We start from the raw sequence: 224682 nt of genomic DNA, 5'->3' as shown, positions 1-224682 counted from the left end.
GAATCCTCGGCGACTCGGGCGCGGTCGCGGTGATCGTCGAGGGCGAGGCGCACGCCGCCGCCGTCGAGTCGGTACGGGACCGGCTGCCCAGCCTGCGCCACAGCTGGCAGATCGAGCAGGGCGCGGTGGAGCAACTGACCGCCGCCGGCGCCGAGATCTCCGACGAGCTGCTCGACGAGCGCAGCGGGAGCGCCAAGGCGGACGACGCGGCGACCATCGTCTACACATCCGGGACCACCGGCCGCCCCAAGGGCTGTGTGCTCACCCACCGCGCGTTCTTCGCGGAGTGCGGCAACCTGGTCGAGCGCCTCAAACCGCTGTTCCGTACGGGCGAGAGCTCCGTGCTGCTCTTCCTCCCGGCCGCGCATGTCTTCGGCCGCATGGTCGAACTCGCGGCCGTGATGGCCCCGATCAAGCTCGGCTGCGTACCGGACATCAAGAACCTCACCGACGAGCTCGCCTCCTTCCGGCCGACGCTGATCCTCGGTGTGCCGCGCGTCTTCGAGAAGGTCTACAACTCGGCGCGCGCCAAGGCGCAGGCTGACGGCAAGGGCAAGATCTTCGACAAGGCCGCGCAGACGGCGATCAGCTACAGCCGCGCGCTGGGCACCCCCGAGGGCCCGTCGATCGGTCTCAAGTTCAAGCACAAGGTCTTCGACAGGCTCGTCTACAGCAAGCTGCGGGCGGTGCTGGGCGGGCGCGGTGAGTACGCGGTCTCCGGCGGCGCACCGCTGGGCGAGCGGCTGGGGCACTTCTTCCGCGGCATCGGCTTCACGGTGCTGGAGGGCTACGGCCTCACCGAGTCGTGCGCGGCGACCGCGTTCAACCCGTGGGACCGGCAGAAGATCGGCACGGTCGGTCAGCCGCTGCCGGGCTCGGTGGTGCGGATCGCCGACGACGGCGAGGTGCTGCTGCACGGCGAGCATGTCTTCCAGGGGTACTGGAACAACGAGGCGTCGACCGCGGAGGCGCTGGCCGACGGCTGGTTCCACACGGGCGACATCGGCACCCTCGACGAGGACGGATACCTCGCGATCACGGGCCGCAAGAAGGAGATCCTGGTCACCGCGGGCGGCAAGAACGTCGCTCCCGCGGTGATCGAGGACCGCATCCGCGCGCACGCGCTGGTCGCGGAGTGCATGGTGGTGGGCGACGGGCGGCCGTTCGTGGGCGCGCTGGTCACCATCGACGAGGAATTCCTGGGGCGTTGGGTCTCGGACCACGGCAAGCCGGCCGGTTCGACGGCGGCCTCGCTGCGCGACGATGTGGATCTGCTCGCGGAGGTCCAGCAGGCGGTGGACGACGGCAATGCGGCCGTCTCCAAGGCGGAATCGGTGCGGAAATTCCGCATTCTCTCCTCCCAGTTCACTGAAGAGGCGGGACACATCACGCCGTCGCTGAAGCTGAAGCGCAATGTGGTGGCGAAGGACTTCGCCGACGAGATCGAGGCGATCTACCGCGGCTGATCAGCCGCTGGGGTCCTCGGCGAGGATCCGGGTCATGTTCCGTTCGGCGAGCGCCGTGATGGTGACGAACGGATTGACCCCGATCGAGCCGGGGACCAGGGCGCCGTCGGTGACGTACAGCCCTGAATACCCTTTGGCGCGGCCGTAGTTGTCGGTTGCCCGGCCCAGTACGCAGCCGCCCAGCGGGTGGTACGTGAAATCGTCGGCGAAGGTCTTGTTGCCGCCGAAGAGGTCGTACCGGTAGATGGTGGCGTTGACCCTGTTGATGCGGTCGAAGAGCGATTTGGCCGCTTTGACGGAGGGCTGGTTCTGCGACCGGGTCCAGTCGAGCTTCGCCGAGTCGGTCGCCGCGTCGTACGCGAAGCTGCCGCGCTCCGGGTTCTTGGTGATCGCCAGATAGAGGCTGATCCAGTGCTCGAACCCCATCGGCAGCGGCGCTATCTCGGCGAAGACGGGGTTGGTGGGATTGGCCCAGTCGTCGATTCCCATGGTGGGCATGGTCGCCTGGTTCGCCCCGACGGTGTCCCAGATGTGGTTGGCGCGGCCGGTCATCACATTGCCGTTGTGGCCCCAGCCCTTGCCGACCTCGGTGCTGAGTCCGGGCAGGGTGCCCTTCTCCCGGGCGCGCAGCAGGAGTTCGGTGCTGCCGATACTGCCGGCGCCGAGGAAGAGCTGCCTGCAGCCGATCTCCTTGGTCTCGACGACGCGGCCCGCGGTGTCCGTGCGGTCCACGGTCAGGACGTAGCTGCCGTCAGGCTCTGTCCGGATACCTCTGGCCCGGCTCATGGTCTGGATGGTGACGTTGCCGGTGCCGAGCGCGGCGGCGAGATAGGTCTTGTCGACGCTGCGCTTGCCGTGGTTGTTGCCGTAGATGACCTCGCCGCCGAGCGCCGACCTGGTGGCCTGGCCGGCGGCTTCGCGCTGCATGTAGCCGAAGTCGTAGACGTTCGGCACGAAGACGGCCTTCAGTCCGGCGTTCTGGGCGTGCTTGCGCGAGATCCGCGAGAAGCGGTACCACTCGGTGGACTCGAACCAGGCCGGGTCGACGGTGTTGACGCCCAGCATCTGGCGGGCCCGCGGGAAGTACGTGCCGTACATCTCCGCGGCGTCTACCTGGGGCAGCACCTCGGAGAAGTACGTACGCGGCGGGGTCACCGCCATTCCGCCGTTGACCAGCGATCCGCCGCCGACTCCCCGGCCGACGAAGACGGACATCTCGGCGTAGCGGACCCGGTCGAGGACACCGGGGTAGGGGCTGATGTCCTTGTTGACGACGTCCAGCCAGAGGAACGTGGCGAGCGGCGCCTCGGTGCGGGTGCGGAACCACATGGAACGCCGATCGGGCGCCCCGGTGGTACAGAAGATCTTTCCGTCCGGGCCCGGGGTGTCCCAGAGCCGGCCCATCTCCAGGACGAGGGTGCGCACGCCCGCCTCGCCGAGGCGGAGGGCGGCGACGGCGGCGCCGTAGCCGGAACCGATCACGATGGCGGGGGCGTAGTCGGCGGCCGCCGGCTGGATGGCGGCTGCCGAGGAGAGACCAATGCGGGTGAAGCCGAGCGCGGCCGCTGTCTGCAGGGCGGCGATACCCAGCAGTTGACGGCGCGTCAGATGTGATGTCATGTCCGGAGCATGGGCGGAATCTCACCTTCCGCCCATGCTCCGCGCGGCTTAAAACTGACGCACCATCAAAAAAGACTTTACGCAGCTCAGAGAAGTGTCCGAAGTTTCTCGGCCAGCAGGTCCCAGCGCCACTTGTCCTCGACCCACTCCCGGCCGCGCTCCCCCATCCGCTGCCGCAGCCGGGGATCTTCGAGCAGGGCCACGATCCGCTCGGCCGACTCCTCGGCCGAGCCGCCGCGGACCACCCAGCCCGTCTCTCCGTCGAGTACGGCGTCGGGGGCGCCGCCCGAGTCGCCCGCGACGACCGGCAGACCGGTCGCCGATGCCTCCAGGTACACGATTCCGAGGCCCTCGACGTCCAGGCCGCCCCTTCGGGTACGGCAGGGCATCGCGAAGACATCGCCGGCGCCGTAGTGGGCGGGCAGCTCCTCCCAGGGCACGGAGCCGGTGAAGCGGACCGACTGCGCGACCCCGGTCTCGTTCGCCAGCTTCCGCAGATCGTTCCCGTACGGACCGCCGCCTACGATCAGCAGCACCGCCTCCGGCACCTTCGCCAGGATCTCGGGCATCGCCAGGATCAGCGTGTCCTGGCCCTTGCGCGGCACCAACCGCGATACGCACACCACCACCGGCCGGTCGGCGAGCCCCAGGCGCTCCCGGACCGCGTCCCCGCCCGAGCCCGGATGGAAGGTCTTCTCGTCGACGCCGGGCGGCAGTTGGACCATGCGGCCGGCCGCTTCCGTCGTCAGCGCGGCGGCTATGCGCGAGCGTGTGTACTCACCCAGATAGGTGATCGTGTCCGTGCCCTCGCCGATCCGCCGCAGCAGCTGCCGGGACACGGGCAGCTGCGCCCAGCCCGCCTCATGGCCGTGCGCGGTGGCCACCAGCCGCCGCGCCCCCGCCCTGCGCAGGGCGGGCGCCATCAGACCGAGCGGGGCGGCCGCCCCGAACCACACGGATCCGCAGCCGTGCTCGCGCAGCAGCTGGGTCGCCCTTCGGGTGACGCGCGGGGTCGGCAGCAGCATCGTCGTACGGTCTCGTACGACCGTGAAGGGCTGCTCGGCATCGAACGCGGCGGTCGCCTCGGCACCCTCGCGGCCGCGCTTCCAGGTGGAGGCGTAGACGACGAGCTGCTCCGGGTCCAGCCGCAGCGCCATGTTGTGCAGGAACGCCTGGATGCCGCCGGGCCTGGGCGGAAAGTCGTTGGTCACGATCAGGGTCTTGTGCATCGCCGCCGACAGTACCCAACGGCCCAGCCTCACCGCTCAGGCACAGCCCTGCCCGGCATCATGGGCACCCACAATTCCCCATGAATGGGATGAGGTGCTCATGGCGGACGCAAGCGGCAGCGGCGGCGGCACGCGGCTTCCCCTCCCGGTGTGGATCGTCCCGGTGTGCATCGTTCTGGTGTGGATCACCACCAGGACCGCGCTGCTGCTCTGCGTCTTCAAGGTCGTCACCTTCCCCGGCCCCGATGTGACCAGCGACATCTCGGTGATCTACCAAGGCTGGTACGAGGTGCTGAAGACCGGCACCTTCCCGCTGGACGACGTCGCCTGGCAGTACCCGCCCGCCGCCGCGCTCGCGATCCTCTCCCCCGCCCTGCTGCCCTTCCTCGGCTACGCATCGGCCTTCTTCGTCCTCGCCCTGCTCTGCGACGCGCTGGTGCTGAGCCTGCTGCTGTACGCCGGCGGGCGGCCAGGCAAGTCGCAGCGCGGCAGCTGGGTGTGGGTCGCGGGCGTACCGCTGCTGGGCCCCACCGCGTACGCCCGCTACGACCTGATGGTCACGGCCGTCGCCGTCGCCGCCCTGCTGGCGGGGGCACGCCATCCGCGCACCCTGGGCGCGCTGGCGGGCTTCGGTGCCCTGCTGAAGGTCTGGCCGCTGCTGCTGGTCGTGGGCACCCCGCGCGGCCGGGCCACCCGCCGTTCCTGGGCCACCGCGGCGGGCACGGCGGCCGCCCTGGCGCTGCTGTTCTACGCGACGATGCCGGGCGCGCTGGCGTTCCTCACCTTCCAGCGCGACCGGGGCACCGAGATCGAGTCGCTGGGCGCGCTGGTCTTCCAAGTGGCGCGGCACTTCGGCTGGCACGGCGAGGTGCTGCTGAACTACGGGTCGGTGGAGTTCGTCGGCCCGTACGTCACGCTCGTCTCCACGCTCGCCCTCGCCCTCACCCTCCTCGCCTTCGGCTGGCTGGCCCTGTGGCGGCTGCGGGCACAGAAGTTCGCGCCGAGCACGCCGTGCGACGCGGCGTTCGCCGCGGCATTGCTGTTCACCACCACAAGCCGGGTGATCAGCCCCCAGTACATGATCTGGCTGATCGGCCTGGCCGCCGCGTGCCTGGCCTTCCGGGGCAGCCGGATGGCTCTTCCCAGCTGGCTGGTGCTGGCCGCCACGGGGGTCACGCTGCTGGAGTTCCCGGTCTGGTTCGCGCACGTGGTGGCCGGCGACCGGCTGGGCGTGCTGCTGCTGGCCGTACGCAATGGGCTGCTGGTCGCGGCGACGCTCACCGCGTGCCTGCGGCTGTGGCGGCAGACGGTGGCCGAACCGCGCCGCCGCCTGTCGCTCAGCCGTCCAGCCGCTCGCGCAGATACTCCCGCCAGCGCACCGTGAAGTCCTCCCGCGTCGTGCCCAGTACATCGGCCATAGCCTTCTCGACAGCTGCCGCCCGGTGCTTCCCCGCGCCGACGGCCCGGTAGAACGACATCAGCTTCTTCTCGCCCCAGCGCGCGGCGATCAGCTCGCAGGCCAGCCAGCCGCCCTCGTACGCGCGCGCCAGCTTGTCCCCGCCGCCGAAGGCGAAGTCCTTGTCGGACGGCAGCGCGGTCGGCACATCGCCGCGCACGACCGCGCGCTGGAGTTCGGGGGCGGTCTGCCCGGCGCTGCGGCCCGTGCCGCGGTACGCCGCCCAGTCGGCGAAGCCCTCCGAGAGCCACATCGGGGTGGCCGCCGAGGTGTACGCGCGCGTAGCCACATGGGCCGCCTCATGCGTGAGCACGATGCCCTGGCCGGAGTCGCCGAGCGCTCCGTACGCCTCGGGGTTGACGATCACCCGGTCAGCGGGCGCTGTCCCGGCCGCCCCGGTCTCGCCCGTGGTGACCGCCGCGATCCCCCGGTACCCGGCCGCGGGCGCCCCCAGCAGCCCTCCCATGGCGTCCAGCGAGGCGGGGACCAGGATCACCAGGCGCCCCGCCCAGGGGGAGCGCCAGACGTCCGAGACGGCGGGCACGGCCCGGTCGGCCTTCGTCGCGAGGGCACGCAGCCGCGCCACGTCCTGGCCGACGGCGAGGACCAGGCTCCGCTTGCCCCGGACGACCTGGACATCGCCCTGCTGCCAGAGCTGCTGGCCGCCCTGCTTGCTCGCGCGGTCGGCCGTGATGTACCAGCGGCCCTCGTGTTCGGCGAGCTCCAGCGTGCGGGAGGCGGTCACCGGGGCGGTGTCGTAGCCGTCGATGCGGTAGCGCAGTTCGGCCTCGGCGACCGCCCGCGCGCCCTGCCGTTTCACATCGCTCAGCCGGTACTCCCAGGAGCGCAGCGGCACATCCGCGAGGTTCTGGAACTCCCTGCGCTCCGTGGCCCGCAGCACCGGTGCCTTGGGATCGAGCGCGGCCAGATAGGAGCTCTCGTCATGTCCGAGGACGGCGGCCGCACGCCCGTCGAGCGTGCGCTGGATGTCCCGCATGGTGGTGTCGGACGCCTCGGGGGCCGCGCAGCCGGACGCCAGCAGGGCGGCGGCGAGGCACAGCCCCGCCGCACGCCGTACCGCTCGACGCCCCATGCGCCCCCGACCTGCCACGTGGACGATCGTACGGAACGCGGCGCGGAACGGAACACGGCTCAGACGCGGGTGACCGACGAGATCGGCATCATGCCGACCGGGTCGTAGCGGACCGCCGCTCCGGGGTAGGGCGCGTGTACGACCTGCCCGTTGCCCATGTACATCCCGACATGACTGGCGTCGCTGCGGTACGTCACGAGGTCGCCGGGCCGCGCCTCGGACAGCGAGACCTGCCGGCCCGCATACCGCTGCGCCTGCGAGGTGCGCGGCAGCCCGACGCCCGCCTGCGCGTACGACCACTGGGTGAGCCCCGAACAGTCGAAGCCGGAGGGCCCGTTGGCGCCCCACACATAGGGGCGGCCGACGGCGCTGCGGGCCGCCATCACCGCGGCGGCCGCCCGCGAGGAGGCGGGCGCGAGGCCGGAGAGCTCGGGCAGGGAGCCGCGGCCGGAGCGGGATGCCCGGTCGAAGGCGGCGCGGTACTCGGACGGAAGGGCGTTCAGCAGCCGCTGCGCCTCGGCGAGTTTGCGCTCGACGGTCTGCTTGTGGTGGGCGACGGCGTTCCGGCTGCGCTCCAGCTCTGCGAGGTCGTGGTAGGCCTCCGTGCGCTGCTGGCCGAGTCTTCGCTGGGCCCGCCGAAGGTCCTGCAGGTCGGTTGCCTGCCGCTCGCTGATCCGGTCCAGGGTCGCCGCCTTGTCGAGGTAGGTGTCCGGGTCGGCGGAGAGCAGCAGGGCGAGCGCGGGGTCGATGCCGCCCGACCGGTACTGGGCGCCCGCGACCGAACCGAGCGCTCCCCGCATCCGGTTGACGCGCTCCTGGCCGCGGGCCACGCTGTCCTGCGCCTGCGCCACCTGCTCGCGCAGCCGCTCGACCCGCTCACCGGCCTTGTTGAAGTGCTCGGTGGCCCGCTCGGCCTCCTCGTACAGCCGGTCGACCTTGGCCCGGGCGCTCTCCGCGGTGTCGTGCGGGTCAGCGCTCGCCGGTGCGGCCCCGAGCGCCGCAGCGGCCGTTGCCGCCGCGGCGGACAGAACGGTGACCCGGACACTCTGAGTGAGGCCGGACTGTGAAAGCCGTCGATGGGGCGCCACGGGCCGCGCTCCCTTCCGCTGTACGAGGGATGTTGCGCGGCAGACAGTAGCCGGGCGATCACACAGCGGCCAACGGCCCTGACATGCACAGAAAGTGACGCCCCGCCGGAGACCACAGGTCACCGGCGGGGCGCGACGTCAGTTAAAGGCGCGGGAAATCCCCCGATTGGGCGTCAGATGCGTACGCCGAACTGGAACGGCATGTTGTTGATCGACTCGTAGCGCACGCTGGCACCGGGCTTCGGGGCGTGCAGCACCTGGCCGTTGCCCGCGTAGAAGCCGACGTGGTGCATGTCTCCGTAGAAGATGACCAGGTCGCCCTGCTGGAGCGCACCCTGCGAGTAGATGCGGGTGCCGGCGCTGGCCTGCGACTGGGAGGTGCGCGGTATGGAGACACCGGCCTGCGCGTACGCCCAGGAGGTCAGCCCGGAGCAGTCGAAGGAGCTGGGACCGGAGGCGCCGTAGACGTACGGCGAACCGATCTTGCTCTGGGCGGCGGAGAAGGCCGCGCCCGCGCGCTGTGAGGCGGGGACCGAGTTGCCGAGATCCGCACGCGAGCTGGCGCGGTTGGCGCGCGACTCGTCGGCGGAGAGGGCGGCACGCTCCTGCGCGGTGAGCGAGTTGAGGAGCTTCTGCGCGGCGGCGAGCTTGGTCTGGACTTCCTTCTTCTTCTCGCCCAGCTCCTTGCGGGTGCTGGCCAGGTCGGCAAGCTTGTCCTGGGCCTCCTGGCGCTGCTGCGCGAGGGTCCGCTGCTTGGCCTGGATCTCCGACAGCGCCTCGGACTGCTTGGCGCCCAGCTGGTCCAGCGCGGAGGCCTTCTCCAGGTAGGTGTCCGGGTCCGAGGAGAGGAAGAGCTGCACCGCGGGGTCGATGCCACCGGAGCGGTACTGGGCGCTCGCCACCGAACCGAGGCCGTCGCGCAGGGTGTTGAGCTCGTCCTGTCCGCGGGCGACCTTGTCCTGCAGGGCGTCGACCTGCTTCTGGATCTTCCCCTGCTGCTCCTTGGCCCCGTTGTACTTCTCGGTGGCCGCCTCTGCCTCTTCGTAGAGCTTGTCGACCTTCTCCTTGACCTCGCTCTTGCTCGGCTTCGGGTCGGCCTGTGCGGCCTGGGAGGTCAGGGCAACGGCCGCGGCGGCGGTCGCGGTGAGCACGGTCACACGGGTGCGGCTCGGCTGCTTGGGACGACGGTGGGACGCCACGAAGGCGAGCTCCTTCTTCCTCGAGCCGCCTACCGGGCTGTGGGGGGTTGAATCCCCGGCGTCCGCACTTCAGGTCCTTACGGGGAAATAAAGGACTGAACTGCACGAACTCGGCGGTTCCTTCGCTGTCGCCCCGGGTGAGCGATCAACCGCGCGAAGGTTCGAGGCCCGACCCTAGTGACCTTCCTGTGATCAGTTCAAATCCTGTCGAGAAAAATCTCGGTCGCTGAGCGTTTTCTTTACCTGCATCACACGCGTAGTAATTGCCACTTGACACTACGTCCGTCAGACAAATAGCCAATTCGGGCATTTGGCACGGCAGTTAACTAGACGCGCGAAAGCCGCTTCAGCAACAAGGCGGACGCGACGGGCCTCGCGCCCGCCTTCGCCACTCCGTCGGCGACTTCGCGGTCGGTGGAGACCACCACGACGGGCCGCCCCGGCGGCTCCGCCCGTACCAGCTGTCGGATCAGTTCGTCGGCGGTCACGCCCGGCTTGGAGAACAGCACCCGCACTCCGCGCGGCGGTGCCAGCAGCACCGGAGCGGCCAGCTCCGCCCCGTCGAAGACACAGGTGATCTCGGCGCCGGTCTGCGCCGCGAGCACCGACAGACCGCCGAGCAGCCGCAGCCGCTGCTTCTCCAGCGGCATCGTCGGATAGCCGGTCTTGGTGACGTTGTAACCGTCCACCACCAGATGCGCCTGCGGCAGCGCGAGCAGTTGGTCGAGGAGCGCGGGATCGGACTCGGAGAGCGCACGGGCCGCGATGTCCTTGGGCGACATCCGGCCCGGCTCGACCGCGTCGACCGTGTCGGCGGGATGGACGGAGACGGGCGGCAGGGCCAGTTCCCGGCGCAGCCCCTGGGCCGCGTCGAGTACCGTGTCCAGCAGCAGCCGCAGCCGCATGTCCTCGATCGAACGACCCTCCCGGGCGGCCCGGCGGCTCGCCTCCAGCGCGGCCTCCGCCTCGCCGAGGCGGGCCTTGAGCCGGCGGCTCTCACTCTCGGCCGCCGAGACCTGCGCCGCGGCCTCCGACCTGATGGCTTCGATTTCGGCGTCTCTACGGCGCAGAGCGGCCTCGCCGCGCTTCACATCGCTCTGGGCGCTGCGCAGCTTTCGGCGAAGCGTTTCGGCTTCCTTACGGGCCGCCTCCAGCTCCGTGCGCAGCCGCTCGGTCTCGCTCTTGGTCAGGCCGCGAGCCTCCGTCAGCTCTTCGCGCAGCCGCTCCAGCTCGCGCCGCCCGGCCTCGTCGGCGCGCTCGGCGTCCGCGCGCTGGGCCTCCTCACCCGCGGCGGCGACAAGTTTCACCCATCCGGTGGGTCGCAGCACATAGGCGGCGGCCGCCACATCGACGGGGTCGGCGGCCGCGGGCGGCGATCCGGACTCCAGCGCCCGGGACAGCTCCGGCTGGGCATGGCTGAGCCGCTCGCCGATACGCTGCCGGAAAACCGGGTCGCTCTCGAGGGCGGCGGCCATCGCGTTGCCCGCGAATTTGGCGCGCCGGGTGGGGGTGAACCGGGCGTACTGCCGCAGCTGGGCCGGAAGTTCGGCAACGGTCAGGCCGCCGAAAGCATCCGAGACCAGCGCCATGACCCTGCGCCGTACGCCTTCCGGCAACGGGCGGTCGAGCGCCTCGGCGGCGTCACCGGCCGCACCGGCCGGCTCAGCGCCGCTTGCAGGCTGCTCCACGATCCGTCACCCCACTACCCGTTCGGGCCGCTCCCTCAGGAGCCGGCGCCCGGCCTGTCCACCAGCTCGATCTGGTCCACCGCGTTGCACCAACGGCAGCGCACCGACTCGATGGTCTCACTGACCACCTCGCGCTCCTCGACCGTCGGCTCTCCGGCCAGGTCCAGATGGACGTATTCGACGACCTTGGAGGAACGGGTGACATCGAAGCGTGTGAGGTTGCCGCAGAGCGTGCAGCGCCAGCGGGTACCGGCCGTCGGCGGGGGAACCGTCGTCATCGTGCCGTCCTCTTTCGTCGTGCGTATCCAGGTGCCGCTGTGCGCCGTCGAACCGCGGATGTACTGCCCGTAACCCTACGGCCTCACCGGGACCCGATGGCGCGGCGAGGCACTCTGTACCGTTCAGGCCCACTACGCCATGCTCTGTCCATGATCAGTTGGCAGGGCGCGGCACGAGCTGCGGTACGGGGCGCGGTGACGGGGCCCGCGGTGACATACGGCGTGATCGCCGTGTGCTGTGCGGTGTTCCTCCTCAGCCCGGTCTCAGGCCTCAACCCTGTGTACGGCACCGGTGACACACTGCTCGCCGCCCAGAGCGCGTACTTCGAACGCTGGGGCGTGATCCCGGCGGAACTGCTGAACAGCTCACCCGGCACCCTCCACCCGCTCCTCACCCCTTTCACCGCCCTCTTCGTCCACGGCAGCTGGCTGCATCTGCTCGGCAACATGCTCTTCCTCTACGTCTTCGGGGCGATGGCCGAGGAGCGCATGGGGCAGCTGGAGTTCGCCCTCTTCTATGTGGGCTGCGGCTATCTCGCGCTGCTCGCCTACGCGGCGGCCAACGCCGACTCCGAGCAGACCCTGGTGGGAGGATCCGGTGCGATCTCGGGCGTGCTCGGCGCGTTCCTCTTCCTCTTCCCTAAGGCCCGGGTCACCAGTCTCTTTCCGTTCCTCTTCTTCCTGCCCTTGCGCTTCCCCGCGTGGATTGTGCTGATCTTCTGGTTCGTCCTGCAGTGGCTGGCGGCACAGGGCGCGGGCAGCGGCCCCGGCGTCGCGTATCTCGCACATCTGGTGGGGTTCGGGGCCGGGTTTCTCTACGCCTGGGGACGATTCCGGCATGCGACTAGAGTGAAGGCCCAAACAGCGGCCACCGAGGGAGAAAGCCAACCGTGATCACCGCGATCGTGCTCATCAAGACCAGCGTGGACCGCATCCCCGAGATCGCCGAGTCGATCGCCGCGCTGGACAGCGTCAGCGAGGTCTTCTCCGTCACCGGCACGTACGACTTGATCGCGATGGTGCGGGTGGCCAAGCACGACGACCTGGCGGACGTCATCCCGGGCCGCATCAGCAAGATCCAGGGCGTCGAGGGCACGGACACGCATGTGGCGTTCCGTACGTACTCGCAGCACGACCTGGAGGCGGCGTTCGCGATCGGCCTGGACTCGTAGCGCGTAGTGCCACATACACAACAAGCCCGCGCCTTTTGGCGCGGGCTTGTTCGGGTCCGGGGCGGAGCCCGGTGTCACACGGCCGGGACGCAGCGGCCGTCCTCCGTGCGGTAGTTCCACTTGGCGCCCTCGCGCACCAGCTCCTTCACCGCCCGTACGAAACGCTCCACATGCTCGTCCGGCGTACCCGCCCCGAAGCTCACCCGGATCGCGTTCAGCGAGCGCTCGCCCGGCTCCGCCTCCGGCGCGCCGCACTCGCCCGGGTCCTGCGGGTCGCTGCCCAGCAGGGTCCGCACCAGCGGGTGCGCGCAGAACAGCCCGTCCCGTACCCCGATGCCGTACTCCGCCGAGAGCGCTGCCGCGAAGTGCGAGCTGTTCCAGCCCTCGACGACGAAGGAGATGACGCCGACCCGCGTGGGGGTCCCCCCAGCGGAACGCGAGGGGGAGTCGTCCCCGAACAGCGAGAGCACCTTCACCTCGGCAACCTCGGCCAGGCCCGCGCGGACCTTCGCGACGAGGTGCTGCTCCCGGGCGACCAGGTTGTCGAAGCCCGCCTCGGTGAGCGCCTTGCAGGCGGAGGCGATGGAGTAGACGCCGATGACGTTCGGCGAACCGGCCTCGTGACGGGCGGCCGTGGTGTGCCAGTCGACGTCCACGCCACCGTCCGCACGCCGCGCGACCTTGCGCGAGGCACCGCCGCCCGCGAGGTACGGCTCCGCGTCCTGCAGCCAGTCCGCACGGCCGGCCAGCACGCCCGAGCCGAACGGCGCGTACAGCTTGTGCCCGGAGAAGGCCACCCAGTCGACGTCCAACTCCTGTACGGAGACCGGGTGGTGGGGCGCGAGCTGAGCCGCGTCGAGCACGATCCGCGCGCCATGGGCGTGCGCGGCGGCCGCGAGCTCCTGCACCGGCCACAGCTCACCGGTGACATTGGACGCACCGGTCACGCAGACCAGCGCCGGGCCGATGGGGTCTCCCCAGCTCGAAGAGCGAGGGGAAGGGTCACGTTCGGCGAGCGCGCGCTCCAGGGTGGCGATGGCGTCCTCCGGCGTGCGCGGCGCGTTCAGATACGTAACCCGCGCGTCCCTCCAGGGCAGCAGCGAGGCGTGGTGCTCGGTCTCGAAGACGAAGACCTCGCAGTCGGCGGGGATCACGGCCGCCAGCAGGTTCAGCGAGTCGGTCGTGGAGCGGGTGAAGACGACCTGGTCGTCCGGGCGGCAGTCGAGGAACTCGGCGACCGTGACCCGGCTGTTCTCGAAGAGGTCGGTGGACAGCTGCGAGAGGTACCCGGCGCCGCGGTGCACGCTGCCGTAGTACGGGGCGTACGCGGCCACGTCGTCCCACACCCGCTGCAGGGCCGGGGCGCTCGCCGCGTAGTCGAGTGCGGCGTAGGTGACTTCGCCGCCGGTGACGAGCGGGACGGTGACGTCCCGGCCGAGGACGGGAAGCGGCGCGGCACAGGCGGGGTCGGCATCAGCGGTGGCGGCGGGGGCGACAGCGGTCGCGGTGGCAGCGGCGTTCGGGCGTGCGGACATGGCGGTATCTCCCGGCAGGACAAGGGGGAATGGCTTCGGTAGAACCTGTGCATCGGCACTCAACGGCCGCTCGGCGCACAGGGGTTGCCTCGAACACACGGCAACGGCCGCACGGAGGCGCACTGAAGAAGGGGCGTGTAGCCCTATCGCATTCGCTTGCTCACGAGACTGCTCCCTTGAGGACCAGGACCCCAGGGCTTGCAGGGGTCCGCGCTTGCCGCAGACCTCGCTGCCTACGGCCTGGTCTTCACCCGGGGCACCCCGCCACGGACGGAGGGTTGCCGGACAGCGAGCCGGGGCCGTAATCGCTGTCACTCATGACCTTGAGGAGCATCCTGCCATACGTCCCACAGCGTGCAAGGCGAGGTCCAGTTCCTGAGACAGGAACCGAACCACGCCTTGCCTCACGCCACTGCAGTCTCAGGCGTTGCTCGCGGCAACCCACCGCTCGAGCACCGCTCTGGCCGCACCGGAGTCGATCGACTCGGCGGCCCTTTCGATGCCCGCCGCCAGCTGCTCGTTCAGCGTGCCCTCCGTCGGCTCCAGCGCGACGAGAGCCGCCGCCGAGTTGAGCAGCACGGCATCCCGTACGGGCCCGGTCTCGCCGCTGAGCAGCCGGCGCGCGACATCCGCGTTGAACGAGGCGTCGGCGCCGCGCAGGGCCTCGACCGGCACCAGGCCGATGCCGATGTCCCGCGGGTCGAATGCCTCCTCCCGAACCGCCCCGTCCCGTACCACCCACACCCGGGAGGTCGCCGTCGTGGTCAGCTCGTCAAGGCCGTCGTCGCCGCGGAAGACCAGCGCCGAGGAACCGCGCTCGGCCAGTACACCGGCCAGAATCGGCGCCATCCGCGCGTCCGCGACACCGGTGGCCTGTGCCTTCACCTTCGCCGGGTTGGTGAGCGGGCCGAGGAAGTTGAACGTGGTGCGGATGCCCAGCTCCTTGCGGGCGGCCGCCACATGCCGCAGCGCCGGGTGGAACTTCACCGCGAAGCAGAAGGTGATGCCCGCCTCTTCCGCGACCTGGGCGACCCGCTGCGGGGTGAGCTCGAGATTGACGCCGAGCTTCTCCAGTACGTCGGACGCGCCGCTCGCCGACGACGCGGCGCGGTTGCCGTGCTTGACGACCTTCGCACCCGTCCCCGCGACCACGATCGCGGACATGGTGGAGATGTTCACGGTCCTGGCGCCGTCGCCGCCGGTCCCGACGATGTCGACGCTCGGCCCGGGCACCTCGATCAGGTTCGCGTGCGCGTACATGGTCCGTACGAGACCGGAGATCTCCTCGACGGTCTCGCCCTTGGCGCGCAGGGCGACCGCGAAGCCTGCGATCTGCGCGTTCGTCGCCTCGCCGCTGAGGATACGGTCCATGGCCCACGCGGTGGCCTCCGCGCTCTGGTCGCGGTTGTCGAGGAGAGCGTTCAGCACCTGGGGCCAGGAGAGGTCCGCCACGCTGTCGCCGCCAACCGGGGTCACAACGTTCATGGTCCACTCCTGGGTCCACAGCCGAATAGGGATGGGTCCACCCTATCCAGCCCAGCAGACAGCGAAGAGCCCCGTCCGACGAATGGACGGGGCTCCAGCTGTGGCGACCTCGCGGCCGGGTGGGATCAGTGGTGGCCGTGGCCGCTCGTGATCTCCTTGTACTCCTCGACCGTGGGCCTGGGGATCTGGCTGTCTCCCCCGTAGTAGCCCTTGCTGAGCTTGGCCCGCAGCTTCTCCGTGAGCTTCACCTTGCGCTCGACACCGTTCTCGTCGACCGTCGGGCCGATCTCGGCCGGCTTGTACTGCTCGTGCGAGGTGAGCTTGTACAGCTCGCCCTGCGAGAGCGGCTCGTGGATCTCGACGAACTCACCGTGCGGCAGGCGCTTGATGATGCCGGACTCGCGTCCGTGCAGCACCTTGTCCCGGTCGCGGCGCTGGAGACCGAGGCAGATCCGCTTGGTGATGATGAAGGCGATCACCGGGCCGACGAAGAAGGCGATCCGGGCGAACCAGGTGATGTGGTTGATCGACAGGTGGAAGAAGATGGCGACCATGTCGTTTCCACCGGCGATCAGCAGGATGACGTACCAGGTCAGCCAGGCCACACCGAAGGCCGTACGGGTCGGAGCGTTGCGCGGGCGGTCCAGGATGTGGTGCTCGCGCTTGTCCCCGGTGATCCAGGACTCGACGAACGGGTAGACCGCGATCACCGCAAGGATCATCGGGAAGATCATCAGCGGGATGAACACACCCAGAGCGAGGGTGTGGCCCGCGAAGTTGATCTCCCAGCCGGGCATGGCCCGGATCAGGCCCTCCGAGAAGCCCATGTACCAGTCCGGCTGAGCGCCGGTGGACACCTGGTCCGGACGGTAGGGGCCGAGAGCCCAGATCGGGTTGATCGAAGCGACCGCGGCGATGATCGAGATGATGCCGAAGACCAGGAAGAAGAAGCCTCCGGCCTTGGCCATGTAGACCGGCAGCAGCGGCATGCCGACGACGTTGTTGTTCGTACGTCCGGGGCCCGCGAACTGCGTGTGCTTGTGGTAGAAGACCAGGATCAGGTGGGCCACCAGCAGGCCCATCATGATGCCCGGCAGCAGCAGGACGTGGATCGAGTAGAACCGGCTCACGAAGTCCCCGCCGGGGAACTCCCCGCCGAAGAGGAAGAACGACAGGTACGTGCCGACGATCGGCATGGAGAGGATCGCGCCCTCCATGAACCGGACGCCCGTACCGGACAGCAGATCGTCGGGGAGCGAGTAGCCGGTGAAGCCGGTGAACATGCCCAGGACCAGCAGCAGGAAGCCGAACAGCCAGTTGATCTCACGCGGCTTGCGGAAGGCGCCCGTGAAGAAGACGCGCATCATGTGCACGATCATGGCCGCGACGAAGATCAGCGCCGCCCAGTGGTGGATCTGCCGGATCAGCAGACCGCCGCGGACGTCGAAGCTGATGTCCAGCGTCGAGGCGTACGCCTCGGACATCCGGATGCCCTGCATGGGCACGTACGAGCCCTCGTACACGACCTCGTTCATGCTCGGGTGGAAGAACAGCGTCAGATACACACCCGTGAGGATGATGATGATGAAGCTGTAGAGGGCGATCTCACCCAGCATGAAGGACCAGTGGTCCGGGAAGATCTTCCGCATGTTGGCCTTGGCCAGGGAGTAGATCCCGAGCCGGCCGTCCGCCCAGTCGGCGACCCGCTCACCCGCGGGTGCCTTGCGGTTCGTATCAGATGTAGTACTCATCCGCGCTCCCAGAAGGAAGGACCGACGGGCTCTTCGAAGTCGCCGAGCGCCTCAAGGTTGCCCTCGGCGTTCACGCCGATCCGCAGCTGCGGGAGGGCGTGACCGGCCGGGCCGAAGATGACACGGGCGCCGTCGGAGAGGTCGAAGGTGGACTGGTGGCAGGGGCAGAGCACGTGGTGCGTCTGCTGCTCGTACAGGCTGATCGGGCAGCCGACATGGGTGCAGATCTTCGAGTACGCCACGATGCCCTCGTGCGACCACTCGAGTTCGCGCTTGTCCTTGATGTCGTCCGGCTGGATCCGGACGATCATCAGGGCCGCCTTGGCGATTTCCTTCTGGAAGTCGTGGCTGTCCTCCTCCAGGCCCTCGGGCATGGCGAAGGTCAGCGAACCGACGACGATGTCCTCGGGACGCAGCGGCTCATTCGTGTTCATGTTGATGAGCTGCTTGCCCTTGGCCCACAGGGTGGACCGCAGCTTCTTCTCGGGCAGCGGGCCCAGGTCTCGCAGCAGCACCACACCGGACAGCGGCACCAGCGCCAGCGCGCCGAACATCGTGGTGCGGATCAGCTTGCGCCGGCCGAACCCGGACTCCTCGGCGCCCGCCGCGAAGTCGGTCATGACCTTGGCCCTGACCTCGGGAGGGGCCGCGATGGGATGCCGCTCGTCCGCGATCTCCACATCGGACATCAGGGTGCGGGCCCAGTGGACCGCGCCCGCGCCGATGCAGAAGAGCGCGATGCCGAGCGTGGTGCCCAGCGCGAAGTTGAGCGCGCTCACATGGCCGATCGGCCAGATGTACACGTTCTTGTCGACCGGGAAGATGACGTACGAGGCGATGAAGGCGACGGTGGCCAGCATCGACAGCGTGAACAGGAAGGCGACCGCGCGCTCGGAGCGCTTGGCGGCCCGCTCGTCGATGTCCTGGATGCGCGGCTTGTGGGGCGGCAGCCCCGGGTCCGCGAACGGGTCGTCGGCGACCTTTACCGCGCCGTGCGCGGTGTCCTGCTCAGCAGGCAGGTTCTCTTCTGGAATCTCTTGGCTACTCATGACTTCTTGGCCTTAGCGGTGTGGGCCGCGACCCAGACGGCAACTGCGATCAGTGTCCCCAGCCCGAAGACCCAGCCGAACAGACCCTCACTGACGGGGCCGAGGCCACCCAGCTTGAGGCCACCGGGGCTCTCGGCCTCTCCACTGTTCACGGTGTGGAGGTACGCGATGATGTCGCGCTTCTGCTGCTCCGGCAGCGTCGTGTCGGGGAAGGAGGGCATGTTCTGCGGGCCGGTCTGCATGGCTTCGTAGACATGCTTGGGGTCCGCGTCCTCGAGGTTCGGGGCGTACTTGCCGTCCGTCAGGGCACCGCCCTCACCGGTGAAGTTGTGGCACTGGGCGCAGTTGGTGCGGAACAGGTCGCCACCCTTGGCGATGTCCGCACCCTCGGGGCTGTACTGCTTCTCGGTCGGCGTGATCGGACCGGCGCCGAGGGAGGCGACGTACGCCGCGAGCTGGTCGATCTCGCTCTGCGAGTAGATGACCTTCTTCTTCGGCACCTGGGCGCCCGGCTGCTGGGCCGGCATCCGGCCCGTGCCGACCTGGAAGTCGACGGCGGCGGAGCCGACGCCGACCAGGCTCGGGCCGTCAGAGGTGCCCCGACCGCCGGTTCCGTGGCAGCTGGCGCAGCCGACGGTGTAGAGCTTCTTGCCCTCCTTGATGGCGAGTGACTGGGCGGTTTCATCGGCCTGCGCCTTGTCCGCGGGTGCGAACGCGGCGTACAGCCCCCCAGTAGCCGCCAGCGCGAGGAGTAGGACGACGACCGCCGCCAGCGGATGGCGTCGTCGTGCGGAGAGCTTTTTCACGGATTACCCCGGTGTCAGGATCTTCTGCGTCGATGCTTCTGGACTGTGTCTGCTTCAGGCAGCGAGCTGCCCGCGCCACTACTTGATCATGTAGATCGTGGCGAAGAGGCCGATCCAGACGACATCGACGAAGTGCCAGTAGTAGGACACGACGATGGCGGCGGTTGCCTGCTCGTGAGTGAATCTCCTGGCCGCGTAGGTCCTCCCGAGAACCAGCAGGAAGGCGATGAGTCCGCCCGTCACGTGCAGGCCGTGGAAACCGGTGGTCAGGTAGAACACCGAGCCGTACGGGTCGGACGAGAGCGAGAGGCCCGCGTCCTTGACCAGCTCGGTGTACTCGAAGACCTGGCCTCCGATGAAGATCGCACCCATCACGAAGGTGATCACGAACCAGGTGCGGAGCTTCTTCACATCACCGCGCTCAGCGGCGAAGACGCCGAGCTGGCAGGTGAGGGAGGAGAGCACCAGGATCGTGGTGTTCGTCGCCGAGAACGGGAAGTTCAGGTGATCCGCCTGCGTCTTCCAGAACTCGGCACCCGTCACCGATCGCAGGGTGAAGTACATCGCGAAGAGGGCCGCGAAGAACATCAGCTCGGAACTCAGCCAGATGATGGTTCCGACGCTGGTGAGGTTCGGCCGATTGACCGACGGGTGCGCGTGCCCGGTTTCTACTGTCGTTGCTGTCGCCACGACCGACATTATGTCGGTCGCTTATCCCGCCCTCACTCCGGGGGGTGCCGTTCGGTGTGTCAGTGGGCTTTGTCCAGCCCGAACGGCCCATCGAAGCACTGCCCGAACTGCTGTTGACAGGGAGTCGGACGGAGTAGCATCCGGCGCATCGGTTCCTGATCCAACGACGGAGGAACAATGCAGGCGACTGCCACGGTCCTGGTCTACAGCGACGACTCGGGCACCCGGGAGCAGGTCCGGTTGGCGGCGGGACGCAGGCCGGCGGCCGACGTACCGCCGGTGGAGTTCCTGGAGTGCGCGACCCTGCCCGCTGTCCTCAAGGCGCTCGACGAGGGCGGCATCGACGTCTGCGTCCTGGACGGCGAGACGGTTCCCGCGGGCGGCATGGGCGTATGCCGGCAGATCAAGGACGAGATCTTCAACTGCCCGCCGGTGCTGCTGCTGATCGGCCGCCCACAGGACGCCTGGCTGGCCACCTGGAGCCGTGCGGACGCCGCGGTGACCCTTCCGGTCGATCCGGTGGAGTTCGCGGACGCACTGGCCGCCCTGCTGCGCGGCCGGCTCGGCGTGGACGCGTAGGACCAGGGCCGTCAGACCCGGGACCCGTCAGTCCCGGACCCGTCAGACCCGGACCCGTCAGACCCGGGCCGGTCAGACCCGGGACCCGCCAGACCTGGGCCGGTCAGACCTGGGGACGCAGCCTCGCCGCCGCCGTGGGGTCGCTGCCGTCCCTGGTGTCGGCCACCAGGGCGCTGCCCTTGCGCCACTTGTCCCAGGCCAGGTTCCAGTCGCCGAAGCCGTTGCCGAAGGTGTCCATCTCGTTCCCGCGGCTGTTGATGACCTTGACGATGTCGCCCTCGCGGACGGTCTTGTAGAACCACGCGGCGTTCCCGGTCGACATTCCGGTGCAGCCGTGGCTGACGTTCGCGTACCCCTGTGAGCCGACGGACCAGGGCGCGGCGTGGACGTACTCTCCGCTCCAGGTGACGCGTGTCGCGTAGTAGACGGGCAGGTCGTACGAGTCTGAACTGCCCTCGGCGATTCCGATGCTGGTACCGCGCATCCGTACGAAGTACTCCTTGCCGAGCACGACCTTGATTCCGTTACGGGTGGAGAAGCCGGGCTTGCCGGTGGTCACCGGAATGGTGTTGATCACTTCTCCGTTGCGCAGGACCGTCATGTTGTGCGCTCCGGCGTCGGTTATGGCCTCTATTCGGTCCCCGATGGTGAGCGCCAGCGGCTCCGAGGCGGTGCCGTAGATCTTGTCGGAGACCTTGACGCCCTGGAGGTTGCTGGTGGCGCTGACGGTCGCCCCGGTGGGCCAGTACTCCTTCGGGCGGAAGTGCAGCTTCTTGTCGTCGACCCAGTACCAGGAGCCCTCCACGGAGGGCTCGGACTCGACCCTCAGGGCGCGTTCGACGACGGCCCTGGCCTCCTTGGCCTTGACCGGAGCGCTGAGCTCCGCGGTTATGGGCTGGCCGACGCCGTACGTGCCCGCCTTCGGGCCGAACTTGACCGTCAGCAGCCGCTTGGCCGGGGATGTCTCGAAGGTGAGCGTGCGTGCGCCCGGGGCGCCGTCCTCGTCCTCCGTGGAGACCTTCACGGTGTACTTGACGCCGGCCGACAGCGGCGCGGTGGAGCGCCAGCGGGCGCCGTCCGCGGAGAGTTCGCCCGCGAGGTGGTGGCCCGAGTCGTCGGTGACCGTCACATCGGTGATCCGGCCGTCGCCGCCGTTGGTGGTGACCTCGAGGGGCTTGTCGGGGTCCACCTTGGCCCTGCTTTTGGGCGTGTTGAAGGAGACCTGCTCCGCCGCGTCGAAGGGCTTCGCTGCGAGCGGGTGGCTGTCGGAGTCGCCGCACGCGGCCGCTGCCGCCCCGAAGGACACAACCAGCAGGGTGCAGCTGAGAACGGTGCGGAAGCGCGGCGTTTGGTTCATAAGCACACGTTATGAAGACAGGTCTGCAACGGCGCGCCGGGTGACTCCAAACGAGGGGCCCGGATCCCCCTCAGGAGTGAGGGGGATCCGGGCCCGGCCCGTGTGCTGCTGACGCGGTGTTACTGGTTCTGGCTCTCACCGCGGTAGTACTCGAACACCCAGCCCCAGAGACCGACCAGGATGACCGGGGCCGAGAAGTACAGCAGCCACCAGCCGAAGACGACGCCCAGGAAGGCCAGGGCACCTCCGATGGCCAGGGAGAACGGCTGCCAGCTGTGCGGGGAGAAGAACCCCACCTCGCCGGCCTCGTCCGCCACGTCGGCGTCCTTGTTGTCCTGCGCCATGGAGTCGACCCGCCGGGCCGTGAAGGCCAGGTAGTAGCCGATCATGATGCTCAGGCCGAAGCCCAGGAAGAGCGCGGTGGTACCGGCCGGCTCCTTCGACCACACGCCATACAGGATGGCCATGGCGAGGATGAAGACGCTCAGCCAGAGGAACATCTTGCCCTGGATCCTCACTTGCCTGCCTCCTTCTCACCGGCGATGACGCCGGCGCCGTGGCCGGCATGCTCGAGCTGGTCGAGCGCCGCGATCTCCGGGTGGTGCAGGTCGAACGCCGGGGATTCGCTGCGGATCCGCGGCAGGGTGAGGAAGTTGTGCCGCGGCGGCGGGCACGACGTCGCCCATTCGAGCGAACGACCGTAGCCCCACGGGTCGTCGACCTCGATCTTCTTGCCGTACTTGGCAGTCTTCCAGACGTTGTAGAGGAACGGCAGGACCGACAGACCGAGCAGGAACGAGCTGATCGTGGAGATGGTGTTCAGCGCGGTGAAGCCGTCGGCGGCGAGGTAGTCCGCGTAACGACGCGGCATGCCCTCGGCGCCCAGCCAGTGCTGCACCAGGAACGTGCCGTGGAAGCCGATGAACAGCGTCCAGAAGGTGATCTTGCCGAGCCGCTCGTCCAGCATCTTGCCCGTGAACTTCGGCCACCAGAAGTGGAAGCCGGCGAACATCGCGAAGACCACGGTGCCGAAGACGACGTAGTGGAAGTGCGCGACGACGAAGTACGAGTCGGAGACGTGGAAGTCCATCGGGGGCGAGGCCAGGATGACGCCGGTCAGTCCACCGAAGGTGAAGGTGACCAGGAAGCCGATCGTCCAGAGCATCGGTGTCTCGAAGGACAGTGAGCCCTTCCACATGGTGCCGATCCAGTTGAAGAACTTCACACCGGTCGGTACCGCGATCAGGAAGGTCATGAAGGAGAAGAACGGCAACAGCACGCCGCCTGTGACGTACATGTGGTGCGCCCACACCGTCACGGACAGACCGGCGATCGCGATGGTCGCGCCCACCAGGCCGATGTAGCCGAACATCGGCTTGCGGCTGAAGACGGGGATCACCTCGGAGACGATCCCGAAGAACGGCAAGGCGATGATGTACACCTCTGGATGGCCGAAGAACCAGAAGAGGTGTTGCCAGAGCAACGAGCCGCCGTTGGCCGCGTCGAAGACATGGGCCCCGAACTTCCGGTCGGCCTCCAGCGCGAAGAGCGCGGCGGCCAGCACCGGGAAGGCGAGCAGGACCAGCACACCGGTCAGCAGCACGTTCCAGGTGAAGATCGGCATCCGGAACATCGTCATGCCGGGCGCGCGCATGCAGATGATCGTGGTGATGAAGTTGACCGAACCGAGGATCGTGCCGAAGCCTGAGAAGGCCAGACCCATGATCCACATATCGGCGCCGATACCCGGCGAGCGGACCGCGTCCGACAGCGGGGAGTAGGCGAACCAGCCGAAGTCGGCCGCACCCTGCGGGGTGAGGAAGCCGGCCACCGCGATCAGCGAGCCGAAGAGGTAGAGCCAGTACGCGAACATGTTCAGCCGCGGGAACGCCACATCGGGCGCGCCGATCTGCAGCGGCATGATCCAGTTCGCGAATCCGGCGAACAGGGGCGTCGCGAACATCAGCAGCATGATCGTGCCATGCATCGTGAACGCCTGGTTGAACTGCTCGTTCGACATGATCTGCGTGCCGGGACGGGCCAGCTCGGCGCGCATGAAGAGCGCCATCAGGCCGCCGATGCAGAAGAACACGAACGACGTGACCAGGTAGAGCGTGCCGATCGTCTTGTGGTCGGTGGTGGTCAGCCACTTCACCACCACATTGCCGGGCTGCTTGCGCCGTACCGGCAGCTCGTTCTCGTACGAGTCGTCAGCTGCTGCGGCGGCACCCTGAGGTTCGTTGAGGATGCTCACAGTTGGTTCTTCTCCGCATTCCTGGCCGGGTCCGTCTGCTCAATGCCCGACGGGATGAAGCCGGTCTGCCCCTTCTCGGCCAGCTCCTTCAGGTGCTGCTGGTAGCGCTCCGGGGAGACCACCTTGACGTTGAAGAGCATCCGGGAGTGGTCGACGCCGCAGAGCTCGGCGCACTTGCCGAGGAAGGTGCCCTCCTGGTTCGGAGTCACCTCGAAGACGTTGGTGTGACCGGGGATGACGTCCTGCTTGAACAGGAAGGGGACCACCCAGAAGGAGTGGATGACGTCACGAGAGGTCAGGATGAACCGGACCTTCTCGCCCTTCGGCAGCCACAGGGTCGGGCCCGGGTTGCCGGTCTGGGGGTTCCGGGTGCCGGGGATGCCGGCGTCGTAGACGCCGCCCGCGTTCGCCGGGAAGTCCGCGCGGTACTTGTCCGGGACGGCCTTCAGTTCCTTGTTGGTCTTGGCGTCGCCCTTGGAGCCTTCCACGTTCTCGACGTAGTTGAAGCCCCAGCTCCACTGGTAGCCGACCACATTGACCGTGTGGGCGGGCTTTTCGAGGGCGAGGAGCTTCGACTCATCACGCGCGGTGAAGTAGAAGAGAACCGAAACGATGATGAGCGGAACCACGGTGTACAAGGCCTCGATGGGCATGTTGTACCGGGTCTGCGGAGGTACCTCCACCTTGGTGCGGCTACGCCGGTGGAAGATGACACTCCAGATGATCAGACCCCACACCAGCACGCCCGTGACGAGCGCTGCCGCCCACGAGCCCTGCCAGAGGGAGAGGATCCGAGGGGCCTCTTCCGTTACCGGGGTGGGCATTCCAAGGCGGGGGAAGTCCTTGTATGTGCAACCAGAGGCGGTCGCCAGGACCACGCCCGCGGTCAGCACCTGGAGCAGCTTCCGCCGCATCGGGCGCCGCGACGAGCGGTCGGAGCCGTTGGGACTCACGTAGCGCCTTCCCGAGAGTCTCGGCCCGCGCGGCATGCCGCGGCCGTCTCGCTGGTCGGTCGCCGGCCCTGACGCGGGCAGGGGTTTGGATGTTTATGCGGACCAAACCCTACTGGACGCTATTTGGGGTCGCGCGGGGAGGGTGCTTAACGCGCCGCCCGACACCCCGAAGGGGTGGAACGCCCCTGGAATCCCGGCCTCCGGAGGACATCTGACGCCCCCTCCGCGTATGGGGGTTAGCGTGGCAGTGTGCCTTACTTCGACGTCGCATCATCCGCTCCTCTGCACCCGGTTGCCCGGCAGGCCCTGCAGGCATCCCTGGACGAGGGCTGGGCCGACCCCGCCCGGCTCTACCGCGAGGGGCGGCGCGCACGGCTGCTGCTGGACGCGGCGCGGGAGGCCGCGGCGGAGGCCGTGGGCTGCCGTCCGGACGAGCTCGTCTTCACTCCTTCGGGGACGCGCGCGGTTCACCTGGGAATTTCCGGCGCGCTCGCGGCCCGTCGGCGTGTCGGGCGCCACCTGGTCGTTTCCGCGGTCGAGCACTCCTCGGTGCTCCATGCTGCGACCTCGTACGAGGGGGCGGACGGCGGGGCGGACTTCCGGTCGGTGACCGAGGTCCCGGTGGAGCGGTCAGGAGCGGTCTCCCCCGCCGCGTACGCCGCCGCCCTGCGGGAGGACACCGCGCTGGCATGCCTGCAGTCGGCCAACCATGAGGTGGGTACGGAGCAGCCGGTGGCCGAGGTCGCCGAGACATGCCGGGCGGCCGGGGTGCCGCTGTTGGTCGACGCCGCGCAATCACTCGCGTGGGGGCCGGTGGCCGGGGCCTGGTCGCTGCTCGTGGGAAGCGCCCACAAGTGGGGTGGTCCGGCGGGGGTCGGGCTGCTCGTCGTACGCAAGGGTGTCCGGTTCGCATCCCAAGGCCCCGCCGACGAGCGGGAGTCGGGGCGGTCGGCCGGCTTCGAGAACATCCCGGGGATCGTGGCCGCGGCGGCCTCGCTGCGGGCGGTGCGGGCCGAGGCTGCGGACGAGGCGGTACGGCTGCGGGCCCTGGTGGACCGGATCCGCGCGCGGGTCCCGGAGCTGGTCCCGGATGTGGAGGTGGTGGGCGATCCGGTGCGCCGGCTCCCCCATCTCGTCACCTTCTCCTGTCTCTATGTCGACGGGGAGACTCTGCTGCACGAGCTGGACCGGGCCGGGTTCTCCGTATCGTCGGGCTCCTCCTGTACGAGCAGCACGCTCACGCCGAGCCATGTGCTCCGGGCGATGGGCGTGCTCTCGGAGGGAAATGTCCGCGTCTCGCTCCCCCTCGGCACGCCGGAGGAGGACGTGGACCGCTTCCTGGAGGTCCTGCCGGGGGTGGTGGCGGAAGTACGGGAGCGGCTCGGCGCGCCGGTGACGCCTTCGGTGGCGGGCACGGCGGGACCCCTGATCGTCGACGCCCGGGGCAAACGCTGCCCGATTCCGGTGATCGAGCTGGCGAAGGTGATCGGTGACGTGCCGGTCGGCGAGACGGTGACGGTCCTGTCGGACGACGAGGCGGCGCGGCTGGACATCCCGGCGTGGTGCGAGATGCGGGGGCAGGAGTACGTGAGGGAGGAGCCGGCCGAGCGGGGTTCGGCGTACGTGGTGCGGCGGCTGGCGTGATGCGCGGGGCCCGCGGCGTGGTGGGGGCTCCGCCCCCGGACCCCCTTACTCCCCCTACGCCCGCAGGGGCGTAGGGGGAGTGTCCTCAATCGCCGGACGGGCTGAAATTTCCGCCCGTCCGGCGATTGAGGAGCGGGGTCCGGGCGGAGCCCCGGCGGCTAGCTCAGGTGGGCCTGGACCTCCGCCGCCGCCTCGTGGCCGTACGCCTTGGTGAAGCGGTCCATGAAGTGAGCCCGCCGCAGCGTGTACTCCTGCGTGCCGAGCGTCTCGATGACCAGCGTCGCCAGCATGCAGCCGACCTGCGCCGCGCGCTCCAGGCTCACACCCCAGGACAGGCCTGAGAGGAAGCCCGCCCGGAACGCGTCGCCGACGCCGGTCGGGTCGACCTTCGCGTCCTCCTCCGGGCAGCCGACCTCGATCGGCTCCTCGCCCGCCTGCTCGATGCGAACGCCGTTCGAGCCGAGTGTGGTGACCCGGTGGCCGACCCTGTCCAGGATCTCTACGTCGCTCCAGCCGGTCTTGGACTCGATGAGCCCCTTCTCGTACTCGTTGGAGAAGAGGTACGTGGCGCCCTCGAGGAGGGTGCGGATGTCGTCGCCGCTCATCCGCGCGATCTGCTGGGAGAAGTCCGCGGCGAACGGAATCGAGCGGGTCTTGCACTCCTCGGTGTGGCGGAGCATCGCCTCGGGGTCGTCCGCGCCGATCAGCACGAGGTCGAGGCCGCCGACCCGGTCGGCGACGGACTTGAGCTCGATCTGGCGCGCCTCGCTCATCGCGCCGGTGTAGAAGGAGCCGATCTGGTTGTGGTCGGAGTCCGTGGTGCAGACGAAGCGCGCGGTGTGCAGGACCTCCGAGATACGGACGGAGTCGGTGTCCACGCCGTGGCGGTCGAGCCAGGCGCGGTACTCGTCGAAGTCGGACCCGGCGGCGCCGACCAGAATCGGCCCGGTGCCGAGCTGGCCCATTCCGAAGCAGATGTTGGCGCCGACTCCGCCCCTGCGCACATCGAGGTTGTCGACGAGGAAGGAGAGGGAGACCGTGTGCAGCTGCTCCGCGACGAATTGGTCGGCGAAGCGGCCGGGGAAGGTCATGAGGTGGTCGGTGGCGATGGAGCCGGTGACTGCGATTCGCACGGCTGGGACGCTCCTGAGAAGGGGGGGCGTTGACAGTTAACGCTACCGGGTCCGAGCACCCTGACTGAAGTGCGTAAACTACCCGATAGTAGGCCTTTTTCCGGGAGTCCCTGGTGCGTACGGTGCGGATATGACGAAGCACATCGCCCCGCGCGAGCCGCGGGAGTCCGAGATCAGCCTGGACCTGCTGCGCGGCGACTGTGCGCGAATGGCTCCGCACTGGGTGGTGCCCGCGGCCGCCGTGCCCGCGCCGGTGCCGCCGTCCCTTATCCACGGTGTCGTCGTGCCCGCCTCGTCCGCCCGGCTGATCGACGCGATGTCCGACTACGGCGACTGACGATCGACGACTGACGGCCGAGGGCCGAGGGCCGAGGGCCGACGACTGAGGGCGCACAAGGGAACCGTGCGCTCCCCCGCTCCGTCCCATCCGTGTCCCCGTACAACGGGGACACGAGACAAGGAGCGATGCGGTGAGCAGCACGGAGAACACGCACGACAGCCCCCGCCGCCGGCGTTCCCCGCTCGCCGTCGCCTCGGTGGCGGCGGCGGTGCTGGTCGCGGGTGGCGGCGGTGCGTACTTCGCCACATCCGGCTTCGGCGGCAGAGACGGCAGCGCGGACGCCAAGAGCGGCGCGCAGCGCGACGCGAAGCCGCCGCTGCTTTCCCTGGACACCTCAACCGGCAGCCCCGGCATCGCACCCGGTGAGCCCGACCCCTCGGGTGGCGGGGTCGTCTACCGGGCCGAGGGCAAGCTGCCGGACGGTCCCGACAAGGCGTCCGTCCACCGTACGAAGGGTGCTGTCACCGCGGCCGAGGTGACGGCGCTGGCGAAGGCGCTCGGGGTGCCCGGCACACCGCGGCCGGCCGGCCCGGACTGGAAGATCGGGGCGGACAAGGACGGCTCGGGCCCGCTGCTGCAGGTCAACAAGCAGGCGCCGGGCACCTGGACGTTCGCCAGGTTCGGGACTTCGCCGAGCGGTGACAACTGCAAGAAGGTCGATGTCTGTCCGTCCCGTGCCGACAGGGCGACGACGGGCGAGAGCGCGGCCCGCACCGCGCCGGTGAGCGAGGCGGCCGCGAAGAAGGCCGCGGCCCCCGTACTGAACGCACTCGGCCAGAGCGACGCCGAGCTGGACGCCCGCCAACTGATGGGCGCGGTACGGGTGGTGAACGCCGACCCGGTTGTCGGCGGGCTGCCGACGTACGGCTGGTCGACCGGGATCCAGGTCGGCGCGGACGGTCAAGTGGTCGGCGGCAGCGGGCAGTTGAAGAAGCCCGTGAAGAGCGACGAGTATCCGGTGCTCTCCGCACAGGAGGCACTGAAGCAGCTGAACAAAGCCGGCCGGGACAGCGGCACGATCGGGATCGGCGGCTGCGCCACGCCGGTGCCGCTGGAGGGCGAGCAGAAGCCCGAGGCGCCGTGCGAGCCCAAGGGCAAGCCGGCCGGCCCCGAGCGGCTGACTGTCAGCAAGGCGGTTTTCGGGCTGGCCGCTCAGTTCGTGGACGGGCAGCAGGCGCTCGTACCGTCGTGGCTGTTCGAGGTGAAGCCCAATGGCGGCGCCCAGCCGTTCACGGTCACGCAGCCCGCGGTGGACCCGAAGTATCTGAAGGAGGCCACGCCGCAGAAGGACATCAAGCCGACCGAGCCGCCGCAGGATCCCGCGGCGCCGTCCGACCGGCGCGTCCTGTCGTACAGCGTGGACGGGCGGGACGGGCGGACGCTGAGCCTGACGTTCTGGGGCGGGGTGTGCAGCGACTACGCGGCGAAGGCGAGCGAGAGCGGCAGTCAGGTGAAGGTGACGATCACCGAGTCGAACCCGGATCCGAAGCGCGTCTGCATCATGATCGCCAAGGAGCTGACGGAGAAGGTGACCCTGGACAAGCCGCTGGGCGACCGGAAGGTCGTGGACGCAGCGACGGGTGAGGCCGTCCCGCTGAAGTAGCGCCTGGGCATGCCGGAGGCGGCGGTCCTGATTTCCAGGGGCCGCCGCCTTCGTGCGTACGCAGCTTTAGCTGAAGGAGTCGCCGCAGGCGCAGGACCCGGTCGCATTCGGGTTGTCGATCGTGAAGCCCTGCTTCTCGATCGTGTCCACGAAGTCGATGGACGCGCCACCGAGGTACGGGGCGCTCATCCGGTCGGTGACGACCTTGACGCCTCCGAAGTCCTTGACGACATCGCCGTCGAGCGAACGCTCGTCGAAGAACAGCTGGTAACGCAGGCCCGAGCAGCCGCCGGGCTGAACGGCGACGCGCAGCGCCAGGTCGTCCCGGCCTTCCTGGTCCAGCAGGGCCTTGACCTTGGCCGCGGCGGCGTCGGACAGGAGGATGCCGTCGCTCACGGTGGTGGTCTCGTCCGATACGGACATCTGCTTCTCTCCCGGGTTGTACGGAGACTGCTTGCCGACGATTGCAACCGGCGGGGCCCCGGATTCATTCCGGGTCGAGCCCTAGTCTTTCCCCTTCATGCTCGCACACCGGATCGGGAAGGGGCACTGACCTGTGGACGGGGGGTGCGTCACATCGACGCTATCGCCATCGTCAAAGTGACGTGAAGGGGTTATGATAGATAGCGTCAAATAGACGAGAAGGTCTGTCTGCAGAAAAGAAAGGGTGCGTGTCGTGACCACCGCCCAAGCCCGCCCGGAGCTCGACGTCCAGCCGACGCCGCTCGCCCTGCTGCTGCTCGGCCGCGAAGCCGACCCCAGGAGCGAGCGCGGTGTCGAGTGCCCCGGCGACCTGCCGTCCCCGTCCGACCCGGACCTGGTGGAGCGCGCTCGCGCAGCCAAGGAGAAGCTCGGGGACAAGGTCTTCGTCCTCGGCCACCACTACCAGCGCGACGAGGTCATCCAGTTCGCCGACGTCACCGGGGACTCCTTCAAGCTGGCCAAGGACGCCGCGGCGCGGCCGGAGGCCGAGTACATCGTCTTCTGCGGTGTGCACTTCATGGCCGAGTCTGCGGACATCCTGACCTCCGACGACCAGAAAGTCGTGCTGCCCGACTTGGCCGCCGGCTGCTCGATGGCCGACATGGCGACGGCCGAGCAGGTCGCGGAGTGCTGGGACGTGCTGACCGAGGCCGGCATAGCCGAGCAGGTCGTGCCCGTTTCGTACATGAACTCCTCCGCGGACATCAAGGCCTTCACCGGCAAGCACGGCGGGACGATCTGCACCTCGTCGAACGCGAAGCGCGCGCTGGACTGGGCCTTCGAGCAGGGCGAGAAGGTACTGTTCCTGCCGGACCAGCACCTCGGGCGGAACACCGCCGTACGGGACATGGGCATGTCGCTCGACGACTGCGTCCTCTACAACCCGCACAAGCCGAATGGCGGACTGACCGTCGAGCAGCTGCGGAACGCCAAGATGATCCTGTGGCGCGGGCACTGCTCGGTGCACGGTCGCTTCTCGCTGGACTCGGTCAACGATGTGCGGGAGCGGATTGAGGGCGTGAACGTCCTGGTGCACCCGGAGTGCAAGCACGAGGTCGTGAGCGCCGCGGACTACGTCGGGTCGACGGAGTACATCATCAAGACGCTTCAGGCGGCCCCGGCCGGCTCCAAGTGGGCGATCGGCACCGAGCTCAACCTGGTCCGCCGGGTCGCGAACGCGCACCCCGACAAGGAGGTCGTCTTCCTCGACAAGACGGTCTGCTTCTGCTCGACGATGAACCGCATCGACCTGCCGCACCTGGTGTGGGCGCTGGAGTCGCTGGCGGAGGGCAATCTGGTGAACCGGATCCAGGTCGACAAGGAGACGGAGAGCTTCGCGAAGCTGGCGCTGGAGCGGATGCTGGCGCTGCCGTAGGACGTACCACCGAGGGGGATGGGGGGCGCCCCGGTCGTGTCGACCGGGGCGCCCCTTTGTATCGCTTCGGGCCCTACGAGACGAGGCCTCCCCAGCTAGGACGAGGCCTCGGTGCGGCAGATCAGGTCGGCCAGCTCGACCGGATGGCTCAGTGCGACGAGGTGCCCGCCGGGCAGGTCCTCGACAGGGACGCCTTCCAGGCGCTCCGCGGCGATACGCCGCTGGAACGCGAGCGGGAAGAACCGGTCGTCGCGTGCCAGCAGCAAGCGGGTGGGGACGTCCGGCCAGGTCTGGAGGGGCCACGGCTCGGTGAACAGGGCTTCCGAGGGGCCGGACGCCTCGGCGGACATCGCCTCGTCGGTGACGTCCTGCGGTACGTCGTGGAAGAAGTCGACGACCAGGTCGAATCCGGCGTTGGGGTCGCGCCCCTCTTCGGCCGCGAAGGCCCTGGCGGCCTCGGCCCGGCCCGTGTTGTCCCACCACTCCCCCGCGGTCTCGCCGGGGACCGGGATCATGGGGTTGACGAGGATCAGCTGCTGGACGGGCGTGCGCTCGCAGACCAAGGGGGCGATGAAGCCGGCGAGGGACTGGGCAACGAGGACGGGGCCGGGTGCGGCGGCCTTGTCACCGATCGCGCCGATGACGGCGTCGACGTGCTCGGCGAGGCCGGCGGTGTTGTCGCTCGGCAGGTCGACGGCGATGACATCGTGTCCCCGTTCGCGCAGCATCGGCACGACCCGGTGCCAGTACCAGGCGCGACCGTCGGCACCGGGGATGAGCACATACGTCGCCATGCGGAGCTCCTTGCGGGTGCGGCAGGCCGGCAAGCCCATCGTGGCGTCTGTATACCCTGGCCCGCATGTCCACGTTCTTTCTTTCCCCCTGCGGTTCTCCCCTCGGGAGATCGCCGAGGTGGTGGACCTGTACGCGAGTAATCCGGAGTACTGGCGGGCCGCGGGTGAGTACGACCCCGGGAACATCCGCGCCGACCGGGTGGAGGCGGACCTCCGCAAGGAGGCCGGCAGGGAGGGCGCCGAGATCCTGCTCGCCCGGGATCCACAGGGCCGGCTCAACGGGATCCTGTCCCTGCTCGACCGCCATCCGGTGGACGGCCTGCCCTGGATCGGCATGCTGATGATCCACGGCGAACTGCACCGCAAGGGCATCGGCCACGCGCTGGCCGACATGACGGAACAGCGCTTCCACAACGAGGGCCGCGAGGGGCTGCGCCTCGCGGTTCTGGAGAACCACGAGCCGGCGCCGCGCTTCTGGACGTCCCAGGGCTGGCAGGAGCTGGCCCGCCGCAAGGACGCCGAGCACGGCCGCCCGTGCATCGTGCTGCACAAGCCCTTGGGCTGAGCACGGGCGCCTGCCCGGAGGCCCGACGCCACCCGGCCCGGGCCCCCGAAGGGGTCCGGGCCGGGTGGCGTCGGGTAAAGCGTTATGCGTTGGCCGGGGCCGGCTCCTCCGCGTCCTTCAGGGTCGCGGTGGGCTCACCTCCCGACTTCTTCAGGCGCTTCGCCGCCCTCTTCTTCGCGCGCCGCTCCTTCCGCAGCTCCACCATCGCGTACAGCGTCGGCACCAGCAGCAGCGTCAGCAGCGTCGAGGTGATCAGGCCGCCGATCACCACCACCGCCAGCGGCTTGGCGATGAAACCGCCCTCACCCGTGATGCCCAGTGCCATCGGGAGCAGCGCGAAGATCGTCGCGAGCGCCGTCATCAGGATCGGGCGCAGCCGGTGGCGGCCGCCCTCGATGACCGCTTCCACCACACCCAGGCCCTGCGAGCGGTACTGGTTGATCAGGTCGATCAGCACGATCGCATTGGTGACCACGATGCCGATGAGCATCAGCATGCCGATCATCGCCGGGACACCCATCGGGGTGCCGGTGGCGATCAGCAGCCCCAGCGCGCCGGTCGCGGCGAACGGGATCGAGACCAGCAGGATCAGCGGCTGGATCAGCGAGCGGAACGTCGCCACCAGCAGCATGAAGACGATCGCGATCGCCGCCAGCATCGCGAGCCCCAGCGAGGCGAACGCCTCGTCCTGGTCCTCCGAGACGCCGCCGATGGAGGCCGTCGCACCCTCCGGCAGGTCGAGGGAGTTCAGCTTGCTCTGCAGCGACGCGCTGACCGCGCCCGTGTTGTCGCCCGTCGGCTTCGCCGAGATCGTCGCGGCCCGCGAGCCGTCGATCCGTGTCATCGAGACCGGTCCCGGCGCCAGCTTCACGTCCGCGATGTCGCCGAGCTTCACCGGGCCCAGGGGCAGCGCCCGCAGCTCCGCCAGCGTCCGCGCCGGCTTCGCAGAGGTGATCACGACATCGCGCTCGGTGTCGTCCAGGATCGCCTTGCCCGACGGGGTGCCGCGCACTGCCTGGCCCACGGCCAGACCCAGCGTCGTCTCGTTGAAGCCCGCGTCCGCCGCCTTCGCGTTCGCCTTGACCGAGATCCGCGGGATGCTCTGCGCCAGGTCGCTCTGTACGTCGGTGACGTCGTCGAGCTTCGCCACCTCGGCCCGTACCGCCTCCGACGCCTTCTTCAGCGTGTCCGCGTCTGACGCCTTCACCACGACGCTCAGGTCCTGGCTGCCGAAGCCGTCGCCCGCCGCGATCGTCGTGTCGCCGATGCCGTCGAGCTTGCCGAGCTCCTCGTCGATGCGGTCACGGGTCTTCTCGTACGAAGCCGCGTCCTTCAGGGTCAGCTGGTACGACGCCTGGTTCGCGCCCGTACCGCCGCCGAAGGCCGCCATGAAGCCGGAGGAGCCGACGGTGACCTGGTAGTCCTTGATCTCGTCGAGGCCGTCGAGGACCTTCTCGACCTTCCGCGCGGAGGCGTCGGCCGCCTCCAGGCTGGTACCGGGGGCCAGCTCCTGCTTGACGGACATGACCTCCTGCTCGCCCTGGTCGAAGAAGTTGGTCTTGAGCAGCGGGGCCATGCCGAAGGTGCCGACCAGGATGACGATTGCGAGCGCGACGCTGGTCAGGCGGCGCCGGGTCGCGAAGCGCAGCACCGGGACGTACAGCCGCTGCAGCGGGCTGCGCGCCTCCTTCTCCTCCGCCTTGCGCCGGGCCTCGTCCGGGTCGATCCCCCGTACGGCCTTCGGCGCGCGCAGGAACCAGAACGACAGCACCGGCACCACGGTCAGCGACACCAGCAGCGAGGCCAGCAGGGCTGCCGTGACGGTCAGCGAGAAAGAGCCGAACAGCTCGCCGATCATGCCGCCGGTCAGGCCGATGGGCAGGAAGACGGCGACCGTGGTCAGGGTGGACGAGGTGACCGCGCCCGCGACCTCCTTCACCGCGGTGATGATCGCGCTCTGCCGCTCCTCGCCGTAGCCGAGGTGCCGCTTGATGTTCTCCAGGACCACGATCGAGTCGTCGACGACCCGGCCGATCGCGATGGTCAGGGCGCCCAGCGTGAGCATGTTGAGCGACAGGTCGCGGGTCCACAGCACGATCAGCGCGAGGACGACCGACAGCGGGATGGAGACCGCGGTGACGAGGGTGGAGCGGAGCGAGGCCAGGAAGACCAGGATCACGATCACCGCGAAGAGCAGGCCGAGCGCGCCCTCGGTGGTCAGACCGGAGATCGACTTGGAGACCGCCGGGCCCTGGTCGGAGACGACGGTCAGCTCGGCGCCGGAGCCCAGGTCCTTGCGCAGTCCGGGCAGCTTGTCCCGGACCGCGTCGGAGATGGCGACGGCGCTGCCGTCGTTGTCCATGGTGGCGAGGACGGCGAGGCTGGGCTTGCCGTTCGTACGCGTCAGGGAGACCGCGGTCGACGGCGTCTGCTTGACCGTCGCGACGTCACCGAGACGTACGGGCTTGCCGTCCGCGGGCGGCGTCGGCGCGATCCGCAGGTCCTCGATCTGCTTCAGCGTGGTGAAGCCGCCGCCGACCTGGACCGTGCGGCTCTTGCCGTCCTCGGCGAAGGAGCCGGCTGGCATGGTCGCGCCGCCCGCCTTCAGCGCCTCTGCGAGCGCCATGGTGTTCAGGCCGGCCGCCGCGAGCTTCTTGTCGTCGGGGGTGACGGAGACCTGCAAGTCCTGGACGCCGTCGATGGAGACCTGGCCGACGCCGTCGATGTCCTCGAGCGCCGGTACGACGGTGCGCTCCAGCTGGTCGGCGAGTGCCTGCTGGTCCTTGCCGGAGGTGACGGCGAGGACGACGGTCGGGATGTCGTCCGTCGAACCGGCGACGACCTGCGGGTCGACATCTGCGGGGAGCTGGGTGCGGGCCCGGTTCACGGCCTGCTGCACGTCGGCGACGAGCTGCTTGGTGCCGTCCCCGTACTCGAAGCTGGCCATGATCACGGCGTTGCCCTCGCTCGCCGTGGAGGTGATGCTCTTGATTCCGTCGACGGCCTTGAGCGTGCTCTCTAGCGGTTCGACGACCTGCTTCTCGACCACATCGGGAGACGCGCCCTGGTAGGGGGCGAGCACCGACACCATCGGGAGCTCGATGGAGGGCAGCAGCTGCTGCTTGAGCTGCGGGATGGCGATCGCTCCGAAAACGATCGCGACGATCGACATCAGACCGATCAAGGCCCGTTGCGACAGGCTGAATCTGGACAGCCAGGACATGGGGTCTCTCTTCTGTGGCTTTCGCGGCAGGAGGAACGTTGAGGGTATGGCGGGCACAGGCGACGGCCCCCCGCTTATACGATCAGCCATTCGAAGGGGCTCACCCCTCGACCGCAGGTCCAGTTCCTTATCTCGCGCATACCGCAGCTGGAGTACGCCGAGCCGCCGGCTCACTCCACCCTTGGGCGTACCAGGCCCGATTCGTACGCAATGACAACGAGTTGGGCGCGGTCGCGGGCGCCAAGTTTCGCCATCGCCCGGTTCACATGAGTCTTGACGGTCAGCGGGCTGACTTCGAGCCGCTCGGCGATCTCGTCGTTGGAGTGGCCGCCGGCGACCAGGACGAGGACTTCGCGCTCGCGCCCGGTGAGCGCGTCGAGCCGCTCGGAGTACGCCTGGGATTCCGGCCCGTCGTCCGAAGTGCCGCCCTGCGCAAGGAACTTGGCGATCAGGCCTTTGGTCGCGACCGGGGAGAGCAGCGCTTCGCCCGCCGCGGCGATACGGATGGCGTTGAGGAGCTCCTCCGGCTCGGCGCCCTTGCCGAGGAAGCCCGAGGCCCCGGCCCGCAGAGACTGCACCACGTACTCGTCCACCTCGAAGGTGGTGAGCATGACGACGCGTACCTGGGTGAGCTCCGGGTCCGCGCTGATCATGCGGGTCGCGGCGAGACCGTCCGTACCGGGCATCCGGATGTCCATCAGGACGACATCGGCCTTGGCCGAGCGGGCGAGGGCGACCGCTTCGGCGCCGTCCGCGGCCTCCCCGACCACCTCCATGTCGTGCTCGGAGTCCACCAGCACCCGGAACGCGCTGCGCAGCAGTGTCTGGTCGTCGGCGAGCAGCACCCTGATCGTCATCTGTCCTCCCCCGAACGGGCCTTGAGGGGAAGTATCGCCTGTACACGGAAACCGCCGCCGTAGCGGGGCCCCGCCGTGAGGGCGCCGCCGAGTGCGGTGACGCGCTCGCGCATGCCGAGCAGACCGTGGCCGCCGCCGTCCTTCGGCCCGTCCGCCTCCGCGCCGTTGTCCAGCACGGTGACCTCCAGGGTCGGGCCGACCCGGATCACACTCACCTCGGCCTTCGCGTCCGGGCCCGCGTGCTTCTGCACATTGGTCAGCGCCTCCTGGATGATCCGGTATGCGGCGAGGTCGACGGCGGCGGGCAGCCGGACACCGTCGTCGGCGCGGGCGACTTCGACCGGCAGACCGGCCTGCCGGAAGGTGATGACCAGCTCGTCGAGCACATCGAGGCCGGGAGCCGGTTCGGTGGGGGCCTCCGGGTCGCCGGACTGGCGGAGCAGGCCCACCGTGGCACGCAGTTCGTTCAGCGCGGAGCGGCTGGCCTCCCGTACATGCGCGAGGGCTTCCTTGGCCTGATCGGGACGTCTGTCCATGACATGGGCGGCGACGCCCGCCTGCACATTGACCAGGGCGATGTGGTGCGCGACGACGTCGTGGAGGTCGCGGGCGATCCGCAACCGCTCCTCGGCGACCCGGCGGCGGGCCTCCTCCTCTCGGGTGCGCTCGGCGCGCTCGGCCCGCTCCCGTATCGCGTCGACGAAGTCACGGCGGCTGCGTACGGCATCTCCCGCGGCCCCCGCCATGCCGGTCCAGGCGAAGATGCCGAGATTCTCCTGCGTGTACCAGGGGGTCGAGCCGAAGAACACCGCGGCGCCGGTCAGCACGGCCATGGTCAGCAGGCCGACCCGCCAGGTGGTGGGCCGGTCGGTGCGGGAGGCGACGGTGTAGAGCGCGATCACGGCGCTCATCGCGACCGGGGCGGCCGGATCGCCCGCGACCAGCTCGACGACGGAGACCGTGGTGGTGAACACGAGCACGGCCATCGGGTTGCGCCGGCGGAAGACGAGGGCGCCTGCGACCAGGACCATCAGCACCACACTGCGCAGTTCGGGGGTACGGCTCCCGAACTGCGGCCCGTGCGGTCCGTTCGGGTCGGCGAAGGAGCCGACGAGCATGCAGAGCAGTACCGCCACGGCCAGCGCGCCGTCGAACGCCAGCGGATGCGCACGGAGCCAGCGCTGGGTGCGGGCGAACCCGGTGGCAGTAAAGGTCACATCCAGCAACGGTACGGCGTGTCGCGACGGCCGTGTACTTCCCGGGTAGCGGCGTACTTCCCGGGGAGCGACGGACACACAGCGGCGCCCCGTTCCGGACCGGCCGGAGCGGGGCGCCGCTGTCTGTTGGAGTGGAAGCGTCAGCCAGGGATCAGGCCGTCGTCGCCGAGCAACTGCCGTACGTCCTCGAGAGTCGCGTCCGGAGCCGGGAGGATCAGCTCGGACGGCTCCAGGGAGTCGTCCGGCAGCGGCTCGCCGAGCTCGCGGACCTTCTCCAGGAGCGCGTGGAGGGTCTGCCGAAAGCCGGGGCCGTCGCTGCTCTCCATCTCGGCCAGCAGCTCGTCGTCCAGCTTGTTGAGCTCGCCGAAGTGGCTGTCCGCCAGCTTCAGCTGCCCCTCCCCCATGATCCGTACGATCATGACGAGTCCCTACTGCTTGTCGAACTTGTGCGGGGTGTTCTGCTGCGGAGCGGCGTCCTGCTGGTCGGTCGTGCCGCCTTCGATGGCCTGCTTCGAGGTCGAGCCACCCGCGAGCTCGGCCTTCATCCGCTGCAGTTCCAGCTCTACATCAGTACCACCGGAGATGCGGTCCAGCTCGGCGGCGATGTCGTCCTTGGCCATCCCGGACGGGTCGTCCAGGGCGCCGGAGGCGAGCAGCTCGTCGATCGCGCCGGCCCGGGCCTGCAGCTGGGCGGTCTTGTCCTCGGCCCGCTGGATCGCCAGGCCGACGTCGCCCATCTCCTCGGAGATTCCGGAGAATGCCTCGCCGATCCGGGTCTGGGCCTGGGCGGCGGTGTAGGTGGCCTTGATGGTCTCCTTCTTCGTACGGAAGGCGTCGACCTTGGCCTGCAGCCGCTGGGCGGCGAGAGTGAGCTTCTCCTCCTCGCCCTGCAGCGTCTGGTGCTGCGTCTCCAGGTCGGTGACCTGCTGCTGGAGCGCGGCACGGCGGGACAGCGCCTCGCGCGCCAGGTCCTCGCGGCCCAGCGCCAGTGCCTTGCGGCCCTGGTCCTCCAGCTTGGTCGACTGTCCCTGCAACTGGTTCAGCTGCAGCTCGAGCCGCTTACGGGAGGTCGCCACATCGGCGACTCCGCGGCGCACCTTCTGCAGCAGTTCCAGCTGCTTCTGGTACGAGTAATCGAGGGTCTCGCGCGGATCCTCGGCCCTGTCAAGGGCCTTATTTGCCTTCGCGCGGAAGATCATCCCCATACGCTTCATGACACCGCTCATGGGCTTCGCGCGCCCCCTTCTGACGGACTCAGCTTCAGCACTCCAACAGAACCCACAGTACGGGCCCTGCATCTATTACCGCACTGTTCGAGCGCGGATGCGCTCCTCCCCAAGGACGAGTGCCCAGGGATCCGATCCGGCGCAAGGAGTAGGTGGCCGTCAGGGAAACCTTGGGCAACGCCCGCTCTGTCCGGCTTCCGCCGGGCTTCTGTCCCCTACAGACGCTCGGTGTTGCGGGATCGTTCCCCACCGGCGTTGGGTCGACGCGTTCCACCCCGTACCCTTGGGCTTTGTGTTTGGTAGCCGTTCCAAGGAAGAGAAGTCCCCCACCGACAAGGTGCCGCTGGACCTCTCCAAGCAGCCCCGCGACCCCGAGGCCCCGAAGGGCCGCCCCACGCCCAAGCGGAGTGAGGCCCAGACCCAGCGCCGCCGTGCCTCCAGCGCGCCGGCCGACCGCAAGGAGGCGATGAAGCGCCAGCGGGAGGCCCGCCGCACGGATCTGGCCAGGCAGCGGGAGGCACTCGCCAGCGGTGACGAGCGCTATCTGCCGGCCCGTGACAAGGGACCGGTCCGCCGGTTCGTGCGCGACTTCGTCGACTCGCGCTTCTGCATCGCGGAGTTCTTCCTGCCGCTCGCGGTGGTGATCCTGGTCCTGAGCATGGTCCGGGTGGGCTCCCTGCAGAACATCGCTCTGCTGCTCTGGCTCGGCGTGATCGTCCTGATCATCGTCGACTCGGTCGGTCTGTCGATCAGGCTGAAGAAGCAGCTGAACGAGCGGTTCCCGGACGAGCCCAAGCGCGGCGCCGTCGCCTACGGCCTGATGCGTACGCTCCAGATGCGCCGACTGCGTCTGCCGAAGCCGCAGGTCAAGCGCGGAGAGCGGCCCTGAGCACGGTCGGTTTCGAGGGCGCTGCGGCCCGCTGGCTCGGTGGGCTCGGGGCGCTGCGCAACACCGTCCGCCAAGAGCTCGTCGCCCGTCAGCTCGATGAGCAGATAGCGGCCCGCTACCCCGTCGGGCAGCGGCTGCGGATCCTCGACGTCGGCATGGGCCAGGGCACCCAGGCGCTGCGCCTGGCGCGGGCCGGGCACACGGTGACCGGTCTGGAGTCCGATGCCGAGATGCTGAGGGCGGCCCGTGAGTCGCTCACCACCGAGCCGGCCGGGATCCGTGAACGGGTCCGGCTGATCGAGGGCGACGGCCGGGACACCGGGGTGCACTTCCTGCCCGGCAGCTTCGACGTGGTGCTCTGCCACGGGGTGCTGATGTATGTCCAGGAACCGGACGCGATGCTCGCGGGCCTGGCCAGGATGCTGGCGCCCGGGGGCCTGCTCTCCCTGCTCGTACGGAACGGGGACGCGCTGGCCATGCGGCCGGGGCTGGCCGGGGACTGGTCCGGGGCACTGACCGCCTTCGACTCGGGCACGTACACCAACCGGCTCGGGCTTGCGGTGCGGGCGGACCGGCTCGACGCGCTGACGGCGACGCTGGCGGGGATCGCGGCGCCGCTGCACGCCTGGTACGGGGTGCGGGTCTTCACCGACAACGTGCCGAACGACACCGAACTGCCCGCCGCCGACGAGCTGGAGCGGCTGCTGGCCGCGGAGGACCGGGCGGGGCGCACGGATCCGTACCGCCGGGTCGCGGCCCTGCTGCATCTGTGCGGCGTACGCGGCTGAGCCGATTCGGGCAACCGCTCAGGTGTTCAGGGGGTTTTCGCGTCTTCGCTGAGGTGACCACCGCAGAAACCGCCGCGAAAACCGCAGACACCACAGACGCCACACAGTCCGCAGAGACCACAGACACCGAAGAGCCCGCAGAGCCCGAAGAGCCCGCAGACGCCACTGGCGTCGAGAAGCCGCCCGTCAGACTGCCCGCCCGGGAGACCTGGCGGGCGCTGTACGCGCATTTCCGCCCGCACCGCTGGGTCGTCGCGCTCGGTGCCGCCCTGACCCTGGTCGGCACGGTCACCGGTCTTGCCCAGCCGCTCGCGGCCAAGACCCTGGTCGACCGGCTCGGCGACGATCAGTCCATCACCGGGATCCTGGCGCTGCTCACCGCGCTGGTGGTGCTCGGCACCGCGATCGAGGCGGTCGGCGCGTACATCCTGGAGCGCACCGCCGAGTCCGTGGTGCTGGCCGCCCGCCGCACCCTGATCGGGCGGCTGCTGCGGCTGCGGCTACCGGAGGTGGAGCGGACCCAGCCCGGCGATCTGATGTCCCGGGTCACCTCCGACACCACTCTGCTGCGTGCGGTGACCACCCAGTCGATCGTCTCGGCGGCGACCGGCGGGCTCGCCTTCGTCGCCACGATCGTGATGATGGGCCTGATGGACCCGGTGCTGCTCGGTGTGACGCTGGGCGTGATCGTGTTGATCGGCGGCTGTGTCGGGCTGCTGATGCCGAGGATCGCGCAGGCGACGCAGCGCTCGCAGGAGGCGGTCGGCGAGATCTCCACCGTGCTGGAGAGGGCCTTCGGGGCCTTCCGTACGGTCAAGGCGTCGGGGGCCGAGGAGCGCGAGACGGCGGTCGTGTCGAGGGCGGCGCGGGAGGCATGGCGGCACGGCATACGGTCCGCGAAGTGGCAGTCGGCGGCCTGGTCGTCGGTAGGTCTGGCCGTACAGGTGTCGTTCCTGGCGGTGCTGGGGATCGGCGGGGCTCGGGTCGCCTCCGGCGCGATCTCCGTATCCACGCTGGTGGCCTTCCTGCTCTTCCTCTTCTATCTGATCGACCCGGTGTCGAGGCTCGTGGAGGCGGCCTCGCAGTACCAGGTGGGCTCGGCGGCGATCGCGCGGATCGTGGAGGCGGAGCGGCTGGAGACGGAGACGCTGACGACTCCGCGGGGGGACGCGGGCACGGGTCCCGCGTCGGTGGTCTTCGAGGACGTCACCTTCCGCTACCGCGACGATCTTCCGTACGTCCATCACGGAGTCTCCTTCGAGGTTCCCGGCGCCGGGATGACGGCCTTCGTCGGCCCGTCCGGGGCCGGTAAGACGACCGTCTTCGGGCTGATCGAGCGGTTCTACGAGGCGAGTGGCGGACGGATCCTCGTCGACGGCAGGGACGTACGGGACTGGCCGCTGGCCGATCTGCGCGCCGCGATCGGCTATGTCGAGCAGGACGCCCCGGTGCTGGCGGGGACGGTGCGGGAGAACCTGGTCTTCGCCGCGCCGGACGCGAGCGAGGAACAGATCCGGGACGTGCTCGTACGGGCCAGGCTCGACGCGGTCGTGGAGCGGCTGCCGGACGGCCTGGAGACGGTGGTCGGGCACCGCGGCTCCAAACTCTCGGGCGGCGAGCGGCAGCGGGTCGCGATCGCCCGTGCGCTGCTGCGGCGGCCACGGCTGCTCCTCCTGGACGAGGCGACCTCGCAGCTGGACGCGGTCAATGAGATGGCGCTGCGCGATGTGGTCGCGGCGGTGGCCCGGGATGTGACGGTGCTGGTGGTGGCGCACCGGCTGTCGACGGTGACGCTGGCGGACCGGATCGTGGTGATGGACGCGGGGAAGGTACGGGCGGTGGGCACGCACGGCGAGCTGGTGGCGGCGGATCCGCTGTACGGGGAACTGGCGGCGACTCAGTTCCTGGCGTCGGCCCCCTGATCGGATGCGCAACGCAGGCCAGGCCCTGGGGGCGAAAGCGATACTCCGGACATGGATGCCTCCCTCGTACGACGTCATGTGCTGCTGCCGGTGACCGCGACGGTCTGCGCGGTCCTACTGGCCGTGGGCTGCACCGGCTCGTCGACGCCGGAGTCCTCGACGCGGGCGGTGGCGCCGGTGGCCGACAACGATCTGCAGAGCGACTACCAGACCGTGATCAGGAATGTGCTGCCGTCGGTCGTCCAGATCGAGGCGGGCAGCGGTCTGGGCTCGGGCATCGTCTACGACACGAAGGGCCATGTCGTCACCAACGCGCACGTGGTGGGCGCGGAGAAGTCCTTCCTGGTGACGGCGGCGACGGGTGAGCAGGCGATGACCGCGAAGCTGGTCTCCTCCTTCCCACAGCAGGACCTGGCCGTCATCAGGCTGGACAAGGTCCCCGAAGGGCTGAAGCCCGCGAGGTTCGGAGACTCCGCCAAGGTCGAGGTCGGCCATATCGTCCTGGCGATGGGCTCGCCCCTGGGCCTGTCCAGCAGCGTCACCCAGGGCATCGTCTCGGCGGTGGGCCGCACCGTGACGGACAGCCCGGAGGCCGGCGGCACGGGCGCGACGCTCGCCAACATGGTGCAGACGTCCGCGGCGATCAATCCGGGCAACAGTGGTGGGGCGCTGGCGAATCTGGACAGCGAGGTGATCGGGATTCCGACGCTGGCGGCGACGGATCCTGGGATGGAGGGCGCGCCGGCGCCGGGTATCGGTTTCGCCGCCCCCGCCTCGACGGTGAAGTCGATCGCGGACCAGATCATCAAGGACGGCAAGGTCACGGACTCGGGCCGGGCGGCGCTGGGCATCACGGCGCGGACGGTGCTGGACGACAACTACCAGCCGGCGGGGGTGGCGGTGGTGGAGGTCGCGAAGGGGGGCGCGGCGGAGAAGGCGGGGCTCCGGGCCGGGGACATCGTCACGAAACTGGGCTCCGTGGAGATCACAACGATCACGTCATTGGCGGAGGCGCTGGCGTCTTACAGCCCGGGGCAGAGGGTGGGGGTGACGTATCTGCGGGGCGGGGAGAGCGGGAGGGTGGAGGTGACGCTGGGGGAGATCTGAGGGGGCGCCGGGTCCGTGGTGGGCGCGCGAAGGATTTCCCCTACCCGCCCCTTCCCGAGACTGGGGCAGGCCCCAGACCTCGGGGCGGGGTGGGGGTACGTGGGGGCCGGCGCCCCCACACCCCGGGTAGCGGCAGCTTCGCGCCGCCACCACCAGCGGGACCGAGGCGCACACCCGCGCCACGCGCCCCCGGGAAACGGCAGCTTCGCGCCGCCGACGCCGGCGGGTGGCTGAGTCCAACGCCTCCGCCGCCCGCGTACAGCGGGACGGAGACCTGACTGGCGGCGGGCCGGGCCGGCCCGGCCCGGCCGGGCCGGGCCGGGCCGGAAGCGCCGTTCACCGGCCGAGCACGTCTCACGCCGATGAAACGCCGATACCCGCCACACCGGCTTCCATCAGCCGCACCGCCGGCAGGTACGTCAGACACTCATCGCACGACGGTCCTCCAGGACGTCCGTCGCCGACCCGCTGCGCTGCATTCGCTGCCACCGAAGGCGGTTACCCATCAGGGCCGTGACCACCGATTGAACGACGACCAGGTACATCAGCTGCCGGTAGACGAAGATCTGGAGCGGCAGGGTCCACAGCGGCTCGAACTTCTCGCGGTCCAGACGCAGCGCGTACAACGCGGTGAAGACCTGCACCGCGGTGAAGGCGAGCCAGACCGCCGCCGCCTGACCCGCGCCCCGGAACAGCAACCCGTACAGGGCGAAGACATCGACGAGCGGGGCGAGCAACGGCAGGACCGTCTGGAACATCAGCAGGTAGGTGAGGCCCCGGCGGCCGAGTTTGCCCCCGGCGCCGCGCTCCAGCAGCGCGCCGCGGTGCTTCCACATGGACTGCAAGGTGCCGTAGCACCAGCGGTACCGCTGCTTCCACAGCTGACGCACCGTCGAGGGGGCCTCGGTCCAGGCGATGGCCGACTCCTCGTAGACCACGCGCCAGCCGGCCCGGCACAGCGCCATGGTGAGGTCGGTGTCCTCGGCGAGGGTGTCCTCGCTGACCCCTCCGACGCCGCACACGGCCTCGCGGCGGAACGCTCCGATCGCGCCCGGAACGGTCGGCATGCACTCCATGACGTCGAACATGCGGCGGTCGAGGTTGAAACCGATGACATATTCGAGGTGCTGCCAGCGGCCGAGGACACCCTGCCGGTTGCCGACCTTGGTGTTGCCGCTGACCGCGCCGACGCGCGGGTCGGCGAGCGGCTGGATCAGATTGAAGATCGCGTCGGGCTCGAAGACCGTGTCGCCGTCGATCATGACGACGATGTCGAAGTGGGCCCAGGCGAGGCCGGTGTTGAGGGCGGCGGCCTTCCCGGAATTGGGCTGACGGACGACCATGACCCGGCGGTCGTCTATCGCCTCGGCGATCTCGAAGGTCCGGTCGGTGGAACCGTCATCGACAACGATGATCTGCACGGCACCGTGGGTGGAGGCGAGCAGCGAACGAACGGTCGCCTCGATGCCCGCTTCCTCGTTGTACGCGGGGACGATCACCGAGACCGGGTCGGTGAGGGGCGGAAAGCGCGGGGCGCCGCGACGTCGGGAGCGCTTGGCACGTACGCGTTTCACATGGACACGGGCGACGGTGAACAGCATCAGCAGCCGGGCCACGGTGATCCCACCGGCCACGAGCAGGAACCAGGTCATGCCGTCGGCGAAGGCCCGCGACGCCTGCTGTGCGCGGACGACGGCGGCGCCCTTCCACTCGGCGGCGGTGGAGACGGCGTAGGTGGTGCCCCGCAGCCCGAGACCGGCGCCGACGGTCGTGTACGTGACCCGGTCACCGCGGGTGGTGGTCAACAGCCGCTCGGTCTCCGTGACGGCGCCGGGCGAGCCGGTGAGCTGGCGTACGGCACCCCGGGCGGCGTCACGGCCGGACGAGTCGGCGGCGACGAGGACATAGCCGTCGGCGATGGCGCGCCGCGCCGCCTCGCCCATGTCGGCGCAGAGGGTGGCGACGTCAGTGGTGTGCGGAAGGCGCAGCAGATGGGTGCCGATGCCCGCTGTGCCGGCCAGGACGTTCTGGGTGAGGGCGAGCTCCAGTCGGGCACGGGGCTCGGAGAGGCCGGCGAGATTGGCGTCCGTGTAGGTGTGCGAGCCGATCTCGTGGCCGTCGTCCTTGATCCGGCGTACCAGATCGGGGTGGGCGGCGGCCTCGGTGCCGGTGAGAAAGAACGTGGCCTTGGCGTCGTGCCGCTTCAACAGGTCGAGAAGGCGCGGGGTCCAGGCCGGGTCGGGGCCGCCGTCGTAGGTGAGGGCGACGCTGCCGGAGGGCATCCGGGAGCCCGCGGCCTCTGAGGTTCTGGAGGCCTTGCGCAGGACGGGACCGTCGGCGAAGTCGGGCGCCGGGGTGGCCGGGCACCGGGTGGCGGGTGCGACGGTCGGGGCTATCTCGTGCCTCCCGTAGCCGCTGAAGAGCAGCGCGGTGGCGGCGACGGCCAGGGTGAGGCTCAGGAGCACCCAGTGGGCACGGGGGTCGCGGCGCAGGGCGTGCCGGGTCACTTCGGGCCCTTGCCGTCCGCAGCCGGGCTGCGCCGGGGGGCGTTGCCGGAGTTTCCGGGAGGAGCACTTGCCGTCGGAGCCGGCTCCGGCGCCGCGGTGGCGGTCGGGCCGTTTGCGTCGGTGCCGGGGTTTCCCGATGCGTCGGCACCCTTGGTGGCGGGGGCCGCGGAAGAGGCCGTGTCGGAGACCGGGTCCACTTCGGCCTCGTCGTCGGCGGCTTCCCGGGACTCGGCGGCGGTGGAAGGCGTCGGTTCGCCGGTGGGGGCCGGATCCTGCCCGCTCCGGCTCCAGGGCAGCGGACCGCCGGTCGGCCCGGCACCGAAGAGCCCGGTCAGAACAATGACAACAAAGCAGACGCACGCGGCACCTACGACAATGGACGCATACCTCACCAGGCGGCGCCGGCGCCCCGAGGCGTCGACGAATACCGCGTTCTTCTGTCGGGTCACAGCGGCGGATTCTATGGACTGTGGGGCTCCACTACGAAGCGGGGAGCCAAAACCGACATCCTGCCGCGCTGCGTGGAGACGGGCGGCCGGGTCTCCGCGGACCACTGATACGCCCCCTGGCCAGGTACGGGGCGACCCCCGATCCCCTTACGGGGCTGCCGCCTCGCGCCGCGAGGCTCTGCCCGGCACTTTCGCGCAGTCGGGACCGGACGGCGGCAGCGCGCGCCTGTGCGGTTCGTGGAGCGGGGCGGTCCTGCGACGCCGACGGCGACGTTCCGGCGCGAGGCTCCGACAGCGTCGGGGAGCGCCCCACGGGGCCTGGCCTGGGGGTACCTCGTACCCCCAGCGCCCCCGAACCTCCCCGGCTACGACTCGTTCGCGTGCAGGCTCATCGGGCCGTAGATCTTTGTGGCGTCCTCCGACAGCACCGCTTGGTCCGCGCCGCCCTCGAGAAGTTCCTTCCAGTACTCGCCGATCCAGGACTCGGCGTCACCCTGCGTCGTGAACTCCTCCGGCTGCACCGCCGGTTGGACCTCCGATCCGTCGGACTTCTCGAACCGCCACGTCCATGCCATGTCCGCCTCCCAAGGTCCACCAGTGATCTCTTTCCTGCCCGCAGCGTAGCCGGGCGCGCACGCCCCGCGGTGACGCGGGAGGATCGTGAGCGTGGAACTCACTTTGCTCGGCACCGGCGCCCCCGCCGGACTCCCCCGGCCCGACTGTCCGTGCGCCGCCTGCGCCAGCGCGCGCGGAGCGTCCGCGCGGGCCGCCACCGCGTTGCTCGTGGACGGGGCCCTGCTGCTCGACCTCACCCCGGGCGCCGCCCTCGCCGCCGCGCGGGCCGGGCATTCGCTCGTCGGCGTACGGCAGGTGCTGCTCACGCATCCGCACAACGGGCCCGCCGTGGATCTGCCCGCGGGGCTGCCCACGGCCGGGCGGGTGCCGGACGGGCGGGAGCTGACGCTGATCAGCGGGCACCGGGTGCGGGCCGTCCCGATGGATCAGCCGGGCACGGGGTACGAGGTGACGTCCCCGGAGGGCGAGCGGCTGCTCTACCTTCCGCCGGGCGGCTCGCCCGCAGGCCTCGCGGAGGGCCGCGCGGCATACGAGATGGTCGTCGCCGATGTGATCGGACGGCCCGACGCGATCGCCCGGCTGCGCGCCACCGGCGCGATCGGCGCGACCACCGACATCATCGCCGTGCACATCGACCACGACGTCACCGGCGGACGCCCCGAGCTGGGCCGGCGGCTCGCCGCCGCGGGCGCGCGGGCCGTACCGGACGGGACGACGCTGATCGTCGGCGAGTACCACGCCGTGCCCGACATCCCCCGCCGCACCCTCGTCACCGGCGGCGCCCGCTCGGGCAAGTCCCTGGAGGCCGAGCGCAGGCTGGAGACCTTCCCCGAGGTGCTGTACGTCGCGACGAGCGGCCATCGCGAGGGGGACGCCGAGTGGGCCGCCCGGGTCTCCCTGCACCGCGAGCGGCGCCCGGGCTCCTGGCGTACGAGCGAGACCTGCGATCTCGTACCCGTGCTCGCCGAGGAGGGGCCGCCGGTGCTGATCGACTGCCTCTCGCTGTGGCTGACCGACGCGATGGACCGGGTGGGCGCCTGGGACGACGCCACCTGGGCGGCGGACGGCGAGCAGGCGCTGCACGAGCGGGTCGCCGAACTCGTCGCCGCGGTACGGCAGACCACGCGCACCGTCGTCGCGGTGACCAACGAGGTCGGCAGCGGCGTCGTGCCGGCCACCGCCTCCGGGCGCCGCTTCCGCGACGAACTGGGCCGCCTCAACGCCGCCTTCGCCGCCGAGTGCGAGCACGTCCTGCTGGTCGTCGCAGGCCAGGCCGTGGTGCTGCGCAGCTGACAGGCGCTGCCCTGCCGCGACACCGCTGCCGGTACTGTTCGGCGAATGAGCAGGCTGAATCTCGACGACTTCTCCGACCTGATCGAGCGTCCCGACAGCGGTATGCGGCGTGACGCCGAGGAACGCCGGGAGCGGCTGACCGTCCCGCCCGGCGCCCTCGGCCGGCTCGACGAGCTGGGCGAGTGGCTCTCGGCCGCGCAGGCCTCCGTGCCGGTCAAGGCGATCGAGCGGCCGCGCGTGGTGCTGTTCGCCGGTGATCACGGTGTGGCCGAACTGGGCGTCTCCGGCCGGGAGTCCGGCTCCGCGCACGAGCTGGTGCGCGCCACGCTGGAGGGCGCGAGCCCGGTCGCCGTGCTGGCCCGCCGGATGGGCGTGCCGGTGCGGATCGTCGACGCGGGGCTCGACTGCGACCCGGGACTGCTGCCGGACGAGGTGGTACGCCACCGGGTGCGGCGCGGCAGCGGACGTATCGACATCGAGGACGCGCTGACGATCGAGGAGACCGAGGCGGCCGTACGCCTGGGCATGGCGATCGCCGACGAGGAGGCCGACTCCGGCACCGACCTGGTCGTACTCGGCGATCTGAGCGTCGGTGGCACCACGCCCGCCTCGACGCTGATCGCCGCGCTGTGCGGCACGGACGCCTCGGTGGTGACCGGCCGCGGCGGCGCGGGCATCGACGATCTGGCCTGGATGCGCAAGTGCGCGGTGATCCGTGACGCACTGCGGCGCGCCCGGCCGGTGCTCGGCGATCAGCTGGAGCTGCTGGCGGCGGTGGGCGGCGCGGATCTGGCCGCGACGACGGGTTTCCTGCTGCAGAGCGCCGTACGCCGGATGCCGGTGATCCTCGACGGAGTCGTATCGGCGGCGTGTGCGCTGGTCGGGCAGCGTGCGGCGTTCCGCGCGCCGGACTGGTGGCTGGCGGGCCAGGTGAGCGGCGAACCGGCGCAGACGAAGGCGCTCGACCGTATGGCGCTCAACCCGCTGCTCGATCACGGCGTCACTGTGGGCGAAGGAACAGGGGCATTGCTCGCGCTCCCCCTCGTCCAGGCGTCGGCCGCGCTCGCGGCCGAACTGCCGGAGCGTACGGAGCCGGTGGGGAGCGACACGGACTGACGGGCCGGTGCGGCCGCCCTCGACCGGGCGGCCGCATCCTCGCCCACTATGACGCGTGATGCCCCATATCATCGCGTTTCATGGGAGAGGTCCGTTTGTCCACCGAAGAGGCGAGCCCGAGTACAAGTACGAGACCGAGTACGAGTACTGGTACGAGTCCGAGTACGGCGGGCACGGGTACGAGCCGGAGCACGGGCCGAAGCACCGTCCGCTCACGGCGCAGCGCGGCATTCGCCGTCTGGTATCTGCGCGCCGTGACGTTCGTCAACCTCCTGAGCGCCGTCTGGGTCTCCCTCGGCCAGGATCTTCGGCGGCACAACATCGATGACTACTTCACGCCGTATCTGCTCACGGCGGGCTTCGCATCCGGGGCCTTCACCCTCTTCCTGGCAATCACCATGCGCCGCCGCAAGCGGGCCGCCTGGATCCTCAACTCCGTACTGGCCGGGCTCTTTCTGCTGCTCTTCTTCCTCGCGATCGCCGTCGACCCGGACGTCCGTGAGCACGCGCAGAACTGGATCTCACTCGTCCTGACGTCCGCCTTCGTGCTGGCCCTGGTGCTCGGGCGGCGGGAGTTCTACGCGAAGGGCGACCGCACCAACCCCAAGCTGGCCGCCGCCGTCGCGGCCGGCGGGCTGCTCGTCACCTCGCTGCTCGCCGCGATACTCGTCACCGTCACCAACACCTCGGCCGGCCACTCCACCTTCCTGGAGCGCTGGCGCTACGGCGTGATGCGGCTGGTGTCGCTGGCCGCCGACGACTCCCCCTTCGCCGGCATCAGCACACCCGGCTGGGTCAACGTCACCATCAACGTCCTCTCCACGCTGCTGCTGCTCGCCGTGCTCTACGCGGCGTTCCGCTCCCGCCGGGCCGTCGACCCGCTCACCGAGGGCGACGAGGAGCGGCTGCGCGCGCTGCTCACACGCCACGGCGACCGGGACTCGCTCGGCTACTTCGCGCTGCGCCGCGAGAAGAGCGTCGTCTGGTCCCCGACCGGGAAGGCCGCCGTCGCCTACCGCGTGGTGGGCGGGGTCTCGCTCGCGTCCGGCGATCCGATCGGCGACCCGGAGGCCTGGCCCGGCGCGATCGACCCCTGGCTGGCCGAGGCTCGTGAACACGGCTGGATCCCGGCCGTGATGGGGGCGAGCGAGGAGGCGGGCACCATCTATGCGCGGCACGGCCTGGACGCGCTGGAGCTGGGTGACGAGGCGATCGTCGAGACCGACGAGTTCACCCTGGACGGGCGCGCGATGCGGACCGTGCGCCAGGCCTACAACCGGGTCAAGCGCGCCGGGTACGAGGTGCGGATCCGCCGCCACGAGGAGATTGGGCCCGCGGAGATGGACGTACTGCTGGGGCGCGCAGACGACTGGCGCGACGGAGCCACCGAACGCGGCTTCTCGATGGCGCTGGGGCGGCTCGGCGATCCCGCGGACGGCCGCTGCGTGATGCTCGAATGCACGGACGGAGAGAGCGAGTTGCGGGCGGTGCTGAGCTTTGTGCCGTGGGGGCCCGAGGGGCTCTCGCTCGATCTGATGCGCCGTGACCGGGACTCCGAGAACGGCCTGATGGAGTTCATGGTCATCGAACTCCTGCAGCGCGCCGAGGAGATCGGGATCACCCAGGTGTCGTTGAACTTCGCGATGTTCAGGTCGGTCTTCGAACGCGGCTCGAAGCTCGGCGCGGGACCGGTGCTGAGGCTGTGGCGCTCGCTCCTCAGCTTCTTCTCCCGCTGGTGGCAGATCGAGTCCCTCTACCGCGCGAACGCCAAGTACCGACCCATCTGGGAGCCACGTTTCATGCTCTTCGAGAAGAGCGCCGACCTGCTGCGCATCGGCCTCGCGGCGGGCCGCGCCGAGGGCTTCCTGGAGGCGCCCGGGCTGCCCAAGTGGATGCACCGCAGACATCTGGAGACCAAGCGTTGAACACGGTGCGCGCCTTCGCGCGCCGCGAGTGGGGGCCGCTGTACGCGACCCTGCGCAACGCGCTCGTCACGAAGAAGTGGCGGGCCGTTCCGATGACGCTCGGGGCGGTCTGCCTCACGGCGCTCTTCCAGCTGGTGCAGAACCAGTCCTGGGGCTTCCGCCCGGTCCACGACATCGGCTTCGTCAAGGCCGAGGACCCGCTCTGGGTGGCCCTGCTGCGCACCCCGCTGTCGCTGTTCGTACCGGCGCTGGATCTGCCGGTGTGGGGTGCGCTGGCGCAGGTGCTGCTGGTGTTCGGGATCGCGGAGATCGCTCTGGGCCGGTGGCGGACGCTGGTGATCGCGTACGTTTCGACGCTGGCCGGGACTACGTACGCACGGATCGGCATCGCGCTCGGCCCCGACGGCTTCTTCGGGCTGCCCGCCACCGACGCGCAGGTCGTCGACACCGGCCCGTCGGCGGCGGTCGTCGGCCTCGCGCTCTTCGTCTGCTGGCGCTTCCGGGCCTGGCTCACAGCGGCGCTGGTGATCGTGTCGATGGTTGTCGAGGTGCTGGTCAAGGACAACCTCGCGGGCAAGGAACATCTGGCGGCGATCGCGGCGGTGCTCGTGGTGTGCGCGCTCTCGGCGCTGCGGCAGCGCCGGCTCAGGCGTCAGCGTTTGCGCGCCGGCAGCCGGTCGGGGGCGCCGCCGATCAGGTCCTGAAACTTGCGCCGTGGCCGGTCCCAGCGGCGGTCGTGGCGGAAGGAGCGGAGCCGGGCCCTGGCGCGGGCCTTGGGCCGCTTGCGGTAGAAGCGGCGGGCCCAGGGAGAGCCCGGCCGGGCCAGCCGTACCGCCCCGAAGAGCGCCACGAACGGCACCAGGACGCTGATGAGCGCCATCCGTGGCTTGCCCTTGAAGAGCACGACGAGCACAAGGAGGAAGTTGATCAACAGTGTCGCGATCAGCGTGGCGCGGTCCTGGCGTTCGTCGGGGGTCATCTGATTGACGCCGAGCGGTGCGAAGCCGCTGAGGACCAGCAGCGCCAGGGCCGCGGCGAGCACCACGACCTCCACGCTCTGACGGCCCTGCTCGGTCCAGTAGACGTCGTCGAGATGAAGGATGAGCGCGAACTCGTCGAGTACGAGGCCCGCGCCGATCCCGAAGATGATCGCGCAGGCCGCCGCGGAGGGGCCGTGCCGGGCGCTGCCGACCGCCCCGAAGCCGCCGACCACGGTCAGGATGACGCCGGGGACCACATGGTGGATGTGCATGCCGCCGGGCGTGACGTTCTTGAACGGCCCTCTGCCCGCCCTGATCAGCCGGGTGATCGTACGGGTCGCCAGGAAGGTGACGATGAAGGAGGCCAGCGCGAACAGCATCGGGAGCTTCCCCGGCTCGACGATGTTGCGGTAAAACCAGTGACCCATCCCATGCCACCCGCTCCCGATTTGCACGATATGCGCAATTTACCGTCAGTCCGGCCGGGCTACCCTTCGCGCGATGATTCCTCTGGACGGCACACGTCACGGCATACGCCACGGCATACGTTTCGCTTTCGGCACCCTGACCGCGCTCCCGGTCCGCGTCACGCGCTGGGACCGTGACACGGCGCGCGCCGGAATGCTGTGCGCGCCACTGGCCGGGCTGGTCGTCGGCCTGCTCGCCGCGGGCGCCGGCGGGCTGCTGACGCTCCTGGGCTCCGGCCCGCTGCTCGCCGCGACGGCCACGGTCGCCGTCCCGGCCGCGCTCACCCGCGGCCTCCATCTGGACGGCCTCGCCGACACGGCCGACGGCCTGGGCAGCGGAAAGCCCGCCGAGGACGCGCTGCGCATCATGAAGCAGTCGGACATCGGGCCGTTCGGGGTCATCACGCTGCTGTTCCTGCTCCTCGCCCAGGTGGCGGCGGTGGCCGAGCTGTACGGCGAGGGCTGGACGTGCGGCGCGGTGGGCGCCGCGGTCTCGGGCGTGACCGCGCGCCTGGCCCTCACCCTCGCCTCACGCACGGGCATCCCGGCGGCCCGCCCCGAAGGCCTCGGCGCGGCGGTCGCACAGGTCGTTCCCGTACGCACCGGACTCGCCGTCGTGGCTCTGGTCACCGCGGCCTGCGCGGCGGCGGGCGCGCTGTTCGGCGGGTACGGCGCGGTCCACCACGCCCTGGCGGTCCTGGCAGGCCTCGGCGCGGCCCAACTGCTGCTGCGCCACTGTGTACGCCGCTTCGGCGGGGTGACGGGCGACGTGTTCGGCGCGCTGGCGGAGACCGCGGCGACGGTCTGCCTCGTCGCGCTGGTGCTCGGCGGCTAGCAGGGACGGCGCCAGACACCCAGCTCGTACTTCTTCAGCATCGAGCTGAGCTTCCGCCGCCGCGCCTCGGGACAGAACTCCTCCGTCGTCAGCTCGTACTCGACGTGGAAGACCGCCTTGCCCGCGCTGATGAACGGCGTCAGCCGCTCGCACTCGTCGTGCTCCGCGCACTGTTCATTGACCGCGAAGTCGAAGTCCCCCACCAGCTGCGGGATCTGGTCGAGGTCGTTCTTCAGGCCCACGGCCAGCCCGCGGTCGTGGGCGAGGCGGGCGATCAGGCGGTTGTAGCGGAGCTGGTCGGCCGCGGAGATGGGGAAGCCGGTGGGGTTGGCGTACGCGTCCATGTTGTCGGGCTCGACCGCGTCGAAGCCCTTGGCCCGGCACATCTCGATGCGCTCGGCCATCAGGGGTTCGAGGATGTCCGTACGCCGGATGTCGAGCCAGCGCTCGCCGTCCCAGCCGTTGCCGCGGCCGAGGACGGACTTCGGGAACTTCGCGGCGTCCGGGCGGAACTCCTCCCACGCGCCGGTGGAGAGATAGCAGACGACTTTGCGGCCGCGGCGGTGCAGATCGGCGACTGCCGACCTCGGGTGGTCGAAGCCGTCGATGTCGTACACCGGCACGTCCAGGGTCGGATCGAGCTTGCCGCTGAGCTGCCACTGCCAGGCCAGGCCGGGCTCCGGCCGCCAACGCTCGGCGGGCGGTTTGCCGTCCGGCGGGGAGGTGCAGCCCGCCAGTACGAGGAGGAGGAGCACGAGCGGCGGTGGTACGCGTCTCACAGGGCGGGCTCCAGTGCGTACGGGAGGGCGGTGTGCGTGTGCCGTGTGCGTGTGCGGTGTGCGGTCGCACGGCACAGCAGAGCACAGACGAGCGCGGCGGGCCGCGGGGCAGCGCCACGGACGAGTGAACCGCCGCCGCCGTGAGCGATACATGTGACCGCGCGTAGGCTCTTGTCCAGTGTGGGGTGTCGATCCACCCCCTCTACGGCCCCGGAACTCAACGGAAGCGAGATTTCACCACCGTGACTGCTCTCACTCTCAGCACTGCCGGCGCGGCGACGCTGCGCGCCGACGCCCTCGTGGTCGGCGTCGCGAAGGGCGCCAAGGGCCCGGTCGTCGCGCCCGGCGCCGAGGCCGTGGACAAGGCGTTCGACGGAAAGCTCGCCTCCGTTCTCGACACCCTCGGCGCCACCGGTGCCGAGGGCGAGGTGACCAAGCTCCCCGCCCCCTCCGGGCTCAAGGCCCCGGTCGTCCTCGCGGTCGGCCTCGGCGCGGTGCCGGAGAAGGACGAGGCGTACGACGCCGAGTCGCTGCGGCGTGCCGCGGGCGCCGCGGCCCGTGCGCTGAACGGCTCGAAGAAGGCCGCGTTCGCTCTGCCGGTCGAGGCGGCAGAGGACGCGGAGGCGATCGCCGAGGGCGCGCTCCTCGGTGCGTACTCCTTCACCGCCTATCAGGGCGGCGACAAGGACGCGAAGGACTCCAAGAACGGTGCCTCCCAGGCCGGAGGCAGCGGGGCGAAGCAGCCGCTCGGCGAGGTTGCCCTGCTCGGCGCCAAGCCGCGAGACAAGGCGCACAAGGCCGCGGCCGAGCGCGCGATCGCGCTGACCGAGGAGATCAACCGCGCCCGCGACCTGATCAACACCCCGCCGAACGACCTCTTCCCCGAGTCCTTCGCCGCCGTCGCCACCGCCGTCGGCAAGGAGCACGGCATCAAGGTGCAGGTGCTCGACGAGAAGGCCCTCGTCAAGGGCGGCTTCGGCGGCATCCTCGGCGTCGGCCAGGGCTCGGCCCACGGCCCGCGCCTGGTGAAGCTCGCCTACACGCACCCCAAGGCGGAAAAGACGCTGGCCCTGGTCGGCAAGGGCATCACCTACGACTCGGGCGGCATCTCGCTCAAGCCCGCCGGCCACAACGAGACGATGAAGTGCGACATGAGCGGCGCCGCCGCGGTGTTCGCCGCCGTCGTCACCGCGGCCCGCCTCGGCCTCCGGGTGAACGTCACCGGCTGGCTGGCCCTCGCCGAGAACATGCCGTCCGGCACCGCCACCCGCCCCGGCGACGTCCTGCGCATGTACAGCGGCAAGACGGTCGAGGTGCTCAACACCGACGCCGAGGGCCGTCTGGTGCTGGCCGACGCACTGTGGAAGGCCTCCGAGGAGAAGCCGGACGCCATCGTGGACGTCGCGACGCTGACCGGCGCGATGGTGCTCGCTCTCGGCCACCGCACCTTCGGCATCATGTCCAACGACGACGCATTCCGTACCTCCATCCACGAGATCGCCGAGGAGGTCGGCGAGCAGTCCTGGCCGATGCCGCTCCCCGCCGAGCTGCGCAAGGGCATGGACTCCCCGACCGCCGACATCGCCAACATGGGTGAGCGGATGGGCGGCGGCCTGGTGGCCGGTCTGTTCCTGCAGGAGTTCGTGGGCGAGGGCATCACCTGGGCGCACCTGGACATCGCGGGCCCTGCCTTCCACGAGGGTGCGCCGTTCGGCTACACCCCCAAGGGCGGCACCGGCTCCGCGGTCCGCACCCTGGTCAAGCTCGCCGAGCGCACCGCCGCCGGCGACCTCGGCTGAGGCTGAGGGCTGAGGCTGAGGGCTGAGGCTGAGGGCTAAGGCTGAGGACCGAGGCCGAGGACTGAGGCTTTTCTCTCTGTACGGCCCCGGGCATACGTCCGGGGCCGTCCGTGTTGTTAGGTTCGCCTTCAACGGAATCCGTACGTTCGTACGGGCCAGTAACCCCGCGGGACGGTCGATCAGCCGTCCCAGACCCCGGCCCCGCGTCCCGCCTCCCGTCAACAAGTGCGAAGATGGGTTCTCGGCAGGACAGGGCCCCCACCACAGGGCCGAAGAAACAGCGGCCGAACACCAGCCGCCGCCCGGTCGAGGACCGGCGACCGGCGCACATGCATGGAGGACGTGACGTGGCGAACGACGCCAGCACCGTTTTCGACCTAGTGATCCTCGGCGGTGGTAGCGGCGGTTACGCTGCGGCGCTGCGTGGAGCTCAGCTGGGCCTGGACGTCGCCCTGATCGAGAAGGGCAAGGTCGGCGGCACCTGCCTGCACAACGGATGCATCCCCACGAAGGCTCTGCTGCACGCCGGCGAGATCGCCGACCAGGCTCGTGAGGCCGACCAGTTCGGTGTCAAGGCCACCTTCGAGGGCATCGACATCGAGGCCGTCCACAAGTACAAGGACGAGGTGATCTCGGGCCTGTACAAGGGTCTCCAGGGTCTGGTCGCCTCCCGCAAGGTCACCTACATCGAGGGTGAGGGCCGGCTGTCCTCCCCCACCTCTGTCGACGTCAACGGCCAGCGCGTTCAGGGCCGCCATGTCCTCCTCGCCACCGGCTCCGTACCGAAGTCGCTGCCGGGCCTGGAGATCGACGGAAACCGCATCATCTCCTCGGACCACGCGCTGAAGCTGGACCGCGTCCCGCAGTCCGCGATCGTGCTGGGCGGCGGCGTCATCGGCGTCGAGTTCGCCTCGGCGTGGAAGTCCTTCGGCTCCGACGTCACCGTCATCGAGGGCCTGAAGCACCTGGTGCCGGTCGAGGACGAGAGCAGCTCGAAGCTTCTTGAGCGCGCGTTCCGCAAGCGCGGCATCAAGTTCAACCTGGGCACCTTCTTCGAGAAGGCGGAGTACACCGCCGAGGGTGTGCGGGTCACCCTCGCGGACGGCAAGGCCTTCGAGGCCGAGGTGCTGCTGGTCGCCGTCGGCCGCGGCCCCGTCTCCGCCGGTCTCGGCTACGACGAGCAGGGTGTCGCGATGGACCGCGGCTATGTCCTGGTCGACGAGTACATGCGGACGAACGTGCCCACCATCTCGGCGGTCGGCGACCTCGTCCCCACGCTCCAGCTCGCGCACGTCGGCTTCGCCGAGGGCATCCTGGTGGCAGAGCGGCTGGCCGGTCTGAAGACTGTTCCGATCGACTACGACGGCGTGCCGCGGGTGACCTACTGCCACCCCGAGGTCGCCTCCGTGGGCATCACCGAGGCCAAGGCCAAGGAGATCTACGGCGCGGACAAGGTCGTCGCCCTGAAGTACAACCTCGCGGGCAATGGCAAGAGCAAGATCCTCAAGACCGCGGGCGAGATCAAGCTCGTCCAGGTCAAGGACGGTGCCGTGGTCGGCGTCCACATGGTCGGTGACCGTATGGGCGAGCAGGTCGGCGAAGCTCAGCTGATCTACAACTGGGAGGCTCTGCCGGCCGAGGTCGCGCAGCTCATCCACGCGCACCCCACGCAGAGCGAGGCGCTCGGCGAGGCCCACCTGGCACTCGCGGGCAAGCCCCTGCACTCCCACGACTGAGCCCCTCGGGCGCGACGACACTTCCGCACGTCCCCTCGCTCGGCGCTCCGCGCGAGCTGGGGAGACCCCATCCGTTAGGAGCAACTGAAACCATGTCGGTTTCCGTAACCCTTCCGGCGCTCGGCGAGAGCGTCACCGAGGGCACTGTCACCCGCTGGCTGAAAGCCGAGGGCGAGCGAGTCGAGGCCGACGAGCCGCTGCTCGAGGTGTCGACCGACAAGGTCGACACCGAGATCCCGGCCCCGGCCGCGGGCATCCTCGCGTCCATCAAGGTGGCCGAGGACGAGACCGTCGAGGTCGGCGCCGAGCTGGCGATCATCGACGACGGCAGCGGTACGCCCGCCGCCGCCCCGGCTCCGGCAGCTGCCGAGGCCCCCGCCGCCCCGGCCGAGGCCCCGGCCGCGCCTGCCGCCCCGGCTCCGGTCGCCGAGGCCCCCGCGGCTCCGGCCGCCCCGGCTCCCGCTGCCGCTCCGGCAGGTGGCGCCACCGGCACGGACGTCGTCCTCCCCGCGCTCGGCGAGAGCGTCACCGAGGGCACCGTCACTCGCTGGCTCAAGCAGGTCGGCGAGACCGTCGAGGCCGACGAGCCGCTGCTCGAGGTCTCCACGGACAAGGTCGACACCGAGATCCCGGCCCCGGCTTCCGGTGTGCTGCTGGAGATCGTGGTCGGCGAGGACGAGACCGCCGAGGTCGGCGCCAAGCTGGCCGTGATCGGCGCCCCGGGTGCCGCTCCGGCTGCCGCCCCCGCGCCTGCCGCCCCGGCTCCGGCCCCCGCAGCCGCTGCTCCGGCACCGGCACCGGCTGCCCCTGCGGCTCCCGCGGCCCCGGCCGCACCTGCTGCTCCGGCCGCCCCCGCGCCGGGTCCTGCTCCGGTCGCGGCTCCCGCTCCGGCTCCGGCTGCTCCGGTTGCTCCGGCGCCGGTCACCCCGGCACCGGCTGCCCCGGCCGCCCCCGCCGCAGGTGAGGCCAGTGACGCCTACGTGACCCCCCTGGTCCGTAAGCTCGCCGCCGAGAACGGCGTGGACCTGTCAGCGGTCAAGGGCACCGGCGTCGGTGGCCGTATCCGCAAGCAGGACGTCATCGCCGCCGCGGAGGCGGCCAAGGCGGCCGCCGCCGCTCCGGCACCGGCGGCCGCCGCCCCGGCCGCCGCTGCGAAGGCCCCGGGCCTCGAGGTGTCCCCGCTGCGCGGTCAGACCGTCAAGATGACCCGGATGCGCAAGGTCATCGGCGACAACATGATGAAGGCCCTGCACAGCCAGGCGCAGCTGACCTCGGTCGTCGAGGTCGACATCACCAAGCTGATGAAGCTGCGCGCCAAGGCCAAGGACGCCTTCGCCGCCCGTGAGGGCGTCAAGCTGTCCCCGATGCCGTTCTTCGTCAAGGCCGCGGCCCAGGCGCTGAAGGCCCACCCGGTCATCAACGCCCGGATCAACGACGACGAGGGCACCATCACGTACTTCGACTCGGAGAACATCGGCATCGCCGTGGACTCCGAGAAGGGTCTGATGACGCCGGTCATCAAGGGCGCGGGCGACCTGAACCTCGCCGGCATCGCCAAGAAGACCGCGGAGCTCGCCGGCGCCGTGCGCTCCAGCAAGATCACCCCGGACGACCTGGCCGGCGCGACCTTCACCATCAGCAACACCGGTTCGCGTGGTGCGCTGTTCGACACGATCATCGTGCCGCCGAACCAGGCCGCCATCCTGGGCATCGGCGCCACCGTCAAGCGCCCGGTGGTCATCAACCACCCGGATCTCGGCGAGACCATCGCCATCCGCGACATGACGTACGTCGCGCTCTCCTACGACCACCGTCTGGTGGACGGCGCCGACGCCGCCCGCTACCTGACGACGGTCAAGGCGATCCTGGAGGCCGGCGAGTTCGAGGTCGAGCTCGGCCTGTAAGGCTCCAGCCCTGTGGGTGTGCCCCCGTCCGGTCCGCCGGACGGGGGCACACTCATGTGCGCGCCGCCTCATCCGCGTCATCCGCGCCCGCTTCCACGCCTCGTCCGCGCTCCTTCCGCGCTCTCTTCCGCGCTCTCTTCCGCGCTTTCAGTGGCGGCCCAACGCCCGTGCCGGGCATGCTGGTTGACCAGGGTCGGCGCACAGGGGGAGAGCCGTTCGTATGGAGATCCAGCTCAGCGTTCCGGGCGATGGCGTGGCTCTGATCCATCTCCACGACTGGCTGCGCCGCGACGACCGCACACGGCGGCTCGCCCCTCGGCTCGCACCCCCGCTCGCCTCGGGGGACGACACCCCGGGCGGGGCCATGGGCACGCTCGACGCGGTGAACGTGATCCTCAGCAACAGCATCGCGTTCACTTCTCTCGCCGTGACCCTTGCCAACTGGCGGACCGCGCGCCGCTCCACACTGTCCGGGACGGAGGTGCGGGTCACGAGCGGCGGCACCACCATGACGATCCCCAACGCCTCGGCGGAGCAGATCGAGCAGATCCTGCGCTCGCTGCCGTCGGCCGGCGAGGAGGAGGGAAGCGACGGCGGAGAGCCGTCGTGACCCTGCCCGGCACGGGCGCGTCACGCGCTGTCCTGATCGGGGCGCACCAGTTCGCGGACGCCTCCCTCGAGGCGCTCCCGGGCGTCGCGAACAACGTGAAAGAGCTGCGGCGACTGCTGACGGCCGACGCGACCTGGGGGCTTCCGGACGCGCACTGCTCCGCGTATCTGGACCCCGAGGATCCGGTAGAGGTCCTCGCCGCTCTGAACCGGGCGGCCCGCGAAGCCACGGACACGCTGCTGGTGTACTACGCCGGGCACGGCCTCATCGACCCCGACGACGACCGCAGGCTGTATCTGGCGACGCCGCAGACCTGCGCGGACGACCAGTGGTATCTGAGCCTGCGCTACGAGGACTTCCGGCGGGCGGTCACCCGCTCGCCGGCCCGGCGCAAGGTGGTCGTCCTGGACTGCTGCTTCAGCGGACGCGCCATCACTGGCGGCATGGCCGCGGCCGGCGCCCAGGCCCTGAAGTCGGTGGCGGAGCAGGTCGAGATCGCGGACAACACCTGCGTACTGACCGCCGCTTCCGGCACCGCGACGGCGCTGTGTCCGCCGGGCGAGACGTACAGCGCCTTCACCGGCGAACTCGTCGGCCTGCTGACCGACGGGGTCCCGGAGGAGCACCGTGAGCTGCTGGATGTGAGCACGCTCTACCGGCATCTGCACGCGCGGCTGTCCGGCAAGGGCCGCCCGCTCCCCCAGCTGGGCACCCGGAACGCGGGCAGCGACATCGTCCTGGCCAGGAACGCCGCGTACACCGGTCCTGCCCCTGTTGTCAGGGGCTCCGCACCCGTGGCGATCCGTCCCAACACGCTCGCCGCGCCGGACGGCACCTTCGTCGGACGCCGCCGCGAGTTGGCCGAACTCGCCGACCTCGCCGGGACGGTCATCTCGGACGGTCGCTCCATGGTCTGTCTGGTGCACGGCATGGGCGGTGTGGGGAAGACGGAGATCCTGCGCAGGGCGGCGGCTTCGCCGTGGGCCGAGCAGTTCGAGGACGGCCGGTTCGAGATCAATCTGCGTGGTTTCGCGCCGGGTTCGGAGCCGGACGACGGTCGTCAGGCGCCCGAGTCCCGGGACCCCGACGAGGTACTGGAAAGCCTGCTGCGGCAGGTCGGGCGTACGGACATCGAGGCCGACCGGGATGCTCGCGAGGAGGCGTGGCGTGCCTGGCTGTCCACCCGGCGCGTGCTCCTGCTGCTGGACAACGCCTATGACGCAGAGCAGATCCGCCCGCTGCTGCCCGGCCCACACGCCGCGTGTCTCACTCTGATCTCCAGCCGCAATCAGCACATCCCGGCCGGCCGTTCGCTCGGCGCCGAGCTGCTGCCGGAGCGGGACGCGGTCGCCCTGCTGCGGCACATCGCCGGTGACACGGACGAATGCGCCCTGCCTCAGGACGATTTGGCGCGTCTGGCGGAGCGTTGCGGCAGGCTGCCGGTGGCCCTGCGCCCGATGGGCTGGGCGCTGCGGCACACCGCGGTGGCGGATCTGCTGGCCGCGATGGAAGCCCCCGATCCGCTACGGGACTTCCCCGAGGCGGACGGCCCGGTCAGGGCCGCGTTCCTGGCGTCGTACCACCGGCTGCCGCGCGAGCTTCAACTCACCCTGCGCCACTGCGCGCTGCACCCAGGGCCCGACTTCGCCGGGGATGCGGTGGCGGCGATGATGTCGATCCCCGCGGCGACGGCCGCGCTGCGGCTCGGTCGGCTTCAGCAGCGTCACGTCCTGCTGGCCACGCGGGGGCGTTTCGGTTTCCACGGACTGTTCCGGCACTACGCGCAGGTGGTGGCCGAGAACGATCCCGCGCTGCACGGGACGGCCGTACGCCGCAGTCTGTACGGACATCTGCTCGGCTCGCTGGCACACGCGCTGTCCGTGCTCACCGGTGCTCCGGCCCATAGCGCGCCCACCGCCGACGGCACGGCTTTCGCCTCGGCCGACGAGGCGCGCGCCTGGCTGAAATCGCACTCCTCGGAGCTGGAGCTGGCGGCGGACGCGGCATCCAGGGACGGCTGGGAGCGCGCGACCCAGCTGGAGAGCGGCACGGGCTACTGGCTCTACCTCAACGAGCGGTACGGCAGCGCCCGTTCCCACTACGAGCGTGCGCTCGAACTGGCCCGCGCGGCGCGGGACCGGGCCTCACAGGTCTACGCGTTGAACGGCATCGCAGAGACCCACCGGCTGCAGTTCCGCTTCGGGGACGCCCGCGCCCACTACCGGCGGGCCCTCGAACTCGCCGACGGCGACCTCACGGCCACCTCGGAGTCACTGAACGGCATCGCGCTCACCTACAGCGTCGAGCAGCGGTACGCGGATGCCCGTACCCACTACGAGCAGGCGCTGGAACTCGCCCGCGCCACCGGCGACCTGGTGGCTCAGGTATACGCGCTGACCGGCATCGGCGACACGCATCGCTACGAGTTCCGGGACGAGGACGGCCTTGCCTACTTCGACGAGGCCGTGACGCTGGCCGCGGCGATCGGGAACGTGAGCGCGCAGGCGTATGCCCTCACCTGCATCGGGCATGCGCACCGCGGGCAGCGCAGATACGAGCCGGCCCTCGGCTGCTACAACCGGGCCCTTGAACTGGCCCGCTCCACGGACGACCGGATGGCGCAGGCCCAGGCGTTGTACGGCATCGCGCGGACCTACGGCTTCCAGGGCCGGTTCACCGAAGGCCGCGACCAGTGCCACCTGGCGATGTGGATCTTCCAGGATCTCGGTGTGCAGGACTGGGTCGATCAGTGCGTGGAGCTACTGCGCGATCTCGCCGCCGACGAGCGGCGGCAATAATGACAGGGTCCGCGATGCCCTCCCCAGGAGCCCTCATGACCCCGCCCGTCATCCACTCGCTGCGCGAACAGATCCGCGAGCACATCGTGGAGGGGATCGTCAGCGGCCGCTGGAAGCCCGGCGAGCGGATCGTCGAGCGGCGGATCGCGACGGAGCTGCAGGTGTCCCAGACGCCGGTGCGCGAGGCGCTGCGGGAGCTGGAGAGTCTGCGGCTGATCGAGTCGGCGCCCAACAAGGGTGTACGCGTACGGAATCTCACGGCCGCCGACCTGGAGGAGAGCTACCCCGTGCGGGCCGGCCTCGAGCAGATCGCGGCCGAGCTGGCGGCCGGGCGGCTGGCGGAGGACTGCTCCGCGCTGGAGCCGCATGTGGCCGCGCTGTACGCGGCGGACAGGGCGGGCGACTCGGCCGCGCAGGTGCGGCACACGGTCGGATTCCACCGGGAGCTGGTGCGGGCGGCGGGGAACGGCGTGCTGCTGCACACGTGGGAGGGGCTGGGGATCGAGGTGTTCACGGCGCTGTCGATCCGGTGGCTGGGGACGGTGCAGAAGTCGTACGCGGAGGAGCACGAGGAACTGGTCGAGGCGTTTCGCCGGCGCGATCCGGAGATCGGGGCGCTGGTGAAGGCGCATGTGTTGGGCTGCGCGCCGCGGGCGTGACGCGGCGGACGCGGGCGTGACGCGGTCGTACGGCCTGGAACTGGCGCCCCGAGCCGCCGGTCACCGGTTCCGTCCTCAAACGCCGGACAGGCTGGGATTGGCACCCCGAAACGCCGGTCACCCGGTCCGTCCTCAAACGCCGGACAGGCTTGATTGGCACCCCGAAACGCCGGTCACCGGTTCCGTCCTCAAACGCCGGACGGGCTTGAGACCGGTTGGCGGCCCGAGACGCCGGGCGCGTTTCGAGCCCGTCCGGCGATTGAGGACGGACACACCGGGTCACCGGGCAGCCCCGGGTGACCGGCGCACCGCCGCGCCCGAAATGCGCCCAATTTTCGCGGCACCGAGTGCCCCATTTCGCGGCACCGAATGCCAATTTCCCCCCAGGCTTTGATCGATCATCGATCAGAGACTTACAGTCGACCTGGGGTTCACCAACCCCTCGCCCTGTCCTGCCAGACAAGGCCCCCTTTCTCCACCCCCCTCCTGTCCGGAAGGCGGCGATCATGACCGACCCCGTAGGCAAGCTTCCGAGCGAGCTCGACCAGTTCCCGGACCGCGACGCCGAGGAAACCGCCGAGTGGGCGGCGTCCCTCGACGCCGTCACCCGGCATGCCGGCCCGCACCGCGCCGCGTACCTGATGCGCCGCACCCTCCAGCACGCCGAGACCGCCGGGGTCCCCCTGCCCCGGCTTCTGGAGACGGACTACGTCAACACCATCCCCACCGCCGCCGAGCCCGCCTTCGACGGCGACGAGGCGATGGAGGCCCGCATCACCGCGTGGAACCGCTGGAACGCGGCCGCGATGGTCACCCGCGGCTCCCGTTTCGGCGTCGGCGGCCATATCGCCACCTTCGCCTCCGCCGCCTGGCTCTACGAGACCGGCTTCAACCACTTCTTCCGCGGCAAGGAGGGCGACGGCAGCGGCGACCAGCTCTACATCCAGGGCCACGCGTCCCCCGGCATCTACGCCCGCGCCTTCCTCGACGGCCGCCTCACCGAGGCGCACCTCGACAACTTCCGGCAGGAGGCCGGCGGCAACGGCCTCCCGTCCTACCCGCACCCGCGGCGCCTGCCCTGGCTGTGGGAGTTCCCCACCGTCTCCATGGGCCTCGGCCCGCTCTCCGCGATCTACCAGGCGCGCTTCAACCGCTATCTGCACAACCGAGGCATCAAAGACACCGCGAACTCGCACGTCTGGGCCTTCCTCGGCGACGGCGAGATGGACGAGCCCGAGTCGACCGCCGCCCTCGCCCTCGCGGCCCGTGAGCGGCTCGACAACCTGACCTTCGTCATCAACTGCAATCTGCAGCGCCTCGACGGCCCGGTCCGCGCCAACTTCAAGATCGTGCAGGAGCTGGAGGCCCAGTTCCGCGGCGCCGGCTGGAATGTCGTCAAGTCGCTCTGGGGCTCCGCCTGGGACGAGCTGTTCCAGCTGGACGTCACCGGCGCGCTCGTCCGCCGCCTGCGTGAGGTCCCGGACGCGCAGTTCCAGACGTACGCCACCCGCGACGTCGCGTACATCCGCGAGCACTTCTTCGGCGCCGAGCCCGCGCTCGTCGAGCTGTCGAAGCTGGTCAGCGACGCGAAGGTCGCCGAATGCTTCTTCACCTCCCGCGGCGGCCACGAGGCCCGCAAGGTGTACGCCGCGTACAGGGCGGCCGTCGAGCACAAGGGCGCGCCGACCGTGATCCTCGCGCAGACGGTGAAGGGCTACACCCTCGGCAAGGGCTTCGAGTCGAAGAACGCCAACCACCAGATGAAGAAGCTGACGACCGACGAGTTCAAGAGCATGCGCGACCTGCTCGGACTCCCGATCGCGGACAGCGCCTTCGCGGATGGCCTGGTGCCCTACGGCCACCCCGGCGCCGGCTCCCCCGAGGTGCGCTACCTCAACGAGCGCCGCGCCGCCCTCGGCGGCCCCGCCCCGGCCCGCCGGGTGCACGCGGTGGCGCTGCCCGAGCCGGACGCGCGCGGCTTCAAGGCGCTCGAAAAGGGCTCCGGCAAGCAGGAGATGGCCACCACCATGGCCTTCGTACGCCTGGTGAAGGACCTGATGCGGGACAAGGAGACCGGCAAACGCTGGGTCCCGATCGTCCCGGACGAGGCCCGCACCTTCGGCATGGAGTCGCTCTTCCCGTCGGCCGGCATCTACTCCCCGCTGGGCCAGACGTACGAGCCGGTCGACCGCGACCAGTTGATGTACTACAAGGAGGCCAAGGACGGCCAGATCCTCAACGAGGGGATCACCGAGGCCGGGGCCATGGCGGACTTCATCGCCGCGTCGACGTCGTACGCGACGCACGGCGAGCCGATGATCCCGTTCTACATCTTCTACTCGATGTTCGGCTGGCAGCGCACGGCCGACCAGATGTGGCAGCTGGCCGACCAGCTCGGCAAGGGCTTCATCGTCGGCGCGACGGCCGGCCGTACGACGCTGACGGGCGAGGGCCTGCAGCACGCGGACGGCCATTCGCACCTGATCGCGTCCACGAACCCGGCGTCGCTCAACTACGACCCGGCGTTCGCGTACGAGATCGCCGTCATCGTCAAGGACGGTCTGCGCCGGATGTACGGCCAGGCCCCCGAAGACAACGAGAACGTCTTCTACTACCTGACGGTCTACAACGAGCCGAAGCCGCAGCCCGCGATGCCGGAGGGTGTCGAGGAAGGCATCGTGCGCGGCCTGTACCGCTTCAAGGAGAGTGCGGCCGCCTCCGCGGACGCGCCGCGGCTCCAGCTCCTCGCCTCCGGCACGGCGATCCACTGGGCCCTTGAGGCGCAGGAACTGCTCAGCGCGGACTGGGGAGTTGCGGCCGACGTCTGGTCCGCGACGTCCTGGAGCGAGCTGCGCCGCGACGCGCTGGAGGCCGACGAGGCTCTGCTCCGTGGCGAGCAGCGCACCCCGTACGTCACCCAGGCGCTGGAAGGCGCGCCTGGCCCGGTCCTGGCCGTGTCCGACTGGATGCGCCAGGTCCCGGACCAGATCAGCCAGTGGGTCGAGCAGGACTACTCCTCGCTCGGCACGGACGGCTTTGGTCTCTCCGACACGCGTCAGGCGGCCCGTCGCCACTTCGGCGTCGACGCGCAGTCGATCACGGTCGCGGCGCTGGCCCAGCTGGCCCGGCGCGGCGAGGTCCCGGCCTCGGCCGTGAAGGAGGCGCGCGAGCGCTACGGCCTGTAGAAGGGCCTGAGTAACCCCCGGCCCTGAAGAGGGCCTGCGTAACCCCCGGTGGCCCGACGGCCGCCGGGGGTTTCGTCATCGCCCATCGACGATGCTTGACCCTGACACCGTGTGAAGCCGTGCACTGGGAGACGTCATGTTCACCATCGGAGACTTCGCCAGGCACGGCCGTGTGTCGGCCCGCATGCTGCGTCACTACGACGCGATCGGGCTGCTGCGTCCCGCCCACACCGACCCCTACAGCGGGTACCGCTACTACACCGCGGCGCAGCTCGCCCAGCTCAACCGTGTCGTCGCCCTCAAGGATCTCGGTTTCACGCTCCAGCAGGTGCAGGAGATCCTCGAGGAGCGGGTGAGTACGGAGGAGCTGCGCGGGATGCTCAAGCTGCGGCAGGCGGAACTGGAAGAGTCGATGGCCGCGGCGGCCGCCAGGCTGTCGCAGGTCGAGGCGAGGCTCCGGTCGATCGAGAGCGAGGGTCACATGCCCACCCAGGACGTCATGATCAAGAGCACGCCGGCGGTACGGGTCGCCGAACTGACCGCCGTGGCCGCCAGTTACGCGCCCGAGCACATCGGCCCGGTCATCAGCCCGCTGTACGACGAGCTGTTCCGTCGGCTGAAGGCGGCCGGGGTGACCCCGACGGGGCCCGGTATCGCGTACTACGAGGACGCGCAGGAGGGCGACGGCGCGATCCTGGTGCACGCGGGGTGCACGGTCGCCGCCGGTCAGGAGCCCGGCCCGGACTTCGAGATCGCCGATCTGCCGGCCGTCGAGCGGGCGGCGACGATCGTGCACCGCGGGCCGATGGACGCGATCGTGCCGACGGCCCAGAACCTGGCCCAATGGATCGACGCGGGCGGCCACAGCTCGGCGGGCTACGCCCGGGAGATCTACCTCGAGTGCCCGCCGGACAAGGAGAAGTGGGTGACCGAACTCCAGGAGCCGCTCGCCTGAGCTGCGCAATGATGGAGGCATGCGTGCTGGCCGGCTGATCAAGATGGTGCTGCTCCTCCAGGCAAGGCCCTCCATGACCGGGGCCGAGCTGGCACGCGAGCTCGACGTGTCGGAGCGGACCATAACCCGGGACGCCCTCGCGCTGTCCGAGGCGGGCGTCCCGGTCTACGCCGACCGGGGGCGGGCCGGCGGCTACCGGCTCGTCGGCGGCTACCGGACCCGGCTGACCGGGCTCGGGCGCAGTGAGGCCGAGGCCCTCTTCCTGTCCGGGCTCCCGGGCGCGCTGCGGGAGATGGGCCTCGAAGACGCGGCGTCCGCGGCACGCCTGAAGGTGTCCGCGGCGCTGCTGCCCTCGCTCAGGGACGCCTCCCACAGCGCGGCCCAGCGCTTCCATCTCGACGCTCCCGGCTGGTACCAGGAGCCGGGGACGCCCGAGCTGCTCCCGGCCGTCGCGGACGCGGTGTGGGACGACCGCCGTATCAGGGCCCGCTACCGGCGCCAGGACACCGAGGTCGAGCGGGAGTTGGAGCCGTACGGACTCGTACTGAAGGCGGGCGTCTGGTACTTGTGCGCCCGCGCGGATGCGGCCTTCCGGGTGTACCGGATCGACCGGTTCACGGCGGTGGACGCGGACGGGGAACTCTTCGTACGGGACGAGGAGTTCGACCTGCCCGGTTTCTGGGAGGAGCGCGCCGCCCAGTTCGCGCGCTCCATACTGCACGCCGAAGTGGTGGTCCGGGTCACCGAGGAGGGCGCGCGCCGGCTGCCGTACGTCACGGACCGGGCGGCGGCCCGCGAAGCGCTGGCGGCGGCCGAACCCCCGGACGGGCAGGGCCGGGTGACGCTCACCCTGCCCGTCGAATCCCACGAGGTCGCGTTCGGCCAGCTCTTCGGCCTGGGTCCCCATGCGGAGCTGCTTGCGCCGCCGGATCTGCGCGCCCGTTTCGCCGAGGCCGCGGACCGGGCGGCGCGGCTGTATCAGTGACAGCCCTCCCGCGCTGGACGCGGCCCCACTGGTAGTCCCCACCGGTATTCCCTACCAGTAATCCCAACCAGTACTCCCTACCGGTAGTCGTCCTTGGACGGGTCCGCGCCCGCCGCCTCCTCCGCGATGTACGTCCAGACGTCCGGCCTGCTGCCGTCCGCGTCCGTGACGCCGTACACCTTCGCCAGCTGCCCGCTGGAGAGCGACTGCCCGTTCCAGCGGGCCCGCTCCGGGTCCGCGGCGAGCGCCGCGACCCCCCGGCCGACATAGACCGGTGACTCGGACAGCGCCCAGTGCGCCTGCTTGTCGATCGCCTCGCGCCAGGTCTCCTCGGTGACGCCGAAGATGTCGAGCATTTCTTCGGAGCGCAGAAAGCCAGGGGTGACGGACACCGCCGCGCCGCCGACGCTCTTCAGCTCCTCGCCCAGGATGAAGGCCATCCGGATCGGGCCGTTCTTGGCGAGGTCGTAGTAGAAGTTCTCGCGGAAGCCCTTGTTGGTCTCGGCCGTGCCGTCGGTGACCTCGACGACCAGGCCCCGTGGCCGCCGTACGAGCAGGGGCAGCGCGATGCTGCTGGTGATGATGTGGCTCTTCACCCCGAGCTCGATCATCCGCAGCCCGCGGCTCAGCTCGACGTCCCACATCCTCGTGTCGAAGTCGAGCAGGTGGTTGCCGCCCCAGATGTCGTTGACCAGGATGTCGAGCCGGCCGTGGTCGCGGTCGATCCGCTCGACGACCGCCCGTACCTGCTCGGGCTCCAGGTGGTCCGCCGGTACGGCGATGCCTTCGCCGCCCGCCGCCGTGACCAGCTCCGCCGTCTCTTCGATGGTCTCTGTCGTCCGGCCGACCTCGCTGACGTGCTCGCGAGTGGTTCGTCCCGTCACATACACCGTCGCTCCGGCCGCGCCCAGCTGTACGGCGATGGCGCGCCCCGCGCCCCGGGTGGCGCCCGCGACCAGTGCGACTTTCCCTGTCAGTGGTGTGTCCGTCGGTGTGTCCGTCGTCATACGCCGACGGTCGCACGGATACCCGACATCTCCTGTCCGCCATTCGAAAGAGTCAGCATTTCGGTGGCTCCGCGTGCGCCGCCCCCCGCCAACCACGATGCTTGTCCCGTGATGGACGAGACGGAGTTCTGGGAGATCATCGACAGCACCCGCGAGGCCGCCGAGGGCGACCCCGAGGACCATGCCGAACTGCTGGTCGAGCGGCTGCTGCAGCTCGACCCCGACTCCGTGCTGGACTTCGCGCGGCACTTCGAGGCCCGCTACAACCGCGCGTACACCTGGGATCTGTGGGGCGCGGCCGCCGTGCTCCTCGGCGGCGCGAGCGACGACGCCTTCGACTACTTCCGCTGCTGGCTGATCGGGCAGGGCCGGGAGATCTTCGAGGGCGCGCTGCACGGCCCGGACACGCTGGCCGAGCTGCTCGATGAGTTCGACGAGGACATCGACGGGGACGGTGAGGAGCTGGGGTACGCGGCGGACGAGGCGTACGAGCAGCTCACCGGGGTCGTCGCGCCGGATCTCGGGATCCCGCCACAGACGGCCGAGCCGGCCGGGACGCCGTTCGACTTCGACGACGACGAGGCGCTGGCGCAACGTTTCCCCCGGCTCTGGGACCGCTTCGGTAACCCGTGAGAACTCCCGCCCGGTTCAAGGCCGTTGGTCACGACGTTGCTCACGCGGTGAGGCTGCGGCCCATCATCACGTCGTCGACGTACTGCCCGTCCAGGTAGAACTCCCCCGGCAGCACGCCCTCGACCGCGAAGCCCTCCGACTCGTACAGCGCACGGGCCGGTTTGTTGTGGCCCAGTACCCGCAGCGTCATCCGCAGCGCACCCTGCCGCCGCGCCTCGGCGAACGCGGCTCGCAGCAGCGCCCGCCCGATCCCCCGCCCGCGCGCCCGTTCGGCCACGGCGAGACCCTGGATCTGCCGCACATGCCGGTTGCATGCGAGCGGGGTGGGCGCGATCAGCCGGATGTAGCCGATGACCGTGCCGTCGGCGTCCTCGGCGACGAGAAGGTCCTCGGGCCGGTGGTTCGAGTCGAAGAAACTGTCGTACGGCGGCTTCGGCCTCGGCTGCACCGCGTGCAGCGGCGACCAGGTGTCCCGTTCGAGCTCACCGAGGTCTGCCTCGTCGGTACGCAGTGCGGGGCATATGTGCGACTCGGACATAAGGTCACTGTGCCATGCGGCCGTACGGGGGCAGGATGTGCCCATGCGGATCGCGGTCACCGGCTCCACCGGACTCATCGGTACGGCACTTGTGCGCTCGCTGCGCTCGGACGGGCACGAGGTGGTGCGCCTGGTGCGCCGCCCCGCGCGGGCAGGGGACGAGGTGGAGTGGGACCCGCATCGGCAGTACGTCGACGTGGGCGGCCTGGTCGGCTGTGAGGGCGTCGTGCATCTCGCCGGGGCGGGGATCGGCGCGCGCCGCTGGAACGACGCGTACCGCAAGGAGATCCGGGACAGCCGGGTGCTGGGCACGGCCGCGATCGCGGAGGCGGTCGCCTCCCTGGATGCACCGCCCCGGGTGCTGATCAGCGGAAGCGCGGTCGGCTTCTACGGTGACACCGGGGACCGTGCGGTGGACGAGAGCGCACCGCCCGGCGACGGGTTTCTGCCAAAGCTGGTCGTGGAGTGGGAGGAGGCGGCGGCCCCGGCCGAGGAGGCGGGCATCCGGACCGCCTTCGCCCGCACGGGGCTTGTGGTGGCGCGCAAGGGCGGGGCGTGGGGCCGGATGTTCCCGATCTTCAAGGCGGGCGTCGGTGGGCAGCTCGGCAACGGCCGGCAGTACTGGAGCTACATCTCGCTGCACGACGAAGTGGCGGCGCTGCGGCACATCCTGGACACGGAGTCGCTGTCCGGTCCGGTGAACCTCACGGCCCCCCACCCGGTCACCAACCGCGAGGTCACCGAGGCGATGGGCCGGGCGCTGCGGCGTCCCGCGTTCTTCGCGGTCCCCGCGCCGGTGCTGCGCGTCGTCCTCGGCGAGCTTGCCGAGGACGTCCTGAGCAGCCAGCGGGTACTGCCGAACCGGCTGCTGGAGTCGGACTTCTCCTTCGCGTTCCCGGGCATCGACGAGGCGATCCGCGCGGCCCTGCGGTAGCCCGGCGCCCGGCCCGCGGGGTCAGTGGCGCAGCCCGGGCAAAGAGCCGCGGGGTCTGGGGCGGCGGCCCCCGGAAAAGAGCCGCGGGGTTAAGGAGCCGCGTCCCCGAAAAAGAGCCGCGGGGTCAGGGGCAGCGCCCCCGCAATAGCCGTGTGCGCCCCCGCGCCCCGGTGCTCCACCGCATGCGCGACTCGCGGTTCGGCCACCGCTGCCTACTCTCTGTCCGACTCGGGCATTCCGGGGGCCTGTTGGGGGCATGAGGCTCCCACCAGCCGCGCCGACCTCGGGGAGGGGCACGTGCTCAGCAGCACCGCTCATCATGCGGACGTCGTCATCGTCGGGGCCGGGATCGCCGGTCTCTCGGCGGCTCATCAACTCATCAGCGCAGGCATCAAGGTCAGTGTCCTGGAGGCCGCCCCAGAGGTGGGCGGCCGGATGGCCACGGAGGAGATCGACGGTTTCCGGCTCGACCGCATCGGCCAGTTGCTCAACACCTCGTATCCCGAACTGCGCCGCACAAAGGGGCTCGCGGACGTCGTCCTGCGGCCCTTCTCGCCGGGTGTGCTCGTGCACAGCGGGGGGCGGCTCCAGCGGACCGGAGAGGTGGTCAGGCGGTCCGGTGAACCAGGGGGCGCACGGTGGGGGTCCCCACACGCCCTCCGGGGCGTAGGGGGAGCATTCACGGTCGCACGCGCCCTCGCAAGCGCCCCCAGGCCGCTCGACCAGGCCCGGCTCGGCGCGTCCCTCGCCCGTCTCGCGGCCACCCCGGTGGAGCGCCTGCTGGCCCGCCCCGAGCGGCCCACGGCGGGCTCGCTCTGCGCCCGCGGCGTGCCGGTCCGTACGCTCCACGGCTTCCTGCGCCCTCTGCTGTCCGCACTGCTCTGCGACCCGGCGCTGACCACCTCTAGCCGGTGCGCCGATCTCGCCCTGCGCGGCTTCGCACGCGGCCGGTTGTGCGTACCGGAAGGGGGCGCGGCGGCTCTGCCCCGGCAGCTGGCAGCCGCCCTGCCGCCTGGCACCGTACACACGGGGATCCGTGTCACCGACGCCTCCATCAACCGCGTCGTGACCGAGGAGTACGGCGAACTCGGCTGCCGTGCCCTGGTGCTGGCCACCGGCGCCCGCGCGGCCGCCGAGCTGCTGCCGGGCCTGCGGGTGCCGTCCTTCCACCCGGTTACGGTGCTGCACCACACCGCGCCCGAGGCCCCGCTCGCCGACCCCGCCCTGGTGCTGGACGGGGACCGCAGTGGGCCCGTCTCGCACACCGCCGTGATGAGCGAGGTCGACCCGTCGCGCGCGCCGACCGACCGCGTGCTGATCTCGTCGACGGTGCTCGGGACTCCCCCGCCGCAGCTGGACCGGGCCGTCCGCGCCCATCTCGCCACGCTGTACGGCACACCCACCGCCGACTGGGAGCTGCTCGCGGTCCACCACGACCCGGAGGCGGTCCCGGCGATGCCCCCACCACACGATCCGCGCCGCCCGGTGCGGCTGCTGTCCGGGCTGTACGTCTGCGGGGACCACCGCGATACGAGTACGGTCCAAGGCGCGCTGTTCTCGGGCCGCAGGGCGGCGGACGCGATCCTGCGGGACTTCGGCGTCCAACAGGGCTACGAGGAGGCGGCCGCGCTGTCGGCGGTGGCGTAACCGCCCTGCTCGGGGCTCCGCCCCGGACCCCGCGCCTCAATCGCCGGCGAGGCTGATTTCCGGGGCTCCGCCCTGGGCCCCGCCAAAGCTGAAGGCTGTCCGCCAGAGCGCAGCGCCTGGCCGGGGCCCGGACGGGCTGAATATCAGCCCGTCCGGCGATTGGGGACTGGGGTCCGGGGCGAAGCCCCGGGTTCAGCCCAGCGCTGCCACCCGGTCGCGATAATTCCGTGCCGCCGCCGCATCCCGGTACGGCTCCAGCCGGCGCTCGAATTCCCGTACGTACTCCGTCGCCCGCGCCGACCGCATCTCAGACGCCTGCAGCGCCGCCTCCGCCCCCAGCGCGCACGCCTGGTCCAGGTCCCCCAGGCCGAGCCGGGCGGAGGCCAGCACCACCCGGCAGAAGACCCGGCTGCGCGCGAACGCCGGAGCGCGCAGCTGGAGCGAGCGCTCCGCGTGCTGCGCCGCGGCCCTGTACTGCTGCAGATCCCGGTGGCAGTGCCCGAACTCGTCCGCGAGCTGCGCCTCGTCGAAGAACCGCGCCCAGTGCGGCACATCGTCCCCCGGCCGCGCCGTCTCCAGCGCCCGCTCGGCCCGCACCAGCGCGGCGGTGCACGCCCGCACGTCGCTGAGCACGCCGTGCCCGCGCGCCTCGACGGCGTGCAGCAGCGCCTGCACCACCGGCGGCGCCGACGAGCCCACGCCCTGCTGGGCGACGCGCGTCAGCTGCACCGCCTCCCGGCCATGCCCGAGATAGACCGCCTGGCGGCTCATGGTCACCAGCACATAGGAGCCGTATGCGCGGTCTCCGGCAGCCTGGGAGAGCCGTAACGCCTGGACGAAGTAGCGCTGGGCGAGGCCGTGGGCGGCGATGTCGTACGACGTCCAGCCGGCCAGCCGGGTCAGATCGGCGGCCGCGGCGAACAGCCGCCGCCCGGTGACCTCCCCATAGGTGCCGCGGAGCATCGGCTCGGCCTCGTGCTCGAGATAGCGGACCAGCGCCTGCCGGGCGTGCCCGCCGCCGTAGGCGTGGTCGAGGGTGCGGAACAGCTCGCCGACCGAGCGCAGGGCCGCGATGTCGCCGCTGGAGACCTTCTGGCCGGGCCCCCGGTCGGTGGAGCGCTGCCGGGGGACGGCGACCCGGCCCTGCACGGGGACGCGGCTGGTCCCGCTCTGCCCGGCCTCTCCCCGGCTGACCCGCTCGTCGGCCCGCCCGATCAGCCAGTCCCTGCTCGGCACGACAAGCCCGGCCGGAGTGAACGCGATCTTCCGCAGCTCCGCATGGCTGCCGGAGTCCTTGCGCCACAGCCCGCTGACGATGTCCACGGCCTCCTCGGGCGTGGCCGCGAACTCAAGACCGGCGTATACGGGCGCACACGCGTCGAGCCCCAGGTCCTGCGCCGACAGCCGGCGGCCGAGCCGCCGGGTGAACACCTCGGCGATCAGGGCGGGGGTGGTGCCGCGAGGCTGCTGGCCGCGCAGCCAGCGGGTCACGGAGGTTTTGTCGTACCGCAGATCCAGCCCGTGTTCGAGTCCGAGCTGGTCCACTCGGCGGGCAAGACCTGCGTTGGAGAATCCGGCTTCTGCGATCAGCGCGGCGAGCTGTCGGTTGGGGATGCGCTGTGGGGATCGTTCCGTCATCAGCTGTGCGGTCTCCTGCCTTCCGGGCCGCGAGCAGCCCTATGGAACGGCGTGAATTTAGCGACCCTTCGCGCCCGGCCCGCCAGCTTCGCCCCACATTCATCCGATCGTGTGAGGATTGGGGAAGTCGCTGACGGGACGCACCTGACCCGTCGGCCTCCCGCGAGCCGCCGTACAGTTGCATGGGCGTGATGAGTGCAGGGTGAAGGTTGTGCAGGGTGAGGGTTCCAGGGAGGCTCAGCCGTGAGTGAGCTGCGGTTCGTCCAACTAGGGTTCGGCGACGAAGCCGTCGAGTACCAAGAGGCGTGGCAGAAACAGCGCGAGGTCCACGCCGCCCGGTTCGCCGACGAGATCGAGGACACCTGCCTGTTCCTGGAGCACCCGCCGGTGTATACGGCGGGCCGGCGCACACAGGACAGCGAGCGCCCCCTGGACGGCACCCCCGTCGTCGACGTCGACCGCGGTGGCAAGATCACCTGGCACGGCCCGGGCCAGCTGGTGGGCTACCCGATCCTGAAGCTGCCGCGCCCGGTGGACGTCGTCGCGCATGTGCGCCGGCTCGAGGACGCGCTGATCCGCACCTGCGCGGAGTTCGGCCTCGAGACCACCCGTATCGAGGGCCGCAGCGGTGTGTGGGTGCTGGGCGACCCGGTCGAGGACCGCCCGGCGATCGGCGGTCTCTCACTGGACTTCGACCCGCGGCTGCAGGACGAGGAGTTCGACCCGCGGCTCAACGGCCCGGAGTACGCACCCTCCAACGCCGGCCAGCGCCGCGAGGACCGCAAGCTCGCGGCAATCGGCATCCGTGTCGCCAAGGGCGTCTCGATGCACGGCTTCGCGCTGAATGTGAACCCGGACAACACCTGGTTCGACCGGATCGTGCCGTGCGGGATCCGGGACGCGGGTGTGACGTCACTGGCGTACGAGCTGGGCCGCGAAGTCACCATCGCCGATGTGCTTCCGGTCACCGAGAAGCACCTGCGGGCCGTCCTGGAGAACGCGGACCTGCGACCGAGGCCCATCGAGGCCGCCGTCTAGGGAATGCACCCCTGCGGCCTGGGGTTGGCCAGACGTAGGGCCACACAAATAACGGGCGTACCCTGGTGTCCGCCGAAGAATCGAAGTCGTAGGGAGCCGGACGTGTCCGCAGTCGCACCCGACGGACGCAAGATGCTGCGCCTGGAGGTCCGGAACAGCCAGACGCCCATCGAGCGTAAGCCCGAGTGGATCAAGACCCGGGCGAAGATGGGTCCCGAGTACACGCAGATGCAGAAACTCGTGAAGAGCGAAGGTCTGCACACCGTGTGCCAGGAGGCCGGCTGTCCGAACATCTACGAGTGCTGGGAGGACCGCGAGGCGACCTTCCTCATCGGCGGCGACCAGTGCACCCGGCGATGTGACTTCTGCCAGATCGACACCGGCAAGCCCGCCGCCCTCGACCTCGACGAGCCGCGCCGCGTCGGCGAGTCCGTGGTCACCATGGACCTGAACTACGCCACCATCACCGGCGTCGCGCGCGACGACCTGGAGGACGGCGGCGCCTGGCTGTACGCCGAGACGGTGCGCCAGATCCACTCGATGACGTCGGAGCGCGAGGCGGGCCGCACCAAGGTCGAGCTCCTCATCCCCGACTTCAACGCGGTGCCGGAGCAGTTGGCCGAGGTCTTCTCGTCCCGCCCGGAGGTGCTCGCGCACAACGTCGAGACCGTGCCGCGGATCTTCAAGCGGATCCGCCCCGGTTTCCGTTACGAGCGCTCCCTCGAGGTCATCACGCGCGCCCGCGAGGCGGGCCTGGTCACCAAGTCGAACCTCATCCTGGGTATGGGCGAGGAGCGCGAGGAGGTCAGCGAGGCGCTGCGGCACCTGCACGACGCGGGCTGCGAGCTGATCACGATCACCCAGTATCTGCGTCCTTCCGTCCGCCACCACCCGGTCGAGCGCTGGGTGAAGCCGCACGAGTTCGTGGAGCTGAAGGAGGAGGCCGAGGAGATCGGCTTCTCCGGTGTGATGTCGGGTCCGCTGGTCCGTTCCTCGTACCGCGCGGGCCGGCTGTACCAGCAGGCGATCGAGCGCCGGGGCGCGGCGGTCTCGTCGCAAGCCGTGTGAATTCGGGCACAGACGACTACTGGCCAGTAATGGCGAGTTGTACGCGGCTCGTACCCTCCCCGCAGGTCGGGGGCGGCGTACGGGCCGCGTCAGCGTTCGGACGCGGCGCATAAAGGTTTCATCGGTGTTTGACCGGTCGGTCATGCCCTGGTAACACCAATCAGTGACCCTGGGTTTACGCACAGCACGCACCGCTCGCTCTGTGCACAGCAGGCACCGCTCCCCGTACTGCCCCGCACCGCTCCCGCTCTTCGTCTCGCACCCCGATCTCACCCCGAGGGGGGACATCCACATGCAGGCCGCGCCGGTTCGTCCCGTACGCGCTACCGCCATCCCGTCCGTCACCGATGCCCTGCGCGCCATGGAGTCGCTGCTCCTCGGCAGCGGCCAGCGCACCGCCCGCAGGAACGCATGGACGGCGGTCCTCGAAGACCGACGCCGGGCCAAGGACCGGGTCGACGCGCAGCATGTACTGGAGGCCGTGGCCGACCGCACTTCCTGAGCCACGTAAACTTCTGGTTATGGCGAGGAAGGCAAACTCAGACAGCGCTGACGCTGCTGCGAACCCCGGGCGACTGAAGCAGATCGCCCTGACGTACAAGATGACCCGGAAGGCCGACTCGAAGGTCGGTCTTGTCGTCGCGGCTGTGGGAATCGTCACCTTCGGTGTCCTCCTCGCGATCGGTTTCTTGATCGACCACCCCGTTTATCTGGGCATCCTCGGATTCCTGCTGGCCTTCCTCGCGATGGCGATCGTCTTCGGACGCCGCGCCGAGCGAGCGGCCTTCGGGCAGATGGAGGGCCAGCCGGGTGCGGCGGCCGCGGTGCTGGAGAACGTGGGCCGCGGCTGGAGCACGACCCCGGCGGTGGCGATGAACCGCAGCCAGGACGTGGTGCACCGGGCGGTCGGCAAGGCCGGCATCGTGCTGGTGGCGGAGGGCAACCCGAACCGGCTGAAGTCGCTGCTGGCGGCCGAGAAGAAGAAGATGGCGCGCATCGTGGTGGACGTGCCGGTGCACGACATCATCGTGGGCACCGGCGAGGACCAGGTGCCGCTGAAGAAGCTGCGCACGACGATGCTGAAGTTGCCGCGGGTGCTCACCGGCCCGCAGGTCACGGCGGCGAACGACCGCTTGCGGGCGATGGGCGACCTGATGAGCAATATGCCGCTGCCGAAGGGTCCGATGCCGAAGGGTATGCGGATGCCGCGGGGCGGAAAGATGCGCTGACCTCGTACGAGATACACGTACGAGATGCGGAGGCGGCCCGGACGAATGCGTCCGGGCCGCCTCTTGTATCTCTTCTACCGGGTCAGATCCTCACCTGTACGGCGCGGGCGAGGCGGTCGTGCAGCCCGCGCCCGTCGCGGTCCCAGATGAGGGCCGGGATCGCGAGGCAGAGGAGCACGCTGCGTACGATCACCCGGAAGATCCCGAGCCGCCCGCCGTCCTCGGAGATGACGCGCAGCCTGAGGATCCGCTTGCCGGGCGTGAAGCCGACGGTTCCGACGGTCAGCACGCTCAGTACGAGGAAGATGCCGAGCGCCCAGTTCCCGGCACCCTGCCGGTCACCGTTCGCGAACAGCCCGTATGCGATCAGGAGGCACAGCCCCCAGTCGATGAGGACGGCGCCGAAGCGCCGTCCGAGGGGGGCGATGGAGCCCGGTCCCGCCTCCGGCAGACCCAGCCGCTCACCCCGGTGACCGAACTCGGCGCCCATGTCCTCGGCCGCCGCGCGGGGCCCGGAGAGCCACGATCCGATTGCTTGCCTGTTGTCCACCCGTACACGGTACTGCGCCCGGTTTCACCCACCTGAAGGCGGGGCCTTGACGCGGCTCCGACTCCCGACCCGGTTAACTTCGGCGAAACAAATGGGTCATGCCTGAGAAATCCCGTCTGCCTAAGGTCGGGTCTCAGCGTGTGCCACCGCACTGGCCGCACGAAGAGCTACAACCCCGCCCTTCCCCGGGTCGGGAGTAGGAGGAGTTGGATGTTCCAGAACGCCGACGACGCCAAGAAGTTCATCGCGGACAACGACGTCAAAATGGTCGACGTCAGGTTCTGCGATCTTCCCGGCGTGATGCAGCACTTCACGATCCCGGCGACGGCGTTCGACCCGTCCGACGAGCTGGCCTTCGACGGCTCGTCGATCCGCGGCTTCCAGGCGATCCACGAGTCCGACATGGCGCTGCGCGCGGACCTGTCGACGGCGCGGCTCGACCCGTTCCGCAAGGACAAGACGCTCAACATCAACTTCTTCATCCACGACCCGATCACGGGCGAGCAGTACAGCCGTGACCCGCGCAACATCGCCAAGAAGGCGGAGGCCTACCTCGCCTCCACCGGCATCGCGGACACCGCGTACTTCGGCCCGGAGGCGGAGTTCTACGTCTTCGACTCGGTGCGCTTCAACACCACGTCGAACGAGGGCTTCTACCACATCGACTCCGAGGCCGGCGCCTGGAACACCGGTGCGGTCGAGGACAACCGCGGCTACAAGGTCCGCTACAAGGGCGGCTACTTCCCGGCCCCGCCGGTCGACCACTTCGCCGACCTGCGCGCCGAGATCTCCCTGGAGCTGGAGGCGTCCGGCATCCAGGTCGAGCGCCAGCACCACGAGGTGGGCACGGCCGGCCAGGCTGAGATCAACTACAAGTTCAACACGCTGCTGGCCGCGGCCGACGACCTGATGCTCTTCAAGTACATCGTGAAGAACGTCGCCTGGCGCAACGGCAAGACCGCGACCTTCATGCCGAAGCCGATCTTCGGCGACAACGGCTCGGGCATGCACGTCCACCAGTCGCTGTGGCAGGGCGGCTCCCCGCTCTTCTACGACGAGCAGGGCTACGCGGGCCTCTCGGACACCGCCCGCTACTACATCGGCGGCATCCTGAAGCACGCCCCGTCGCTGCTGGCCTTCACGAACCCGACGGTGAACTCCTACCACCGCCTGGTCCCGGGCTTCGAGGCGCCGGTCAACCTGGTCTACTCGCAGCGCAACCGCTCGGCGGCGATGCGCATCCCGATCACGGGCTCGAACCCGAAGGCAAAGCGCGTGGAGTTCCGCGCGCCGGACCCGTCGTCGAACCCGTACCTGGCGTTCTCGGCACTGCTGCTCGCGGGCCTCGACGGCGTCAAGAACAAGATCGAGCCGGCGGAGCCGATCGACAAGGACCTCTACGAGCTCGCCCCCGACGAGCACGCGAGCGTCCCGCAGGTCCCGACCTCGCTCCCGGCGGTGCTGGAGGCGCTGGAGGCGGACAACGAGTACCTGCAGGCGGGCGGGGTGTTCACGTCGGACCTGATCGAGACGTGGATCGACTACAAGCGGACGCACGAGATCGCCCCGATCCAGCTGCGGCCGCACCCGCACGAGTTCGAGCTGTACTTCGACATCTAAGAACGCCGCAGGTCAGAGCGGGTTTCCGTTCGCCTGGGCAGTCTGTGGGCCGTCGGCCGTGTTCTTCCGCTCCCGGAAGACGCGGCCGACGGCCGTTTCTATGGGTGTTTTTCAGGCCGCGGCGGGGGCCGCTCCGTCGTCGCCTTTGCCCTCGACGTCCGCGCTGAATGCGGCGTCGAGGGCCGGCCCGTCCTGAGCACGCTCGGCTTCCGGCCCAACACGTCACCGGACGGTGCCGACCCCCGCACGCCGCCACCGTCCGCCGTCCGCTGGAACACGTCGACCGGTGACGCGCTGAACGTGGCGGGTCGCGCGGCGACGGTCGCCACCCCTGACGGAAGCCGACACGCGCTGATGGAGAACCACATGGCCGGTCCGGGCTCGACCTCGAGGCCGGTCCGAATGCGGCTGTCGACGCTCATCCCGCTCTCCACCATGTCCTGCTCAGCACAGGTGCACACCACCGTTCTGTGAACTCCGGAGGAGTCGCGGCTCGTTTCCCCCGCCTCACACTGCGTGCCCATGGAGCTGCGAGATGTGTGATTTACGCCCTTGACACATACGCAATTCCACTGTCGCGGTGGACCCCTACGTTCTGGCCATGGAGAACAACCTCGGGCGCAGAGGCTTCCTGCGCCTTACTGGAACAGCCGCCCTCACTGCCTCACTGGGCAGCGCCCTCACCGCGTGCGGATCGGCCGACAAGAAGTCCTCATCAGCCAAGCCCGGCCGTACCGTGCGACTTGGGTTCATCGCGTTGACCGACTGTGCTCCGTTGGTGATGGCGAAGGAACTCGGATACTTCGCCGAGCGCGACCTCAACGTCGAACTGATCAAGCAGGCCTCCTGGCCGGCCACCCGCGACAACCTGCTCAACGGGCAGATCGATGCCGCTCATGCCCTCTTCAGCCTCCCTCTGTCCGTTGCCTCAAAGATCGCGGGCACGGGTTCGACCGACCTCAAGATAGCCATGGTGCTCAGCAACAACGGCCAGGCCATCACCCTCAAGAAGGACTTCGCCGACGCCGGCTACGCGGACCTGGAAGCCGCCCGGGCACTGCTGGAGAAGAAGTCGCCGACCCTGGCCATGACCTTCCCCGGCGGCACGCACGACACCTGGCTGCGCTACTGGCTGAAAGCCACCAAGGCCGATCTGTCGGACGTCAAGATCGTTCCGGTCCCGCCACCCCAGATGGTTGCCAATATGAAGGTCGGCAATATGGACGGCTACTGCGTCGGGGAACCCTGGAACGCCGTCGCCGTCCAGCAAGGCATCGGCTTCACTCACCTGACCACCCAGGACCTGTGGCAGCACCACCCGGAGAAGGCCCTGGTCGCGGGCGCCAAGTTCGCAACGGAGCGCAAAGAAGTCCTGGCCGACGTGATGGGGGCCATCCTCAAGGCGGCGAAGTGGCTCGATGACCTGGACAACCGCGCCAAGGCGGCGACGACGATCGGCGCCGCGAAGTACGTCAACGCGCCTGCGAAGGACATCGAAGGCCGACTGCTGGGGACCTACGAGCTGGGAGCCGACCTCGGCGAGAAGAAGTACAGCGGCGACCAGATGATGTTCTTCCGCGACGGCAAGGCCTCCGCGCCACGGCGCGCGCACGCGATCTGGTTCCTGAGCCAGTATCAGCGCTTCGGACTGCTCAAGGAAGCGCCGCCCTACGCCAAGATCGCCGATGAGATCGTCCTGCGCGACCTTTACGAAGAGGTCGCCGGCAAGGAGGGCATCGACGTACCGGGCGACGACATGAGCCCGTTCCCCGTCAAGCTCGATGGCGCGACGTTCGATCCTGCCAAGCCCCAGGAGGAGGCGAAGCGGCAATGACCACGTCGCTGACCGGCACGGACCAGGCTGATTCTGCAGTGGCGCCGGCCACCGCGCCACAACCGTCCGGCCCGCCCGACCCCGGCGTCTGGGGGAGCCGGCTCGCCGAGATCGGCCGCGGCATCAGCTGGGCCATGGTCGGTACCACCGCCATCGTGCTGCTCTGGCAGCTTGCCGCGTCCCGGTCAGCTGACGTCCCGACCCCGCTCGACGGGGCCCGGGCGCTGGTTGACCTGCTCGCGGACCCGTTCTACGACAATGGCCCGAACGACAAGGGAATAGGCCGTCAACTGGGCATCTCGCTGCAGCGAGTGTTCACCGGCTTCGCGCTGGCCGCTGTGGTCGGGGTACTGGCCGGCCTGCTCATCGGCGCGAGCCACCGGGCCTGGCTGGCGTTCAACCCGGTGGTGCAGGTGCTGCGTCCCGTGTCGCCACTGGCCTGGTTCCCGATCTGGCTGGTCGTGTTCAAGGACGCCGACCAGGCCTCGGTATTCGTGATCTTCATTACCGCGCTCTGGCCAACGCTGCTCAACACCGCGGCCGGCGCGGCGGAGATCCCGCGGGACCACCGCAACGTTGCGCGAGTATTCCGGTTCGGCCGCCTGGCCTACCTACGGCATGTGCTCATGCCCAACGCTTTGCCGTCCATCATCACCGGACTGCGGCTGTCGATGGGCATCGCGTGGATGGTCATCGTGGCGGTCGAGATGCTCTCCGGCAGTGCGGGGATCGGGTTCTTCGTGTGGGACTCGTACAACGCCGGGAACCTCAGCACAGTCGTCGCAGCGATCGTGCTCATCGGTCTTGTCGGCCTGGTCCTTGACGTGATTCTCGTGCGGGTTTCGCGCAAGGTAGCTATCGAGGAGGTTCAGTCGTGACCGTCGAGATCCGCGGGCTTCACAAGAAGTTCCGCCGGAGGGGGGCAGCCGCTCAGCATGTCCTGCGGGGTGTCGACCTGACCGTCGACGAAGGGGAGTTCGTCTCCTTCATCGGCCACTCGGGCTGCGGCAAGTCGACGCTGCTCAATCTGGTCGGTGGGCTGGTCCGCCCGGACGCGGGTGAGGTCGTGGTGGACGGTCAGACCGTCACCGGGCCGGGTCCCGAACGGGCGATGGTCTTCCAGAACTACTCACTGCTGCCCCGGCTGAGCCTTCTCTCCAATGTGCGCGAGGCCGTCCGCGCGGCACGGCCGGACTGGTCTCGGACAAAGGCCGACGACATGGTCGAGCGGTATCTGACCGCTGTCGGGCTCTGGGAACACCGCGACAAGCGCCCAGGTCAGGTGTCGGGCGGCATGGCTCAGCGCGCCGCGGTCGCCAGGGCCTTCGCCGTGGGACCCCGCACCCTGCTACTGGACGAGCCGTTCGGTGCGCTGGACGCGCTCACCCGCTCGCGATTGCAGCAACAACTCGTCGAGCTGTGGGGCAACGAGTCGGAGACCGAGAAGGTACTCATGGTCACGCACGGGCTCGATGAGGCGATTCTGCTCGCCGACCGGATCGTGGTCATGTCCAACCCGCCGCAGCCGTCGGTGCGCACGATTATCCCGGTGCCGATCCCGCGTCCTCGGGACCGCGCGACGATCACCAACCACCCTGCATACGCCGCTACTCAGGAGCAGTTGTCCGAGCTGCTGCTCGCCGACCAGGCGGAGGCCGCATAGCCCAGGCCGGTCCCAGGGTCGCACGGCGCGCCCGATCCGAAGTCGCTGCCGCACTGCATGAGTTCCTGCCCAACAAGCCTCAGTAATGAGTCCCGCAGGGAGCCAGATGCCCCGACACCAGGTGACTCCTCCCGGACGACCACGGACACCCGATCCTCGCTTACGCCGTGAGGCGGGACTGTACGCCCCGCTTCTTGGGCCGTCGTCTTACGCCTGAGGTAATCCTCGAGCCGGGTCCCAAGGAGGAGGGCCAGAACGAAGCCGTCTGTGGGCCGTCGGCCGTGCTCTTCCCTCACCGGAGAGCGCGGCCGGCGGCCCTCTCGTCGGTACCAGCAGCCTGCTTCCCACGGCCGCCGGCCCGGCTCACTGCCCCGCCGGCTGGGCGGGCAGTTTGAAGACGTGTTGCGGGGACACGATGCGGGTGATCGCCTGGCCGAAGAGCGTGCTCGGTTCAGACCCCTTGTAGTTGATGTCCGTGTTGAGGAGCACGACCAGCGTCGCCTTCGCCTCCGGCAGGTAGACGACCAGGGACTCGTAGCCGGGCAGCGAGCCGTTGTGGCCGATCCAGCCCGCGACGTTGAAGATGCCCAGGCCGTAACCGGTGTCCGGCAGGCCGCTGGGGGACATCTTCATGCGCTGAGCCTGCGTGGCGGGACTGAGCAGTGTGCCGGTGGCCAGGGTGTGGGCCCAGCTGCGCAGATCGTTCAGGTCGGAGATCATGGCTCCGGCGGCCCAGCCCCAGGAGGGGTTCCAGTCCGTCGCGTCCTCGACCTTGCCGGTCGCCGTCTGGTCGGTGTAGCCGTGGGCGTGTGGCGTCGGGAACTCCGCGGCCTTCGGGAAGAGTGTGTGTTTCAAGCCCGCCGGTTCCAGGACGTTCTGCTTGATGTACTCCGCGAGGGGCTGACCGCTGGCCTTCTCCACCACCAGGCCGACCAGGATCAAGTTGGTGTTGCAGTAATCGAACTTCTCGCCGGGCTGGAACTGCACAGGGTGCTTGAAGGAATACGCGAGCAACTCCTGCGGTGTGAACGGCCGTCGGGGATCGCTTGTCAGTGCCTTGAAGAATCCCGGGTCCATGGAGTAGTTGAACAGCCCGCTGCGCATCCCCGCCAGCTCGCGCAGGGTGATCCGGTCTCCGTTGGGGACACCGTCCACGTACTTCCCGATCGGGTCGTCCAGGCCGACTTTGCCCTGGTCGACCAGCTTGAGCAGGGCAGTCACGGTAAACGTCTTGGTTTCGCTCCCGATCCGCATATACAGGTCCGTGGACATACGCGCGCCCGTCGCCTTGTCGGCGACCCCGAACGCGCGGACGTAACTGCCCTTGCCGGGAACCCACAGTCCAACCGTCACGCCGGGCACGTTCGCTTCGCGCATGACCTGTGTGACTGCCTTGTCCAACTGCGTGGACACGGCGGGAGTGAGCTGCGGGAAGGCGGAGGATGCGGATGCGGATGCGGTTGGTTCCGGGGTGGGTTGGGAGTACGCGGATTCCGCGGGCAGGAAGATGACCAGCAGCCCGGCCGCCACGGCGGCAGCCGCCCCCCTGCGCAGCCGTGTGTACAAGCGCGTCATGAGCCGGCTCCCGTCACGAGAGGGCAAAGCTCCAGGAGAATCGTAGGCCCAGGTCACAGACCCAGCGACTTGAGCGGCCCTCCGCGCGGCCCGGTGCGGAAAGGGCCGCCGCCCCGACGCGGGGTGGCGGCCCCTTCGGCTCTCCGTCAGTTCCCGGACCGCTCGGGCGCCAGCAGCTCCCGCAGTTCGCCCACCGCCTCCCGCAGCCGGTCGGCGAAGGTCCGCATCTGGTCCGCCACCGCCAGCGGCGTGCTCAGATAGATGTTGAACCGCTCGGGCAGCAGCACATACGCGACGCCGATGCACCTGCTGCTGGTCGAGCCGAAGCCGAAGTACTGGATGTTGGCGGACGGCGCGGAGCTGGTGCTCAGGTAGTCGTCCCGCATCGTCAGCCAGCCGGGCGTCCGGTACAGCGCCGGCTGCTCGCTCACTCCCAGCTCCGCCCCGCGGCGCCGCTGGATCAGCTCCAGCTCCCACAGGTGCTGCTCGGGCGCCTGCCCGAGCTGGCACTCCTTCGCTCGGGCCACATGCTGCTCGGCGGCTGCCCGGAACGCGGCGCGCCGGGTGTCCGCGTCCGCTGCCGGGTCCTCCATCGCCGCGACGAAATCGCGGATCCCGGGGGTGACGACGCGCATGGCCTCGGTACGCCCGAGCCGGTACTGCCGGGTGGCGATCGACTCGTACGTGGCGCCCAGGTGCCCCTTGGCGCGCTGGTGGGCGAGTTGGTAGGCGACCTGAACGAACGCGTCCGGCGACACCCCCAGCGCCTTGGCCGCGTTGCTGCCGAAGTCCGCGAACGACACCGTGCTGGTCGCGGTGTTCTCCCCGTACGCGGCGAACGTGTCGGCGGCGGAGCGCACCTGGGCTCGCAGGGCGTCGTCCAGCTCGAACACGACCGGTTCCAGCGCCGGCAGCCCCTGGGAGCGGGCTCCGGACTGGCTGGAGTGCTCCTCGGCCTGGGTGGTCAGCAGGGCGTCGGTGAAGCTGAGGATGGTGGTTCCGTCCAGCTCGCAGTGCTCCACGTTGATCCCCGCCCGGCCGTCGGCGAAGACGATGAAGGACACGGCCTTGTCGAACCAGCGGTTGCCGCGGTCGCCGTACAGCAGTTCGTCGCACGTCGCCTGGGTGTCCGCGGGTGCGAAGTCCTCCAGACAGACGCAGAACAGCGCGGTCTCGATGTCGTCCAGCGCGTCCGCGTTGCGGGGGTGGCAGGCGAGCAGCGACTCCCGGGCGGCCGCCCATTCCGCGCGGGCCATGGTGGTGAGGTGGCCCACCGCGGTGTCCGCGGCGGCCGGCTCGGCGCCGGCCTTCATTACGGCGTGCAGCCCCGCCTCGAGGTCGTCCAGGCTGTGCGGGACACCGTCCGCCCCGAGCACGTCCAGCCGGAACATCCCGCCCCGGAAGAACACCACGATGTGCCGGGCCTTGGACGGGCCCGGCGACTGCGCGGAGTAGGGGGCGCGGACGGTGTCCTGCTGCGCGCCGGGGATCCGGGTGGCGGAGAACAGGAATTTGTTCTGCACCATCGACTGGGGCACACCGCGCTGCACCACCGGCGGGATGAGCCCCTGGTCGAGCTGACGCTTGTAGTTGACGGCCCCGGCGATGAGCCCGGCCGCACGCTCCACCTGCGGCCGGCCGGAGTCCTTGAACAGGAAGAAGAAGTTGGCATTGAGCGCGATCCGGTCCCGGCGGCCCAGGTAGCGGTACGGCCAGAAGGTGTCGAGCCAACTGTGCACGCCCTCCGTGGCGTCGTACTCCTCCAGCGCCGCCTGCAGGACCCGGCCGGGGCCGTCAGGACGGAGGAAGGCGGTCACCTCTGCCTCGGTCGCCGCCCGTTCGTCGGCGGTCAGCAGCGGCGCGCACCATGCGAGGAACCTCTCGCAGCTCGCCTCCAGCGTGGGCAGCGGCACGCGCGGCAGGCTGTCCTCCTGGGCGAAGGTCGTCATGGCTGCCATGTGCTGGCTGGTGTTCAATTCTGCTCTCGATTCGGATCGTGGTGACCTGTGGTTTCCTCGCCGGCGGCGAGCCCCCGGCCTCAGGGGCCTGATGTGCCGTACGGCCGGGAGAGGTAGAGCTGTGCGTATAGCCAGCCTTCCGCTTCCAGGCCCCGCGCATCCACCCCGGCGGCCGACATCCTCTCCAGCACGAGCGCCTGCTCCTCCGGGGAGGCGAACCGCCGCTGTTTGAACACCTCTTCTACACGGGTGGTCCGGTACCCCAGCTCGTCCAGCGCGCGCTCGACGGGGTCGAACGGGAACATCCGCAGCACGAAGTGCGCCATCCAGGGCCGACGGGCGCCCTGCGAACGGACGACGCGCGTGAGCGTCCGCTCGGTTACGTAGCCGATGCAGCCCGTCGAGATCACCAGGTCCGTCCCGGCGAACTGGGCGCGCTGCCGTGGTGTGGGCTCGTGCGCCTCCAGGTCGGCGTGCACCGTGTCGTCGAGGAACCCGGCCTCGAGCGCGTAGGACAGCGCGCTGTCCGAGGAGTCGAGGCCGACGAAGCGGATGCGCCGCGCGGGCCGCCTCGACCGGGACAACTCCCGGTCGCGGACCAGCAGGGCTTCGCGGCTCTCCCCCTCGCGGTCCTCGCCGCAGTAGCGCGCGTACAGCTCGTCCATGGTCGCGTCGTACTTCAGCAGGGCGGCGTTGATTCCGTACGAGCACCCGATGTCCAGCACCTTCGGGACCGCGACGTGCTGGGACTCGCGGTACTCCTTGACGAGCTTCGCGAAGTAGGGCTTGGCCTGTTGCGGAACGCAGTAGCCGAGCGGGCGCAGCACACTGAAATAGCTGCGCGGATCGGGCTGGGTGTAGATGTGGTCGAGCGAGACTTTTCCGGTCGCGTCGAAACGCACAGGGCTTACTCCTCCGGGGATCGCAGAGTGGGGGACGGCCTACGACGACTGCGGCCGAGCGCGCACGTCCTTGGCCGGCGTATGTCCTCGGCGCCGCTAATCCAGCAGTTGATCGCTCCGGACGGCCCGGCCCTCGGCTGCCAGATGCTCGGGCAGTACCCGGCCGAAGAGCTGCCGGGTCCGAGCCACGCTCCCGATGACGCCGGGGCGCTCGCTGTAGGCGAATATCGCGGAGTGGCGCGCGACCTCGCCCTGCACGGGGCTCACCCGGTGCAGCGAGTAGCGGCCCTTGAACAGTTGCAGGTCACCAGGTTGCAGGGGGAGGCGCCGGGTCATCCGCTCGCCCCGGCCGTCCAGTACGTCCCGTACGTCGTCGAAGCTCTCGTCGTGCGCGGACCTGATGTTCGGGCAGTACTCGAAGACGCCGCCGGCCTGCGCTTCCTGGGTGAGCATGCTCACGGTGAACTCGTTGGTGTCGAAATGCCAGGGATGCTCCATGCCTGGCGCGACGACGTTGAGAACGAGCCCGGAGAGCGGGTCCGCCAGCTCGTGCAGCTGCGGCAGTCTGAAGCAGTCGGCGATGAAGCGCTGGAACACCTTGTGGGAGTAGAGCCTGCTGATGAGGGAGCCTGCGGGGACGCGGTCCCGCGCGACAAACGCGTTGCCCCGCTGGAAGGTCCTCCGGCCGGGGTGGTCCTCCGGCAGGGCCGAGTCCACCGCGATGTTGTAGACGTTGACCGTTTCGACGTCGAAGTGCGCCCGGGGGGCGATGGCCGAGCACTCCTGCCGCAGGACGTCGCGGAGCGAGGGGCGGATGAAGTCCGGCAGCACGGTGCAGCCGAGAGTCAGCAGTTCGCGCCGGGCACGGGAAACCACGGCCTGCCCCTCGGCGCTCTCGAGTTCGGACAGGGGATACCGGGCCGTGTCGACCACCTGGTCGAGCGCCATGGCTTCCAGAGTGCTCATTCGATCCTCTCCACGTGCGGGCAGACCGTCCCGAGCCGGAGGCCACGGAGCCTCGGCTCGTCATCAACTCAACTGAGGGGTATCAGAGTTGAAGCTCCCACAGCGCCGCCGAGTTGTCTGTGACACGCCACACTGTGCAGACGCGGGCACATTCGAGCCGCGAGGAGGCCCGGACCGGACCGGGACCGATTCGTCACGTTGCCCAGCCGTTCAGGGATACCTCTGCTCCACCGGCCAGGTACCGGCGCAGAGCTGTGGCCGACGTGGGTACGAAGTCCGCGGGAAGGGCTCTGGCGTCGGTCCAGCAGACCTGGGCGTGCTTCCCGGGTTCGAGGTTCTCGGGCTCCCCGGACCATTCGCGGGTGGCGAAGACGACGGTGAGGAATCCGTTGGGCGCTTCGACGCCCCAGGCGCCATGAATGACGTGCGCCACCCGCAGAGCGTCGGACTTGACGATCAGGCCGGTCTCTTCGTGGAGTTCGCGAACCGCGGTTTGGGTGATCGGCTCGCCCGGGTCGCTCTTGCCGACGGGGAGATCCCACATGCCTGGGGCGAATTTGTTGCTCGGGCCGCGCTGGAGGAGGACCACACGGTCGGTCGCCACGTCGTGGACGATTACGGCCGCGACGAGGAGGGTCATTGATTCGAGCGCGGGCGCGAGGGCAGCTTGGTGACGGTCGTCGGTCTCCGGCTGAGCCACTGTGATCCCTTCGTCGGTCAGGACAGTTGGGCACCCTAGCCGCACCGCACGGCCTCTGCGGCGACCTTTTGCACTAGTGCAGAACTTGATTGAAGCTAGTGCAGGTGGGCGCTACCCTTCGAGCCATGCCTGCCAAGACACCGCTTCCTGTGACGCTGACCGGCCATCACGTGCGTCTCGAACCCTTGACGACGGATCATCTCGGCGACCTCTTCGCCGCGGGCGGCGGGGACGACGAGGTGTGGCGCTGGCAGGGCGGGCCGACGCCGCGCACGCAGGAGGAACTGGGGTTCAAGCTCAGTGAGCTGCTTGCCGCCGCCGAGCGGGGCGAGTACCTGCCGTTCGCCGTGATTCATCGCGCGACGGGCAGGGCCGTCGGCTGGACCACGTACATGGACATCGATACGGAGAACGAACGGCTGGAGATCGGCTGGACCTGGTACGGCCGCGCGTCCTGGCGTACGGCGGTCAACACCGAGACGAAGCTGCTCTTGCTGAGCCATGCCTTCGATGAACTGGGCATGGGGCGCGTGCAGTTGAAGACCGACCACATGAACGAGAGGTCTCAGGCCGCCATCGCCCGCCTGGGTGCGCAGCGCGAAGGAGTGCTGCGCCGACACAAGCAGCGGCCGGACGGCACCTGGCGGGACAGCGTCTACTTCGCGATCCTCGCCGAGGAGTGGCCCGCCGCGAAGGCGCGCCTCAGCGCCAGGATCTGAACGCGCCCCGGCCGTGATCGCGCCCCGGCAGCCGGCCCCCTGCCGACGTGGGCGGGGCGAGCCCGGCGGCCTGTTTGATCGCCGCCGGGCTCGACACCGGACCCGCGTCCGTCAGCAGCGCGGAGCCGGCTTGCTGTAGGTCGTGTTGCTGGGGGTGGCCACGTAGTAGTCCGAGACATAGCGGCCGTTGTCCGTCCTGTCCCAGATCTTGCTGGTGCCGACCGCCGAGCCGGCTCGCTGGCAGTACACCCATGCAAGGGACCCGTTGGGCAACGTCCCCACGGCGGCGTACGAGGAGCCGGGGCCGCTGCGCTCGGTGAGCCCGCCGGGGGCGGTGGTCTGGTACGGGTAAGTGCAGCGCGGCAGCGGGGCGCTGTAGGTGGCGTTGGACGGGGTGCTGACGTAGTAGTCCGTGACGTACGTGCCGTCGGAGAGCTTGTTCCACACGCGGGTGCTGCCGACGGTGGAACCGGGCGCCTGGCACACCACCTTGAGGGAGGACCCCGGCACGTACGACTTGGCGACGGGGTAGCCCGTCGAGGGACCGGTGCGGGCGTTGAGTGTGGTGGAGCTCGTCGCCGTGTACGTGTACGCCACGGTGGCGACCGGAGCGTCGAGCCGGTCGGTGTCGATGTTGATGGTGACGCCGCCGTAGGTCTCGTTGTGGTCGCCCTTGAACTGCTTCGCCCGCTGATGGGAGGCCCACTTGGAGTCGGCGATGCTGGTCCAGCCCTTCAGGGAGTCGACTCCGTCGTAGCGGGCGATCCACAGCGCGTCGGGACGGGCATAGGCGGTGGACGTGTAGACGTCGGAGAGCTGCTTCGCCCCGAGGTTGAGGTTCATGTAGACGCCCGAGACATAGCCGAGCCGGTGCAGCTCTTTCGTCCAGGCGGAGACGTACGACAGCACTGCGGCCCGGCAAGTGGTATCCGTCTGGACGTAGTGCTCGATGTCGTTGTAGAAGGCGCTGCCGGGCTGCATGCCGAGCGCCTTGGCCTTGGCGATGGCGTCGGTGGCCGCCGCCGTGCCCTGGGACCTGGCGGTCGCCGCGACGGAGCTGATCTTGGCGTCAGTGGGCTTGCCGCCGCAGGGCGGTTGCAGGCCCTTGTAGATGGGCAGCAGACGCCACTTCAGCGCCGACACGGACGCGACCCACGACGCGGTCAGTTGCGGCTGGGCGCAGGTGCGGTTGACGCCCCCGATGTACACACCGACGGCGCGGTACGGGGACGCACTCCACGCCTGGATGGCCGTCAGCGGCGGCGCCGTACAGGTGTCGAAGGCGAGTCCGGAGTAGCGGGTTGCGCTCGCTCCCGCCGGATAGGGGACCACCGTGGCCGGTTCGGCAGCGGCGGGCGGGGCGGAGGCGAGCGTGGTGGCGGCGCTCAGCACTCCGACGGCCGAGAGGACGAGGAATCTACGAAGGGAACGAAGGGTGCGGTGCGGATGCGACATGTCTGCCCCCCGGGGCGACTCGAAGCGAGAGGGGGTCAGAATGCCCTATTTCTCACCAACCGCACCCTTGGGCGCGCGGGTTGTTACCCGGGACCACCAGCTTGTTACGAGGGACCTCTTCAGCGCCTTCGCCAACAGACCCATGACCGCCCGCCGTCAGGACAATGCGGACACGCGAAGACGCAGACATACGAAGACGCAGACATGCGGACACGCGTCCCGCCGCCGTCACCCGAGGTGGCGGCGGCGGGACGTGACGCTCAGCGGCCGTAACGGATCAGTGCCCGCACCATCCGGCACGTCGTGTCCGACGGCGGGTGGATCCCGATGCTCTCCGCCGTCGCTCGTATCTTGCGATTGTCGGCCGTCGCCGGGTGGTAGACGCCCGAGTCGAGCAGGGCGATCGCCAGGCGCATGGCCTTCAGTCGGCGGTTGTGGGAGACGTACCACTCGCGCGGCTGTCCTGCCGGGAGCGGCTTCGTCTTCAGCGGCTGGTACACGGGCTTCGTCATGAGTGTGGCAACGGCCATCGGCAACCTCCTGGCGCGGTGGCGGGACCATCCCGAACTACTGTTCAGTCTACCGGCCGCCACTGACAATCCCCCCTGGCCAGACGGTGTTTGAGGGGCGTGTGAGCGGTACGGTGACGGCATGGAGATCTGGATCAATCCCGCCTGTTCCAAGTGCCGCAGCGCCATCAATCTGCTCGACGAGGAGGGCGCCGCGTACACCGTCCGGCGCTACCTCGACGACGTGCCGAGCGAGGATGAGATCCGCGCCGTCCTCGGGCGGCTCGGGCTGGAGCCGTGGGACATCGCGCGGACGCAGGAAGCCGTGGCGAAGGAGCTGGGGCTCAAGGAGTGGGCGCGGGACGAGGGTTCGCGGGATCAGTGGGTGGCTGCCCTCGCGCAGCACCCCAAGCTGATTCAGCGGCCGATCATCACGGCTGACGACGGTACGGCTGTCGTGGCGCGGACGGATGAGGCCGTACGGGACGCGCTCGGGCGGTCCTAGGGCGTCACATCGAGGTCACCGCTCGTCCCGTGCCCGCGACCTTCCCCGTGGCGAGCGCGATCCGGTTCCAGGTGTTGATCGTGAAGATCAGGGCGAGAAGCTGAGCCGGCTCCTGCTCGTCGAAGCGGGCCGCCGCCTGTGCGTACAGCGCGTCCGGCACTCCCCCGTCGGCGACCAGCGTGACCGCCTCGGTCAGGGCGAGCGCCGCCTGTTCCTTCTCCGTGAAGAAGTGCTTCGCCTGCCGCCGGACCGCGGTCATGTGCAGGCGCTCCTCGGAGCCGGCTCCGCAGGTGCGGGTGACCGGGATCGCGGCGGGGCTGCATGCCGTGCTCCAACTCCCGCCGGGGACCGAGCGTGCCGTGGTGAAGGCCGCGGCCTGGCAGGGGCTGGCGGTGGAGGGGCCGGCCGACTACCGCCACCCGGACTTTCCGGCGGACGGACGCGACGGGCTGGTCGTCGGATACGCGACGCCTCCGAGCACATCTACGGCGGGGCGCTGGACGCCCTCTGCCGCTCGCTGCCTTAAGGAAAGTTAAGGATGTTGTAGGTGAGGCGGCTGAGAAAGCCGGGATTCCTACTCGTACGTAACGGCACACGGAACCGACCCGACAGGAGTCCCACGTGTCCCGCAAGAAGACGCTCAGCCCGAAAAAGAAGATCGCTCTGCTCGTCGGCGCCGCCGTCGCAATCGGCGGTACGGCAGTGGCGATGACCGGCACCAGCCAGGCGTCCGTAGCCTGCGACGGACTGGTCACCGCCCTGCAGAACAACGAGAACTTCATCGCCGGCCAGCGTGCGAATCCGGATGCGCAGTCCGAGGCGCGGATCGCCAACCGGCAGGCTGTGATCGAGGAGATCAAGCGGAAGCAGGCGGCTTCCGGGTGCGAGGTCGGAGGGGGTGGGGGCGAGGCCGCTCCTCCCGCCGAGCAGCCCCCGGCCGAAGGGCAGCCCCCGGCTGAAGAGCAGCCGCCGGCCGAGGGACAGCCGCCCGCCGACCCGCCCGCGCAGGAGCAGCCGCCCGCAGAAGAGCAGCCGCCGGCCGGCGACCAGGCCGGCAACGGTCAAGGCGGCGGCCAGGGCGCCGGCGGCGAAGTCGTCTGCGCGGGCTCGACCGTGACCCTGTCCGGTGAGGGCGGCGCGCCCGCCGCATCCAGCAACCAGTTCCCGGTCGGCACCACCCTCAAGGTGACCAACCTCGACAACAGCAAATCCACGACCGTCAAGGTCGCCTCCGTCTCCGGCAGCTGCGCCCTGCTGAACAACGCGGCCTTCGAGCAGGTCCGCGAGCCCGGCAAGTTCCTGATCCGCAAGGCGCGGATCGAACGCGTCGGCTGACCCCTGACGGAAATCAGGACGGTGCCGTTCTCCACCCCCATGGCGACGGCACCGTCCTGGCCCGCTCCCTGCTACCCGCGCTGCAGAAGCTCGGCCTCTGCCTCAGCGAGGATTTCGGTCAGCCGCAGCCCGAACCGTATGTCGCAGTCGTGCGCCCGCCCCGTTCGCGCCGACTCCAGCAGCGCGTCCACCGCCGCACCGAACGAGCGCACCGCGTCGCCCCCCTGTGGCATCGCGGCCGTCCCGTGATCGCCGATGAGCTCGATGCTCGCGCCCGCCGCCTTCACCGGCGCGCTCAGGCTCAGCGTCGCCGTGCTCGACGCCCCCGAGGTGTGCCGCAGCACCAGATGCGCGGTGTCCACCGGGCCACGCGCGGCCGTCACCGCAGTCACATCGCCCAGCACCGGGATCAGTACGGACAGCACATGCGGACCGACATCCCACAGCCCGCCCTTCTCACGCCGCCACGGCGACGCGGCGTACGGGCTGTCCTGGCCGGGCGCGTACAGCGAGCCGAGCCACTGCGCGTGGGCCGTGAACCAGCCGTCCACCGCGGCCTGTTCAGCGATCCAGGGCACCGTGTCCGCGGCGAAGCGCAGCGTGCAGAAGACCACAGAGGCGACCCCGGCGCGCTCCGCCGCCAAGGCCGTCTCCCGCGCCGCCGCCACACTCGTCGCGACCGGCTTGTCCAGCAGAAGGTGACAGCCGGCCGCGGCCGCCCTGGCCGCGAGCGGCGCCTGGACGTCCGGCGGCAGCGCGAAGGCGACCGCGTCGCAGGAGGCGAAGAGAGCGTCGGCCCCGTCCTCGCCGGAGTAGGCGGTCGTGCCGTACGCGGCGGCGAGGACGGCGCCCGCCTCGGGCCGCCTGGCCCACACCCCGGCGAAGTCGACATCAGGGTGGGCGGCGAGCGCGGGTGCCTGGGTGCGCTCCGCCCAGGGGCCGGCGCCGAGGAGTCCGGCACGCAGCTGCTTTGCGGGCTTCGTCATGCCGCCAGTGTGCCAACCGCGGAAAAATCCCGCATAACGCAAAGCCAACGGTGTTACGTTTTTCGCCAGCCGGCCGCGGGACTCCGGTGCGACTTCCGGGACTTGCTTGTGACGCAGTGATTTCGCTGATCGCGCCCCCATTCCCCGGCCGGCTTCCGTGTGTGTACGCAGGGGGAATCAATGGCGGAGACCTACGCCGACCTGATCGCGGCCGAGGACGTGCTCCTCTTCGTGAACGCCGCCGTCACGGCGACCGGACAGCGCGAATTCCGCTCGCAGGCGTATGAGCAGCGACTGTCGCTCTCCTTCCTGCATGAGTATGTACGGGTCAATTACCGTTCCGTGTACGCGTCTTCGCTCGCCCTCGACATCAACGACCACAACGCGGCGCGGATCGTGGAGCAGCTGCTGCGCACGGCGGGCGATGCGGGCGCCGAGCAGAAGCGGGCGGAGGGGCGACTGATCGCGGCCAGGCTTGCCATGCTGCCGCCGCAGCGCGTCTATCGGCTGTTCCGTACGCTGCGCGCCGCCAAGGTGAACAACCGCCGTACGCGCGCGATCCTGCGCGACTGGCTGGCGGCGCGGCCCGACCTCGGCCATGACGCGGTGAAGTACCGCAGCGGGCTGAAGACCGCGGCACGGCACGCCCATCTTCCGTTCGGCGAGGGCGAGTTCGGCAAGGGTGAGTTCGGCGACTTCCTGTTCCGGCCCGGCAGGCGCGTGCGCTACGACCACGGCTCCCTGGAGGCCTACCGCCGCGCCCACTTCGAGCAGAGCGCGGTCTACGAGCTGCCGTTCACCGTCGCCGAGGGCTTCGCGGCGAAGCACGGCATCGCCCGCGAGGCGTTCCTGGAGCGGATCGCGCCGCGGATGACCCGTCTTGAGCGCCTGCGTACGCAGGCGGCCGGGACGCGAACCGAGCTGAGCGTCATGCCGCTCACCCGCCTCGCCCTGTACGTCCTCTCGCTCGAGCGGGCCGAGCGGCTGCGGCGGCGGGCCGAGCTGACCGGCGCGCTGCGGGCCGCGGCGCTGCGTGCCGCGGGGCCGTACGCCGGGACGTGGGGGCGGGTCGCGGCCGTGCTGGACGACAGCTATTCCTCGTCCGGCTCGGGCGTCAAGCGCCGCCGTCCGCTCGCGGTCGCGCTCGGCTGCCACTTCCTGCTGGAGGCGCTGGCCGGTTCGTACCGCGCGCACTGGACTTCGGGTTCGGCCGATCCGCTGCTGGTGCGGCCGTGGGGGCCGACTCCGCTCGGCACCCGGATTCTGGACGCGCTGGAGCACTCCCCCGAGCGGCTGGTGATCGTCTCGGACGGCTGGGACAACGCGCCGCCGGGACTGGCCGGCGAGGTGCTGCGGGTCTGGCGCACCAGGCTCGACCCCGGCCGGAGCACAAGTATCGTGCATGTGAACCCTGTATACGACGCGGACGGCTTCGATGTGCGCCGCCTCGCGCCGAGTGTGCCGACGGCCGGCATCCGCGACGCGGAGGATCTGGCGGCGCTGGTGGAGATAGCGCAGTTCGCGGAGGGCCGTACCGGCCTGCCGGAGCTGCAGGCGTATCTCGACCGCCGTACGGAGCGGTTCCTTCAGGGGGCGTCGTGAACAAGCTGGACATGACCGGGCTTACGACCATGCCCGCCCAGGTCTGGGGCGGCATCCGGCTCGTGCCGCTGGTGCGCGAACAGCCGGTGGACGGGCTGCGGCTGTGTCACGAGATCTACGGCGCCGGCTACGGCGAGGTCGATCTCGGCTCTCGTGCGCATTACCTCTCCTACATTCCGCACGGCTTCGTCGCGGACTGGTCGGGCGACGGCGGCCAGTCGGCCGCGTACGGAACGCAGCTGGGCGATCAGCCGCCCGCCTGTGTGCCGGTACGCCGTCACCACCGGCTGGCCAAGCGCCGCTCCACCAAGGGGGTCGCCGAGAACCGGCTGCGTTTCCTGCCCCTCCATCTCGCGCTGGAGGGCTATCTGGCACTGCACTTCGGCGGCCCGTCCATCGTCTGGGACGAGTGGTCCCAGCAGGCGGTACGCCAGGGGCTGTCGCCGCGCGCCGAGGATGCGTACGCCGGATGGCAGGTGCGCGGCCTCGGGGAAGCGCTGCGGATCTTCGAGATCCACCCCGGTCAGTGCGGAGTGCTGGTGTACGCCGCCGACTCGCTCGCCGCGGCCTTCGTCGTACCGCATCCGGCCGACTACCGCGCCCTGCACCCGTCCCTGATCGAGGATCTGTACGGGGAACTGGTCCACCAGTACGCCTTCTTCGGCGGCCCGGTGCCGGACTTCGCGGCGCGCGTCCGTGACGGCGGGCACCTGAAGACGCTCGCCGACCTTCGGGCCGCGGCCCGGGCGCAGGAACGCGCGTGGGCCGAGAACCACGACACGCTGCTGGCTGCCCGGCTGCTCGACGCGTCGTACTCCTTCGAGCGGGTCTACGCGATGAGCTCGTTCAGCCTGTGGCGCTTCCTGCCGCCCTTCAGGCGCGGGGAGTCCGAACAGCACATCGGCGAGGCGATCACCGACCACAAGGGCCGCGTCGCCTATCTCAAGACCTTCCGGCTCTCCGAGGCGCTGGGCACGAGCTACGCCGATCTTGTCCGCCGGATCCGTTCAGCGGGCTTCGAGTCCCTGCTCAAGCAGGGGGTCGAGCGGATGGCCAGAGACTAAACTCCGGGCACCACGGGGGGCGGCGCGGCCGGGCGACGCCCGCGGCAGGTGAGCGGCAGGAGCAGCCCGCATGACGCGCGTGTTCATAGCTTCGTCCACGGAGGGCCGGCCGTATGCGCAGGCGGTGGCGGCCGTGCTGGCGCGGCAGGGCGTGGAGCCGATGCTGTGGTGGAGCCAGCAGTGTTTCCCACCGGGGGCGACGCTGTTGGACTCGTTATTACGGCTGCTCAACGAGGCCGACGGGGCGCTGATCATCGCCACGCCCGACGACCGGACCACCCGGCGCGGCGAGACCCTCTACTCTCCGGCGGGCAATGTGCTGCTGGAGTACGGGCTGTTCACCGGCCGGCTGGGGCAGGCGCGGGTGGCGATCGTGACGGTGGCCGATCCGGATCTGCCGTCGGATCTGGGCGGGGTGGTGCATCTGCGGCTTGCGTCGCCGACGTCCTTCCAGGATCCCTCGGTGTACGAGTCGGTGGAGATGGAGCCGAAAATCGTGCCCTGGCTGCGCAGCCTGGACGCGGCAAGCAGCAACGGGGCGAGGATCGCCGGGCTGCTCAGCCGGCTCGCACCGGCGGCCAAGCCGCGGGACCGGGTGCGGCTGAAGGCGCGGGTGCTGTGCGACCAGCTCGACTCGCGGGCCTTTCCCAGGCTTCCCGAGCCGCTGGTCCTCGACATCCTGCGCCGGTACGCGCTCTCCTACGGGCACGAAGAACAAGTCGGACATACCGTGAAGACGCCGGTCGCCGGCTATCTCGATCTGACCCGGGTTACGCCGGAATCCCTTGACCAGCGGGTACTTGCGGGCCACCTGGCCTACCATGTGGCCGAACTGGTCAACCGTAAGGTAATGCGACCGACACTGCTTGCCGTATCGAAGGTGGCGGCCACCGGTATTTTGAGCGCGGCGGCCGACTTGCTACCGTTCCCTGCCGTCTATGTAAGCCCTTACGGGCCGAACCGTGACAATCCTGTGGAGGGCTTTTACGAGAAGGGCGACCGTGTCGTCCTGTTGCACGATGTGGCACTGAGTGGACATCATCTGGTCGATTGCATGACCGCCCTCAGGTCCGCAGGCATCAATGCCAGGCATATTGTTGCACTCGCCGAGCACGACGGTCGGAACGAGGCTCTCGACTCATTGCTCGCAGAAAACGGGATCATGATGCACACCGCCGTGAAGTTCACCCCAGGCACCGGACACCACCCGCAGGCGGTGGAGACGATCCAGCCCTTGGGCATCACCGGTCCGCCGGACCCGGCCGACGCCCCGCAGTGCCTGCTGTGCGATGTGCTCCATGACGCCGAAACCACCGCCTTCCGCAGCCTGTTCGGCCGCGAGGAACTGGCCTCCGACGTACTGACACGGGCGAACGGTTTCGTGGTCGTCGCGGATGTCGCACCGCTGACCCGCGGGCATGTGCTCATCGTGCCCGACGAGCACGCGCTGTCGATGGCGGACCTCTCCCCGGCGGCTCTCGCGGAACTGGAAATGCTGCGCAGGCGCGTCGTGTCGGTCATTCGCGAAGGCTATGGATCGGAAGTCATCGCTTTCGAGCACGGATTGTGCGACCCGAATCTGAGTTCCGCCTGCGGAATCGACCATGCGCATCTCCATGTCGTACCCCTGGACGCACCGGTCGCGCCGTTCTTCCGGAACAGCTTCGAATGCCGCGAAATCGGATCCCTGTCCGAGCTGCCGCAGGTGAACGAGGCACGTCAGGAATACCTTCTGCTCATCGACCAGCAGGGCGCGCACCATTTCGCGACGGCGCAGGTGCCGACGAGTCAGTTCTTCCGCAAGATGGTCGCCGATATCAGCGGCGAGCTGCTGTGGAAATGGAACGACAAATTCCTGCTGGGCGACCGGGAAGAGACCCGCTCCAGGATTCGGGAGCTGCACCGCGTGTTCGGCGCGGCGGGCTGACCGGCCTCACGACGCCGGCAGGGCCGTCACCGGCCCGGCGTAACGCGGGGTTCACAAACGGGCAACGGCCGGGAAATCACGGATTGCGAAGCTGCGCGGCATACCGCTGCACCCGCAAAGGATGAGGCCCGTGACCTTCAAGGCTGAGTACATCTGGATCGACGGCACTGAGCCGACCGCCAAACTTCGCTCGAAGACGAAGATACTGACGGATGGTGCCGAGCTGCCCATCTGGGGCTTCGACGGATCCAGCACCAACCAGGCCGAGGGCCACGCGTCCGACCGCGTTCTCAAGCCGGTCTTCTCCTGCCCGGACCCGATCCGCGGCGGCAACGACGTCCTCGTCATGTGCGAGGTCCTCAACACGGACATGACCCCGCACGAGTCCAACACGCGTGCCGCGCTCGCCGGGGTCGCCGAGAAGTTCGCCGCGCAGGAGCCGATCTTCGGCATCGAGCAGGAGTACACCTTCTTCAAGGGCGCCCGCCCCCTCGGCTTCCCCGAGAGCGGCTTCCCGGCCGCGCAGGGCGGCTACTACTGCGGCGTCGGCGCGGACGAGATCTTCGGCCGTGACATCGTCGAGGCGCACCTGGAGAACTGCCTCAAGGCGGGCCTGGGCATCTCCGGCATCAACGCCGAGGTCATGCCGGGCCAGTGGGAGTTCCAGGTCGGCCCGCTCGCCCCGCTGGAGGTCTCCGACCAGCTGTGGGTCGCGCGCTGGCTGCTCTACCGCACCGCCGAGGACTTCCAGGTCTCCGCGACGCTCGACCCCAAGCCGGTCAAGGGCGACTGGAACGGCGCGGGCGCGCACACCAACTTCTCCACCAAGGCGATGCGCGAGGGCTACGACGCGATCATCACCGCCAGCGAGTCGCTGGGCGAGGGCTCCAAGCCGCTCGACCACGTCAAGAACTACGGCGCGGGCATCGACGACCGCCTGACCGGTCTGCACGAGACCGCCCCGTGGAACGAGTACAGCTACGGCGTCTCCGACCGCGGCGCCTCGGTCCGTATCCCGTGGCAGGTCGAGCAGGACGGCAAGGGCTACATCGAGGACCGCCGCCCGAACGCCAACGTCGACCCGTACGTGGTGACGCGGCTGCTCGTCGACACCTGCTGCACCGCACTGGAGAAGGCCGGCCAGGTCTGATCCCCGCAGTTGGCACGAAAGGGCGCCCACCGGTCCGGCCGGTGGGCGCTTTTTGGCGCGCGTCGCGCCAAAGGACCGTCAGGCAGGCTTTCTGGCAAGCTTTCAGGCAGGCTTTCGGTCGACGGTCCGGGTTGCCCCCCGGAAATACCCGGCAACGTGCGGAAGGCCACTGCTGCCGCGCGACGCCATCTGGTTCAATAGGGGCATGGCCAGCTTCCAGCACATCGCGACAGGTCGCAGCGACCTTGAGCCGTTCTGGCCGTCCCGGCAGCACCATGACTTCGACCGGGTGTGTTGCCGCGCGGTGAACGCGCAGGCCCTCTAAAGCCGCTCACCCCGGTCTTCGGCCAGCGCGCACGACGTACGTCCGTCCTACCGACTCGACGACTCCTCCGCGCGAAAGAGCTGAGCCCTCATGGCGAACTCCCGTTCCTTCTCCGCCGTATCCGCTGCGACCGCCGTCAACCCCAAACCCGTGAATCCGGGCCGCCATCGGCTGCGGGCCGTCGACCGCGACGAAATCGTCGCGCCGGGCAGCCTCGTCGATGTGGCGGACTTCCTGCCGCCGGGGGCCACCTGGCTGCCCGCACCCCAGCACACCCTGCCCACCCTGCCGGGCCAGCCGCCGATGGTCGGCTACCTCGTCCTCGTACCGGCCGATCAGCAGCGGCCCCCGCTGGTGCCGTCGGCCGCTCCGGTCGACGGCACGGAGGGTGCGGGTCCGGTGACGATCGACAGCTTCCAGCGCACCGCCCACGTGGACGGGCGGACGCTGGATCTGACCTACCTCGAGTTCGAACTGCTGGCGCATCTGGTGGCGCACCCCCACCGGGTGCACACCCGCGACCAGTTGGTGACCACCGTGTGGGGCTACGGGCATGTGGGCGACGGCCGGACGGTCGACGTCCATGTGGCCCGGCTGCGCCGCAAGCTGGGCGCCGAGCACCGCCGCACGATCCAGACCGTGCGGCGGGTCGGCTACAAGTACGCTCCGTGAGCTGAGCGCTGGGCCCGGTTTCCCGCTAGGCGCGGGACCGGGCCCTCGCCACGCCCGCCATTGCGAGGTCGACCACCAGGAAGACCAGCAGGCTGATGCCCAGCATCGGGACGAACCAGCCGATCGCCGCGGTCACGGCGGCGATCGGCAGGAGCAGGGTGATCGGCACTTTGCGCCACGCGCCGCGCGGCATCGGGCGGCCCGCGCTCAGCTTCCGTTCCTTCGTGGGCCTGCGCAGCCACCACATCCGGTAGCCCCAAAGAATCAGCAGGATGAGGGCCAGCGCGAGTGCGGCCAGGGCCAGCTGGTTGACCAGGCCGAGGAAGACGCCGGTGTGGGCGTCGATGCCGAAGCGGGTCAGCTTGGCGAGCAACGGGTAGTCGGCGAACCGCAGCTCGTCGATGACCTTGCCGTCCTTCGGGTCGACCGCCACCGAATCCAGATGGACCGGGAACTTGGCGTCGGTCTCCTTGACGATGTAGCCGCTGCCCTCGGCCGGCAGGATGACCGACATCTTTCCGTCGATGCCGGCGGCACGGGCCGATGCGAGTGCCTTGTCCACGCCGACGTCGGCACCCTGGTGGGCTCCTGTGTGTCCGCTGCCGTGGCCCTCGTGACCGCCGTCGGTGCCGCCGCCTTCGAGGGTCGCGGAGACGGTGGGCGTGGCCCCGCCGAGCTGGTCCTGGACCGCGCCGATGTTCTCGCCCGCGTACCGCGACCAGGTCAGTCCGGTGGCGGAGAGCAGGACGAGTCCGGTCACCGCCCACAGGCCGACCGAGCCGTGCCAGGAGAGCGTCCTGCGGCGGCCTTTGACGCCGCGCTCGGGGACGAACAAGGCGCGCTTGGCGTTGCGCCGCCGGCCGAGCCAGAGCAGCAGGCCGCCGAGTGCGACGATCCACAGCCAACTGGCGGCCATTTCGCTGTAGTTGCGGCCGAGGTCACCCAGGTGCAGATCGCGGTGGAGCTCGTCGAGCCAGGTGCGCAGCGGGAGGGCGCCCGAGCCGCCGAAGGAGGTCAGCTCGCCGCGTACGTCCGCGGTGTACGGGTCGACGAAGACGGCGAGGGACTTGCCCTCCTCGACGTCGGGGGTGGTCATCAGTACGCGTGTGGTCGCGCCGTCCTCGTACGAGGGCCAGACGGCGGTCACCGTGCCGTCCGGGTGGGTCTTGCGGGCGGCGTCGACCTGGGCTGAGAGCGGGACGGCGCGGTCGCCGACGGGGACGGTCAGCTCATCGCTGTAGAGGATCTTCTCTGCCTGGAAGGAGAGGGAGTAGAGCAGTCCGCTGGTCGCGGCGACAAGCAGCAGGGGGGCAATGAGCAGTCCTGCGTAGAAGTGCATACGCAGGACGAGGGGCCGCAGTGCGCTCCAGGTGGAGCCTGGCGCGGTCGTTGTCTCGGATTCGTCGGTCTGCGTGGGGACGTCAATGGCCATGGTGATCCTAGGGAGTTGACGCTGACATGGGGGGACCGGCCCCAGGTCAGGCGGCTGCTCCGGGGGCCGTGGCGAGGGGTGCGGGGAACGCGGGCGGGCCGCGCCGGGTCAGCGCGTGCGCGAGGTGTACGCCGTGCAGGCGCCGGGGCCGCGGGCTCTGCGGGACCGGGCGTGGGGCCGCGGGCGGCAGGACGAGAGTGAGCAGCAGGCGCAGCGGGGTGAAGGCGAGGTGCCCGACGGCGTGGGCGAGCCGGAAGAAGGCGGCCTCGCCGCGGGCCAGCCAGAGCGCGCAGACGGCGGCGGCGACGAGGTGGGCGGCGAGCATGCCGGCGTCCACGTCCATGGGTCCCACGGCTGTGGTGGCGGGCTCGGCGTGATGGTGCCGGGACGGATGTCGGCCGGCTCCGGAGAAGATCAGATGCAGGGCGCCCTGGACGGCGAGGAGGCCGGTGCCGATGGCGGGGAGACCGTGGCGTCGTCCACCGGCGAACCAGCCGACGGCCGTGGTCGCGGCGAAGGCGGTGAGCAGCGCCGGTATGGGGATGTCATGCGCAGAGATGAACGAATGCCCCGTGGCGGCCAGTGCGATGCACACCGCCGCGAAGAGTGCGGCCCGCAGGGCGCGTATCGGCGACCGGGCATCCGTCATTGTCATGGTCTGCACATGCTGTCATCCCATGCGGCGGTTGCGGGAGGGGGCCGCCTTCCGCGGGCAGCGGAATCCCTGTGCCTGGCCCCTCCTCACCAGGCAGAGTCGCCGTTATGAGACTTCTGATACTGGGGGGCACGGAGTTCGTCGGCCGTGCGGTCGTCGAGTCGGCGCTGGGGCGTGGCTGGGAGGTCACGGTCTTCCACCGCGGGCGGCACGAGGCGCCCGCCGGCGTCACCACACTGCTCGGCGACCGGACCGCGCCGGACGGGCTCGCGGCGCTGGCCGATCGGGAGTGGGACGTCGTCGTCGACACATGGTCGGCCGCGCCGTCCGTCGTGCGCGACGCGGCGCGGCTGTTGGCGGGGCGGGTCGGTCGCTATGTCTATGTGTCGAGCTGTTCGGTGTACGCCTGGCCCCCGGCGCTCGGCCACGACGAGACCAGCCCGGTGGTGGAGGGCTCGCCCGACGCGGGCGAGGTGCCGTACGCGGAGGCCAAGCGGGGCGGTGAGTTGGCCGCGCTCGACGCGTTCGGCGACGACCGTGCACTGCTGGTGCGCGCGGGCCTGATCATCGGCCCCTGGGAGAACATCGGCCGCCTGCCGTGGTGGCTGCGCCGGATCGCCCGCGGCGGCGCTGTGCTCGCGCCGGGTCCGCGGGACACGCCGCTGCAGTACATCGACGTACGCGACCTCGCGGAGTGGGTCGTACTGGCTGCGGAGCGGGGCCTGAGCGGCCCGTACAACGTGGTGAGCGAGCCGGGGCACACGACGATGCGCGACCTGCTGGAGGCCTGCGCGAGGGCCACGGGCTCGTCGGCGGAGCTCCGCTGGACGCCGCCGGAGGTGCTTCTGGCTGCGGGCATCGAGCCCTGGACGGATCTCCCGATCTGGATCCCGCGGGCGGAACAGCCGGAACTCCACAACGCGATCCACGGGGTGAGCGTCGGCAAGGCGCTTGCGGGGGGTCTGAGTTGCCGCCCGGTCGCGTCGACGGTGACGGATACGTGGAGGTGGCTGGAGTCCATCGGCGGGGCGCCGCCGCAGCGGGGGGACCGTCCGGTGGTGGGGCTGGCGCCTGAGGTGGAGGCGGGCGTGCTGGGCGGCTGAGCGGGGCGCCTGCGGCGGGCTTGTTCCCCGACCCTCCCCCTACGCCCTGGCGGGCGTGGGGGACCCCCACTTCCCGAACTGGGGGCACGCCCCCAGACCCCCGGTACGCCCTTCGGGCGTTGTCCTCAATCTCCCCCAGACTTCGTCCGGGGGGATTGAGGCGCGGGGTCCGGGGCGGAGCCCCGAATACCAGCCCCGCCGGCGATTGAGGCGCGGGGTCTGGGGCGGAGCCCCAGGTCAGGGTCGAGCCCCCGCGTCTTCGGGGTGGTGCCAGGTACACCCCCACACGGTGTCGGGGGCCAGTGCCACCGCGCAGCGGTCCGGCCACACTTGTGCCTGAGACCGGGCAACGAGGGGAACCCCCAATGAATACGTCGAAGTCACGTCACGCGATGGTGGCCGGCGCACAAGGTCTGGCGCTGGCTCTGATGGCGCTGATCGGGTCGATCACGCTCTTCGTCCTGGCGGTGGTCTCCATCTCCCTGATCCCCATAGGCGTGGGTGTGTTCACCACTCCCGCCGTACTGTCCCTGGTGCGGGCCCACGTCAATCAGCGGCGGCTGCTGGCGGCCCAGTGGTCGTCGGTGCGGATCCCGGTGCCGTACCGCCCCTTCCCCCGGGACTTGCGCACCGGCATCACCGGGCAGGTCGAGCGCTGCACGCTGATGCTGAAGGACCCGGCGACCTGGCGGGACCTGCAGTGGCTGCTGGTGGACATGAGCGCGGGGGCGATCGTGGCGATCCTCCCGCCGGCGCTGATTCTGGACGGCATCTTCGGACTGCTGCTCCTGGCCGGTCTGTGGCTGCCGATCGTCGAGGCGGACGGCACGTACTGGTATTCCTTCGTACCGGTCGACGGATGGGGCACTGCCGGTCTTGCCGCGCTGCTCGGAGTCGTCTGGCTAAAGGCCGCGCTGTACGGCAACCCGTTCCTGGTGCGCACCCACTTCCGGCTGGCCGGCTCCGTACTCACCCCGAACCGCGAGGAGGAGCTGGAGCAGCGCATCGGCCGGCTCACCGAGACCCGGCACGACGCGCTGGACACCTCCGCGGCCGAACTGCGGCGTATCGAGCGGGATCTGCACGACGGGGCGCAGGCCCGGCTGGTCGCCATGGGCATGAACCTCGGCACCGTCGAGGCGCTCATGGAGAAGGACCCGGCGCAGGCCAAGGAGCTCATCTCGAAGGCCCGCGAGTCCTCTGCCGAGGCGCTGACCGAACTGCGCGACCTGGTCCGCGGCATCCACCCGCCGGTCCTGGCGGAGCGCGGGCTCGGCGACGCGGTCAAGGCGCTGGCGCTGCGGCTGCCGGTGAAGACCGAGGTGGACGTGGAGCTGCCGCGCCGCGCCGACGCTCCGGTCGAGTCGGCCGCGTACTTCGCGGTCAGCGAGGCCCTCACCAACGCGGTCAAGCACTCGGGCGCCGACCGGATCTGGGTCGACATGTCGCACTCGGACGGCTCGCTGCGTATCGCGGTCACGGACAACGGCACGGGCAGCGCGGCCGTCGGTACCGGCTCGGGCCTGAGCGGCATCGAACGCCGGCTCGGTACATTCGACGGCGTACTCGCCGTCAGCAGTCCCGCAGGCGGCCCCACCATGGTCACCATGGAGATTCCTTGCGAGTTGTACTAGCCGAAGATCTGTTCCTGCTGCGCGACGGCCTCGTCCGCATGCTCGAGGCGTACGATTTCGAGATCCTGGCCGCCGTGGAGAGCGGTCCCGAACTCACCAAAGCGCTCGCGGAGTTGGAGCCGGACGTCGCTGTCGTCGACGTCCGGCTTCCGCCTTCGCACACGGACGAGGGCCTGCAGTGCGCACTGGCGGCGCGGCGGGCGAGGCCCAGGCTGCCGGTGCTCGTTCTCTCCCAGCATGTGGAGCAGTTGTACGCGCGTGAGCTGCTGGCCGACGGCAACGGCGGGGTGGGCTATCTCCTCAAGGACCGGGTCTTCGACGCGGAGCAGTTCATCGACTCGGTACGGCGGGTGGCAGCGGGCGGTACGGCGATGGATCCACAGGTGATCTCCCAGCTGCTGTCGCGGCGGACGCAGGACAAGCCGATGGGCGGGCTGACGCCGCGTGAGCTGGAGGTCATGGAGCTGATGGCGCAGGGCCGTTCCAATGCGGCGATCGCCGGGCAGCTCGTGGTCACGGAGCGGGCGGTGGCCAAGCACACCTCGAACATCTTCGGGAAGCTGGGGCTCCCGGTGTCGGACGACGACAACCGGCGGGTGCTGGCGGTGCTGGCGTATCTGGACCGCGGTTAGAGCCGTGGACAACCCGCGGCAGCGTCAGGCCTGGTACTCCGTGAGGTCGATCGCGTAGACGTGCAGCGGGTAGCCGAACTCCGGGTGCGTCGTCTCGTGCTCCAGCACCATGCCCAGCTTGCGCATCACGTTCTCGGACGCGTCGTTGCCGAGTCGCGCGATGCTGATCACCCGGTCCAGGCCGCGGTCCTGGAGCGCGAACTCCAGTGAGGCGTGGGCGGCTTCGGAGGCGTACCCCTGACCCCAGAACGGCCGGCCGAGCCGCCAGCCGATCTCCACGGCGGGCAGCACCTCCGGCAGAAAGTGCGGCACGGACAGGCCCACGAAGCCGGCCAGTTCGCCGGAGGCGAGCAGTTCGACGGCGAAGAGGCCGAAGCCCTCCTCGTCCCACTCATCCTCCCAGCGCTCGATGGCCTCCGCCGTCTGCTCCAGGTCGCGGACCGAGCCGTCACCGATCCATTGCATGACCTCCGGGTCGGCGTTGATCTCGGCCATGGGGACGAGGTCGTCGTCGTGCCAGCGGCGCAGGAGGAGTCGGGGGGTCTGGATCTCGGTCATGGCGTCCATCCTGCCATCCCCACCGCCGTCCGACTTCAGCGCAATGCACCAGGTTTACTCATGGAGATTTCTACGAATTCCAACAGCGGCTGAACACCCCATGAGCCCCAGCCGTATTGAACGTCGCGCTTCTCCCTCTGCCGGGGAACGTCGCGCTTCTCCCTCTGCCGGGACCCCCCTAACCCACACCCGGCAACGAAGCAGAGGAGTTCCATGGGACGCAACAGAAAACGCTCGACTCTGGCGAACCGGGCGATAGTCGCCTCGGCCGCATTGATCCTGGGCGGGGGTGGACTGGTCGCGGTCAATACGTATGCCTCCGCAGGCGAAGGCTGGTCCTGGTCCGGCCAGCAGAACGAGCAGACGCAGAATCAGACAAAGGGCGCCGGAGAGACGGCCTCCACCATCGACTGCCCCGAGGTCGCGAACGATTTGCCAGACGTGCCCGAACAGGCGCGTCCGGAAGTCGACCGGGAACTGGCAACGATGGACAGCCAGATCACCGACGCGTACCAGAAGTTCGCAGAACAGAGGGAGCAGATCGAACAGGATCCCCAACTGGCCCAGAACGCCATTCTGAATCCGCTGAAGGACAAGCGGGCGGCGAGCATCGACCGTATTTCCGGCGCCATCGGCCGGGCCGGCCAGCAGCCGCAGGGGCTTGATGACCTCGCCCCCTGCGTCATGCGCGCCGACGACAGCGACAACGCCGGCGAAGGTGACAACGGCGGCGACGGACAAGACGACGGACAGAACGGCGACGGACAGGGAGACGGACAGGACGACGGTCAAGGTGACGGCCAGGACAATGGTCAGGATGGCGGCCAGGATGGCGGCCAGGACGACGGTCAAGGCGATGACCAGGGCGGGCAGGCCGGAAACGGCCCCGAAGCCTCCGACTTCGTCGACATCCAGTCCGTAGAGCCGAACGTCCAGCAGCCCCAGCAGCAGGGCGGCGGATCCAAAGGCACCTTCACCACCGAATGCGGGAAGAACGAGAACGGAAAGTTCAACCCGGACAATGTCATCGTCGCCCCAGGTGTGGCCAACGGCGCGCACCATATGCACGATTACGTCGGCAATCAGGCCAATGACGCGTTCGCCAGCGACGACGATCTCGCAGGAGGTGACACCACCTGCCAGAACCAGGGCGACAAGTCCACGTATTACTGGCCTGTCCTGCGACTTCAGAACGGGCAGGACGAGAACGACGCCAACGCCGACGGCGGCGGCAATGACAAGAACGTCGGAGAGATCCAGACTCCGTCCCAGGTCACGCTGAATTTCGTCGGCAGTCCGGTCAGCAAGGTCACCGCAATGCCCCGCTTCCTGCGGATCATCACCGGTGACGCCAAGGCATTCACCAATGGTGACGCGAATGCCAATGCCTCCTGGAGCTGCACCGGTTTCGAGGACCGGCAGCTGAAGGACAAGTACCCGATCTGCCCCGAGGGCAGCCAGGTGGTACGGAGCTTCAAGTTCCAGAGCTGCTGGGACGGCCAGAACACCGACAGTGCGAATCACCGCACCCATGTTGCCTTCGCGGACGACAACGGCAACTGCGGCAATGGATTCCAGGCGATCCCGCAGCTGGTCCAGCGGATCGTTTACGACGTCCCGCCGGGTCCCGGCTTCGCGGTCGACTCCTTCCCGGAGCAGCTGCACAAGCCGATCACCGACCACGGTGACTTCATCAACGTCTTCGACGAGGACCTGATGAACGAGGTGGTGGACTGCATCAACACCGGTCAGAAGTGCCAGTGACCCGCTGGCACTGATCCCCTGACACGACCCGGATCGGCTCCCCTGAGCGGGGGGCCGATCCGGCTGTCACGGCCCCCCACCCCATACCTGCGCGGTCAGCTCCCGTGGTGTTCCGAGTGGTCCTGCTCGCTCCCCCCACTGCCACCACTACTCCCCGAGTGGTGCTGCGAGCCGGTCTCCACATTCCCACCGAGCCGGCCGCGCAGCGCCGTGACCACCTTCGCGTCGCCGACCGCGACCCATTTGCGGCCGACGAGATACGAGCCGCCGTAGTCATTGGCCTCGTTGATCCATTCGCGCTGCCCTCTGTCGGTGGCGAAGGTGGCCAGCACATACTTGCCGTCGCCGGTCGTGCAGTTGGCCTGCCGCAGCTCGGCCGCATCCGTCTGGATGTTCGGTTTGCACTCCGCCTTCTCGGCCAGCTGCTCCAGGGTGCCCGTCGCCGTCTTCGGAGGCTTGGGATCCTTGTCTCCGCCACGCCCGTCGCCGTCGTCGCCCGATCCGCAGGCCGTGGCAAGGGTCAGCGCCAGAACTGCCAGTGCTGCGCGGGCCGTCCGCCTCGCGCCCGTGTTCGTACTCGTCCGCATCCAGCCATCGTGCCCTGTCAGCAACCTTTTGCGCGAGGGAACTCCCGATAACCTGCGCTCCGCACGCACCTGTTGTCACGTGAGCAACACGGAGGAGCGCTGATGATCGAGCTGTCGAGACGTACGGTGCTGGGCACAGCGGGAGCGATCGGCGTGGGAGCGGCATTGGCCGGACACAACCCCGCGGCCGCCGCACCCGCGGCCCGATTCGCCACCGCCCCCGCACAGGCCGCACTGCTGCGGCTGCTGCCCCGGCACGCCGGCCAGTTCCGGCTCCGGGCGCTGGAGGGCCCCGAGCGTTTCCGGGTCACCGGCTCGACCGGCCGTATCGAGGTCGCGGGCACCAGTCCCGCCGTACTCCTCACCGGAGTGCACTGGTACCTCAAGTACGTCTGCCGGGCACACATCTCATGGTCCGGGAGCCAGCTGGACCTGCCGGGGCGGCTGCCCGCGCCCCGCACAGCGCTCGAGCGGTCGGCGACCGTCCCGCACCGGTTCGCGTACAACGACACTCACGACGGCTACACCGCCCCGTACGCCGACTGGGCCAGCTGGGAGCGGCTGCTCGACGTCCTCGCCCTGCACGGCTGCAACGAGGTGCTGGTGACACCCGGCCAGGAGGCGGTCTACCACCGGCTCCTGATGGACTTCGGATACTCCGACACAGAGGCCCGCACCTGGCTGCCCGCGCCATCCCACCAGCCGTGGTGGCTGCTGCAGAACATGAGCGAGTACGGCGGCCCCCTCTCCCCCGAGCTCATCGACAGACGTACCGGCCTCGGCAGAAGGATCTGCGACCGGATGCGCGAACTCGGTATGCACCCGGTCCTGCCCGGTTACTTCGGCACGGTCCCGGACGGCTTCGTCGCCCGCAATCCCGGCGACGCCCGCGTCATCCCGCAGGGCAGCTGGAACGGGCTGCGCCGCCCCGACTGGCTGGACCCCCGCACCCAGAGCTTCGCCGACGTCGCCGCCGCCTTCTACCGGCACCAGTCGGAACTGTTCGGCGACGTCGGCCACTTCAAGATGGACCTGCTGCACGAGGGCGGCACCGCCGGGGACGTCCCGGTGGCGGACGCCGCCCGCGCCGTCGAGACGTCCCTGCACACCGCCCGCCCCGGGGCCACCTGGGTGATCCTCGGCTGGCAGTCCAACCCTCGGCCCGCGCTCCTCGACGCGATCGACACCGACCGGGTGCTGATCGTCGACGGGCTCTCGGACCTGGACACGGTCACCGACCGCGAGGCGTCTTGGGGCGGCGCTCCGTACGCGTTCGGCACCATCCCGAACTTCGGCGGGCGTACGTACCTCGGGGCGAACACCGACCGGTGGACTCAGAAGTTCACCGCCTGGCGCGACAAGCCGGGCAGCGCGCTGGCCGGCACCGCGTACATGCCGGAGGCCGCCGAGCGCGACCCCGCCGCCCTGGAGCTGTTCAGCGAGCTCGCCTGGCGCGAGGAGCGGATCGACCGGGAGGCATGGTTCGCCGAGTACGCCGAGTTCCGCTACGGCGGCGAGGACAGCTCGGCGCGCACCGCCTTCACCGCGCTCGCCGCCACCGCGTACAAGCTCACCAGCACCGACGGCCGCCCGTACGACTCGCTGTTCTGCCGCCGCCCCAGCTTGACCGCGTCCATCGGCACCGCCTTCGACCCGGCTGCGTTCGACCAGGCGTTCGCGGCGCTGCTCGGTGTACGGCTTTCGCTGCGCGGCAGTGACGCCTACCGCCACGATGTGACCGACCTGGCCCGCCAGGCCCTCGCCAACCGCTCCCGTACGCTGCAGCTCCCGCTGCGCGTCGCCTGTCTGAGCAAGGACGTGGACACCTTCCGCGCCCTCACCGCCCTGTGGCTGAAGCTGATGCGGCTGAGCGACACGATGGCCGGCTGCCATCGTGCCTTCCTTCTCGGCCCCTGGCTGGAGGACGCCAAACGGCTGGCCACCAGCGCGGAAGAGGCGGTGGAGCTGGAGCGCACCGCCCGGGCGCTGATCACCACGTGGGCGGACCGGGCGGCGGCGGCCGAGCTCAGCAACTACGCCAACCGCGACTGGCACGGGCTGATCAACGACGTCCATGTGCCGCAGTGGGAGGCGTATCTGGACGAGCAGGCCGCCGCGATGGCCGAGGGCCGCGCGCCCAAGTCCTTCGACTGGTATCCGGCGGAGGAGGCCTGGACGAAGGACCGGCGCGCCTATCCGGTGCGGGCGACGGGTGACGCGTACCGCACGGCCCGGCGGGTGTACGACACCCTCGCGACCGCCCCCTACCAGGGCTTCGTCGACGTCACCGTGGACCCGCCGGCCTTCACGCCCGGCAGCATCGGGATCGCCACGGCCGCCTTCCGCAATCTGAACGGGCTGCGATCCACCGGACGCGTCGACTTCGCCCTGACGGGTCTTGCCGCCGAGCCACAGGGCGAGCCGTTCCTGACGAGCGTCCCGGCGGGCGGCACCGGCGCGGTCGGCTGGCGGGTGACGGCCCCGGCCGAACCCCTCACAGAGCCGCTGGTCCCGATGCCGTACGAACTGCGCACACAGTACGGCCCGCGCGGCGAGGAGCGGAGCGAGATGGGGGTCCCCCCGGCCGAAGGCTGGGGGAGGGTGACCGTGACCCACAAGGACGCTCTCTGGATGGCGTCGCCGCTCGATCCCGAGTGGCGCACGTTCACCAGCAACAGGGCGGTCTTCGGACAGCTCGGCGACCGCTTCGCGATCAACGGCGCGGGCAACGACCTGTGGCGGGGCACCACCCACTTCGGCACCGCCTACCGTGAGGGCGCGCTCACTGCTGGAACAAGCGTCGTCCTGCGGGTGGACTCCCAGGAGAACACCAGCAGTTGGGCCCGGGCGGGCATCGTCGTACGCAACAGCCTTGCCACTCCCGGCGCCGCCGGCTTCCTGAATCTGGCCGCGACACCCGGCCAGGGCATCGTGCTGTCGTACGACACGAACGGCGACGGCATCCTGGACACGTACAGGCGCATCACCGGCGTCAAGGCCCCGGTACTGCTGAGGCTCACCCGCAACGCGGGAACCTCCTTCACCGGTACCTGCTCGACGGACGACGGCGCCACCTGGCGCACGATCGCCACGGTGTCCGTGCCGAGAGCCGCCGCCGCTCAGGACGTGGGGCTCTTCATGAGCGCCGCCAGCGGCGGCAGCGGGGCCCGGGGAACGGTGCGGTTCAGCGGTTGGTCGATCGCGGCGCCGCCGTCGACTACCGTTCCGTAAGAAAAGGATCTTTCCGGTAGATCCAGCAGATATCGATGTGCTGAGTCAGGGAGCCGCCCGCCATGACCGCGATCCCCGCCACCACCGTCGCCAACCTCCGCGGCCTCGGCGGCACTCCGCTGCGCTGCGGCCGTTCCGTACGATCCGGTCTGCTCTTCCGCTCCGGGTCGCTCGACCGGCTCGACCCCGCCGCAGATCCGGTCGTCGCCGCGCTCGGGATCCGTACGGTCGTCGACTTCCGCACCGCGGCCGAGCGCCTCGCCCGCCCGGACCACATCCCGCCGGGCGGGCGGCTGCTGCTCGCCGATGTGCTCGCCGACCAGGTGGCGTCCGGCAAGATGCCGGCCGCCGCGCAGCTCAAGCGGGTGCTGGCCGATCCGGTGCTCGCCGAGGGGGAGTTGGGCGGCGGCCGGGCGCACGCGCTGTTCGCCGACACCTACCGCGGCTTCGTCAGCACCGGCTCGGCACGCGCCGCCTACGGCGCCTTTCTCAATGAAGTCGCCGACCCCGAGTCCGGCCCGCTGCTCTTCCACTGCACGGCGGGCAAGGACCGCACCGGCTGGGCCGCGACGATCGTCCTCACCCTGCTCGGTGCGGAGCCGGAGACCGTCGAGGCGGAGTATCTGGCCGTCAACCCGGCGGTACGGCAGGCCTTCGCCCCGCTCGTCGAGGGATACATCGCGCAGGGCGGCGACCCCGAGACCGCCCTGGCGATCATCGGCGTGGTGCCGGAGTATCTGGCCGCGGCGCTCGACGAGGTCGATGGCCGCTACGGCACGATGGAGAAGTACGTGTGCGAAGGGCTCGGCGTCCCCGCGGCGGCGATCGAGCGCATCCACGAGCGGCTGGCCGGCTGAACGCGGCGCGGTCGACGGCGGCACGGTCGACGACGGCACCGCCCGCTGCCCCGATCGGGGTGTGCCGGTGACCATAGGACCATTCGCTCGTTCTGCTGAACGTGCGCCCACAGGATGTCGTCACCACACCCGCCCCGTCGGCCCCCGCTCCCGCCCCCGGCCCCGTCTCGGTCGAGCAGGCCGAGGCGGCCCTGGTCGAGCACTACCCCCGGCTCGTGCGGATGGCGTATCTAGTACTGCCTCCGTCCCTCGGGCGCAACCGCCGTGTGCTGACCGCGCACGCCCTCGTGCAGCGCTCGCTCCCGCGCGGCCGCACCACCCCCGCGGGAGCCGCGGACGCCGCGATCCCGCCCTCCCGCCGCGCGCAGGGCGACACCGACCCGGGGTACGCGTATGTACGGGGGCGGGTGCTGCGCCAGGCCCTGGACGCCGGGCTTCCGCTGATGCGGGCGGCCTGGCCGAAGCGCGCCCAGCTGCCGCCGCTGCTGCCGCACGTCTGGGGCCTGCGGGTCTTCCCGCGCTCCGGCGGCGCCGATGAACTCGCTCTGGACCAGCGGCTCTCCGCGCTCTCCGGGCCCGCCAGGGCGGCGTATGTACTGCGCGGTCTGGAGGAGCTGCCCGACACCGATGTACGTCACGCCCTCACCGCCGCCGGGGTGGCGGACCCGCATGCGGCGCTCGCCGAGGCGGACGGGATGGACACGGCGGGGGATGTCGCGCTGCTCGAATCCCCGGAGTTCGACCCGTGTTCGCTGCAGGCGCGCCCCACCGATCTGATGCGCCGCCGCCAGCACGTCAAGGCCGCACTGGTGGCGGCCGCGGCCCTCGCGGTGTGCGGCGCGCTGCTCGGGCTGCCGGGCGACGGCTGGGGTCCGGACGGTGCGGCCGCGCCGCCGTACGCCCGTAATCCCGCCGCCGAATCCGCCCTGGATCCTGCCCGGTTGACGCGGGTCTCCCCCACGGCGTGGCAGCACTTGTCCCGTACGGACTTCTCCGTCTGGCCGGCCCGCGGAGGTCTCACCGATGACCATGCCCTGCTGCGCCGCGCGCTCGCCGTCTGGGCCAGGCCCGGCAGCGCGGTCCAGGTCTCCGCGACCCCCGGCACACCGCCCGGCCCGCCGATGGGTCCGCCGCAGCTGCTGTACGCGGGCGAGGTCGACCAGGCGCGTGTGGTGCTTCTGCACGACGGACTGCGCGTCGTCCGATACGCCGAGCCCAAGGGCGGCACCGGCGGCGTGGCGCTCGACTTCGCGCGTACGGACGGGGCCGACGCCGCCTCGGCGGGCGCGCTGGTGGCAGGCCGCACCGACGGCAATGTCCGCTATCTGACCGCGCCCTGGGTACGGAAGGCCGCCGTACGCAACCTACTCGACCCGACGTCGGAGCCACGGCCGCTGTCCCGCGACGAGGACGGGCTCACGGCCCCGCTGGCGAGTCCGGCGCAGGCGCGCGACTGCAAAGCCTGGGACGTTCTGGAGCTGCGCGACGACACGGCCGACCGGCTGCTGACCGATCTCGGTGAACTGACCCCCGCCCGGCTCACCTCGGGCCCGCCGTCCGCCCCGCGGGACGTCACCGGCAAGGCGGAGCGCGCTTTCTGGGCCCGCACGGCCTGTCTGCTGCCCGGGGTGCGGGCGCACGGTGTGCGCAGCGTCAACTCGTGGCAGTACGCGAAGCAGCCGCTGCCCGATTCGAACGGCACGGCTCACTGGCTGTGCACCCGCGCGGAGACCTGGCAGGGCACCGGAAGCCGGGTCATGGCACAGTTCCAGGCCCCGGCCGCGCAGGCCGGCGCCCCCGCCGCGATCGCGGCGCGGGCCGAGGACTCGCCCGCCTGCGGGGTGCGCGATCCGAAGGTGCTGGCGGGCGTGCTCTGGAAGTCGCGGGCGGGACGGTGGTACGTACTCGCGGCGGGCAGCGGGCAGTTCACATCGCTCGCGACATCGGGCGGGGTCGACGGCAGCGCGAAGGGCAAGCTGCTGGCGGTACCCGCTCGGGAGGGCGCGCGGGCGGAGCTGAACGGCCGTCTGGCGGACGGCAGTCGCGTGGGCGCGCTGCACTGAACCGCTCCTGTGGCCCCTCCCGAGGCCGCTCTCGGCCATCCGCTGCCGGGGCGGGCGGCTGATCCTGGACCTGTGGACGACGCCCGTTAGGGTGTTCGTATGACGACCGGGGTACGCCGCAGGATGGGCGTCGAGGAGCGCAGACAGCAGCTGATCGGTGTGGCGCTGGAGCTGTTCAGCCACCGCTCCCCCGACGAGGTGTCGATCGACGAGATAGCGGCGGCCGCGGGCATCTCGCGACCGCTCGTCTACCACTACTTTCCCGGCAAGCAGAGCCTGTACGAGGCGGCGCTGCGGCGGGCCGCCGACGAGCTGGCCGGGCGGTTCCTGGAGCCGCCGGAGGGTCCGCTCGGGGCGCGGCTGCTGCGGGTCATGGGCCGGTTCTTCGACTTCGTGGACGACCACGGGCCGGGGTTCTCGGCGCTGATGCGGGGCGGTCCCGCCGTTGGATCGACAACGACGAACGCGATGATCGACGAGGTCAGGCAGGCCGCGTACGAGCAGATCCTGGCCCATCTGGGGATCGAGACGCCGCCTTCGCGGCTGGAGTTGGTCGTACGGTCCTGGGTGTCGCTCGCCGAGTCGACCGCGCTGATCTGGCTGGACGGGCGGCGGGTTCCGCGCGGCGAGCTGGAGTTGCAGCTGGTGCACGACTTCGCGGCGCTGTGCGCGGTGAGTGCGGCGTACGACGAGGAGATGGCGGGCATCCTGCTGCGCATCCTGGCGGACGAGCCGGCAGAGGGACCGTTCGGCGATCTGGTCGGCCGGCTCATGTCGCTGGCGCCCGCGCTGCCCAAGGTGCCGGCTCAGCGCTAGCGCTGGGACGGCTCCAGACTCGTCAGCTGAAGGGCCAGCAGGGCCACATCGTCCTCGCGGGTGCCGAAGCAGTCCAGCAGCGTGTCGCAGAGCGCCAAGACGCCCGGCGGTGCGTGCGCTGCGGTGCGGCAAAGACGTTCGAGGGAGACCGTGAGGTCTGTGCCGCGAGTCTCGATCAGGCCGTCGGTGACCATCAACAGCCGCTCGGATTCGGCCAGTTGGACCTCGGACGGGCAGGGACGGTCCAAGCCCAGACCCAGTAGCGGGCCGGAGCTGCGGGCGTAGGCCGCGCTGCCGTCGCCGGTCACGATCAGCGGGCGGATATGGCCTGCGTTCGCGATCCGGGTGCGGCCGGTCCTCGGGTCGATCAGGGCGAGGCAGACCGTGGCCGTTGCCTCCGGGTGGTAGCGCTGGAGCATCCGGTCGAGGCGGCGCAGCAGCGCGGCCGGGTCGCTCTCGTCGGTGGCGTACGCGCGCAGGGCGTGCCGCAGTTCGACCATGACCGTCGCCGCGTCGAGGGAGTGGCCGACGACGTCGCCGACGCCGACCAGCAGTCCGGCCGCCGTGGTCAGGGCGACATAGAAGTCGCCGCCGATCTCGGCGTTGCGGGAGGCGGGCACATAGCGCAGGGCGAGTTCCGCGCCGGGCAGGGTGGGCGGCTGCTGGGGCAGGAAGCTGTGTTGCAGTGTGAGCGCGACATGGCGTTCCTCGGCGGCGGTGCGCAGGGTCTGGGCGGTGAGGGCGGTGTCATGGGCGAGCCGGCCGAGCAGCGACGCGGTGTCCGGGTCGCAGGGGGCGTACGCGGGGTGGGCAAGACAGATCGGCGGCTGGTCGGGGCGGTCGCCGGCGAGCAGCAGGGCCGCGCCGCCGGGGACTTCGGGCCGGAAGAACCCGGGCGGCCACAGCGGCGGCGGCGCGATCAGCGGATGTACGCCCGTACGGCCGGCCATGCACCGCCGCAGCAGACCGGCCACGGCCGCCCGCGCTTCGGCGTCCGGCGGGCAGTCGTACCGCCGGGGGCTGCCCGCGTACAGCGTGTCCTCCGCGCCGAAGACGAAGGCCGCGGCCGGACCGCCGGTGAGCTGGGCGGTGGCGGCCGCGGCCAGGTCGGCCAGTTCCTGCGGGCCGTGCGCACCGTGCAGTTCCGTGGTCGCGGCGGCGAGCCGGGTCAGCCGGTCGGCCTGCGCCTCTGCGTCATGGCGGGAGCGGGCCCCGCGCAGGGCGGCCCTGATCACCGCCTCGATCTCCTCCGGCTCGACGGGGATCGTCAGATACGCGTCCGCGCCCGCGTCGAGTCCGCGGCTGCGGTCTCGCGGGGAGATCGCCGCGGCGCTGAAGTGCACCACCGGCATCGCGGCGATCTCCGGATGGGCCTTGATCCGGCGGCACAGTTCGAAGCCGTTCATGTCGGGCAGGCCGATGTCGACCAGCGCGGCGTCCGGCAACGCACCCGACCTGAGTCTCGTGTCGAGCTCGATCAGTGCGTCGCCGGCGCACGCGGTGGTCACCACCCGGTGACCGGCCCGGCGCAGCACCGCGCCCATGGCGTAGCGATTGGCCTCGAGGTCGTCGACGACCAGCACCGTGGCGTCGCCGGCTCCGCTCATGTCCCGCTTCCCCTCGGATCGGGGACACTCCGCTCTGTAGTCCATCCACACGCTATCGCGCGATGGTCAGCCCCGGGTGAAGACTGCGACGGTGCGCGCCGGGACGGTGAAGCTGCCTGAACTCCCTTCGTACGACGATGCCTTGGTGGTAGTGTCCGCGCCCGCGGCCTGGACGCGGTGCAGGGCGTACGGCTTCCCGGCCAGTTCCGGGACCCGCTGGGTCTGCTGCTCGGGCGTCGCGTTGAAGACGACGACCAGATCCCCGGCCCGCATGGTGATCACGCCCGGTGTCTCGTCCTTCCCGGAGAGCGGGAAGGAGACCGCGGACTGCACCTCGCCCGCCGTGGCCAGGCTGAATGCCTGCTCAGTGGCGCGGATGGTGAGCAGATCACGGTAGGCGGCCGACGCGCCGTTGATCTGCGGACAGCCCACCGTGAGCGATGCGGCCGTCAACAGAGGCTTGGCATAGGGCCACTTGGCCTTGTTGTCCGCCTCCGGCGGCAGCCCGCGGCCGAAGCCGTTGCCGTCCCGGCAGTCCCAGTGGACTGTGTTGAACCAGTCGCCACTGTCGTAGGAATTGCGGTCAAGGGACTTGGAACGGAGCAGGTCCGTCCCGGCCTGGGAGAGCGCGGGGCCCTGGGAGAGCGCCGCGGTCGCCATCGCCAGCACCTGCATACGCGCGCGGTCGGCCGGGGACGTGCCCCGCGGCAGCTTGAAGGCGAGAGCGTCGTAGAGGGATTCGTTGTCGTGGGCGTCCGCGTAGGCGAGGGCGTCGCCGGGAGCGGCGGCATACCCGGCGGGGGCGCCGTTGTAGTCGACCTCGGAACCCTTGACGGTGCGGCCGGAGCTGTCGGTGAAGGTGTACGCGGCGAGGTTGCCCGTAAGACCGACCTTGATCAGGTCCTGGTAGTGCAGAAGGCGGGCCTTCTGCTGGGCCTCGGTGCCGTTCGACGACGAGGAGTTGGGGTCGGTGTAGAGCCCAGAGGCGAAGCCCTGGACGCCCGGGTCCTCGTCGAAGGGGCCGCCGCCGCGCACCGCGTCGCGGGCCCGGTCGGAGAAGGTCGCCACTCCCGTTCTTGCCATGTTCTTCTGGGTGGCCTGGACGAAGCGGGCGTCGTCCGCGATCTCCCCGAAGTTCCAGCCCTCCCCGTAGAGAATGATCTTCTTGCCGTCGACGCCGTCACGGGCGGGGGTCAGCTCGTCGAGGGCTGCGCGCACCGCGAGGATGTTGGCCTTCGGGTGGTGGCCCATCAGGTCGAAGCGGAAGCCGTCGACCTTGTACTCCTTGGCCCAGGTGACGACCGAGTCGACGACGAGCTTGCCCATCATGGCGTTCTCGGGCGCGGTGTTGGCGCAGCAGGTGGAGGTGGCGACGGCGCCGTCGGCGAGCAGCCGCTGGTAGTAGCCGGGCACGATCTTGTCGAGTACGGACTTGTCGGCCTGGCCGCTCGCCACGGTGTGGTTGTAGACGACGTCCATGACGGTGCGCAGGCCGCTGGAGTTCAGGGCCTGGACCATCTGCCGGAATTCGACCGTACGCCGGGTCCCTTCCGGGTCGGAGGCGTACGAACCCTCGGGGACGGTGTAGTGCAGCGGGTCGTACCCCCAGTTGTACGCGTCCTTCGCGGCGGCCTTGGCGATACAGGCCTGCTGCTCGTCGGAGTCGGGTGCGTACACCTTCAAGTCGCAGGCGGGTGAGGACTGGCCGGATTTCCTCTCCGGGATGGTGCCGATGTCGAAGGCCGGCAGCAGATGGACGTAGGAGGTGCCGGAGGCGGCGAGCGCGCGCAGATGCTTCATGCCCTGCGAGTCGCGGTCGGTGAAGGCGAGGTACTGGCCGGGGTGGTTCGATGTGCCGTCCGCGACGGAGAAGTCACGGATGTGCAGCTCCTGGATCTGCGCGTCACGCAGCGGCACGGCCGTGGGCTTCTTCGTCGAGGCCCAGCCCGCGGGTGCGAGCTTCGGGTCGGCGAGGTCGACGACCAGGCTGCGGGCGGAGTCGGTGGTCAGGGCGGTGGAGTACGGGTCGGTGACCTTGTTGGTGACGACCTTCTGGACGGTGGGTGCCCAGACCTTCACCGTGAAGCGGTACGGCTTCCGGGCCCAGCTCTTCGGCCCGGTGACCGACCAGACGCCGCTCGCGCCGTCCCGCCGCATCACGACCGTCTTCCCGTCGAGATCGAGGGAGACGGACTGAGCGGTGGGAGCCCAGAGGGAGAGCGTGGGGCGGCCGCGGTTGTCGAAGACGGGCCCGAGCTTCGCTCCGGTCGCGTCGTACAGGTCGTCGAGTACACCCGGGATCTGTACGCCGGTGGCGGCGAGCAGCGCACCATTGGCCGCGCGCTGGGTGGCGATCAGCTGGCCGCGCAGGGACTCACGGACCCTGTCCCGGTCGCGGGGGTCGACGGTGAAGGCCGGATAGTCCTTGAGATGGGGGTACTTGGCCTTCTGCGCGTCACTGAGTGCGGACGGTGCGAGCCGCAGCCAGCGGCCCTCGTCCGACAGCGCCCCGTCGACGACGGAGATCCCGCCGTCCTTCGCGTACACCAGCTGCTGGCTGGTGGCGTCGGTGGCCTTCACCTTCCAGACGACGGTGTCCCGGTCGATCCACTGGGCCTCCGCCTTGGCCAGGTCGAGGGAGGGTGCGCCGCCGGCCTGCGGCAGCAGATACTTCGACTGCCCCGCCAGCAGCCAGACCTCGTGTCCGTACGTCGCGAGGTCCAGTGACTGGTCGGTCGGCAGGTCCTTCTGGTCACCCTTGTGGACGATGTAGCTGAGCGAGTTCGCACCGGCCGCCAGCGGCACCTCGAAGGTCACTCCGTACGCGTCCTTGCGCACCGGCAGGAGCGGCTTGGACCAGTCGGTCGGCGACGCGGCGCCCGACCAGGTGTGCAGACCCCAGCCGTCGTAGTCGCCGTCGGCCCGGTGGTAGTGGAGGACGGCCTTGGTCTTGTCCTGCGGCGGGTAGGCGCCGTCGGGCACGCGGTCGGCCTGGCCGTCCTTGCCCTGCTCGATCCACACCTCGCCGGTGCGGGCGAGGTCGACGGTGCGCTGCGGGCCGTCCGCGGTGCCGTTCTTCTCAACGGTGTACGGGACGGTCGCGGCGCCCTCGGGGAGCTTGACCCAGGCGAAGGCGCCGTAGGCGTCCCGCCCGGTGAAGGAAGCCGCGGTGTCACCGGACTTGAGCTGCCAGCCGTCGTAGTCGCCGCCGGTCCGCGTGTAGTGGACGACGGCGTAGTCGCGCTCGACGGCCACCGGCTTCTCGGGCGGCGGGGCCTGACCGGCGGTCGTCGAAGCGAGAGCACTCGCGGTGCGTCCCGCGCTGTCCACCACAACTGCCTTGTAGCGCAGGAGTGTTCCGGCCTTCACCTTCTGGTCGATGTACTGGGTGACCTTGTACGGGGCATGGTCGGCCGAGCCGAGAGTGCGCCACTTGCCGTTGCCCGTCTGGGCGGCGAAGACGACGCGGTTCAGCTGTCCGCCGGTGACGTCCGCCGTGATCTCGACGGTGCCGGTGGCCCCGGCGGCGGGGGCCTCGAGGGTCACGGTCGGCCTGGCGGCGGGCTCGGCCAGGGGCTTCGCGGCCCGGAGCACCACCGACGACAGCGCGGGCACGGTGACCGTGATCCTGCCTTCGGTGGCGCGGACGGTGCCCGAACCGCCGTACAGGACACGGAAGTCCACGGCGTCCACCGGCAGGGTCACCGTCTTGGGCGCGGTCCCGTTGTTGGCGGCGACGAGATACTCGATGGGCCCAGTGCGCGCCTTTGCGTCCGTACGGGAGAAGGCGTACACCGAGTCCTTGGCGTACCGCTCCTGCTGGACGCCGTTCCGCAGCGCCGGGTGGTCCTTGGTGAGCTTCGACAGCGCGGCGATCGACCGGTAGACGGAGTGCGCCGGGTCGTACGCGTCAGAGGCGTGGGTGCGGTCCGTGCCCAGCTGGTCGTCGTCCAGATAGTCGGCGGTCTTCGAGGCGAAGAGGCTCTGGCGGGCGTCCTTGTCGCCGCCCGCGCCGGTGAAGCCCTGCTCGTCGCCGTAGTAGATCACCGGGTTGCCGCGGCCCAGGAACATCAGCTCGTTGGCGAGCCGTGCGCGCTTCAGCAGCTCGGCGTCGTCGGCCTTTGGGTTGTCCTGCTTGAGGAAGGTGCCGATGCGGCCCATGTCGTGGTTGCCGAGGAAGGTCACCTGCTCATAGGCGTTGGCCTTGTCGGTGGTGTAGCGGTAGTCGTTGCCGAAGACGGCGGCGAGCTTGTCGGCGGGCGCACCCTGCGAGACGTAGGCGCGGGCGGCGTCCTGGAAGGGGAAGTCGAGCGTGGCGTCCAGCCGGCCGCGGGTCACATACGGCGAGGTGATCGCCGTGTCCGCGGCGAAGACCTCGCCGAACATGAAGAAGTCGTCCCGGCCGCGCTCGGCCGCGTACGCGTCCAGCGCGGTCGCCCACTGGGTCCAGAAGTCCATGTCGACATGTTTGACGGTGTCGATGCGGAAGCCGTCGATGCCGAAGTCCCGGACCCACTTCTCGTAGATCTGCTGCATACCCTTGACGACCTCGGGGCGCTCGGTCCAGAGGTCGTCGAGGCCGGAGAAGTCGCCGTACTCGGAGCTCTCGCCGGCGAAGGTGGAGTCGCCGCGGTTGTGGTACATCGTCGGGTCGTTGAGCCAGGCGGGGACCTTCTGGCCGCCGGCCGTCGGGGTGTACGGGAATGAGCCGGCGTCGACCGTGCCGATCCGCTCGCGGTCGTCGAAGGGCCGGCCGCTCCTGTCCAGATACGGGTAGGCGCCCTTGGGGCGGTAGCCGTACTTCTTCTCGGCGTAGTCGACGGTGTCGGCGGTGTGGTTGGTGATGACGTCGAAGAAGACCTTCATGCCCTTGTCGTGGGCCTTGTCGATCAGCTTTGCCAGGTCGGCGTTGGTGCCGAAGTGGGGGTCGACCTGGGTGAAGTCGGTGATCCAGTACCCGTGGTAGGCGGCGGACGCGTCCTTGCCGGTGCCCTGGACGGGCCGGTTCTTGAAGATGGGCGCCATCCAGATGGCGGTGGTGCCGAGGCCCTTGATGTAGTCCAGCTTCTGGGTGAGGCCCTTGAGGTCGCCGCCCTGGTAGAAGCCCTTGTCGGTGGGGTCGTAGCCGGTCTCGAGACGCGAACCGGTGAGACCGCCGCGGTCGTTGGAGGTGTCGCCGTTGGCGAACCGGTCGGGCAGGACGAAGTAGAACTGCTCCCGCGTCAGATCGTGCCGCGCGGGCGTGGCTGCGAGCGCCCGGTCGGAGGGCGGGGAGGGGGGTCTGGGCGTGCCGGCGGCCGGCCCGGCGGATATGAGCGCCGCGAGGAGGGCGGCGGCGGTGCCTATGGCGATGCCGGCCGCGCTGACGCGGGGGGTGGGGGTCACCGGTGGGTTCTCCTTCGGGTGGGGCGGAGGTGTTGGTGTCGAGGGCGGGGTGCGAGTGCGGAGCCGCTGCGCGGGGCGTTCCCCCACCCCGCCCCTTCCCGTAACTGGGGCAAGCCCCCAGACCCCGTATGCGACCTTCGGCCGCATGTCCTCAATCGCCGGACGGGCTTGAATTTCCGCCCGTCCGGCCGAAACTCAAGCCCCTTGGGGGTCCCCCCGGACGAAGTCTGGGGGAGACTGGGGCGGAGCCCCAGGTCAGGGCCGAATATTCAGCCCCGCCGGCGATTGAGGCGCTGGGAGTCCCCCACGCCCGCAGGGCGTAGGGGGCGGGTCCGGGGCGGAGCCCCCGGGGTCAGGGCCGCACCGCGGGCGTGGTGTCAGGTGCGGAACGCGTCCGACAAGGTCACCGTCCCGGACAACGGCACCGTCGCCGTCCGGTTCGCGCCCGTCTCCCACGTGACCGTTCCCGACGCGTCCTTGCGGAGGTACTTGTACGCGAACGCCGTCCCGGCCGGCAGCGAGACGTCCAGCTTCCACACCGGATAGCTCCCCGGGTCCAGTTTCAGCGCGCTGCCCGTGTTCCAGTTGCCGAGGGCCGACTGGTTGCCGGTGACGTAGATGTTCTCGCCGGGCACCGTCGTCGCGCTGACGTTGAAGGACGCGCCCTGCGCAGAACTCGACCCACAGCTTCGGGCGTTCACATGCAGCGCCACCGCCGTGTTCGCGCCGAGTGTCGTCGTGAACTGGCCCGAGCCGTTCACCGTCACGCCTCTGCCCGACTGCACGTCGCAGTAGTCGCCCGCCGGCAGCGACGTCTGGAAGGTGCGGGTCAGCGACGAAGCCTCGTGGTTGATCGCGACGTACGCCTTCGAGCCCCGCCCGAAGGCGATCTGGTCGCCGCCGTTGTCCCACCAGTTCACGACGCCCTGACCGCGCGCCGTGTTCCGGAAGGCCACCATGGACGCGATCTCGCGCCAGGCGTGCTGGCACTTCCAGCCGTCGGTGTAACAGGCCCCCACGGTGCCACCGTTCGGCGGTCCGGCGTCCTTGTCGGTCCACTCGTAGCCGGAGTGGACGTCCGGCGACCCGTACGGCCACGCCAGCATGAAGACGTGTCCCAGCGTGTAGTTCGCGCCGTCCTTGTAGTTGAGGGTGTCCCCGCCGCGCTCGGTGTCGTGGTTGTCGACGAAGACCGCCGACTTCCCCGACTCCATGTACCCCCACCCCTCGCCGTAGTTCTTCAGATACGCGAGGTTCTCGTTGTTGAAGACCCGCTTGAGGTCACGGGCGTACCGGAACTCCTGGACATCCCCCGACCCCAGGTACTCGCTCGGCGAGACCGCCTCACCCGCCCCGTGGATCGCCTCCAGCTTCCAGTAGACGCCGGGGTTCGACAGACGTGACTTGATGTCGGCGAGGTCGGCGGCCGGCATGTGCTTGGCCGCGTCGATGCGGAAGCCGTCGACGCCGAGCGAGAGAAGGTCGTTCAGATAGGCCGCGATGCGTCCGCGTACGTAGTCCTCACCGGTGTCCAGGTCCGCGAGCTGGACCAGCTCGCAGTTCTGGACGTTCGCCCGGTCCTGGTAGTTGGTGATCTGCGATCGGCAGTCGTCCATGTCGGCGCCGGAGTAGATCCCCGGGTAGCCGTACTTCGTATACGACGAGCCTCCGGTGCCGGTCCCGTCCGCCGAGGCCATGTGGTTGATCACCGAGTCGGCGACGACCTTGACGCCCGCCGCGTGACAGGCGCTCACCATGCTGCTGAACGCGGCGCGGTCGCCGAGCCGTCCGGCGATCTTGTAGCTGACGGGCTGGTACGAGGTCCACCACTGGCTGCCCTGGATGTGCTCCTGGGGCGGGGAGACCTGGACATAGCCGTAGCCGGCCGGGCCCAGGGTGTCGGTGCACGCCTTGGCGACCGACGAGAACTTCCACTCGAAAAGGACAGCCGTGACGTCCTTGTCCCCCGGCGGGGCCGCCTGCGCGGGGCCCACCGGTGCAATCACACTCACCGCCGCGCCCGCCACAAGGGCGAGCGCCGCGGCAAGAGGTCTGCCGGCCATGTTTCCTCCTGCATGGGGGGAGGTGCGGGTGACGGTGCAGCCTTGTCCGGCAACGCGCCGTGCCCGTAAGGCCTTTGATGGTTCCGATGATGTCTCTGACGGTTCTTGCTGCAAGAACGCAGAAAGTTATTGCGGTCGCGACCGTACGAGCCCCCCGGCCCAGGGTCAACCCTTTGGACACACTCTCGTCGCGCCGCAGAAATCTTGCGGTTTCCCAACTGCAAGACCTTTCGCAAGTTTTGCAGTGGTGTTACGTTCAACCATGACTCCGGGCCGGTCGGCCGGGGGCCCGGCAGGTCCGGGCCCCACGCGCCCGGCCGGCCGGTCCGGTCACGCGCCTACCGGCGTGCCTGCGCGGTGGTGCCCCGAACCACGAGTTCGGGCTGGAACACATATTCCGTGCTCTGTACGGGACTTCCCTGCAGCTCCTCCAGCAGCGCGCCGACCGCCGCGGCCGCCATCGCCTTCACCGGCTGGCGGAGCGTGGTCAGCGGCGGATCCGTGAACGCCACCAGCTGCGAGTCGTCGAACCCGACCACCGAGAGGTCGTAGGGCACATCGAGTCCGCGCTCCCGGGCCGCCCGGACCACGCCGAGAGCCATCATGTCGCTGCCGCAGACGATGGCGGTGCACCCCTTGTCCAGCAGCGCACCGGCCGCCGCGTGGCCACCCTCGACGCTGAACAGCGAGCGCTGGACCAACTGTTCGGCCGCCGCGGCGGTGTAGCCCAGGATGGAGCGGAGACCGTCGGTGAAGCCCTCGGCCTTGCGGTGGGCCGGCACATAGCGGAGGGGGCCGATCGCGAGGCCGATCCGGTCGTGCCCCAGCTCGGCCAGATGGTGCACGGCCGTCCGCATCGCCGCCCGGTCGTCGCAGGAGACGCACGGCGCGCTGATGTGTTCGCTGTAGCCGTTCATGAGGACGAACGGGACTCCCCGGTCCACGAGTTCGGCGTACCGGGTGTGATCGGCCGAGGTGTCGGAGTGCTGCCCGGAAAGGAACACGATGCCGTTGACACCGCTCTCCTGGAGCTGTTCGACCAGCTCGTCCTCGGTCGCACCGCCCGGCAGCTGGGTGCAGAGCACCGGGGTGTAGCCGTGCCCGGCCAGGACCTGCTCGACGGCCTGGGCGAAGGCGGGGAAGATCGGGTTGGTGAGCTCGGGGGTCAGCAGGCCGATGAGGCCCGCGCTGCGCTGCCGCAGCCGTACGGGCCTCTCGTATCCGAGCACGTCGAGCGCCGCGAGCACCCGCTGACGGGTGCCGCTCGCCACTCCCGGTTTGCCGTTCATGACCCGGCTGGCGGTCGCCTCGCTGACCGACGCCTGGGCCGCGATGTCCGCGAGCCGCGGGGCGGCGCCGGACTGGACGGCGCCGACCCGTGACGGGGAAATCGTCACACCGTCCACCACACAGCGCTGTCCGCGGGCAGTTCGGCCTCGCCGTCGGCCGGCTCCACGGCGCTGCTCGCCAGCAGGACACGGCCGGGGGCCGGTATCCGTACAGACGCGCCCGTCGTGTTGACGGTGCAGACGAAGCCGCCCGGGCGCCGGAGGGCGAGCACGCCCTCGGGGGCGTCCAGCCACTCGACCGCGTCGCCCGCGCCGAGCGCGGGGTGCTCACGGCGGGCCGCCAGGGCGCTGCGGTACAGCTCCAGGGTCGAGTCCGGGTCGCCGGTCTGCGCCTCGACGCTGAGCCCGGCCCAGCTGTCCGGCTGGGGCAGCCAGCTGCCGCCCGCACCGAAGCCGTACGAAGGGCCGCCGGCGGTCCACGGGATCGGCACCCGGCAGCCGTCGCGGAAGCCGTCCTGGCCCTCGGTGCGGCCGAACGCCGGGTCCTGGCGGACCTCGTCGGGCAGGTCGGTGACGTCGGGAAGTCCCAGCTCCTCGCCCTGGTAGAGGTAGGCGGATCCGGGCAGCGCCAGCATCAGCAGGGTCGCGGCGCGGGCCCGCCGCAGACCCAGTTCACGGTCGCCGGCCTCACGGATCTGGGTGCCGGCCGACGGGCCCGCGAAGCGGGTGGCGTGCCGGGTCACATCGTGGTTGGAGAGCACCCAGGTGGCCGGGGCGCCGACGGGCCGCATGGCGTCAAGCGACGCGTCGATGACCCGGCGCAGCTCGGCCGCGTCCCAGTGGGTGCCCAGGTACTGGAAGTTGAAGGCCTGGTGCAGCTCGTCGGGGCGCACGTAGTTGGCGGTGCGCTCGACGGTGGGGGTCCATGCCTCGGCCACCGCGATGCGGTCGCCCGGGTACTCGTCCAGGATCGTGCGCCAGGCGCGGTAGATCTCGTGGACACCGTCCTGGTCGAAGAACGGCATGACATCGTTGCCCAGCAGCTTCAGCTGGTCGCTGCCGCCGATGTCGGGCAGACCCGCCGCCTTGACCAGGCCGTGGGCGACGTCGATGCGGAAGCCGTCGACGCCCATGTCGAGCCAGAAGCGCAGGATCGAGCGGAACTCGTCGGCGACGGCCGGGTGTTCCCAGTTGAAGTCGGGCTGCTCGGGGGCGAAGAGATGCAGGTACCAGTCGCCGGGGGTGCCGTCCGGGTTCCGCGTACGGGTCCAGGCGGGGCCGCCGAAGATGGACTCCCAGTCGTTGGGCGGCAGTTCGCCGTCGGCGCCCTTGCCGGGACGGAAGTGGTAGCGGTCGCGCAGCGCGGATCCCGGGCCCTCCTCCAGCGCGCGCTTGAACCATTCGTGGGCGTCGGAGGAGTGGTTGGGCACCAGGTCGACGATGATGCGCAGCCCGAGGTCGTGCGCGTCGCGGATCAGCGCGTCGGCGTCGAGGAGCGTGCCGAACATCGGGTCGATGGCCCGGTAGTCGGCGACGTCGTAGCCGGCGTCGGCCTGCGGCGATGCGTAGAAGGGGCTCAGCCACACGGCGTCGACGCCGAGTTGCCTGAGGTACGGCAGCCGGCTGCGGATGCCCGGAAGGTCGCCCATGCCGTCGCCGTTCCCGTCGGCGAAGCTGCGGGGGTAGACCTGGTAGATGACGGCGTCTCTCCACCAGTCCGCGCAATGCGCGGGCAGGTCGGCGTGATGGGCGTCAGCCAGGTACTGGGTCATTCTCGATCCCTCTGAGGCTCGGTGCAGCGATTCGGGCGGAACATCAGGCAGCAGGGGCACCCGGCCGGTCAGGCAGCCGGGTGCCCCGGTTCGTGGGGGTCAGGATTTGGCGGCGCCGGCGGTGAGGCCGGTGACCAGGTGGCGCTGGACCAGATAGAAGAACAGCGACGCGGGGATGGCGATGAGCACGGAGGTCGCGGCCATCAGGTCCCACTGGGTGTCGTGTTCGCTGATGAAGGTGGTCAGGCCGATGGCGAGGGTGTACTTGTCGTCGCTGAGCATGAACACCGACGCATAGGCGACCTCGGCCCAGGCGGTGAGGAAGGTGTAGAACGCGGCCACCGCCAGGCCCGGCCGGGCGAGCGGCAGGATCAGCCGGTAGAAGGTGCCGAACGGGGTGAGTCCGTCGATCCGGCCGGCTTCGTCGATCTCCGCGGGGATGGTGTCGAAGTACCCCTTGAGCAGCCAGGCGCAGTACGGGATCGCCGTGGTGCAGTAGACCAGGATCAGGGCCCAGTACGTGTCCAGCAGACCCAGGTTGGCCAGGATGTTGTAGAGCGGCACCATGAGGATGGCGACCGGGAACATCTGGGTGACCAGGAAGGTCCACATCAGCTGGCGGTGGCCGGGGAAGCGCATCCGGGAGACCGCGTAGCCGGAGCTGGCGGCGATGAAGACGCCGAGCAGACAGGTGCCGAGCGCGACGATCAGCGAGTTGACGAACCACTGGAGGAACGACGTGTCGTTCAGGACCGTCGTGTAGTTCTCGAAGCTGATCTTGTCCGCGATCTTGCCGGGGTGGAGGAAGTCGGTCTTGTCCGGGCCGAGCGAGATCCAGGCGATCCAGCCGATCGGGAAGGCGGCGATGAAGCTCGCGATGATCAGCACGGTGTGGATCAGCACGGATGCGGAACGGGGACGCTCTCCGCGCTTGAGGTGCCGCTTGTCCGCGGGGCGCTTGCGGGGCGGGACGGCGGCGGCCGCCTCTGCCGCTCCCGCGACCGGAAGTTCTGCTGTGGTGCTCATGGGGTTGGCTGCCCTCTCTTTCGTCATGGCTGGTGCTGTCGCTCGACGGCCTGGGCGGCCGTCAGACGGCCTTCTCGTTGCGGGCCAGCCAGCGCCGGTAGAAGGAGGCGAAGACGATGAGCATCGACAGGATGATGACGCCGTACGCGGCGGAGCCGGCGTAGTCGCGCGGGTCCTGTCCGAAGCCCAGGCGGTACGCCCAGGTGACGAGGATCTGGGCTTCGGTGCCCGAGTTGTTGCCGAACAGCAGGAAGATGACGACGAACTGGTTGAAGGTCCAGATGACGCCGAGCAGGACGACGGTGCTGCTGACCGAGCGCAGGCCGGGCAGCGTCACATAGCGGAAGCGCTGCCAGGGGGTTGCGCCGTCCACCTCGGCGGCCTCGTAGAGCTCGGGCGGGATCGACTGCAGGCCGCCGAGAAGAGAGACCATCATGAAGGGGACGCCGACCCAGGTGTTGACCATGATGGCGGCGGTCTTCTGCCAGAAGGGCTCACTGAGCCAGGCCGGGGTGGGCAAGTGGGCCCATTCCAGAGCCATGTTGAGGACGCCGCCGTCGTCGGCGAGGATCAGCCGCCAGGCGAAGACGGTGACAAAGGTCGGCACCGCCCACGGCAGGATCAGGACCATCCGGTAGAAGGTGCGGCCGCGCATCTTGCGGTTCAGCAGCTGGGCGAGCCCCAGGCCGATCCCGTAGTGCAGGGTCACACAGACGATCGTCCAGACGATGGTCCAGGTGAAGTGGGGCCAGAACTGGTGGTCGCCGCCGGAGAGGATCTCCGTGTAGTTGTCGAAGCCCACCCACGAGAAGCTGTCGGGGATCTTGTTGACGCCGATCGTCCGGCCCACGTTGGTGCTGTCTGCATCGGTCAGCGACAGGTAGATGCCGCGGCCCAGGGGGTAGAGCACCAGCACGCCGATGACCGCGACGACCGGGGCCACCATCGCCCAGGCATACCAATTCCGGTTGTACGACTGCCTGATACGGCTCATCGGCCCGGGGCGCGGTGCATTTCCACGCTGGGTCTTTCGGCTTCCGCCCTCGACGGCGACGGTCATCTTCGACACCTTTACGACAGATTCTTGAGCGGGCGTACGGCGTGGTGGTACGGACCGCCCCGAACGGGGGCGGGGCCGTACCACCACGGGCGGCCGTCCGTCCCGTCCCTGTGCGGGAGCGGTCCGGACGGCCGGTGGGTGCCTTAGGAGAAGTCCTTGAGCAGCTTCTTGTAGGACTCGGCGGTGGTGTCGAGGCCCTTCTGGGTGCTCACCTTGCCCTGAAGGATCGCGGTGAGGTTGGTGCCGAGGTCGGCGAAGAGCGAGCTGTACTCGGGCAGTTCCGGACGGGGCCGGGCGGAGCCGGAGAGGATGCTCTGGAACTCGGCGATGCCAGGGGTGGCCTTGACCTCGGCGGTGTAGGCGGAGGTGCGGGTCGGCAGGGTGCCGTTCTTCAGCGCGATCTTGGCCTGGGTCTCACCCGAGGTCATGAAGCCGACGAACTTCTGGGCCGCGACCTGGTGCGCCTTGTCGGAGCCGGCGTAGACGGCGAGGTTGTGGCCGCCGGTCGGGGCGCCGGCCTTGCCGGTGGAGCCGGCCGGGACGCCGGAGATGCCGAGGTTGGCCTTGTCCTTGAAGGCGGCGCCCTTGTAGATGTTCGTCAGCTCCCACGGGCCCTGGACGATCATCGCGACCTTGCCGGTGTTGAACGCGTCCATCATGTGGGCGTAGGAGTCGGCGGTCACATCGAGCTTGGCGACACCCGGCGAGGCGAGCAGAGCCTTGCTCTGGTCGACGGCCTTGACGGCCTCGGGCGAGTTGACCGTGATCTTCTTCGCGGCGGCGTCGACCATGTCGGTGCCCTCGCCGAAGAGGTAGGGCAGCTCGAAGTAGGCGTCGGCGCGGAGCTGGAAGCCGTCGACTCCGGCCTTCTCCTTGACCGCCTTGGAGACCTTCTTGACCTCGTCCCAGGTGGTCGGCGCCTTGTCGAAGCCGGCCTTCTTCAGGATCTCCTTGTTCCACATCAGGCCGAGGGAGTCGGTGACGAACGGCGCACCGTAGGTCTTGCCCTGGTACTGGGCCTGCTTGAGCAGCGAGGGAGTGATGTCCCCGGTGTCCTTGAGCGCGTCCGTGCCGTCCAGCGGGGCCAGGAACTGCGACTTCGCCCACGAGGCGGTCCAGCCGACCTCGGCGCGGATGATGTCGGGAGCGCCCTTGCTGCCGGCCGCGGTCTGGAACTTGTTCTGCGCCTGGTCGAACGGGACGTTGACGTACTTGACCTTGATGTCCTTGTTCGCCTTCTCGAACTCGGCGATCATCGCCTTGTACGTCGGCGCTTCGTTGGTGGCGTTGGACGTGTCCCACCAGGTCAGGGTGACCGGGCCGGCGGCCTCGTCACCGCTGTCGCCCCCACCGCACGCCGTCGCTGCCAGTGCCAGTGCCGCTACCAGCGCGGTGGCCGCTATGCCACGCCGCATGTGAACTCCTTCAGAGATGCCCGAGATGGCGGAGGCGACCAGGCCCCCTGCCGACCGCTCCCTCGCGGCGCCGGGTTCGGCAGGAACGTAACAAGGATGAAAGAGAGCCGAAAGACCTTGCGGCAATTTTCTGCAAGAGCGAGGGATCGTTACATCCATGTGTCCTGAGGGTTGCCATAGCATCGCTTGACGGCGGACCACTTGCGCTACTCGCGGGCACTCCACAGAGGGTTGCAAAGACCTTCGCAAGCCCTTGCATAGACTGTTATTTTGGTCCCCAGCCCACCGTCACTACGGGCCCGCACCCACGTTGACCTCGTTAGATGTACGTCCCCCCGCCCCGGACAGTAACGAGAGGGACCCCATATGACCCACGAGCTCGCCGCCGCCATCGGCCTTCCGGCGCCCACGGCCGCCGAAGGGCCGCACCCTGCAAGCTCTTCCACCGAGAGCCCGGGCTGGTGGCGCGATGCCGTCATCTACCAGGTGTACGTGCGCTCCTTCGCCGACAGCGACGGTGACGGCATCGGCGATCTGCGCGGGGCCACCCAGCGTCTGCCGTATCTCGCACAGCTGGGCATCGACGCCGTCTGGCTCACGCCCTTCTACGCCTCCCCGCAGACGGACGGCGGCTACGACGTCGCCGACTACCGGGCCGTCGACCCGCTCTTCGGGGATCTCGCCGACGCGGACGATCTCGTACGCACCGCCCACGAGTTGGGCCTGAGGGTGATCGTGGACGTCGTCCCCAACCACACGTCGGACCAGCACCCCTGGTTCCGGGCCGCGCTCGCGGACCTGGCCGGAGGAGCGGCCCGCGCGCGCTACCACTTCCGGCCAGGCAAGGGCCCTGCCGGCGAGCTGCCGCCCAACGACTGGGAGTCGGTCTTCGGCGGCCCCGCCTGGACCCGGACACCGGACGGTGAGTGGTACCTACATCTCTTCGCGCCCGAGCAGCCCGACCTCGACTGGGAGAACGAGGAGGTGCACGAGGAGTTCGACTCGGTGCTGCGTTTCTGGCTGGACCTCGGCGTCGACGGCTTCCGTATCGATGTCGCGCACGGCATGGTCAAGGCGGCCGGCCTGCCGGACATCGGCCACAAGGAACAGGCCAGGCTGATCGGCGCACAGACACTGCCCTTCTTCGACCAGGACGGGGTGCACGAGATCCACCGCTCCTGGCGCAGGCTCCTCGACTCCTACCCCGGCGACCGGATCGGCGTCGCCGAGGCCTGGGCCCCAAGCCCGGACCGGCTCGCGCTGTACGTACGCCCCGACGAGCTGCACCAGGCCTTCAACTTCCAGTTTCTGCGGTGCCCGTGGGACCCCGAGGCGATGCGCAGCGTGATCGACGAGTCACTGGCCGCCACCGCCTCGGTGGGGGCGCCGACCACCTGGGTGCTCTCCAACCACGACGTGGTCCGCCACACCACCCGCTACGGCGGCGGTCAGCAGGGTCTGCGCCGGGCCCGCGCGGCCGGGCTGCTCATGCTGGCGCTGCCCGGTTCGACATACATCTACCAGGGCGAGGAGCTCGGACTGCCCGAGGTCACCGACCTGCCGGACGAGGTGCGCCAGGACCCCGCCTTCTTCCGGGCAGCAGGGCAGGACGGCTTCCGCGACGGCTGCCGGGTGCCGATCCCGTGGTCCGGCCAGGAGCCGCCGTACGGCTTCGGCCCCGGAACCAGCTGGCTGCCCCAGCCCCGCAGCTGGCGGGAGCTGTCCGTGGCGGCCCAGACCGGCGACCCGTACTCGACGCTCGAGCTCTACCGCTCGGCGCTGGCGCTGCGCCGTGCGCTGCCGGGCGGCCCGATGCGGTGGCTGCCGGGGCCCGAAGGGCTGCTCGCGCTGTCCCGTACGGGCCTGGTCTGCACCCTCAACACCACCGGATCGGAGATCGAACTGCCGCTGCCGGGACGGCTGCTGATCTCCTCCGAGAGCATGGAGCCGGTGGGTGACACAGCCCGTATTCCGGCCGATTGCTGTGCGTGGTGGGCAATCTGACGTGCGACCGGTAAGGTCCAGTCCCGTGACCGCACGGCTTGCCGACATCGCAGCCCAGGCGGGGGTCAGCGAAGCCACAGTCAGCCGCGTGCTCAACGGCAAGCCCGGTGTGGCCGCGGCCACCCGCGAATCCGTACTCGCCGCGCTCGACGTGCTCGGATACGAGCGCCCCGTGCGGCTGAAGCAGCGCAGCGCCGGCCTGGTCGGCCTGATAACACCGGAGCTCGACAACCCGATCTTCCCGGCGCTCGCCCAGGTCATCGGCCAGGCCCTGACCCGGCAGGGCTACACCCCGGTCCTTGCCACCCAGACCCCGGGCGGCTCCACCGAGGACGAGCTCACCGAAATGCTGGTGGACCGCGGGGTCTCCGGAATCATCTTCGTCTCGGGCCTGCACGCGGACACCACCGCCGATATGCAGCGCTACGACCAGCTGCGCGGACAGGGCGTCCCCTATGTCCTCCTGGGCGGCTTCTCGCCCAAGGTGAAGGCCCCCTTCGTCTCGCCCGACGACCGGGCCGCGATGCATCTCGCCGTGACCCATCTCGTCTCACTCGGCCACACCCGGATCGGCCTGGCGGTCGGCCCGAAGCGTTTCGTTCCCGTACTGCGGAAGATCGAGGGCTTCCAGCAGGCCATGGAGGCCCGACTCGGTCTCGCCTCCGAGGAGTCCGAGGAACTGATCCAGCACTCCCTCTACACCCTCGAAGGCGGCCAGGCCGCGGCGGGCGCCCTGATCGGGCTCGGGTGCACCGCAGTGGTGTGCGCGAGCGACATGATGGCGCTCGGCGCGATCCGGGCCGCGCGTGGGCGGGGCCTGAATGTGCCGCGCGATGTCTCTGTGGTGGGCTTCGACGACTCCCCGCTCATAGCGTTCACGGACCCGCCGCTGACCACCATCCGGCAGCCGGTGCAGGCCATGGGACAGGCCGCTGTCCGCACCCTCCTGGAGGAGATCGGCGGGACTCCCGCTCCGCACAGCGAATTCGTCTTCATGCCGGAGCTGGTGGTACGGGGATCGACCGCCGCGGGGCCCGTACAGCGCCCCTCACAGGGACCCGGTGGAGACCGTCGTCCCTAAGGTGTAGACAATGAAAACAGGACCAGACCGGGGGATGATCAGTGTGGAGGCAGCATCTGGCAGACTCTCGTCCCATGGGTGAATCGACCGTGAAGACTATGGAAGGCCGGACGGCCACCCCGTCACCCATGGCGGACGAGGTCACCGAAGCGCCTTCGCGCAGCCGGCTGCAACAGCTACGGTCGCCCAGCCGCCCGCGGATCTGGTTCGAAATCCTGCTGATCGCGGTGAGTTACTGGACGTATTCGCTGGTCCGCAATGCCGTTCCGGAACAGAAGGCACAGGCACTGCGCAACGCGGACTGGATCTGGGATGCCGAGCAGGCACTCGGCATGGCAGTGGAGCAATCGGTCAACCACGCCGCGAATTCGGTGACATGGCTGATCGTCTCGATGAACTACTACTACGCCACGCTGCATTTCATTGTGACGATCGGTGTCCTGGTGTGGCTCTACCGCAGTCATCCGGGCCGCTATGCGGCTGCCCGTCTTGTCCTGTTCGCCACGACAGGCGTGGCGCTGGTCGGTTACTACCTGTATCCGCTCGCGCCGCCTCGGCTGATGAACGGCAACGACTTCATCGACACGGTCCTGGTCCACCACACCTGGGGCTCGATGGCCTCGGGCAACCTGAAGAACATGTCGAACCAGTACGCAGCGATGCCGTCGATGCACATCGGCTGGTCGCTCTGGTGCGGCATCATCATTTTCGCGCTGGCGTCGGCGCCGTGGGCGAAGATCCTCGGTCTGCTCTATCCGACGTTGACGCTGGTCGTCATCGTGGCCACCGCGAACCACTTCTGGCTGGACGCGGTGGGCGGCATGATCTGCCTGGCCTTCGGCTTCGTGTTGTCGTACGCGTGGTTCCAGGCCTATCCGCACCAGCTGTCGCAGCGGGTCCCGGCGGTGGAAGAGGAGGCGAGCCGCCCGCGGGTGGTTCGCGCGCTGGGGTTCTCGCGCCGCTAGGGGGCGCCGATGCCCACGCCCGACAAGGGACGATGCCCGGACCGCCGCCACGGGAGGACCCCGGGCCCGCACCCTGGCAGCCCTGCCCCCTACGCCCCGTAGAACAACTCCTCCACGACCGCCCGCGCCCTCCGCGTAATCCGCCGGTAGTCGTCCAGCATGTCCCCCACATGTCCCGGCCCGTACCCCAAGTACCGCCCCACCGCCCCCAGTTCGCGCCCGTCCGACGGGAACGTGTCCCCCGCGCGGCCGCGGACCAGCATCACGCCGTTGCGCACCCGCGTCGCCATCACCCACGCCTCGTCCAGGATCTGCGCGTCCTCCGTCACGATCAGGCCCGCCGCGTGGGCAGCCGCCAGCGCCTCGCGGGTCCGCGTCGTGCGCAGGCCCGGTTCCGCCCAGCCGTGGCGCATCTGGAACAGCTGGACCGTCCACTCGACGTCGCTCAGCCCGCCCCGGCCCAGCTTGGTGTGGAGCGTCGGGTCCGCGCCCCGCGGAAGGCGTTCGGACTCCATCCGGGCCTTCAGCCGGCGGATCTCGCGTACGGCGTCGTCGCCCAGACCCTCGGCGGGGTAGCGCAGCGGATCGACCAGGTCCAGGAAGCGCCGGCCCAGCTCCATGTCGCCCGCCATCGGCTCCGCCCGCAGCAGCGCCTGGCTCTCCCACACCAACGCCCACCGGTGGTAGTACGCCTCGTAGGAGGCGAGCGTGCGCACCAGCGGGCCGCTCTTGCCCTCCGGCCGCAGATCCGCGTCGATCAGCAGCGGCGGGTCCGTCGTCGGCACCTGCAGCAGTCTGCGCATCTCTGTGACGACGGTGTTCGCGGCGCGGGCCGCCTCCTGCTCGTCCACCCCCTCGCGCGGCTCATGCACGAAGAGCACATCCGCGTCGGAGCCGTAACTCTGCTCGCGCCCCCCGAAGCGGCCCATGCCGATGACCGCGAACCGCGTCGGCAGCGTGTCGCCCCAGTGCTCCCGCACCGCCGACCTGAGCGCGCCCGCGAGCGTCGCCGCGTTCAGGTCGGTGACCGCGTTCCCGACCCGGTCCACCAGCGCCCCCGGGTCCGCCTCGGCCGGGCTGTCCTCGGTGCCGTACGAGCCGATCAGATCGGCCGCGGCGGTACGGAACAGCTCGCGGCGCCGTACGCCACGGGCCACGGCGACCGCCACCTCCGCGGTGTCCGCGCGCCCGACAGCCGCCAGGATCTCTTGTTCCAGATGGTCCCGGCCGCGCAGTTTGAGACCCTCCGGGTCGCCGAGCAGAGCCACGGCCTCGGGCGCCCGCAGCAGCAGATCGGGGGCGAGCCGCCCGGCGGACAGCACCCGGGCCAGGTTCTCCGCGGCCGCGCCCTCGTCCCGCAGCAGCCGCAGATACCAGGGCGTCTTGCCGAGCGCGTCGGACACCTTGCGGAAGCCCAGCAGGCCGGCGTCCGGGTCGGCCGAGTCGGCGAACCAGCCGAGCAGCACGGGCAGCAGGGTCCGCTGAATCGCGGCCTTGCGGGTCACGCCCGACGACAGGGCCTCCAGATGGCGCAGGGCGGCGCCGGGATCGGCGTAGCCCAGAGCCTCGAGCCGCTGCCGCGCCGCCTCCGGGCTGAGCCGCGTCTCGCCGGGCGTGAGCTGTGCGACGGCGTCGAGCAGCGGCCGGTAGAACAGCTTCTCGTGCAGCCGCCGCACCACCGACGCGTGGCGCTTCCACTCCTTGTTGAGCTCGGCGACCGGGTCCGTACGCAGTCCGAGTGAGCGGCCGATACGGCGCAGATCGGCCTCGTCCTCCGGCACCAGATGCGTACGCCGCAGCCGGTACAGCTGGATGCGGTGCTCCATGGCGCGCAGAAAGCGGTACGCGGAGTCCAGCTGCGCCGCGTCCGCCCGCCCCACATACCCGCCTCCCGCCAGCGCCCGCAGCGCGTCCAGCGTGCTGCCGCTGTGCAGGGTCGCGTCGCCGCGCCCGTGCACCAACTGCAGCAGCTGTACGGCGAACTCGACGTCCCGCAGCCCGCCGGGGCCCAGCTTGAGCTCGCGCTCGACCTCCGCGACCGGGATGTTGTCGACGACGCGGCGGCGCATCTTCTGCACGTCAGCGACGAAGTTCTCGCGCTCGGCGGCCTGCCACACCAGCGGTGAGACGGCCTCGATGTACTCCTCGCCGAGCGCGGGGTCACCGGCGACCGCCCGGGCCTTCAGCAGCGCCTGGAACTCCCAGGTCTTGGCCCAGCGCTGGTAGTAGGCGAGATGGCTGGAGAGGGTGCGCACCAGCGGACCGTTGCGCCCCTCGGGCCGCAGATTGGCGTCGACGGGCCAGATCGTGCCCTCGACCGTCGTCTCGGAGCAGATCCGCATCAGGTGGGAAGCCAGCCGGGTCGCGGCCTGCATGGCCTTGCTCTCGTCGGCGCCCTCGGCCGGCTCGCCGACGAAGATGACGTCCACGTCGGACACGTAATTGAGCTCGTGGCCACCGCACTTGCCCATGGCGATGACGGCGAGCCGGCACAGCGCGGCGTCGCCGGGCGCGGCGGTCCGGGCGATGGCGAGGGCGGCCCGCAGCGTGGCCGTCGCGAGGTCGGCCAGTTCGGCGGCGGTCTCGGCGACATCCGTCGTGCCGCACACATCGCGGGCCGCGATGGAGAGCAGGCACCGCCGGTAGGCGATCCGCAGCGTGACCGGGTCGGTCGCGTCGGCGAGGCCACACTCGAACTCCTCGACTCCCGGGTGCAGATCGGCCGCCTCGTAGGTGACGAGGGCCTTCCAGTCGCTCGGGTGGCGGGCCAGATGGTCACCGAGCGCCTCGGACGCGCCGAGCACGCCGAGCAGCCGGTCGCGCAGGGGCTTCGCGCTGACCAGGGTGTCGAGGAGGCTCTGCCGGACCACCGGTTTCTGCGCCTCCACGAGCCGTACGAGGCTGCGGAGCGCGAGGTCGGGATCGGCGGCCGCGCCGAGCGCGTCGAGGAGCACCGGGTCGGTCCGTACGGATGCCATGTCGGCGAGGCCGAGGAGCCGCTCGGCGGCGGAGGGATCGGTGAAGCCGTGCCGCAGCAGCCGCGTGAAGGTACTGCTTCTGCGTCCCGGCACCGTCATTCCGCCGTCTCCCGTCCTGCCCGATCAAGGTATGTCCGGCTCGATCCCGATCAAGGTACGGAGTCGAGCCTAGCCGCAGGGGCCCTCGGGGGACCCCGGTGATCCTCGCCGTTGTGCGCAGCCCGGCATCCGGCGGGATGACCGTCGGCCGATGAGTACGGAGGCCGGGCGCGGTCAACACATTCGGTGACCCCGAATGCGATAGGACCGCGCCATGCCTCAAAACACGCACCTGCCCGAGCGGACCCCAATGACCGAGCTGGACGCCCGCTACAGCGACCCGAAGGCCACTGCCGCCGACTGGGCCCTGGCGATCGCCCTCCTGGAGGCCGCCGAGATCTTCTGGCTGTCGACGGTCCGCCCCGACGGCCGCCCGCACGTCACCCCGCTGATCGCCGTGTGGCAGGACGGCGGCCTGCACTTCTGCACCGGCGCCGACGAGCGCAAGGCCAAGAACCTCCGCGACAATCAGGAGGTGGTCCTCACCACCGGCGCCAATGCCCTCAAGGAGGGCTACGACCTGGTGATCGAGGGCACGGCGGTGCGCGTGAGTGACGAGGCGCGACTGCGCTCACTGGCCGCCGCATACACCGAGAAGTACGGTGCGGACTGGCAGTTCGACGTCCGCGACGGCGCCTTCGTGGGCGACGGCGGCCCCGCCCTGGTCTTCCGCGTGGAGCCGCGGACGGCCTTCGGCTTCGGGAAGGGCGATCCGTACGCCCAGACCCGCTGGCAGTTCACTTAGTTCGCACAGTGATTCGCACAGTGATTTCGCACAGTGATAGGGAGCAGCACCGATGGAATGGACGCTCGAAGTCGTCAACGTTCCGGTCACGGACCTGGACCGGGCGAAAAGCTTCTACGAGGACAACTGTGGTTTCAAGGTCGACACCGACACCCGCATCAGCGACGACACCCGCATCATCCAGCTGACCCCACCGGGCTCCCGCTGCTCGATCGCCCTCACCTCGGGCATGCCCCCTTCTCCGGGCCAGCGCGAGATGGAGCCGGGCTCGCTCCAGGGCCTCCAGCTGTGCGTGACGGACATCCACACGGCCCACGCCGAACTGTCCGACCGTGGCGTGGAGGTCAGCAACGTCCAGCACCTGGGCGCGAACGGCTGGGAGGACGGCAGCGGCGACACCTGGAACTCGTTCATGTTCTTCAGGGACCCTGACGGCAACGGCTGGGTGGTCCAGCAGGCCCCGGCACCGCTGGCCGACCGCTGAGCGGGACGACTGGGCGGATCGAACCGGCCGCAGCGGGTCAGTATTCCGGATTCATCGGTGCGCAGAAGTGGTCGGTGCCGGGGCGATTCAGCCGAGCGGCATGTCCAGCACAGCCTTTCGGTGGCTGAACGTCTCCAGCGAGTAGCGGCCGTGGTAGTTGCCCATGCCGCTCTCGCCCACACCTCCGAAAGGCAGATCGGACACCGTGAGATGAGCCAGCGGGAGGCCGAACCCGACGCCACCCGAGGAGGTCTCCGCCAGCAGCCGGTCGCGAGTCGCGGCCGAGTCCGTGAACGCGTACAGCGCCAGCGGCTTGTCCCGCTCGTTGATGAACGCGATGGCCTCGTCGAGGCCGGCGATCTCCACGATCGGCAGAATCGGGCCGAAGATCTCCTCGGACATGACCGGGGAGTCCGGCGCCACTCCCGCCAGTACGGTCGGGGCGAGGTAGCGGCTCGCGCGGTCGTGCTCGCCCCCGACGACCGGACGGCCCGAGCCGAGGAGGCCGGTCAGCCGGTCGAAGTGCCGTTCGTCGACGATCCGGCCGTATTCGGGCGAGGCAGCCGGATCGTCGCCGTACGTCTGCCGCACAGCCGTCTCCAGGGCGTCCTCGAGCTTGCTCGCGGTCACCGGGTCGGTGAGCACATAGTCCGGGGCCACGCAGGTCTGCCCCGCGTTGAGGAACTTCGTGGCCACGAGCCGGGAGGCCACCGTCTGCAGGTCCGTGCCCTGGTCGACGAACGCGGGCGACTTCCCGCCGAGCTCCAGAGTCACCGGGGTGAGGTGCTCGGCGGCCGCGCGCATCACGATGCGGCCCACGGTTCCGTTGCCGGTGTAGAAGATGTGGTCGAAGTGCTGCTCCAGCAGGGCGGTGGTCTCCGGGACGGCACCTTCCACCACGGCCAGCGCGTCGCTGTCGACGAACTGCGGCAGCAGCTCGGCGATGACCCGGGAGGTGGCCGCAGCCAGTTCGCTCGGCTTGGCGACGACGCAGTTGCCCGCGGCGAGCGCGCCGACCACCGGCGCGAGCAGCAGGTGCGCCGGATAGTTCCACGGCGCGATGACCAGTACGACACCCAACGGGTCATGCACCGTCCATGCCGTCGCCGTACGGAGACGTTCGGGAACCTCGGCGGGCTCGGGTCGCAGCCACTCCTCCAGGTGTTCCAGGGTGTGGTCGATCTCGCCCACGGTGGAGCCGATCTCGGTACGGAACACCTCGCGCTCGCTCTTGCCCAGGTCCGCACGGAGCGCGGCGGCGAATTCCTGACTGTGCTCGGTCAGCATGGTCCGCAGGCCGGTCAGCTGCTCCCTGCGCCAGGAGAGCGGCTTGGTACGCCCGCTGCGGAAGGTGGCACGCAGCCGGGCGACGACATCGCCGGGGCGTTCGGCGTTTGAGTGCACCATGGCTCCTCGATACGAATGTAGGTGTACCTACCAACAATGCAATGCGGCCAGCACTTCCCTCGCCGGCTCAGCACCCGTGGCGTCGCGCCTCAGTGGGCAAGGCTGTGCGGGAAGTCCTGCTGGAGCCACCTTGCCGGTCCCCCAGCGGGGCGGCATCCGGTGAGCCGCCGGCCGGGCTACGGCGCCGCCGAGGTCCCTGAACCAGGAGATGGGGCTGATCTGCCCCCGTGGCGACGAGGACCGACCGCTGAGCGACACACTGGGCGCGCTATACGTCGTCGGGCAGGATCCGGAAGTGGGTGTATCTGCCGCCCAGCGGCCTGACGGTCCGGAAGTCGCGAATGTCCCGGGTCAGGACGGCATCCGTGTCGTACTCGGCGGCCAGGCCGACGTTCACCGCGTCGACCAGGTCGAGGTCGAGCGATTCGTACCGGGCACGTACCGCCAGAGCGGCTTCGAGGATCTCGGGGGTCGTCGCGGCCAGGACCAGCCGCATCTGCCGGACGCGAGACGTGAGCGAGCGAAGGATCCCGTCGGCGGCGGCACGCCCGGCGCGGCTGGTGGCCACCTGATGCACCTCGGTCAGGACCAGGGGGGTGGCGACGAGGAAGCCGCACTGATCAGCGGCCTTTCTGGCCTCCTGGTGTGCGGGGTCGGAGCGGTTGAAGAGGGTGAGGAGTCCAGAGGTGTCGGCGATGGCGATCACGCCGCGTGCCCCCGGTTGCGGCGTTCCCGTGTGTCGTGGCCGTCGGTCGCTGCCGCGCGGATGTCGTCCCTGGTGATGGGCTCACCCAGGTCAAACGTCTCCTCGTCGGTGACGAAGGGCTCGTCCCAGACGCGATGGGCCAGGGCGATGCGGTGGATGCCCTCACGGATTATCTCGGCTTCCGAGACACCCAGGCGGGCGGCAGCGTCCTTGATCAGAGCGAGGTCGCTGTCGTCGGCGTAGACGTTGGTGCGCTTCAAAGCCATACCTCCAAGGTACAGGTTGTGTACCTGCTAGGCCGCGGCAACTCTTGTGGTGCAGGCGGGGCAGCATCCCGGGTCCGGGGCGCGGAAGGCGCGGTCGCAGCGGTCGCAGTTCTGGAGCGGGTCCGGGCGTGGAGTCTCGACGCTCGCGGGGAGTGGCGGGGGAAGCAGTTCGGTGAGGCGGTGGGCCAGCAGCGCCGCCGGGTGGTGGACCGGGCCCACGGGGAGCGCGGCGGTGAGGGTGCGACGTACGGCGTCGGGCTCGATGCCGCGCTCCAGCCATGCGGCGACGTACGGGGCGAGGCGGCGGATGTCGCGTTCCGCGAGGAGGAGGCGAGGGTCCGCGCCCCGTAAGGATGCGAGAAGGTCGCCGGCGACTGGCGAGGGCAGGGGCAGCACGGGAGCAGCCCGAGCGGGGAGCGATGGTTGCGGCTCCGTCGAGGGTGAACTCGGGTCCGCCGCATGGGGGTTGTTGTACGAGACCGTACGCGTGATCACCCGGCCCGACGGCAGGCGCTCCCGCGTACGGACGAGATAGCCATGAGCCTCCAGCTCACGGAGAGCGGCGGCGATGCGGACCTCGCCCTCGGGAAAGCGTTCGGCGAGCGCCTTGATCGAGACCTTCGCGCCGGTGGGCAGAGACTGGATGTGCACCGCCAACCCGATGGCGGTGAGGGAGAGTTCGCCGTGCTGGGCGAGGTGGTTTCCGACCACGGTGAAGCGGTCCGGATGGCGGCGGTTGATGTGCCGGATGCCGGACGTGGGAACGGAAGGCGACGCGCACGGGAGCGCGTTAAGCTGCTGCTCAGCCATCAGGAAGGGTCTACTTCCTCGGTGGTCAGGCCCTCGTTCGGGATTGCCGTCCCGGCCGGGGGCCGTCACATGTGTGCGGTTGTCGAGGCCGAGCCTGCACCGCGAAGTGGCATATGCGCCAGCCGAGTTGGGTTTGATCACTCGTGTGAGTGACGGGGGCTGGGGGTGGGTGGGAACGGTTCTCTCCCAGGGTCCTTTACTCCTTGACGTCGAGCCCCACCGGGCAGCGGGCCACCGGGTCGTGAGAACCGTGATGCGGTCAGAGCTGCGCAGACTGGCCGATTTCCGCCCATACGGTCTTGCAGGGTGCAGCCCCAAGCACGGTCCCCACCTGTCGGCGTACGCCTCGACCAGCAGCAGCCCACGCCCCGACTTGCCTTCGGGCAACGGGCCTTCGGGTACGCAGGGCAGGCGGTCCGCGCGGGTGTCCGTAACTTCGACGCACACCGTCCCCGTCTCCGTGAGGCGGACCGTGGGACCGAAGTCCCGTCCGGGCACACGCCCGTGCAGCGCGGCGTTCGCCGCGAGCTCGGCGACGATCTGCCCGGCGGCCTCGTACGGCTGCCCCCAGTCGTTGAGTTGCTGCACCGTCAGCCGGCGGGCGAGTCGCGCGCCTCGGCACGTGGGCGAGAGCAGCACGGTGAAGTGGCGTACAGACGTCGCAGTCTGGGTGATTTCTTGGTTCACGTCACTCAGCGTGGCCACCCGCACCTACTCTGAACAGCAACGACGTGGGTACGCAGCGTTACTGTCCGGGCAGGGTCCGGGTCGGTCCGGGCAGTGCGGGTGCTCGGAGGAGGGCGGCATGGACGACGGTACGGAGCAGCAGAGTTGGGACGACGAGAGCGGGGCGGTCCTGAGGGCGGTCGGCCGCCAGCTCAAGGTGTGGCGGGAGGCGGCGGGGCTCCGGCAGGCGGAGCTGGGGACGGCCATCGGGTACAGCGAGGAACAGGTCTCGTCGGTGGAGCGCGGACGCCGGGCGCCGAAGGAGGCGTTCCTGGTCAGGGCGGATGACGTCCTGGGGGCGGGCGGCAAGATCTCCGCGATGCAGAGGGATGTGGAGGAGGCCAGGTATCCGAAGAAGATTCGGGACCTGGCGAAGGTGGAGTCGGAGGCGGTCGAGCTCGGCGCGTACAACAATCACACGCTCCACGCGCTGTTGCAGACGGAGGAATACACACGGGCCATGTTCGGCATGAGGCGTCCGCTCCTCGCGGAAGAAGTCATCGAGCGCGAGGTGGGCGCTCGCATGGCGCGGCAGGAGATCGTGGACAAAACGAAGACCTTGCCGGTCTTCAGCTTCGTACAGGATGAAGTGACACTGCGCCGCCCGCTTGGCGGCAGAATGGTGCACCGACGACAGCTCGAACGGCTGTTGGAGGTAGGGCAGTTCCGGAATGTCGAGATCCAGGTGATGCCTACGAGCCTGGAGGACCATGCCGGCCTGGCTGGCGGATTCCGCCTCTTCAAACTCCGGAGCGGCGCCACCCTCGGGTACACAGAGGTGCAGCACATCACTCGGCTGATCTCCACGCCGAGGGAGGTGCAGTTCCTGGAGATGCAGTATGGAAGCATCCGGGCGCAGGCTCTCACGCCAAGGGAGTCGCTGGCCCTCATCGAGAAAGTGCGGGGAGAGACATGAGCATCGAGCCCGAGCTGAAGTGGTTCAAGAGCAGCTACAGCAGTAACGAGCCCGGCTCCGACTGCGTCGAGGTCGCAGGAACCCCCAGCGCCATCCACGTCCGCGACTCCAAGAACACAACCGGCCCACAACTCGCCTTCGCGCCGGAGGTCTGGGCAGACTTCGTGACGCACACAGCCAACCGCTGACCGCCCAGGAGGCATCGGCATGGACTGGACGCTCGAAGTGGTCGTGGTCCCCGTCTCACCGCCCCGACGAAGGACGGGGGCGCTCCCGGGGGCGGCCTGACGAGCAAGATCCATCTGGCCGGTGAGGACGGGCGACGCCCTCTGGCGTTACTGATCAATCCGGGCCAGTGGGGCGATGCCCCGCAGCTCATCCCCGTTCTGGAACGCCTCAGTGTCCCCGGCTCGCAGCCGGTCGCCCCCGCACCCGTCCTGACCATCTCAGCGGCGACAAGACTTTCTTGCGGTCGACGATGAAGTAGTAGCCGTCCTCGTCGACCCGGGCGAGGTCGCCGGTGTGGAACCAGCCGTCGCGGATCGCATGGGCGGTGGCGCGCGGCCGGTTGTGGTAGCCGGTCATCACGTTCTCGCCGCGGATCGTGATCTCGCCGACCTCGCCGGGCCCGGCCGTCGTCCCGTCCTCTGTGACCAGCCGCAGTTCGACGCCGCGGACGGGCAGTCCGATGAAGCCGGGCTTGCGTGGGCGGTCCGGCGGGTTGAAGGCGGCCACCGGAGAGGTTTCGGACAGGCCGTAACCCTCGAGCACCTCGACGCCGAAACGCTTCTCGAAGCCGTGCAGCACCTCGACCGGAAGCGACGCGCCGCCACAGACGGCCAGGCGCAGGCGGGCGGCGTCGAAGCCGTCGGGAAGCTCGGCATGCAGCAGTGCCGCGTACATCGTTGGGCCGCCGAGGAGGACGGTGACCGCGTCCCTGCGGATGGTCTCCAGCGCGGCCGCCGGATCGAACCGGGTGAGGAGGGTCAGCGTGGCCCCCGCGGCCACGGCCGTGTTGAGGTCGCGTGCTTTGAGCAGCGGGTTCATCGGCACGACGACGGCGCCTGCGCGGAGGATGCCGTAGTAGGCGACGGGGAAATGCAGCACGTTGGGCATGATCACGGCCACCCGGTCACCCGGGCGGACGCCACGGGCCTGCAGCAGCGCGGCGGTCCGTGCGCTCAGGTCGTCCAGTTGGGCGTAGGTCAGCGCGGGTCTCGTGCCGTACTGCGATCCGGTCACCGTGCACCGACGCGGAGCCCGTCAGCAGGGTGGCGAGATTGGGCATGGCGGTTCCCTCGGGTTCGGGTTGGACGGTGGTGGGTTCAGCGGACGGCCGACGTAGGTCGGCGTCCTCCTGCGGCGTCGCGATCACCTCCCCCGGGGACGACCCCGCCGCAACCTGCCCCCGGCGGGTCCGGGTACCGCCGGCCGCGGGGTGGCGTCGTGCCGTACGGGCGCGGTGGGCACATATGGCGGCGGCCGCCGTGGCGGTGAGCACCACAGCGGCCGCAATCAGGGTGGTGATGGTCATGGTGTTCACCTCCTCGTGGGGTGGTCGGGGGTTCGGTCATGGGCTGCCCCGGTCGGTGTCGGCGTGGTCGATGGCCGCCTGGTCGTGCGCGGCCTGCACCGCGGTCGGCAGGTACGTGAACTGGGTTGCGGTGCGGTCCTCGACCGACTTGAGCGCGGCCTGGTGCTGCGGGGATCCCGGGGACACGCCCGCCCGGGCCCCGGCCTTGAAGCGGCTCCAGGCCCATGCGGCGGCCGCGTACGTAGCGCCGACAGCGGCCGCGATCGGGTAGATCAGAGCAAGGTTGGCCATGGCGGGGTCTCCTATCGCTGTGGTGGGGCCCCGCCTTTCGGGGCTATTCGCTGGTGAGCTCCGGCTGCTCGTGCTCGAAGGCGCGCTCCTGGTCCTCCGGCGTGAGGGTCCGATAGCAGGCGCCACAGAGGTCCTCGTCGGCGAAGCGGCCAGTCGCCCCGTGCCGGTCGCCGTACTGCGGGAAAGTCCGCTTCCCGCAGCGGGTGACGGTGGGGCGGTGAGCCAGCTGGGGTCCGGCCGGAGCGAGCTTCGACTGCTGGCGCTCGTGCGACGCACCGCCACCCTCGACCGGGCCACCCAGCTCCGCCGCGAGCTCCGGCGCAGACGCCGAACCCTGATGCGGCACCCACAAGCTCCACTCGTCCTTGAACGCGTGCATGACCCACTCCTAATTTCCTCACATGGGGAAACTAATTTCAGCGTATGCTGAAACTGTCGCGGACGGAAGCCCCTTCTCTGACGCCTAAATAGAACCTGGTCAGGGTGGGCGTGGGCAGGGCTGAGCGCCCGGTGGCTGTGGTGGGCCGCCGGGTGTCCGCGTTTGGCTGTCAGGCCGCGTTCTCGTTGGGGTTGAGGGTGACGGTGCAGCCGAGCTGGTTGAGCTGGTTGATGGCCCGGCGGGCGGCGCGTTCGGGATCGCGTCGGCACATTCTGTACCGCAACTACTCACACCCGGAGGTGCTGCGCCCCGGCCAGAGCGGCTGGAGCGGCTGGAGACCGGCGGGCGTCGGCATGGCGCACCCCCGACCACACAGACATCGGCGGCCGGGAACGCGGGACCAGTGCGTCCGCGCCCTCAGCCGCCGCATGAGGTGATCCGAGACCGCACCACGGTCAGGGTTGGGGCGGTTCTTCCCGCCGGTCCGAGCCGTACTGCTCCTTCAGCTTGTCCTGGCCGGTGTCGACCTGACCGGTGTACTTGCTCTGGGTCTTGTCGTCGGCGTAGTCACCCGCCTTGTCGACGCCCTTGTCGGCCTGTGCCTCATGCCCCTTGAGCATGCTCTTGAGCTTGTCCATCATGGACATCCGGTCAGCCTCCTCGCGCATGGGCCCCCACACCTCCAGGGTCACCGCACACCACGCGCTTCGCATCCGCACGGGCGGCCCCCTGTCGGGCCCGGCCGTCCGCTGCGTACGTCCGGCTACAGCACCGGGAGGTTCTTGCGCAGCTCGAAGGCCGTGACCTCGGAGCGGTACTCCTCCCACTCCTGCTTCTTGTTCCGCAGGAAGAAGTCGAAGACATGCTCGCCCAGCGTCTCGGCCACCAGCTCGCTGCGCTCCATCAGCGTGATCGCCTCGCCGAGGTTCTGCGGCAGTGGCTCGATCCCCATCGCCCGGCGTTCGGCGTCCGAGAGCGCCCACACGTCGTCGTCCGCGCCGGCCGGGAGTTCGTAGCCCTCCTCGATGCCCTTCAGGCCCGCCGCCAGCAGCACCGCGTACGTCAGATACGGGTTGGCACCGGAGTCGATCGAGCGGACCTCGACGCGTGCGGAGCCCGTCTTGCCCGGCTTGTACATCGGGACGCGGATCAGCGCCGAGCGGTTGTTGTGGCCCCAGCAGATGTACGACGGGGCCTCGCCGCCCGCGCCCGCGCTGCGGGCCGAGCCGCCCCAGATGCGCTTGTAGGAGTTGACCCACTGGTTCGTCACGGCAGAGATCTCCGCGGCGTGGGTGAGGAGGCCCGCGATGAAGGAGCGGCCGACCTTGGAGAGCTGGTACTCCGCGCCCGACTCGTAGAAGGCGTTCCGGTCGCCCTCGAAGAGGGAGAGGTGGGTGTGCATCCCGGAGCCGGGGTGCTCGCTGAAGGGCTTCGGCATGAATGTCGCCTGGACACCCTGCTCCAGCGCGACCTGCTTCATCACCAGGCGGAACGTCATGACGTTGTCCGCCGTGGAGAGCGCGTCCGCGTACCGCAGGTCGATCTCCTGCTGGCCCGGCGCGCCCTCGTGGTGGCTGAACTCCACCGAGATGCCCATCGATTCGAGCATGGTGATCGCCTGTCGGCGGAAGTCCATGCCGACGTTCTGCGGGGTGTGATCGAAGTAGCCGGAGTTGTCCGCGGGGGTGGGGCGTGTGCCGTCCAGCGGCTTGTCCTTCAGCAGGAAGAACTCGATCTCGGGGTGGGTGTAGAAGGTGAAGCCCAGGTCCGAGGTCTTGGCCAGGATGCGCTTGAGGACGAAGCGCGGGTCGGCGAAGGACGGGGAGCCGTCGGGCATGAGGATGTCGCAGAACATCCGGGCCGTGCCGGGGGCCTCGGCGCGCCACGGCAGGATCTGGAAGGTGCTCGGATCCGGCTTGGCGATCATGTCGGATTCGTAGACCCGTGCGAAGCCCTCGATCGCGGAGCCGTCGAAGCCGATCCCCTCGTCGAAGGCCTGCTCCAGCTCGGCGGGAGCCACCGCGACCGACTTCAGGAAGCCGAGCACATCGGTGAACCACAGGCGCACGAAGCGGATGTCGCGCTCCTCGAGCGTACGGAGCACAAACTCCTGCTGCTTATCCATTTCCACCCATCCTTGCTGGTCAAGCCGCCTGCTCCATACGAGCATGCCACCCACGGGTTTCAGGCGCGTTGCGTACCCCGTCCATTGGCCGCTGTACCGGCTGAGCCCATTGTGGGTCAGGGCGTGCCCTGAGACGACCCTGAAGGCCCCCCGATAGCTTGCTTACGGGCATTTCCCAGCGATTACCGGCCCCCGTATGAGGTGCCGGGCGCGCCCGCACACTACGATCTGCGGCCATGGGGGGTTCGCGGCTCAACCACATCGCGCGCACCGCGCGCACCGCGCGTCCTATGGCGCTGCTCAGTGCCGTGGCGACGCTCCTCGGCGCGCTCTTCATCTGTACGAGCCCTGCCGCGACCCCGTCCAGCCCGCACCACATACGCGCGGTCTCAGCGACATCCGCGAAATCCGCGATCTCCGCCTCGGACGTCGAGACCGCGTACACCTGCCCGTACGACAGGGGCGCCTGCGGGCTGCTGCCGCTGGTCAGGCCCGCCGTGCTCACCGCGCCGCCGCTGGACGCCCCGCTCGATGCGGGGGCGCAGCCCCCGCACCTCGGTCCCCCGCCGCCCGCCTCCCGGCTGCCCCGCTCGGAAGCGCTGCCACGCGCCCCGGGCCTTCACGTTCTTCAAGTGCTGCGGACGTAGCAGGCCCCGCCTCCCCCCAGCCCCTTGATCGCCGCAGACTTCACGAAGGACGACACCACCATGGCTTCCCGCAACAACGACCGCCGGGCCCGAATAGAGCAGATGCGCCGCGCCGAACAAGCCCGTGAGCGCCGCGGCCGCATCATCACGATCGCCGTCAGCGGCGTCGTCGTGGCCGGTCTCGTCGGCTTCGGCGTCTTCGTACTCAACAAGGAGTCGGAGAAGAAGGAGCAGAAGGTCGCCGAGGCCAAGGCTCCCGTCACCGGTGAGAAGACCTGGGACGCGAAGAAGCTCGGCCGCAAACACGTCGACAAGGCGGTCAGCTACCCGATGAAGCCGCCGGTCGGCGGCGACCACAACCAGGTGTGGATGAACTGCAACGGCGACGTCTACAAGGAGCCGGTCCCCGACATGAACGCCGTGCACTCGCTGGAGCACGGCGCGGTCTGGGTGACCTACAACGACAAGGCTGCGGCCGCAGACGTGACCAAGCTGAGCGAGAAGGTGAAGAAGACGACGTACTCGCTGATGAGCCCGGTCAAGGACCAGGCCGGCGCGATCATGCTGAGTGCCTGGGGCAAGCAGCTCACCGTCGACAGCGCGGACGACCCACGCGTGAGCAAGTTCTTCACCAAGTACGTGCAGGGCGCGCAGACGCCGGAGCCGGGTGCGGCGTGCACGGGCGGGCTGGGCGCTCAGTGATCCGTCCGACCCGTACGCACTGGGCGGCGATCACGGCGGTCGTGCTCGCCCTGCTCTTCGCGGGGGCCGCCACGGTGGCCTCCGCGGGCGGCGGCGAAGACGCCAGGTCCCGTCCGCCGATCCCGACGGCGACTTCGGCGGACGCGGGCTTCGCGCGCGACATGGCGGTCCATCATCAGCAGGCGGTGGAGATGTCCTTCATCGTGCGGGACCGTACCCAGGACGACGAGGTGCGCCGGCTCGCGTACGACATCGCCAACACCCAGGCCAACCAGCGCGGCATGATGCTGGGCTGGCTTGATCTGTGGGGTCTGCCCAAGGTCTCCGCGGACAGCGAGCCGATGGCCTGGACGCAGAACGACGAGCACGGCGCGCACTCCGGACACAGCGGCGGGCATCAGGCCAAGGACGGCTCGCTGATGCCGGGCATGGCGACCAATGCGGATCTGGCGCGGCTCGGCAAGGCCAGTGGCAAGCAGGCGGAGATCGAGTATCTCCAGCTGATGATCAGCCACCACAACGGCGGGATCACCATGGCCGAGGGCTGTGTGAAGCTCTGCACCGTCGATACGGAGCGGAGTCTCGCCCAGGGGATGGTGGACGCCCAGCGCTCGGAGGTCGATCTGATGGTCGACCTGCTGCGCAAGCGGGGCGCTGAAGCCCGCACCTGAGCACCTGAGCACCTGAGCACCTGAGCACCAGAGGTCCTCGCCTGATCTCGTATCAGGCGTCCGCCCCGGTCGGCCGCCAGCTGATCCGGGGCGGACGGACGGCCGCGCAGAGCGGCATGCCTCGTCCTCGCCTCGCAGCGGTCGCGTACTCCGAACGGCCCAACGACAATGGGTGCGCTGGGGGGCATACCGGACGCAGGAGGTAGAACCCATGACCACCGCCAAAGACATCATGCACCCCGGGGCTCAGTGGATCCCCGCGCACGAGACCCTCGACCGTGCGGCGCAGCTGATGCGCGAACTGAATGTGGGTGCACTGCCCATAGCCGACGCCGACGAACGACTCTGCGGCATACTCACCGACCGCGACATCGTGGTCGGCTGTGTGGCCCTGGGACACGACCCCGCACAGATCACCGCGGGCGAAATGGCCAAGGGCACGCCGCGCTGGATCGAGGCGGGCGCCGACGTGGACTCGGTGCTGAACGAGATGGAGGGCCACCAGATCCGCCGGCTCCCGGTGATCGAGAACAAGCGGCTGGTAGGCATTATCAGCGAGGCAGATCTGGCCCAGCATCTGAGCGACGAGCAGATCGCCGAGTGGGTCGAGCGGGTCTACGCCCACGCCTGAGGAGTACCGGAGCCTGCCCGCACCTCTCGTAGGGCTTGCCCGTCACCGCCGGCCCCGGGCAGGTCGAGAATCGCCCGGGCCACCGCGTCCGGGCGGTCCAGCATCATCAGATGCCCCGCCGGTGCGACCGCCTCGAAGCGGGCGCCGAGCTGCCGGGCAAGTGCGCGCTGCCGCTCGATCCAGCGTTCTCCGCCTGCTGCCGCGGCGAGCACCGCGACCGGGGCGTCCGGCAGGGCGTGGCGCTCGCGCAGGGCGAGGAGTTCGGCGGCGACCGCGAGGTAGTGGGTGTTCTCCAGGAGCGCGCCCTGCAGCACCCGGGACGTGGCGTAGCAGCGGCGTACGAGGGCGGCGGGGGCCGGGTCGCCGCCGGCGGTGCGGGAGAGGCGGACCACGGCGCGACGGGTGAGGGGCCCGAGTGCGGCGGGCGCGCCCACGGCGGACAGGGCGGCGCCGACACCACGTGCCACCGCCGTGCGGGCCGCGGGCGCGGCGGGCACGCGCGCGTGTTCCTCGACGCTGGAGTCGACGAGCACGACAGCCGCGGTACGGGCGGGGTGCAGACGGGCGAAGGCCTCCGCATGGAACCCGGCGATCGAGTGCCCGACGACGACGGCGGGACCGTCCAGGCCGAGCGCGTCCAGTACGCCCGCGATGCGGTGGCCCTCCCCGGCGGCGGACGGCGGCACGGCGGCCGGGCCGCTCAACCCGTGACCCGGGCGGTCGAAGCGGACGACGGTGAGGTGCGGGGCGAGCAGCGGCACCACGGGGTCCCAGTCGAACCAGCTCATCGCGAGCCCGGCGCTCAGTACGCAGACCGGGCCGCTGCCTTCGACGACCACGTGGTGCGGTACGCCTCCCACTCGCACAAAGGTCACCCGTCGCTCCTTCGCCCCCTCCCGCGCCAGGGACAGCGCGAGTACCGACGGTCAGCCTGCCACGAAGAGCACTTGGAGCCGTTGCCCGGCCCCCCGGTGACCAGACGCCGCCGCGGGCGGCGCGGACACTTCCGCACATTGTGGGCTCATAAGGGCGGGTCGCCTATTGACGTATACCGGGTGGGGGTAGGCTGCGGATCATGGTCATCGGTCGGCGTGCGCGGTTCGGACAGCTGCTGCTGTTCGTGGCGCTGCTGTTCGGGATCGCCACGATGCACATGGTGGGACCCCCGGTGCGGGGTCACGGTGGCGGTGCGCAGGAGCACATAGTGCCGTCCTCGGCGGTGGAGCACACCGTCTCGTCCTCGGCGGTGGACATGACGCCCCCTGGGGGCGACCACACCGCCGGTCCCGTGGGCCTGCCGAACACCGGACCGGAGTTGCCGGGCATAGGCACGGACCCGATGACCCTGTACCTCGCCGTGCTGGACACCGTCACCCTCGTCCTGCTGACCGCGGGGCTGCTGCGGACCGACCCGGTCGCTCTGCTCGCGGCCTGGCACGCCCGGATACTCCGCGCGCTCTGGCCCAACCCGATTCCCCGCAAGACCCTCCTCGCAAGGCTGTCGGTGCTGCGGATCTAGAAGTGCGCCCGGCTGCCTGGGAACCTCCCCGCTCCGGGCGGTGTACCAGAAGCAGCGGACGCGCCCATCTGCCACGCATCACCACACACCACGAGGTGCATTCAGCCATGCGCGCTCACCACACGCGCCGCGCCGTGCTCGGCGCAGCAATCGCCGCCGCCGGTGCGGGAGTTCTGGCCGGCTGCTCCGACTCGTCGGGCACCGGCCACGGATCGATGAACCACGGGGGCAGTACTCCGACGGCGACTCCGCAGGACTATGTCGCCCCTGACACCCCGGAGGGCTATGTCGCCCCCGACGGCCCGGAGGTCCTCGGGTACGAGGAGGCGCGAGGCTCCGGCCCTGTCCGCAGCTTCAGGCTGACCGCCACGGCCACCCCGCTGGAGCTCGGCGGCGGCCGGACGGTCAAATCGTGGGCGTACGGAGACCGGCTGCCGGGCCAGGAGGTACGACTCACGGCCGGTGACACTCTCGCGCTCACCCTGGCCAACAACCTGCCGGAGGAGACCTCGCTGCACTGTCACGGCATCTCAATGCGCAATGACATGGACGGGGTGCCGGGTGTGACGCAGGAGCCGATCCGCCCGGGCGCGGAGTTCACGTACCGTTTCGTGGCCGCCCACCCCGGCACGTACTGGTTCCATCCGCACTCGGGTGTGCAGCTGGACCGCGGTATGTACGCCCCGCTGATCGTGGAGGACCCGAAGGAGCCGCTGTCGTACGACAAGGAGTGGGTCATCCTCCTGGACGACTGGGTGGACGGAGTCGACGGCTCCACGCCGGACTCGGTGCTCGCTGAACTCCGCAAAGGCATGGATCACGGCTCCGGGCACCACGGCCACGGGAGTGGCACACCGTCCAGGTCGGCAACGGCGACGGCATCGGGATCGCCGTCGCCGGAGTCCCGTCCGTCCGGCCCACCCCGGTTGCTGAGGGGCACCAAGAGCAATCTGCTCGGCGGCGAGGCGGGCGATGTCGCCTACCCGCACTACCTGATCAATGGGCGTACGCCGGACGACCCTTCACAGTTCATCGCCAAGCCCGGCGACCGCATCCGGCTGCGCATCATCAACGCCGGGGGTGAGACGGCCTTCCGGGTGGCGCTCGGCGGCCACAGGCTGACGGTCACCCACACCGACGGCTTCCCCGTCCTCCCCACCGAGACCGATGCCCTGCTCGTGGCCATGGGCGAGCGGTACGACGTACTGGTCACCGCCGAGGACGGGGTCTTTCCGCTCACCGCGCTCGCCGAGGGCAAGAAGGCCTCGTCGATGGCCGTCCTGCGCACCGGCGGAGGGGAGCTCCCCGCGCCCTCCGTGCGTCCGGCGGAGCTGGACCGGAAAGTGCTGAAGTCGGCCGCCCGCCTCGAACCCGACGAGTCCGTGGCCTTCTCCCGGCGCAGGCCGGACCGCATCATGCGGATCAAGCTGACCGGTGGGATGGAGCAGTACAACTGGGCCTTCGACGACGAGCCCTACTCCCCGGAGCGCCTCTACTCGATTCGCGACGGCGAGCGGGTCCGCATGGTGTTCATCAACGCCACGGATATGTGGCATCCCATCCATCTGCACGGCCACACCTTCGCTCTGGCGGGCATCAACGGGTCCGGCGCCCGCAAGGACACGGCGGCGGTCCTGCCGCACCGCAAAGTGACCGTGGACTTCGACGCGGACAATCCGGGCCTGTGGATGCTGCACTGCCACAACATCTACCACTCGGAGTCCGGGATGATGACGACCGTCGCCTACCGCGCGTAGGCCCTCGGGGCGTAGGCCCTGGGGGGCGTGGGGCGCACCACACCTCCCTGCCAGGACATCGCGTCAGACAGACGATTACACTGGGCCGCGTGCCTCAACTACGCCTCGCTCTGAATCAGATCGACTCGACCGTCGGCGATCTCTCCGGCAACGCCGAGGCGATCGTGCACTGGACCCGGCACTCCGCCGAGCAGGGGGCGCATCTCGTCGCCTTCCCCGAGATGGTGCTGACCGGCTACCCCGTGGAGGACCTGGCCCTGCGGTCGTCCTTCGTGGACGCGTCCCGGGCCGCCCTGCGCGCCCTCGCCGTTCGGCTGGACGACGAAGGGTTCGGCGAGCTGCCGGTCATCGTCGGCTACCTCGACCGTTCCGAGCGGGCCCAGCCCCGCTACGGCCAGCCCGCCGGCGCGCCGCAGAACGCAGCCGCCGTGCTGCACCGCGGCGAGGTGGTGCTGAGCTTCGCCAAGCACCATCTGCCGAACTACGGCGTCTTCGACGAGTTCCGCTACTTCGTGCCGGGCGACACCATGCCGGTGATCCGCGTGCACGGCGTCGACGTCGCGCTGGCGATCTGCGAGGATCTCTGGCAGGACGGCGGCCGCGTCCCGGCCACCCGGTCCGCCGGGGCCGGGCTGCTCATCTCCATCAATGCCTCGCCGTACGAGCGCGAGAAGGACGACACCCGCCTGGACCTGGTGCGCAAGCGCGCCCAGGAGGCCGGCTGCACCACCGCGTACCTCGCGATGATCGGCGGACAGGACGAGCTCGTCTTCGACGGCGACTCGATCGTCGTCGACTCCGCCGGTGAAGTCGTCGCGCGCGCCCCGCAGTTCGCGGAGGGCAGCGTCGTCCTGGACCTGGAGCTGCCCGCGGCTTCCGCCGAGCCGCCGACCGGAGTGGTCGACGACGGGCTGCGCATCGAGCGCGTCGTCATCTCCGAGGAGCCGCTGCCCGCGTACGAGGCCGAGCTGTCCGGCGGCTACGCCGACCGGCTCGACGACGACGAGGAGGTCTACTCCGCGCTGGTCGTGGGCCTGCGCGCGTACGCCGCCAAGAACGGCTTCCGTTCGGTGCTGATCGGGCTGTCCGGCGGCATCGACTCCGCGCTCGTCGCCGCGATCGCCTGTGACGCGCTGGGCGCGCAGAACGTGTACGGCGTCTCCATGCCGTCGAAGTATTCGTCCGACCACTCCAAGGGCGACGCGGCCGAGCTTGCCCGGCGTACCGGGCTCAACTTCCGTACCGTGCCGATCGAGCCGATGTTCGACGCGTACATGAGCTCGCTCGGCCTGACCGGTCTCGCCGAGGAGAACCTCCAGTCGCGGCTGCGCGGCACCACGCTGATGGCGCTCTCCAACCAGGAGGGCCACATCGTGCTCGCGCCGGGCAACAAGTCCGAGCTGGCGGTGGGCTATTCGACGCTGTACGGCGACTCCGTCGGCGCGTACGGGCCGATCAAGGACGTCTACAAGACAACGGTCTTCCGGCTTGCGAAGTGGCGCAACCGCGCCGCCGAGGAGCGCGGCCAGACCCCGCCGATCCCGGAGGCGTCCATCACCAAGCCGCCGAGCGCGGAGCTTCGCCCCGGCCAGGTCGACACCGACTCGCTGCCGGACTACGACGTACTGGACCGGATCCTGGAGCTGTACGTCGACCAGGACCGGGGCAAGGACGCGATCGTCGCGGCCGGCTTCGGCGAGGAGCTGGTGGCGAAGACGCTGCGGATGGTGGACACGGCGGAGTACAAGCGGCGCCAGTACCCGCCGGGCACCAAGATCTCGGCCAAGGGCTTCGGCAAGGACCGGCGACTGCCGATCACGAACCGCTGGCGGGAGACGACGACGCACTGACCTGCTGCTCCGCGGTACGGGGGCTTCCTGCGGCGATCACGCGGGAGGCCCCCGTTTCGGTACGGTCCAGCAGGCCCGCCGTCACCGCGATCGCCAGACCGGCGGCCGCCAGGACCGCGCCGACCAAGGCCGGGGAGCTCCAGCCCCAGCCGGCCGCGATGGCCGCGCCGCCGAGCCAGGCGCCGCCCGCGTTGGCGAGGTTGAAGGCCGAGTGGTTGGAGGCGGAGGCCAGCGTCGGGGCGTCCTGCGCCTTCTTCATGACCAGCATCTGGAGCGGTGTGGTGGTCATGAAGCCGACCGCGCCGAGCACCACGACCGTCACCAGGGCCGCCCACTGGATGTGCACGGTGAACCGGAAGGCCACCAGCACCAGCGCGAGCGCGGCCAGCGAGCCGTACAGCGTGGGGCGCAACGCCCGGTCGGTCAGCGGGCCGGCGGCCAGCGCGCCGAGCGTCATGCCGATACCGAAGAGGGCGAGGACCAGGGTCACGGAGGACTCGCCGAAGCCCATCACCTCGGTCGTCATGGAGGCGAGGTAGGAGTACACCGCGAAGACTCCGGCGAAGCCGAACACCGCGGTGAGCAGGCCGAGTAGCACCTGCCGGTTGCCGAGTGCGCGCAATTCGCGGCCCACGCTCTGCTGCGCGTCGACGGGTACGTACGGAATGAGCCGGGCGAGCGCGGCCATCGCGACCAGGCCGATCACCGTGACGACGAGGAAGGTGGCGCGCCAGCCGAGGTGCTGGCCGAGGAGCGTGGCGGCCGGTACGCCGACGATGTTGGCGACCGTGAGGCCGAGGAACATTGTGGCCACCGCGCGCGCCTGCCGCCCGTCCGCGACCAGGCGCGCCGCGACGACCGCGCCGACGCCGAAGAACGCGCCGTGCGGCAGCCCGGCGAGCACGCGGCCCGCGATCAGCCAGCCGAAGCCGGGGGCGAGGGCGGATGCCAGGTTGCCGACCGTGAACAGGGCCATCAGCAGCAGGAGCATCCGCTTGCGCGGGACGCGGGAGCCGAGGGCGGTGAGCAGCGGGGCGCCGATGACGACGCCGATCGCGTACGCCGATACGAGGTGGCCGGCCGTGGGGACGGAGGTGTTCAGGTCGTCGGCGACATTGGGCAGCAGGCCCATCATCACGAACTCGGTGGTGCCGATGCCGAAGGCGGATACGGCGAGCGCGAGCAGCGCGAGGGGCATGGAGGTGCCTTTCCGAAGTTAGTTCTCCTTCGAAACAAATGCTCGCACGCGGTTTGTTCCCACGGATGAACGGGTGGTTGCCGTCACATAACTGGGGGCTCCGCCCCCAAGCCCCCGCGCCTCAAACGCCGGCGAGGCTGATTTCCGGGGCTCCGCCCCAGACCCGCTCCTCAATCGCCGGAGGGGCTTGTTTTGCCCGGGCGGGCTTGAGTTTTGCCCGGGCGGCGCCTGAAATTCCGCCGGACGGGCGGAACTTCAGGCCTGTTGGGGGTCCCCCCGGACGAAGCCTGGGGGAGATTGAGGACACGGCCGAAGACCGTACGGGGGTCTGGGGGCTTGCCCCCAGTTCGGGAAGTGGGGGTCTCCCCACGCCCGCCAGGGCGTAGGGGGAGGGTCGGGGAAGGTCACATCTTGATGCGCGCCGCGATCGGCAAGTGGTCGCTGTCCGTCTGCGGCAGCGTCCAGGACGAGACCGGCTCGACGCCCCTCACCATGATCTGGTCAATGCGCGCCATCGGGAACGACGCGGGCCAGCTGAAGCCGAAGCCGTCGCCCGCCGCGCCCTGCGTGGAGCGCATCTGGGAGGTGACCGCGTTCAGCGAGCGGTCGTTCATCGTGCCGTTGAGGTCGCCGAGCAGCACGACCTTGCCGACCCGCTCGCGGGCGATGGCCTCGCCCAGCGCGTCGGCGCTGTTGTCGCGCTGGCTGGCGGTGAAGCCGGCGTTGAGCTTGACGCGTACGGACGGCATGTGCGCGACGTAGAACGCGACCGCGCCCTGCGGCGTCTGCACGGTGGAGCGCACGGCGCGTGTCCAGCCCAACTGGATGTCCACCGGCGCCGTGTCGGTCATCGGGTACTTGCTCCAGAGCCCGACCGTGCCCTCCACCGCGTGGTACTTGTACGTCCCTGCCAGCGCCTGTTCGTACGTGGAGACCTGACCGACCGGCAGCTCCTGCAGCGCGACCACGTCCGCGCCCGAGGCGGCGACCTGCTTGGCGGTGCCCGCCGGGTCGGGGTTGCCGGCGTTGACGTTGTGCGTGGCAACGGTCAGATTGCCGCCTGCGCCCGACTTGTCGTTGAACAGCAGCCCGCCGAAGAGGTTCAGCCAGACAACGGCCGGGAGCAGCAGGGCGATCAGCGCGGTGGCCGAGCGCCGCAGCACGGCGACGACGAGGATCACCGGGATGAACACGCCCAGCCACGGCAGGAACGTCTCGGTGAGGCTGCCCAAGTTGCCGATCCGGTTGGGGATCTGCGCGTGCAGGATCATCAACAGGGCGATGAAGACGGCGAAGCAGGCGAGGACGACGCCGCGCCGCCAGATGCCGCGGTCGCCGCGCCAGCGCTGGAGCAGGCTCCGGACCCGTGCTCCGGTCCGCCCGGCCTCGGGGCTGCCGTTGGTGCCGTTGGCGGTCTCCGTCTTGTACGCCTGCGCCATGGAGCTGTCCTCACTGCCTTGCCGTCACGCCTCGCCGTCGACACTAGGCGATGGAGGTGTTTCCTCGCCGTCGCCCGACGGCCGTTCTGCCTCGATGACGACAGCGCGGCGCACCGGGTTCCTCGTAACGGGCCAGGTGGGGACGCTGTGACAGAACACGCACACTTCGGACTGCCCCTCGCCGGACGTCGGCCGGGCGTCAGCGGGGCATCAGTGGGGCGGACCTTCTGCGGGGCGTACGCCCTCCAGCACGGCGTCGACGATCCGTTCCGCGCTGCCCTCTTCCGGCGTGCCCCCGGGGCGCAGCACGGTCCGTACGAGCATCGGGCCGACGAAGAGGTCGCCGAGCAGACCGAAGTCGATGTCGGCGCGGATCTCGCCGTTCGCGATGCCGCGGCGCAGCACTTCGTCCATCCGCTCGCGGCGGGGGGCGATGGAGGTGTGGTGGTACATGTTCCACAACTGGGGATAGCTCTGCATCTGGGCGAAAACGTTGTGCAGGAGGGCGGAGGAACGTTTGGCGAGGCCGCGCTGCCGCAGCATCTCGACCATCGCGACGAGATCGTCACGTACGCAGGTGCCGGGCAGCGGCGGGTCCACGGGCTCCATGGAGCGGACGACGTCGACGAAGAGGGCCTCTTTGCCGTCCCAGCGGCGGTAGATGGTGGCTTTGCCGACGCCGGCGGTGCGGGCGATGCGCTCGATGGAGAGCTCGGAGAGCGGCACGCCGTCTTCGAGAAGCCGCACAACGGCCCCGACTATGGCCCGCTCGACGGCCTCGCTCCGGGGCCGCCCACGCCGTCCCGTGGCCAGGGTGCCGCGTCGCGCGGGGGGCTCGCCGCTCTGGCCGCGGTTGTCCTGGTGGTCCTGGTGGTCCTTCACCGGCACGTCCGGTCCGCCTCTCGCCTCGTCATCGCCGGCAATTCTCGCCGACGGGCCCCTGGCCACCGGGCAGCACCTGCTCCGGCCCGCGTTCGGCGCTCTTCAGCTCCGGCCCGGGGTCCGGCTCCGGCTCCGGCTCCTTCTTCCGGCCGTCCGGCATGAAGAAAGCCACCACCAGCGCGCCGATCAGCGCCACACCCGCCGATACCAGCGCCGTCAGATGCATCGCGTGCAAGAACGCCTCGTTCGCCGGGACGATCAGCGCCCTGCCCGCCTGGCCGAGTCTCTCCGCGGCCGCGAGCGTCGCCTCGATCGATTCACCCGCGGCCTGCCGGGCACCGCTGGGGACCGCTGAGAGGTGCCCCTCGATCGCACCCCGGTACTGCGTGGACAGCAGCGAACCGAGCACCGCGACACCCAGTGCCCCACCGACCTGGCGGAAGGTGTTGCTGACCGCCGAGCCGGACCCCGCCTTCTCGCGGGGCAGCGACTGCATCACCGAGACCGTCACCGGGGGCGTGATGAGCGCCATCGCCGTGCCCTGCACGAAGAGGACCGTTTCGATCACCCACAGCGGGGTCGAGGCATCGAACATCACGAAAGCCCCCAGCACCATGGCGACCAGCAGCATGCCGACCGTGCACACCGTCCGCGCCCCGAACCGGTCGACGATCAGCCGCGCGCGCAGCGAGACGACCATCTGCGCCACGGCCAGCGGCAGGATGAGCAGGCCCGCTTCCAGCGCGTCGTAGCCGCGCACGCTCTGCAGATAGAACGCGGAGAAGAAGGTCACGCCCGTCAGCGCGAAGAAGACCAGCGCGATCGCGGCGACCGCCGCCGCGAAGGCGGGCCTCTTGAAGTACGTGATGTCGATGGCCGGATGGTCGCTGCGCCTCTCGTGGAGTACGAAGCAGACGAGTACCACCAGACCGCCCAGCATCGGCAGCAGCACGGACGGCGTCGAGAAGTCCGCCAGCTCGCCGCCGCGGATGATTCCGTACACCAGCAGGATCAGCCCGATGACGGACAGCGCTACGCCGAGCGGGTCCATACGCCCCGGGTCCGGGTCCCTGGAGTCCGGCAGGAGCAGCGCCATCGCGATCAGCGCGACGACCACGACCGGCACGTTGACCAGGAAGATCGAGCCCCACCAGAAGTGCTCGATGAGCAGCCCGCCGGTGATCGGGCCGATGGCCATGCCGACGCCGACGCTGCCCGCCCAGATGCCGATGGCCCTGGGCTGCTCCTGGCGCTCGAACACGTCCATCAGTACGGCGAGGGTCGCCGGCATCACGAAGGCCCCGCCCAAACCCATCACCGCGCGGTACGCGATCAGCTCGCCGGGCGAGCCGGAGAACGCCGCGAGGGCCGAGCCCACGCCGAAGACCGCGACGCCGAAGAACAGCGCCTTCTTGCGGCCGAAACGGTCGCCGAACAGGCCCGCGGTGAACAGCAGCCCCGCGAAGACGAGCGTGTAGGAGTTGATCGCCCACTCCAGCTCGCTCTGGGTCGCGCCGATGCCCGTGGGCTCGGGGCTGGCGATCGTCCTGACCGCCACATTCAGGATCGAGTTGTCCAGTACGACGATGAGCAGGCTGAACATCAGGACGGTGAGGATCACCCAGCGCCGCCGGTGGACGGCCTCGGGTATGCGGGGAGGGGCAGGTGGGCCGGACGGAGTCGACATGATCCCCTGCCTAGCCTAATTTCGATACGAGACCGTCTCGTATCGGACACTCTACCCAACGTACGGGTCCCCTTCCGCCGGAGCGGCACGAGGTGCCACCATGGGGGTGATCCGGGGACGCCGTGAGGGCGCCTCGAGATGACGAAGGAGCCGTTAGCCATGACGCTTCAGGCTGCCCAGAAGCCCACCGACAGCAGCAAGGCGCTGTACGGCGGCAAGGGCACTCGCCGTATCACCGTCCACGACATCGCCGCCGCCAAGGAGCGCGGCGAGAAGTGGCCGATGCTCACCGCATACGACGCGATGACCGCGTCCGTCTTCGACGAGGCCGGCATCCCGGTCATGCTCGTCGGCGACTCCATGGGCAACGTCCATCTCGGCTACGAGACCACCGTGCCGGTCACGATGGACGAGATGACGCTGCTGTCCGCCGCCGTCGTACGGGGCACCAGGCGGGCCCTCATCGTCGGCGACCTTCCCTTCGGCTCGTACCAGGAAGGCCCCGTCCAGGCCCTTCGCAGCGCCACCCGGCTGGTCAAGGACGCGGGCGTCGGCGCGGTCAAGCTGGAGGGCGGCGAGCGCTCGCTCGGACAGACCGAACTGCTCGTCCAGGCAGGCATCCCGGTCATGTCGCACCTCGGCCTGACCCCGCAGTCCGTCAACACCATGGGCTACCGCGTCCAGGGCCGCAGCGACGAGGCCGCCCACCGGCTGGTCCGCGACGCCAAGGCGGCGCAGGACGCGGGCGCGTTCGCCGTCGTCCTGGAGCTCGTCCCGGCCGAGGTCGCCGCCGAGATCACCCGCAGCCTGCACATCCCGACCATCGGCATCGGCGCGGGACCCGACACAGACGCCCAGGTCCTCGTCTGGACCGACATGGCGGGCATGACGGGCGGCAAGGTGCCGCGCTTCACCAAGCAGTACGCCAACCTGCGCCAGACGCTCGGCGACGCCGCGAAGGCCTTCGCCGACGACGTCGTCGGCGGTGCGTTCCCGCAGGAGGAGCACACCTTCCACTGAGCACCACCCACCGGCCACCCCCGGCACAGACGACAGCCCGCCGACATCCCCCATCGGCGGGCTGTCGGCGTGCGGGAGACCTCCCGGGGGCCGCGGCGTAGCCTGGAATTGACACTCGGGGCCGCCCCTCTCTCCGCCGGGAGGCGGATGACCATGACCGGAATCGTTTCCAGGAACTTCGACTCGGCCGATGAAACCCGGCCCTTCGAGGACGGCAAGGGGAAGCTCGCCCTTCTCAACACCGACCAAGGTGCGGTTGGCAGGGCCGTGTTCGAGCCGGGCTGGCAGTGGTCCAAGCACGTCAAGCCCCTTGCGGGCACCGAGAGTTGTGAGGCCGCTCACGTCGGATACGTCATCAGCGGGCAGATGAAGATCGTCATGAACGACGGCGAGTCCGTGGACACGGGACCCGGCGACTTCATCTCCGTCGCGCCCGGCCATGACGCGTGGGTGGTGGGGGACGAGCCGTGCGTCGTGCTCGACTGGGCCGGCTTCGGGGACTACGCCAGGCCCGCGTAGTACTGCCCTCCGCGTAGCTTCACGGGGTCTGACCTGCCCCTCCCCCGTTGCAGGTGCGGCTGTCAGCGGCTTGTCGGCGTCTGTCAGTGATCTGTCAGTGATCTGTCGGTGATCTGTAGGCGGTCTGTCGGTGATCTGTAGGCGGTCTGTCGGTGGCTGCTGGAACCGTGTACGGCATGACGCGAATCGACAACAACGCCGTCGAGGTACGAGGCCTCGTAAAGCATTACGGCGAGACGAAGGCGCTGGACGGGGTGGACCTGGACGTGCGCGAGGGCACGGTCGTCGGTGTCCTCGGCCCCAACGGCGCCGGCAAGACCACACTCGTACGCTGCCTCTCCACCCTCGTCGTCCCGGACGCCGGCCATGCCGTCGTCGCCGGCTACGACGTGGTGAGGCAGCCGCGGCAGCTGCGCCGCACCATCGGCCTCACCGGGCAGTACGCCTCGGTCGACGAGAAGCTGTCCGGCTGGGAGAACCTCTACATGATCGGGCGGCTGCTCGACCTGTCGCGCAGGGACGCCCGCCGCCGCGCCGACGAGATGCTGGAACGCTTCTCGCTCACCGAGGCCGCGAAGCGGCCCGCAATGCAGTACTCCGGCGGCATGCGGCGGCGGCTCGACCTGGCCGCCTCGATGATAGGCAGCCCGGCGGTGCTCTTTCTGGACGAGCCGACGACGGGCCTGGACCCGCGGACCCGTAACGAGGTCTGGGACGAGGTGCGACGGATGGTCGCGGACGGGGCGACCGTCCTGCTCACCACCCAGTACATGGAGGAGGCCGAGCAGCTGGCGAGCGAGCTCACGGTCATCGACCGCGGGCGGGTCATCGCCAACGGCCGGGTGGACGAGCTCAAGGCGAAGGTCGGCGGCCGCGCCCTGCAGATACGGCCCAGCGATCCGGCGCAGCTGTCCGCGATGGCGGCGGCGGTCGCCGACGCCGGCCTGGACGGGCTCGCGGGGGCGCATGCCGCCCCGGACGAGGGACTGCTGTACGTGCCGATCCTCAGCGACGAGCAACTGACCGCGGTGGTCGGCCTGCTGGGCGCCCGCGGATTCGGCATCGCGCACATCGGCACCCATCTGCCCAGCCTGGACGAGGTGTTCCTGGCGATCACCGGCGAGAAGACCCTGTCGTCGGAGATCTCCGACGCGATTCCCGAGGAGGTCGCGGCATGAGCGCGGCAACGGTCAACGCTGCGCCGGCCAAGGCGCTTCCCGGCGAGGGCCGGATCGGCCTGCGGGCAAATGTGCGGCACATCGGCGCGCTGGTGCGCCGCAACGCCCTGCAGATCAAGCAGGATCCGGAGTCGATGTTCGACGTCCTGCTGATGCCGGTCATCTTCACGCTGCTGTTCGTGTACGTCTTCGGCGGCGCGATCTCCGGCAAGGGCAACCAGCAGGAGTACGTGAACTATGTGATCCCCGGCCTGATGGCGATGATGGGCATGAACATCGCCATGGCCGTCGGCACCGGCGTCAACGACGACTTCAAGAAGGGCGTGATGGACCGCTTCCGGTCCATGCCGATCGCCCGGTCCTCCGTCCTCATCGCGAAGATCGTGGTCGAGATCGGCCGGATGCTGGTCGCCACCACCATCCTGCTCGCCATGGGCTTCCTGCTCGGCCTGCAGATCCACACCTCGGTCCTCGGACTGGCCGCGGCCGTCGGCCTGTCCATGGCCTTCGGCGCGTCGCTGATGTGGATCTTCATTCTGCTCGGTCTCACCATGAAGACGGCCCAGGCCGTCCAGGGGACGGCCATGCTCGTACTGATGCCGTTGCAGTTCGGGTCGTCGATCTTCGCCCCGCCGACCACGATGCCCGGCTGGCTGCAGAGCTTCACCGACTACAACCCGCTCTCCAACCTCGCGGACGCGGCACGGAATCTGATCAACGGCGGACCGGTCGCCGAATCCGTATGGATGACGCTCGGCTGGGCTGCGGTCATCACGGCGGTGACGGCGCCGCTCGCGGTCGCCAAGTTCCGTAAGAAGACCTGATCCTGAGGCAGGGTCACTCGGTCACACCAGGGCGGTGGCCTCATCGAGAGTGAGGCCGCCGCCCTCGGCGTACGCGGCCTCGTAGGCTGCCTCGCCGAGCACTGCGCGCACCGCGGACTCGGAAACGGCTCTGTTGTCCCGCTCGTACCGGGGCGCGAAGTGGCCGGGCGGCAGCAGGGCGTCGGACGCGCCGAGCAGCCGGGCCGCGTCCCGCGCGCGCTCCGGGCGGCCCCGGGCCAGCGCCCCTGCGGCAGTCACCAGGTACACGGAGGGCATCTGCGGGGCGACCATCCGGGTCAGCGGATCCTGCGCCTTGGCCAGTGCGGTACGCACCCGGTCCAGTGACAACTCGTAGTGGCCGTCGAGGAAGTCCAGCCAGCCGAGGAAGCCGATCACCATGCCCTCGAAGATCGCGAAGGTGTTGGACCTGAACTGCTCGCGCAGTACCTCGATCTCGGCGCGCGCCTCCTGGCTGCGGCCGGTGCGGCCCAGCCACAGGGCGAGCAGCAGCCGGGCGATGGCCGTCGACTCGTTCGCCACGCTCGGGCTCGTGGCCAGCACCTCGCGGATGAGCGCCTCGCCGCGCTCGCCCTCGCCCGTCTCCATCAGGTTGCCGCCGAGGCGGGTGCTCAGCACGGCCGTCTGGGCCTGGGCCCCGATCTGCTCCGCGTATCCGATGGCGGCCGTGAAGTCCTCGGCGGCGAGCAGGTATTCACCGCGCCGCTCATGCGCCTCGCCGCGCGCGGACAGGGCCTCGGCCGCGCCCCAGGCGTCGCCGAGCCGGGTGAAGATTTCCAGCGCCTCGTTGGCGTCGGTGGCCGCGTCGCCGGCCCACTCACTGCGGTTGGCGAGGACGTTGGCCCGCGCCTGGAGGGATGCGGCGAGCTCCCATTCGTATCCGTATGCGCGGCAGGCGTCGACGGTCGCCTTCAGGAACTCCTTGAGCTGCTCCGTGTCCCCGGTGATCACGACGGCGAAGAAACAGAACGACCCCGGGGGCCGGCAGGTCTGCGGCAGCCCGGGCCGATAGACCTGGGTGATCCTGCGCAGCCGCTCCAGCCTCTGAGGCGAGGCCCACTCTTCGATGACGTAGTCCATGAAGATCATCCGCATCAGCGCCGCGCCACGCCTGGCCTCCTGCAGCAGCTCGGGCGACATGGGCGGCGGCGCGTCCGTGACACGCTCGAAGACCGGCGGCGCGGGCTCGGCGGGCGGCGCGAACGGGTCGGGGCCGAGATCGCCCGCGGCGGTGGTCCAGTGCCTGGCTTCGGTGCGCAGATCCTTCATCTGCCAGTACCAGGCCAGCGAGAGGACGAGGTGGAGTGCCTCCTGCTCGTCGCGGGCGGCGACGGCGCGGCGGAGCGCGGTACGCAGATTCTCGTACTCCAACTGCAGCAGATCGACGGCGGCGCGCTGGCCGGGGCCGCGCAGGAGGGGGTCGGTGGTGCGGGCCAACTCCCGGTAGTGGAGGAGGTGCTGCCGCTCGACGGCGGTGCGCTCTGCGGCCTCGTCGAGCCGCTCGGCCGCGTACTCGCCGACCGTTTCGAGGAGGCGGTAGCGCATCTGCCCGTCGGGCGCCGGGGCGGCGACGACGAGGGACTTGTCGATGAGCGAGCCGAGCGCGTCGGCGACGTCCAGACTGCCGCGGTCCTCGCCGGCGTCCGCGCAGACCGCCTCGGCGGCGGGGAGGTCGCAGCCGCCCGCGAAGACGGACAGCCGCCGCAGGACAGCGCGTTCGGCGTCGTCGAGCAGGTCCCAGGACCAGTCGACGACGGCACGCAGTGTCTGCTGGCGCGGCAGTACGGTACGGCTTCCGCTGGTCAGCAGGCGGAAGCGGTCGTCGAGACGGTCGGCGATCTGGCGTGGGGTGAGCATCCGGAGGCGAGCGGCGGCGAGTTCGATCGCGAGCGGCAGTCCGTCGAGGCGGTGGCAGATCTCGGCGGACGCGGCGGCGGTGACCTCGTCGGCGTCGATACGGAAACCGGGCCGGGCGGCGGCGCCGCGGTCGGCGAGCAGCTTCAGCGCCATCGGGTCGGGCAGCGGGTCTACCGGGCGCACCAACTCGCCCGGCACGCCCAGCGGTTCCCGGCTGGTCGCCAGCACTGTGACGTCCGGGCAACTCTCCAGCAGCCGCTCGGCGAGCGTGGCGGCGGCGCCGACGACATGCTCGCAGTTGTCGAGGAGCAGCAGCATGCGACGGCGTGAGCAGTGCTCGGCCAGTCGTACGAGGGGGTCGTCGCTGTGCCGCTCGGCGGCCCGCAGCTCCTCGGCGCCGGCGCCGCGCAGCACGGTCTCGCGGGCGCCGAGCGCGGTGAGGACGGCCTCGGGCACGGTCTCGGGGTCGTCCACCGGCGCGAGTTCGGCCAGCCAGACGCCGTCGGGCCAGGGGTTCTCCCGCTCCCCCGCCCCGTCGACGGCCCGCTCGGCGGCCTCCTGCGACAACCGGGTCTTCCCGGCCCCGCCGGGGCCGAGCAGGGTGACGAGCCGGGCGCGGCGGAGGTCGCCGTGGATGGCGTGGATGTCGGCGTCGCGCCCGACGAAGGAGGTGAGCCGTGCACGCAGGTTGCCGGGAACGTCCCCGGAGCTCCGCCCCGGACCCCGCGCCTCAATCGCCGGCGGGGCTGAAAATTCAGCCCGTGGGGGTCCCCCCGAACGAAGTCTGGGGGAGATTGAGGACACACGCCCGAAGGGCGTACGGGGTTCGGGGCGGAGCCCCGATTCGGGAAGGGGCGGGGTGGGGGAAAGCAACTCCGCGTGCAGCGCGCGCAGTTCCGGGCCCGGGTCCGTGCCCAGGCGCGCAGCGAGGTCGCGGCGGACGGCCTCATACGCGGTCAGCGCCTCCGCCGTACGCCCCGCGTCCCGCAACGCCCGCAGCCGCAGCACCTGCAGCCGCTCGTCCATCGGGTGCTCCTCGCACAGCGCGGCGAGCTCCGGCAGCGCCTCTTCCGCCCGGCCGAGCGCCAGCGCCGCCGCGAGGCGCACGCGGCGGGCGTCCAGCCGGCGGGCCTCCCAGCGCGCGGCCTCGGCCGTACGGTCGGGCAGATCGGCCAGCACCGGCCCCTGCCACAGCGCGAGCGCGTCGTCCAAAAGCGCCGCCGCCTTCACCGCGTCGCCCTCCTCCAGCGCCCGCGCCCCCTCCACCGCGCGCCGGTCGAAACGGTGCAGGTCCACTTCGTCGCCGTCGGCACACAGCCGGTAACCACCGCCGTCCGCCGACGCCACCGCCGCATGCCCCAGCGCCCGCCGCAGCCGCCCGACGAGCGCCTGCACCGCGCCCACCGCGTCCGCCGGCGGATCGCCTGCCCACACCTCGTCGACGAGGACGCCGACCGGGACCGTACGCCCCGGCCGCAGCGCCAGTACCGCCAGCAGCGCGCGCAGCCGCGCACCGCCGAGCGCGACGGGCGTGCCGTCGTCGTGGAGAGCCTGAGTGGTGCCGAGTACCCGATAGTGCACCCGCCCATTGTCACCGGTAAGGAACCGGACCCGCGCAGCAATAACCGGCGGGAACCAGGGCAGCAGGAACCTCGCGGCATCCGTGGGACGTTCACCCCACGTCACCGGTACGGTCGATCCGCACGTCCCTCCCCCTTGGCCCTGGCGGGCGTGGGGGAACCCCCAGCCTTCAGGAGCCGCACCCATGACCACCGCCACAAGCCGCCACAGCGACCGGAGGATCAGCCCGGTCTTCCTCGGAATCGTGGCCGTGATGGCGGTGACCGGCTGGGCGGTGTGGACGGACTTCGCGGCAAGCCCGGGGATCGCCGTGTTTCTGTTCGTCACCTCGGCGTGGATCGTCTCGCTCTGTCTGCACGAGTACGCGCACGCCCGCACCGCACTGCACAGCGGCGACATCTCGATTGGCACCAAGGGGTACTTGACGCTCAATCCCCTCGTCTACACCCATGCGATGCTCAGCATCGTGCTGCCCGTGCTGTTCGTGATCCTGGGGGGCATCGGTCTGCCGGGCGGCGCGGTCTTCATCGAGCGCGGCCGCATCACGGGGCGCTGGAAGCACAGCCTGATCTCGGCGGCGGGGCCCCTGACGAATCTGCTGTTCGCGGTCGTGTGCACCGCGCCGTTCTGGCTGGACGCGCTGGACGGGGTGCCGTGGGTGTTCCGGTTCGCGCTCGCGTTCCTCGCACTGCTCCAGATCACGGCCGCGATTCTGAACTCCCTGCCGGTGCCGGGCCTTGACGGCTACGGCATGATCGAGCCCTGGCTCTCGTACAAGATCCGCCGCCAGGTCGAGCCGTACGCACCGTTCGGGCTGCTGGCCGTCTTCGGCATCCTGTTCATCCCCGAGGTGAACCTCGCGTTCTTCAGCGTGATCGACGCGGTGCTGAGCGGGCTCGGCGTGCATGAGGACTACAGCTACTGCGGCCAGGACTTCTACCAGTTCTGGAGCGACCGGAACCCCGGCTGTGAGGCGGTCGTCAGCCGGTAGTGGTCTTCGCCCGGCGCAGGTAGTACCAGGTCATGTTGGAGGCCAGCCCCGCGAGCAATACCCAGACGATGCCGAGCCAGCTGCCCTGCGCGAAGGAGATCACGGCCGCGACGACGGCGAGGGTGCAGAGGATCAGGGAGTAGAGAGCGAGGCGGGGCATGGGGTACGGCTCCTGTCGGGTGTGGTACGTCCCGCCCAGTGTCCCCCATGCCCCGTCGGCGGCCGCACCGCGTACACATAGGTGACGCGCTACACGTCGGTGACGCGCAGACCCGCGTGCGCCTTGTAGCGGCGGTTCACCGAGATCAGATTGGCGACCAGCGACTCGACCTGGTGGGCGCCACGCAGCCGGCCTGCGAAGACTCCGCGCATGCCGGGGATGCGGCCCGCCAGCGCCTGCACGATGTCGGTGTCCGCACGCGCCTCGCCCAGCACCATCACATCGGTGTCGATCTCCTCGATCGAGGCGTCCTGCAGCAGCACGGCGGAGAGGTGGTGGAAGGCGGCGGTCACCCGCGAGTCGGGCAGCAGGGCGGCGGCCTGCTCGGCGGCGCTGCCCTCCTCCGGCTTGAGTGCGTACGCGCCCTTCTTGTCGAAGCCGAGCGGGTTGACGCAGTCGACGACGAGCTTGCCCGCGAGCTCCTTCTGCAGCGTTTCGAGGGTCTTGGCGTGCCCGTCCCACGGCACGGCCACGATCACCACGTCGCTGCGCCGCGCGCACTCCGCGTTGTCGGCGCCCTCGATGCCGAGACCCAGCTCGGCAGCCGCGGTCTCGGCACGCTCCACGGCCCGGGATCCGATGATCACCTTCTGCCCGGCCCTGGCCAGCCGGTACGCGAGCCCGCGGCCCTGGTCACCGGTGCCGCCGAGGACGCCGACGACCAGGCCGGACACGTCGGGGAGGTCCCAGGGATCCTTGGCCGGGGCCTTCGGCGCGGTGCCTGCACTGTCAGTAGAAGTCATGCGCCTGACCTTACTTCCTGGTATCGGCACCCGAACGGGTGAGCTGCTCGCAACCCGCCCCGCCCGGCGCGACTGTGGTGCAGGATGCGGGGCCATGGATGCGGTACGCGTCGCGCTGCTGCGCGAAGTGCTGGCCGGCACGGGCTGGCCCGCGGCGACCAGGCGGTTCGCGGGGGTGCTGCGGTCGTCCGTCGTGCCCCAGGGCGGCGGGCTGCTGCTGGTGGGGACCGAGGAGTACGAGCCGTGGCATCTGGCCGCGCATCTCGTGGACGAGGCGGCCTGGTCCGGGCAGCCGGAGCTGACACCGACGCTCGTACGACACCGGGTGCGGCCCGGCGACCCTGCGCAGCTGGCGGTCGGCCTCGGCAGGCTGGAGGCGGCGCGGCGGGGCGAGACCCTGCTGGTGGTGGCACCGGAGCGGCCGGACGCGGGGCTGCTCGAGCGGGTGCACGACGCGCGGCGGGCCGGGGCGACGGTGCTGGCGCTGGACGGCGGGGACCCGGAAGTGCACGGTCTGGCGCACGAGGCGCTGACGGTGGCGGAGCGGGCGGACGAGGTGGACATCGACACCGTGCAGCATCTGGTCAGCGCGGCGGCCGGGGAGAACAGCCTGCCGGTGGCGCGGGGACGGCGGAGGTTCCGGGACCGGCTGTCACGCCTCGCGGACCAGCTCACCTCGCCCCCACCGGCGCGCTGGTAGCCCCCCGCCAGGCCGGTAAATCGGTTGCTCGGGCCACGACAGGCACGGAGCATGCTTTGTGACCATGGCCTCCAAGCTCTCCGCGATCCTGCCCGACCTGTCGCCCTGGCGTTCGTCCCGCGACTTCCGGCTGCTGTGGATCCAGGGCCTGGTCACCTACTTCGGCAGCTTCATGGCGATGGTCGCGCTGCCGCTCCAGATCAAGGACCTCACCGGATCCCCGCTCGCGGTCGGAGTGATGGGCGCGGTGGAGCTTGTGCCGCTGGTGGTCTTCGGCCTGTACGGCGGGGCGCTGGCCGACGCGGTCGACCGCCGCAAGCTGATCCTCGGTACCGAGGCGGGCCTTTGTCTGCTGGCCGTGATCCTGCTGGTGAACGCGCTGCTCCCGGACCCGATGCTGTGGCCGCTGTACGTGGTCGCGGCCGGGGTCTCCGCGCTGGTCGGCATGCAGCGCCCGGCACTGGACTCGCTGATGGCCCGCATCGTCCCGCACGACCAGCTCACGGCGGCGGCCGCGCTCAACGCGCTGCGCTGGCAGCTGGGCGCGATCGTGGGGCCGGCGCTGGCGGGTCTGGTGGTGGCGTACGCGGGTCATGCGCCGGCGTACGCGATCACGGTCGCCGGCTTCGTCGCGTCCGTGCTGCTGTGCCTGCGTCTGGCTCCGGCCCCGCCGGCGCACGACGCGGAGAAGCCGTCGCTGCGGGGCATCGCGGAGGGGGCGCGTTACGCCTGGTCCCGTCCGGTGCTTCTGGGGACGTACGCGATCGACCTGGCCGCGATGTTCTTCGCCTTCCCGAACACGATCTTCCCGTTCCTCGCGGACGACCTGGACGCGGAGTGGGCGCTGGGCCTGATGTACGCGGCGGGCTCGGTCGGCTCGGTACTGCTCAGCCTGACCAGCGGCTGGACGTCCCGGGTGCGGCGGCACGGCCTGTTCGTGGTCTTCGGCGCGGCGGGCTGGGGCGTGGCGATCGCGGCGGCGGGCTGGTTCTCGAACGTCTGGCTGGTGCTGCTGTGCCTGGCGTTCGCGGGCGCGGGCGACATGCTGAGCGGCCTGGGCCGCTCGACGATCTGGAACCAGACGATCCCGGAGGAACTACGCGGCCGCCTGGCGGGCATCGAGGTGCTCTCGTACAGCGTCGGCCCACAGCTGGGCCAGGTCCGCGCGGGCGCACTGGCGGGCTGGACGGGCACGCGCCCGGCGATCTGGAGCGGGGGTGTGGCGTGCGTGGCATCGGTGGGGCTGCTGGCGGCGGCGCTGCCGAAGCTGCTGACGTACGACGCGGAGACGGACGAGGACGCGGTGCGGAGGCGTGCGCAGCGGGAGGAGATGGCGGAGCGGGCCTGACCGCCCGCGGCGGGCCTTCCTGAACCGGGGGCAAGCCCCCAGACCCCAGTACCCCGGTACGCCCTTCGGGCGTTGTCCTCTGATCTCCCCCAGACTTCGTCCGGGGGGGACCCCCACGGGCTGGATTTTCCAGCCCCGCGGGCGTTTGAGGCGCGGGGTCTGGGGCGGAGCCCCGGCTTTCAGCCCCGCCGACGATTGAGGCGCGGGGGGTCCGGGACGGAACCCCCGCTCTCAGCCACGCCGACAACTCAGACGCGGGGGCCGGGGCGGAACCCCCGCTCTCAGCCCCGCCGACAACTGAGACGCGGGGGGTCTGCGGCGGAGCCCGCGCTTCCAGCCCCGCCGACGATTGAGGCGCGGGGTCCGGGACGGAACCCCCGCTCTCAGCCCCGCCGGCGACTCAGACGCGGGTTCTGGCGCGAAGCCCCAGTTCGGGAAGGGGCGGGGTGCGGGGAAAGCGCCGCAGGCCACCCGCAGCACGGACCTCGTACCCGTTACGCGGGGTCGTCGTCGGCCGGCCGGCCGGCGTCATGCCACCGCGGATCGTTCTCCCACTCCAGGTTCCGCTCCCGCGCCGTCTCCATCGCGTGTTCCGCCTCCTCGCGCGACGCGTACGGACCGAAGCGGTTCTTCGCCGGGCACTCCGGGCCCTCTTCGACCTTCTTGTGCTCGAGGCAGTAGTACCACTCGCCCGGCTTTCCGGCCGTGCGCTTCTTGAACAGGGCCATCGTCGGCTCCTTCCTCTGGAGCCATGCTGCCCCATGGCCCCTGGTTAGACTCGCTGTCATGTCTGGCCAGTCGCTGCTCGTCCCAGGGGAGCTCTCTCCCATCCGCTCCGTCCCCGGAGCCATCCCGCGCCCCGAGTACGTCGGGAAGCCCGCGCCCACCCCGTACACCGGGCCGGAGGTCCAGGACTCCGACACCGTGGAGCGGATGCGCATCGCGGGTCGCATCGCCGCGCAGGCGATGGCGGAGGCCGCCAAGCACATTTCGCCCGGGGTGACCACCGACGAACTCGACCGGGTCGCGCACGAGTTCATGTGCGACCACGGCGCGTACCCCTCCACCCTCGGCTACCGCGGCTTCCCCAAGTCCCTGTGCTCCTCGCTCAACGAGGTCATCTGTCACGGAATCCCGGACTCCACGGTCCTGCGCGACGGCGACATCGTGAACCTCGACGTCACCGCGTACATCAACGGCGTCCACGGCGACAACAACGCCACCTACCTCTGCGGCGACGTCGACGAGGAGTCGCGGCTGCTGGTGGAGCGGACCCGGGAGTCCCTCAACCGCGCCATCAAGGCCGTCAAGCCCGGCCGCCAGGTCAATGTCATCGGCCGGGTCATCGAGTCGTACGCCAAGCGCTTCGGCTACGGCGTGGTCCGCGACTTCACCGGGCACGGGATCAACTCGTCGTTCCACTCCGGGCTGATCATCCCGCACTACGACGCCGCGCACGCGACCACTGTGATGCAGCCGGGTATGACCTTCACGATCGAGCCGATGCTCACGCTCGGCACGCATGAGTACGACATGTGGGACGACGGCTGGACCGTGGTGACGAAGGACCGGAGGCGGACCGCGCAGTTCGAGCACACGCTGGTGGTGACGGAGAGCGGGGCCGAGATTCTCACGTTGCCCTGACCGTCAAAAGGGGTAGCGTTTTTACCGACAGGCCGTCGGGAACACATTGACTTAGGTAAGCCTAAGTAGGAAGATCGGTGCTGGCAACCGTGAGTGCCGTCGCCGCTTCCTTTCCCGTCCCCATCGGTCCCAGGAGGCCCGCCTTGGACACGTCCTTCTCGACACTCATCCGTGTTGCCTCGCACGAGCAGCACACCGAGGCGGAGACGTCGACCTTCATGAGCGATCTGCTCGGCGGCCGGCTCGGTGTGGCGGCGTACGCGCGCTACACCGAGCAGCTGTGGTTCGTGTACCGGGCGCTGGAGGAGGCCGCGGGGTCGCTGAAGGACGACCCGGTGGCCGGGCCGTTCATCCGGCCGGAGCTGATGCGCACCGCCGAGCTGGAGCGCGACCTCGCGCATCTGCGCGGTGCGGACTGGCGCGAGGGGCTCGCGCCGCTGCCCGCGACCGCCGCGTACGCCGCACGGATCGCCGAGTGCGCGCGCAGCTGGCCCGCGGGGTATGTGGCGCACCACTACACCCGCTACCTCGGGGACCTCTCCGGCGGCCAGATCATCCGCGACAAGGCCGAGCGGACGTGGGGCTTCGCACGCAACGGCGACGGGGTGCGGTTCTACGTATTCGAGCAGATCCCGAACCCGGCGGCGTTCAAGCGGGGCTACCGCGAGCTGCTGGACGCGGTGAACGCGGACGACCTGGAGAAGAAGCGGATCGTCGACGAGTGCAAGCGGGCGTTCGAGTACAACGGGGCGGTGTTCCGGGAGCTGGGGGCGGAGTTCCGGCTCAGCGCGTAGCAGATACGGGAAGGGGGACGGGGGCCGCGAAGCGTACGCGGCCGCCGATCTCGATGGTGCCGTCGGGGCCGGGGGCAGTCAGGATCTGCGACCCCCTGCCCTGAGTGATGTTCAGGGCCCGCCCCAGCTCGGCGGTGAGCAGCAGCGCGGCGGCGCCGGTCGCCTCGTCCTCGACGATGCCGTCGTCGCGCCGCGGGAAGGCGCGGGCACGTACGCGTCCGGCGGCCTCGTCCTGCCAGGCCCAGGCGTAGAGCGAGCCCTCCCCGGACGGCGGCGCGGGCAGCGCGTCGACTTCGGCCGGGGATGCGTACCGCTCCAGTCGTTGCGGCGGCGCCCACTCGGCGCGCGCGGTGATCCAGGTGAACTCCCCGTCCTGCCGGGCCCACACCTCGTCCGCGACAGGGGTCTCCCCGCCGAAGGCAGGGGAAGGGTTGACCGCCTCCAGATCCAGCAGCCAGGCGGCGCCGACGAGGGGGTCCCCGGCGAAGGGAAGCCGGAGGCCGGGGGTGTGGATGTCGACGACGCCGCGCTCGGCGTCGTCGACGAAGACGGTCTCACTGAACCCGAGTTGGGCGGCGAGGGCCTGCCGGGACGCCGTGTCGGGGCATGTGCGGCCGTCGCGTACGACTCCGAGCGTGTTCCCGTGCCGGCCGTCGGGGCCGCAGAAGACACTCAGTACGTCCAGTTCACTCACCCCGGCATTCAAGCATCAACGAGGCCCGGCCCGCGGCGCCCCCGGCCATCGGCCGAAGAGGACAACTTGACGTTCGTTCGACCTTGCCGTGACGGTGCCGTGCCCGAGGCCCGGATTTGAGAGCTACATCACTGGACCCGTGGGCATTGGTGAGGTAAGCCTCGGTTAAGTTAGGTCCGCCTCACCCCCCGTACCCCCGGTACTCGTCCTTTGTGGAGCCCGTATGCGAGCCGTCCGTCTGTCCGTCGTCACCGCCGCCGCAACCGCCGCTGCCCTGACCGCCGTTACGGGCTGCGCCGACAAGAGCGACGCCAAGGGCGGCGACGGTGGCATCAGCGTGACGGCGAAGGACGACTCCTGCGAGGTGTCGAAGAAGGAGTTCCCGGCCGGCCATGTCGAGCTGGCCATCGAGAACAAGGGCTCCAAGGTCACCGAGGTCTACATCCTCTTCCCCGACGACCGCATCGTCTCCGAGCGCGAGAACATCGGCCCCGGCACGAAGCAGAAGCTCACCGCCGAGGTGAAGGCCGGTTCGTACGAGATCGCCTGCAAGCCCGGCATGAAGGGCGACGGCATCCGCCAGCAAGTCACCGCCACCGGCGGCGGCAAGGTCGCCAAGCGCAGCCCGCAGATGGACGCAGCCGTCGCCGCGTACCGCAAGTACGTGCAGACGCAGGCCGACGAGACGCTGCCCAAGGCGAAGGTCTTCGCGGACGCCGTGAAGGCCGGCGACATCGAGGCCGCCAAGAAGGCGTACGCCGACTCCCGCATCGGCTGGGAGCGCACCGAGCCGGTCGCCGAGTCCTTCGGCGACATCGACCCGAAGGTCGACCTGCGCGAGGACGGCCTGGAGAAGGGCCAGAAGTGGACCGGCTGGCACACCCTCGAGAAGGCGCTGTGGCAGACCAAGAAGATCGGCCCGGCGGAGAAGGCCCTCGCCGACACCCTCATCAATGACCTGACTGTCTGGCAGAAGAAGGTCGGCACGGCCGAGATCACCCCGACCTCCATGGCCAACGGTGCCAAGGAGCTGCTCGACGAGGTCGCCACCGGCAAGGTCACCGGTGAGGAGGAGCGCTACAGCCACACCGACCTCGTCGACTTCAAGGCGAACGTCGAGGGTGCGCAGAAGTCGCACGAGCTGCTCAAGCCGGTCGCGTCGAAGAACGACCCGAAGCTTGTGGCCGAGCTGGACAAGCAGTTCGCGGCGCTGAACAAGCTGCTCGACAAGTACCGCAAGGACACCACCTCGTACGAGTTCACGTCGTACGACAAGGTCGGCAATGCGGAGCGCAAGGAGCTCAGCGACGCGGTCAACGCGCTCGCCGAGCCGCTGTCCAAGCTCGCCGCCGCGGTTGTGAAGTAGAGGGGGCCACCTCATGTCCGAGAAGACCGCAAACGTGCGCGAAGAGACCACAAGCACGTCCGAGGAGACCGGCAGGTCCGAGGAGACCGGCGCCATGGCCGAGGAGACCGGCGGCAAGGCTCCGTCCCGTCGTTCGCTGCTCGGCTGGGGCGGTGCGGGCCTCGCGCTCGGCGCCGCCGCGGCCGGCGGCGCGGCGCTCGCCGTCGGCCGCGAGGACACGGCAGTGCCCGCGGCCACGAGCGGCGCGGCCGTCCCCTTCCACGGCGCGCACCAGGCGGGCATCGCCACCGCCGTCCAGGACCGGCTGCACTTCGCGTCCTTCGACGTGAAGACGAAGGACCGCGCCGAGCTGATCCAGTTGCTCAAGGACTGGACGCGGGCGGCCGAGCGTATGACGGCCGGACAGGCCGTCGGCGAGGGCGCGTTCGGCGGTCTCGCGGAGGCCCCGCCGAACGACACCGGCGAGGCGCTCGGCCTCAAGCCGTCCCGGCTCACGCTGACCATCGGCTTCGGCCCGTCCCTGTTCGCCAAGGGCCGCTTCGGCCTTGAGGGCAAGCGCCCGGCGGCCCTGGAGGAGCTGCCCAAGTTCGCCGGCGACAACCTCGATCCGGCGCGCAGCGACGGCGACTTGTGCGTGCAGGCCTGCGCGGACGATCCGCAGGTCGCGGTGCACGCGATCCGCAACCTCGCCCGCATCGGCTTCGGCAAGGTCGTGGTCCGCTGGTCGCAGCTGGGCTTCGGCAAGACCTCGTCGACGACGCCCGAGGCGCAGACCCCGCGCAACATGATGGGCTTCAAGGACGGCACCCGGAACATTGCGGGTACGGACACGGCTGCGCTCGACAAGCATGTCTGGGTGTCCGAGAAGGACGGTGCGGGCTGGCTGACAGGGGGCTCGTATCTCGTGGCGCGCCGGATCCGGATGAACGTCGAGACCTGGGACCGCACTCCGCTCAGCGAGCAGGAGGACATCTTCGGGCGGGACAAGGGCGAGGGCGCGCCGGTCGGCAAGGCCAAGGAACGCGACGAGCCGTTCCTCAAGGCGATGCTGCCGAACGCACATGTCCGTCTCGCGCACCCGGACTCCAACGGCGGCGCAAGGATGCTGCGCCGCGGCTACTCGTTCACGGACGGCACGGACGGTCTGGGCCGCCTGGACGCGGGGCTGTTCTTCCTCGCGTACCAGCGCGACGTCGACAAGGGCTTCGTCCCGGTGCAGCGCTCCCTCGCCGCCGACGACCTCAACGAGTACATCCAGCACGTGGGTTCGGCGCTGTTCGCCGTTCCGCCGGGAGTCCGGGACAAGGACGACTGGTGGGGCCGGGCGCTGTTCTCCTGACCCGCCCGCACGGAAAGGACCCGACGTGTTCGGCAACTATCTCATCGGCCTGCGCGAGGGCCTCGAAGCCAGCCTGGTCGTCTGCATCCTCATCGCGTATCTGGTCAAGACCGGGCGACGGGACGCGCTGCGTCCGATCTGGACCGGCATCGGGGTCGCCGTCGCGATCTCGCTCGGGTTCGGCTTCGCGCTCGAATACGGCTCTCAGGAGCTGACGTTCGAGGCGCAGGAGCTGCTCGGCGGCTCACTGTCGATCCTCGCGGTATGCCTGGTGACCTGGATGGTCTTCTGGATGCGGCGCACGGCGCGGCATCTTAAGTCCGAGCTGCGCGACAAGCTGGACGCCGCGCTGGAGATGGGTACGGGCGCGCTCGTCGCGACCGCCTTCCTGGCGGTGGGGCGCGAGGGCCTGGAGACGGCGCTGTTCGTCTGGGCGTCGGTCCGGGCGGCCACCGACGAGAGCCACAGCACGCAGGCGCCGCTGATCGGCGTCCTGCTCGGCATCGCCACCGCGATCGTGCTGGGCTGGCTGTTCTACCGGGGCGCGCTGCGGATCAACCTGGCCAAGTTCTTCACCTGGACCGGCGGCATGCTGGTCGTCGTGGCGGCCGGGGTGCTGGCGTACGGCGTCCACGACCTCCAGGAGGCCCGCTTCCTGGGCGGTCTGGCGGACAAGGCCTTCAACATCAGCACGACGATCCCGCCGGACACCTGGTACGGCACACTGCTGAAGGGCGTCTTCAACTTCCAGCCCGACCCGACCGTCCTCCAGGTCACGGTGTGGGCGCTGTATCTGGTCCCGACGCTCGGGCTGTTCCTGGCCCCGGTAGGGTTCGGACGGTCAGTGGGGGTCAAGGAGCAGAAGGCAACCGATGAGAAGGCTGAGTCGGGCGGCGACAGGGCTCGCGGCGATGACGGTGCTGTGCCTGACGGCGAGCGGGTGCGTGACGGTGCACGGGGAGCGGGAGGTCGTACCGTCGGCGACGAAGTCTGAGGCCGCGCAGGCGCTCAAGGACTTCACCGACGCGTACAACAAGGCTGACAAGGCCTACGATCCGGCCCTGGACGCGGCCCATGTCACCGGTGCGCTCGGCGCGATCAACCAGGCCGGTCTCAAGGCGCGCAGCGTCAACTACCCGGACGGCAACCCGCAGCATGTGCCGCTGGAGCTGACGGACGCGAAGTTCACCATTCCGAAGAAGGCGGGCTGGCCGCGGTTCTTCCTCGCGGACGTCGACTCCAACCGGGATCAGGACAAGGGCGCTCTGGACAACCGCTGGGTGCTGGTCTTCGTGCGCAACGGCGCGGACCAGTTGTGGCAGGCGGCGTATCTGACGATCCTGTCCCCCGGCCGGATACCTGCCCTGAAGACCGACAAGGACGGCTGGGCCGAGCCGGTCGCGCCGGACAGCGCCGCGCTGGCGGTCGCCCCGCGCGATCTGAGCGAGGAGTACTCCTCGTACATGCAGAACGGCAAGCCGGAACACTTCAAGGACGGTCCGCACACCTCGGGCTGGCGCGCGTCCCGCAAGAAGGACTCGAACCTGCCGGGGATGTCCACGCAGTACATCGACCAGCCGCTGGACTCCGACGACTTCGCGCCGCTCGGCCTTGTCACCGAGGACGGCAACGCGCTGGTCTTCTTCGCCGTGCGCAACTACGAGCGGCAGACCGCCGCGAAGGGTGTACGGCTGAAGGTCCACCCGGATGTGAAGGCGCTGCTGACGGGCGAGGTGAAGTCCACGGTCACCAAGGAGCGGGTCTCCAGCCAGGCGGTGACGGTGCCGACGGGCGGCGTGGACAGCGGGGAGGTCGATGTGCTGGGCCGGCTGACGGGGCTTACGGCGGCGAAGGGGTCGTAGCGGCACGCGAGTTGAACGCGCGTGCCGTAACCGAACTGGGGGCAGGTCCCCAGACCCGTACGCCCTTCGGGCGTTGTCCTCAATCTCCCCCAGACTTCGTCCGGGGGGACCCCCAACGGGCTTGATATGCCCGAACATCAGCCCCGCCGGCGATTGAGGCGCGGGGTCCGGGGCAGAGCCCCGGTCAAGAAAAGGCCTAGCGGCCCAGCGGCCACGCCACCTCGTGCCGGTCCAGGCCCTCCACCCCGCCCGCCCATTTCGCGCACGCGTCCGTCAGCGTCTCCAGCAGCGTCAGCGGATCCGGCAGCGGATACTCAAGCCCGCGCACCCAGGCCACCTCGAGCTCACCGGGCAACCGCGCCGGCGGTACGAGGACATAGCTGCCTCGGCAGTGCCAGCGCAGTCCCGGATGCTCGTCCATCGTCTCGGGGTGGCAGTCCAGCTCGCAGGGCCACCACTCGTCCTCGTCCTCGGGAGTGCCGCGCGTGGCGGTGAAGAACAGCATCCGGTCGCTGCCGGACTCGGCGACGGGGCCGACCTCGATGCCCCGTTCCAGCAGCCGGGCAAGCGCGCTGCGGCCGGCTTCCAGGGGGACGTCGAGTACGTCGTGGACCATGCCGGTCGCGGTGATGAAGTTCGCCTGCGGCTGGCCCGTGGCCCAGCGCTCGATCTGGGCGGGGTCGGTCGTGGACTGCGTCTGCCAGGCGAAGGAGACGGGGTGCCTGCCGGGCGTGGGACAGCCGATGCGCTCACAGGAACATCGGTAGGAGACGGGGTGCGCGGCGGGCGCGAGCGGCAGTCCCGCGGCGGCGGCAGCCAGCAGCAGAGTCTCGCGGCGGGAGTCGTCGGCGTCGGTGTTCTTGGGGCGTCGGCGCAGCCACTGGGGCAGCCGGCTCTCCCGGGACAACCTGTTCTCCGTGCCGCGGTAGCGGCCGATACCGTCGCCCATCTATCCCCTCACACCTCACGCTCGCCCTGGCGGACTCTGCCATCGTCCCACCTTCCCGGGCGCGGGGTGGCCGCACCCCCCGATCCGGTAATCAGGACCGTGGTGCGAGGCCGTTCAGTGCGTACTCGACGATCGCGTCCGCGTAGTCGTGGGTGAGCGGGAGCGTACGCAGCAGCCAGCGGTGGGTGAGCGGTCCGGTGAACAGTTCCAGGGCGATACGGAGGTCGATGTCGGCGCGTACTCCCCCGGTGTCCTGGGCGGCGCGCAGCCGCTTCACGTACAGCTGGAGCTGCGGTTCGAGCAGCTTCTGGACGAACTGCGCGGCGAGTTCGGGGTTGACCACGCTCTCGGCGGCGAGCGCACGCGAAGGGCCGTCGTAGGCAGGGCTGTTCAGCTCGTCGACCGTGGCCCGCAGCACCAGCTTGAGGTCGGCTTCGAGGTCGCCGGTGTCGGGGATCTCACTCTCGCCCTCGGACGCCTGCTCGGCGAGGTCGAGGAAGGCCTCGAGCAGGACGGCGGCCTTCGAGGGCCACCAGCGGTAGATCGTCTGCTTGCCGACGCCGGCGCGGGCGGCGATGCCCTCGATGGTGGTCTTGGCGTAGCCGACCTCGCCGACGAGGGCGAGGGCGGCGTCGTAGATGGCGCGGCGGGAGCGCTCGCTGCGCCGGCTGGAGTCGGGGGCCTTGGTCTCGGTCATTACGTCAATCTATCAACAGAATAAGCCGAGACGTATCGTCTCGTAGGTGATAAGTCGCCGGTCAGCCGCCGGAGGCGTCCCGCGGCCACGCGTCGCCCCATTCCGTGTCCCGTGCCGCCTTGTACAGCGGGCCGTGGCGCTTGGCCACCGTTTCGCGGCGGAGTTCCTGCGGCTTTGTACACAGGTCGAGCAGGACCAGGCCCTTGCGGATCTGGGGCTTGCGGGTAACCCGGGCGGGGGCCGGTGTGGCCGGGAAGCGGACCGCCGCGACATAGCTGAACTTCTCGTCCTCGTACGGCAGTGAGCCGCCCTTCACCTGGCGGTGCAGCGAGGAGCGGCTGACCCGGGCCGCGAAGTGGCACCAGTCCGAGCCGGGCTCGATGGGGCAGGCGGCGCTGTGCGGGCAGGGCGCGGCGACCGTCAGGCCCGCCTCGATCAGGCGGTCGCGGGCCTCGATCACGCGGGCGTAGCCGTCGGGGGTGCCGGGTTCGACGATCACAACGGCCTGGGCGGCGCGGGCCGCCTCCCTGACGACGGCCGCGCGGTCCTTGGCGGTGAGCTCCTTGAGGACGTACGACACAGTGACGAGGTCAGTGCTCTCGATACGGAGCGCCGCGCTGATCCGCGCTCGCTGCCACTGGGCCGCGCGCAGCGCGGGCACCCCCGATGCGACGGCCAGTTCACGGCCCAGCGCCAGCGCGGGCTCGGCCCAGTCCAGCACGGTCGTGCGCGGGGCGTCCTCCTCCCAGGCCTCCGCGACCGCCCAGCTCGCCGCGCCCGTCCCGCCGCCGATGTCCGTGTGCGTGGCCGGGGCCCACTCGGGGGCCGCGGCCCGCAGAGCGGCGAGCGAGGACCGTACCGCCTCGAAGGTCGCGGGCATCCGGTACGCGGCGTACGCGGCGACATCGGAGCGGTCCCGCAGCACGGGCGCGTCGGTCGGGGTGGTCCCCCGATAGTTGGCGATCAGCCGCTCGACGGCCTGCGCCGCCTGCGTGGGCGGCAGGTCGGCCAGCTGCGCGGCCAGGGCGCTGCGCAGGACTTCCGCGGTGGGGTGGGTGGCGTTCACCGACAAATTCTAGGCACGGAACCGGGACGGGACAGCGACGGAATCGAACTCCTGGCGGGGCGACGGCTGTTGCTACGCTGACGGCCCTCGCCGCACACGGAACGTGGCGCACCGCTCACGGGGGGACCATGAGACAGAGGGTCGTGCGCGTGTCCCTGGTGGCCGGGGTGCTCGTGCTGGCGCTGCTCCTCCTGCTGAGCATGTGCGGCGGCGAGGGCGGCCGGGCCGCCGACGACAAGCCCCGCGAGCCTGCCCGGCACAGCGCGGCGCCCCTGACCCGGCTCACCGTCCCGTCCGCGTACGACACCTCGCAGGGCTGGGAGATCTCCCACGCGGAGATCTTCAACGCGCCCCCGCGGTACGCGATCGCGCAGGACAGCGGCCGCATCGGCTATCTGGAGCGGGTCGACGACGAACGGTTCCGGCTGCGCACCCTGAACGCCGCGACCGGCAGGCCCGGCTGGACGGGACCGCCCTGGCATCCGCCCGAGTCCGCCGACCAGTTCCCGCGCCTGCTGTCCGTCGCCAAGGACGGCCGCGAGTACTTCGTGACCTGGTCGTACGGCAAGGCGGGCGAGGACGCGCTGACGACGGCGGACACCTTCGTCGCGCTCGATCTGTACGACGTCGCGGACGGCACCCGGCAGCGGGTCGAGGTCCCGTGGCCCGCCGCGCCGACCGTCTCCGGCATCGGCCCCGGCGTCCTCATCAGCGACGGCCGCACCAGGAGCGCGGTCGTCGACCCGGTCTCGGGCGAGGTCACGCAGGTGCCGGAGACCGCTCTCGGCCATCCCAGAGGCTGTACGGGCTGCCGCCGCCTCACCGAGGTCCGCGGGGTCACCGACAAGGGCCTGCTGCTGAGCGGCGACCCGGGCTTCTGGGTCCGCGGCGGCTGGTACAGCCGGAACGTGGCCCCGGCCCGCACCGACCCCGCGTCCGGCGTTCCGACCTCGGTCGCCCCCGGCTATGTACTGGCCAAGTGGCAGCCCGCGAAGGGCAGCAGGGACGCCGGTACGTACGACATCTGGGCGGTGCACGACACGGCCGCCGGAAAGCCGCTGGTGCAGGTGCGCTGCCACAAGCCCGCGATCGAGCCGGGCGAGTATCCGCAGGCGGTGCTCGCGCCCGAGGGCAACTATCTGGTCGCCGGGAATCTGGCCTTCGACCTGGAGCAGCGCAAGGCGTACTGCTTCGAGCAGTCGGATGGATCGAAGCCGCTGACCCTGACGACGGTGACCGACTCCGGCACGGCGTACGGAGCGACGAGCGCTCGCAGCCCGGCGGACGCGCTGGCCGGCGGCGGCGCCCCGATCGAGCTGGATCTGGCCACCGCGGTGCCCCAGGCGCTGGGCCCCAATGTGCGGCTGCCGGGCGCGGAGACCGCGGGGGTGGGGATCTTCAGCTGGACGGACACGAAGGACCGGCTGCATCTGATCGGTTACCCGCGCCGCGAGCGGTAGCCGGGACCCGTAAGAGGTCCGTGAGAGGCCCGAGAGGGGCCCCTGAGAGCCCGTGTCAGAGAGCCTCGGCGCGCCGCTGCCAGGGACGGCACAGCCCGATGAAGCAGCCCATCGCGGCCAGCGCGCAGGTCAGTTGGACCACTGCCATCGGGACGGCCGTTGCCTCGCCCGCGATCCCGACGAGCGGTGAGGCGACCGCCCCGATGAGGAACGAGGACGTGCCGATCAGCGCGGACGCGGAGCCCGCGGCGTGCGGGGTGCGCATCAGGGCCAGGGCGTTGGTGTTCGGCATGGCCAGACCCATCGCGGACATCAGCACGAAGAGACCGGCAGCGACCGGAAGCAGGCCCACCTTCCCGAACACCCCCGCCGTCATCAGCAGCAGCGCGGTCGCGGCCAGCGTGATCACGCCGAGCCCGAAGGCGAGCGCCTTGTCCAGACTGACCCGGCCCACCAGCACCTTGCCGTTGATCTGGCCGACGGCGATCAGACCGATGGAGTTGACCCCGAAGAGCAGGCTGAAGGTCTGTGGCGATGCGCCATAGATCTCCTGGACGACGAACGGCGACGCGGAGATGTACGCGAAGAGCGCGGCGAAGGAGAGCCCGCCGGTGAGCGTGTAGCCGGTGAAGACCCGGTCGGACAGCAGTCCGCGCATGGTGCGCAGGGCCCCGCCGACGCCGCCGCTGTGCCGCTTCTCCCGCGGCAGCGTCTCGTGCAGCCACTTCGCCACCACGAGCGTGAGCACGATGCCGACGCCGGTGAGAACGACGAAGATGCCGCGCCAGTCGGTGATCCGCAGCACCTGTCCGCCGATCAGCGGCGCGATGATCGGCGCGACGCCGGAGATGAGCATCAGCGTGGAGAAGAACCGGGCCATCTCCACGCCGTCGTACAGATCACGGACCACGGCCCGCGCGATGACGATGCCGGCCGCGCCCGCGAGTCCCTGCAGCAGCCGGAAGCCGATCAGCAGCTCGGCGGTGGGGGCCAGCGCGCAGATCGCGGTGGCGGCGACGTACACGATCATGCCGATGAGCAGCGGGCGGCGACGTCCCCATCGGTCGCTCATCGGGCCGACGACGAGCTGGCCGAGCGCCATGCCCGCCAGGCACGCGGTCAGCGTGAGCTGGACGGTCGCGGCGGGCGAGCCGAGCGACTTGGTGACCGCGGGCAGCGCCGGGAGGTACATGTCCATGGAGAGCGGCGGCAGGGCGGTGAGGCCGCCCAGGACGAGGGTGACCAAAAAGCCGACGCGGCGCGCCGCCGCCAAAGGTGCCGGGTCGGCGGCTGCCAAAGGTGCTGGGTCGGCCGCCGCCAGGGGTGCCGGGTCGGCCGCCGCAACAGGTGCGGGGCCTGCCGACGTCACGAGAGCCGGGTCATCGGCGGCTGGTATGTGTCCTTCTGTGCTGGTCTGGCCGCTGTCCGGCTTCGGCATTGCGTCTCCATGTCTTTGAATCCCTCCCTATGCTCTCAGCTCGTCCGGAGTGGTCGAGACCTTTTTTCGAGGCGGGGCCGGGGCGACGGCGCTGCTGTCCCGCTCGGTCACGGCGGGCACCCCCGTGACGGCGTCGGAGGGGCGGCGCGACAGCCTCCAGCACGAGGCGGCCGAGGCGATGCGATGTCTGCGGGCGGGCGAGACGGAGTCGCCGCTGGTACCTCCCCTGGCCTTCGGCATGGGGGACCCCAACGGCAGCCTCGGCGTGATGCGGACGCTCGACGCGGTACGGGACCGCGTCGGCGTCCGCTACCCGGGCGAATGGGTCACACAGGCTTGAGCCCCGGGTCGCCGGCCTCGGTCACGAACGACGCGGCCGTGATGATCGGCGCGCCCGGCGTCGTGACGGCGCTGACCGTCTTGAAGTCGGCGCGCGCCTGCTGCTCGCCGAGGGTGACGGTCACATAGCCGCGGCGGCCGTTGTAGAACTTCATGTGCGGATTGGCGGCCCTGAGGGTGTCGTAGTTGGCGGGCCGCTCCTCGCCGTCCTTGCCGCTGGAGATGGAGGTGGCGACGATCTCGGTGCCGACGACGGGCGAGCCGGAATCGTTGAAGTCCCGCCTCAGGTCGTACGCGTAGCCGCGGTGCACATCGCCGGTGAGGACCATCAGGTTCTCGATGCCGGCCGCCGCGGCGCCGTCCAGAACGCGTCCGCGCGAGGCCGCGTACCCGTCCCAGGCGTCCATGCTCACCTTGTACGGCGTGGTCGGGACGTCGCGCCGCTGCGCAAAGGTGACCTGCTGCGGCACCACGTTCCAGCGGGCGCGGGAGCTCTTCCAGCCGCCCAGCAGCCAGCGCTCCTGGGTCGCGCCGGTCAGGGTGCGCGACGGGTCGTCGGAGTCCGGTCCCGGGACCTGCCAGCCGTCGCCGTACGCCTGGTCGGAGCGGTACTGGCGGGTGTCGAGGATGTCGAACTGCGCGAGCCGCCCGAAGTGCAGCCTGCGGTACAGCTGCATGTCGGAGCCTTCGGGCCGCTGAGGCCTGCGCAGCGGCTGGTTCTCCCAGTACGCGCGGTAGGCGGCGGCCCTGCGCAGCAGGAACTCCTCCGGCGGGACGTTGTTCTCGGGGATGTCGCCCGCGTAGTTGTTCTCGGTCTCGTGGTCGTCCCAGGTGAGGACGTAGGGGTGCGCGGCGTGCGCGGCCTTGAGGTCGGGGTCCGACTTGTAGAGGCCGTAACGCATCCGGTAGTCCTCGAGCGTGACGGTCTCGCGGTTGAAGTGGGCGGGGAGGACCCGGTCGGTGTACTTCCGGGCGCCGCCGACGGCGTTCACGGCGTACTCGTACAGATAGTCGCCGAGGTGGAAGACGGCGTCGAGGTCCTCTTCTGCGAGGTGCTTGTACGCGGTGAAGTAGCCGTCGTGGTACGCCTGGCAGGACACGGCGGCGAGCTTCAGCTCACTGATCCGCGCGGCCCGGGCGGGCGCGGTCTTGGTGCGCCCCGTCGGGCTGATCCAGTTCCCGGCGCGGAAGCGGTAGTAGTAGGGGCGGTCGTTGCCGAGGCCGGTGACTTCGACGTGGACGCTGTGGTGGAACTCCGGGTGGGCGATGACGGATCCGCGTCTGGCGATACGGCTGAAGCGGGAGTCGTGGGCGAGCTCCCAGAGCAACGGGACCTTGGCGCGGGGCAGTCCGCTGTCGGGCTCGTAGGGGCGGGTCGCGAGGCGGGTCCACAGCAGTACGGAACCGGGCTGCGGGTCTCCGGAGGCGACACCGAGCGTGAAGGGGTCCTCGGTGATCTTCTTGGCGTCGAGCTCGGCGGCGCGGGCGGTGCCGGGCAGATTGACGGCGAAAGCGAGTGCGGCGGCGGCGGCGGTGACGGTGAGAAACCGGCGGCGGCCGATGTGCCGGGCGGCAGCGCGGAGCTCGGGTGCGTGCGGTGCGGGTCTCATGTGCCCCTCCCCAGACGACTGTTGTCCCTTCGCATTGGAGTGGGGGCCGACGACTCTGCGTTGTCGAGTACACAACATCCGCGTGTCGGTCGGATGAGTTCCGGGTACAAGTAGGCGACTACGCTGCGCGTCCATGAACGCAGGTGCGAAGATTGCCGTGGTGACGGGAGCGGGCTCGGGCATCGGCCGGAGCGTGGCGCTGACGCTGGCGGGGGCGGGCTGGTCGGTGGCCCTGGCGGGCCGACGCGCCGAGGCACTGGATGAGACGGCGTCGCTGTCGGGTGGGGATGTGCTGTGCGTCCCCACTGATGTGACGTCACCTGCGGATGTCACCACGCTGTTTGCCACCGTGCGCGAACGCCACGGCGGTGTTGGCCTGCTGTTCAACAACGCGGGAACGTCGGGCCCCCGGGTCCCCTTCGAGGACATCTCCTACGAGGACTGGCGCTCGGTGGTGGACGTCAATCTGACAGGCGCTTTCCTGTGCGCGCAGGCGGCCTTCCGCATGATGAAGGACCAGTCCCCCCAGGGCGGCCGGATCATCAACAACGGCTCGATCTCGGCGCATGTGCCCCGCCCGCACTCGGCGCCGTACACGTCGACGAAGCACGCGATGACGGGCCTGACGAAGTCTCTGTCACTGGACGGGAGGGCGTACCGGATCGCGTGCGGCCAGATCGACATCGGCAACGCGGCGACGGAGATGACGCAGCGCATGCGGGCGGGGATCCTGCAGGCGAACGGTGAGGTGGTGGTGGAACCGGTGATGGACGCAGGGGATGTGGCGCGGACGGTGCTCCATATGGCGGAGCTGCCGCTGGAGGCGAATGTGCAGTTCGCGACGGTGATGGCGACGGGGATGCCGTACATCGGCCGGGGTGAGGTTGGGGGGTGCGGGGGGCCTTGTCCTCGTCGTCCACCGCGCCCCACCTCAGCGGGTTGCCCGCGGCATCCTGCCACTCACCGCCGATCGCCCGGCATCCGAAGCCGAGGGCGCTGACCTCGATCCCGCTGTGAAGTCCCAGTGTCCTGTTCCCAGTGCTGTTGCCGATGGCGTCCATGTGCGCGCACGCTACGAGTTGGCGCGCACGCCAAGGCAAGGACCGCGACCGCCGCCGTGACGAGGAACGCGGCGCGCAGACCGTGCACTTCGGCGTAGGCACCGAGCAGCGCGGGCCCGGCGATCGTCCCGAGTCCCAGGAAGAAGACGGTGACGGTGAACCCGGCGGATGGCCGCTCGGGGAAGACCCGGTAGCTCCACACCGCGAGGACCCCGGACCCGGCCATGAAGCACGGCCCGTACAGCAGCGCGGAGACGGCGACCGCGGGGAGCGAGCCGGGAGCGGCGCCGAGCAGGGCGACCGCGGCGGCGATGCCGGCGAACAGCGCGGCGTGGACGCGGCGCAGGCCGTAGCGGGCGATTGCATGACCGGTCAGGGCGCCCGCGGTGCCGGCCAGTCCCATCAGGGACCAGAACAGCGGCGCGGTGGCGGAGCCGGTGCCGGCGGCGCCGGTGACCGCTTCCACGGCGAAGGACCAGTAGACGGCGCCGACGAGGCCGTACAGCACGGCGGTGAGCAGCAGCGGCAGCGCGCTTCGGCGGTAGCCCGGCCGCCCTGACGTCCTGGCCTTCCTGCCCGAACCCCCGGGCAGGACACGGGCGTTGTACGCGCTCGCCGCCAGCGCGGCGAGCGCGAAGACCAGCCATGCGTACCGCCAGCCGGTGCCGCGCGCGAGCAGCGCGAGCGGTCCCGCGACGACGACCGCGAAGGCCGTGCCGCCGGCGATCGTGCCCATGACCTGCTCACGCCGCCCTACCGGAACCATCCGGTCGACCGCGTCGGAGTACGGGGCCCAGGCCCAGCCGGAACTCGTACCGGCCAGGATCAGCCCGGTGACCAGCAGCACGGGCCCCCGGGCGAGCGCGACCAGCCCCATGCCGACGGCCGCGGACAGCCCGCCGGCGAGCACCGGGGGCCGCGGCCCGAAGCGCGCGACAAGGGCGCCGACCAGCAGCAATGCGGCGAGATATCCCGCGTAGGTGGCGCTGCCGATGAGCCCGACCAGGGAGACGGAGAGGCCGAATTCGTCCCGCAGCTCGGGGAGGAAGAGTCCGTATCCGTAGCGCGCGAAGCCGAAGGTCACGCCGATCGCCGAGACACCGGCGACCGCCAGCCGACGAGACTCGGTGAGTGGGTTGGTAGCCATGGACCCACCATCCGACCTGCGGATTCGCCGCACCATTGGCGTAAACGTCAGCTTCCCCTAGATTTACGCCATGGCACTTCGTGTGGCGGTGACCCTGCTGGAGGAGACCTCCCTGTTCGAGCTGGCCGTGCCGTGCGCGGTGTTCGCGGGCGAGGGGTACGACCTGGTGCTGTGCGCCACCGCCCCCGGCGGCGCACAGCGCGCGCCCGGCGGTCTGCAACTGGCCGCCGAGCACGGCCTCGACGGCCTGCGCGAGGCGGATCTGATCGTGGTCCCGGCCTGCATGATGAACGGCTACGAGCCGCCCGCCGCGCTCCTCGACGCCCTGCGCGAGGCGCACGCCCGCGGGGCGCGGATCGCTTCGCTCTGCTCGGGCGCGTTCGTGCTGGCCGCGGCGGGTCTGCTGGACGGCCGTACGGCGGCGACCCACTGGATGTACGCGGAGGAGCTGCGCCGTCGCTATCCGTATGTGCGGGTCGACGACCGTTCCCTGTACGTCGACGACGGCTCGATCCTCACCAGCGCGGGTACCGCAGCCGCGATCGACCTGTGCCTGCACATCGTGCGCGGCGACTACGGCACGGCAGCGGCGGCGGAGGTCGGCCGCCGGATGGTGGTGGCCCCGCACCGGGAGGGCGACCAGACGCAGTACGCCCCGCCACGCACCCCTGCGCCGCCGCGGGCAGAGGGCCTCGCGCCGGTGCTGGACTGGGCGGTGGCGAGGCTCCACCGGCCGCTCACGATCGCGGAGTTGGCGTCACGGGCCGGGATGAGTACGCGTACGTTCGGCCGCCACTTCGCGCTGGAGGTCGGTGTGACCCCGCTGAAGTGGCTCAACCAGCAGCGTCTCGGGCGGGCGCGCGAACTGCTGGAGACGACGGACCTGCCGGTGGACACGGTGGCCCAGCGAAGCGGCCTGGGCAGCGCGGACAGCCTGCGCCAGCACTTCCACCGCGCACTGGCCACAACCCCCGCCGCGTACCGCCGCACATTCCGGGCCGCCTAGGAAGGTTCCGGGCCGCCTAGGAAGGAGGCCGACTGGCTTTGCCGAAGTGATTCGCCGTCAGCCTTGTAGCGTCACAATGATGCGGACACCGTCGTTGAAGCGATTATCGAAGCGATTGTCGAAGCGGTTGTCGCGGAAGTCGCGGTGGTCGAAGCGGTTGTCGCGGAAGTCGCGGTTCCCGCGGTTGTCATGGCACCAGTAGACGTAGGAGCGACCGTCCCAGTAATAGTCGCAATAGCCCGACGAAACCGGGTTGGACGTGCTGGTGGCACTGGCTACGCCGGCTCCGCCCAAGGTCAGAGTCAGAGCAGCGAACAGACCGGCGAGCAGCCGGAAAGTCCTGGATGTCGTTACCCGCATGATGCTTTCCCTTCCCGGGAGCGTAGACGGGCCCGAGCCCTGCACGGCCACGGTGACGTCGGCGCCGGGCGATGATGCGTTCGCGAAGGGGTCCGGTACATCGGCCTTGGATATGGCGGGAGTTGCCATCGCCGACTCACACGCTGACATGCGCGGCATCGGGCCCGCCTGGGCTGCTGAGTACAGCAGACCCCGCGGCGGTGCATCCGTCCGTCGGACAACCGAACGACCACGTGGTCGTCGATCGGGATGTTGAGATTGTTCGTCTTCTCGCCAGAAATGAAGACGAATATATCGTTCAATCTGAATCCAACGTAGACATGTACGCATATAGAAGTCAAACGCAACGCATAGGCCCCAGACGCAGCGAGTCGGCGCCGGCGCCGTGCGCAATTCCCTTTTCACCGATACGCAATCGGCGGAGAAGCCCTTAGGCCTGCCCGGTCTCGAAGCGGCCGGCCTTCCCGCCTTCGACGATGAACTTCCAGGCGGTACGCATCTCACCCCAGGTGTCGTTGCGGTACCGGCCGACCGGGCTCAGCCCGTCGGCGGACTGCGACTCGACCTCCATGTGCCCGCGCGACGAGAAGATCTCGCGGTCGGTCCAGCCGTCGAGGTGACGATCACTGCCGTCTTCGGACATGGTGGCGCCGGGCGCGAGGGCGGCCCGGAAGAGGCCCTCCATCCCTGCACCGCACATGGCAGGCTTCCCGCATGGAACACACCCTGGACACCACCATGGACCCCATCTGGGACACGGTAGGCCGCCTGCACGCCTGGCTCGACGCGGAGAGCGACCTGCCGCCCCAACAGGAGACGCTGCTGCGGATGTTGAAGCTGTCGGAAGAGGTCGGCGAGGTCGCCCAGGCCATCATCGGCGCGACGGGCCAGAACCCGCGGAAGGGCCATACGCACAGCTGGCAGGACGTCGAGTCGGAGCTGTGCGACGTGATCATCACGGCGATGGTGGCCCTGCGCACGCTCACGCCGTACGCGTCGGAGGTCTTCGAGGCGCACCTGGGTGGTGTCGCTGAGCGCTCGCTGGAGGGGTCGGCGGAGTGATCCGCCCAGGCGGGCACTGATCGGCGCCGCCCACTCCACTGGATGATCGCACGAAGAACTGGTAGCTCAAAGTGGAGCCGAACCCCCACTCAAGAATGAGAAGCCGAGCCCGAACCGGCGTACTGAAGGTGGACGGGAACCACTCCACGAAGCCCTGCCATTGCCGGAGGTACCTCACCCGTGACCACCACCAAGGCAGCCCCGACTCGGGTTGACCACCGTGACGCGGACGATCCGGAGGGCTGGCAGTTCAACTCATCCCTTGTCCTGACCATGCTGCTGCTTGTGGTGGTTGCGCTGCAGGGGCCGATCCGCCGGGCGTTGTCCGCGCCGGTGATGCAGAGCTGGATGACCGTGTTCGTCGCGGTGTTCGTCCAGGCCCTGCCCTTCCTCGTGCTCGGTGTGCTGCTGTCGGCGATCATCGCGGTGTTCGTCCCACCATCGTTTTTCGCCCGCGCGCTGCCGAGACAGCCCGCCCTCGCGGTGCCGGTGGCCGGGATGGCCGGGGCGGTCCTCCCCGGCTGTGAGTGCGCCTCCGTGCCGGTGGCCGGTGCGCTGGTGCGCCGGGGCGTCACCCCCGCGGCAGCGTTGGCGTTCCTCCTGTCCGCCCCGGCGATCAATCCGATCGTGCTGACCGCCACCGCTGTCGCGTTTCCCCGCAACCCCGAGATGGTCCTCGCCCGGTTCGTGGCGAGTCTGCTCGTGGCGTGCGCGATGGGTTGGTTGTGGCAGCGGCTGGGCCGCACCGACTGGCTGCGCCCACCGGATCATCCGTCGTCGGACGGCCTCAGCAAGGGGGCGGCGTTCTGGGGGTCCGTACGGCACGACGTGATGCACGCCGGCGGTTTCCTCGTCGTCGGCGCGATGGCCGCGGCCACCCTCAAAGCCGTGGTACCGGCAAGCTGGCTGCACACCGCTGCCGGTAACCCTGTGGTGTCGGTCCTCGCCCTGGCGATCCTCGCGGTGCTGTTGTCGATCTGCTCCGAGGCCGACGCGTTCGTGGCCGCGTCCCTGTCCCAGTTCTCGCTCACCGCCCGGCTGGCATTCCTCGTCGTCGGACCGGTGATCGACCTGAAACTGTTCGCCATGCAGGCCGCCACGTTCGGCCGGGGGTTCGCGCTGCGGTTCGCCCCCGCCACCTTCACCCTGGCCGTCCTCATGTCGGCCCTGGTCGGGGCGGTCCTGCTGTGAACCGGCAGGCGCAAGCAGCCGTGCTGTTCCTCGTCGGCGGGGCGGTGTTGCACGCCGGCTTCACCGATCTCTACCTGCGCTACGTCAAGGCCGGGTTGCGCCCGTTGCTGCTCGTGGCCGGCATCGTCCTGATCGTCGCGGCCATCGCCACCGTCTGGTACGAACTACGGCCGCGCGCGACCAAGGAGAGCCGGCCCGAGCGTGGGCGCCACGACCAGAGCAGCCATGCCCACCGCGAACCACGCGTCTCCTGGCTCCTCGTCCTGCCCCTGCTCGCTCTCATCCTGGCCGCCCCACCCGCACTTGGCTCCTACAGCGCCATGCGCACCGGCACGGCCCTGCAACCACCCTGGGGCTTCCCCACCCTCTCCGCCAGCGACCCCCTCCGGCTCAGCGTCGTCGACTACGCCGGCCGCGCGGTCTACGACCACGGACGCTCCCTCGGCGACCGGCGGATCAGAGTTACCGGCTTCATCACCCTCGACCGCAGCGGCGCCCCCTACCTCACCCGCATGGTCCTCAACTGCTGCGCTGCCGACGCCCAACCCGTCAAGATCGGCCTGTCCGGACAGATTCCCGCCGTCCTGCAACCCGACACCTGGCTCGAAGTCACCGGCACCTACACCAGCCAACGGACCAAAGACCCCGTCAACGACGGCGTCATCCCGTTCATCAGCGTCAGCCAGGCCAGACCGGTCCCTGCCCCACACAACCAGTACGAAAACTGGAGTGGTTGACCGGCGAATGCGCCAAGTCGAGCACCTGCTGCGCCGGTCCCTGCTCGATGAGCTCACCGGCTTCCAGAACGGCGATCCGAGCTGCGGCCGCTGCCGCGTCGAGATCGTGGGTAATCAGGACCAAGGCCAGTTCGGGTCGGTCGCGCAGCAGGCCGGCGAGCGTGTTCAGGATGCTGCGTCGGGTGACCGTGTCGAGTCCGGAGGTGATCTCGTCGCAGATCAGCACCCGTGGCCGGGCGAGCAGGGCCCGTGCGAGCGCGGTCCGTTGGAGTTCGCCACCGGAGAGGAGGCCCGGCCTGCGACGTACCAGCGCCTCCGTCAGGCCGAGGCCGGTCAGGGTGTCCAGGGCCTCGGTCAGAGCCACTCGCGGATCCGCTCCGCGCAGCCGGACCGCGGTGCGAGCCACCTGGTCCAGAACCGGGCGATGTTCGTCGAACGCGGCCTTCGCGTCCTGGAAGACGTACTGAACCGCGGCCAGTTGCTCACGGGTCCGGGCGCGCAGGCTGCGCGGGAGCGGGGTGCCGTCGAGCAGGACATCGCCTGCGTAGTCCCGGTGGAGTCCGGCCAGGCAGCGGGCGAGCGTGGTTTTGCCGCTGCCGGAGCGCCCGACGACGGCCAGGCACTCGCCGGCGCGGAGGGTGAGTTCGGGGACGCGCACCGCCTCCGCGGTGCTGCGGGCGCCGTCGCGGTGCCGCGCCGTGAGGTCACGTACCTGGAGTGCCGCATGTCCTGCACGCGTGGGCGGGCTGTCACCCGTCTTCCCTTCTGCCCCCAGGAGTTCGGCGGTCCAGGGATGCCGCGGTGCGAGCCACAGCTGCTCCGCGGGAGCCGCTTCCACCACTCGGCCGCCGCGCATGACCAGAACCTCGTCGGCGAGGGCCCGGACGACGTCCAGGTCGTGGCTCAGCAGGACCACGGCGATGCCCTGCCGGGCGACCGCCGCGAGCTGGTCGACGATGCGCCGCTTCGTCAGCACGTCCTGCCCCGTGGTCGGCTCGTCCGCGACCACCACCCCGGCACCGAGCAGCAGTGCCTGTGCCAGGGCGAAGCGCTGCTGCTGGCCACCCGAGAGCTGGTGCGGACGGCGGCGAAGCAGAGCCTCTCCCTCGGGGAGCTGCGCGACGGAGAGGGCGTGCAGGATGCGCGTCCGGGCGGCGGCCCGGCGCTCGCGCCTGGGCAGGCTCCGCACTTGGTCGCGCGCGATGTCCCGGAGCAGTGCGCCGACCCGGCGTGCGGGGTTGAGGACGGCGCCGGGGTGCTGGGGTACGTATCCGACGAGGCGGTTGGATACGCGTACGTCTCCGGTCACCCGGGCACCCGCCGGGTACTCGCCGAGCAGCGCGAGGCCCGTGGTCGTCTTGCCGCTGCCGGACGCGCCGACGAGCGCGGTGACCTTCCCGGGCCGGACCTGAAAGCTGACTCCGTCGACGATCGGCCGGCCGCCGATCTCGACTCGTAGGTCCGTGACCTCAGCGACCGTGTTCACGCCCGTTTCCTCTCTTCCGGTGAGGCTTTTCCAGTAGGGCGTCGAAGAGCAGGTTGCTCCCCATGGTCAGGGCGACGATCAGCAGGGCAGGCACCACCACGGCCCAGGGCTGTACGAACAGCCCCGTACGGTTGCGGTCCACCATCACCGCCCAGTCGGAGGCGTCCGGCGCGATTCCGACGCCGAGGAAGGCCGCCGTGGCCACGAGGTAGAGCACGCCTGTCAGCCGTACGCCCGCGTCGGCGGCGAGTGTGCGCGCGATCGATCTGCCGACGTAGCCGACGGCCATGCGCCACCAGGTCTCCCCCTGCATGCGCAGAGCCTCGACGGCCGGGCGTGAGGCCGACTCGGCCGCGGCCGCGCGGACAATCCGCGCGGCGTCCGGGATGTTCACCACGGCGACCAGCAGTGAAAGGCCCACCGCCCCTGGCGAGAAGACGGCGGCGACCAGCAGGATCATCAGCAGCGACGGCACGGCGAGCAGCACGTCCAAGGGCCGCATCAGCAGCTCTTCGAGCCAAGTCCGGCGGGTGAGCGCGCTGATGAGCCCGAGTGGCAGGGCCACCAGATAGGCCAGGGCCGTCGCGGCCAGGGCGACGAGGACCACGGACCGTCCGCCGAGCAGCACTTGCCGCCAGACGTCCCGTCCGACGAAGTCGGTGCCGAGCCAGTGTTCGCCGCCGAGGGTGAAGGAGGCGGCCCGTGGGCCAGGGGCTCCGGCGAACAGCGGTCCGAGCAGGGCGAGGGCCAGCGGTACGCCGACGATCAGCGCACCGAGCGTGACGCGTTGCCTCATGCAGCCACCCCCGCCCGCGGCGCGAAGCGGTGGGCGACCAGGTCGGCGCCGAGGTTGAGGACGACGGTGGTCAGTCCGAAGACCACCGCGAGGCCCTGGACCACGGGGATGTCGCGTTCCGCGACAGCGTTCATCAGCACCGTTCCGAGCCCGGGGATCACGTACAGGGCCTCGACGACGATGACCCCGCACAGCAACCAGTCGATCGTCCGGGCGAGTTGCTGGGCGGCAGGCGCGATGGCGTTGGGCAGCGCGTGGGCGTACCGGACGCGGGCGCCGGAGATGCCGTAGCGGCGGGCGTGGGCGGCGTACGGCGAGGCCAGCGCGTCGATCATGCCGGCCCGTACCAGGCGGGCCAGTGAGCACACCGGCCGGGACAGCAGGACGAGGACGGGGAGGACCAGCACCGCGGGGTGGGCGAGCAGATCGGTGCCGTATCCGACAGCGGTCGGCGGCAGCCAGCCAAGACGCAGGGCGAACACGGTGACCAGCAGTACGCCGAAGGCGAACTCCGGGACCGCGTACACACCGAGCGTCACCGAACTGACGAGCCGGTCCGCGAGCCGACCCTCATGGCGGGCCGCCAGCACACCGAGGCCGACTCCGACCGGCACCAGCAGCACCATCGTCAGCACGGCGAGCAGCACGGTCGGCCCGAATCCGTCGGCGATGTAGGTGCTGACGGGCCGCCCCGAGGCCAGCGACGTGCCGAAGTCCGCGTGCAGCAGCCCTGCCGCCCAGTCCGCCAGGCGTTCGTACGCCGGCCGGTCCAGGTGCATCGCCTCGCGGATGGCCGTGATCCGCTCCGGGTCGGGCTGGTCGCCGGCGAGCGCCACGGCGGCGTCGCCGGGCAGCGCCTCGGTGAGGACGAAGACGAGCAGTACGACGGCTGCCGTCTGCGCCACGCCGAGCAGCAGCCGCCGGGCGGCCCAGGAGCGTAGTCCGCTCACGCCAGCCAGACCTTGTCGAAGCGCGCCCAGTCGAGGGAGTTGGCGGGTGCCTTCTGCTCGACGCCGCGGACACTGCGGGCGGTGCCGAGGATCCAGTCGGCGAAGCCCCAGATCAGGAAGCCGCCCTCGGCGTGCAGGCGGCGCTGCATGCGCTCGTAGACAGCGGTGCGGTCCTTCTTGTCCTTGGTGGACTGTGCCTGCTGGTACAGGGCGTCGAAGTCCTTGTGCCGCCAGTGGGTTGCGTTGGTGGTCGACCCCGTGAGCAGGCGCTGGGAGATGTGGGACTCGATGGGCATGGCGCCGGAGCGGTAGGAGGCCAGGGTCCCGGAGTCGAGGATGTCCTTCCAGTAGCTGTCCTTGCTGCCGGTCCTGATCTCGATTCTCACTCCGGCCTTGGCCGCCTGGTCACGGAATATCGCCGCGGCCTCGGTGAATCCGGCGGCGACGGGGGAGGTATCGAGGGTGACCCTGAGCTTCTCGGCGCCGGCCTCCTTCAGCAGCTTGCGGGCCCGGTCGAGGTCCTGTTCGCGCTGCGGCAGGCTTCCGGCGTAGTACTCGTAGCCCTTGCCGAACAGGTCGTTGCCGATCTCGCCCGCGCCGGACAGGGCGCCGTCGACCAGTTCCTTGCGGTCGGCGATCAGGAAGAACGCCTCGCGCACCCGCTTGTCGTCGAACGGCGGCCGGTCGGTCTTCATGACGAAGCCCTGCATGGCGCTGCCCTGGAGCCGGACGATCTGGATCTGCCCCTTGTTCTCGTGGGCGCGGGCGGTGGCGGGGTTGAGCTCGTGGGCGTACTCGACCTGCCCGCCGAGCAGGGCGTTGGCGCGTGCCGATTCCTCGTTGGCGACGACGAACTCCAGCTCGTCGAGGTAGGGAGCGCCGTCCCAGTAGGCGTCGTTGCGCTTGAAGACGGCGGACTTGCCGGGAGCGAAGGACACAAAGCGGAACGGGCCGCTGCCGACCGGCTTCTTGTCGAAGTCCTTGAGCCCGTCGGGGACGATGTACGCGCCGAACGCGGCGAGCACGTTGGGGAATTCGGCGGTCGGGCGCTTGAGAACGAACTCGATGGTCCGCTCGTCCAGAGCGCGGCTGGCCTTCAGGTCGATGGGCTCCAGCGATGCCTTGGCCCGGAATGCCTTCGCCGGGTCGGCGATGCGGCGGTAGCTGTAGAGGACGTCCTGGGCGGTCACCGGCTTGCCGTTGTGGAAGGCGGCCTTGCGCAGGGTGACCTTCCAGCGGTCCAGGCCCGCGTTCGGTTCCCATGCCGAGGCGAGCCGGGGCTGCGCGGAGAGATCGGGTCCGTAGTCGGCGAGCTTGTCGAAGAGGGCCTTGGCACGGGCGGCATCGGCGAAGAGGTTGGCCAGGTGCGGGTCGAGGGTCTCGCTCGCACCGCCACCGGCGAAGGCGGCGCGCAGCCGTCCGCCGCGCTTGGGCTTGCCGTCGCCCTTGGCGGGGTCGGCGGCGGTTCCGGAGCCGGCGCAGCCGGCGAGGGCGAGCGCGCCGAGTCCGGCCGCGCCTGAGGCTGCGGCGAGGAAGCCCCGGCGGCGCAGGCCGGGGAAGCGGGAGTCGTTGACGGGGACGTCGTTCATGAAGGTGTCCTTGCAGTGCGAGCGGATATCGGCGTGTGGGGGGGGCGGGGGTCAGTTGGAGTGCCTCGGACGGGCGACGAGATGGAGCCGGTCGGCATCGGCCGTAGCGGCCGGCAGATCGCCCTCACGCCACGGCGGCTCCGTACGAGGACCGGGCCCGTCGTACAGCGCGAGCACCTCGAAGCCGTGAACGGCGAGGAGATGGCGCAACTCCTGGGGGAAGAGCAGCCGCCACGCGGAGCGCTGCTCGACGGGCGGCGATCCGTCGTCGGCGGTCCATACACGGGTGCGGCACAGCAGTTGCGCGGTCCGGTCGACGCGCAGCGTCGTGGTGGACCGGTAGGTGATGCCCTGCCAGCTCAATTCATTGACGGACGAGGTGACGAGCAGTTCGGTACGGCCGAGGAAGAAGGCCCCGTTGCGCATCTCCGCGACGAGCAGCCCGCCGGGCGCCAGAGAGCGGCGGCAGGAGCCCAGGAAGCCGTCGAGTTCGTCGTTGGTGTGGCAGTACAACAGGGCGCTGTCCAGGCACACGACGGCGTCGAAGGACCTTTCTGCGAGGTTGAATCCGCGCAGGTCTGCCTGCACGTACTCCGGACCGGGGTGGTGCACGCGGGCGTGCTCCAGCATCGCCTCGGACAGATCCGCGCCGACGACCATGCGGCCGGCCCCATGCAGATACGCGGCGTCACGGCCGGTGCCGCAGCCGATGTCCAGGACCCGCGGACCGGCCCCGTACCGCCGCAGACAGTCCTCCGCCCAGCGCCCCGCCAGCCGTGCCTCGTCGGGGAAACGGGCCTCGTACAGGGCCGGGTTGTCGGTCAGCAGGTTTGCGCTTCTCATCTCTGCCTCCTCACACCGGCACCGGTACGGGCGCCACTTGGGCGGGAAGCACTCGCCGGCGGTGCAGCCAGGCGACGCCGGAGGCGGAAGCGAGTCCGAAGGCCAGGCAGCACGCCCAGGGCAGCCACTGCGCCCCCGCGCGCTCACCGGCGTCCATGGCCCAGCCGACGACCGTGTTGCCCACGGCCGCGGCGATGCCCGAGACCACGTAGAACAGCCCGAAGTACGTGCCGGTGAGTTCCGGGCGGCCGAAGCGGGGGATCAGCTCCATGACGAAAGGCTGGGCGATCATGACGCCCAGGTAGAGCAGCAGCGCCCCGGCCAGGACAGGCAGCGCGCCGAGCACCGCGTCGCCGACGCCGCCGTGCGCTGTCCCGGCCCCCGCCACCGTCATCGGCGGTATGAAGGCCAGCCCCATCAGCGTGAGCCCCGCGCTGATCCATCTCGCCCGGCTGCCCCGGCTCTTCAGCGCCCGCGTGATGCGCAGTTGCAGCCAGAGGTTGGTGAGGGTGCCGACGAGGAAGACGATGCCGGCCGCGCCGTCCCAGCCGGTGGCCCGGCGCGCGCCGTTGGGCAGCAGCAGATACAGCTGGTTCTCCATGGTGAACATGCCGACCATGGCAACGGCGAACGCCACGAAGCCGCGGTTGCCGATCACCTCTCGCCAGTCCCCGAGGACGCTGTTCGCGGACGGTGTGACCTCGCGGGCCGGAAGCACCATGGCCTGAGCGATCGTGAGCACCGCGAAGATCCCGGCCGCGGTGAGCGCGGAGGCACGGAAGTCGACCAGCAGCAGGGCGCTGCCGAGCAGCGGCCCTATCAGGGCGCCGGTGGTCGCGAAGACGTTGAACAGGGCGAACGCCTCGGCCTTGCGCTCCCCTGCCTCCTGGGCGAGATACGCGCGTACGGCCGGGTTGAACAGCGCCCCGGCCAGGCCGCTGAGCACGGAGGCGGCCATCAGCACCGTCAGTCCGTCGCCGAGTGCGAAGAGCCCGAAGCCGACGGTGCGCAGCGCGCATCCGGCGATGATGACTCCGCGCGCTCCCAGCCGGTCCGATGCCGATCCGCCGATGAGGAACAGGCCCTGCTGGCTGAGGTTGCGTACGCCGAGCACGATGCCGACGACAGCGGCCGACAGCCCGAGGTCCTCGCTCAGATGCACGGCGAGGTACGGGATGAGCAGGTAGAAACCGGTGTTGACGCCAAGCTGGTTGACCAGGAGGAGCCGTATCGCGAGGGGGAAGCCGCGTATCTCGTGCCACGTCTTCACCCGAGATCCCCCTTGGTGCGCGCGTGCACGCCAAGCCCCGGGCGCAGGCTCGTCCCTACGATGCCGTCGGCGCCGCCGATGCCGGTCCACGGGTCGTGGGCGAGCAGCAGATGCCCGTCGAGGTCGATCCACCGGGCGCGGTCGGCGAGATGTACTGCGGGGGCGATGCCGAGCGTGCTGGCGGTCAGACAGCCGAGCATCAGCTCGGTACCGGTGCCGGCGATCAGTTCGGCGATCCGCAGTGCCGCGGTGACGCCGCCGCACTTGGCGAGCTTGACGTTGATGCCCTGTACCCGCCCGGCGAGACGGCGGGCGTCCTCGTAACCGATGGCGTCCTCGTCGGCGATGACCGGCAGCGGCGAGCGTTCGGCGAGGTCCGCCAGCGCCTCGGGGTCACCGGGTGCGATCGGCTGCTCCACGGCCTCGATTCCCAGCTCCGCGAGGCGGGGCAGCAGCCTCTCCGTCGTGGAGACGGTCCAGGCTCCATTGGGGTCCAGGAGCAGCCGAGCGTGGGGAGCCGCGGCACGCACGGCCCGTACACGCTTCAGGTCGTCCTCGGGGTCCGGGACACCGGCCTTGATCTTGAGAACCGAGAAACCGTCCCGTACGAGGCGTCCGGCCTGGGCTTCGGCCTGCCCCGGCGGCGTGATGCCGATGGTGCGGGCTGTCGCCGCGGAGGGCGCGTCGGGGGCGCCGAGGAGCTGGTGGACCGGGACCCCGGCACGCTTGCCGGCCAGGTCGAGCAGCGCCGATTCGACGGCAGCGGTCACGGCGGGAGGCATGCCGTTCGTCGGCAGCGCGCCGGTACGCAGGGCTCCCAGGGCGGTCTCGGGATCCCCGAACCGGGCCAGATCCAGGGCCACTTCATTCAGAAGCCGCACGATGGTGCGTGCGTCGAGGCCGTAGTACACGCTGGTGACGGCCTCTCCGCGGCCGAGCTGCCCTTCGTATTCGATGAACAGCCAGACGGCGTCGCGGGCCGCCATCGTCGAGCGGGATATGCGCAGCGGCTCGGCGAGTTCGAGGTGCACGGTGCGCTGACTGACCTTCACGGACTCTCTTCCAGACGTGTGGTTCGGCTGTCCAGCGGGTCGGTGACGGCCCGGCACCGGGCCCAGCCGGTGGCCTCCACGGCCCGCGGATGAGGGATCTCGACGGGGCGCCTGGCCGCGGTGGCCGGGTCGAGCCCGTGGGTGGCGGCGAAGTCGTCGTCGTAGACGGTGCCGAGGTAGCGATGCGGTCCGTCGGGGAAGACGGTGGCGACGACGGCTCCCGGGTGGACGCGAGCGGCCCACGCCGCCACAAGGGCTACGGCTCCGGTGCTCCAGCCGCCGCTGACGAAGTTGCCGACAGCGAGCCTTCGGCAGGCGTCCGCGGCCTCGGACGGGCCGACCCAATGGACCTCGTCGAAGGCGCCGTAGGCGACGTTGCGTGGATGGATGCTGCTGCCCAGGCCGCGCATCAGGCGGGGCCTGGCGGGCTGGCCGAAGATCGTCGAGCCGGTGGCGTCCACCCCGATCAGCCGGAGCCCCGGCCAGTGCCGCCGCAGCGGTCCGACCACACCGGCACTGTGGCCCCCGGTGCCCACACTGCACACCAGCACGTCGAGGTGGTCCAGCTGAGCGGCGAGCTCGGCAGCGAGGGAGGCGTAACCGACGATGTTGTCGGGGTTGTTGTACTGGTCGGGCCAGTAGGCGTCCGGCAGCTTCGACAGCAGTTCGCGCAACCGGCCCAGCCGGGCGGCCTGCCATCCGCCCTCGGCCGCCGGGCGGTCGACCAGCTCCAGCCTGGCGCCGTATGCGCGCAGCAGCTGTCGCATCGACGGCTCCAGCTCCGTGTCGCCGACCAGCACGATCGGATGCCCCAGGGCCTGACCGGCGAAGGCCAGCCCGATACCGAGTGTTCCGGAGGTGGACTCCACCACCGGGGCGCCCGGCCGCAGTTCCCCGCGCTCCTTGGCCCCGAGCAGCATGGATACGGCTGCTCGCGCCTTCATGCCGCCGACGCCGAGACCTTCCAGCTTGGCCCAGAAGCCGGGCTGCGGGCAGGGCAGGTCGACGGTGATGCGGGCGAGGGGGGTCCGTCCGAGCAGGGAGAGCAGTGCGGGGTTGCCCGCGGGGCTGAGGACGGCCGTGGTCACAGGGCGGCTCCGGAGCGCTCACCGCTGCCGTATCGGTGGATGGTCCCGGGCCCGCCGTCGAGCCAGAAGAAGGGATACGGCTCGGCGCATACTGCGCTGACTCCGGCGCCGATGAGGCGCGGCAGCACGGCGCTTCCGGTCTGGGCGAACATCACCAGCGGCTTGCCGTGCAGCAGTGCGTGCTTGCGCAGCGGCTCGAAGCTGCCGTTGCCGAGCGTCATGCCGGAGGCGAGGACCGCGTCACAGCGCTCCAGTTCCGGCAGTGCGTCGGTGCGTACCGGCTCGCCCCACTCCGTGGTGCCGCCCTTGAGGTCGCAGGGTATGTACGCCAGACCACGGGCGCGCAGCGCCTCCAGCAGCGAGTTGACCACGCCCACGACGAGCACCGTGTGTCCCGGGTGGACATCGAGCAGGCCAACGACGGCCTTGGCCCGCGCCCGGGACTTCTCCAGAGAACTCCCGGCGGGCAGTGGACAGGGCCGTGCACCGCTCGCGAGTGCATGGGGGAGGACGTGCATCAGATAGGCGTCCAGTGCGGCCACCCGTACCGGCAGAAGTTCGTGCTCCAACAGCCGGGCGACGTCCGCGCCGACGCAGTCGTCGACCGCACTGTCAGGGAGTCCACCGGGCTCGACCGCGCAGGAGCCCACGAACTCTGCCAGACGCAGGCTCAGCACTTCGTTGCGGTAGCCGCCGCTGCGCCCGTCGTGCCGTACGGCCTGGCGCGTGGTGAACGCCACGGCGATCCGCTGAGTCCTCGGGTCGGGTCCGAAGCCACCGCGGAGCACCCGTTCGACGAGTTCGTCGTACGAGGCGGCGGTGGCATCCGTGCCGGTGATGGTGGTCATCGGCCGACCACCTTGGGACAGAGCGCCGAGAGCAGCGTCTCGACTCGGTCGCGGCCCCCGAGGCCCTCGGCGTCGCCGGCCATGACGTGGCCCAGGTACTCGTTGTTGCTGCCTGCTGCCTTGACGACTTTGCCCGGCTCGGCGAGCTGGAGCTCCAGCAGTCCCGCCGCCGTGCGCACGTCGTCGGCGCCGTCGACGGACTCCAGCACTCCCTCGGTGTCCGGCACCAAAAACCCGATGGCGGCACTGCGCAGACCGGTGGCTCGTCGGCGCAGGTCCGGTTCGCGGCCGAGGGCCACGTCGACGCAGGCCGCGGCGAGGTCGATCCCCGTCACGTGACGGATGAGTTCGGTGATGCGGTTGCCGGCGGGGCGGGGGTTGACCTCGACCACACGTGGCCCGTCGGCTGTCAGTTTGATCTCGGTGTGTGCCACGAGCCCGTCCAGGCCGAGGGCCTTCAGTGCTCGAAGTGCTGTCTCCGCGGCGGCCTCGGCGTCAGCGGCGGCGAGTGCCGCGGGGAACATGTGTCCTGTCTCGATGAAGGCCGGCGCCCCGCCGACGCTCTTGTCGGTCACCCCGATCACGTGTGAGGCACCGGCGAACGACACGGTCTCGACGCTGACTTCGGGACCGTGAAGGAGCTCTTCGAGCAGGACTACGGGCTCGCGGCGCTGGCCTCGCGCGTTGACGGGGAAGTCCGCGAGCGCCCTGTAGGCGCGAGCCAGCTCCGACTCGTCGTCGACGCGTCGTACGAACATCCCGGCGCACAGATCCACGGGCTTGAGCACGAGCGGGTAGCCGATCCCCCGTGCCGCATCGGCGGCCTCGGCCCAGTCCGCGCAGACCGCGAAGCGCGGCCCCGGCACTCCGGCGTCGGCCAGGACACGGCGGGTCGCGTCCTTGCGGCAGGCGTTCTCGACTGCCGCGGCAGCGGGGCCCGGCAGCCCCAGGCGGCCGGCGATCCCCGCGGCCGTCGGAAGGTAGTAGTCGCAGGAGGTGATCACCCCGTCGAAGCGCAGCGCTCGGTGGGCGCGTTCGACGAAGGGCAGCAGTGCCTCGATGTCGTTGGTGTCGGCGGTCAGCACGTTGTGCGCCGCGAGCAGTGGGTGTGCGGTGCCCTCAGGGGCGGAGCGCAGGTAGTGGTGCAGGTCACGGGTGAGGAAGGTGAACTCGTGCCCGCCCTCGCGGATCGCTCGTGGCAGCAGTCTGCTCATCGATCCGACCCAGCTCTCGACCATCAGCAGGTGGGCCACGGCTTCCTCTTCTCAGAACGCGGGTTGGACGCATGACGCGTCGGCGGTACCCGTCCGGGACGGTCCGCCTTGACGCGAAGACACGCTATCGACAATCGTTTTCATTGTCATCTGATCCAACGTCGATTCTCTGAATGCGAGACCCGCGACTCCCCCTGTACGCCACCGGGGCGCGCTGTGCCGCGACGCAGGAACCAACGCCATCGGGGCCGGCGAGAGCCAAATCGGCGCAGGTCATCGGGATCGGTCGGCCCCCGCTGCCACGGACCGTTCGGACAGGACTGGGCCAGAACTGGGCCGCACCCACGTGCGAGAAGAAGTCCGCCCGATTCGGGTCAGGGGATCGGGTGAGGGGCGGATCCACCGATCCAGCCGCTCCAGAAAACGCATCCTGACCTGCAGAAATGCAAGCGGCAGACGAGTCGGGCTGTACGCCGGGTTCTGTCACCCGGTCGCCTCGCGGCGGCCGGGGAGACGGCCATCCATCTAGGACCGACGTTGCCGCCGGCCTCGTGCGGTCTACCCGCGGACTCGGGCGGGCAGCCCTCGAACGTCCGCGCAGGGCCGCGTTCTACCGCGACCCCTCTTGACCTTGCTCCAGGTGGGGTTTACCTAGCCGCCTGGGTCACCCCAGGCGCTGGTGGTCTCTTACACCACCGTTTCACCCTTACCGAGGACCGAAGTCCCCGGCGGTCTGTTTTCTGTGGCACTGTCCCGCGGGTCACCCCGGGTGGGCGTTACCCACCACCTTGCCCTGTGGAGCCCGGACGTTCCTCGAGGAGATCCAGAAGATCTCCACGCGGCCGTCCGCCCGGCTCGTCTGCCGTGGTGACCATGCTACCTGGCAGGCCTGGGGGCCAGGCTCACGGTGCCGGTCGACCAGGCTCCGCGCCCGAGCGGACCCGGCCCGGCCCGGCCCAGTTCACGCAGGGGCGAACAGCACCTTCGCCGACCCCGGGTCCGCCTGCGTGAGCCGGACCCTCAGCCGCTCCCCCAGCGGCAGTTTCGCCTCGCCGCCCTCGATCCTCGCCACCACCGCCGGGTCCTCCAAATGGACCGTGCCGACAGCCGGTTCGTGCTCCTTCACGTCCACCACGAACGCGTCGAAGACATCGCCGATCCGCTCCTTCAGCAACGCGGCCTCGGCGATGTCGACGCACTCCCGCTCCACCGTGTTGGCGCGCTTGGAGCCCTCCGCCATCTCCTTCGGCAGCACGTCGAGCGCGACCACGGCCCAGTCCGGCGGCTCCTGGCCCGCCACCGCCGCCACGCACAGTTCGCCCGCGTACCGGTCGACGAGCCGTCGCAGCGGCGCCGTGCAGTGCGTGTACTCGTCGGCCACCGCCGCATGGACCGCGGGCGAGGGCAGCTCGCCGCCTGTGAAGGCGCTGTAGCCCGCGCCCCGCAGCAGGGTGGTGCAGTCCTGCAGGAAGGCGGCATGGCGGGGGTTGTCCGGGTCGAGGGAGCGGACCAGTTCCGCGTACGAGACATGGTGCGGCCAGTCGATCCGCAGGGCCTCGGCCGAGCGGCGCAGCCGCGCCACCGCGCCGCCCGGCGCGGTGGGCAGGGTACGCAGGATGCCAGTGCCGGCCGCGATCATGATGTCGGCCGCGGCCATGCCCGTGAGCAGGGAGATCTGGGCGTTCCAGCCGTCGGCGGGAAGCGGGGCACGGTATGTGAGGGAGTATGCGCCGTCCCGCTTCACGATCTCCTGCTCGGGGACTCTGAGCGAGATCCCGCCGCGCTCGATCTCCAGCCGTTCCCTCAGCAGCCCGATGTCCTTGAGCAGCCCCACCGGCTCCTCCGCGGTACCCGCGTCGATCTGCCGCTGGACCGTGGCGTAGTCGAGCTTGGCCCGGCTTCGTACGAGCGCCCGCCGCAGCTCGCTCACGATCACGCGGCCCTCGGCGTCGAGGTCGAACTGCCAGAGCAGCGCGGGTGCGTGGTGACCGGGCAGCAGACTGGCCGCGCTCTCGGAGAGCACGGCCGGATGAAGCGGGATCTTCTCGTCCGGGAAGTAGAGGGTCTGCACGCGGCGGTGTGCCTGAGCGTCCAGCGCGCCGCCGGGCGCGACGAAGGCGGCGACGTCGGCGATCGCGTAGTGGATCCGGAAGCCGTTGCCCCGGCGGGCGAGGTGCATCGCCTGGTCGAGATCGACGGAAGCCGGCGGGTCGACGGTGAAGAACGGGATGTCGGTGGCGTCGTGATCGGGCAGGCGCGGGGCCCTGGCTGCCGACTCCGCTTCCGCGAGGACGTCGGGCGGGAAGCCCTCCGGCATGCCGAGCGTCGTACGCAGCTCCCGGAGGGCGACCCGCAGGGGATCCTCGGCTGGGCCGGTGGTGTGCACATGACGGCGGGGCATGGACCGAGCCTAGGACGGGGTGGGGGCCTTGGCACCCCGTACGCTGGCGCGGGGGCCGCACCCCCCGCCCCCGTACGTACGAAGGAGACTTGCCGTGCTCGTGCTGTTGCCGCCGTCGGAGGGTAAGGCCGCTTCCGGGCGCGGGGCTCCGCTGAAGCCGGAGTCGCTGTCGCTGCCGGGCCTTGCCGGGGCGCGCGCCGCGGTGCTGGACGAACTGGTCGAACTGTGCGCCGCCGACGAGGAGAAGGCGCGGGAAGTACTCGGCCTGAGCGAGGGCCTGCGCGGCGAGATCGCGAAGAACGTGGAGCTGCGGACCGCGGGGGCCCGGCCGGCCGGGGAGATCTACACGGGTGTGCTCTACGACGCGCTGGGCCTCGCGACGCTGGAGCCGGACGCGCGGCGCCGGGCCCGGAAGTCGCTTCTGGTCTTCTCGGGGCTGTGGGGCGCGGTGCGGGTCGGCGACCGGATTCCGTCGTACCGCTGCTCGATGGGGGTGAAGCTGCCGGGGCTGGGCGCGCTCGGGGCTTACTGGCGCGGGCCCATGGCGTCCGCCATGCCGGAAGCCGCCGGTGACGGGCTCGTACTCGATCTGCGGTCCTCCGCGTATGCGGCGGCGTGGAAGCCGAAGGGCGAGGTGGCGGGGCGTACGGCGACGGTGCGGGTGCTGCACTCGCAGATGGTCGGCGGGGTGGAGAAGCGGTCGGTGGTCAGCCACTTCAACAAGGCGACGAAGGGTCGGCTGGTACGGGACCTGCTGACGGCGGGCGCGAAACCGGCGGGGCCTGGCGAGCTGGTGGAGGCGCTGCGGGAGCTGGGTTACGTGGTGGAGGCGCAGGCGCCTGGCAGGGCCGGGAAGGCATGGGCGCTGGATGTGGTGGTGAACCAGATCCACTGAGCATTGCGGTGTTGCAGCATACGCAATGACCTTTGCGCATGCTGCCTACGCCGGGCAGGATGACGGCATGACCACCTCTGCCCTGCCCACGGTGCTCGACCTCGCGCCGGTCGTCCCCGTCGTCGTCATCGACGACGCCGCCGATTCCGTACCGCTCGCGCGTGCCCTGGTCGCGGGCGGTCTGCCCGCGATCGAGGTGACACTGCGGACGCCGGCCGCGCTGGACGCGATCCGCGCGATCGCGGCCGAGGTGCCGGACGCGGTGGTGGGCGCGGGCACGGTGATCTCGGCGGACGGTGTCGATGCCGCGGTGGCGGCCGGGGCGCGGTTCCTGGTGAGCCCCGGGTGGACGGACCGGCTGCTGGACGCGATGAAGGCGTCGGACGTGCCGTTCCTGCCCGGGGTCTCGACGACCTCGGAGGTCGTGGCGCTGCTGGAGCGCGGGGTGAGCGAGATGAAGTTCTTCCCGGCCGAGGCGGCGGGCGGCACGGCGTACCTCAAGTCCCTTGCGGATCCGCTGCCTCAGGCCCGCTTCTGCCCGACGGGCGGGATCTCGCTCGCCTCCGCGCCCTCGTATCTGGCGCTGAGGAACGTGGGCTGCGTCGGCGGCACGTGGATGCTGCCGGCGGACGCGATCGCGGCCAAGGACTGGGCAGGGGTCGAGACACTGGCGGCCGAGGCCGCCGCGCTGCAGCGGCCGGGTCAGCTGAAGTCGAGGTCCACGAAGTCCGCGAGCGGGCGGTAACCGAGGCGCTGGTACAGGGCGTTGCTGGTGGGGTTGGCCAAATCCGCGAAGAGCAGGACCTGTTCGGCCCCGGCGCCGAGCGCGTCGCGGCTCACGGCCACGGTGACCGCACCGGCGTAACCCCGTCCGCGCAGCTCGGAGGGGGTGTAGACGGGCGAGACCCGGGACTGCCCGGCCAGCAGCGGGGAACGGGCGGCCATGGACACGGGCTGCCCGTCCGTCTCCCACAGGTACAGGCAGCCGTCGGCGATGCGGCGGGAGACGTTCTCGGTCTGGTCCGCGCCGGAGGAATCACCGATGTCGGCGGCGAAGGCGCGCATCCAGGCGGCGGCCAGCGGCACGTCGGCGGCCTCGGCCCGGCGCGCGGCGCCCGGCGGCGCGGGCTGCTGCGGCGTCAGGCTGCCGAGCCGGAAGAGCCGCAGCCGTACGTCGACGCTCCAGCCGTGCGCGCCCGCCCACTCGTCGGCGAAGGCGTATGCGTGTGCCTCACCGCCCTTCACACCGCTGAGTCCGGTCCCGGCGGCCCGCAGCGTCCGCGCCAGCGCGCGGGCGAGCGGCTCGGCCATCGGACCCAGCAGCGGTGGCCGCGGCGGCGTCTGCACGAACGCGCCCGCCACGTGGCCCCCGTCCCCGTCCCGCCACCATCCGAACCGGGCAGATTCCGCGTTCCCGTACGCATGCGGCCCGTGCCGCCGCACGGTCTCGCTGACGGTGAGCAGGGCGGTGCTGCCGACGGGGTCGCGCGCCAGGTAGGCGCCGGCGGCACGGTGGAACTCGTCGACGTCTTCGGTCAGCTGCCAGGTCATCGCGTCAGCGCAGGTGCGACGTGTCGTTCAGCAGGCGCAGCGATGCGTTGCCGTCCGCGTAGTACGCAACCACCGAGACCGATGCCGTGGAGAGTTCCATCCGGAACAGCGACTCCGGCGGGGCTCCCAGCGCCAGTCGGACCAGGGTCTTGATGGGCGTGACATGGGTGACCAGCAGGACCGTGCGGCCCTCGTACCGGGCGATCAGCTTGTCGCGGGTCGCCGCGACCCGGCGCGCCACCGTCGCGAAGCTCTCTCCGCCACCCGTCGGGGCGACCTTCGCCGAGGCGAGCCAGGCGGTGAGGTCGTCGCCGTACCGCTCGCGGACCTCCGCGAACGTCAGGCCCTCCCAGGCGCCGAAGTCCGTCTCGCGCAGGCCGTCCTCGATGCGGACGTCGAGGTTCAGGCGGGCCGCGACGGTCTCCGCGGTCTCGCGGCAGCGCTTGAGCGGGGAGCTGACGATCTCCTGGATGGTGCCGCGCGCCGCGAGGGCGGCCGCGACCGCCTCGGCCTGGCGCAGACCCGCGGGGGAGAGCGAAGGGTCGCTGCCGCCGCTGCCCGAGAAACGCTTCTCGGGGGTCAGGGGGGTCTCGCCATGGCGGAGCAGCACAAAGGTGGCGGGTGCGCCGAGGTCGGCGGGGCCCCACCCGACGGGCGGTGCGGTCGGCGCGGCTTCGCCGACCCCCGCGGCTCCGGCCACCGGCTCGGCGCGGACCGTGACCGCCTCGGCCGCACCCGTCGCCCCGCTCAGCGCCGCCCTCGCCCTGGCCGCGCCCGCCGCCGCGTCGCCGACCACCCTCGCCGCCTCCGCGTCGCGCGCGCCGAGCTCCGCCGTGGAGCGCGAGGGCTCCCACTGCTTGCCCTTCTTGCCCGCGTCCATCGCCTCGTTGGCCAGCCGGTCCGCGTGCTTGTTCCTCTCGCGCGGGATCCACTCGTACGTGACTTGAGAGGCAGGAAAGACGCGCGCCGCCGCCGCCGCCAGCGGCTTCATGTCCGGGTGCTTGATCTTCCAGCGGCCCGACATCTGCTCGACTACCAGCTTGGAGTCCATCCGGACCCGGATCGACGCATCGGGGTCGAGGGCCTTCGCCGCCTTCAGCCCAGCCACCAGGCCCTTGTACTCGGCGACGTTGTTCGTCGCGACGCCGATGTACTCCGCGGCCTCGGCGAGCGTCTCCCCCGTCTTCGGGTCGAGCACGACCGCACCGTAACCGGCGGGGCCCGGATTCCCCCGGGAGCCGCCGTCCGCCTCGACGACGAACTCCCGCATTACAGACCCGACTCAGAGGTACGGATCAGGATCCGCCGGCAGTTCTCGCAGCGCAGCACCGTGTCCGGAGACGCCGCCTTGACCTCGTTCACCTCGGTGATGTTCAGCTCCAGCTGGCAGCCCTCGCAGCGGCGCTGGTAGAGGCGGGCCGCGCCCACCCCGCCCTGCTGGACGCGCAGCTTCTCGTACAGCTTGAGGAGATCCGCCGGCACGGAGCCCGACACGACTTCGCGCTCCTTGGTGACCGAGGCGGCCTCGCCGTCGATCCCCTCCTGCGCGGCGTCCCGGCGCGCGGTCGCGTCGTCGAGCTTGGCCTGGACCGAGGAGACCCGTCCGGTCAGCTCGGCGACACGTTCCTGCACGGACTCACGGCGCTCCATGACCTCGAGGACGACGTCCTCCAAGTCGCCCTGGCGCTTGGCGAGCGAGACGATCTCGCGCTGCAGGTTCTCCAGGTCCTTGGGCGAGCTGACCGCGCCCGAGTCGAGGCGCTGCTGGTCGCGGACGGCGCGCTGGCGCACCTGGTCGACGTCCTGCTCCGCCTTGGTCTGCTCGCGGGCGGTGTCGCTCTCCTCGGTCTGCGCGGCGACCAGCAGGTCGCGCAGTTGCGTGAGGTCCTTGCTGAGCGACTCGATCTCGGCGTGCTCGGGCAGCGACTTGCGCTTGTGGGCGAGCTGCGACAGTCGTACGTCCAGGGCCTGGACGTCGAGAAGTCGGATCTGGTCGGCGGGCGAGGCGTTCAGTTGGGGGCTCCAGAAGAATGGTGGGAGGACCAGGGGTCGGTGACCGTGTGCGAGACGTGGACCCGAAGGCCCCAGCCGTGCCGGTCGGAAATCTCGTCGAGCTGGGCCGCGGCCTGCTCGCACCAGGGCCACTCGGTGGCCCAGTGGGCGGCGTCGACCAGTCCCAGCGGTGAGTGCTGCACCGCCTCGGACGCGGGGTGGTGGCGCAGATCGGCGGTGAGGAACGCGTCCACGCCCGCGGCCCGTACGACGTCGAAAAGGCTGTCGCCGGAGCCGCCGCTGACCGCGACGGTACGCACCACGGCGTCCGGGTCGCCCGCGATGCGGACGCCCTGCGCGGTGGCGGGCAGGCGCTTGGCGGCGCGCGCGGCGAACTCGCCGAGCGTCTCGGGGTGGTCCAGCTCACAGATTCGGCCGAGGCCGCGGCGACCGTGCGGGTCCGTCGCATCCGGCACCAGGGGGCGTACGACCCGCAGGTCGAGCGCGCCCGCGAGGGCGTCGGAGACTCCGGGGTCGGCGCTGTCGGCGTTGGTGTGCGCGACATGCAGGGCGATGTCGTGCTTGATCAGGGTGTGCACGACGCGGCCCTTGAAGGTGGAGGCCGCGACGGTCGTCGTACCGCGCAGATAGAGGGGGTGGTGCGTGACGATCAGCTGGGCGCCGAGTTCGATCGCCTCGTCGGCGATCTCCTGGACGGGGTCGACGGCGAACAGCACGCGGCTGATCCCGGCGTCCGGGTCGCCGCAGACCGTACCGACCGCGTCCCACTGTTCGGCCCGCTCGGCGGGCCACAGGGCGTCGAGCGCGGCGAGTACTTCAGACAGACGGGGCACGAGGGAAAGGCTACCTGTCCTCCGTGCCCCTGCGGCCTGCGCTGGTCACTTGGCCAGGAAGGCTGGTCACTTGACCAGGAAGCCCCGGAGGTCGTCGAGGACCTTGTCCGCGGCGGTGACGCCGAGGCCGAGGTACCAGGTCTCGTCCGGGACGTCCTTGGCCTGGCCGGCCTTGACCGCCTTGAGGTTCTTCCACAGCGGGTTGGACCGGGCGGTGTCGCGCTTGGTGGTCTTGGGGTCGCCGTACACACCGGTGAAGATCCAGTCCGCGTCCGCGGAGTCGATCTTCTCGGGGCTGATCTCCACGGCGAGGTCCTCGACCTGCTGGTTCGCGGGCCGCGGCAGGCCGGAGTCCTTGAGGATGGTGCCGATGAAGGACGCCTGGGCATAGAGACGGATCTTGCCCGGCATGTAGCGGACCATCGAGACGGTCGGCTTCTTGGCGTTCTTGGCGCCGATGTCCGTGCCGAGCTGCTTGGCCTTCTTCTCGTACGCGTCGAGCTTCGCCTTCGCCTCGGCGGTCTTGTCCAGGGCCGCGGCGTTGAGGAGGTAGTTCTCCTTCCAGGTGAAGCCCGGACGGATGGAGAAAACGGTCGGGGCGATCGTGGACAGTTCCTTGTACTTGTCGGCGGCGCGCAGCTGGCTGCCGAGGATCAGGTCGGGCTTGAGGGCGGCGATCGCCTCGAGGTTGAGGTTGTTGATCGTGCCGACGTTCTTGGGACTGCCGGCTTCCTTCTTCAGGTAGCCGGGGATGCCCTCGTCGCCCTCGGTGGGGGCGTAGCCGACGGGCTTGACGCCCAGCGAGGCGACGTTGTCCAGCTCGCCGACGTCGAGGACCACGACCCGCTTGGGCGCGGTCTTGAGCTCGGTCTTGCCCAGCGCGTGGGTGACGGTGCGCGGGAACTGGCCGGGTTTGGCGTCGGTGCCCATCGCCGCGGTCTTCGCCGCCGCGTCGCCGAAGCCCTTGCCGCCCTGTGCGACGGCCTTCTTTCCGCCGTCGTCAGCCTTGCCGGCGGAGCCCTTGTCCCCGCCGTCCTGGCTGCCGCAGGCGGTGAGGGAGAGCGCGGCGGCAAGGGCGACTGCGGCGGCGGTGCCGCGGCGGCGTAGGGACATGACGTGCTCCTGATCCAGTACTTAGGGGGACCTAACTTTATCCACGGCCACCCCGCTGAGCACAATCACCCCCCGCCCCTCAGGAGAATCCGGGCATGGCCACCCATATGTGTGAAGTGGTGAGTCACGTGTTGTTCGGCAGGAAGTGCGATACCTAGCTTCGGTGACCGGAGGTGATGCGCCGATGACAGCCTGTGCCATCGAGACCGCCACAGAGGACGGGGCGGCGGGGCGTACGGGGATCACGATCACCGCGGACGGCGCATACGCGGCCCGGCTGGCGGGGGGCCGCGAGGCCCTGTTCCCGGAGCGGTGGACGCTCGGGCCCGAGCCGTACGCCGTGCCGCTGCCGCTGGACCAGCCCGAGGAGCGCGAAGCCGAGGTACTGCCGCTGGCCGACGGTCGGGTGCTGATCCGGCGGCGGGTGGCGGGACGGCACTCCTTCTCGCTGCTGTATCCGACCGGGCCGGGAACGGGTGAACTGACACTCGGCACCGTCGAGTCGGCGGAGCTGCGGCTGCTTCCGCCCGCACCGGACGGCAGGAGGGCGTACGCCCTGGCGCCCGGCGCCGAGTCGACCGGGGTCTGGCTGGTGGCGGGCGGGGCGTTCGGCCCCGAGTATGTCGCCGAGGTGCCGGGCCGCTGCTCCGGCGGGGTCTGGCTGGACCGTGAGGGGCGGATACTGGCCCTGGACCGGCAGTTGGCCGGCTGCCCGGTGAAGGCGGTGGCGGTCGATCTGGAGCGGGGCGGGGAAGTGACGCCGCTGCTGCAGATCACGGATGACAGCGACGACCGGCTGCTGCTGGCCGACACGGACAGCGGCCTGCTGCTGATCCGCTCGAACGCGCCGGGCCACGACCGGCTCGGCTGGGGCGTGCTGGGGAGCCTGCGGCCGGTCCGCTTTCCCGAATGCCTGCGGCTGGCGGACTGCGCGGTGACGCCGTTCGCCGTGCAGCCGGGGCAGGTACTGATGCCGGAGAGCTGCGCGGTGGCGCTGCGGATCGACGGCGCGGCGGGGACCTGGCTGGGGGTGTGGCGCCCTTCGGGACGGCGGCTGCATCAACTGGCCGCGCCCGAGGGATGGTTGGCCGGGGCTGGCCTGTGGAGCCGGGAGGGCGTTCTGCAACTCCCGTACGCGACCAGGGCGGTGCCGTGCGGGATGGCGCGGATCGACGGGCCGGCGGACGCGCACGTACCGGATGTGATCACGGATACGAAGGTGATCACAGGACCAACACAATCGGAATGGCCTGGCGGGGAACCGTCCTGGAGTGCCGGGACTCCTATCGTGTACAAGCCTGTTCCCTTGCAGCAGGCGCCTCTCACCGGCGGCGGGGCCCCTGGTTAAACTCTCGGGCCGGGGCTACGCAGTCGCACCGACCGGACGTCGACGGTGACGGGGTTCGCAGGTGTGGCCGGGTGCCCTGCGACACGTAATCAGCGAACACAACGGGGTGACTTCCCACATGTCCGAAGCCCGAACCGACACGACCCAGGAGCGCCCGCAGCCTGCGGCCGCAGACCGGGCCGAAGCCGGCGGCGCCGGAAAGCACCGGGGCGGTGCGGCGACGACGGAGGAGTCCGCGACGCCGGCGCACGGCAGGCACCGGCGGCCGGAGGGGCGCGGCGCGTTGTAACGGGGCCGTCCGGCAGCCGGTTCGTCCTCAATCTCCCCCAGACTTCGTCCGGGGGGACCCCCACGGGCTGGATTTTCCGCCCGTCCGGCGCTCATTTTCAAGCCCGTCCGGCGCTTGAGGACAAAAGCCTCACCGGCTGCCCCCGGTCAGCCCCGCTTCAGGCCCAGCACCTCCGCCGCCGCGAACGTCTCGTTCCCCGGGCGGTCCGCGTAGTGCGGGGTCAGCACCGCATCCAGTTCGTCGTACGAGAACGACTCCTTCGAGGTGTCGAACTTCGCCGCCACCCTGGGCCGTTCGACGATCGCCACCATCCCACCGTGCACGACCAGCAGCTGCCCGTTGACCTTCGCCGCCGCGGGCGAGGCCAGATAGCCCACCAGCGGGGACACATGCTCCGGCGCCAGCGGGTCGAGCCCGCCGTCCGCCGGTTCCGCGAAGCCGGCGAACACGTCCTGCGTCATCCGGGTCCTGGCGCGCGGGCAGATCACATTGGCCGTGACCCCGTACTTGGCGAGCGCCAGCGCCGTGGAGGTGGTCAGGCCGACGATGCCACCCTTGGCCGCGGCGTAGTTCGGCTGGCCCGCCGAGCCCGCGAGGAACGCCTCCGAGGAGGTGTTGACGATCCGCCCGTAGACCGGTGCTCCGGATGCCTTGGAGCGCTCGCGCCAGTGCACCGAAGCGAAGTGGGTGGTGTTGAAGTGCCCCTTGAGGTGGACCCGGATCACCGAGTCCCACTCGCTCTCGCTCATCGAGAAGACCATCCGGTCACGCAGGATGCCCGCGTTGTTGACCAGGACGTCCAGCTTTCCGTACGTGGAGACGGCCAGCTCGACCAGGCTGCGGGCCTGCGCGAAGTCGGAGACGTCGCCATCATGGGCGGTGGCGGAGCCGCCCGTCGCACGGATCTCCTCGGCGACCTCCTCCGCCGGGGTCGCCGACGCCTCGCCCGAGCCGTCCCGGCCCGGTCGGCCGTAGTCGTTGACGACGACGCTCGCGCCGAGGCGGGCGAGTTCGAGTGCTTCGGCGCGCCCGAGGCCGCGGCCCGCCCCGGTGACGATCGCGGACAGGCCCTCAAGTGGCATTGACATCAAAGCCCTTTCAGATCTCGATGCAGGTGCGCAGCGCCTCGCCCGTACGCATCTGGGCCAGGGCGTCATTGATCCCGGCGAGCTGCACCCGGTGGGTGATCAGCCCTTCGAGGTCGATACGGCCCGCCCGCCACAGGGCGATGGCCCGTTCGTACGAGGTGAGCACGTCGCCGCCGCCGTACATCGACGGCAGGATCCGCTTCTCGTCGAAGAACAGCTCGAACATGTTGAGCTGGAGGAAGTCGTCCATGGCGCCCGCCCCGACGACGCACAGGGTGCCGCCGCGCCGGGTCGTCTCGTACGCCGTCCGCGCGGTGGCGGACTTGCCGACGACCTCGAAGACGTAGTCGAAACCCTCGCCCGCGGTGACGCGCTGCTTGGCGTCGGCCAGCTCGTCGGGCGAGACGGCCTCGGTGGCACCGAACCTGAGCGCGGCTTCGCGCCGCGAGGCGACCGGGTCGACGGCGACGATCTGGGCCGCTCCCTTGAGCCGCGCGCCCTGGATCGCGGCGATGCCGACCCCGCCGCAGCCGATGACGGCGACCGAGGAACCGGCCGCCACATCAGCGGTGTTGACGGCGGCGCCGAGGCCCGTGGTGACGCCGCAGCCGATCAGCGCGGCGATGTCGAAGGGAACATCGTCGGGGATCGGCACGGCGCAGCCCGCGTCGACGACGACCTCCTCGGTGAACGTGCCGGTGCCGGCGAAGCCGAATACATCAGAGGGGCTGGCGCCGGGGCGCTTGAAGTTGGGGGTGCCGGCGTTCATGAAGCCCGCGAGACAGAGCTGGGTCTGGCCGCGCTTGCAGGCGGGACAGACGCCGCAGGCGGGCAGCCAGCACAGCAGCACCCGGTCTCCCTGGCTCAGGCCGCTCACACCGTCGCCGACGTCGATGATCTCGCCCGCGCCCTCGTGCCCGGGGACGAAGGGCGCGGGCTGCGGCAGCACGCCGTTCATCGCGGAGACGTCGGAGTGGCACAGCCCGGTGGCCCGGACCCGGATCTTGACCTTGCCGGGGCCGAAGCCCACCGCCTCGACGTCGTCGAGGACTTCGAGCTTGTCCTGGCCTATCTCGTGCAGTACGGCTGCGCGCACGGTGCGGCTCCTCTCGTACGGATGGCTATGCGTGTTCGACGATGGTGTCGGCGAGGACCGGCGCGTCGTCGCGCTCCACGGCCGTCACCGATACGTGCACCTGGCTGCCTCCGGCCCACATCCGGATACGCAGGGTCTCGCCGGGGAAGACCATGCCGGCGAAGCGTGTGGTGTACGAGCGGACGCGGCCGACGTCGCCGCCGAGCACCGTGTCGACGACCGCCTTGAGCGCCATTCCGTACGAGCAGAGCCCGTGCAGGATGGGCCGGTCGAAGCCGGCGAGCTTGGCGAACTCGGGGTCGGCGTGCAGCGGGTTCCAGTCGCCGGAGAGCCGGTAGAGCAGCGCCTGGTCCTTGCGGATGGCCTTCTCCACCACCTTGTCCGGCTCGCGGGGCGGGAGTTCGAGGCGGACGGATGGGCCGCGGTCGCCGCCGAAGCCGCCTTCTCCGCGTACGAAGATCTGGGCGTCGCTCGTCCACAGCGGGCCTTCGTCGTCGGCCGCTTCGGTGCGCAGGACGAGGATCGCGGCCTTGCCCTTGTCGTAGACCGCCGCGATCCGCGAGGTCGATACGGCTCTGCCCCTGACCGGGATCGGCCGGTGGACCCGGATGGTCTGCCCGCCGTGCAGTACGGATGCCAGACTGATGTCGAGGCCGGGTCCGGTGAGCCCGCCGATGACGCCCTTGCCCGCGCCCGCGACGGTGGCGAAGCTGGGCAGCACATGCAGCTTCGACTCGAGGGTGTAGCGCAGCTCGTCGGGGTCGGTGGCGGGGATCCCCGCGCCGAGGCCGAGGTGGTAGAGCTGGATGTCCTTGTGGTCCCAGCCGATCTCGGCGCTGCGGGGCTCGGCGGCGACGGCCTTGGCGGCATCAATGGGCATGAGGACGCTGCTCCTTGATGAGTGGAAGACCTCGGCGCGGCCGTCCGCACCGTCGGCCGCACCGAGGTCGTACGGAACCGGCCCCTGGCCCGTTCTAGAACGCGTTCTAGGAGTCGGTGGCCCTATGTATAACGCAGCCCCCATTACTTGTGAAGACTGCTGACGCCATGTCAGAAGTGCTGTCCACACGGGACATTTGTCACTGCCGAGTGCGTACAAGCGCATCTGCCGGAGCCCTGTGCCCGCTCCGTAGCGTGATCCGCATGACGCAGACGCAGACGCCGGCAGCACAGGTCTCGTACCGTCGGTCCGCGAGGACCGGTGAGCCAGGGAGCGGAGCGGTGCTGAAACTGAAGAAGACCGCACGGCCGCCGGAGGGGGTGGGCCCGCCCGGCTACGCCCTGCTGCCGTGGCTGCTGATGGGCATGGGCGCCTTCGCCAACCTGGTGCAGGGCAAGACCCCGAACCCGTGGGTCGGCGGCATCGGTCTGCTGGCCTTCAACTCCCTCTACATCAGCGTGGTTTTCCGCGCCTTCGTGAAGGAGAAGCGGGAAGCGCCCGCCACGATCTGGCTGCTGGTCGCGATGACCGCGATCACCTGCGCTCTGGCGATCGGCTACGGCGGCAGTTGGCTGCTCTTCTTCCCGCTGCTCGGCCTGGCCACCGGATCTGTCGTACGGGGGAAGCCGCTCGGCCCGGTCGGGCTCGGCCTGAGCGCCCTGGCCGGCGTCATCGCCGGGCTGCGGGACGGCTGGGGTGCCGTCAGTGTCGCGTACGGCACGTTCATCTCCTGCATGGTGACCGCCGCGATCCTCGCCCTTTCCGAGACCGTCAGGGAACTGCGCGCGACACGCGAGGAGCTCGCCCGTACGGCGGTGGAGAAGGAGCGGCTGCGCTTCTCCCGCGACCTGCACGATCTGCTCGGCCACACCCTCTCGGTCATCGTGGTCAAGTCGGAGGCCGCCCGCCGGCTGGCCCCGCGGGACATGGACGCCGCGATCGTCCAGATCACCGACATCGAGTCGGTCGGCCGCCAGGCCCTCACCGAGATCCGGGAGGCGGTGACCGGCTACCGCGAAGGCAGCCTGGCCACGGAGCTCGACCGGGCCCGCGACATCCTCGCGACGGTCGGCATCAAGCCGGTCGTCCGGCAGTCGGGGCCGCCGCTGGAGCCCCCGTCCGAGACGCTGCTGAGCTGGGTGGTCCGCGAGTCCGTCACCAATGTCGTACGCCACTCCAAGGCATCGCGCTGCGAGATCGAGGTCACCGGTACCCCCGAACGGGTCCATCTGGCGGTCACGGATGACGGCCGGGGCGTTGGCTCGGGTACGCCCGGCAGCGGGCTGAAAGGTCTGCGCGAGCGCCTCTCGGCGGCCGGCGGCTCACTGGTGGCGGGCCCGTCGCCCCGGGGCGGCTTCCGGCTGAGCGCGGAACTCCCGGTGGACGCGGTGCGGGACGCGCAGCCGGTGCGCCCGACTGAGCAGTGCCTGGGCGACCGGTCCGCCATACCCTTGCGCCGTGGAAGAGATGCCCCGTGACCACCGGCCCGCCAAGTCCGTACGTGTCCTCCTCGCCGAGGACCAGGGCATGATGCGCGGCGCGCTCGCGATGCTGCTGGGGCTGGAGGAGGACATCGAGGTGGTCGCCCAGGTCGGCAGGGGCGATGCCATCGTCGATGCGGCGCTCACCTCACGGCCCGATGTGGCCCTGCTGGACATCGAACTTCCCGGCCGCAGCGGGCTCGACGCGGCCGCCGATCTGCGGGACGAGGTGCCCGACTGCCGGGTGCTGATCCTCACCACCTTCGGCCGGCCGGGCTATCTGCGCCGGGCGATGGAGGCCGGGGCCGCGGGTTTCCTGGTCAAGGACGGGCCCGTCGAGGAGCTGGCCTCGGCGATCCGGCGGGTGCTGACGGGCGAGACCGTGATCGATCCGGTGCTCGCCGCCGCCGCACTGAGCGCCGGGCCGAGTCCGCTCACCGCCCGCGAGCGGGATGTGCTGAACGCGTCGGTGGAAGGTGCGACGGTCTCCGACATCGCGGCGGCGCTGCATCTGTCCGAGTCGACGGTACGGAACTATCTGTCGTCGGCAATCGGGAAGACGGGCACACGCAACCGCATGGAGGCGGTGCGGGCGGCGCGTCAGCAGGGCTGGCTGTGACGCCGGCGTGCGGTCGGCCGCCACGCTGCCCGGCTCGGTGCCGGGAGACGACCTTGCCCTCCTTGTCGTCATCGGCCGCGCTCGCCTTGCGCCAAGCCACATAGACCCGCTCCAGCGACGACTGGACCAAGTCCTCCGCCGCGTGCTGCTCCCCCGTCAGCAGATAGGCCGTGCGCAGCAGCTTCGGCCATCGAACGGCGGCGAATTGCTGGAACTCCTCATCCAGCGTCTGCTTCTCCCCCATGGGCACCTCCCTCACACACTGGAGTCCCTGAGGGATCGAAACCGTTGCCTCACCGTTCCTAATCAGTGAGCAGGAGTGAGTCTTGGACCCACTGCCCGGCACTGCGCGCATCCCGAACGGTTTTGGGTGCGCTGGTCTCCCGCGT

The 224682-nt window shown here is 70.2% G+C and carries 193 protein-coding genes, 1 other RNA gene, 7 pseudogenes and 1 riboswitch; of the genes and pseudogenes, 97 read left to right on the top strand and 104 right to left on the bottom strand.

The features are described 5' to 3' along the window. The coding region (locus tag ACH492_RS18340; RefSeq protein WP_398987731.1) for an AMP-dependent synthetase/ligase at positions 1-1466 on the top strand (1466 nt) is incomplete at its 5' end. Here the strand turns inward: ACH492_RS18340 and ACH492_RS18335 are convergent. Beyond that, on the bottom strand, positions 1467-3086 hold the full coding sequence (locus tag ACH492_RS18335; protein WP_398987729.1) for a GMC oxidoreductase: 1620 nt from the start codon (positions 3084-3086) through the stop codon (positions 1467-1469). A gap of 86 nt (positions 3087-3172) precedes the next feature. Further along, entirely contained in the window at positions 3173-4315 is a 1143-nt protein-coding gene (locus tag ACH492_RS18330; RefSeq protein ID WP_398987727.1) for a glycosyltransferase family 4 protein, read from the bottom strand. A gap of 100 nt (positions 4316-4415) precedes the next feature. Between ACH492_RS18330 and ACH492_RS18325 the strand changes: the two genes are divergently transcribed. Further along, positions 4416-5699: a glycosyltransferase 87 family protein gene (locus tag ACH492_RS18325; RefSeq protein ID WP_398987725.1), complete on the top strand. Its 1284-nt coding sequence runs from the start codon at positions 4416-4418 to the stop codon at positions 5697-5699. Here the strand turns inward: ACH492_RS18325 and ACH492_RS18320 are convergent. The 5 genes from ACH492_RS18320 to ACH492_RS18300 form a co-directional block, all read right to left on the bottom strand. Further along, positions 5653-6864, bottom strand: coding sequence for a hypothetical protein (locus ACH492_RS18320; RefSeq protein ID WP_398988364.1), 1212 nt, complete (start codon positions 6862-6864; stop codon positions 5653-5655). The two genes, ACH492_RS18325 and ACH492_RS18320, sit on opposite strands and share 47 nt — an antisense overlap. 59 nt (positions 6865-6923) lie before the next feature. Then, the gene (locus ACH492_RS18315; protein ID WP_398987723.1) at positions 6924-7952 is read right to left on the bottom strand and encodes an NlpC/P60 family protein; all 1029 of its coding nucleotides are present in this window, start codon (positions 7950-7952) and stop codon (positions 6924-6926) included. 173 nt (positions 7953-8125) lie between these two features. After that, on the bottom strand, positions 8126-9151 hold the full coding sequence (locus ACH492_RS18310; protein WP_398987721.1) for an NlpC/P60 family protein: 1026 nt from the start codon (positions 9149-9151) through the stop codon (positions 8126-8128). Between the two features lie 326 nt (positions 9152-9477). Further along, positions 9478-10839, bottom strand: a complete 1362-nt coding sequence (locus tag ACH492_RS18305) for an NYN domain-containing protein (protein WP_398987719.1) — start codon at positions 10837-10839, stop codon at positions 9478-9480. A gap of 35 nt (positions 10840-10874) precedes the next feature. Continuing rightward, entirely contained in the window at positions 10875-11117 is a 243-nt protein-coding gene (locus ACH492_RS18300; protein WP_307663985.1) for a hypothetical protein, read from the bottom strand. Positions 11118-11267: 150 nt separating this feature from the next. Between ACH492_RS18300 and ACH492_RS18295 the strand changes: the two genes are divergently transcribed. After that, a complete protein-coding gene (locus ACH492_RS18295) occupies positions 11268-12011 on the top strand; it encodes a rhomboid family intramembrane serine protease (protein ID WP_398987716.1) in 744 nt (247 codons plus the stop codon). Further along, positions 12008-12289 carry an Lrp/AsnC family transcriptional regulator gene (locus ACH492_RS18290; RefSeq protein ID WP_307663983.1) on the top strand — a complete coding sequence of 94 codons (282 nt, stop codon included), beginning with the start codon at positions 12008-12010 and terminating at the stop codon, positions 12287-12289. Before ACH492_RS18295 ends, ACH492_RS18290 begins: the two co-directional genes overlap by 4 nt. A 74-nt stretch (positions 12290-12363) precedes the next feature. On the opposite strand, the gene ACH492_RS18285 is transcribed toward ACH492_RS18290, so the two are convergent. The 6 genes from ACH492_RS18285 to ACH492_RS18260 form a co-directional block, all read right to left on the bottom strand. Beyond that, positions 12364-13824, bottom strand: a complete 1461-nt coding sequence (locus ACH492_RS18285) for an aminotransferase class V-fold PLP-dependent enzyme (RefSeq protein ID WP_398987714.1) — start codon at positions 13822-13824, stop codon at positions 12364-12366. A 205-nt stretch (positions 13825-14029) separates the two neighbouring features. Next, positions 14030-14147, bottom strand: a riboswitch (SAM riboswitch). Between the two features lie 97 nt (positions 14148-14244). Next, a complete protein-coding gene (gene trpD / locus ACH492_RS18280; RefSeq protein ID WP_398987712.1) occupies positions 14245-15309 on the bottom strand; it encodes an anthranilate phosphoribosyltransferase in 1065 nt (354 codons plus the stop codon). Between the two features lie 125 nt (positions 15310-15434). Then, complete coding sequence (locus tag ACH492_RS18275; RefSeq protein WP_398987710.1) at positions 15435-17060, bottom strand: cytochrome bc complex cytochrome b subunit; 1626 nt, start codon at positions 17058-17060, stop codon at positions 15435-15437. Continuing rightward, complete coding sequence (locus ACH492_RS18270) at positions 17057-18109, bottom strand: Rieske 2Fe-2S domain-containing protein (RefSeq protein ID WP_398987708.1); 1053 nt, start codon at positions 18107-18109, stop codon at positions 17057-17059. The genes ACH492_RS18275 and ACH492_RS18270 overlap by 4 nt, the downstream gene beginning before the upstream one ends. Further along, positions 18106-18915, bottom strand: a complete 810-nt coding sequence (locus ACH492_RS18265; protein ID WP_398987706.1) for a c-type cytochrome — start codon at positions 18913-18915, stop codon at positions 18106-18108. The genes ACH492_RS18270 and ACH492_RS18265 overlap by 4 nt, the downstream gene beginning before the upstream one ends. Positions 18916-18993: 78 nt before the next feature. Further along, positions 18994-19614 (bottom strand): heme-copper oxidase subunit III, encoded by a 621-nt coding sequence (locus ACH492_RS18260; protein WP_307663977.1) that lies wholly within the window; start codon positions 19612-19614, stop codon positions 18994-18996. Between the two features lie 168 nt (positions 19615-19782). On the opposite strand from ACH492_RS18260, the gene ACH492_RS18255 reads away from it, so the two are divergent. Further along, positions 19783-20184, top strand: a complete 402-nt coding sequence (locus tag ACH492_RS18255) for a hypothetical protein (protein WP_398987704.1) — start codon at positions 19783-19785, stop codon at positions 20182-20184. 103 nt (positions 20185-20287) lie between these two features. On the opposite strand, the gene ACH492_RS18250 is transcribed toward ACH492_RS18255, so the two are convergent. From ACH492_RS18250 to coxB, 4 genes are all read right to left on the bottom strand, one after another. Further along, complete coding sequence (locus ACH492_RS18250; protein WP_398987702.1) at positions 20288-21541, bottom strand: Ig-like domain-containing protein; 1254 nt, start codon at positions 21539-21541, stop codon at positions 20288-20290. Positions 21542-21660: 119 nt separating this feature from the next. Next, entirely contained in the window at positions 21661-22059 is a 399-nt protein-coding gene (locus ACH492_RS18245; RefSeq protein ID WP_398987700.1) for a cytochrome c oxidase subunit 4, read from the bottom strand. Further along, positions 22056-23795: a cytochrome c oxidase subunit I gene (ctaD, locus tag ACH492_RS18240; RefSeq protein WP_398987698.1), complete on the bottom strand. Its 1740-nt coding sequence runs from the start codon at positions 23793-23795 to the stop codon at positions 22056-22058. Before ctaD ends, ACH492_RS18245 begins: the two co-directional genes overlap by 4 nt. Further along, entirely contained in the window at positions 23792-24748 is a 957-nt protein-coding gene (gene coxB / locus ACH492_RS18235) for a cytochrome c oxidase subunit II (protein WP_398987696.1), read from the bottom strand. Before coxB ends, ctaD begins: the two co-directional genes overlap by 4 nt. A 249-nt stretch (positions 24749-24997) precedes the next feature. Between coxB and ACH492_RS18230 the strand changes: the two genes are divergently transcribed. Then, on the top strand, positions 24998-26392 hold the full coding sequence (locus tag ACH492_RS18230; RefSeq protein WP_398987694.1) for a cysteine desulfurase/sulfurtransferase TusA family protein: 1395 nt from the start codon (positions 24998-25000) through the stop codon (positions 26390-26392). A gap of 158 nt (positions 26393-26550) precedes the next feature. Here ACH492_RS18230 and ACH492_RS18225 read toward each other — a convergent pair whose 3' ends face one another. Further along, positions 26551-27525, bottom strand: a complete 975-nt coding sequence (locus tag ACH492_RS18225) for a carbohydrate kinase family protein (protein WP_398987692.1) — start codon at positions 27523-27525, stop codon at positions 26551-26553. Between the two features lie 130 nt (positions 27526-27655). Here ACH492_RS18225 and ACH492_RS18220 point away from each other — a divergent pair, with 130 nt between their 5' ends. Then, entirely contained in the window at positions 27656-27862 is a 207-nt protein-coding gene (locus ACH492_RS18220) for a hypothetical protein (RefSeq protein WP_398987689.1), read from the top strand. A 133-nt stretch (positions 27863-27995) separates the two neighbouring features. After that, complete coding sequence (locus ACH492_RS18215) at positions 27996-29468, top strand: hypothetical protein (RefSeq protein ID WP_398987687.1); 1473 nt, start codon at positions 27996-27998, stop codon at positions 29466-29468. A 66-nt stretch (positions 29469-29534) separates the two neighbouring features. On the opposite strand, the gene ACH492_RS18210 is transcribed toward ACH492_RS18215, so the two are convergent. Then, positions 29535-29891 carry an iron-sulfur cluster assembly accessory protein gene (locus ACH492_RS18210; protein ID WP_030745999.1) on the bottom strand — a complete coding sequence of 119 codons (357 nt, stop codon included), beginning with the start codon at positions 29889-29891 and terminating at the stop codon, positions 29535-29537. A gap of 244 nt (positions 29892-30135) precedes the next feature. Here ACH492_RS18210 and nadA point away from each other — a divergent pair, with 244 nt between their 5' ends. After that, positions 30136-31326, top strand: coding sequence for a quinolinate synthase NadA (gene nadA, locus ACH492_RS18205; protein ID WP_398987685.1), 1191 nt, complete (start codon positions 30136-30138; stop codon positions 31324-31326). A 95-nt stretch (positions 31327-31421) separates the two neighbouring features. On the opposite strand, the gene ACH492_RS18200 is transcribed toward nadA, so the two are convergent. Beyond that, positions 31422-32120, bottom strand: a complete 699-nt coding sequence (locus ACH492_RS18200) for an alpha/beta fold hydrolase (RefSeq protein ID WP_398987683.1) — start codon at positions 32118-32120, stop codon at positions 31422-31424. Between ACH492_RS18200 and ACH492_RS18195 the strand changes: the two genes are divergently transcribed. Then, entirely contained in the window at positions 32119-32685 is a 567-nt protein-coding gene (locus tag ACH492_RS18195) for a GNAT family N-acetyltransferase (RefSeq protein WP_398987681.1), read from the top strand. The genes ACH492_RS18200 and ACH492_RS18195 overlap by 2 nt on opposite strands. Positions 32686-32767: 82 nt before the next feature. On the opposite strand, the gene ACH492_RS18190 is transcribed toward ACH492_RS18195, so the two are convergent. From ACH492_RS18190 to ACH492_RS18170, 5 genes are all read right to left on the bottom strand, one after another. Next, positions 32768-35908: an efflux RND transporter permease subunit gene (locus ACH492_RS18190; protein WP_398987679.1), complete on the bottom strand. Its 3141-nt coding sequence runs from the start codon at positions 35906-35908 to the stop codon at positions 32768-32770. Between the two features lie 170 nt (positions 35909-36078). After that, on the bottom strand, positions 36079-36765 hold the full coding sequence (locus ACH492_RS18185) for a response regulator (RefSeq protein ID WP_398987677.1): 687 nt from the start codon (positions 36763-36765) through the stop codon (positions 36079-36081). Beyond that, positions 36762-37991, bottom strand: a complete 1230-nt coding sequence (locus ACH492_RS18180; RefSeq protein WP_398987675.1) for a sensor histidine kinase — start codon at positions 37989-37991, stop codon at positions 36762-36764. Before ACH492_RS18180 ends, ACH492_RS18185 begins: the two co-directional genes overlap by 4 nt. A gap of 131 nt (positions 37992-38122) precedes the next feature. Then, entirely contained in the window at positions 38123-38401 is a 279-nt protein-coding gene (locus ACH492_RS18175) for a hypothetical protein (RefSeq protein ID WP_398987673.1), read from the bottom strand. A 9-nt stretch (positions 38402-38410) separates the two neighbouring features. After that, entirely contained in the window at positions 38411-39196 is a 786-nt protein-coding gene (locus ACH492_RS18170; protein WP_398987671.1) for a PspA/IM30 family protein, read from the bottom strand. A gap of 304 nt (positions 39197-39500) precedes the next feature. Here ACH492_RS18170 and ACH492_RS18165 point away from each other — a divergent pair, with 304 nt between their 5' ends. From ACH492_RS18165 to ACH492_RS18150, 4 genes are all read left to right on the top strand, one after another. After that, positions 39501-40097, top strand: coding sequence for a DUF3043 domain-containing protein (locus tag ACH492_RS18165; RefSeq protein WP_398987670.1), 597 nt, complete (start codon positions 39501-39503; stop codon positions 40095-40097). A 53-nt stretch (positions 40098-40150) separates the two neighbouring features. Beyond that, positions 40151-40885: a class I SAM-dependent methyltransferase gene (locus tag ACH492_RS18160; protein WP_398988362.1), complete on the top strand. Its 735-nt coding sequence runs from the start codon at positions 40151-40153 to the stop codon at positions 40883-40885. Between the two features lie 191 nt (positions 40886-41076). Further along, the gene (locus tag ACH492_RS18155; protein WP_398988360.1) at positions 41077-42807 is read left to right on the top strand and encodes an ABC transporter ATP-binding protein; all 1731 of its coding nucleotides are present in this window, start codon (positions 41077-41079) and stop codon (positions 42805-42807) included. A 51-nt stretch (positions 42808-42858) separates the two neighbouring features. Further along, complete coding sequence (locus tag ACH492_RS18150) at positions 42859-43914, top strand: S1C family serine protease (protein WP_398987668.1); 1056 nt, start codon at positions 42859-42861, stop codon at positions 43912-43914. Between the two features lie 419 nt (positions 43915-44333). On the opposite strand, the gene ACH492_RS18145 is transcribed toward ACH492_RS18150, so the two are convergent. The 3 genes from ACH492_RS18145 to ACH492_RS18135 all read right to left on the bottom strand — a co-directional run bounded on the left by ACH492_RS18145 (position 44334) and on the right by ACH492_RS18135 (position 47445). Beyond that, a complete protein-coding gene (locus ACH492_RS18145) occupies positions 44334-46421 on the bottom strand; it encodes a bifunctional polysaccharide deacetylase/glycosyltransferase family 2 protein (protein ID WP_398987666.1) in 2088 nt (695 codons plus the stop codon). Beyond that, a complete protein-coding gene (locus ACH492_RS18140; protein WP_398987664.1) occupies positions 46418-46870 on the bottom strand; it encodes a hypothetical protein in 453 nt (150 codons plus the stop codon). The genes ACH492_RS18145 and ACH492_RS18140 overlap by 4 nt, the downstream gene beginning before the upstream one ends. Positions 46871-47235: 365 nt before the next feature. Next, a complete protein-coding gene (locus ACH492_RS18135; protein WP_398987662.1) occupies positions 47236-47445 on the bottom strand; it encodes a hypothetical protein in 210 nt (69 codons plus the stop codon). Positions 47446-47536: 91 nt separating this feature from the next. Between ACH492_RS18135 and ACH492_RS18130 the strand changes: the two genes are divergently transcribed. The 4 genes from ACH492_RS18130 (at position 47537) to ACH492_RS18115 (ending at position 52484) form a co-directional block, all read left to right on the top strand. Beyond that, a complete protein-coding gene (locus ACH492_RS18130) occupies positions 47537-48739 on the top strand; it encodes a bifunctional adenosylcobinamide kinase/adenosylcobinamide-phosphate guanylyltransferase (protein WP_398987659.1) in 1203 nt (400 codons plus the stop codon). Between the two features lie 45 nt (positions 48740-48784). After that, positions 48785-49855, top strand: a complete 1071-nt coding sequence (gene cobT, locus ACH492_RS18125; RefSeq protein WP_398987657.1) for a nicotinate-nucleotide--dimethylbenzimidazole phosphoribosyltransferase — start codon at positions 48785-48787, stop codon at positions 49853-49855. Positions 49856-49935: 80 nt separating this feature from the next. Further along, positions 49936-51780 (top strand): phosphatidylglycerol lysyltransferase domain-containing protein, encoded by a 1845-nt coding sequence (locus ACH492_RS18120; protein ID WP_398987655.1) that lies wholly within the window; start codon positions 49936-49938, stop codon positions 51778-51780. Then, positions 51777-52484, top strand: coding sequence for a hypothetical protein (locus ACH492_RS18115; protein WP_398987653.1), 708 nt, complete (start codon positions 51777-51779; stop codon positions 52482-52484). The genes ACH492_RS18120 and ACH492_RS18115 overlap by 4 nt, the downstream gene beginning before the upstream one ends. On the opposite strand, the gene ACH492_RS18110 is transcribed toward ACH492_RS18115, so the two are convergent. Then, positions 52433-53188, bottom strand: coding sequence for a hypothetical protein (locus ACH492_RS18110; protein ID WP_398987651.1), 756 nt, complete (start codon positions 53186-53188; stop codon positions 52433-52435). The two genes, ACH492_RS18115 and ACH492_RS18110, sit on opposite strands and share 52 nt — an antisense overlap. A 73-nt stretch (positions 53189-53261) precedes the next feature. Here ACH492_RS18110 and ACH492_RS18105 point away from each other — a divergent pair, with 73 nt between their 5' ends. Next, positions 53262-54062: an adenosylcobinamide-GDP ribazoletransferase gene (locus ACH492_RS18105; protein ID WP_398987649.1), complete on the top strand. Its 801-nt coding sequence runs from the start codon at positions 53262-53264 to the stop codon at positions 54060-54062. Here ACH492_RS18105 and ACH492_RS18100 read toward each other — a convergent pair. Continuing rightward, complete coding sequence (locus ACH492_RS18100) at positions 54059-54841, bottom strand: endo alpha-1,4 polygalactosaminidase (protein ID WP_398987647.1); 783 nt, start codon at positions 54839-54841, stop codon at positions 54059-54061. The two genes, ACH492_RS18105 and ACH492_RS18100, sit on opposite strands and share 4 nt — an antisense overlap. A gap of 242 nt (positions 54842-55083) precedes the next feature. On the opposite strand from ACH492_RS18100, the gene ACH492_RS18095 reads away from it, so the two are divergent. From ACH492_RS18095 to ACH492_RS18055, 9 genes are all read left to right on the top strand, one after another. Further along, entirely contained in the window at positions 55084-56640 is a 1557-nt protein-coding gene (locus ACH492_RS18095; protein WP_398987644.1) for a leucyl aminopeptidase, read from the top strand. 347 nt (positions 56641-56987) lie between these two features. Next, the gene (gene lpdA / locus ACH492_RS18090) at positions 56988-58376 is read left to right on the top strand and encodes a dihydrolipoyl dehydrogenase (RefSeq protein WP_398987643.1); all 1389 of its coding nucleotides are present in this window, start codon (positions 56988-56990) and stop codon (positions 58374-58376) included. Between the two features lie 92 nt (positions 58377-58468). After that, complete coding sequence (gene sucB / locus ACH492_RS18085; protein ID WP_398987642.1) at positions 58469-60280, top strand: 2-oxoglutarate dehydrogenase, E2 component, dihydrolipoamide succinyltransferase; 1812 nt, start codon at positions 58469-58471, stop codon at positions 60278-60280. A gap of 220 nt (positions 60281-60500) precedes the next feature. Continuing rightward, complete coding sequence (locus ACH492_RS18080) at positions 60501-60890, top strand: hypothetical protein (RefSeq protein ID WP_398987640.1); 390 nt, start codon at positions 60501-60503, stop codon at positions 60888-60890. Next, positions 60887-63688 carry a tetratricopeptide repeat protein gene (locus ACH492_RS18075; protein WP_398987638.1) on the top strand — a complete coding sequence of 934 codons (2802 nt, stop codon included), beginning with the start codon at positions 60887-60889 and terminating at the stop codon, positions 63686-63688. Before ACH492_RS18080 ends, ACH492_RS18075 begins: the two co-directional genes overlap by 4 nt. Positions 63689-63723: 35 nt before the next feature. Continuing rightward, a complete protein-coding gene (locus ACH492_RS18070; RefSeq protein WP_356219561.1) occupies positions 63724-64347 on the top strand; it encodes a GntR family transcriptional regulator in 624 nt (207 codons plus the stop codon). Positions 64348-64853: 506 nt separating this feature from the next. Next, positions 64854-67532: a pyruvate dehydrogenase (acetyl-transferring), homodimeric type gene (gene aceE / locus ACH492_RS18065; protein ID WP_398987636.1), complete on the top strand. Its 2679-nt coding sequence runs from the start codon at positions 64854-64856 to the stop codon at positions 67530-67532. A gap of 136 nt (positions 67533-67668) precedes the next feature. Next, positions 67669-68487 carry a MerR family transcriptional regulator gene (locus tag ACH492_RS18060; protein WP_398987634.1) on the top strand — a complete coding sequence of 273 codons (819 nt, stop codon included), beginning with the start codon at positions 67669-67671 and terminating at the stop codon, positions 68485-68487. Positions 68488-68506: 19 nt separating this feature from the next. Then, complete coding sequence (locus ACH492_RS18055; RefSeq protein ID WP_398987632.1) at positions 68507-69472, top strand: helix-turn-helix transcriptional regulator; 966 nt, start codon at positions 68507-68509, stop codon at positions 69470-69472. A gap of 77 nt (positions 69473-69549) precedes the next feature. Here the strand turns inward: ACH492_RS18055 and ACH492_RS18050 are convergent, their stop codons facing one another. After that, positions 69550-70479: an SDR family oxidoreductase gene (locus tag ACH492_RS18050; RefSeq protein WP_398987630.1), complete on the bottom strand. Its 930-nt coding sequence runs from the start codon at positions 70477-70479 to the stop codon at positions 69550-69552. 111 nt (positions 70480-70590) lie between these two features. On the opposite strand from ACH492_RS18050, the gene ACH492_RS18045 reads away from it, so the two are divergent. Then, positions 70591-71112, top strand: coding sequence for a DUF4240 domain-containing protein (locus ACH492_RS18045; RefSeq protein WP_398988358.1), 522 nt, complete (start codon positions 70591-70593; stop codon positions 71110-71112). Positions 71113-71152: 40 nt separating this feature from the next. On the opposite strand, the gene ACH492_RS18040 is transcribed toward ACH492_RS18045, so the two are convergent. Then, positions 71153-71650: a GNAT family N-acetyltransferase gene (locus ACH492_RS18040; protein WP_398987628.1), complete on the bottom strand. Its 498-nt coding sequence runs from the start codon at positions 71648-71650 to the stop codon at positions 71153-71155. A 43-nt stretch (positions 71651-71693) separates the two neighbouring features. On the opposite strand from ACH492_RS18040, the gene ACH492_RS18035 reads away from it, so the two are divergent. Then, on the top strand, positions 71694-72584 hold the full coding sequence (locus ACH492_RS18035) for a TIGR01777 family oxidoreductase (RefSeq protein ID WP_373430138.1): 891 nt from the start codon (positions 71694-71696) through the stop codon (positions 72582-72584). 297 nt (positions 72585-72881) lie between these two features. After that, positions 72882-74231, top strand: coding sequence for an FAD-dependent oxidoreductase (locus tag ACH492_RS18030; protein ID WP_398987626.1), 1350 nt, complete (start codon positions 72882-72884; stop codon positions 74229-74231). A gap of 192 nt (positions 74232-74423) precedes the next feature. Here ACH492_RS18030 and ACH492_RS18025 read toward each other — a convergent pair whose 3' ends face one another. Further along, a complete protein-coding gene (locus tag ACH492_RS18025; protein ID WP_398987624.1) occupies positions 74424-75869 on the bottom strand; it encodes a regulator in 1446 nt (481 codons plus the stop codon). Positions 75870-76112: 243 nt separating this feature from the next. Here ACH492_RS18025 and lipB point away from each other — a divergent pair, with 243 nt between their 5' ends. The 4 genes from lipB (at position 76113) to ACH492_RS18005 (ending at position 79204) form a co-directional block, all read left to right on the top strand. Beyond that, entirely contained in the window at positions 76113-76907 is a 795-nt protein-coding gene (lipB, locus tag ACH492_RS18020) for a lipoyl(octanoyl) transferase LipB (RefSeq protein ID WP_398987622.1), read from the top strand. Between the two features lie 102 nt (positions 76908-77009). Then, positions 77010-77975, top strand: coding sequence for a lipoyl synthase (gene lipA / locus ACH492_RS18015; RefSeq protein WP_398987620.1), 966 nt, complete (start codon positions 77010-77012; stop codon positions 77973-77975). 292 nt (positions 77976-78267) lie between these two features. Continuing rightward, positions 78268-78477, top strand: a complete 210-nt coding sequence (locus ACH492_RS18010) for a hypothetical protein (RefSeq protein WP_398988356.1) — start codon at positions 78268-78270, stop codon at positions 78475-78477. Between the two features lie 19 nt (positions 78478-78496). Next, complete coding sequence (locus ACH492_RS18005; RefSeq protein ID WP_398987618.1) at positions 78497-79204, top strand: DUF4191 domain-containing protein; 708 nt, start codon at positions 78497-78499, stop codon at positions 79202-79204. A gap of 82 nt (positions 79205-79286) precedes the next feature. Here the strand turns inward: ACH492_RS18005 and ACH492_RS18000 are convergent, their stop codons facing one another. Next, entirely contained in the window at positions 79287-79754 is a 468-nt protein-coding gene (locus ACH492_RS18000; protein WP_398987616.1) for an RDD family protein, read from the bottom strand. Between the two features lie 210 nt (positions 79755-79964). On the opposite strand from ACH492_RS18000, the gene glnA reads away from it, so the two are divergent. From glnA to ACH492_RS17980, 4 genes are all read left to right on the top strand, one after another. Then, positions 79965-81374, top strand: coding sequence for a type I glutamate--ammonia ligase (gene glnA, locus ACH492_RS17995; RefSeq protein ID WP_398987614.1), 1410 nt, complete (start codon positions 79965-79967; stop codon positions 81372-81374). 580 nt (positions 81375-81954) lie between these two features. Then, on the top strand, positions 81955-83208 hold the full coding sequence (locus ACH492_RS17990; RefSeq protein WP_398987612.1) for an ABC transporter substrate-binding protein: 1254 nt from the start codon (positions 81955-81957) through the stop codon (positions 83206-83208). Then, positions 83205-84086 (top strand): nitrate ABC transporter permease, encoded by an 882-nt coding sequence (ntrB, locus tag ACH492_RS17985; RefSeq protein ID WP_398987610.1) that lies wholly within the window; start codon positions 83205-83207, stop codon positions 84084-84086. The genes ACH492_RS17990 and ntrB overlap by 4 nt, the downstream gene beginning before the upstream one ends. After that, positions 84083-84871 carry an ABC transporter ATP-binding protein gene (locus ACH492_RS17980; RefSeq protein ID WP_389178010.1) on the top strand — a complete coding sequence of 263 codons (789 nt, stop codon included), beginning with the start codon at positions 84083-84085 and terminating at the stop codon, positions 84869-84871. The genes ntrB and ACH492_RS17980 overlap by 4 nt, the downstream gene beginning before the upstream one ends. A gap of 363 nt (positions 84872-85234) precedes the next feature. Here ACH492_RS17980 and ACH492_RS17975 read toward each other — a convergent pair whose 3' ends face one another. From ACH492_RS17975 to ACH492_RS17955, 5 genes are all read right to left on the bottom strand, one after another. After that, positions 85235-86446 carry a serine hydrolase domain-containing protein gene (locus ACH492_RS17975; protein ID WP_398987608.1) on the bottom strand — a complete coding sequence of 404 codons (1212 nt, stop codon included), beginning with the start codon at positions 86444-86446 and terminating at the stop codon, positions 85235-85237. Between the two features lie 146 nt (positions 86447-86592). Further along, positions 86593-88395 (bottom strand): choline/carnitine O-acyltransferase, encoded by a 1803-nt coding sequence (locus tag ACH492_RS17970; RefSeq protein ID WP_398988354.1) that lies wholly within the window; start codon positions 88393-88395, stop codon positions 86593-86595. A gap of 89 nt (positions 88396-88484) precedes the next feature. Next, complete coding sequence (locus ACH492_RS17965) at positions 88485-89306, bottom strand: class I SAM-dependent methyltransferase (RefSeq protein ID WP_398987606.1); 822 nt, start codon at positions 89304-89306, stop codon at positions 88485-88487. 96 nt (positions 89307-89402) lie between these two features. Next, entirely contained in the window at positions 89403-90272 is an 870-nt protein-coding gene (locus ACH492_RS17960) for an arpA protein (RefSeq protein ID WP_398987604.1), read from the bottom strand. Between the two features lie 193 nt (positions 90273-90465). Further along, positions 90466-90972 (bottom strand): NUDIX domain-containing protein, encoded by a 507-nt coding sequence (locus tag ACH492_RS17955; protein WP_398987602.1) that lies wholly within the window; start codon positions 90970-90972, stop codon positions 90466-90468. Positions 90973-91097: 125 nt separating this feature from the next. Between ACH492_RS17955 and ACH492_RS17950 the strand changes: the two genes are divergently transcribed. After that, positions 91098-91691, top strand: coding sequence for a GNAT family N-acetyltransferase (locus ACH492_RS17950; protein WP_398987600.1), 594 nt, complete (start codon positions 91098-91100; stop codon positions 91689-91691). Positions 91692-91802: 111 nt separating this feature from the next. On the opposite strand, the gene ACH492_RS17945 is transcribed toward ACH492_RS17950, so the two are convergent. Beyond that, positions 91803-93146 carry a glycoside hydrolase domain-containing protein gene (locus tag ACH492_RS17945; RefSeq protein WP_398987598.1) on the bottom strand — a complete coding sequence of 448 codons (1344 nt, stop codon included), beginning with the start codon at positions 93144-93146 and terminating at the stop codon, positions 91803-91805. Between the two features lie 260 nt (positions 93147-93406). Next, positions 93407-93676 (bottom strand): hypothetical protein, encoded by a 270-nt coding sequence (locus ACH492_RS17940; protein ID WP_398987596.1) that lies wholly within the window; start codon positions 93674-93676, stop codon positions 93407-93409. 121 nt (positions 93677-93797) lie between these two features. Here ACH492_RS17940 and ACH492_RS17935 point away from each other — a divergent pair, with 121 nt between their 5' ends. Further along, the gene (locus ACH492_RS17935; RefSeq protein WP_398987594.1) at positions 93798-94160 is read left to right on the top strand and encodes an arsenate reductase family protein; all 363 of its coding nucleotides are present in this window, start codon (positions 93798-93800) and stop codon (positions 94158-94160) included. 4 nt (positions 94161-94164) lie between these two features. Here ACH492_RS17935 and ACH492_RS17930 read toward each other — a convergent pair. After that, a pseudogene (locus tag ACH492_RS17930) lies at positions 94165-94437 on the bottom strand (carboxymuconolactone decarboxylase family protein); the annotation flags it as partial. Here ACH492_RS17930 and ACH492_RS17925 point away from each other — a divergent pair. Both ACH492_RS17925 and ACH492_RS17920 read left to right on the top strand, forming a co-directional pair. Beyond that, positions 94436-94686 (top strand): annotated as a pseudogene (locus ACH492_RS17925) (PLP-dependent aminotransferase family protein); the annotation flags it as partial. The pseudogenes ACH492_RS17930 and ACH492_RS17925 sit on opposite strands and share 2 nt — an antisense overlap. Positions 94687-94781: 95 nt before the next feature. Beyond that, on the top strand, positions 94782-95495 hold the full coding sequence (locus ACH492_RS17920; RefSeq protein ID WP_398987593.1) for a hypothetical protein: 714 nt from the start codon (positions 94782-94784) through the stop codon (positions 95493-95495). A 71-nt stretch (positions 95496-95566) separates the two neighbouring features. On the opposite strand, the gene ACH492_RS17915 is transcribed toward ACH492_RS17920, so the two are convergent. Beyond that, positions 95567-96481: a Gfo/Idh/MocA family protein gene (locus ACH492_RS17915; protein ID WP_398987591.1), complete on the bottom strand. Its 915-nt coding sequence runs from the start codon at positions 96479-96481 to the stop codon at positions 95567-95569. 180 nt (positions 96482-96661) lie between these two features. On the opposite strand from ACH492_RS17915, the gene ACH492_RS17910 reads away from it, so the two are divergent. The 5 genes from ACH492_RS17910 (at position 96662) to ACH492_RS17890 (ending at position 103221) form a co-directional block, all read left to right on the top strand. After that, positions 96662-98083, top strand: a complete 1422-nt coding sequence (locus ACH492_RS17910; RefSeq protein ID WP_398987589.1) for a hypothetical protein — start codon at positions 96662-96664, stop codon at positions 98081-98083. Further along, positions 98080-99147 (top strand): ARPP-2 domain-containing protein, encoded by a 1068-nt coding sequence (locus ACH492_RS17905; RefSeq protein WP_398987587.1) that lies wholly within the window; start codon positions 98080-98082, stop codon positions 99145-99147. The genes ACH492_RS17910 and ACH492_RS17905 overlap by 4 nt, the downstream gene beginning before the upstream one ends. A 70-nt stretch (positions 99148-99217) precedes the next feature. After that, positions 99218-101074, top strand: a complete 1857-nt coding sequence (locus tag ACH492_RS17900) for a TIR domain-containing protein (RefSeq protein ID WP_398987585.1) — start codon at positions 99218-99220, stop codon at positions 101072-101074. Positions 101075-101204: 130 nt separating this feature from the next. Continuing rightward, positions 101205-102224 (top strand): glutamine synthetase, encoded by a 1020-nt coding sequence (gene glnII, locus ACH492_RS17895; RefSeq protein ID WP_398987583.1) that lies wholly within the window; start codon positions 101205-101207, stop codon positions 102222-102224. Positions 102225-102639: 415 nt separating this feature from the next. After that, on the top strand, positions 102640-103221 hold the full coding sequence (locus tag ACH492_RS17890) for a winged helix-turn-helix domain-containing protein (RefSeq protein ID WP_398987581.1): 582 nt from the start codon (positions 102640-102642) through the stop codon (positions 103219-103221). 25 nt (positions 103222-103246) lie between these two features. Here ACH492_RS17890 and ACH492_RS17885 read toward each other — a convergent pair whose 3' ends face one another. Together ACH492_RS17885 and ACH492_RS17880 are read right to left on the bottom strand one after the other, a co-directional pair. Further along, positions 103247-104653, bottom strand: a complete 1407-nt coding sequence (locus ACH492_RS17885) for a PepSY-associated TM helix domain-containing protein (protein WP_398987579.1) — start codon at positions 104651-104653, stop codon at positions 103247-103249. A gap of 46 nt (positions 104654-104699) precedes the next feature. Then, positions 104700-105308 carry a hypothetical protein gene (locus ACH492_RS17880; protein ID WP_398987578.1) on the bottom strand — a complete coding sequence of 203 codons (609 nt, stop codon included), beginning with the start codon at positions 105306-105308 and terminating at the stop codon, positions 104700-104702. Between the two features lie 107 nt (positions 105309-105415). Between ACH492_RS17880 and ACH492_RS17875 the strand changes: the two genes are divergently transcribed. The 3 genes from ACH492_RS17875 to ACH492_RS17865 all read left to right on the top strand — a co-directional run bounded on the left by ACH492_RS17875 (position 105416) and on the right by ACH492_RS17865 (position 108677). Next, positions 105416-106411, top strand: coding sequence for an SDR family oxidoreductase (locus tag ACH492_RS17875; RefSeq protein ID WP_398987576.1), 996 nt, complete (start codon positions 105416-105418; stop codon positions 106409-106411). Positions 106412-106776: 365 nt separating this feature from the next. Then, positions 106777-108045 (top strand): sensor histidine kinase, encoded by a 1269-nt coding sequence (locus tag ACH492_RS17870; RefSeq protein ID WP_398987574.1) that lies wholly within the window; start codon positions 106777-106779, stop codon positions 108043-108045. Next, positions 108030-108677 (top strand): response regulator transcription factor, encoded by a 648-nt coding sequence (locus tag ACH492_RS17865; protein ID WP_398987572.1) that lies wholly within the window; start codon positions 108030-108032, stop codon positions 108675-108677. Before ACH492_RS17870 ends, ACH492_RS17865 begins: the two co-directional genes overlap by 16 nt. A gap of 24 nt (positions 108678-108701) precedes the next feature. Here ACH492_RS17865 and ACH492_RS17860 read toward each other — a convergent pair whose 3' ends face one another. Continuing rightward, on the bottom strand, positions 108702-109235 hold the full coding sequence (locus ACH492_RS17860) for a GNAT family N-acetyltransferase (RefSeq protein WP_398987570.1): 534 nt from the start codon (positions 109233-109235) through the stop codon (positions 108702-108704). Positions 109236-109448: 213 nt separating this feature from the next. Between ACH492_RS17860 and ACH492_RS17855 the strand changes: the two genes are divergently transcribed. Further along, entirely contained in the window at positions 109449-110999 is a 1551-nt protein-coding gene (locus ACH492_RS17855; protein ID WP_398987568.1) for a DUF1996 domain-containing protein, read from the top strand. 95 nt (positions 111000-111094) lie between these two features. On the opposite strand, the gene ACH492_RS17850 is transcribed toward ACH492_RS17855, so the two are convergent. Then, entirely contained in the window at positions 111095-111586 is a 492-nt protein-coding gene (locus tag ACH492_RS17850) for a hypothetical protein (RefSeq protein WP_398987566.1), read from the bottom strand. A 102-nt stretch (positions 111587-111688) separates the two neighbouring features. Here ACH492_RS17850 and ACH492_RS17845 point away from each other — a divergent pair, with 102 nt between their 5' ends. The 4 genes from ACH492_RS17845 to ACH492_RS17830 all read left to right on the top strand — a co-directional run bounded on the left by ACH492_RS17845 (position 111689) and on the right by ACH492_RS17830 (position 118553). After that, positions 111689-114817, top strand: coding sequence for an alpha-N-acetylglucosaminidase (locus ACH492_RS17845; protein WP_398987564.1), 3129 nt, complete (start codon positions 111689-111691; stop codon positions 114815-114817). A 62-nt stretch (positions 114818-114879) separates the two neighbouring features. Next, on the top strand, positions 114880-115674 hold the full coding sequence (locus tag ACH492_RS17840; protein ID WP_398987562.1) for a tyrosine-protein phosphatase: 795 nt from the start codon (positions 114880-114882) through the stop codon (positions 115672-115674). Positions 115675-115775: 101 nt separating this feature from the next. Further along, positions 115776-117737: a hypothetical protein gene (locus tag ACH492_RS17835; RefSeq protein WP_398987560.1), complete on the top strand. Its 1962-nt coding sequence runs from the start codon at positions 115776-115778 to the stop codon at positions 117735-117737. Between the two features lie 99 nt (positions 117738-117836). Then, positions 117837-118553, top strand: coding sequence for a TetR/AcrR family transcriptional regulator (locus ACH492_RS17830; protein ID WP_398987558.1), 717 nt, complete (start codon positions 117837-117839; stop codon positions 118551-118553). Here the strand turns inward: ACH492_RS17830 and ACH492_RS17825 are convergent. From ACH492_RS17825 to ACH492_RS17790, 8 genes are all read right to left on the bottom strand, one after another. Further along, positions 118550-120160 carry a SpoIIE family protein phosphatase gene (locus tag ACH492_RS17825; protein WP_398987556.1) on the bottom strand — a complete coding sequence of 537 codons (1611 nt, stop codon included), beginning with the start codon at positions 120158-120160 and terminating at the stop codon, positions 118550-118552. The genes ACH492_RS17830 and ACH492_RS17825 overlap by 4 nt on opposite strands. A 66-nt stretch (positions 120161-120226) precedes the next feature. Continuing rightward, positions 120227-125545, bottom strand: coding sequence for a pullulanase-type alpha-1,6-glucosidase (gene pulA / locus ACH492_RS17820; RefSeq protein WP_398987554.1), 5319 nt, complete (start codon positions 125543-125545; stop codon positions 120227-120229). Positions 125546-125922: 377 nt separating this feature from the next. Next, entirely contained in the window at positions 125923-127608 is a 1686-nt protein-coding gene (locus ACH492_RS17815) for a carbohydrate-binding module family 20 domain-containing protein (RefSeq protein ID WP_398987552.1), read from the bottom strand. A gap of 338 nt (positions 127609-127946) precedes the next feature. Beyond that, a complete protein-coding gene (locus ACH492_RS17810) occupies positions 127947-129017 on the bottom strand; it encodes a LacI family DNA-binding transcriptional regulator (RefSeq protein ID WP_398987550.1) in 1071 nt (356 codons plus the stop codon). Further along, positions 129002-130669, bottom strand: coding sequence for a glycoside hydrolase family 13 protein (locus ACH492_RS17805; RefSeq protein ID WP_398987548.1), 1668 nt, complete (start codon positions 130667-130669; stop codon positions 129002-129004). The genes ACH492_RS17810 and ACH492_RS17805 overlap by 16 nt, the downstream gene beginning before the upstream one ends. 99 nt (positions 130670-130768) lie before the next feature. Then, positions 130769-131695, bottom strand: a complete 927-nt coding sequence (locus tag ACH492_RS17800; protein ID WP_398987546.1) for a sugar ABC transporter permease — start codon at positions 131693-131695, stop codon at positions 130769-130771. Positions 131696-131756: 61 nt separating this feature from the next. After that, positions 131757-132755, bottom strand: coding sequence for a carbohydrate ABC transporter permease (locus ACH492_RS17795; RefSeq protein WP_398987544.1), 999 nt, complete (start codon positions 132753-132755; stop codon positions 131757-131759). Between the two features lie 143 nt (positions 132756-132898). Then, positions 132899-134170 (bottom strand): extracellular solute-binding protein, encoded by a 1272-nt coding sequence (locus ACH492_RS17790; RefSeq protein ID WP_398987542.1) that lies wholly within the window; start codon positions 134168-134170, stop codon positions 132899-132901. A 366-nt stretch (positions 134171-134536) separates the two neighbouring features. Between ACH492_RS17790 and ACH492_RS17785 the strand changes: the two genes are divergently transcribed. From ACH492_RS17785 to ACH492_RS17775, 3 genes are all read left to right on the top strand, one after another. Continuing rightward, on the top strand, positions 134537-136174 hold the full coding sequence (locus ACH492_RS17785; protein ID WP_398987540.1) for a glycoside hydrolase family 13 protein: 1638 nt from the start codon (positions 134537-134539) through the stop codon (positions 136172-136174). Positions 136175-136199: 25 nt separating this feature from the next. Beyond that, the gene (locus ACH492_RS17780; protein WP_398987537.1) at positions 136200-137255 is read left to right on the top strand and encodes a LacI family DNA-binding transcriptional regulator; all 1056 of its coding nucleotides are present in this window, start codon (positions 136200-136202) and stop codon (positions 137253-137255) included. Positions 137256-137329: 74 nt separating this feature from the next. After that, the gene (locus ACH492_RS17775; RefSeq protein ID WP_398987535.1) at positions 137330-138220 is read left to right on the top strand and encodes a phosphatase PAP2 family protein; all 891 of its coding nucleotides are present in this window, start codon (positions 137330-137332) and stop codon (positions 138218-138220) included. 89 nt (positions 138221-138309) lie between these two features. On the opposite strand, the gene ACH492_RS17770 is transcribed toward ACH492_RS17775, so the two are convergent. After that, a complete protein-coding gene (locus ACH492_RS17770) occupies positions 138310-141297 on the bottom strand; it encodes a bifunctional [glutamine synthetase] adenylyltransferase/[glutamine synthetase]-adenylyl-L-tyrosine phosphorylase (RefSeq protein ID WP_398987533.1) in 2988 nt (995 codons plus the stop codon). A gap of 214 nt (positions 141298-141511) precedes the next feature. Here ACH492_RS17770 and ACH492_RS17765 point away from each other — a divergent pair, with 214 nt between their 5' ends. Both ACH492_RS17765 and ACH492_RS17760 read left to right on the top strand, forming a co-directional pair. Next, positions 141512-142042 (top strand): pyridoxamine 5'-phosphate oxidase family protein, encoded by a 531-nt coding sequence (locus tag ACH492_RS17765; RefSeq protein ID WP_398987531.1) that lies wholly within the window; start codon positions 141512-141514, stop codon positions 142040-142042. 52 nt (positions 142043-142094) lie between these two features. Then, positions 142095-142526 carry a VOC family protein gene (locus ACH492_RS17760; protein WP_398987529.1) on the top strand — a complete coding sequence of 144 codons (432 nt, stop codon included), beginning with the start codon at positions 142095-142097 and terminating at the stop codon, positions 142524-142526. Positions 142527-142613: 87 nt separating this feature from the next. On the opposite strand, the gene ACH492_RS17755 is transcribed toward ACH492_RS17760, so the two are convergent. From ACH492_RS17755 to ACH492_RS17740, 4 genes are all read right to left on the bottom strand, one after another. Continuing rightward, the gene (locus ACH492_RS17755; protein WP_398987527.1) at positions 142614-143933 is read right to left on the bottom strand and encodes an aldehyde dehydrogenase family protein; all 1320 of its coding nucleotides are present in this window, start codon (positions 143931-143933) and stop codon (positions 142614-142616) included. A gap of 268 nt (positions 143934-144201) precedes the next feature. Then, on the bottom strand, positions 144202-144639 hold the full coding sequence (locus ACH492_RS17750) for a type II toxin-antitoxin system VapC family toxin (RefSeq protein ID WP_398987525.1): 438 nt from the start codon (positions 144637-144639) through the stop codon (positions 144202-144204). Further along, on the bottom strand, positions 144636-144905 hold the full coding sequence (locus ACH492_RS17745; protein ID WP_398987523.1) for a CopG family transcriptional regulator: 270 nt from the start codon (positions 144903-144905) through the stop codon (positions 144636-144638). The genes ACH492_RS17750 and ACH492_RS17745 overlap by 4 nt, the downstream gene beginning before the upstream one ends. A 27-nt stretch (positions 144906-144932) precedes the next feature. After that, on the bottom strand, positions 144933-145715 hold the full coding sequence (locus ACH492_RS17740) for a helix-turn-helix domain-containing protein (protein WP_398987521.1): 783 nt from the start codon (positions 145713-145715) through the stop codon (positions 144933-144935). An 805-nt stretch (positions 145716-146520) separates the two neighbouring features. Here ACH492_RS17740 and ACH492_RS17735 point away from each other — a divergent pair. The 3 genes and pseudogenes from ACH492_RS17735 to ACH492_RS17725 form a co-directional block, all read left to right on the top strand. Continuing rightward, the gene (locus tag ACH492_RS17735; protein WP_398988352.1) at positions 146521-147357 is read left to right on the top strand and encodes a helix-turn-helix domain-containing protein; all 837 of its coding nucleotides are present in this window, start codon (positions 146521-146523) and stop codon (positions 147355-147357) included. Then, positions 147354-147545: a DUF397 domain-containing protein gene (locus ACH492_RS17730; protein WP_398987519.1), complete on the top strand. Its 192-nt coding sequence runs from the start codon at positions 147354-147356 to the stop codon at positions 147543-147545. The genes ACH492_RS17735 and ACH492_RS17730 overlap by 4 nt, the downstream gene beginning before the upstream one ends. 56 nt (positions 147546-147601) lie before the next feature. Further along, positions 147602-147823 (top strand): annotated as a pseudogene (locus ACH492_RS17725) (IS5/IS1182 family transposase); the annotation flags it as partial. Positions 147824-147987: 164 nt separating this feature from the next. Here the strand turns inward: ACH492_RS17725 and ACH492_RS17720 are convergent. The 5 genes and pseudogenes from ACH492_RS17720 to ACH492_RS17700 form a co-directional block, all read right to left on the bottom strand. Next, positions 147988-148599: pseudogene (locus tag ACH492_RS17720) on the bottom strand (AMP-binding protein); the annotation flags it as partial. Between the two features lie 328 nt (positions 148600-148927). After that, complete coding sequence (locus tag ACH492_RS17715; protein WP_398987517.1) at positions 148928-149182, bottom strand: hypothetical protein; 255 nt, start codon at positions 149180-149182, stop codon at positions 148928-148930. Positions 149183-149225: 43 nt separating this feature from the next. Beyond that, positions 149226-149561, bottom strand: a complete 336-nt coding sequence (locus tag ACH492_RS17710; protein ID WP_398987514.1) for a hypothetical protein — start codon at positions 149559-149561, stop codon at positions 149226-149228. A 455-nt stretch (positions 149562-150016) separates the two neighbouring features. Next, positions 150017-150208, bottom strand: a complete 192-nt coding sequence (locus ACH492_RS17705; RefSeq protein ID WP_398988350.1) for an antitoxin — start codon at positions 150206-150208, stop codon at positions 150017-150019. Between the two features lie 116 nt (positions 150209-150324). Beyond that, a complete protein-coding gene (locus tag ACH492_RS17700; protein ID WP_398987512.1) occupies positions 150325-151686 on the bottom strand; it encodes a glutamine synthetase family protein in 1362 nt (453 codons plus the stop codon). 236 nt (positions 151687-151922) lie between these two features. On the opposite strand from ACH492_RS17700, the gene ACH492_RS17695 reads away from it, so the two are divergent. The 4 genes from ACH492_RS17695 to ACH492_RS17680 all read left to right on the top strand — a co-directional run bounded on the left by ACH492_RS17695 (position 151923) and on the right by ACH492_RS17680 (position 154337). Further along, positions 151923-152333, top strand: a complete 411-nt coding sequence (locus ACH492_RS17695; protein WP_398987510.1) for a hypothetical protein — start codon at positions 151923-151925, stop codon at positions 152331-152333. 60 nt (positions 152334-152393) lie between these two features. After that, a complete protein-coding gene (locus ACH492_RS17690; RefSeq protein ID WP_398987508.1) occupies positions 152394-153035 on the top strand; it encodes a DUF3105 domain-containing protein in 642 nt (213 codons plus the stop codon). Continuing rightward, positions 153035-153706, top strand: a complete 672-nt coding sequence (locus tag ACH492_RS17685; protein ID WP_398988348.1) for a DUF305 domain-containing protein — start codon at positions 153035-153037, stop codon at positions 153704-153706. The genes ACH492_RS17690 and ACH492_RS17685 overlap by 1 nt, the downstream gene beginning before the upstream one ends. A gap of 211 nt (positions 153707-153917) precedes the next feature. Further along, positions 153918-154337, top strand: coding sequence for a CBS domain-containing protein (locus ACH492_RS17680; RefSeq protein ID WP_398987506.1), 420 nt, complete (start codon positions 153918-153920; stop codon positions 154335-154337). On the opposite strand, the gene ACH492_RS17675 is transcribed toward ACH492_RS17680, so the two are convergent. Continuing rightward, positions 154322-155212, bottom strand: coding sequence for an alpha/beta fold hydrolase (locus ACH492_RS17675; protein WP_398987504.1), 891 nt, complete (start codon positions 155210-155212; stop codon positions 154322-154324). The genes ACH492_RS17680 and ACH492_RS17675 overlap by 16 nt on opposite strands. A 200-nt stretch (positions 155213-155412) precedes the next feature. On the opposite strand from ACH492_RS17675, the gene ACH492_RS17670 reads away from it, so the two are divergent. From ACH492_RS17670 to ACH492_RS17660, 3 genes are all read left to right on the top strand, one after another. Continuing rightward, complete coding sequence (locus ACH492_RS17670) at positions 155413-155856, top strand: hypothetical protein (protein WP_398987502.1); 444 nt, start codon at positions 155413-155415, stop codon at positions 155854-155856. A gap of 107 nt (positions 155857-155963) precedes the next feature. Continuing rightward, complete coding sequence (locus ACH492_RS17665; protein WP_398987500.1) at positions 155964-157613, top strand: multicopper oxidase family protein; 1650 nt, start codon at positions 155964-155966, stop codon at positions 157611-157613. 89 nt (positions 157614-157702) lie between these two features. Next, positions 157703-159463, top strand: coding sequence for an NAD+ synthase (locus ACH492_RS17660; RefSeq protein WP_398987498.1), 1761 nt, complete (start codon positions 157703-157705; stop codon positions 159461-159463). Here the strand turns inward: ACH492_RS17660 and ACH492_RS17655 are convergent. From ACH492_RS17655 to ACH492_RS17640, 4 genes are all read right to left on the bottom strand, one after another. Continuing rightward, positions 159429-160661 carry an MFS transporter gene (locus ACH492_RS17655; protein ID WP_398987496.1) on the bottom strand — a complete coding sequence of 411 codons (1233 nt, stop codon included), beginning with the start codon at positions 160659-160661 and terminating at the stop codon, positions 159429-159431. The genes ACH492_RS17660 and ACH492_RS17655 overlap by 35 nt on opposite strands. A gap of 404 nt (positions 160662-161065) precedes the next feature. Then, positions 161066-162016: an endonuclease/exonuclease/phosphatase family protein gene (locus ACH492_RS17650; RefSeq protein WP_398988346.1), complete on the bottom strand. Its 951-nt coding sequence runs from the start codon at positions 162014-162016 to the stop codon at positions 161066-161068. Positions 162017-162310: 294 nt separating this feature from the next. Beyond that, on the bottom strand, positions 162311-162913 hold the full coding sequence (locus tag ACH492_RS17645; RefSeq protein WP_398988344.1) for a TetR/AcrR family transcriptional regulator: 603 nt from the start codon (positions 162911-162913) through the stop codon (positions 162311-162313). A gap of 97 nt (positions 162914-163010) precedes the next feature. Beyond that, positions 163011-164669: an MFS transporter gene (locus ACH492_RS17640; RefSeq protein ID WP_398987494.1), complete on the bottom strand. Its 1659-nt coding sequence runs from the start codon at positions 164667-164669 to the stop codon at positions 163011-163013. Positions 164670-164828: 159 nt separating this feature from the next. On the opposite strand from ACH492_RS17640, the gene panB reads away from it, so the two are divergent. From panB to ACH492_RS17620, 4 genes are all read left to right on the top strand, one after another. Beyond that, entirely contained in the window at positions 164829-165689 is an 861-nt protein-coding gene (gene panB, locus ACH492_RS17635) for a 3-methyl-2-oxobutanoate hydroxymethyltransferase (RefSeq protein WP_398987492.1), read from the top strand. Between the two features lie 153 nt (positions 165690-165842). Beyond that, a complete protein-coding gene (locus ACH492_RS17630; RefSeq protein ID WP_398987490.1) occupies positions 165843-166208 on the top strand; it encodes a cupin domain-containing protein in 366 nt (121 codons plus the stop codon). 176 nt (positions 166209-166384) lie between these two features. After that, complete coding sequence (locus ACH492_RS17625; protein WP_398987488.1) at positions 166385-167386, top strand: ATP-binding cassette domain-containing protein; 1002 nt, start codon at positions 166385-166387, stop codon at positions 167384-167386. Then, complete coding sequence (locus ACH492_RS17620) at positions 167383-168210, top strand: ABC transporter permease (RefSeq protein WP_398987486.1); 828 nt, start codon at positions 167383-167385, stop codon at positions 168208-168210. The genes ACH492_RS17625 and ACH492_RS17620 overlap by 4 nt, the downstream gene beginning before the upstream one ends. Before the next feature lie 21 nt (positions 168211-168231). Here the strand turns inward: ACH492_RS17620 and ACH492_RS17615 are convergent, their stop codons facing one another. Beyond that, entirely contained in the window at positions 168232-171666 is a 3435-nt protein-coding gene (locus tag ACH492_RS17615; RefSeq protein ID WP_398987484.1) for an AfsR/SARP family transcriptional regulator, read from the bottom strand. A 184-nt stretch (positions 171667-171850) separates the two neighbouring features. Here ACH492_RS17615 and ACH492_RS17610 point away from each other — a divergent pair, with 184 nt between their 5' ends. Next, positions 171851-172657: a site-2 protease family protein gene (locus ACH492_RS17610; protein ID WP_398987481.1), complete on the top strand. Its 807-nt coding sequence runs from the start codon at positions 171851-171853 to the stop codon at positions 172655-172657. Here ACH492_RS17610 and ACH492_RS17605 read toward each other — a convergent pair. Next, on the bottom strand, positions 172647-172817 hold the full coding sequence (locus tag ACH492_RS17605; RefSeq protein WP_398987480.1) for a hypothetical protein: 171 nt from the start codon (positions 172815-172817) through the stop codon (positions 172647-172649). The two genes, ACH492_RS17610 and ACH492_RS17605, sit on opposite strands and share 11 nt — an antisense overlap. An 89-nt stretch (positions 172818-172906) precedes the next feature. After that, positions 172907-173620: an NADPH-dependent F420 reductase gene (gene npdG, locus ACH492_RS17600; RefSeq protein WP_398987479.1), complete on the bottom strand. Its 714-nt coding sequence runs from the start codon at positions 173618-173620 to the stop codon at positions 172907-172909. A 94-nt stretch (positions 173621-173714) separates the two neighbouring features. Here npdG and ACH492_RS17595 point away from each other — a divergent pair, with 94 nt between their 5' ends. Next, complete coding sequence (locus tag ACH492_RS17595) at positions 173715-174320, top strand: hypothetical protein (protein WP_398987477.1); 606 nt, start codon at positions 173715-173717, stop codon at positions 174318-174320. Between the two features lie 64 nt (positions 174321-174384). Beyond that, on the top strand, positions 174385-175668 hold the full coding sequence (locus ACH492_RS17590) for an MFS transporter (protein ID WP_398988342.1): 1284 nt from the start codon (positions 174385-174387) through the stop codon (positions 175666-175668). 494 nt (positions 175669-176162) lie between these two features. On the opposite strand, the gene ACH492_RS17585 is transcribed toward ACH492_RS17590, so the two are convergent. Then, positions 176163-176396, bottom strand: a complete 234-nt coding sequence (locus ACH492_RS17585) for a hypothetical protein (protein WP_398987475.1) — start codon at positions 176394-176396, stop codon at positions 176163-176165. A 58-nt stretch (positions 176397-176454) separates the two neighbouring features. Between ACH492_RS17585 and map the strand changes: the two genes are divergently transcribed. Further along, positions 176455-177312 (top strand): type I methionyl aminopeptidase, encoded by an 858-nt coding sequence (gene map, locus ACH492_RS17580; RefSeq protein ID WP_398987473.1) that lies wholly within the window; start codon positions 176455-176457, stop codon positions 177310-177312. 143 nt (positions 177313-177455) lie between these two features. Continuing rightward, positions 177456-178106, top strand: a complete 651-nt coding sequence (locus tag ACH492_RS17575) for a heme oxygenase (biliverdin-producing) (RefSeq protein ID WP_398987471.1) — start codon at positions 177456-177458, stop codon at positions 178104-178106. On the opposite strand, the gene ACH492_RS17570 is transcribed toward ACH492_RS17575, so the two are convergent. Continuing rightward, positions 178096-178800 (bottom strand): PhzF family phenazine biosynthesis protein, encoded by a 705-nt coding sequence (locus ACH492_RS17570; protein WP_398987469.1) that lies wholly within the window; start codon positions 178798-178800, stop codon positions 178096-178098. The two genes, ACH492_RS17575 and ACH492_RS17570, sit on opposite strands and share 11 nt — an antisense overlap. Positions 178801-179023: 223 nt before the next feature. Between ACH492_RS17570 and efeO the strand changes: the two genes are divergently transcribed. The 4 genes from efeO to ACH492_RS17550 all read left to right on the top strand — a co-directional run bounded on the left by efeO (position 179024) and on the right by ACH492_RS17550 (position 183367). Next, the gene (efeO, locus tag ACH492_RS17565) at positions 179024-180166 is read left to right on the top strand and encodes an iron uptake system protein EfeO (RefSeq protein WP_398987467.1); all 1143 of its coding nucleotides are present in this window, start codon (positions 179024-179026) and stop codon (positions 180164-180166) included. 94 nt (positions 180167-180260) lie between these two features. Further along, a complete protein-coding gene (gene efeB, locus ACH492_RS17560; protein WP_398988340.1) occupies positions 180261-181505 on the top strand; it encodes an iron uptake transporter deferrochelatase/peroxidase subunit in 1245 nt (414 codons plus the stop codon). Between the two features lie 25 nt (positions 181506-181530). Further along, positions 181531-182499 (top strand): iron uptake transporter permease EfeU, encoded by a 969-nt coding sequence (gene efeU / locus ACH492_RS17555; RefSeq protein ID WP_398987465.1) that lies wholly within the window; start codon positions 181531-181533, stop codon positions 182497-182499. Further along, positions 182417-183367, top strand: coding sequence for a hypothetical protein (locus tag ACH492_RS17550; protein ID WP_398987463.1), 951 nt, complete (start codon positions 182417-182419; stop codon positions 183365-183367). Before efeU ends, ACH492_RS17550 begins: the two co-directional genes overlap by 83 nt. A gap of 196 nt (positions 183368-183563) precedes the next feature. On the opposite strand, the gene ACH492_RS17545 is transcribed toward ACH492_RS17550, so the two are convergent. The 3 genes from ACH492_RS17545 to ACH492_RS17535 form a co-directional block, all read right to left on the bottom strand. Continuing rightward, positions 183564-184316 carry a bifunctional DNA primase/polymerase gene (locus tag ACH492_RS17545; protein WP_398987461.1) on the bottom strand — a complete coding sequence of 251 codons (753 nt, stop codon included), beginning with the start codon at positions 184314-184316 and terminating at the stop codon, positions 183564-183566. 91 nt (positions 184317-184407) lie between these two features. Beyond that, positions 184408-185013 carry a TetR/AcrR family transcriptional regulator gene (locus tag ACH492_RS17540; RefSeq protein ID WP_398987459.1) on the bottom strand — a complete coding sequence of 202 codons (606 nt, stop codon included), beginning with the start codon at positions 185011-185013 and terminating at the stop codon, positions 184408-184410. A gap of 61 nt (positions 185014-185074) precedes the next feature. Beyond that, on the bottom strand, positions 185075-186079 hold the full coding sequence (locus ACH492_RS17535) for a small ribosomal subunit Rsm22 family protein (protein ID WP_398987457.1): 1005 nt from the start codon (positions 186077-186079) through the stop codon (positions 185075-185077). 128 nt (positions 186080-186207) lie between these two features. Between ACH492_RS17535 and ACH492_RS17530 the strand changes: the two genes are divergently transcribed. After that, positions 186208-187539, top strand: a complete 1332-nt coding sequence (locus tag ACH492_RS17530) for a hypothetical protein (protein ID WP_398987455.1) — start codon at positions 186208-186210, stop codon at positions 187537-187539. A gap of 55 nt (positions 187540-187594) precedes the next feature. On the opposite strand, the gene ACH492_RS17525 is transcribed toward ACH492_RS17530, so the two are convergent. Then, a complete protein-coding gene (locus ACH492_RS17525; protein ID WP_398987452.1) occupies positions 187595-188977 on the bottom strand; it encodes a multidrug effflux MFS transporter in 1383 nt (460 codons plus the stop codon). A 133-nt stretch (positions 188978-189110) separates the two neighbouring features. Here ACH492_RS17525 and ACH492_RS17520 point away from each other — a divergent pair. After that, positions 189111-189317 (top strand): annotated as a pseudogene (locus tag ACH492_RS17520) (hypothetical protein); the annotation flags it as partial. On the opposite strand, the gene ACH492_RS17515 reads toward ACH492_RS17520, so the two are convergent. Beyond that, positions 189304-190926, bottom strand: coding sequence for an alkaline phosphatase D family protein (locus tag ACH492_RS17515; protein WP_398987450.1), 1623 nt, complete (start codon positions 190924-190926; stop codon positions 189304-189306). The pseudogene ACH492_RS17520 and the gene ACH492_RS17515 overlap by 14 nt on opposite strands. Positions 190927-191059: 133 nt before the next feature. On the opposite strand from ACH492_RS17515, the pseudogene ACH492_RS17510 reads away from it, so the two are divergent. Beyond that, positions 191060-191806, top strand: a pseudogene (locus ACH492_RS17510) (SDR family oxidoreductase); the annotation flags it as partial. An 80-nt stretch (positions 191807-191886) separates the two neighbouring features. Here ACH492_RS17510 and ACH492_RS17505 read toward each other — a convergent pair. Then, positions 191887-193134, bottom strand: a complete 1248-nt coding sequence (locus ACH492_RS17505; protein ID WP_398987448.1) for an MFS transporter — start codon at positions 193132-193134, stop codon at positions 191887-191889. Between the two features lie 70 nt (positions 193135-193204). Between ACH492_RS17505 and ACH492_RS17500 the strand changes: the two genes are divergently transcribed. After that, a complete protein-coding gene (locus ACH492_RS17500) occupies positions 193205-194140 on the top strand; it encodes a GlxA family transcriptional regulator (protein ID WP_398987446.1) in 936 nt (311 codons plus the stop codon). Between the two features lie 57 nt (positions 194141-194197). Here ACH492_RS17500 and ACH492_RS17495 read toward each other — a convergent pair whose 3' ends face one another. Both ACH492_RS17495 and ACH492_RS17490 read right to left on the bottom strand, forming a co-directional pair. Next, complete coding sequence (locus ACH492_RS17495; protein ID WP_398987445.1) at positions 194198-194629, bottom strand: hypothetical protein; 432 nt, start codon at positions 194627-194629, stop codon at positions 194198-194200. 301 nt (positions 194630-194930) lie between these two features. Continuing rightward, the gene (locus ACH492_RS17490) at positions 194931-195200 is read right to left on the bottom strand and encodes a nuclear transport factor 2 family protein (RefSeq protein WP_398987443.1); all 270 of its coding nucleotides are present in this window, start codon (positions 195198-195200) and stop codon (positions 194931-194933) included. Positions 195201-195214: 14 nt separating this feature from the next. On the opposite strand from ACH492_RS17490, the gene ACH492_RS17485 reads away from it, so the two are divergent. From ACH492_RS17485 to ACH492_RS17475, 3 genes are all read left to right on the top strand, one after another. Further along, a complete protein-coding gene (locus ACH492_RS17485) occupies positions 195215-195562 on the top strand; it encodes a MazG-like family protein (RefSeq protein ID WP_398987441.1) in 348 nt (115 codons plus the stop codon). Positions 195563-195742: 180 nt separating this feature from the next. After that, positions 195743-196753 carry a permease gene (locus ACH492_RS17480; protein WP_398987439.1) on the top strand — a complete coding sequence of 337 codons (1011 nt, stop codon included), beginning with the start codon at positions 195743-195745 and terminating at the stop codon, positions 196751-196753. Continuing rightward, complete coding sequence (locus ACH492_RS17475; protein WP_398987437.1) at positions 196750-197490, top strand: TIGR03943 family putative permease subunit; 741 nt, start codon at positions 196750-196752, stop codon at positions 197488-197490. Before ACH492_RS17480 ends, ACH492_RS17475 begins: the two co-directional genes overlap by 4 nt. Here the strand turns inward: ACH492_RS17475 and ACH492_RS17470 are convergent. The 12 genes from ACH492_RS17470 to ACH492_RS17415 form a co-directional block, all read right to left on the bottom strand. Next, the gene (locus tag ACH492_RS17470) at positions 197432-198976 is read right to left on the bottom strand and encodes an ABC transporter ATP-binding protein (RefSeq protein ID WP_398987435.1); all 1545 of its coding nucleotides are present in this window, start codon (positions 198974-198976) and stop codon (positions 197432-197434) included. The two genes, ACH492_RS17475 and ACH492_RS17470, sit on opposite strands and share 59 nt — an antisense overlap. Then, complete coding sequence (locus ACH492_RS17465; RefSeq protein WP_398987433.1) at positions 198960-199772, bottom strand: ABC transporter permease; 813 nt, start codon at positions 199770-199772, stop codon at positions 198960-198962. Before ACH492_RS17465 ends, ACH492_RS17470 begins: the two co-directional genes overlap by 17 nt. Further along, positions 199769-200722: an ABC transporter permease gene (locus ACH492_RS17460; RefSeq protein ID WP_398987431.1), complete on the bottom strand. Its 954-nt coding sequence runs from the start codon at positions 200720-200722 to the stop codon at positions 199769-199771. Before ACH492_RS17460 ends, ACH492_RS17465 begins: the two co-directional genes overlap by 4 nt. After that, on the bottom strand, positions 200719-202311 hold the full coding sequence (locus ACH492_RS17455) for an ABC transporter substrate-binding protein (RefSeq protein WP_398987429.1): 1593 nt from the start codon (positions 202309-202311) through the stop codon (positions 200719-200721). Before ACH492_RS17455 ends, ACH492_RS17460 begins: the two co-directional genes overlap by 4 nt. A 51-nt stretch (positions 202312-202362) precedes the next feature. Beyond that, positions 202363-203154 (bottom strand): class I SAM-dependent DNA methyltransferase, encoded by a 792-nt coding sequence (locus ACH492_RS17450; protein WP_398987426.1) that lies wholly within the window; start codon positions 203152-203154, stop codon positions 202363-202365. A gap of 10 nt (positions 203155-203164) precedes the next feature. Beyond that, positions 203165-204424: an MFS transporter gene (locus ACH492_RS17445; RefSeq protein WP_398987424.1), complete on the bottom strand. Its 1260-nt coding sequence runs from the start codon at positions 204422-204424 to the stop codon at positions 203165-203167. After that, complete coding sequence (locus ACH492_RS17440; protein ID WP_398987423.1) at positions 204421-205476, bottom strand: dipeptide epimerase; 1056 nt, start codon at positions 205474-205476, stop codon at positions 204421-204423. The genes ACH492_RS17445 and ACH492_RS17440 overlap by 4 nt, the downstream gene beginning before the upstream one ends. After that, the gene (locus ACH492_RS17435; RefSeq protein WP_398987421.1) at positions 205473-206564 is read right to left on the bottom strand and encodes a PLP-dependent cysteine synthase family protein; all 1092 of its coding nucleotides are present in this window, start codon (positions 206562-206564) and stop codon (positions 205473-205475) included. Before ACH492_RS17435 ends, ACH492_RS17440 begins: the two co-directional genes overlap by 4 nt. Further along, on the bottom strand, positions 206561-207412 hold the full coding sequence (locus ACH492_RS17430; protein ID WP_398987419.1) for a Rossmann-like domain-containing protein: 852 nt from the start codon (positions 207410-207412) through the stop codon (positions 206561-206563). Before ACH492_RS17430 ends, ACH492_RS17435 begins: the two co-directional genes overlap by 4 nt. Continuing rightward, positions 207409-208665 (bottom strand): ATP-grasp domain-containing protein, encoded by a 1257-nt coding sequence (locus tag ACH492_RS17425; protein ID WP_398987417.1) that lies wholly within the window; start codon positions 208663-208665, stop codon positions 207409-207411. The genes ACH492_RS17430 and ACH492_RS17425 overlap by 4 nt, the downstream gene beginning before the upstream one ends. Positions 208666-209079: 414 nt before the next feature. Continuing rightward, positions 209080-209484, bottom strand: an RNA gene (rnpB, locus tag ACH492_RS17420) — RNase P RNA component class A. 103 nt (positions 209485-209587) lie between these two features. Continuing rightward, positions 209588-211027: an RNB domain-containing ribonuclease gene (locus ACH492_RS17415; protein ID WP_398987415.1), complete on the bottom strand. Its 1440-nt coding sequence runs from the start codon at positions 211025-211027 to the stop codon at positions 209588-209590. A gap of 94 nt (positions 211028-211121) precedes the next feature. Here ACH492_RS17415 and yaaA point away from each other — a divergent pair, with 94 nt between their 5' ends. Both yaaA and eda read left to right on the top strand, forming a co-directional pair. Beyond that, on the top strand, positions 211122-211922 hold the full coding sequence (gene yaaA / locus ACH492_RS17410; RefSeq protein WP_398987412.1) for a peroxide stress protein YaaA: 801 nt from the start codon (positions 211122-211124) through the stop codon (positions 211920-211922). Positions 211923-211989: 67 nt separating this feature from the next. Then, on the top strand, positions 211990-212667 hold the full coding sequence (eda, locus tag ACH492_RS17405) for a bifunctional 4-hydroxy-2-oxoglutarate aldolase/2-dehydro-3-deoxy-phosphogluconate aldolase (protein ID WP_398987410.1): 678 nt from the start codon (positions 211990-211992) through the stop codon (positions 212665-212667). On the opposite strand, the gene ACH492_RS17400 is transcribed toward eda, so the two are convergent. The 5 genes from ACH492_RS17400 to ACH492_RS17380 all read right to left on the bottom strand — a co-directional run bounded on the left by ACH492_RS17400 (position 212625) and on the right by ACH492_RS17380 (position 217432). Beyond that, complete coding sequence (locus tag ACH492_RS17400) at positions 212625-213473, bottom strand: GNAT family N-acetyltransferase (protein ID WP_398987407.1); 849 nt, start codon at positions 213471-213473, stop codon at positions 212625-212627. The genes eda and ACH492_RS17400 overlap by 43 nt on opposite strands. A gap of 4 nt (positions 213474-213477) precedes the next feature. Further along, a complete protein-coding gene (locus ACH492_RS17395) occupies positions 213478-214743 on the bottom strand; it encodes a bifunctional RNase H/acid phosphatase (RefSeq protein WP_398987405.1) in 1266 nt (421 codons plus the stop codon). Continuing rightward, complete coding sequence (locus ACH492_RS17390) at positions 214743-215486, bottom strand: zinc ribbon domain-containing protein (RefSeq protein WP_398988339.1); 744 nt, start codon at positions 215484-215486, stop codon at positions 214743-214745. The genes ACH492_RS17395 and ACH492_RS17390 overlap by 1 nt, the downstream gene beginning before the upstream one ends. Then, positions 215483-216319, bottom strand: a complete 837-nt coding sequence (locus tag ACH492_RS17385; protein WP_398987402.1) for a Nif3-like dinuclear metal center hexameric protein — start codon at positions 216317-216319, stop codon at positions 215483-215485. The genes ACH492_RS17390 and ACH492_RS17385 overlap by 4 nt, the downstream gene beginning before the upstream one ends. Positions 216320-216385: 66 nt before the next feature. Continuing rightward, positions 216386-217432, bottom strand: a complete 1047-nt coding sequence (locus tag ACH492_RS17380) for an ABC transporter substrate-binding protein (RefSeq protein ID WP_398987399.1) — start codon at positions 217430-217432, stop codon at positions 216386-216388. A 184-nt stretch (positions 217433-217616) separates the two neighbouring features. On the opposite strand from ACH492_RS17380, the gene ACH492_RS17375 reads away from it, so the two are divergent. Together ACH492_RS17375 and ACH492_RS17370 are read left to right on the top strand one after the other, a co-directional pair. After that, positions 217617-218780: a hypothetical protein gene (locus tag ACH492_RS17375; RefSeq protein WP_398987397.1), complete on the top strand. Its 1164-nt coding sequence runs from the start codon at positions 217617-217619 to the stop codon at positions 218778-218780. 118 nt (positions 218781-218898) lie between these two features. After that, a complete protein-coding gene (locus ACH492_RS17370; protein ID WP_398987395.1) occupies positions 218899-219069 on the top strand; it encodes a hypothetical protein in 171 nt (56 codons plus the stop codon). Positions 219070-219215: 146 nt separating this feature from the next. Here the strand turns inward: ACH492_RS17370 and ACH492_RS17365 are convergent, their stop codons facing one another. The 3 genes from ACH492_RS17365 to ACH492_RS17355 are packed head-to-tail and all read right to left on the bottom strand — an operon-like array spanning position 219216 to position 222133. Continuing rightward, positions 219216-220157 carry a 3-oxoacyl-ACP reductase gene (locus tag ACH492_RS17365; protein WP_398987393.1) on the bottom strand — a complete coding sequence of 314 codons (942 nt, stop codon included), beginning with the start codon at positions 220155-220157 and terminating at the stop codon, positions 219216-219218. 10 nt (positions 220158-220167) lie between these two features. Then, the gene (locus ACH492_RS17360; RefSeq protein ID WP_398987391.1) at positions 220168-221253 is read right to left on the bottom strand and encodes a Zn-dependent alcohol dehydrogenase; all 1086 of its coding nucleotides are present in this window, start codon (positions 221251-221253) and stop codon (positions 220168-220170) included. Between the two features lie 25 nt (positions 221254-221278). Then, a complete protein-coding gene (locus ACH492_RS17355; RefSeq protein ID WP_398987389.1) occupies positions 221279-222133 on the bottom strand; it encodes a MaoC/PaaZ C-terminal domain-containing protein in 855 nt (284 codons plus the stop codon). Between the two features lie 263 nt (positions 222134-222396). Between ACH492_RS17355 and ACH492_RS17350 the strand changes: the two genes are divergently transcribed. Further along, complete coding sequence (locus tag ACH492_RS17350) at positions 222397-223671, top strand: sensor histidine kinase (protein WP_398987387.1); 1275 nt, start codon at positions 222397-222399, stop codon at positions 223669-223671. Next, a complete protein-coding gene (locus tag ACH492_RS17345) occupies positions 223661-224293 on the top strand; it encodes a response regulator (RefSeq protein ID WP_398988337.1) in 633 nt (210 codons plus the stop codon). The genes ACH492_RS17350 and ACH492_RS17345 overlap by 11 nt, the downstream gene beginning before the upstream one ends. Positions 224294-224360: 67 nt before the next feature. Here ACH492_RS17345 and ACH492_RS17340 read toward each other — a convergent pair. Continuing rightward, positions 224361-224537 (bottom strand): annotated as a pseudogene (locus tag ACH492_RS17340) (SigE family RNA polymerase sigma factor); the annotation flags it as partial. Positions 224538-224682: the final 145 nt, after the last annotated feature.

The sequence above is a fragment of the Streptomyces sp. NPDC019443 genome (genome assembly GCF_044389785.1).
GTDB lineage: Bacteria > Actinomycetota > Actinomycetes > Streptomycetales > Streptomycetaceae > Streptomyces.
The sequence above is the reverse complement of the archived record's forward strand: the minus strand, read 5'-3'. Positions and strand labels throughout refer to the sequence as shown.

Bases quoted from the DNA above. Each gene is read 5' to 3' on its own strand.
- ACH492_RS18335 (WP_398987729.1), bottom strand. From the start codon at position 3,086: ATGACATCACATCTGACGCGCCGTCAACTGCTGGGTATCGCCGCCCTG.
- ACH492_RS18330 (WP_398987727.1), bottom strand. From the start codon at position 4,315: ATGCACAAGACCCTGATCGTGACCAACGACTTTCCGCCCAGGCCCGGC.
- ACH492_RS18325 (WP_398987725.1), top strand. From the start codon at position 4,416: ATGGCGGACGCAAGCGGCAGCGGCGGCGGCACGCGGCTTCCCCTCCCG.
- ACH492_RS18320 (WP_398988364.1), bottom strand. From the start codon at position 6,864: ATGGGGCGTCGAGCGGTACGGCGTGCGGCGGGGCTGTGCCTCGCCGCC.
- ACH492_RS18300 (WP_307663985.1), bottom strand. From the start codon at position 11,117: ATGACGACGGTTCCCCCGCCGACGGCCGGTACCCGCTGGCGCTGCACG.
- ACH492_RS18295 (WP_398987716.1), top strand. From the start codon at position 11,268: ATGATCAGTTGGCAGGGCGCGGCACGAGCTGCGGTACGGGGCGCGGTG.
- ACH492_RS18285 (WP_398987714.1), bottom strand. From the start codon at position 13,824: ATGTCCGCACGCCCGAACGCCGCTGCCACCGCGACCGCTGTCGCCCCC.
- trpD (WP_398987712.1), bottom strand. From the start codon at position 15,309: ATGAACGTTGTGACCCCGGTTGGCGGCGACAGCGTGGCGGACCTCTCC.
- ACH492_RS18275 (WP_398987710.1), bottom strand. From the start codon at position 17,060: ATGAGTACTACATCTGATACGAACCGCAAGGCACCCGCGGGTGAGCGG.
- ACH492_RS18270 (WP_398987708.1), bottom strand. From the start codon at position 18,109: ATGAGTAGCCAAGAGATTCCAGAAGAGAACCTGCCTGCTGAGCAGGAC.
- ACH492_RS18260 (WP_307663977.1), bottom strand. From the start codon at position 19,614: ATGTCGGTCGTGGCGACAGCAACGACAGTAGAAACCGGGCACGCGCAC.
- ACH492_RS18255 (WP_398987704.1), top strand. From the start codon at position 19,783: ATGCAGGCGACTGCCACGGTCCTGGTCTACAGCGACGACTCGGGCACC.
- ACH492_RS18250 (WP_398987702.1), bottom strand. From the start codon at position 21,541: ATGAACCAAACGCCGCGCTTCCGCACCGTTCTCAGCTGCACCCTGCTG.
- ACH492_RS18220 (WP_398987689.1), top strand. From the start codon at position 27,656: ATGACGAAGCACATCGCCCCGCGCGAGCCGCGGGAGTCCGAGATCAGC.
- ACH492_RS18210 (WP_030745999.1), bottom strand. From the start codon at position 29,891: ATGTCCGTATCGGACGAGACCACCACCGTGAGCGACGGCATCCTCCTG.
- ACH492_RS18195 (WP_398987681.1), top strand. From the start codon at position 32,119: ATGCGGAGCTCCTTGCGGGTGCGGCAGGCCGGCAAGCCCATCGTGGCG.
- ACH492_RS18200 (WP_398987683.1), bottom strand. From the start codon at position 32,120: ATGGCGACGTATGTGCTCATCCCCGGTGCCGACGGTCGCGCCTGGTAC.
- ACH492_RS18190 (WP_398987679.1), bottom strand. From the start codon at position 35,908: ATGTCCTGGCTGTCCAGATTCAGCCTGTCGCAACGGGCCTTGATCGGT.
- ACH492_RS18185 (WP_398987677.1), bottom strand. From the start codon at position 36,765: ATGACGATCAGGGTGCTGCTCGCCGACGACCAGACACTGCTGCGCAGC.
- ACH492_RS18175 (WP_398987673.1), bottom strand. From the start codon at position 38,401: ATGATCGTACGGATCATGGGGGAGGGGCAGCTGAAGCTGGCGGACAGC.
- ACH492_RS18170 (WP_398987671.1), bottom strand. From the start codon at position 39,196: ATGAAGCGTATGGGGATGATCTTCCGCGCGAAGGCAAATAAGGCCCTT.
- ACH492_RS18150 (WP_398987668.1), top strand. From the start codon at position 42,859: ATGGATGCCTCCCTCGTACGACGTCATGTGCTGCTGCCGGTGACCGCG.
- ACH492_RS18135 (WP_398987662.1), bottom strand. From the start codon at position 47,445: ATGGCATGGACGTGGCGGTTCGAGAAGTCCGACGGATCGGAGGTCCAA.
- cobT (WP_398987657.1), top strand. From the start codon at position 48,785: ATGAGCAGGCTGAATCTCGACGACTTCTCCGACCTGATCGAGCGTCCC.
- ACH492_RS18120 (WP_398987655.1), top strand. From the start codon at position 49,936: ATGGGAGAGGTCCGTTTGTCCACCGAAGAGGCGAGCCCGAGTACAAGT.
- ACH492_RS18110 (WP_398987651.1), bottom strand. From the start codon at position 53,188: ATGGGTCACTGGTTTTACCGCAACATCGTCGAGCCGGGGAAGCTCCCG.
- ACH492_RS18105 (WP_398987649.1), top strand. From the start codon at position 53,262: ATGATTCCTCTGGACGGCACACGTCACGGCATACGCCACGGCATACGT.
- sucB (WP_398987642.1), top strand. From the start codon at position 58,469: ATGTCGGTTTCCGTAACCCTTCCGGCGCTCGGCGAGAGCGTCACCGAG.
- ACH492_RS18080 (WP_398987640.1), top strand. From the start codon at position 60,501: ATGGAGATCCAGCTCAGCGTTCCGGGCGATGGCGTGGCTCTGATCCAT.
- ACH492_RS18070 (WP_356219561.1), top strand. From the start codon at position 63,724: ATGACCCCGCCCGTCATCCACTCGCTGCGCGAACAGATCCGCGAGCAC.
- aceE (WP_398987636.1), top strand. From the start codon at position 64,854: ATGACCGACCCCGTAGGCAAGCTTCCGAGCGAGCTCGACCAGTTCCCG.
- ACH492_RS18060 (WP_398987634.1), top strand. From the start codon at position 67,669: ATGTTCACCATCGGAGACTTCGCCAGGCACGGCCGTGTGTCGGCCCGC.
- ACH492_RS18055 (WP_398987632.1), top strand. From the start codon at position 68,507: ATGCGTGCTGGCCGGCTGATCAAGATGGTGCTGCTCCTCCAGGCAAGG.
- ACH492_RS18050 (WP_398987630.1), bottom strand. From the start codon at position 70,479: ATGACGACGGACACACCGACGGACACACCACTGACAGGGAAAGTCGCA.
- ACH492_RS18045 (WP_398988358.1), top strand. From the start codon at position 70,591: ATGGACGAGACGGAGTTCTGGGAGATCATCGACAGCACCCGCGAGGCC.
- ACH492_RS18040 (WP_398987628.1), bottom strand. From the start codon at position 71,650: ATGTCCGAGTCGCACATATGCCCCGCACTGCGTACCGACGAGGCAGAC.
- ACH492_RS18035 (WP_373430138.1), top strand. From the start codon at position 71,694: ATGCGGATCGCGGTCACCGGCTCCACCGGACTCATCGGTACGGCACTT.
- ACH492_RS18025 (WP_398987624.1), bottom strand. From the start codon at position 75,869: ATGACGGAACGATCCCCACAGCGCATCCCCAACCGACAGCTCGCCGCG.
- ACH492_RS18010 (WP_398988356.1), top strand. From the start codon at position 78,268: ATGCAGGCCGCGCCGGTTCGTCCCGTACGCGCTACCGCCATCCCGTCC.
- ACH492_RS18005 (WP_398987618.1), top strand. From the start codon at position 78,497: ATGGCGAGGAAGGCAAACTCAGACAGCGCTGACGCTGCTGCGAACCCC.
- glnA (WP_398987614.1), top strand. From the start codon at position 79,965: ATGTTCCAGAACGCCGACGACGCCAAGAAGTTCATCGCGGACAACGAC.
- ntrB (WP_398987610.1), top strand. From the start codon at position 83,205: ATGACCACGTCGCTGACCGGCACGGACCAGGCTGATTCTGCAGTGGCG.
- ACH492_RS17975 (WP_398987608.1), bottom strand. From the start codon at position 86,446: ATGACGCGCTTGTACACACGGCTGCGCAGGGGGGCGGCTGCCGCCGTG.
- ACH492_RS17970 (WP_398988354.1), bottom strand. From the start codon at position 88,395: ATGACGACCTTCGCCCAGGAGGACAGCCTGCCGCGCGTGCCGCTGCCC.
- ACH492_RS17960 (WP_398987604.1), bottom strand. From the start codon at position 90,272: ATGAGCACTCTGGAAGCCATGGCGCTCGACCAGGTGGTCGACACGGCC.
- ACH492_RS17950 (WP_398987600.1), top strand. From the start codon at position 91,098: ATGCCTGCCAAGACACCGCTTCCTGTGACGCTGACCGGCCATCACGTG.
- ACH492_RS17945 (WP_398987598.1), bottom strand. From the start codon at position 93,146: ATGTCGCATCCGCACCGCACCCTTCGTTCCCTTCGTAGATTCCTCGTC.
- ACH492_RS17940 (WP_398987596.1), bottom strand. From the start codon at position 93,676: ATGGCCGTTGCCACACTCATGACGAAGCCCGTGTACCAGCCGCTGAAG.
- ACH492_RS17935 (WP_398987594.1), top strand. From the start codon at position 93,798: ATGGAGATCTGGATCAATCCCGCCTGTTCCAAGTGCCGCAGCGCCATC.
- ACH492_RS17915 (WP_398987591.1), bottom strand. From the start codon at position 96,481: ATGACGAAGCCCGCAAAGCAGCTGCGTGCCGGACTCCTCGGCGCCGGC.
- ACH492_RS17910 (WP_398987589.1), top strand. From the start codon at position 96,662: ATGGCGGAGACCTACGCCGACCTGATCGCGGCCGAGGACGTGCTCCTC.
- ACH492_RS17900 (WP_398987585.1), top strand. From the start codon at position 99,218: ATGACGCGCGTGTTCATAGCTTCGTCCACGGAGGGCCGGCCGTATGCG.
- ACH492_RS17890 (WP_398987581.1), top strand. From the start codon at position 102,640: ATGGCGAACTCCCGTTCCTTCTCCGCCGTATCCGCTGCGACCGCCGTC.
- ACH492_RS17885 (WP_398987579.1), bottom strand. From the start codon at position 104,653: ATGGCCATTGACGTCCCCACGCAGACCGACGAATCCGAGACAACGACC.
- ACH492_RS17880 (WP_398987578.1), bottom strand. From the start codon at position 105,308: ATGACAATGACGGATGCCCGGTCGCCGATACGCGCCCTGCGGGCCGCA.
- ACH492_RS17875 (WP_398987576.1), top strand. From the start codon at position 105,416: ATGAGACTTCTGATACTGGGGGGCACGGAGTTCGTCGGCCGTGCGGTC.
- ACH492_RS17870 (WP_398987574.1), top strand. From the start codon at position 106,777: ATGAATACGTCGAAGTCACGTCACGCGATGGTGGCCGGCGCACAAGGT.
- ACH492_RS17860 (WP_398987570.1), bottom strand. From the start codon at position 109,235: ATGACCGAGATCCAGACCCCCCGACTCCTCCTGCGCCGCTGGCACGAC.
- ACH492_RS17855 (WP_398987568.1), top strand. From the start codon at position 109,449: ATGGGACGCAACAGAAAACGCTCGACTCTGGCGAACCGGGCGATAGTC.
- ACH492_RS17850 (WP_398987566.1), bottom strand. From the start codon at position 111,586: ATGCGGACGAGTACGAACACGGGCGCGAGGCGGACGGCCCGCGCAGCA.
- ACH492_RS17845 (WP_398987564.1), top strand. From the start codon at position 111,689: ATGATCGAGCTGTCGAGACGTACGGTGCTGGGCACAGCGGGAGCGATC.
- ACH492_RS17840 (WP_398987562.1), top strand. From the start codon at position 114,880: ATGACCGCGATCCCCGCCACCACCGTCGCCAACCTCCGCGGCCTCGGC.
- ACH492_RS17830 (WP_398987558.1), top strand. From the start codon at position 117,837: ATGACGACCGGGGTACGCCGCAGGATGGGCGTCGAGGAGCGCAGACAG.
- ACH492_RS17825 (WP_398987556.1), bottom strand. From the start codon at position 120,160: ATGAGCGGAGCCGGCGACGCCACGGTGCTGGTCGTCGACGACCTCGAG.
- ACH492_RS17815 (WP_398987552.1), bottom strand. From the start codon at position 127,608: ATGGCCGGCAGACCTCTTGCCGCGGCGCTCGCCCTTGTGGCGGGCGCG.
- ACH492_RS17805 (WP_398987548.1), bottom strand. From the start codon at position 130,669: ATGACCCAGTACCTGGCTGACGCCCATCACGCCGACCTGCCCGCGCAT.
- ACH492_RS17800 (WP_398987546.1), bottom strand. From the start codon at position 131,695: ATGAGCACCACAGCAGAACTTCCGGTCGCGGGAGCGGCAGAGGCGGCC.
- ACH492_RS17795 (WP_398987544.1), bottom strand. From the start codon at position 132,755: ATGACCGTCGCCGTCGAGGGCGGAAGCCGAAAGACCCAGCGTGGAAAT.
- ACH492_RS17790 (WP_398987542.1), bottom strand. From the start codon at position 134,170: ATGCGGCGTGGCATAGCGGCCACCGCGCTGGTAGCGGCACTGGCACTG.
- ACH492_RS17785 (WP_398987540.1), top strand. From the start codon at position 134,537: ATGACCCACGAGCTCGCCGCCGCCATCGGCCTTCCGGCGCCCACGGCC.
- ACH492_RS17775 (WP_398987535.1), top strand. From the start codon at position 137,330: ATGGGTGAATCGACCGTGAAGACTATGGAAGGCCGGACGGCCACCCCG.
- ACH492_RS17770 (WP_398987533.1), bottom strand. From the start codon at position 141,297: ATGACGGTGCCGGGACGCAGAAGCAGTACCTTCACGCGGCTGCTGCGG.
- ACH492_RS17765 (WP_398987531.1), top strand. From the start codon at position 141,512: ATGCCTCAAAACACGCACCTGCCCGAGCGGACCCCAATGACCGAGCTG.
- ACH492_RS17760 (WP_398987529.1), top strand. From the start codon at position 142,095: ATGGAATGGACGCTCGAAGTCGTCAACGTTCCGGTCACGGACCTGGAC.
- ACH492_RS17755 (WP_398987527.1), bottom strand. From the start codon at position 143,933: ATGGTGCACTCAAACGCCGAACGCCCCGGCGATGTCGTCGCCCGGCTG.
- ACH492_RS17745 (WP_398987523.1), bottom strand. From the start codon at position 144,905: ATGGCTTTGAAGCGCACCAACGTCTACGCCGACGACAGCGACCTCGCT.
- ACH492_RS17740 (WP_398987521.1), bottom strand. From the start codon at position 145,715: ATGGCTGAGCAGCAGCTTAACGCGCTCCCGTGCGCGTCGCCTTCCGTT.
- ACH492_RS17735 (WP_398988352.1), top strand. From the start codon at position 146,521: ATGGACGACGGTACGGAGCAGCAGAGTTGGGACGACGAGAGCGGGGCG.
- ACH492_RS17730 (WP_398987519.1), top strand. From the start codon at position 147,354: ATGAGCATCGAGCCCGAGCTGAAGTGGTTCAAGAGCAGCTACAGCAGT.
- ACH492_RS17715 (WP_398987517.1), bottom strand. From the start codon at position 149,182: ATGGCCAACCTTGCTCTGATCTACCCGATCGCGGCCGCTGTCGGCGCT.
- ACH492_RS17710 (WP_398987514.1), bottom strand. From the start codon at position 149,561: ATGCACGCGTTCAAGGACGAGTGGAGCTTGTGGGTGCCGCATCAGGGT.
- ACH492_RS17705 (WP_398988350.1), bottom strand. From the start codon at position 150,208: ATGTCCATGATGGACAAGCTCAAGAGCATGCTCAAGGGGCATGAGGCA.
- ACH492_RS17700 (WP_398987512.1), bottom strand. From the start codon at position 151,686: ATGGATAAGCAGCAGGAGTTTGTGCTCCGTACGCTCGAGGAGCGCGAC.
- ACH492_RS17695 (WP_398987510.1), top strand. From the start codon at position 151,923: ATGGGGGGTTCGCGGCTCAACCACATCGCGCGCACCGCGCGCACCGCG.
- ACH492_RS17690 (WP_398987508.1), top strand. From the start codon at position 152,394: ATGGCTTCCCGCAACAACGACCGCCGGGCCCGAATAGAGCAGATGCGC.
- ACH492_RS17680 (WP_398987506.1), top strand. From the start codon at position 153,918: ATGACCACCGCCAAAGACATCATGCACCCCGGGGCTCAGTGGATCCCC.
- ACH492_RS17670 (WP_398987502.1), top strand. From the start codon at position 155,413: ATGGTCATCGGTCGGCGTGCGCGGTTCGGACAGCTGCTGCTGTTCGTG.
- ACH492_RS17665 (WP_398987500.1), top strand. From the start codon at position 155,964: ATGCGCGCTCACCACACGCGCCGCGCCGTGCTCGGCGCAGCAATCGCC.
- ACH492_RS17655 (WP_398987496.1), bottom strand. From the start codon at position 160,661: ATGCCCCTCGCGCTGCTCGCGCTCGCCGTATCCGCCTTCGGCATCGGC.
- ACH492_RS17640 (WP_398987494.1), bottom strand. From the start codon at position 164,669: ATGTCGACTCCGTCCGGCCCACCTGCCCCTCCCCGCATACCCGAGGCC.
- panB (WP_398987492.1), top strand. From the start codon at position 164,829: ATGACGCTTCAGGCTGCCCAGAAGCCCACCGACAGCAGCAAGGCGCTG.
- ACH492_RS17630 (WP_398987490.1), top strand. From the start codon at position 165,843: ATGACCGGAATCGTTTCCAGGAACTTCGACTCGGCCGATGAAACCCGG.
- ACH492_RS17625 (WP_398987488.1), top strand. From the start codon at position 166,385: ATGACGCGAATCGACAACAACGCCGTCGAGGTACGAGGCCTCGTAAAG.
- ACH492_RS17620 (WP_398987486.1), top strand. From the start codon at position 167,383: ATGAGCGCGGCAACGGTCAACGCTGCGCCGGCCAAGGCGCTTCCCGGC.
- ACH492_RS17610 (WP_398987481.1), top strand. From the start codon at position 171,851: ATGACCACCGCCACAAGCCGCCACAGCGACCGGAGGATCAGCCCGGTC.
- ACH492_RS17605 (WP_398987480.1), bottom strand. From the start codon at position 172,817: ATGCCCCGCCTCGCTCTCTACTCCCTGATCCTCTGCACCCTCGCCGTC.
- npdG (WP_398987479.1), bottom strand. From the start codon at position 173,620: ATGACTTCTACTGACAGTGCAGGCACCGCGCCGAAGGCCCCGGCCAAG.
- ACH492_RS17595 (WP_398987477.1), top strand. From the start codon at position 173,715: ATGGATGCGGTACGCGTCGCGCTGCTGCGCGAAGTGCTGGCCGGCACG.
- ACH492_RS17590 (WP_398988342.1), top strand. From the start codon at position 174,385: ATGGCCTCCAAGCTCTCCGCGATCCTGCCCGACCTGTCGCCCTGGCGT.
- ACH492_RS17585 (WP_398987475.1), bottom strand. From the start codon at position 176,396: ATGGCCCTGTTCAAGAAGCGCACGGCCGGAAAGCCGGGCGAGTGGTAC.
- map (WP_398987473.1), top strand. From the start codon at position 176,455: ATGTCTGGCCAGTCGCTGCTCGTCCCAGGGGAGCTCTCTCCCATCCGC.
- efeO (WP_398987467.1), top strand. From the start codon at position 179,024: ATGCGAGCCGTCCGTCTGTCCGTCGTCACCGCCGCCGCAACCGCCGCT.
- efeB (WP_398988340.1), top strand. From the start codon at position 180,261: ATGGCCGAGGAGACCGGCGGCAAGGCTCCGTCCCGTCGTTCGCTGCTC.
- ACH492_RS17550 (WP_398987463.1), top strand. From the start codon at position 182,417: ATGACGGTGCTGTGCCTGACGGCGAGCGGGTGCGTGACGGTGCACGGG.
- ACH492_RS17545 (WP_398987461.1), bottom strand. From the start codon at position 184,316: ATGGGCGACGGTATCGGCCGCTACCGCGGCACGGAGAACAGGTTGTCC.
- ACH492_RS17540 (WP_398987459.1), bottom strand. From the start codon at position 185,013: ATGACCGAGACCAAGGCCCCCGACTCCAGCCGGCGCAGCGAGCGCTCC.
- ACH492_RS17530 (WP_398987455.1), top strand. From the start codon at position 186,208: ATGAGACAGAGGGTCGTGCGCGTGTCCCTGGTGGCCGGGGTGCTCGTG.
- ACH492_RS17525 (WP_398987452.1), bottom strand. From the start codon at position 188,977: ATGCCGAAGCCGGACAGCGGCCAGACCAGCACAGAAGGACACATACCA.
- ACH492_RS17515 (WP_398987450.1), bottom strand. From the start codon at position 190,926: ATGAGACCCGCACCGCACGCACCCGAGCTCCGCGCTGCCGCCCGGCAC.
- ACH492_RS17505 (WP_398987448.1), bottom strand. From the start codon at position 193,134: ATGGCTACCAACCCACTCACCGAGTCTCGTCGGCTGGCGGTCGCCGGT.
- ACH492_RS17500 (WP_398987446.1), top strand. From the start codon at position 193,205: ATGGCACTTCGTGTGGCGGTGACCCTGCTGGAGGAGACCTCCCTGTTC.
- ACH492_RS17495 (WP_398987445.1), bottom strand. From the start codon at position 194,629: ATGGCAACTCCCGCCATATCCAAGGCCGATGTACCGGACCCCTTCGCG.
- ACH492_RS17490 (WP_398987443.1), bottom strand. From the start codon at position 195,200: ATGTGCGGTGCAGGGATGGAGGGCCTCTTCCGGGCCGCCCTCGCGCCC.
- ACH492_RS17485 (WP_398987441.1), top strand. From the start codon at position 195,215: ATGGAACACACCCTGGACACCACCATGGACCCCATCTGGGACACGGTA.
- ACH492_RS17465 (WP_398987433.1), bottom strand. From the start codon at position 199,772: ATGAGGCAACGCGTCACGCTCGGTGCGCTGATCGTCGGCGTACCGCTG.
- ACH492_RS17455 (WP_398987429.1), bottom strand. From the start codon at position 202,311: ATGAACGACGTCCCCGTCAACGACTCCCGCTTCCCCGGCCTGCGCCGC.
- ACH492_RS17450 (WP_398987426.1), bottom strand. From the start codon at position 203,154: ATGAGAAGCGCAAACCTGCTGACCGACAACCCGGCCCTGTACGAGGCC.
- ACH492_RS17430 (WP_398987419.1), bottom strand. From the start codon at position 207,412: ATGACCACCATCACCGGCACGGATGCCACCGCCGCCTCGTACGACGAA.
- ACH492_RS17415 (WP_398987415.1), bottom strand. From the start codon at position 211,027: ATGCCCCGCCGTCATGTGCACACCACCGGCCCAGCCGAGGATCCCCTG.
- eda (WP_398987410.1), top strand. From the start codon at position 211,990: ATGACCACCTCTGCCCTGCCCACGGTGCTCGACCTCGCGCCGGTCGTC.
- ACH492_RS17400 (WP_398987407.1), bottom strand. From the start codon at position 213,473: ATGACCTGGCAGCTGACCGAAGACGTCGACGAGTTCCACCGTGCCGCC.
- ACH492_RS17395 (WP_398987405.1), bottom strand. From the start codon at position 214,743: ATGCGGGAGTTCGTCGTCGAGGCGGACGGCGGCTCCCGGGGGAATCCG.
- ACH492_RS17380 (WP_398987399.1), bottom strand. From the start codon at position 217,432: ATGTCCCTACGCCGCCGCGGCACCGCCGCCGCAGTCGCCCTTGCCGCC.
- ACH492_RS17375 (WP_398987397.1), top strand. From the start codon at position 217,617: ATGACAGCCTGTGCCATCGAGACCGCCACAGAGGACGGGGCGGCGGGG.
- ACH492_RS17370 (WP_398987395.1), top strand. From the start codon at position 218,899: ATGTCCGAAGCCCGAACCGACACGACCCAGGAGCGCCCGCAGCCTGCG.
- ACH492_RS17365 (WP_398987393.1), bottom strand. From the start codon at position 220,157: ATGTCAATGCCACTTGAGGGCCTGTCCGCGATCGTCACCGGGGCGGGC.
- ACH492_RS17355 (WP_398987389.1), bottom strand. From the start codon at position 222,133: ATGCCCATTGATGCCGCCAAGGCCGTCGCCGCCGAGCCCCGCAGCGCC.
- ACH492_RS17350 (WP_398987387.1), top strand. From the start codon at position 222,397: ATGACGCAGACGCAGACGCCGGCAGCACAGGTCTCGTACCGTCGGTCC.
- ACH492_RS17345 (WP_398988337.1), top strand. From the start codon at position 223,661: ATGCCCCGTGACCACCGGCCCGCCAAGTCCGTACGTGTCCTCCTCGCC.